This window comes from Paenibacillus sp. MY03 (assembly GCF_002165585.1).
Lineage (GTDB): Bacteria > Bacillota > Bacilli > Paenibacillales > Paenibacillaceae > Pristimantibacillus > Pristimantibacillus agaridevorans.
This window is the reverse complement of record NZ_MXQD01000004.1, coordinates 1-230686: the sequence shown is the minus strand read 5'-3', so window position 1 is coordinate 230686 and position 230686 is coordinate 1. Positions and strand designations below refer to the sequence as shown.

Here is a 230686-nt window from a genome sequence, read left to right as displayed (position 1 = left end):
GTCAGGCTGGATCTGCCGCCGTTTACGCTGATCGGCGCCACGACGCGTGCCGGGCTGTTGTCCGCCCCGTTGCGTGACCGGTTCGGCGTCGTGAGCCGTTTGGAGTTCTACACGGTAGACGAGCTCGCCTTTATCGTATCGCGCGCGTCGGAAATTTTAAACGTATCGATTGTCGGGGAGTCCGCGACCGAGATCGCGATGCGTTCGCGCGGAACGCCGCGTATCGCGAACAGGCTGCTCAAGCGCGTTCGCGACTTTGCACAGGTGCGGGGCGACGGCGTCATTACCCATGAAATCGCGAGATCCGCACTGGAGCTGCTGCAGGTGGATCCCATGGGACTCGATCATATCGACCACAAGATGCTGCATGCTATGATGACGACGTTCTCGGGAAGACCGGTCGGGCTGGATACGATCGCAGCGACGATCGGCGAGGAGAGCCAGACGATCGAAGACGTCTACGAGCCGTATCTGATGCAGATCGGTTTCCTTCAGCGTACGCCTAGAGGCAGAATCGCGACGGATAACGCCTACCGTCATCTTGGGTTGCCGATTCCGGGCAGATCCTAAGCCGTGCTTGCACGTATGGCTTAAGGCAAGGGGCAACACAGAACAGGATTCAACAGCTGCAACATGATATGCATAAGAAGGGAGAGTAATCATGAAAAATACGGCAATTAAGGTAGGGCAGCCGCAGCAAGCGGAGAAACCTTATCGAACTGGGATGAGAGCCTGGCGTCGCACACTGCTGTTGACGCTGGCAATGGCTCTGCTGTTTTCCACCTGGACGGCATCAACCTCCAGCGCGGCAGTACCTTCCTTGGATAAGATAAGGGTGGCGCTTTTCCTGAGTCTTCCCGGCAAATACGATTCGACGACTCCCGCCGCCACCTTTTCGTCTGCAGGGGGGCTAAACGTAGGCGTGAGGGAACCGGATGGAGAACAGACCTGGTTCGGCATACCGGCCGGCGTCAGCGCCAGATTCGGAAGCGACGATTACAAGGCGAAATTGTTTGAATCCGCAACATTCGGGCAGGCGCTTGCGATTTATCAACAGGTTAAGGCAAGCGGAGGCGCAGCCTTTCTGACCTCCGTCGCAACGACTGGCGCCGCTCGTTATCAAGTGACGGAAGGCGTCTACAGAAACGAAGCGGAAGCCGCTGCCGCAGCGGCGAAGTGGAAGGCAGACGCCAAGCTGGCTGGTTTGCTCGGGGCATACAAACCGGGGGTACAAGGTCCATTCCATCTGGAGACGGGGCCGCTGGCCAGCAAGAAGGATGCGCAGGACGCTGCCGCCGCATTCGGCAGCAAGGGACTGGATGCTTTCGTCGCCGTACGGAGCGTCGCGGGCAAGGAGACATATTCCGTCATGGTGGGAAGCGAGCCGTCCCAGGACAAGCTGGCTGCTGTACAGGCAGCTGCAGCGTCTGTACCGAACGGCTCGGCGCTTAAGGCTGTAGCGCCCCAATCGCGGCATTTGATCATTCGCAGAGACCATACCGTCAGCGCCGCCGCGAACGTCAGCCACGAGCTGTATCAATTCCCTGTTACGGGCGACATGAAAACATGGATCGCTCCGGCAGGCGAAGCGTTTATTACGCTCACGGAACGCAGCAACCGTACTTATCGGGGCAGCTTCGAGCTGAGCTCCGTCAACGGCAAGATGGCCGTTGTCAACGAATTGCCGTTCGAGCAATATTTGTATTCCGTCGTCGCGGTAGAGATGTACACTTCCTGGCCGCTTGAAGCGCTAAAGGCGCAGGCTGTAGCAGCCAGATCCTATGCGCTTAACAAGGGTTACGGCTTCCAGATCGCCCATGTCGTCGATACAACGCTGAGTCAGGTCTACAACGGAGCAAGCGTGGAGGCTCGATCTTCCACCGAAGCAGTCGAGGCGACAGCAGGCGTAGTTGCTTTGCATAACGGAAAGGTCATCGAAGCGATCTATTCCTCGAGCGCGGGCGGCATGACGGCGGACGCAACGGAAGCTTGGAGCAACTCCGTTCCTTATTTGCAGCCGGTTGAGAGCCCGGATTCCATATCCGAAACCGGACTGAAGAGCTGGTATCGAGTAGCGCTGCCAAGCGGTGCCGTAGGCTACATTCGCGAGGATCTCGTGCGCGACACGGGACGGAAGACGGAGGCGGGCAGCGTCATTCTGGAATCGACGACGGATGCAACAAATATTCGCCGGCATCCTCTCATCCAGGAAACCGTGCCTGTCGTTGCCCAAATTCAAAGCGGAACGAGTCTGATTGCAATTGACAAAGTCATCGAATCGAATCCCATGAATTGGCAGAGAGGACCGTTCACCGGCGACGAGCTGCTGACGGTCATGAACACATATGCGAACCCCAAGATTACGGGGCCGATCACATCGGTCGAAGTGACGAAGCTAGGACCTTCGGGACGAGCGACGGAAATTTCGGTCAATGGGACAAAACTTGGCGTATCATCGCCAACCGCTCTGCGTACCGCGCTGGGCTACGGAGGTTCTTTGCCAAGCACGAGTTTTGAAGTGGAGCAGACCGGAAAGGTAGTCGTACTAGGCGGGAGCGGCGCTTCGGTGACCCGGTCGGATGATTCCAAAAAGCTTTACGTTATGGGAGCAGAAGGCAAATCGGCCGCTTACGCGGGAGACTACATGTACGTAATGGACGGAGAAGGAGACTTAAGGGCAGCTACCCGAAACCCGGGTTTCGCTATCTCGGGAACGGGCTACGGACACGGTGTCGGACTCTCTCAATATGGGGCTTACAGCCTCGCGACGCAAGGGTATGACTATGAATATATTTTGCAATACTACTATAAAGGCATAACGTTAGCTAAGGAATGATGACTTCGATATGAACGCGGATTGGTTTGACTTCGAATTACCGGAGGCGCTTATCGCCCAGACGCCGCTCCAAGAGCGGACCGCTTCCAGACTGCTTATGCTGGGCAAATCTACAGGAGAGATTCGGCACGGAAGCTTTACCGATCTGGCGGAGCGGCTTGGACCCGGAGACGTTCTGGTGCTCAACAACACGAGAGTGCTTCCTGCAAGGCTTGTAGGGGCTAAGATGGACACCGGAGCTAAGGCGGAGCTGCTGTTATTGAAGCAGCTGGGAGAAGATCGTTGGGAAACGCTGGCGAAGCCGGCCAAGCGTCTGAAGGTCGGAACCGTTATCGGTTTCGGCGACAATGGCGGAGGCGAGCCTCTGCTGCTGGCGGAAGTGGCATCTGAGGGAGAGATGGGGGCTCGAGTCGTTCAATTCCGATATTCGGGCATCTTTCAGGAACTTCTCGATAAACTCGGAGACATGCCTCTGCCTCCGTACATTAAGGAACGGCTGGAGGAGAGGGAACGCTACCAGACCGTCTACTCCAAACATCAGGGATCGGCAGCCGCTCCGACGGCCGGCCTACACTTTACGGAGTCCTTCCTGGAGCAACTGCAGGCTAAAGGCGTAGAGCTCGCCTACGTAACGCTCCATGTGGGCCTCGGAACCTTCCGGCCCATGACGGCAGAGCGTGTGGAAGATCATGAGATGCACTCGGAATATTATGAGCTGGACGATGAAAATGCGGCCATAATTCGTACTGCAAAGCTTCAGGGGAGACGAATCGTAGCGGTCGGCACTACCTCCGCCCGAACGCTGGAGACGGTAGCCGGCAGATTCCCCATAGGGGAACTTGAAGCTTGCAGCGGCTGGACCTCCATCTTCATCTATCCCGGCTATGAGTTCAAGCTGGTCGACGCCCTGCTCACCAACTTCCACCTGCCGAAGTCTACGCTTGTTATGCTCGTGAGCGCTTTGGCGGGAAGAGATCACATTATGCGCGCATACGACGAGGCGGTGGAGAGAGAATACCGATTCTTTAGCTTCGGAGACGCGATGTTTATCGAATAACATGCTTAAAGTGCGTGTTCAAAAAGTTTGGTTTTCAGCACCGAGAAGATGGAACGAAAGTAGAAACTGAGGAGCGGAGCGTAGTGGAAGCTACGTGAGCACCTGCAATGTTTCCGAAGGAAACATACTTCGTAAGCATTTGCTTAGTTTCGCTTGCGTTCCATATTCGATGTCGAGTACGCTTCATGGCCTACTTCGTGATCAAAAGCGGACTTTTTGAACTACCTTTTAAATAACGGACGAACCAATTAACGTCCGCAAGAATAGGAAGCGAGAAAAGTGGCGGTTAAATACGAATTTATTAAAGAATGCAAGCAATCCGGCGCCAGGCTGGGACGCGTACATACTCCTCATGGCATTATCGATACGCCTACCTTTATGCCGGTCGGCACGCAAGCGACCGTAAAGACGATGAGCCCCGAAGAGCTCAAGGATATGGACGCCCATATTATATTGAGCAACACGTATCATCTGTTCCTGCGTCCTGGGCATGGCATCGTTAAGCAAGCAGGAGGACTGCACAAGTTCATGAATTGGGATCGCCCCATCTTGACGGATAGCGGCGGCTTCCAAGTGTTCAGCTTAAGCGAGATGAGGAAAATTACCGAAGAGGGCGTACACTTTCGTTCCCATCTAAACGGCGACAAGCTGTTCATTTCTCCGGAGGTCGCCATGGAAATCCAGAACGCTCTGGGCTCCGATATTATGATGGCCTTCGACGAATGTCCGCCTTATCCGGCGGAATACGAATACGTGAAGCAATCCACGGAGCGGACGTCCCGTTGGGCCGAGCGTTGCCTTGCCGCGCATGCCAGACCGCAGGATCAAGCCCTGTTTGCTATCGTACAAGGCGGCATGCACAAAGATTTGCGCATTCAGAGCGCCAAAGATTTGACTTCCATGGATTTCCCGGGGTATGCTATTGGTGGACTGAGCGTAGGCGAGCCGAAGCACTTGATGTACGAGGTGCTGGATTACACCGTTCCCGAGCTGCCTGCCGACAAACCTCGTTATTTGATGGGTGTCGGATCGCCGGACGCATTATTGGAAGGCTCCATCCGCGGAATCGACATGTTTGATTGCGTCCTGCCTACACGCATTGCGCGCAACGGGACAACCATGACAAGCAGCGGAAGACTGGTCATCAAGAACGCGAAGTTCACGGAGGACTTCGGACCGCTGGACCCGAATTGCTCCTGCTATACTTGCAGGAATTATTCGCGCGCCTACATCCGACACTTGCTTAAGGCGGACGAGACCTTCGGCATTCGACTTACGACCTATCATAATCTGCATTTCTTGTTGCAATTGATGCGCGATGTCCGTCAAGCCATCTTGGAGGATCGTCTGTTGGATTTCCGCGATTCCTTCTTCGAGGCTTACGGACTGAACGATAATGACAAAGGATTCTGAAAGGGGTGAATAACATGTCTCAATTATTGGCAGAAGGCGCAGGCGGTACCCAGAACATTTGGGGGCTAATCATGCCTTTCGTACTGATGTTCGCAGTTTTCTACTTCTTGCTTATTCGACCGCAACAGAAGAAATCGAAAGCTCGCAATTCCATGTTGAGCCAGATCAAGAAGGGCGACAAGATTACGACGATCGGCGGTCTTCACGGTACAATCGTGGAACTAACCGACGATACGGTCGTCTTGCGCGTCAACGACACGACAAAGATGACTTTCGAGCGCAGCGCTATTAACGGCGTTGTCAGCTCGGCACCTGCTGTTGCATCAGAGTAGTAGAACAAATCAAAAACGGCTTGCAGAGATTATTTCTCCGCAGGCCGTTTTTTTGTGTCAAACGATTTCACTTTACGGCCGGAGGCATCCGCTCTTCGTTAGCGTTTTAGGTTGACGCCAACCATGCCGCCTAGCGCTCCAGCTACAAGCACGGCGCCTAGCATTAACAAACTGCTCCAAGAGATGGACGCATTGGAGGCAAGGAAGCTGACGATGATGACGAGGATTCCGTAGATGCCGCCAAGCAGTCCGCCATTATACCAGCCTCTTCGCTCCGATCTTTTGCCCGAAGAGAATCCCCCGGCTAATGCCGAGGCGGCGTGAACGAGCAATGCGTATGTGCCAAGCTCGTTTTCCCGCATGTTGCCGAAATGAAGCATAAAGGACAGCAGCAAGGCGCCTGCTGCCAGCCAAATCAAGGAGAATACGACTCCCGCGAGTAATGGTGGTCCGATTACGGGCGTTTTGGGGGCTTGCTTGACGGAACTCATCCTATTCCTCCTCCAGTTCAAAGGTATTAGTACACCATATGGCCAAGCTGGAGGAAATAGTACAAGTTGCTGTTCAAAAAGTCCGCTTTTGATCACGAAGCATGCAAAGAAGCAATTGCCATATATTCGTGTCGGATTTGCCGTATGACGGAATGTCGTCAAGGTCAGAATAGCTGTACGAGCTTGAACGCCTTCCACTTGCACGGTGGCAGGCCGCTTGGCGAAACTATCGGAGGAGGCGCTAATCAATGGAGTTGTGGAGCCTGTTGATCCGGACGACCGTCATCTATTTCGTCGTATTCGTCATCATGAGACTGATGGGGAAGCGGGAGATCGGCAAGCTGTCGGTGTTAGACTTGATCATTTCGGTCATGATCGCCGAGATTGCGGTCATTGTTATAGAAGACGTCAACCGGTCCATGTGGGACGGCATCATACCTATGGCTGCATTGCTCGTCATCCAGGTGACGATGGCGCTGTTATCGATGAGCAATCGCAAAATCCGTCTATTCTTTGACGGCAAGCCGAGTGTGGTTATTGCAAAAGGGAAAATAAATCGCGATGTGATGAAGAAGCAGCGTTATAATCTGGACGATCTCATGCTTCAGCTGCGCGAAAATAAAATTACGTCCGTTGCAGACGTTGAATTCGCTATTCTGGAGACTAGCGGCAAGCTGTCCGTTATTCCGAGGGATGATGCAGATCATGGGGAGGAAATCGCTCAAGAGCAAACTGCCATATCGGTATCCCAGAATTTGGCCAAAAACAGTCGGCAAGGCAGTAGTGAGCGAATCAGAAACTCTGGAAACGGGGTCATTCCGCCAAGTTACCGTTTTGAAATATTGCCAATTCCGCTAATTATGGATGGCAAAGTACAGGATGAGAATTTGTCCAAAATCGAAAAAACACGATTCTGGCTAAAAAACGCGCTGCAAGAGGAAAATGTCCACGACTTCAAGGAGGTTTTCCTCTGCACGATTGACCATAAGGGCAAGTTATTCGTGGATGTGCATCACAAAAGATTTACCTGAACCAAGCACCGATCCAGGGAATACGCGCGATATCATGCCTGTCTATAATTTTCATCCAGATCATGAGCAGAATGTAAAGGATAACGCTAATAAAGCAAGCTGACACAAGCGCGATCCATTCCAGCGAGATCGGCATCCGATGCATGAGCCACTGGGCGGCTGCCCCCATAATGACCATTGCCGCACCGACTTTAATGAAGTCGGCGAATTGCATGCGGAAGCCGATATATTTAAGAACGCTGATGCCATGAAGTACGGTGACGAGAACAATGTTAACGTTGATGGCGATAAGCGCGCCGTAAATGCCCAGCTCCGGCTTGGAAGCGAGCTGTACAATAAGAACCAGCTTGATCCCGGCCGCCAGAAACGTATTCGTTAAGGCGGCACCTGGTCTGTCCAGCGCTTGAAGCGCGGCTTGCAAGGGAGCCTGCAGGTAAATAAAAAGCCCGACGGGTGCAATTAGCCGGAGCATGGGCGCATATTCCTCATGAGCATAGATAATGCGACATAGCGGCTCTGCAAACAAAGTCATGACAACTACAAACGGAGCGCCTGAGACGAGCGCGATCCGCATGGATTGATGCATGCGCTTCTGAATTAATGCTTTATCGCCTCGCGCTGCCGCCTCCGAAAGGGACGGGACAAGCGAAACGGCCAGCGAATACGTCAGAGCCGTCGGCAGGAGGACCAGCGGGATAATCATGCCTTGCAAAGCGCCGTATTGTGCCGTGGCAATGCCCGTCGCGATACCCGCCACAGCAAGGCACTTCGCCGTAAAGATGGACTCGAGCAGGTAGGATAAGGAGCCGACGAGCTTGCTGCCTGTCACGGGCAGGGAAAGTCCGATCAGCCGTTTCAAAATAGGCGAATTGTCGTTTGGCGCAAGCGTCCCGCGATGAGCCCTTTTCCCCCTGTCTCCCCTTTTCGTGCGATAATGCCAAAGCAACGCCGCCAGTCCGCCGATCTCTCCGGCAACGACCCCCAGCATGGCCCCGGCCGCAGCCCATTCCAGCCCGTATGGCAACAGCAAATAGGCGAAGACAAGCGACGCAACAATGCGGATAATCGTCTCGATCGTCTGAGACAGGGCGCCGGGAATCATGTTTTGTTTGCCCTGGAAGTAGCCTCGGTATACAGACGATACGCCGATTATGACCAGCAGCGGCGACATCACCATAAAGGTCTGGTAAACGCGGGTATCGGGCAGCAGATAACGAATAATAGAAGGAGCGAACAACAGCATCCCGAGGGTAAGCACAACGGATACGGCTACAGTGAGCAGCATCGCGGTGCGGAATATATAACGCACGCGGTCGGTATCGCCGGCGGATTCCGCTTCGGCAATCCACTTGGCGATGGCAAGCGGGATGCCTCCCGTTATTAATGTTAGCATAACGATGAGGAACGGATAGGAGAGCTGATAGAGGCCGACGCCTTCCGCTCCGATGATACGAGGCAGTGTAATTCGCGGCACAAAGCCCAACAGGCGATTTACGATGCCGGCTGCAAGCAGAATCATGGCTCCTTTGATAAACGTTTGTTTCGTCATGTCGAACGCTTCAACTCCTTCAGCTTAGACCTTTGCCGCAGCAGCCCGGCCCGTTCCGCTCCGCTTGTCGGCTTGTACCGTCTATCTCTTATCTGTATGCGCGGCATGTCCGCTTAGATGTCTGCCATTTTCTTCTGACCGAAGCCCGGCAGGAGAATGGCTTTCGAGGTCGAATACATAGAAGGTGCAGAGCGTGCAGGAACGCGAACGGGAGGGTTAGCCATGGCGGATAATGAGCTTAGTGTGATGATCGAAGAGCTATGTATCAGCAAAGCGGAAGAATTCCGGCTCATCGGCTACGAGCATGTGACGGGCAAGGATGTATGGGAATGCGTTAGCGCGGGTTACGCCAAAAACGGACAGCCGGAGCTGCATCGATTGGTGAACGATATTTTGTCGCTGAAGGTCACTCAGTTCATGAACCATCTGACGATCAGCGCATACAAGGGAACCTCGTTCTAAAGATGAGGTTCTTTCTTTTTGACTCGTTTTTGCGGCATCTGTATAATGGGAATATTGAGATCATAAGGAGGATTCAGACGTATGTTCGGGAAGAGAATAGTAGCCTTCCTCGCGATCGTGGTCGTGGCGTTCGCCGTCATGGCCGGTACAAGCCCTTGGCTGCTGAAAGGCGTCAAGTTAGGCCTCGATTTAAAGGGCGGCTTCGAGGTGCTTTACGAAGCGGTACCTTATGAAGGGGGAGTAGCCGTCACGCCGGAGAGCTTAAAGCAGACGGCGAACAGCTTGCAGAAGCGTGTGGACGAATCCGGATTGGTAGAGCCTGAGATTACGACAGAAGGCGCCAACCGCATTCGTGTCAAGCTGCCAGGCGTAGAGAACGAAGAGGAAGTAAGAAATTTGCTCGCCAAGCCGATCAACCTGACTTTCCGCGCGCCGGACGGCGAAATTATGCTGACGGGAACGGACTTCGTGGAAAACGCGGCTGGACTTGAGTTCAATGAGCTTAACCGTCCTGTCGTCACGATCAAGCTAAAAAACGCGAAGAAATTCGAGGAAGTGACATCCAAGCTTGTCGGACAGACGATGTCGATTTATCTGGATGAACAAGAGATTTCGAGTCCGCGAGTCAATCAGGTTATTGCCAGCGACAGCGCAGTAATCGAAATGGGCAACTCCTCGACGCAAGAAGCAAGAGAACTGCGCGACCTGATCAACATGGGCTCGTTGCCGCTTAAGCTTGAAGAGAAGTACACGAATAGCATCGGGGCAAAGCTCGGCATGGAGTCGCTTAAGGATACCGTAACGGCTGGCATCCTGGGCTCGGTGATCGTCCTTGTCTTCATGATCATTATTTTTCGTTTGCCGGGCTTCGTTGCGGCGATCACGATCATCACTTATGCATGGATGCTTATTCTGGTTCAGAATTTGATGAACGCGACGCTGACGCTTCCCGGTATCGCGGCATTCGTCCTCGGCGTCGGGATGGCCGTGGACGCCAATATAATTACGGCGGAGCGCATCAAAGAAGAAATCCGGTCGGGCAAGAGCATGCTGTCTTCCCTGAAGGCGGGTTCCAAAAGCTCGTTCCGCACCATTATGGACGCTAACATTACGGGTATTATCTCCAGCGCCGTTCTGTACTTTATCGGCGACGGAGCGATTAAAGGTTTTGCGCTCACGATGATCTTTAGCATTCTGGTCAGCATCGTTACGAATATTTATTTCGCGCGTTTCCTTCTGGATATGCTCGTACGAAGCAACCGGTTCATGAAACCCGGCTACTACGGCGTGAAGGAGAGTGAAATCCGTGAACTTTGATACGAAAATCCGTTACGATTTCGTCAAAAACCGGAACAAATATTTTATATTCTCGATCGGGCTCACTCTTGTGGGCATCATCTCGCTTATTCTGTTTCAGCTCAACTTGGGAGTCGACTTCAAGGCTGGAACGAACATCGACGTCTCCATCGGACAAAGCGTGACGCAGCAAGACATTAAGACAACGCTGGATGAAGCGGGTTTCCCGGACGAGACGCCGACGATCGGCGGGGCCAACAACGACCGCGCCACGATCCGTTTCAATGATATCCTGGATCAGGAGCAGTCGGCCAAGGTGCTTGAGGCGCTGAAGGCGAAATACGGGGAAGACATTTCCTCCGAGGTAAACGTCGTGTCACCGGATCTGGCGCGGGAGCTAGGCATCAAGACGATCTGGGCGATCCTGATCGCGAGCCTGGGCATCATGGTTTACGTCATGATCCGATTCGAGTGGCGTTTCGCGCTGGCTTCGAATATTTCTATCCTGTATGACAGCTTTGTCGTTATCGCGATCTTTTCCATCTTCCGCTTCGAGGTCGATCTGCCGTTTATCGCGGCCGTGCTCACGACGCTGGGATATTCCATTAACGATAAAATCGTCATATTCGATAGAATCAGGGAAAATCTGAGGTTCTCGCAGCACAAAAACGAAGAGCAGCTGGCCCATCTCGTTAATGCTAGTATTTGGCAAACGATGGCAAGAAACTTGTATACGGTATTAACGGTCGTTATCGTCACCGTATGTATATTCTTCCTGGGCAGCCCTTCCATCAAGATGTTCTCGCTTGCTCTGCTTGTCGGACTGGTCAGCGGTGCGTATTCTACGGTATTTATCGCAAGCCCGCTGTGGTTCCTGTTCAAGCGCAAGGAGAAGCAGAAACCGAAGGCGGCAGCAAAGCCGACACCTTAATCTACAAGAATAAGCGATAGACGCTTGCGATCCAGGAGGTATTTGGCACATATGTCAACCAGAGAGCGAGAGGGCGGCAGACAGCCCGTTTACAAGAGACGCTTATGGGATTACGTGGCGAACATTCTGTTTCGTGGCAAAGGAAAAGTCGGCCATGATCGGAAGCAGGAGGAATCAGCGGAGGAGCTGATGGCGGTTGTACAACGCGTAGAGGGCGTCGTTACGGTCCAGTCGATCCGGGCAAGAGAGCAGGGCCATTACGTTGTGGCGGAGATTGTCATCAGCGTCAACCCCCGCATTACGGTGCTGGAAGGACAGGACATTGCAAAACGGGTCAAGCTCCTCCTCATGCACCGATTCCTCCATCTCTCCGAGGTCATGATTTATGTGGAGCCTTATGATCCGGGTTATCCATACAAATCCAATCACGACCCTAATCAGGAGCAGATGCCCACACTGCTGCAATAGGCCTCTAGACAGCAGGAAGGAGAGTAACCTGATGATTACAAGAAAGACCCGCTGGTTATTGGCGGAATGGACCGAAAGCAGCGAAAATAAGGCACGCCGGCTCTGCGAGGAGCTAGGCGTGCCTCCTCTTGTCGGCAAGCTGCTCGTCCAGCGCGGCTACGAGGACATAACCAGCGCGAGCCGCTTCCTTAATGGAGGCATGGAGGATCTGCATGATCCTTACTTGCTTCTTGGGATGGACGCCGCGGTAAACCGGATTAGATCTGCGCTGGAGCAAGGAGAGAAGGTGCGCATCTATGGCGATTATGACGCAGACGGCGTGTCCAGTACTTCCTTATTGTGTCATGCTTTTCAGACATTAGGTCTTGATTACGATTATTATATTCCGCATCGCGCGCTGGAAGGCTACGGACTAAACAATGCCGCAATCCAGCTTGCGGCCGATCAAGGAGTAACGCTGATCGTGACCGTCGATACGGGCATCAGCGCTTACGAAGAGGTCGAATATGCCAAAACTTGCGGCGTTGATATCGTAGTTACCGACCACCACGAGCCTCCCGAACGCATTCCGAATGCAGCGGCCGTCGTTAATCCGAAGCAGGAGCAATGCCCTTATCCATTTAAGGGACTTGCCGGCGTGGGCGTAGCCTTTAAGCTTGCAACCGCGCTGCTGGAGCGGCCTCCAATGGAGTGGACGGATATCGTCAGCTTGGGTACCGTCGCGGACCTGATGCCGCTTAAGGATGAGAACCGGATCTTCGTCCGCAGCGGTCTTGAGCGCATGCGGCTGGAGCCTTCCATCGGATTCCGTGCGCTTGCAGAGGCCGCTGGCCTTGAGCTGGAGGGAATCACTTCCACCGGTATCGCGTTTGGCATGGCGCCTCGCATTAATGCCGCAGGCCGTCTGGATCATGCCAAACGTGCGGTGGAGCTGCTTACGGCTGCCGATTACGACTCCGCCATTTTGGGAGCGATCGGACTGGACAGCCTTAACAAGGAACGTCAGCGAATCGTCGACGAGATGGTGAAGGAAGCGGACATGCAATGGCTCGGCAAACGCGGGGCTGCTGACGCTGCTGGGACCGAAGAGCCCTCCGTCATTCTGGTCGCCGGCGTCGGCTGGAACGTGGGCGTTATCGGAATCGTCGCCTCCAAGCTGCTGGAGCGTTATTACAAGCCTGTCGTCGTGCTGGGCATTGACCCGGAGAGCGGCATGAGCAAAGGCTCGGCGCGTTCCATCGAGGGCTTCGACCTCCACGCGGCGTTGACGGCATGCGAGTCTCTGCTGGATCATTACGGCGGACACCAAGCTGCTGCAGGGATGAGCCTTCATCGCGACAAACTGGACCAGCTGGAGGAGCAGTTATCCTTGTTGGCGAAGACCTGGCTGTCCGAGGAAGATTGGATTCCGAGATCGCTTATCGATCTCCGCAGCAGCTTGCAGGACGCCACGCTGGAGACGATCTCCCAGCTGGCTTTGCTGGAGCCGTTCGGAGTCGGCAATCCGTCTCCGCGCCTGCTGTTCGAAGGGACCCGCGTCGCGGATCGTCGGGCGATCGGCAAGGAGTCCAAACATCTCAAGATGTCTCTTGGCAGCGGCAGAACAGGCCTGGACGTTATCGGTTTTGGCATGGGGGCCATGTCGGGGACGCTTGAGCCCGGCTGCCTTATCGACCTGATCGGCGAGCTGTCGATTAACGAATGGAACGGCCAGCGCAAGCCGCAGCTTATGCTGCAGGATCTCCATTACGAAAGGGAGCTGCCGGACGTGTTCCCCGCCCGCGAGCAATTCGGCGCCGTGTACCAGCAGCTCCGCAAAATTTCACGCGCGCAGGAGCGCGGGCTTGCCGAGAAGCTGGCAGCTCTCTGCAGCTTGACGGTGCCTTCGGTACGGCTTATGCTTGACGTATTCGAGGAGCTGGGCTTTATCGAGATAGGGGGAGGAACCGTCAACGTAGCCGTTTCTCCCGTAAAGCGGGAGCTGTCCTCCTCCAGCCGCTATCAGGCAGCGCTGAGCCGCTATCAAGGCGCGAGCGGCGCCAACTCGCCGGCCTGATCCTGAGCCTGACCTATTCAAGTAAGAAAGGAAGTTCCACCATGACAAGTTCAACTTATAACTTCAAAGACTACATTCGGGTCATTTCCGACTTCCCTCAGCCCGGCATCCGCTTTAAGGATATTACGACGCTGCTCAAAGACGGAGACGTCTATCGCGCAGCTATCGAACAGATGCGCGCGGCTGTCGAACATCTCAGGATCGACGTAGTGGCCGGCCCGGAGGCGCGCGGCTTCGTCGTAGGCGCGCCGCTCGCGCTGGCATTAGGCGTCGGCTTCGCGCCGATCCGCAAGAGCGGCAAGCTGCCCGGCGCGACGATCACGGCTAGCTACGATCTGGAATACGGCAAGGATCAGCTGGCCATGCACACGGACTCCATCTCGCCGGGACAACGTGTTCTCATCGCAGATGATCTGCTTGCGACGGGTGGAACGATCGCGACCTCCATCAACCTCATCAAGCAGCTCGGCGGCGAGGTTGCAGGCGCGGCCTTTCTGATCGAGCTTGCGTACCTTACCGGCCGTTCCAAGCTGGACGGGGTCGATATTTTCTCGTTAATGACATACGAATAAGGGCAGCAGCGGTTCAATTCCGCCTTGAAGCGGGACCCGGTCAAACGGCCTGGTACCCCTTCAAGGCGCTTTTTTTGTTGCGGGATGAGAGGTATCGTCGTTTTTTCTTCCTTGGAAGTTGACGCGGCGGGACAGTTACAGGCATAATATGAGAAAACCTTTAATGAGGCTTGTCGCCGGCGATTGACCGATCGGCTACCACTTATTCGAGGAACGGCCGGGACATCCAGAAGGGATGGGTTCGCCGTTTCTATTTGGGAAGGGACGTTTCATGGGCATAGAGCAATTACTTGAGAAGGCATCCGCATATATGAAAGAGCAGGATCTCGTGCGCATCAAGGAAGCCTACGACTTTGCGGAGCAGGCCCACCATGGACAAGTGCGGAAGTCGGGAGAGCCGTATATTCTGCATCCGGTAACGGTGGCGGATATACTCGTCGATATGGGGATGGATGTACTGTCGATCATTGCGGCGCTGCTTCATGATGTAGTCGAAGATACGACAGTAGACCTGCAGACGGTCCGCGCGAAATTTGGCGAAACCTGCGCCATGCTTGTCGATGGATTAACGAAGCTGGAGAAAATCCGCTTCCAGTCCAAAGAAGAGCAGCAAAACGAGAACTATCGCAAAATGTTCGTCGCCATGGCCCAGGATATTCGAGTCATTCTGATTAAACTGGCCGACCGCCTTCATAATATGCGAACGCTGAAGTTTCAATCGGAAGAATCGCAGAGGCGAATCGCTTACGAGACGTTGGAAATTTTTTGTCCAATCGCGCACAGGCTGGGCATCTCTGCCATCAAGTGGGAGATGGAGGATATTGCGCTTCGATACCTTAATCCACAGCAATATTACCGCATCGCGAACCTTATGAAAAAGAAGCGCGCGGAACGCGAGCAATTTATCGATGACGTGATCTCTCGCATTCGCGAAAAGCTTGAGGAGATGGGGATCGAAGGGGATATTTCCGGACGTCCCAAACATCTGTACAGCATTTACAAAAAAATGACGGCGCGAAACAAGCAGTTCAATGAAATTTACGACCTGCTGGCGATTCGTATTATCGTTGAGAATATTAAAGATTGTTACGCGACTCTAGGGATTATTCATACACTCTGGAAGCCGATGCCCGGCCGGTTCAAGGATTACGTGGCCATGCCGAAGGCGAATATGTACCAGTCGCTGCATACGACCGTCATCGGTCCTAACGGTGAGCCGACCGAGGTGCAGATTCGTACATGGGAGATGCATCGTACATCAGAATATGGAATCGCGGCTCACTGGGCTTACAAGGAAGGCATGATTGTTCCGGACGGCAACTTTGAGGACAAAATGTCATGGTTCCGCGAGATTCTGGAGCTGCAGCAGGAAACCAGGGACGCGGCGGAGTTCATGGAATCGCTCAAAATGGATTTTTTCGCCGATCTCGTCTTCGTATTTACGCCCAGCGGGGAAGTCATCGAGCTGCCCGCAGGCTCCGTGCCGTTGGATTTTGCCTATCGGATTCATACGGAAGTCGGCAATCGCACCATCGGCGCGAAGGTCAACGGGCGAATCGTGCCGCTGGATCATAAGCTAAAGACCGGCGACATCGTCGAAATTTTGACGTCGAAACATTCATACGGACCGAGTCAGGACTGGGTGAAGATCGCTCAATCGTCCCATGCCCGCAGCAAGATCCGGCAATGGTTCAAGAAAGAGAAGCGGGAAGAAAACGTGGCGAAGGGCCGCGAGATGCTGGAGCGCGAGCTAAAGCGTCTAGGACTGGAGCCTTCCGCCTGGATGGTCGACGACAAGCTGCAGGAAGCGGCGGCCAAATATACGTTTAACGACATCGAGGACATGATGTCCGCGATCGGCTTCGGCGGCATTACGGCCGCCCAGATCTGCACCAAAATGACGGAGAAGATGCGCAAGGAAGCGGAAGAGGCCAATCAGATCGAACTCACCGGCGAGATGAAGGAAATCAAAGCATCGGCGCCGAGCAAAAAAAGCAGGCCGAATCACGGCGTTACCGTCAAAGGCGTCGACAACTTGCTTGTCCGATTTGCCAGATGCTGCAATCCCGTTCCCGGCGACGCCATCGTGGGCTACATTACGCGCGGGCGCGGCGTATCCGTGCATCGGATGGACTGCACGAATATTCCGTTTGGGGAGGATGGCGAGGAAGCGGACCGCGTCATCGAAGTGGAGTGGGAGGATTCCGTCGAAGCGAATTACAGCGTCGACATCGAAATTACCGGCCACGATCGCAGAGGATTGCTGAACGAAGTATTGCAAGCCGTCTCCGAGAGCAAGACGAATATTAGCGCGGTGACGGGACGTTCCGTCAAGAATAAGATGGCGCTTATTCATATGACGGTGCTGATCCGCAATATTGATCACCTGTCATCAGTCGTTGAGAAGATCAAGAGGGTGCAGGACATTTACTCCGTACAGCGGATTATGCAGTAGCATTGAGGAGATTGAAACAGATGAGGGTTGTCGTGCAACGCAGCAAGGAAGCCAGCGTGTCGGTGGAGGGCGAGACCGTCGGAGCGATTCGGCACGGTCTCGTTCTACTTGTCGGACTTACGCATGAGGACGGCAAGGAAGAAGTTCGCTGGATGGCGGACAAGGTGGCGGGACTGAGGATCTTCGAGGATGAAGGCGGGAAAATGAATCATTCCGTGCTCGACGTCGGAGGAGACATTTTATCGGTGTCGCAGTTTACGCTGTACGGGGATTGCCGGAAGGGAAGAAGACCGAACTTCATGGCTGCGGCAAGGCCGGAGCAGGCCGAAGGGCTGTACGATTACTTTAACGGGCTGTTGCGGGAAATCGGGCTGAAGGTCGAGACTGGCCGATTCGGCGCGATGATGGATGTTTCCCTTGTCAATGACGGCCCCGTCACGTTAATTTTGGAGAGCGGCGCTTAAAACAAGGGCATGTGTGGCAACAATAAGGGTTAGACGGCTTGTGCAGATTGGACGCCTTCGGGCTTCCGCGCCGCAATTCTTATTCGGGGGGACCGCGCATGCATCAATCTCGTAAGGAACAAGGGCTGGAGCGAACAAGCAGAGGTCTGCTGCTGCCGGAGCGGAGAGAAGCTTTCGTTATGGCGGAGCTGGAGACCGACATCGCGAACGAAGATCAGCAGCGAGGCGGCCGTTCGCCGCTTGTAAGGAGGCCAGGGCTCGGTTTCTGAGCCTTTCCAGCCTACGCTAAAAACGCTTTCGAAATTGTAATATTTCTGTAACGAAATTCTAACTTTCGCTTAACATCGTTAACCTATAATAGAACTCGACCCCCTTTTTTAAAATATAAATTACTTTGGACCTGCATGGTGTATGCAGGTTTTTTTCTGTCTTCCGAGGCGTTGCGCTTGCTGTATTACATAACATTCGACCATCATTCCATAAACTTGACCTAGTCGGTTCAATATATAATAAAGACAAAAGCTTATCTGTACTGGGGAGGAAACCATGTATAAGCTGATCATTGTCGATGACGAATATTCGACCCGAAACGGGCTGAAATTGTGCATCAACTGGTTCGAATACGGGATCGAAGTTGCCGGCGAAGCCGAAAATGGGATCAAAGGCATGGAACTGGCAGGCCGGATTCAGCCGGACATCGTGCTGACCGATGTGAAGATGCCTGGCATGGACGGGATCGAGATGGTAAATCGACTGAAGGGCCAACATCCCGATACGAAATTTGTATTCATCAGCGGCTATGACGATATCGAATATTTGAAATCCGCAATGAAGATGGATGCGGTGGATTATATTCTAAAGCCTGTCAATCTGGAGGAATTGAACGCGGTTATCGAGAAAATCATGGCGATGACGAAGCGGGAAGAAAACCGCAAGGACATGCTGCAGCAAATGAACGCCCGGCTGAACCAAAGTATTCCGCTCCTGCGGGAGAAGTTCTTCATTCAACTAATCCGCGACGGGCATGCGGACCGGCTATCGATGGAGAAGCGCATAGATTTCCTTGATCTCAAGCTGTCGTACGATGCTCCCTACTGCGCCCTGATCATACGCATCAACAATCCAAGAACCGTATTCGCTACGATGACCGAGCAGAATACGCAGTTAATTTCATTTGCGATCCAGAACATCTGTCAGGAAATCATAGACGCGCGCGTCTCCGGCAACGTGTTCGAGCATCAACGGGGCGAATACGTGCTTCTCGTCGCGCTGCCGGAGGCGGAAGGGGAAGATATCATATTCCCGCTGGTGAGCGAATTGATGGGGAGCCTCAACGGATTCCTGAGCCGAATGGCGGAGGCGATTAGCTTAACGATCGGCGTCGGCGGTACGGTGGAGCATATGGGATTGTTGGCCGACAGTTACAAGATGGCGGCAGAAGCGATCGAGCGCAAATTGTTCCTCGGCAAAAACCAAGTGATTACGTTCGACGTAATGGCCGCGCAGAAGGATGTCGATTACCGGCTCATCAATGAGCGCATGGCCGTCTTCGCGTCAGTCCTGAAGACAGGCGACATCGGCGAGGTGTCGCTGCAGCTTGATAAGTTGTTCGCGGAATTGCGCACAAGCGCGGGCATCGGCTTTATCGATTGCCAGCGTATCTGTCTGCAGCTGCTGCTTGTTTCATCCCAATTTCTGTCCGAGTTCGGCATGCGCATGGGAGATCTCGGCGAGCGGGAATCCGATGCCTGGTCGCAGCTGATGAAGCTGGAGACGATTGACGATATGTGTCTCCATCTGAAGGACTACCTGACGGCAGTGTGCGAACGGATCGGGAGCCGTCAAGAGAAACCGATCCCGGAAGTCATCACGGCCATCATGCGAATCATTCACGAAAGATATTCGGACAACCTGACGATTGCGGATATTGCCTCGCAAGTGTATTTGGCCAAAACGTACATCTGTCTCTTGTTCAAGCAGGAAACCGGGGAAACGATCAACGAATATATCACAAGGGTGCGCATGGAGAAAGCAAAAGAAAGACTCACCGACAGCGACCAGAAGCTGTCGGAAATATGCTCGTCGATCGGATATGCCGAACCGAGCTACTTTACCAAACAATTCCGCAAGTATACGGGGATGAATCCAAGCGATTACCGGGACTTGCACAGGAGGATGAATTAATGGGCAACAACAGATGGCAAGGCGCAAGCTGGGCAACGCTGGGCGACAGCATTACCGCGGCCGGCAGGTACCAGCCGCTTGTTCAAGCGGAGCTAGGGTTCGCGAAGGTCGACAATTTCGGCCGAGGAGGGTGCCCGATGACGGCCGGCAGCGATCGGGACGACGGGGCAACCGTCTATATGGGCCGTAGCCTGGAACAAGCATACGATTGTTTGACCATCTTCGCCGGGACCAACGATTACCGGCTGAATATGCCGCTCGGCGCATTGCGGCCGATCGGTTCCGCGTTCGATAATCACACGTTCTTCGGCGCATACCAGTCGCTGATCGAGGAGCTGCTGACCCGCTATCCGCTCTGCAGGATGAATCTGTGGACACCGCTGCAACGGGACAAAGACGGGTACGATAGCGAGAAGCGCAACGACAAAGGCTGCTTGTTAGCGGATTACGCGGCTGCCGTTCAATCGATCGGACAGGCATATGCATTGCCGGTGCTGGACTTATATGCGGTTAGCGGCTTCAACAAGTTAACGCTGGATAGCTTCACGAATGATCGGCTTCATCCGAATCAGGAGGGGTACCGGCGAATCGCCCAGACGGCGGCTTCGTTTCTGGCAGCGATCTAAATGACGGGATATGGAGGTGCAGCCGGTTCATGAGCATGCTGCTGCGCAGATTTCAACTGATGTGGCACACCTATCGCAAAATGCTGCTGCTCTACCTGCTTGTTCTACTGCTGCCTGCAGGATGTCTTCTCTATTATTACTTCGAGAAATCGGCAGACATTCTGGAGCGCCAGGTGACCCAATCGATGCTCAAGTCCGTGCAGCAGGTGAAAATTAATCTGGATTATCGGCTCGCCAAGGTGCAGGAGATTTCCGACGCCCTTATTCTGAATACGGATTTGTATGAAATTCTGGCTCGTGATCCGCAAAGCGGTACCAGGTTCAGCCAAGTGGAGGAAGAGAAGAAGCTTGGCAATATGCTGCGCAGCTTGCAAGGCAGCGATATTTTGAAGATCAAGCTGTACGTCAATGCCGACAAGATGTATGCGGGCGAACATGTCAATTTCTTCAGCCTTGACCAGGCGGCCCGTATGCCCTGGTATGACGAGGTGGTCGGGCGCAATGGCGCTGTGCAATGGATTCCGACGCATATGGAGCGTTACATCAGTACGCCAAGCGAAGCTCGCGTATTCTCCTCCGCCCGCATTATCCGGGATCCGAATGCGTATAGCCGCATTATTGGCATTCTTATGCTGGATGTCGCGGAAGCCAATCTGGCCGCCATTCTGAACCAGGCGGAACTGGACGTCCATAGCCATAACATGTATGTAGCGGATGCGACCGGGATGATCGTGTCCCATGGTCAACCGGAGAAACTGAATCATCCGCTGCTGCCGCCCGAAACGTTCAAGCTTATCGCCGATCAACCATTCGGCATCGAGAAAATCACGATGGATACGCAAACGTACTTCGTCATATTCGATACGCTTAGCGAAGGAGGATGGAAAGTCGTTTCTCTGTTGCCGGCAGGCCAGATCAGTCGCATGAGCAATCAATTTAATGTCGGATTCTCGCTTGTCTTGGCGCTGTCGCTGGCCTTGCTGTTTATTGTCGGAGCCTTCCTCGTGTTCGCGCATTTGACGCGCGGTACGATCAACCGCGTTCGCGATATTACCGAACAGCTGAGGGTGCGCGGCGCCGCGATGATCGAGGAAGGCATTCCTCATCCCAGCGGCGTCGTCATCCGGCTTGAAAAGAGCGTGACGCATATGCTCTCGACGTTCCAGCATCTGATGGAAGACAATTACCGCGCCAAGGAGCGGGAGAAAGAGGCGAGGCTGCGAGCGCTGCAGGCGCAGATTAATCCCCATTTCCTTTACAATGCGCTAGATACGATCAACTGGATGGCGCTTACCAAGGGAGCGCACGACATCAGCCGGATGTTGAACATGCTGGCGCAATATTTCCGTTTGACGCTGAATAAAGGCAAGGACATCGTGCCGCTGGAAGATGAGATGAACTTATCGAAGGCTTATCTGGAAATTCAGAAGCAGCGGTTTCACAATTTCGATTATTCGGTAGAATTCCCCGGATTGCTGTCTGGCCGGTCTATTCCGAAGTTGTCGATTCAACCGATCATCGAGAACGCCATTATGCATGGCGTTCATAATAGAGAAGGCCATCATGGGAGTATCCGCGTAGAGGCTGAGGCGGAAGGCCAAACATTCGTCATTCGCGTGACTGATGACGGCATCGGCATGACGGAGGAACAAATCGCGCAATTGTATGCCAGTCTAAACGCTTCTTCGTCTTCGTCCAGCTACGGCTTGTATAACGTATGGGAGCGAGTGCGTTTGTTCACTGGCGGCGCCGGCCGCTTGGTCATCGAATCGCAGCCTGGAAAGGGCACGACGGTCAGCATATGGTTTCCGGCAGAGGAATATGAGCGAAATGAATAACAAGATGCCAAGCTGTCCCGCAAAGGTCTCAATCAGACCTGGCGGGGCAGCTTTTTTCATGCCGTCCATCCCCCATCGACCTGACGATTGTACTATTCCCTCTTAAATCTGTACCTCACGCTCCCTGCACCCCGACATGTATCATGAATCTATGATCAAGCACGACTAACGCCGGATTGGAGGGACAGCATGAACAGAGGTAATCATTGGATATCGCAAATCAAGCGCAATTACGATTTGTACCTGCTCTTGATTCCGGGACTCGTCTTTTTGGCTATATTCAAATACACGCCGATTTACGGCCTGGTCATCGCGTTTCAGGATTTCAACATTTTCAAAGGAATTGGCGATAGCCCATGGGTAGGGTTTAAGCAGTTCGAGAGACTGTTCGCCTCGGATGAATTCGGAAGCATCATGACGAACACGCTGCTCATCAGCCTATATAAGATCGTCATCCTGTTTCCAATTCCGATTATCATTGCGATTTTGCTGAATGAAGTCGGCCGCATGTGGTTCAAACGTACGATTCAGACGATTATTTATTTGCCTCATTTTCTGTCGTGGGTCATCATCGCCGGTTTGTTCGTCAACATCATGTCTCCGCAAACCGGCATTGTCAATGGAATCATCTCCTACTTCGGCGGAGAACCGATCAACTTTTTTATGGACAACGGCTATTTCCGCAGCGTAATCGTAGCCACGGCCGGTTGGAAGGAAGCGGGATGGAACGCAATCATCTTTATCGCTGCGATCGCAGGACTCGATCCGGAATTATACGAGGCGTCCAAGCTTGATGGCGCAAGCCGCATTCAGCAGGTCTTTACGATCACGCTGCCCGGGATTGCTTCGACGATCGTGCTGATGCTCATATTGCGGATCGGCAGTGTGCTGGAAGCGGGAACCGAACAGATTCTGCTCCTGTACAACCCAACCGTCTATGAGACAGGCGATGTCATTGGAACTTACATTTACCGAATGGGGCTAACCTCAATGGAATACAGCTTCTCGACCGCCGTCGGGCTGTTCGAGTCGGTGATCGGATTTATCCTCGTCATCGGCGGCAACGCACTGGCCAAGCGGGTTACGGGCAAGAGCATATGGTAGAAAGGAGCGGACGAAATTGGGAAAAACAATGAAAATAAAGCAGTCATTATCCGAACGGGTTTACATCTGGCTCGTATACATCATCCTGATCGGCTCGGCCATTCTCTGCCTGTTTCCGTTTCTGAACGTGCTCGCCAAGTCTCTCAGCTCCAACTGGGCGATTATATCCGGCAAAGTCGGGCTGATGCCGATAGCCTTCACGATGGAAAATATGATATTCGTCATACGCGATCAATTATTCCAGAAAGCGTTCCTGGTTTCGATCTACGTTACTGTCGTCGGCACGCTCGGATCGGTCCTTTTCACTGCCGTAACCGCATATCCGCTATCGAAAAAACATCTGCCCGGCATTAAATTTATCTTGTTGCTTTATATTTTCACGATGCTGTTCAACGGCGGATTGGTGCCTTCCTATTTGCTCATCAAAAATCTGAATCTGATGGACAATCTGGGTTCGCTCATATTGCCCGCGCTTATCAACGTATTCAACATGCTCCTGATGAAAAACTATTACGAGAGTCTGCCGGAGAGCCTGGAAGAATCGGCGAAGCTTGATGGAGCGAGCAATCTGAGAATCGTGTTTAGCATCATCATTCCGATTTCGGCGCCCGTGTTTGCTACGATCAGCTTATTCTATGCGGTCGCCTATTGGAGCAACTGGTTCTCTCCGATGCTGTACTTAAATGATCCGGCGCTGAAGCCGCTGCAGCTGTACTTGCGAGACATCGTTTTACAAGCCTCGGACGAGAATCTGCTCAATCAGGACATCGATTCGCTGCTCAACTTGTCTCCCGAAGGCATACGCAATGCGACGATCATCGTCTCGACGATTCCGATCCTGCTCGTCTATCCGCTGCTGCAGAAGTATTTCATCAAGGGAATTCTGATCGGATCCGTTAAAGGTTGACCACGGCGGCAGCACAGGCGCCGGTCCAAGCGGAATAACCTCTTGTGCTTTCTATAGTGAAGCGCCAAGGGATTATTTATAATGAAACTCATGGAGGGGTTCACATGTCAAGGAAACAATGGCTGGTAGCAACGATCGTTTTGATGTTATCCTTCACGACAGTACTGGCAGCTTGCGGCGGAAAAAATGAAAATGCCGGAAACAAGCCAAGCGCCAGCGCGCCGCCTGCCGGTTCGGAGGCGGCTCCGGAAGTGAAGCCGACGCTCAAAGGATTGCGCAACTACATGCAGGAAGATTACAACACGTACCCGGTAAATCAGTTCGTGGAAGAGAAGACAGGCTACAAAGTTAAGAACGACATGTTGCCGCAGGAGAAGCCTAGCGATAAGCTGAATTTGATCATGGCTTCCGGCACGGATTACGACTTCATCGATGCGATGAATAAGCAGGATTTCTTTAACTTTGCACAGAACGGCGCCTTGACGGATCTCACGCCGTTGATCGAACAGTTCGGGCCGAATATTAAGCAGGCGATCTCCCCCGAGTCTCTCGCCGGCGCAACCGTGGATGGGAAAATTTACGGGATCCCGACGCTGAATGTCAGCTACGTGAGCAGCGGATTGCTTATCCGCACCGACTGGCTGGAGAAGGTCGGCAAGGAGATGCCGACAACGCTGGATGAATTTATGGATGTACTGAAAGCATTCAAGGAGAAGGATCCGGGAGGCAACGGGAAAAACAACATCCCCTTTACGATGGACAGTTCCGGCCTGATCGACAATATCATGGGCGCTTTCGGGATCTATGGACATTGGAATGAGATAGATGGAAAAATCGAAAACGTCTCCAGCCATCCCGAACTAAAAAATTATACGGTATTCATACGCTCGCTATACGAACAGGGATTGCTCGATAAAGAATTCGCGACGAATAAATCCGCGACTTCAGCCGAAAAATTCACCAGCGGACGCGCAGGCGTGCTGTGGACGCGCTGGTCTTCGATCCCGGGCTACGACGAAGCGTTGAAAAAAAATGTGCCTGATGCAGCGTATCAGTTCATTCCCCCGATGAAGGGTCCTAACGGACTTAGCGGATTCACCATTGTAGGAGGATTCAACAAAATCACCTTCGTGCCGAAGTCGTCCAAACATGCCGAAGACGTGGTGAAGATGATCAACGCGCTGCTGGAGCCGGAAGTATTCAAAGGACTCTTTATCGGTGAAGAAGGCGTGGACTACAAGGTGGAGAACGGCAATTATATTCCGATTGAGCCGTCTTTCGCCAATACGAGAGGACAAGCGAGCAACTTCGTCATCGGCATGGATGAAGCGAACTTCGTAACCTACTGGCAAGCGCGCCTGCAGAAGAACAAGCCGATGTTCGACAATTTCCAGATCGTCAACAATATTCCGAAGGAACAGACTCACCAAGATCCGCTGGCGTTCTCGCCGTTTCTGCCGAAGTACTCGGCGTCCAGCGCCAAACTGGGCACCACGGTTAACGACTCTCTGATCAAGATGATCGTTGACGGAGTAACGGATGACGGCATCGCAAGCCTGCAGAAAGCATGGAACAGCGCTGGCGGCGAAGAAGTCGTTCAAGAAATCAATGCCTGGTACGTGAACAAATAAGGTACGTGTATAAATAAGCAAGAGTTCGGGGCTCCGGCGCTGTCGGGGTCCCGATTCGTTGAAATACAGGGAATCGATACGATAGCGAGACAAGAAGGGAGCGTCCCCCATGAATATTCATTCTTCAAGAGAATCTCTGATCGGACAACTTAAGTCTGCTCCAGTCATCCATCGGCATGCCCATAATCCCGTGCTGTCGCCCCGTCAGGTGCCTTACGGTCCGGCAATGGTGTTTAATGCCGGCGTGGCGAAATACGAAGGCAAATATGTCATGGTGTTCCGCAACGATTATGGCAACGAGGAGACAGAAGAGGTGTACCCTGGACGGACGACAAATCTGGGGCTGGCTACAAGCGACGACGGCGTTAACTGGCAGGTGCAATCCGCGCCGATCTGGCAATGGAGCGATGAGGAAGTGTATCGGGTATACGACCCGCGGTTGACCGTAATGGACGGCAAAGTCTTTATGTGTTTCGCCATGGATACGAGGCATGGGCTGCGCGGCGGCATAGCCGTGACGGAAGATTTTGCGAAATTCGACGTATTGAGTTTGAGCGTGCCGGACAATCGGAACATGGTGCTGTTTCCGGAGCGGGTAGGCGGCCGTTATATGCGGCTGGAGAGGCCGATGCCCGTGTACGGCCGGGGCGGCCGCGACCGGTTCGATCTGTGGCTGTCCGAGTCGCCAGATCTCATCTATTGGGGTCGCTCGTCGCTGGTGCTGGGCGTCGAGGACGTTGAGTACGCCAACGACAAGGTTGGTCCAGGCGCGCCGCCGGTACGCACGAAGCATGGGTGGCTGACAACGTTCCATGCGGTAGACATCGATCCGTCGCGCGGCAAAAACGGCTGGGAGTCTGCTTGGAAGAAACGGTATTGCGCCGGCCTAATGCTGCTTGACCTGGACGATCCGCGCAAGGTAATCGGGCAGTATCGCGGGCCGTTGCTCGCGCCGGAGGCTTCATACGAGGTGGAGGGCGGATTCCGCAACAATGTCATTTTTCCAGGCGGCATGATTCTTGAAGAATACGGTGAAGTTAAAATTTATTATGGCGCCGCCGACACCGTCGAGTGTCTGGCTACGGCGCATGTGGACGATCTGATCGCATTGTGTCTGGAAGGCGTTAAATAAAGAGCGGAAGGCGGGAGGAAATGACGACTTACGATTTGGTCATCTATGGCGGGACATCCGCAGGGCTTGCTGCCGCCGTGCAGGCTGGCAAGATGGGGCTGCGCGCAGTCGTGCTGGAGCCGACTAATCGGCTTGGCGGGCTTAGCAGCGGCGGATTAGGCGACACCGACTTCGGCGACAAGAGCGCGATCGGCGGGCTTTCGCTCGACTTCTACAGGCGGCTCGGACGCAGGTATGGCTCCGAGCATGCGGCATGGTTGTTCGAGCCGAAGGAAGCGCTGGCCGTATTCCAGGAATGGGTCGAGGAATATGGCATCGACGTAAGGTTGGGCGAGCGGCTTGATCCGTCCGATCCGGTTGTGAAGAAAGGCAATCGTTTGATCTCGATCCGCATGGAATCCGGTCGCGTCTACAATGGCCGGATGTTCATGGATACCGGGTATGAAGGCGACCTTATGAAGGCTGCGGGCGTGTCGTATGCGACTGGCCGGGAATCCAATAAGGTATATGGGGAGTTATATAACGGCATTCAATCGGGAATAGCCGTTAAGAACCAACTTCCGCGAGGGATTGACCCTTACGTCGTGAAGGGCAACCCCGCAAGCGGCTTGCTGCCGGGCGTCAACCCGGATGCCGGCGGCGATGACGGACAAGGCGATCATCGCATCCAGGCCTATTGCTATCGGATGTGTCTGACCGATGATCCGCTCAATCGTGTCTTTGTCGAACAACCGGAAGGTTACGATGAACGGAATTACGAGCTGTTGTTTCGGGCCATCGAGCAAGGCGAGAAGATTTTCTTTAAGTTGAACGGCGTGCCTAATCGCAAGACGGACTCGAATAATGACAAAGGTTTCTCGACGGATTTCATCGGATACAATGACGAATATCCCGAAGCCTCTTATGCGGAGCGGGAGGCGATCGCCGCCGCGCACGAGCGCCATCAGCGCGGCTTGATATGGACGCTGCAGCATCATGAGCGCGTGCCGCAGGAGATTCGTTCGTTCTATGCGCCTTGGGGGCTGCCCCTCGACGAATTCGTGGAGAATGACCATTGGTCGCCACAGCTGTATATCCGGGAATCCAGGCGGATGATCGGCGAATTTGTTATGAACGAGAACCATATTTTCCTGCGGCAGGCCGTATCGGACCCCATCGGGAAAGGCTCCTACACGATGGATTCGCACAACACGCAGCGGCATGTGAGCGCGGAAGGGGACGTCGTCAACGAAGGCGACGTGCAGATCAAGCTGAGCGGTCCTTATCCGATCAGCTACCGCTCGATCGTGCCGAAGGAAGAACAATGCGCGAACTTGCTTGTGCCCGTATGCCTGTCCGCTTCCCACATCGCATACGGTTCGATTCGCATGGAGCCGGTATTCATGGTATTGGGCCAATCGGCGGCAACGGCCGCGGCGCTGGCGCTGGAAGCGGATGCGTCCGTTCAGGCAGTGGATTACGGGAAGCTGCGCGAACGATTGCAGAAAGATGGACAAGTGTTGATGTAATGCGTCTTCGTTCGATCTCTTGACTTATGTCCTGCGGGAAGGTAAAATTACATCTATTATTGTCATATGGATTCGATGACGGGACAAAGTAATTCCTCTTTGGAGTACGCAGAGAGGGACGCCAAGGCTGCAAGCGTCCTTATTCCGGTGGTATGAAGAACCTCCCCGAGAACATTCGGCGAACGGACACCCACGACATGCGGCATTGCCGCTAGCTCCGGACATGGTGCCTCAATAGCCGTACATGCGTTTGACGGTCGTTACCCGTCCTGGAGAGAATCATGGCAGGCGGTTACTTGCGCGAAGACATGGTTCGGAATGTGGGTGGTACCACGGGAGCTACAACTCTCGTCCCTTGCGGCAGCTTATGCCGGGAGGGGCGGGAGTTTTTTGATTTTCAGATGGACAGAGAATGGAGGAGTACGGGATGAAATTTCAGAAATCGCCGGGCACGCAGGATATCCTGCCGGGTGCGGTCGAGAGATGGCAATTCGTTGAGGGCAAAGCTCGCGAGCTGTGCCGACGTTACAATTTCCGAGAAATCCGGACGCCAATGTTCGAATCGACGGAGCTGTTCCAGCGGGGAGTCGGGGAGACGACGGATATCGTCGAAAAAGAAATGTACACCTTCATCGACCGCGGCGACCGCAGTCTGACGCTCCGGCCGGAGGGAACGGCGGGAGTCGTTCGCGGCTACGTGGAGAACAAGCTGTTCGGCGAGCCGGACTTGTCGAAGCTGTACTATATCGGTCCGATGTTTCGGTACGAGCGGGCACAGGCGGGACGTTACCGCCAGTTCCACCAGTTCGGCGTAGAGGCGATCGGAGCAGTAGACGCCGCGCTGGATGCGGAGGTTATCGCTTTGGGTTACAGCTTCTATACGGAGGTTGGCTTAAAGGGCGTTCGCGTCGAAGTGAATTCCGTGGGTACTCCGGAGATTCGCGCGGCGTTCCGCGAACGGCTGCTGGCGTTTCTGGAGCCCATGCGCGAAATTCTCTGCAAGGATTGTCAATCCCGGATGGATCGTAATCCGCTTCGGGTACTGGACTGCAAGACGGATCAGAAACATTTTACGGATGCGCCTTCCATACTGGACAGTCTCGACGACGAATGTCGGACGCACTTCGAGAAAGTGCAGCAATGTCTAACAGATATGGACATTCCGTTCGAGATCAATCACCGTTTGGTTCGGGGACTGGATTATTACACCCACACGGCGTTCGAGTTCAAAGCGGAAGGCATCGGCGCCATCGATACGGTCGGCGGCGGCGGACGTTATAACGGTCTGGTCGCGGACATCGGCGGTCCCGATCAGCCGGGCGTAGGCTTCGGCATCGGCCTGGAGCGTACGGTGTTGCTGCTGGAACACCAGAATACGGAGCTGCCGGAGCTTAACGGCATCGACGTTTACGTTGTCGCCCTTGGGGAAGCCGCCGAACGCGAAGTATCGAAGACGGTCTACCAGCTTCGCGCGCGGGGCATTCGAGCCGAGCGAGATTACCAGGGACGCAAGATGAAGGCGCAGATGAAGTCGGCGGACCGTCTGGGCGCAAGGTTCACGGCTATTCTGGGAGACGACGAGCTTGTCCGCGGCGAGATCATGCTTAAGGAGATGGCGACGGGAGATCAGCGGCCGGTTGCCTTGTCGGCTCTGGCCGACGAGCTCTTGAGATAGTGCAAGATATTTGGAAGACATTTGGCAAGACCCTAATTTAGTCCAATAAGAGGAGTTTGATGAACATGATGTTGAAGACGCATAGCTGCGGAACATTGACGAAAAAGGACGTAGGCCAGACGGTTACTTTGAACGGCTGGGTGCAGCGTCGCCGCGACCTTGGCGGAGTATTATTTATCGACCTTCGCGACCGCACGGGCATCGTGCAAACGGTATTCAACCCCGATTTCTCCGGAGATGCCTTGGCTATCGCCGACCGCGCCCGCAACGAATACGTGCTTGCGGTAACCGGCAAAGTAGTCGAGCGCGATCCGGAAACGTACAACGCGAACCTGGCTACCGGCGAAATCGAAATTCGCGTAACCGAAATCGAAGTGATGAACGCCGCCAAGACGCCTCCGTTCCCAATCGAGGACGGTGTGGAAGTCGACGAGTCGCTCCGATTGAAATATCGTTACCTGGATCTTCGCCGTCCGGAAATGCAGAAGACGCTTCTGCTTCGTTCCAAGTCCGCAAAGATTTTCCGCGACTTCCTGGACAACGAAGGATTTATCGAAGTCGAGACGCCGATCCTGACCAAGAGCACGCCGGAAGGCGCTCGCGATTACCTCGTTCCGAGCCGCGTGCACGAAGGCGAATTTTTTGCTCTGCCGCAATCGCCGCAAATTTTCAAGCAGCTGCTTATGGTCGGAGGCCTGGAGCGCTACTATCAAATCGCGCGCTGCTTCCGCGACGAGGATCTTCGCGCGGACCGTCAGCCCGAGTTCACGCAGGTCGACATCGAGACTTCTTTCCTCTCCCAAGACCAGTTGCTCGGCATGATGGAGCAATTGTCCGCAAGGCTGCTTCGCGAGACGGTCGGCGTAGAGCTGGAGCTTCCGTTCCAACGCATCACTTACGCGGACGCCATGAACAAATACGGCTCCGACAAGCCGGATCTGCGCTTCGGTCTGGAGATCGAAGACATTACGGACATCGTCTCCGGCAGCGACGTGAAGGTATTCGCTAGCGTGGCGGCTGGAGGCGGCGTCGTGAAGGCGCTCAACGCCAAGGGCTGCGCGAGCTGGAGCCGCAAGGAGCTTGACGACCTGCAGCCGTTTGCTGCGCGCTACGGTGGCAAAGGCCTTGCCTGGATTACGGTAAAGGACGGCGAATGGCGCGGTCCTATCGTGAAGTTCCTGAAGGAAGAGGAAATCGCGGCTTTGACGGAACGTCTAGGCGTAGAAGAAGGCGACCTACTCACGTTCTCCGCCGACAAACCGAAGGTTGTCGCGGACGTTCTGGGCAACCTGCGTCTGAAGCTCGGCCGCGATCTCGGTCTGATCGACGATTCCAAGTTCAAGTTTGCCTGGGTCGTAGACTTCCCGCTGCTTGGCTGGGATGAAGAAGCGAAACGTTACGTGGCGGAGCATCATCCGTTTACGCGTCCGAAGGAAGAGGATCTCCATTACTTCGACACCGATCCGGGCAAGATCCGCGCTCAGGCGTACGATCTCGTGCTGAACGGCTACGAAGTAGGCGGCGGCTCCATGCGGATCTACAAACGCGAGGTGCAGGAGCAAATGTTCAAGGCGCTTGGCTTTACCATGGAAGAAGCGCACGAGAAGTTCGGCTTCCTGCTGGACGCGTTCGACTACGGCACGCCTCCGCACGGCGGCATCGCGTTCGGCTTCGACCGTCTGGTCATGCTGCTTGCGGGCCGTACGAACCTTAGAGAGACGATCGCCTTCCCTAAGACGGCAAGCGCAACGGACCTGCTCTGCGATGCTCCGTCCGAAGTCGAACTTTCGCAGCTCGAGCAGCTGCATATTCGCACGGTTCTGAAGCCGAAGCCCGTAGCTGCGGCGGCAGCAGGCGCGCCGGCCGGCGAATCTAACCAGTAGTCCGGACTTTAGACGGAAGAAGGAGGCGGCGAACATGCTGCATCAATTCTCGCGAACGGAGCTTGCGATCGGCCCCGAGGGGCTCGATATTATGAAAGGCAGCACGGTGGCCGTGCTCGGTATCGGCGGCGTTGGAGCTATTGCCGCCGAAGCGCTGGCACGCACCGGCGTGGGCCGGATTATTTTGATCGACAAGGACGTTGTCGACATTACGAACATCAATCGCCAGATTCACGCGCTGACGACGACGGTCGGCCAGCCCAAGGCGGATCTGATGAAGGACCGCATCAAGCTGATCAATCCGGAATGCGACGTTATTTCCCTTCGGATGTTTTATACGGAGGAGACGTACGAGAAGCTGTTCGAATACGAACTGGATTACGTCGTCGACGCGTCCGACACGATCATCTACAAGGTGCATCTGATCAAGCAGTGCCTGGAGCGGGGCATTCCCGTCATCTCCAGCATGGGCGCGGCGAACAAGATGGACCCGTCTCGCTTTAAGGTGGCGGACATCTCCAAGACGCACACGGATCCGATCGCGCGGGTCGTGCGGACGAAGCTGCGCAAGGACGGCATCAAACGCGGCGTCAAGGTCGTCTTCTCGGACGAGGATCCTATCAAGCCGCGCGAGGACGTGACGCAAAAAATCGTGCCGGAGAACGCGCCTGAAATTCGGAAGGCCAAGCAGCCTCCGTCGAGCAACTCGTTCGTTCCGCCCGTGGCGGGACTCATCATGGTGAGCGTCGTGGTGAAGGATCTGCTCGAAAGCGGGGGCAACTAAACATGAACGGCGAGCTAGTCCGCAAACTTCGCCTGACGGATGGCGCCAAGGCTCTCGTTTTATTCCCTCCGGCAGGTTACGATGTGTTAGGAGAGCTTGGCCTCCCGACAACGGCGGGCTTAAGTCCGGATGCGGATGTCAAGCTGGATTCGGCAAGCTACGATTATGTGCATCTGTTCGTATCGTCCATAGCCGAATTGGCGGAGAGGGCTCCGGCGGCGATCGGCGCCGTCCGGTGGGACGGGCTGCTTTGGATCAGCTATCCCAAGGGCTCTTCCGGCATCAAGACGGACGTCAACCGGGACAGCGGCTGGCAGTTTATGAAGGCGCTCGAGATGGATGCCGTCTCCAATATATCCATGAACGAGACTTGGTCGGCCCTTCGGTTCCGTCCGGCTGGAGTCGGAGATTCCGGCAAGACGCGCGCCAAGCGGGAGCGGGAGCAGAACCAGGGGCAGAAGCAGGAAACCGCAGGTAATCGTTCCGAGGTTATTCGGGATGCTGACGCGTCTTTGCCCGAAATGCCGGTCGATCTGACCGAGGCTCTGCAAGCCTCTCCCGCCGCGGCGGACTTCTTCGAAACGTTGACCGACTCCATGAAACGCGATTATTTGCGCTGGATTCTGGACGCGAAACGGGAAGACACGCGAACGAAGCGAGTCGCAGCAACGATCGAGAAGCTCGAGCAGGGGCGAAAGCGTCCGACTGACAAGTAAGGTCGTGTACGGGGCTGTCGTCCAGCGGACAAGTAAGAACGAGAACGTGGTTGTCGGCCGGCGGACAAGTAAAGTCGTGAACGGGGCTGTTGGCTGGCTGGGTCAACGACGAAATCGTCTCATGCCTGTACGAAATCGTCGGCAGGCTTTCAGGTTTGGCTACGAAACCGTCGACAGGCTAGTAGGTTTAACTATGAAACCGTCGATAGCCCAGAAGGTTTGACTACGAAACCAGACAGGCTACTAGGGTAAATGATTATAACGTCAACAGACGGCGGAGGGCAACGAAACCGTTGCTTTCTGTCCGGTTCATGTTACAGGCAAAACGTCGACATATGTATCAAGTCATATAGAACCGCCGTCGGATGAGTGTAGCACTCGTCCGGCGGCGGTTGTTTTTTGTAAGAGGGGGAAGCTGCTTCCCGAGCCAATCCCATCCCGACTTTGACGGGAAAGCCAATTAAATGGTGCCCGCACACTGCCTATGTACTCGGACGCCAATCCACGAACCGAAGTATAAAAATATGCTTCGGTGGGCGGTACTGATGTGGATGCGCTGAATTTAGCTGAAAAGTCAGCTATCTGTATGAAAAATCGAGCACAATACGACGTTGGTGGGGGGACGGAGACAAATGTGTTTGAAAAAGCTAGTACAATGGGGCGCTGGCAGGCGGTGACGAGCGAATGTGTATGAAAAACCGAGTACAATGGGGTGCTGGCAGGCGGTGGCGAGCGAATGTGTATGAAAAAGCGAGTACAATGGGGCGCTGGCAGGCGGTGACGCGCGAATGTGTATGAAAAAGCGAGTACAATGAGGCACTGGCAGGCGGTGACGCACGAATGTGTATGAAAAAGCGAGTACAATGGGGTGCTGGCAGGCGGTGATGAGCGAATGTGTATGAAAAACCGAGTATAGTGGGGCGCTGGCAGGCGGTGACGAGCGAATGTGTATGAAAAACCGAGCACCGTAACGAGCCTTCGCCTGTGTGAAGCCGCCTGATATAGCTGAGAAATCAGCTATAATGAGCCCTCGAAGGTGTGGATTCGCCGGATATAGCAGAAAAATCAGCTATAATGAGGCCTCGCTGGTGTGGATCCGCCGGATATAGCTGAAAAATCAGCTATAAAGAGCCCTCGCCGGTGCTGAAGAATTAGTTTAAAAAAATAGATCCGTTAAGCGATTGTGCGAATATCGAAAGTGGGATAAAATATGTCACATAAAGAAATAAAACACAGTTTCACTATGCGAAACTTCGACGACCTGTTGAGTATTCGTTATCTGTTGATGGATGTACCTGCGTTTATGTCTCGGATCAAAAGTAAACATGTAAAAGGGACCGGTCGATGAAGAACCGATCGACGTTCGAACCTCAAAAGGAGGTAATGTGGATGACAATTCGTTTCACGGGCATCGACCATGTGCAGCTTGCTGCCCCAGCGGGATGCGAAGCCGAAGCGAGACGTTTCTACGGCGGCGTTTTGGGATGGGAGGAGCTGCCCAAGCCGGCGAGCCTGCAGGCGCGCGGCGGAGCTTGGTTCCGATGCGGAATGCACGAGGTTCATATCGGCGTTCAGGCAGATTTTCGGCCTGCGAAGAAGGCGCATCCTGGCTTCGCGATGATCGGCTTGGATGAGCTTCGTAACAGACTGGTCGAGGCAGGAGTTCCTGTCACTGACGATGCGTTGAGGGAAGATGAAGGACTGCAACGATTGTTCGCGGAGGATCCGTTCGGCAATCGGCTGGAATTTCTGCAATACGATAGAGACGGAGTAACGACCATGTCGAAGGAGGAAAAAAGAGATGAGCAGCCTGAATAGCAAGGAACGATTTACGGAACGCGTGGATTCTTATGTGAAGTATCGACCAAGTTACCCGGCCGCGGCGCTGGACTTTCTGTATTCAAAGGTCGGCTTCTCCAAGGAAAGCATCATTGCCGATGTTGGAGCGGGCACTGGCATTTTCTCCGGTCTGTTGCTGGACCGCGGCAGCCGAGTAGTGGCCATCGAACCTAATGAAGCCATGAGGGGAGCGGCGGAAAAAAGACATGCGGATAATTCGCGTTACACGTCCGTCGCGGCTTCCGCGGAAGTGACGGAACTGGAAGATGAGTCGGTAGACCATATCGTCTGCGCGCAATCGTTTCACTGGTTCGACAGAGCTGCTGCCCGAGAAGAATTCCGCCGCATTTTGAAGCCGGATGGGCAGGTCGCGCTCATCTGGAATTCCAGGCGAACAAAAGGAACGCCATTCTTGGACCAATTCGAGCAGTTGCTCCTCGATTACGGAACGGATTACGAGAAGGTGGCGCATAAATATATAACGCCCGCTACTATCGCTTCGTTTTTCCGAGATGGAGGACCCGCTCTTGACGTATTTGCGTCGGAGCAGCGGTTGGATGCCGAAGGCGTAAAAGGAAGACTGCTCTCTTCCTCTTATTGCCCGCTGCCGGGGCATCCAAATTATGAGCCTATGATGGAGAAACTTGCTTCGATCTTCGAAGCCAACCAGGAGAAGGGATTCGTGACGATTGTTTACGATACGGAGCTGTACTGGGGCCGCGTATAGGTGGCGAACGTTTGTACGGATATGCTATGATTGATTTATCATTACATCATTTTCGTATGAAGGATTGAGCTGTGCCATGGATTTGTTTACGTACCAGGAAGAAGAGACACCGCGAGATAAGCTGCTGGCGGACCGGATGAGACCCCGGACGCTGGACGAATATATCGGACAAGAACATATCGTGGGCGAGGGCAAGCTGCTCAGACGAGCCATACAAGGGGATCAAGTTTCGTCGATTTTGCTGTACGGCCCCCCCGGCTGCGGCAAAACGACGTTAGCCCATATCATTTCCCTGACAACGAAGGGAGACTTTGTTAAGCTGAACGCCGTTGACGCTTCCGTCAAGGATGTTCGCGACGTTATCGACCGCGCTCGCAGCAACAAGACGTTGTACGGCAAGAAGACGATACTGTTCCTTGATGAGGTTCACCGTTTCAATACATCGAGACAGGACGCGCTGCTGCCGGCTGTGGAGCAAGGCATCATCGTATTTATCGGAGCAACGACCGAAAATCCGTTCCATCATGTTAACGGAGCCTTGTTGTCGCGCTCGACATTGTTCCAGCTGCAGGCGCTGGAAGAGCGTCACGCGCTGGAAGCGATGAGGCGTGCGCTTGCAGATGCGGAGCGGGGGCTGGGCTTTATGCAGCTGCAGGCGGACGAGGATGCGCTGGACCACATCGCGGCGATGGCCGGAGGCGATATCAGGCGGGCGCTCAACGCGCTTGAGCTGGCGGCGGTGACGACGCCCTCGCAGCCGGATGGGACCGTCCGGCTGACGCTGGAGGTGGCGCAGGAGTCCATACGGAAGCCGACCATCCGGGCGGATCTGTCCACGCAATACGACGTGCTTTCTGCCTTCCACAAGAGCGTGCGCGGCTCCAGCGACGCTGCGTTGTTCTGGTTTCTCTACGCGGTGGAGAGGCTCGGCATGGATCCCATGACGTTTATTCGCAGACTTATCGTCGCGTGCAGCGAGGACATCGGACTTGCGAATCCGCAAGCCATGATACAAGCCGTAACGGCGATGGACGCTTATCACAAGATCGGCTGGCCGGAGGCCAAATACAACATCGCCCAAGCGATTCTATTCGCCGTGGAGAGTCCCAAGTCCAACGCGACGGCCGTCGCGATCGGCAATGTAATGAGTGCGATCGAGCGGGCTGGCAATGCCGAAGTTCCGCTGCATCTGCGCGATACCCATTATAAGGGCTCAGCGGAGCTCGGCCACGAGGGTTATAAGTACCCGCATGATTATCCTGGCCATTACGTCAAGCAGCAGTACTTGCCGGATCCAATTGCGGGCAAGACGTTCTACCATGCCTCGGAGCAAGGGACGGAGGATCGAATCAAACAAAACCAGCAGCGGCGGTCCACTTAAAGCTGCTTGTTCTTTTTGACGGTTTTTATTGCCGGGTTGGCGAAGAAACGAATGGAGAAGGGGAAACGAGCAGCATGGCGGAAGTTGTTGTTAAAAGAACGCCTGTATTTTACGGAGCGGTGCATCTCCTGTTTTTCCGTGAAGATGAAGTGTTGTTGCTAAAGCGGAAAAATACGGGCTTCGAGGATGGCAAGTGGAGCGTGGTGGCGGGACGGATCGATGGCAATGAAGAAGTGAAGGCGGCCGCGATTAGAGAGGCTAAAGAAGAGGCCGGCGTCGATATTGACCCGTCCGAGCTGGAGGTGACCGGCGTCGCCCATCGCAGGAATCCTAACGGATCCGGTTCGGAGTGGATCGATTTTTATTTAACCGTAAGGGCCTGGAAAGGCGAGATCATGAACATGGAGCCGCATAAATGCGAGGAACTGAGATGGTTCCCGCTGAGCGAGCTGCCTTCGAATATGATCGAATACGTCAAGGTCGCCCTGTGCGAAAATCAGGACAAGCTCTGGTTCCGCAGCATAGGCTGGGATGCCGTTGTCAGTCAGGCTGCCAGTCCAAAATAAACAAAGGGCTGTCGAAAAGCTCTGGATCCCATGCCAGTCGTGAACAAGCAATCCGGGTATTTGTGACCCAGTACCTCCTAAGGTACTGGGTTTTGTTGTACTTATTTGTCTGAACCGGGATTGTTGTCGAACGGGAGGAGGATCGTGTCGATTCATGCAGAATGTTATGTAGAGGATGGAGCTAGAGGATTGGAGCAGGATGGCATACATGTACAACAAACATATTGTTTTGTTTGGGATGATCGTCATATTCGGTCTTGTTAATATATTTAGCGTATACCAGTGGCTTTCTCCTTCCGATCGGAAGATCGAGGCCGTCGACGGCCTCCTGGACGCGAGGGGCTGGAGTTTTGCGGACGATGGCGTACTGGAGCTGCGAGGCGAGTGGGAGCTGTACGAGAACATGCTGCTCGGGCCGGATGATTTCCGGGCGGACGCAGCGCGGCTCGAATCATCGAGAGAGGTTGTTCAAGTGCCGGGCAGCTTGAAGAAGATGTTCACTTCCGGTTACAATAACGGTCACGGTGCCGCCACCTATCGATTGCTGTTGCAAGTGAACGAGACGGGAATCTATAGCTTGCGCGCCAATAAAATCCGGTTGTCCAGCCGTATTTATATAAATGGCTTCGATATTGGAGGAAACGGCAACCCGTCCATGGCGGCTGAACAATTTGTCCCAAGCAACGCTCCCTTCTTCGGATCGGTTATGCTGGAGCAAGGCGTGGCGGAAATCATCATTCAAGTAGCCAGCTACGACTATTTGGGAGGAGGAGTCGTTCAGGCTCCGGATTTCGGGTTTACGAACGATGTAAAGGCTCAACTCGATGCCGCGCGACTGGCCGACATGACATTGATCACCATCATGCTGGCATTCGGATTATATTATGCGGGCATGTTTAGACAATGGGGCAAGGAAAGATATTTAATGCATTTTTGCCTTTTTTGTTTGTCGACCGGTTTGTTTTTCGGCATCGACAATGAAATATTGGCGATGATTCTTTTTCCGGAACTCCCTTTTTCGTTGCTGCAAAAGCTGATTTTTATTTTATCTTTGTTCGCGTTTTATTTTTTTGCCACCTATGTCCACAACTATCTCGGTCAACAAAAAAATGTCGTATTTGTTTGGTTAAGCAGATTCGCGTATGTGTTTTTGGCGCTTATTATCGTATTGCCCAACCGTTATTTGACATCGACGCTTTGGCTGGCCATACCTGTTCAATTTGCCGTATTCGCGACGATCGTGTACAGCGTGTTCCGCAGTCGCAGCAGGGGCGTACATGGCAGTTATTATACGCTGCTAGGCGTCTTCTTCCTGATCGTGACCTGGCTCTTTGCGCAATTGCGTTATCAGCTGGCATTGGATAACCCTTTCTACATGATCGTAACTCCGCTGCTGCTCGTCTTGTCCCAGGCATTGCTTATGTCGGAGCGGCTTCAGGAGAACTTCCGCAAGAGTACGCAGCTGGCCGAGCAGCTACTGATCTATGACCGCCAGAAAGACGATTTTTTGGTCAAAACATCGCATGAACTGCGAACGCCGTTGCATGGCATCATTAACTTGTCCCAGTCGTTGCTTGACAACCGGGATCGCCCTCTGCAAGACGACCATCGCGACAACATCCGCCTGCTTCATCTGATGGGGCGGCGTCTCGCCGGAATCGTACACGATATACTGGACATGAACCGGATCAAGCATGGTCAGCTATTGATTCATCCTACTTCGGTCAATCTCGGAAATTCCGTTCAATTCGTTATGGAGACGTTGTCGATTGCACCTGTCAATAAGGAAGTGAGGCTCGTCAACGGGCTGCCGAACGAGCTGCCTCTGGTCATCGCCGATGAAAACAGGTTAAAGCAAATTTTGCACAACTTGCTGGAGAACGGATTGAATTTTACGGAAAGCGGAACGGTAAGTATAGCAGCCAAGCGGAAGGATGATCTCCTGGTCGTAACCGTGACCGATACCGGGATTGGCATTCCGGCCCAAGCGCTCGCCGAAATTTTTCAGCCTTTTGTAAAGTATGAGGACGAAGGCAAGGATCCTGTCCGCAGAAGTTTTGGCATCGGTCTTGGTATGGGGCTTGGCATTACGAAGCAATTGGTAGAGCTTCACGGAGGCAAGCTCCATGTGGAGTCAACGGTAGGGCGAGGCTCTACATTTTCCTTTACGCTGCCGATCGACAAACAGTCGGAAGAAGCAGCTGCAGCGATGGAGGGTGAGCCGTCTGCGATCGATATGATGTCCGGTGTTTCGCAAGGGGATCTCGAGGCGCAATTTCATGTTCTTATCGTAGATGACGAACCTTCTAATATTAAAGTATTAATCGATGCGGTAACTTCCTTGCGTTATGGATATACGGCGGTAAACAGCGGGGAAGAGGCGCTTGAGGCATTGCGGGGATCCCCCAAACCCGACTTGATATTGCTCGACTTGATGCTGACGGGAATATCGGGTCGGGAGGTATGTCGAGCCATTCGGTCCACGCAGGGGCTTGCGGAGCTGCCTGTGCTGATGCTGACAGCCTCGGGACAGACAGGAGACATCGTTGCCTCCTTCGCCGCAGGGGCCAATGATATCGTGCAGAAGCCGTTCGAGCTAGCGGAACTGAAAGCAAGGATGCAGTCGCTGCTCGCGATGAAAAGCTCTTCGGAAAACGCGATACGCAGGGAAATGGACTTTCTACAGGCGCAAATTACGCCGCATTTTTTGTATAACACCTTAAACAGTTTGGTAGGACTAAGCTATAAGGATACGGATAAGCTTCGCGAAACGATCAATCATCTAACGACCTACTTGCGCTCCAAATTTACGTTTGTATTCGATAGCGAAATGGTTGCCTTGAGCCGCGAGCTTGAGCTGGTCAAAGCATACACGGCTATCGAGCAGCTGCGTTTCGGGCAAAGGCTGCAGATCCATTATGAAGCGGACGAAAAATTGCATTGCATGATGCCGCCTCTGACGCTTCAGCCGATTGTCGAGAACGCTGTGCGGCACGGAATCGGACAAAAGCCGTCCGGGGGGACTGTACAAATTGCCGTGCGGCGAATCGGGGCTGCGATCGAAATCGTGGTAGAGGACGACGGCGTCGGTATGAGCGAGGACAAGCTGCATATGCTGGAGCAGGGGAAGTCTGGAGGGATCGGCATAAGCAACGTCAACCGTCGGCTTCAGATGCTGTACGGACACAGGCTGGACATCAGCAGCAGCGAAGGCCATGGAACCCGAGTCAAGCTGGAAATTCCGTGTTCGGCGATTTCTGATGAGTAACAGGCTGGGAGGAAGGTTATGTTCTACTCGCTCAAAAGCAGGCTTATCGCAATCTTTATTTTATTGTTCGTGTTGTCCTTCGGCGCGTTGTCGGCCGTCTTGTTTAACGAATCGAGGTCGATCATCCTCTCTCAACTGGAGTCCTCCGCGCTGGAGAAGATGGAGGAGTACGGCTCCTACGTAGACATGGTTCAGATGGGAGTATACGATGTCGCTTCGCTCGTGTTCAACAACGAGACGACACGCGACTGGGACGATCGGCTCGGGGAGGAGGGCTTGCCTACGGGAGAGAAAATCCTTTCCAACCTGGAGATGAGCACCTTCCTTACCCAAGCGACCAACAGCTATACGAGCGTGCAGCGCGTAACGGTGTACCGGGATGACGGTCTGTGGGTCAGCGGCGAAAATCAATTCGGGGAAGATGCGACGTTTCTTGGAGAGAGCTGGTATCGGGATTTCAAGGGAAAGGGGGAACGCTGGGTGGCCGGGCATGTCGACCTTGTCGAGCGGCGTTTTAATAATGACAATCCCGTCGTCAGCATGATTATGCCTATCGCCGAGTTCGAGCCCAGACACGCAAGCGCCTTCATGAAAATCAATGTAAGCACCGACTATTTCCTGGAGCCGCTGGACCGGATTCACCTGGGAGTGACGGGCTCCATCCATCTGCTTGGCTCCAACGGGCTGCCGATGCTCGGCCAAGAAGGCTTCGAGCCGACGGAGGAGAGGACGGAGCTGGTGCGAACGCTTAAGCAAGACTCGCGCAAGCAAGGCGTCATCCATTCGGACAATTCAAGCGGTCAGAGGGAGATCATCGTCTTTAAAAAGCTGAAGCGGACGAACTGGATGCTGGTCGGCATCGTGCCGGAGAGCGATCTGTACGCGGAACTGTTCGACCTCCGCCAAAGTATGATCGCGATTGCCACGCTGGTGCTCCTGTTATCCGTCGGGCTCGCGATATGGCTGTCCCACAGCATCTCCAAGCCGCTGTCCCGCCTCGTCGCAGCCATGCGGCACGTCCAGCGCGGCGACTTCGCCCAGGCGGAGCTTCGAATGCCGCCGGAAGTGGGGCTTCGCAATGAGGTCGGTTTTGCAACATCGACGTTCCGTAAGATGGTCGTCCAGCTTCGTCAGCACATCAAGACGGAATTTGAGCTGAAGCTGCTCCGTCAGCAGGCGGAGTACAAGGCGCTCCTTATGCAGATCAATCCGCACTTCCTGTTTAACACGCTGGAGCTGATGAGCAGTCTGGCCATGCAGAAGCGAACGGATGACAATGTGGACGTTATCGAATCGCTAGGAAGGATGATGCGCTTTTCCTTGCGCATGAGCGATGATATTGTGAGCCTGGGGGATGAACTCAAATACGCAGGCGATTACGCCTCCATCCTTCGCGTGCGCTTCGGCGACCGCCTCCACCTTTCCATCGACAAGACGGAAGGATTGGAACGGCACACCGTCATCAAGTTCATACTCCAGCCTCTGATCGAAAACGCCGTGAAATACGGATTCAGGCACGGCTCGGAAGTCTACGTGGATGTAAGGTCGGAGCGGGCGGAAGGCCATATCCGACTAGTCGTGGAAGACAATGGTCCAGGCATTCCCGAGGAGACAATCAACGAGCTGCGGGACAAAACGCTGAGTGCCCGAATGGAGGATGTGCTCGTGAGCAAGAGCAAGCAGATCGGGCTCGGCAACGTGCTTGCAAGGTGCGGTCTCTATTACGGGGACTTGTTCCGGTTCCATATCGGAACAAGCGAACTCGGCGGCGCCTCCATTGCGCTGCTCATTCCGATACAGGAGGAACTAAGCGATGTACAACGTGATGATCGTGGATGACGAGCAGGAGATCCGGCAAGGCATCCGGCTCAAGGTGGATTGGGAGGCGCTCGGACTGCGAATCGCGGGGGAAGCCTCCAACGGCAAGGAAGCGCTGGAGCTGCTGGAGCAGGAGCCCTGCGACATCGTTATAACGGATATGAACATGCCGGTCATGGACGGCTTGTCGTTTCTGGAGGCTTGCAGGAGGCTGGATCCCGGCATTTGTCTCATCGTGGTGACCGGCTACGAGGATTTCCAATACGCCCATGCGGCTGTTCGTCACCAAGCGAGACATTATTTGCTCAAGCCAGTCGCGCGCGACGAGCTGACGGATGCGCTCGTAAAAGTCAAGACGGAACTCGATAAGGAAGTAGAGGACGCGCGGCGCGCCAAAGATATGGAGTGGCAGCTCTCCCGGTACTATAAGGAGCTGAGGGACGGATTCCTCTTGCAATTGGCGAGGGGAGGCGCGGAGGAGCCCGGCGGACGTCTGGAGCGGGCGAAGCGATTCGGACTGGAAGCGTGGAACGAAGGCGCCGTGTGGTTCGTAAGCGCAGGACTGCTGGAGCGCTCCGAAGGAGAGGAGAGCCGTCCCGCGCGTCAATTTCGGCTTCCCTTCGAGCTGCTCTGCCGCGAGCTGGCCGAGCGCAGGGAGGATGCCGTGCTAATATTCCGGGACGAACATTATCCCGGTCTCATACATGCCATCGTCCGCGGCGACAAAGGTCAAGCCCATGCCTATATGGACGAGCTAAGGGGAGCCGTCCGCAGCCATCTCGGCTTCGAGCCGACGATAGGCATCGGGGAAGCCGTAACTGGATTTGCCCAGTGGAGGGAAGGATATTCCACCGCTTTGCTGTCCTGGCATCTGTCGGAAGGCAACGGCCGCCAAACGGATCGTCCCTCGGAGGAGCCGGCATTTCTGCCGGAAGAGAAGGTTCAGCTGCTTCACCGCGTGCTGAAGAAGGGAGAGCTGGAAACGTTCGGACGGCTCGTCATGGAGTCGTTGGTGGAGGCGCAGCAATATTCCAGAACGATGCTGGTGAAAACGATCTTCCGGTTTCATCTCGCGATAGAATCGTTTGCGGAGCAAGCAGGAGCTCCCTTCGACGGCAAAGACTCCTTATGGCTGCGTCCGGATGTCGCTTTGCAGCTTCGGACGCCGGAGCTGGCGGCCGACCATCTCCGCAAGCTGGCGGGTTCCGTCGTCGACCGGTTGGGCGAACGCGGAGAAGACGCGGAGATTTCCGTCATCGAAGCTTCCCGGGCCTACATCGACGAAAATTACATGTACGAGCTGAACCTGACCTCGCTGGCCGAGAAATTCAACTACAACCCGTCTTACTTCTCGGAATTGTTCAAGGCGAAGACGGGGAAGACGTTCATTGGGTACGTATCGGATGTGAGAATGGGGCATGCGGCCAAGCTTCTGACGGAGACGTCCCTCGGGCTGTGGGACATATCCGAGCTGACGGGTTTCTCCAATCCGAGCTACTTCAGCTCCCGGTTCAAACGTATGTACGGCTTGTCTCCGTCCGAATACCGCCAGCGCCCATCTGAAAAAAACGATAGCGAACTCCCGAAGAAATAAGATGTTAACGAAAAGCCTCCTTGCTTATGATGAATGTACAGCACGTTTGATCGTGCATTCATCACTCGAAGGGGGCTTTGCCATGGGAACTTCACGCAAATCCTTGGCTCGCGATCAGAATCGGACGGCGTATCTGTTTCTGCTGCCGTGGCTGCTCGGATTTTTCCTGTTGACGGCCGGACCGATGGCCGGCTCGCTGTACTTATCGCTTACGAAATACACGCTGCTGTCCCCGCCGACCTGGATCGGTGTCGAGAACTACGCGCGCATCTTTGCCGAGGACGACACGTTTAGAGGCTCCTTGTGGCTGACGTTTAAATATGTGTTCCTCTCCGTGCCGCTCAAACTGGCCTTCGCGTTAATGATCGCCATGGTGCTGAATAAAGGGCTGCGCGCGATCGGCTTGTATCGGACGGTGTATTACATTCCATCCCTGCTTGGAGGAAGCGTGGCGATCGCGATCGTCTGGCGCCAGATTTTCGACGGAACCGGCGCGGTCAACCGCGCTCTGGCCTGGCTTGGCATCGAAGGGCCGTCCTGGATTGCCCATCCCGACTATATTATTCACACGATCGTGACGTTATCCGTGTGGCAGTTCGGTTCGGCAATGGTTATCTTCCTTGCCGGTCTCAAGCAGATTCCCGCCGATCTGTACGAAGCGGCGCAAGTGGATGGCGCCAATGGCTGGCGACGGTTCAGCCGCATTACGCTGCCCATGCTGACGCCCGTCATTTTCTTCAATCTGGTTATGGGCGTCATCAATTCGTTCCAGGCATTCACGCCGGCATTCGTTATCGGCGACGGCCGCGGCGGCCCGCTTGACGCAACAATGTTCTACACCCTGTATCTGTATCTGAAAGGGTTCTCGTTCTTCGAAATGGGATATGCATCGGCGCTCGCCTGGATCATGCTGCTGATTATCGGATTGTTGACGGCCGTCATTTTCGTCACTTCGAAATATTGGGTATTCTATGGCGATAATAAGGAAGGGAGGTAAGGAGGCCATGACTACCGCAACTACGATGAAAACCAGACTTGCCGGGCCGCTCAAGCATCTGCCCGTCATCGCTTTGGGACTGCTGATGATTTATCCCGTGTTATGGCTGATCGCCAGCTCCTTTAAGCCGAATCAGCTCATCTTCTCCGACCCTTCCTTATGGCCCGCTACGTTTACGCTGGACAATTACATGAACGGCTGGACTGGTTTTCAGGGGATTTCGTTCGGCCGATTTTTCGCGAATTCGTTTGTCATCTCCATCCTTAGCGTGCTTGGCAACGTTATAACTTGCTCGCTTGCGGCGTTCGCGTTCGCCAGGCTAAAGTTTTCGTTCGGCAAGCTTTGGTTCGCCCTTATGCTTGTGACGATCATGCTGCCTTACCATGTAACGCTGGTGCCGCAATACGTCATCTTTAACGAGCTGCACTGGATCAATACGTATTACCCGCTCGTCCTGCCGAAGTGGCTGGCGACCGACTCGTTTTTTATTCTGCTTATGGTGCAGTTTATTCGCGGGATACCGAAGGACCTCGACGAAAGCGCGACGATCGACGGCTGCAACTACAAACAAATTTATTTCCGCATCATGCTGCCATTGCTGACGCCGGCGCTTATTACAACCGCGATCTTTACATTCATCTGGACCTGGGACGACTTCTTTAGCCAGATGATCTATCTGAGCGACATTCGTCTGTTCACCGTGCAGCTCGGGATTCGGGCGTTGTTCGACCCCAGCGGTTCCTCGGACTGGGGAGCGCTGCTGGCCATGTCGGCCTTGTCCCTGCTTCCGATAACGGCTGTATTCCTCGTCTTCCAGCGTTACTTCCTGGAAGGCATCGCGACGACGGGATTAAAGTAAAGCGGGCGAAGGCACCCGAAAAAATGATAAGTCAAGTGCCGAAGGAATGGTATGCCGCTTCCTTCGGTCATTCGGTAAGATGACGTTGTAAGGCGAAGTCACATCACATTTACGATAATGGGGGAGATCGACATGTTAAAACGTCAACGTCAATTAGCAGTAGGTGCGGTTGTCGCGATCAGCATGCTGGCTACGGCTTGCTCGGGAGGAACGGGAGCGGGAGGCGCGGCAAGCAGTTCGCCGAGCCCTGACAGTACAGGCGGCAGCAACGCGGGCGGAGGAGAGCAGGTAGAGCTGCGCGTCATGTGGTGGGGAGACCAGGCGCGTGCCGATATTACGAACCAGGTCCTGAAGCTGTTCATGGACAAAAATCCGAACATCAAGGTCATCGGAGAATTCGCTCCGTCATCCGGCTACTTCGACAAGCTGAATACGCAGCTTGCTTCCGGAACGGCGGCGGACGTCTTTTTCCTGGGAGGCAACGTTGTCGATTACGCGAACAAGGATGTGCTGCTGGACCTGACGCCGTATGTAGGAAATGAACTGGATCTCTCCGACATGGATCCTGCTATGATTCAATATGGCACGCTCGCCGACAAGCTGGTCCATGTATCGGCAGGCGCGAACGCAAGGGGCATCGTCGTAAATACGAAGTTGTTCGAGCAAGCAGGCATTCCCGTGCCGCAGGACGGCTGGAACTGGGACGATTACGCCAGAATCAGCAACGAAATCGCGGCCAAGCTTGGCGATGGCTACTACGGCACGTATAACTTCACGTTCGAGGGCATGGACATCGCCTACAAGCAAAACGGCGCCCAGCTCTACGACATGGCGGCCGGCAAGCTCGGTTTCGAGGAGAAAAACGCGCTGGACTGGTTCGGCTACTGGTCGAAGACGTCGGAAGGCGGCGGGGTTGTAACGCCGGAGCTTGCGGTATCGCATCCAATCGATGATCCCAGCAAATCGTTGATCACATCCGGCAAAGCCGCGATGAACCTCATTCCTTCCAATCAGCTCGGAGCTTATCAAGGTCTGACTGAAGATCCGCTGACGATGGTGCAGCTGCCGAGAGGACCGAAGGGAACCGGCGTCGTGTTCGAATCCAGCCAAGGTTTGTCGGGTTATGCGAAGACGGAGCATCCAAAGGAAGTCGCTATGCTGGTCAGTTTCTTTATTAATGATCCGGAAGCGGCGAAGATTCTCGGCAACAACCGCGGCGTGCCCGTGACGTCGAAGAACCGCAGTCTGCTGGAAGCGGAAGCGAGCGACGTCGACAAGATCGTTTACGATTATACAAGCCGTGTATCCGACGCTACGAAAACCGAGCCGTTCGCGGTCAGCTACAATCCTCCGGGCAACGCCGAATTCGAGAAGATGGGAAAAACAACGGTTCAGGAAATCGGTTTCGGACGCAAGACGGTGGAGCAGGCGGTCAAGGATTTCTACCAGAACGCGGTCAAAATTCTCAACAGCAACCAATAATGGCAGGTGATCTCTCATCATGAATGAACAATTGCTGGAAAAATTACGAAACCATAATATCCACGAAAGGTTCGAGTCGGCGAACGGCCTAAGTCCCGAGCACGAAGCGGTCGCGGCAGAATGGGAGGCAGGGGGCGTCGCGTTTGCGGCGTCCTCCGGCCAGTTGGAGGAGACGCACGGCAACGCGATGCGATCCTTGCTGAGCTGCATCGTGCCTACCGGCGAAAGCGGGACGCCTATCCTGCACGAAGGAGGCGTGTACCGGGGCTGCTGGCTGGAGAGCACGGGCACGATCAATGCGGAGCTGCTGTCGCGGTTCGTGCCTTCCGTGGCGGAAGCGACTTTCGCCTCTTTTGCCGAGCATCAGCGGAAAGATGGGCTAATGCCCTACAAGGTTACGGAGCATGGTCCGGTCTACCGGCAAATTCAGCTGGTGACGCCGCTTGCGAGATCCGTATGGAATCATTACCGTCTTAATGGCGGCGGCGAATCCTTCCTTCACCGGATGTACAGCGCAATGGAGCGATACGACGATTGGCTGATGCAATACCGCAATACTCGCGGAACCGGCTGCATCGAGGCGTTTAGCACATTCGACACGGGGCATGATCTATCGCCGAGGTTTTGGCATGTTCCGGATACGCCGCACGGAGGAGATCCTGCCACTGTCGATCCTAATTCGCCCGTTCTCCCGTTTCTCGCGCCGGATCTGACGGCCAACGTCTATTGCCAGCGTTTGTATCTGGCCAAGATGGCGGAGACGCTTGGTCTTCCGGATTCGGGATGGGGCTCCAAAGCAGAGCAGACATTGGAGGCTCTTTTCGGTTATTGCTTCGACGAGCGGGATCGGTTCTTCTATGACCGCGACCGCCATGAGCGGTTCGTGCGTATTCAGTCCGACGTACTGTTGCGGGTAATGGCTTGCGAGGTTGGAGACCGCAGCTTTTTCGACGAGATGCTTGGGCGGTATTTGCTCAATACGCGCAAGTTTTTCGCCAAATATCCTTTTACGTCTATCGCCATGGATGATCCCAGATTCGACCCGTCCTCCGCTTACAACACCTGGGGGGGCACATCGAATTTCCTAAGCATCATCAGGGCGCCTCATGCGTTTGAGAAACACGGCCGCCATGTGGAGCTGACGTGGGTTATTCAGCCGATACTGTCCGCCGCCGCACGGATGAAAAGATTCGGGCAGACGATCAGTCCATGGACGGGGGAGGAAGGGTACACGGAAGCTTATTCGCCCTCGATCCTATGCGTGCTGGACTTCGTCGAAAGGCTGTGCGGCATCCGTCCTACTCCGGACGGCGAACTATGGTTCACGGCCTTAAGACCGTACCCATTGGACCACGGCGAGGAAATCGCCGAAGAGACGGCATACAGCAGAACGGTAGACGGCATTCGGTTTGAGCTGGTTAACGGCAAAGAAGGCTCCTTGCTGTTTCGGGACAACACGATATGGATGACGTACCCGGGCGGCATTAGGGTGAGGACGAACCGCAAGGGAGAGCTGCTCGGTTTGACAGGGATGTCCGTACAGAAGGTCCGCGGGGAAGTCGAGTGGAACGGGGCCCGGACTACTTTCGAAGTCAATGGCAATGAAGTGCTGGCTTACAGGGATGGAACGTTCGTCAGCGTTCAGGATATTGGCATCGTCTATCCAACGTACGAATAAGAGGAGGCACGATGCATGAAAACGCTGGAGGACATTCAAATTCGCGACCCTTTTGTCGTTCCGCTGGAGCGGGAGGGACGATATTATATGTACGGCAGCACGGACAGCAACATTTGGGGAAAGGGAACGGGCTTCGATGCGTACGTTAGCGAGGACCTGGCAACGTGGGATGGACCGCTGCCGGTGTTCCGCCCGGATGATAACTTTTATTCCGACACAAACTTCTGGGCGCCGGAGGTGTACCAGGTCGGCAAACGATGGTATATGTTCGCGACGTTCCGCCGCAAGGATAATGGTTTGCTTGGCACGGCCGTACTGGTAGCCGAAAGTCCGCTGGGTCCTTTTGTACCGCACAGCGACGGTCCTGTAACGCCAGTGGAATGGAGCTCGTTGGACGGCAGCCTGCATCTGGATTCGGAGGGAAATCCCTGGATGGTGTTCTGCCACGAATGGCAGCAGACTGGGGACGGAGAGGTGCGGGCGGTTCGACTGTCTGCCGACTTGAAGCGGGCCGAGGGCGAGCCTATGCTGCTGTTCAAGGCTTCGGAGGCTCCGTGGACGACGCCATTCCTTCATAAACGTTATCCCGGGCGGAACAATTATGTAACGGATGGTCCCTATCTGTTCCATGGGGAGGACGGTGTGCTGAACATGTTATGGGCGAGCTTTATCGACAATCGGTACGCGCTGGGCCTTGCCCGTTCCCGTTCCGGGGATGTGCTGGGACCTTGGGAGCAAGCGCCGGATCCTTTGTATCACGACGATGGCGGTCACGGGATGGTGTTCCGCACCTTCGGCGGCGAGCGGCTGCTGGCCGTTCATGCTCCGAACCAAACACCGGACGAGCGCCCCATTTTTCTACGTCTCGAGGAAGCGGATGGCGGTATACGGACAAACGGAAGGTATGCGCAGGAATGATTAAGGCGAACCAAACGCAGGATGTATATACGCGAGCCTCGAAAAACAGGTTCGGTGCTATTGTGTATGAAATTTCATACTCACGGGCCACGAAAAGGCCTCCAGAAGCAATAGGGGTTGTCCAAAACGCCAAATTGTGAATTTTCGAGACCCAAGTCAAGTCGGATTTTTTAAAGTAAAAGGACCTCATCCTCCACTTTGCAGTGGAATTCGAGGTCCTTTCACGTATAGATGGGAACGTTGCCCTATCATTCGAGCATTTCTGAGACAGCGCTATTTCGTACTCAGGGTCAAAACGACGGGTGATCAACGTTGGCAAATTATCGGTCGGTTATCACGATCGGCAACTGTATTATGGCCAACCCGCACCCGCAATAAGGACCGAAGCTGTTGCAATGATCAATCGTTTGCCGCGGACAGCCCAGCGCCAATTAAATAATTTAAATAAAAGAACGGTTATTACCGCGAGTTCTGTTTATTGCGAGAAACGTGGAAACATGGATCTACAAAAAAACAATTGCTATCATGCGTACGGCTAAAATGAAAATGTCAAGCCATAGAGAACATGGCGCCAAGATAGGCGAATACAGCCGCGAAAATGCCCATCGCCAGCGCGAAGGCCGGGCGTCTGGCACGATACATCGCGATGATGCCGCCAAGCATAATAAGCGCTGCGGCAAATAGCATAATACCGCTGCCCGTCCAGTTAAACGTAAAATCCATGTCCGGACTGTAAGGGGCTTGGAAGATGCGCGTGAACAACGGAGACGGAGATTCCACCTGCAGCGTCTCCTGCACGTTGTGCGGAGGCGCTTGCTGACCGAGAACAGCAGTAGCTGCAAGGACAAGCAGGGCAACTACGCCTTCTGCCTTGAGCCAGACCCTCGGGCTGAACGACTCGTTGTTCAGAGACATTTTTCGGTAGAGAAAGCCATTGGTAAACGCAAAGACGAGCAAAGGCAAAATTAGCGCATGCTTAAGCAAAAGCGCCTGACCGTACGGCAAGATCCAAGACTTGACATAGTCCTGCGTCGTAAAGGTCATGAGCGTAAAACCGGCTGCTAGTGTTAAAATAACGGCTCCTATGGCGACAGGGGAGAACCAGCCCAGGAACGCCGGCCAATTCCGGTCATCCTTGGCGAACCAGCCCGCAACGAACAGGATGCCAATCCATACCGTGAAGCCTAAGAAATGCGCCGTATGTATAATCAAACCTTTGGTGGGGCTCAACGATGAAGCATGGCTGGCATAACCTAACCAGACGATTAACAGAAGCGTTACGAACAATGCGATCTTGGGCATATGGCGGTCCTTGCGGAACGACTTGACGCCAAGCAGTACTATAAGTCCGGCAGAGCCGACGACTGTCCATACCCATGCTTTGCCGGAATTAACGTCGATCAGAATGCTGCGCATCATCTCTCCGTACGAAATTTCGAATTGGGTGGAGAACAACATGGCGAGACTATGAAGCGGAACAAAAGAAAGCACGGGAATCGCGGCAACGCATGCCAGCAATACGCCATCCGGCACATGTATGGATGGCCGAAGCCGCTCCGGTATGAGCCGGAGCAGCAGCGAGCCCGTCAAAATGGCAAAGCAGATGTAAAGTAAACCTTCGCTAATATAGATCATGGCTTCCTTCTTTTAAGGAGTACCGCCGCAACCGCTACGATAACGATAATACCGCCAATCGCGATCAAAGGCGACATGCCGGATTTGTCCTCGTTATTGCCGGTTTCCTCCGAATCCGGCGGCGTGGATGGCGACGGGGAAGGTGCCGATTCATTATCTTCCGTCGCAGCAGGCTCCTGGGTTGCGGCAGGCTCTTCCGTCGCTTCCCCGTCAGTAGGAGCTACAGTGGCCGTTGGCTCAGGTGTCGCCGTTGCTGCCGGAGCAGCTATCGAGAAACCGTATTGGCCTTCGATGGCGTGTCCGTCTGCGCCGACAATCGTCCATTTGACGGTATAATCTCCGTTGCCGAGCGGAGCGTTCGGCCGATTGGACATCGTGTCGCCCTCCACCAGCGTCTCGCCAAGCGCAACCTCCGCGCCGCTTGCATCAAACAATTTGAAGTTGCTGATTTTCTCGATTTGCGTGTCGTAAGTAAGCCGGATTTCCTGAGGCGCCGCTTCCGATGTGGAATCCTTCTCCGGTACGCTTTCCGTCAGCTTGGAGTGGGCAAGCGCCGCTTGCGGAAGCAGCCAGATAAGAGCCAGACAGATCAACAATATACGTTTCATAATCATTTTCCTCCTCTTTGCTATGTGATGGTAATTATTGGCGTTCTGCGGGCAAGGCTCCTATCATTATACCAAAACAAAATCGCCGCCGACGAAACGTCCCCCATGAATTCGTTGCAGAGTCGTGAACTTTCTATGCTTCGTTTCGTTTACGACATTCATAAAGGAAAAGCCGCCATGAATATATATCAATTATGATATCCAGTCGTCTGCAAGGGAGGTGGGCCTGCCGTCAGCCATGCTACCGGCATGCAGCGTCGGGCGGGACAACGTTTGAGTGAACCCTTATCATTAGGCTGGTTGTTTGTCGTCGTATTGGCCATCATGGGAATGTACGCTTTTTTTGTTGCGGCTCATGCGGCAATTACCCTTGCCCGAATGAACCGGGTCGAAGAGCGCGGGAAGGAGGATGGATTCCCTCGTCATCCGCTTGCGGGCTCACTATTGGAAAGCCGCGGGCTCTACGCAGCGGCATGCCGGCTGGGCAAGGCAATTGCCGTGATCGGATTAGGTTTGTTGTCTTATTGGGCAGCAGAAGGACGCGTCTCCCCATGGCTGGAAGAATTAGGTGCAGGCTCTCCGGATACGTCATGGGTGTTGTCTTGTATCATCGTTTATACGATCAGCGTCACCTTGTTGTTCGTATTTGGGGAGTTGATTCCGCTAAGAGCCGTCGAGCGCAATGCGGAAGCTGCATTGCTTCGCATGGCCCGCCCGATCAGACTGACGTATATCCTGCTCCTGCCCGTGTTGCGGCTGCAATTGCGAATTGCGAACGTCTTTATGCCGATGTTGGGTATCGATCCGTCGAATGGTTATGGAGACGCACATACGGAAGCGGACTTGCGGACTCTTATGAAGGAAAGCCATCAGAGAGGTTATATCGACCAGACCGAGCTTACGCTTGTCGATAATATCTTCGAATTCACCGACACAACCGCCCGCGAAATCATGATACCCCGCATCGACATGATTTGTTTGCGAGCAGGCCTCTCTCTCTCGGCGAACAAGGCTATCGCCATTGGGCACATGCGTACCCGATATCCCGTCTGCGAACATGATAAAGACAATATAACAGGTTTCGTTCATATTAAAGACCTGCTCAAGGACGATCAGCGGCAATCCAGCGATCTGTCTTCGTTGATCCGTCCTGTAACGACGGTTCCGGAGAATATCCCCATTAGCGTTCTGCTCAAGCTGATGCAGAAGAAACGAAGCCAGATCGCCATTTTGATCGACGAATACGGAGGGACCTCCGGGCTTGTCACGCTGGAGGATATTATGGAACAGATCGTAGGCGATATTCAGGACGAATTCGATACCGAAACCCCAGGGATTATAAAGCGGGAGGATGGCTCGCATTCGATCAGCGGGCTTATGTTGATCGAAGAGGTCAACAGCTACTTCGGCACGGCGATCGAGACGGATGAGTTCGACACGATTGGCGGGTGGATGTACGCAAGGGTCGACTTCCCGCCAAAGATCGGGCAGCATGTCGCCATCGACGGACAATATGAAATGCATGTTGAGGAGACATTGCATTTGCGCGTTTCTCGTCTTACTGTTCGCAGCTTGGAGGCTGAAGCCAGGCACGGACAGTCCGACATTGTTTTCCTCGGCGATTAGCGATAAGCCAAACAGGACGAACCGATACTGCGGCTGATAACCACAGTTGGGTTCGTCCTATTAGCGTTTCGCCTCGAGATCGTTCGGAGGTCTTTCGGACTCTTATTATACCGGCAAGTCGGCAGGCACTTTGTTTACGACGTCGATCGTGCCGCCGCCCAAGCATTGTTCTCCGTCGTAGAAGACGACGGCTTGTCCCGGAGTTACGGCCTTTTGGGGCGTGTCGAAGTTAACGAGTGCCGATCCGTCGTTGCGGAGAGTCACCATAACGCCTTGATCGGGCTGGCGATAGCGGAACTTCGCGGTGCACCGTAGCGGTCCTTCGCTCCCCCCGCGCGGCACAATCCAGTTGATGTCCGTAGCGATCAGACTCTCCGAATAAAGGCTGACATGTTTCTCCCCTTGAACGACGTACAGAATGTTACGCTCCAGATCCTTCTCCGCAACGAACCAAGGTTCGCCGGAGCCTGTCCCCGAACCGCCGATGCCAAGTCCCTGGCGCTGTCCGAGCGTATAATACATGAGACCGTCATGACGGCCCTTCTTCTCGCCGGTGCGGATATCGATCATATCGCCGGACTTGGCCGGCAAGTACCCGCTAAGGAACTCCTTGAAGTTCCGCTCGCCGATAAAGCAGACGCCGGTACTGTCCTTCTTTTTGGCCGTGTACAAGCCGGCTTCTTCCGCGATTCTGCGCACTTCGGGCTTTGGCAGATGTCCGATGGGGAACATCGCCTTCGCAAGCTGATTCTGATTCAGTGCGCTCAGGAAGTAAGTCTGGTCCTTGTTGCCGTCCACGCCCCGCAGCAGGCGAGTCGTGCCGTCCGCATCGCGTTCGACGCGGGCGTAATGGCCTGTCGCGAGGAAGTCGGCGTTAAGCTCCAGCGCTTTGTTGAGAAAGTCGCCGAATTTGATCTCCCGATTGCACATTACGTCGGGATTGGGCGTACGTCCGCGCTTGTATTCGTCGAGGAAATAAGAGAATACTTTATCGTAATACTGCCGCTCGAAATTGACTGTATAATAAGGAATGCCGATCTGATCGCATACGCGGCGTACATCCTCGGAATCTTCTTCCGCCGTGCAATGACCGAACTCGTCGGTATCGTCCCAATTTTTCATGAATATGCCGATGACGTCGTAGCCTTGCTGCTTGAGCAGAAGAGCCGTCACGGAAGAGTCGACGCCGCCCGACATGCCGACGACGACGCGCGTATTCGCATTGTTCTTGACCAAAATAATCACCGCCTAATGGATTAAAGCATGCTCCATTGTACCATATCGACAAAAGTTTTTCATGAAAGAATAAAGCTTTTTGCACACGATTGGCAATCGATATGTTAACATATAAGGATGATGGGAATACAGTGTTTTATAGAGAGAGGTGCTATCAATGAAAATATCGACAAAAGGCCGTTACGGACTCACCATAATGATGGAGCTTGCAGCCAAATTCGGCGAAGGCCCTATCTCCTTGAAAAGCATTGCAGAGCGCAATGGATTATCCGAGCATTACCTGGAGCAGCTGGTCGCCCCGCTTCGAAACGCAGGGTTAGTCAAGAGTATTCGAGGCGCATACGGCGGATACATATTGTCCAAGGACCCCGCCGACATTACTTCAGGGGATATCATCCGCATTCTCGAAGGACCGATCTCGCCGGTAGACTTTACGGAAGAGGACGACCCCGCCAAGCGCAACCTGTGGCTGCGGATCCGCGACAGCATTGCGGAGGTGCTCGATTCCACGACGCTCGAGAACTTGATTAATTACCAAGACGCCGACAAAAAAGACTCCTATATGTTCTACATTTAAGGTGACGAATATGAACAACCATTATTTCGACCATGCCTCCACAACGCCCATGCATCCAGAAGCCGTGAGAACGATGGTAGAGCTGATGCAAGGCCCTGGCGGCAACGGTTCCAGCGTTCACGCGTACGGACGGGCTGCCAAAAGCCGAATCAGCCGTGCGCGTGATTCTATTTCAGCGGCAATCGGCTGTAAGCCAGGCGAGCTGATGTTTACCTCCGGCGGTACGGAGAGCAACAATACCGCCTTGATCGGAGCGGCAACAGCTCAGCGCAAAAAGGGCAGAAGCCATATCGTGACATCTGCTGCGGAGCATCATGCCGTGCTCCATACCTGCGAATGGCTAAGAGACGAAGAAAATTTCGAACTTACGATATTGCCCGTGGACGAGTATGGCAGCGTCGACCCGAATCAGGTTGCAGATGCGCTTCGGCCGGATACGGCGCTTGTCAGCATCATGCATGGCAATAACGAAGTAGGCACGCTGCAACGTATTGGGGATATCGGCGAAGCGGTCCAGGCTATCGGCGCGGTCTTCCATGTGGACGCCGTCCAGACACTTGGTTTGATCCGCTACGAGCTTTCCCGGATGCCTGTCGATCTGATGAGCTTTTCCGCCCACAAGATAGGCGGGCCTCAAGGCGTTGGCGCATTGTATATAGCTGCCGGAACGCCTTTCGAGCCATTAATCCACGGTGGTTCGCAGGAGCGGAAGCGCCGCGCCGGAACGGAAAATGTTGCCGGAATCGCGGGATTCGCCGCCGCGCTTGACATTTGTGTGAACGAACGAGAAAAAAAGCAACCTTATTTGGACAAGCTTCGTAAGAGATGGGTAGAGCTTTTGCAGGCAGGCATTGGCAGCGAGTTAATTGTTATTAACGGCCATCCTGACCCGGCCTTTCAATTGCCGCATATTGTCAATGTCAGCTTCTTGGGCTTGCAGACAGAGAGCATGCTTATGAATCTGGATATGGCCGGCATAGCAGCCGCAAGCGGTTCGGCGTGCACATCGGGATCTCTGGAGAAGTCACATGTACTCAAAGCGATGAACTTATCTCCGGAGCGACTGGACTCGGCCGTAAGATTTAGCTTCGGATTGGGGAATACTTTGGAGGAACTGGAGGATGCGGCCCGGGCTGTCGTGGCAATCGCGGACCGTATCCGAAACAAAGGATAGGAGGATTCCTTCCACAGTGATCAAACTCCAAAGGCTGATCGGGCTGCCGGTCATCGTAATCCATTCCGGGAAACTCGTCGGCACCGTCAAGGATGCTTGGTTCGACGAACATTGGCGTCTCAAAGGTTTAATCCTGGAGTTCGCCAAGTGGTTCGCGGCAACGGCGCGCGCAGTTTCATGGGACGATGTATTGACGTGCGGGGAAGATGCCGTTATCATCTCCAAAGAAGATGCGGTCATTGCCATGAAACCGAAAGAAGTGAGCCGGGCGTTTCACGCCGGCATTATCAAGTTGAAGGATCTGCCCGTCGTTACGGTGCATGGCGTTCAGCTCGGACGGGTGTCGGATGTTTATTTTTTCCCGTTTCAGGGTACACAGATAGTAGGCTATGAGCTTACAGACGGTTTTGTTTCGGATCTGATGGAAGGGCGTAAATGGCTGAAAGCGCCGAGTGATCCGGATGAGGTATTGCTCGGGGAAGACGCGATTATCGTTCCTGCTGTCAGTGAAGCGGAATTGGAGCCTGTCGCAGCTTCCAATTTCAGAGAATAGGGAGAAATGTTTATGATGAGATGTCCGAATTGCAATTCGAAAGATATCGGGAAGATCGGTTCCCACCAGTTTTATTGTTGGGGCTGTTTTATTGAATTGACGGTCAACGGCGAAAAGATGTCGGTGTACCAGGTCGAAGAGGACGGCACGCTTAGCTCGCTCGACGATTTGTTTTTTGAAGACGAGGCTGCTCACAATCACGTCCATGAACAGCTAAACGGATAATGAAGTAAAGGTCTTGGACTGCCATTATTTCCATGACTATACTCGAGGCGGCCGAAAGGCCGTCATTTAGTGTTTGTTCATAAAATGAAAAAACTCCCTCCCTCGTTCGGACGAGGGCAGGGAGTTTGTTATTAAAGGGTTATCGATCCATTTTCGGATATGACCGGAACATCTTCCGGACGATTGAGTGCTTTTGTGGCTTGTTGCGCAAGTAAGTTAAGATCCCACATTTTGCTTTCAAAAGTTATGCTTTTCTGAACGTTGTTTCTATCATAATAGTTGAAAATAAGATGTTGGGCCTTCTGTTTTACGTCGTAGCTGATTATTCTTTCGTTAGGAACTTCGAAACTGCTTTTTTTGGCATCCATAACGACTTTGTCCGGACAAACCATAAAGGTTACAAGCACATCCTTCGCTAGCGGAAGACCTTGCTGATGCTCGAGACCCCACAAATGAAGACCGCCTAATGATTTATATCTCTTTTTGGTTTTGCCTGCTCCTCTTGAAAACATTACTATAAACCCGATCACAAGAATGACTACGACCAAAAAAATCCACATGTGAACATCCACCCCTTCTTAAATGACATAGTTCGACAATCCATAATTTAGTACATCAAAATTTTCACTTCCAATATGTAGTATAAAACAGGATTCGACAGTTGCAAATAAAAATATTAAAAAATGTTACATTTATCTAAAAATAGAAGTGCCGTACAAAGAGGATGATTCCCCCAACTTGTACATATACTGAACTAGATGCACGCGCGATTGATGTCCGGGGCTTAAAGCAGCCCGTCTGACCAAAGATCGCGCTGCTGCAAGTTCGGGGGGTGCAGGGGTGGAACGGTTCACTAACAACAAGCTGTTCGTGTGGCTTGTCTACTTGATTCTCGGTCTTATCGCGATTTATTTCCTGCTGCAGTTGAAGCCGTTGTTCGCCACGATCTACGTCTTCCTCAAGGCGGTGCTGGGACCGTTTATTATCGCGATGATTATCTCCTACGTGCTTAATCCTATCGTGACCATGCTTCACGAACGCAAGGTGCCAAGAACGATCGCGGTGCTGCTCATCTATGCCGTATTCTGCGCGGCCATAGCGGTGCTGCTCGTCAATCTGATTCCCATGTTTGTGGGGCAAGTGCAGGAGCTCAATCATCATATTCCGGAATTGACGATGCGCGCGCAAAGCATCGTGACGGATCTCAATAATACATCGTTCTTACCGGAGAGTTTCCGCGATGGCGTGGACAAGGCATTGCTAAGTATCGAAAAGCGGATCTCGGAGTCGCTGCTCCATCTGGTCAACAATATCGGCTCCATGTTGAGCGCGGTGTTCGTCGTGTTCATTATCCCTTTTCTTGCGTTTTACATCCTCAAGGATTTTGATGTGTTCGAGCGCACCATCATTACGTATGTGCCGAAGTCCCATCGGAAGAACACGGTTCGCCTTATGAAGGACATCGACCAGGCACTTGGAAGCTATATACGGGGACAGTTCCTTGTCTGCGTCATCGTAGGCACGCTGGCTTACTGCGGGTATCTCCTAATCGGCATGCCGTACGCGCTCCTGCTCGCCAGCGTAGTGGCGATCACCAATGTCATTCCTTATTTAGGACCCTTCTTCGGGGCGGCGCCCGCGCTTCTCATGGCGTCCACCATCTCTCTCAAAATGATGATTTACGTGGCCATCGTAAATACGCTGTGTCAAATTCTGGAGGGCAACGTCGTCTCGCCGCAAGTCGTCGGGCGCACGCTGCATTTGCATCCGCTGCTGATCATATTTGCCTTGCTTGCGGGAGGCCAGATCGCCGGCATCGCCGGCATGATACTCGCCGTCCCGATCTTTGCGGCCTGCAAAGTGATTGTCCAGCATATGTTTGCCTATTATGTTAGGAGAAAGATCATTTGACAGCGATTCGAGGGACCGCTATAATTTGTGCAAGCATATATACAAATAAAGGTTCTAAAATCCGGTTTCAATATCTTGGATTTTTGAACGTCCTTAAAGCTATGATGAAAATAAGTAGGCTATTCATAACCCGCCTGCCAGAGAGAGCGCTTCTTCGTTTCCATTGCCGCAAGGCGGAAAACGTCGGTTGAGAGAGCGCTTCTGCGTAGAATGGCCGAAAGCTGTTTTCGGAGCGTGAAAGAACTTCACCGGATGGACCCGTTATCGTCCACGAAGGCGATCGTGCTTATGCAGCGCGATAACCAGGGTGGTACCGCGATAATCATTCGTCCCTGTCATTGACAGGGGCGTTTTTTATTTGTCACAACAGAGGAAGTTTTTTGAACACGAATTTATCGCGAGCGGGCAGCCGCATCGACAAACAGGGAGGAACGAAAACATGAAAGCTAGCGAAATCAGATCCAAGTGGCTTGCATTCTTCGAAAGCAAAGGCCATAACATCGAGCCGAGCGCGTCGCTCGTGCCGCATAACGACCCGTCCCTGCTCTGGATTAATGCGGGAATGGCGCCGCTCAAGCCGTATTTTGACGGCCGCATCATTCCGGACAATCCGCGGATCGCGAACTCGCAGAAATGCATTCGCACAAACGATATCGAGAACGTAGGCAAGACGCGCCGTCACCACACGTTTTTCGAAATGCTGGGCAACTTCTCCATCGGCGACTACTTCAAGGAAGAAGTCATTACGTGGGCATGGGAATTCCTGACCGACAAGAATTGGATCGGTTTCGACCCGAACCGTCTGTCGGTTACCGTGTACCCGGAGGACGAAGAAGCGTTCCGCTTCTGGAATGAGAAGATCGGCCTGCCTGCAGAGCGCATCTACAAGCTGGAAGAGAATTTCTGGGACATCGGAGAAGGTCCTTGCGGACCGTGTACCGAAATCTTCTACGACCGCGGCGACAAATACGGCGACCTGTCCGATCCGGAATGCTGGCCCGGCGGCGAGAACGAACGGTTTCTGGAAGTGTGGAATCTCGTATTCTCGCAGTTCAACCATAACAAGGACGGCAGCTACACGCCGCTTCCGAACAAAAACATCGATACAGGCGCCGGGCTGGAGCGCTTTGCGTCCATCCTGCAGGACGTGGACTCCAACTTCGACACGGACCTGTTTCGTCCCATCATCGACCGGACTTGCGACATTGCCGGCGTGAAGTATAAAGTCAACGAAGATCAGGATGTAGCGCTAAAGGTCATCGCGGATCATGTCCGCACGGTAGTCTTCTCCGTAGGCGATGGCGTTATGCCGTCGAACGAAGGACGCGGCTACATTATTCGCCGTTTGCTGCGCCGCGCGGTCCGTTATGGGAAATCGCTCGGCGTAGACCGTCCGTTCCTGTTCGAACTGACGCCGATCGTAGGCGAAGTGATGGGCGTATACTACCCGGAAGTGGTCGAGAAACGCGAGTTCATCGAGCGCGTCATCCGCACGGAGGAAGAGCGGTTCCACGAGACGCTGTCGGACGGCCTCGTCTTGCTGGAAGCGCTCGTAAAGGGCGCGAAGGAAGCGGGAGCCGGCGCGATCGGCGGCACCGACGCCTTCAAGCTGTACGACACGTACGGATTCCCGTTCGACCTGACGGAAGACTTCGCGATGGAGCACGGATTGTCCGTCGACCGCGAAGGCTTCGACGCCGCGATGGAAGCGCAGCGGGAGCGCGCTCGCGCCGCTCGCCAGGATACCGGCAGCATGAAGGTGCAGGGCGGACCGCTTGCCGACTTTACGGATAAAAGCTTGTTTGTTGGCTATAATGACTTGGTAACTAAAGCCCAAATTACGGCAATTATTCTGGATGATTCGTTAGTCGACTTGGCAGGCGAAGGCAGCCGCGTAGCGGTGCTGCTCGACCATACGCCGTTCTATGCCGAGAGCGGCGGACAAATCGGCGACAAAGGCACGATCCAGGGCGGCGGCTTCACGCTGCAAGTCGAAGACGTGACGAAAGCTCCGCATGGCCAGAACGTGCATCATGCCGTTGTCGTCTCCGGCACGGTTCGCTCCGGTGAAATCGTAACAGCGGCCGTCGCCAGATCCTCGCGTGAGGATATTATTAAGAATCATACGGCTACGCATCTGCTGCACAAAGCGCTGAAGGAAGTGCTGGGCGACCATGTCAATCAAGCGGGATCGCTTGTAGAAGAGGAGCGCCTCCGGTTCGACTTCTCCCACTTCGGCAGCATTACCGCCGAGGAACTTGCGCTTATCGAGCGCAAAGTAAACGAGCAGATCTGGATCGGAACAAATGTTGACATCTCCAATAGATCGCTTAACGAAGCCAAGGCGATGGGCGCGATGGCGCTCTTCGGCGAGAAGTACGGCGATGTCGTCCGCGTCGTGCAGGTCGGGCAGTACAGCCTGGAGCTGTGCGGCGGCTGCCATGTGGGCAATACGTCGCAGATCGGCCTCTTCAAGCTGCTTGGCGAGAGCGGCATCGGTTCCGGCGTGCGCCGGATCGAGGCCGTAACGGGCAGACATGCTTATGCTTACTACGAGGAGCAGCTGGAGCTGCTTAAGCAATCCTCCGGGCTGCTCAAGTCGAACATTGCGGACGTTCCGAAGCGGATCGAAGGTCTGTTCGGCCAAGTAAAAGAACTCTCCCACGAGAACGAGTCGCTTCAGGCGAAGCTGAGCCGCATCGAAGCGGGATCGCTGGAAACGCAGGCCGTCAAGGTTGGCGACATCCAGGTGTTGTGCGCGAAAGTGAGCGCGCCGTCGATGGACGCGCTGCGCGGCATCGTCGACGAACTGAAGCTCAAGCTGCCGTCGAGCGTGATCGTGCTTGGCGCCGTGCAGGAGGATAAGGTTAATCTTGCGGCGGCCGTCTCCGCCGATCTCGTGAAGCAAGGCTACCATGCCGGCAAAATCATCAAGGAAGCCGCTATCGTATGCGGCGGCAACGGCGGAGGACGCCCGGATATGGCGCAAGCAGGCGGCAAGGACGTCTCCAAGTTGGATGAAGCGCTCAAAATTGCCGAGGAACTGGTTGTCGGCAGGGCGAATGTGATATGATAGAATCAGGCAATGTCCCTAGGCGGATGCTGTTCCCGAAAGCGAGGTGCTGTTGGTGAGTTCCATGGACCAAACAATGAAGTTTAACGTGAAGGCGGAGGGGGTGGAAACTTCTTCCGGGGATATTCTTCTCAGCGTCCACGAAGCGTTGATGGAGAAGGAATACAATCCGATTAACCAGATCGTTGGGTACTTGCTGTCCGGAGATCCCGCGTATATCCCGCGGCACAACAACGCCCGAAGCTTGATCCGCAAGAAGGAGCGGGACGAGCTGATCGAAGAGCTGGTCCGGTTCTACTTGCAGCACAAGAAGCAATGAGAGTCATGGGATTGGATTATGGCGACCGCAATATCGGCGTGGCCGTCAGCGACGCGTTCCGCTGGACCGCGCAGGGATTAACGGTCGTGGAGCGCAGGAGAGACGGCGGAGAACTGGACGTTCTGGCCGGTCTTGCCAAGGAACACGAAGTGTCGGAAGTTGTAGTCGGTCTGCCCAAAAACATGAACGGCTCCGTAGGTCCGCGCGGTGAGATCAGCATCGCGTTTGCCGAACAGCTTGGGCAGAAGCTAGGTATACCTGTTCACCTTTGGGATGAAAGGCTGACGACGGTAGCTGCCGAGCGTACGCTTCTCGAAGCGGACGTCAGCCGGAGGAAACGGAAGCAAGTGATCGACAAGATGGCGGCGACGCTAATCTTGCAAAATTTTCTCGACTCTAAAACGAAAAGGTGAGGGTAACCATGACAAAAGAAGAGATGCAGTACGAAGAGCCGGAAATTATTTATATCCCGGACGAAGAAGGCAACGAGGAAGAATTCGAAGTCATCATGAAATTCGAGGTTGATGGTTCGGATCAAAAATATATGATGGTTGTTCCTTTGATCGGCAACGACGAGGAAGAGGATGAGGTGTACGCCTTCCGCTACGAAGAGGACGGCGACGATCTCAAGCTGTATACGATCGAGGACGAAGAAGAATGGAATATGGTCGAAGAGACGTTTAACACGCTCCTGGGCGAGCTGGAGGAGCAAGACTAATGTCCGATTACAATCAAACGCCTGTTCGGATTAACGGCCTTAAAGAAGTATTCGGCGATCATGTCGAGCTGATCGCCGAGGACGGTCATGCGGAAGTCTACCGGATCAAGGCCGAGTTCAAGCTGGGAGACGCCGTGTATGCGGCGCTCCAAAGCGATGAGATGGAAGCCGAAGACGAAGTCGAGTTTCTGCGCGTTCGTCAGGATGGCGAAGAACCCCAGCTCGAAAGCATCGAAGACGACGAAGAGTGGGAAGCAGCCTCCGAAGCGTACGACGATCTGCAATTCGCTAGCGACGACAGGCCCTAGCATCTCCTATATCGTTGACACGAAGGGCGGCTGACAACCGCTCTTTTTCACGGAAACTGACAGAAGAGGGTGTAGCAGGTTGGATAAGCCGGAAGAAAAGCAGGCAGCGGGAAATGAACCGAATGCTGTAAAGGCTACGAAGACGACAACAAAGAAAAAACGGAAGAAGGTTCGCAACCGTCCCAAAACCTGGGTTATTTCGTTATGGGTCGTATTAAGTTTGCTCACGATCATGTTATTAGGCGCCGGCGGCGTGTTGTATTACGTGTGGAGCAATCTGCAGCCGATGCCCGCGGGAGCTGTAAAGCAAGTTGCGATTTCGCGCGGGATGTCCGCCAATAGCGTTGCGGACACGCTTGAGGAGAACGGCATCATTAAGAACAGCTTTGTGTTCGGTTATTATTTGCAGCTCAAGGATGAAGGCTCCCGGTTCCAGGCGGGCTTGTACGAGATGTCTCCCGGCATGGACAATGCGGCGATTATCGCCAAGCTTAATGCAGGCGATACCATCGCGGAAGAGACGATCCGGTTCACCATTCCCGAAGGCTACACGGTGCTTCAGATCGCCGACAAGCTGGCGGCAGACGGCTTGATTAACAAGGAAAAATTTCTGGATGTTGCGGAGAACGGCCGCTCGTGGGCTAATGCCGAGTCGGCGCAAGCCATTCCGGATGACGATAAATTGCACAAGCGTCTTGAGGGTTACTTGTTCCCGGAGACTTACGAGCTGAAGAAGGACAGTACGGAGGAGCAGATCATTACCCGAATGCTGCAGGAGACGGACCGCAAGCTTGCGGCGTTGCCTGAAGATTGGCAGGACGCCATGGAAGCTTCGGGAAGAACGCTGCACGAGATTATGACGATCGCTTCGTTGATCGAGCGCGAGGTTGTCGTGGACGAGGAGCGCGCGCTTGTTTCCAGCGTCATCTACAACCGGCTGGCCAAGCCTATGAGACTCCAGATTGACGCGGCTGTGCAATATGCTCTCGACGAGCCCAAAGAACGTCTGCTCACGAAGGATCTGGAGATCGACAGTCCTTACAATACGTACAAAAACGACGGTTTGCCGCCCGGACCCATTGCAAGTCCAAGTCTTGCATCCATCGAAGCGGCGATCTATCCCGCGCAATCGGATTATTTGTTCTATGTCACGAAGAAGGACGGCTCGCAGAGTCACCTATTCGCGAAGACGTACAACGAACATCTCCGCAACATCGACAAGAGCGAGCGAGGCAGCTAATTGACAGCAGGCCAGGGAGAAGGAGAACAAACATATGACATACAAACCGGAGCTGCTGGCGACAGCATCGTCGATGGAGGAGCTGGAGCTGCTGATCGACGCAGGCGCCGATGCATTTGTCATCGGCGAGGGTAAATACGGCATGAGGCTGGCTGGCGAGTTCACTTTGGACATGATTGGCGAAGCCGTGAAGTCGGCGAAGCCCAAGGGCGTTCGCATTTATGTATCTATGAATACTCTGATCGACAACGATACGCTGGAAACGATGCCGGACTATATTCGCGGCATCTATAGTCTGGGCATCGATGGAATCGTGTTCGGAGATCCCGCGGTGCTCGTGGCGGCGCGGGAGCTGGCTCCAGGGCTTCCCCTGCATTGGAATGCGGAGATGACCTCGACGAATATCGTTACGGCACAATATTGGGCGCGCCGCGGAGCGACCAGATACGTGCTGGCTCGCGAGCTCAATATGGAGCAGATCGAGGATACCAAAGCCAAATCCAGTCTGGAAATTCAAGTACAAGTTCACGGCATGACCAATATTTATCATTCCAAACGTTCCCTGGTGAACAGCTATCTGGACTATCACGGCGATCGGGAACGGCTCGACAGTGTTGAGCGGGAACGCGGCTTGTATTTGACGGAAGCCGAGCGTCCCGGAGAACGGTATCCCATTTACGAGGATGATGGCGGCACCCATATTATGAGCTCGGACGACATTTGCATGCTGGAGAATCTTCACGAGCTGCTGAACGCCGGTGTCGACAGCCTCAAGATCGAGGGCATGATGAAATCGATGGCCTATAACGCGGTCGTGGTCCGGGCATACCGTCAGGCGATCGACGCGTACGTCGCCGACCCGGAAGGTTACTCCTTTCAAGAGGAATGGCTGGATGCCATCCGGGAAGCGCAGGATCCCAATCGGGAATTGAGCTACGGATTCTTCTATAAGGAGCAAGTGTACTGATGACGACCGGGCTCATCGGAGCAGTGAACAACCAGGAGGTGCGGGAGATGGGGACAACAAACGCGGCTGCGCCGAAATACAAAGGGAAGCGGAACCGGCTGGACAGACCGGAGCTTCTGGCGCCGGCAGGCAATCTGGAGAAGCTGAAGTTCGCCGTTCATTATGGCGCGGATGCAGTCTATATCGGCGGACAGAAGTACGGCCTTCGCTCTAACGCCGACAACTTCAGCTTCGAGGAGATGAAGGAAGGCGTAGAGTTCGCAAGCCGATATGGAGCCAAGGTGTTCGTCGCGACGAATATTTATGCCCATAACGAAGATATCGAAGGACTTGAGTCATACTTGCGCAGTCTGGAGGAGGCTGGTATCGCGGCCATTATCGCAGCCGATCCCGTTATTATCGAGACGGCGCAGCGCGTTGCGCCCAAGCTGGAGGTGCACCTTAGCACGCAGCAGTCGACGATGAACTGGCAGGCGGTCAAGTTCTGGAAGGACGAGGGGTTGCCTCGGGTAGTTCTTGCCAGAGAAACGAGCTTTAAGGAAATCGCGGAGATCAAGAGCCATGTCGATATCGAAATCGAAGCGTTTATCCACGGCGCCATGTGCTCTTCGTATTCGGGGCGCTGCGTGCTGTCCAACCACTTTACGGACCGCGATTCCAACCGGGGAGGCTGCTGCCAATCCTGCCGCTGGAAGTACGATCTGTTCGTTGACGATGAACCGATGTACGAGGAAGGGCAAGAGCAGTTCACGATGGGATCGAAGGATCTGTGCATGATCGAATATTTGCCTGAGCTTATCGAGGTTGGCGTGGACAGCTTTAAAATCGAAGGCCGAATGAAAAGCATTCATTACGTTGCGACGGTCGTCAACGTGTATCGTCAAGCCATTAACGCGTACTTCGAGGATCCGGAAAACTTCCGGGTGAAGCAGGAATGGATCGACGAAATGAACAAGGCTGCAAACCGTCCGCTGAACACGGGCTTCTTCCTGGATACGCCGGGCGCGGAGGATCATATCTATGGTCCGGAGGAGAAGGCGGCCCCTTACGACTTTGCGGCGATCGTCCTGGATTACGATGATCGCACGGGCTTCGCTACGCTCCAGCAGCGCAATCACTTCAAGCCGGGACTGGAAGTCGAATTCGTAGGACCGGGCGGTACGTTTTTCCGGCAGACGATTACGGAGCTGACGGATGTCGATGGACAACCCCTGGATGCGGCGAGACATCCCATGCAGCATGTAAGGGTCCGCACGTTAAAGCCGGTCAAGCCGATGGACATGATGCGTAAAAAAATTAGAAAATGAGACGTTGAGACTACCCGTCCGGGTAGTCTTTATACTATAAGTGCGTGTTCAAAAAGTTCGGTTATCAGTACCGAGAAGATTGGATGAAGGTAGAAATTGAGGAGCGGAGCGTAGTGGAAGCTACGTGAGCACCGGAAGTTTCGCCTGAATTCGAGATTCGATGCCGAGTATGCTCCTTGGTTTACTTCGTAATGGGAAGCGGACTTTTTGAACAATCTCTATACTTCGTTATTTTTTGTTCAGGCAATTGACAAGGCCCGGTCAATAACAAATAATAGATCTTATATACCATACATAATGTTTCAAGGTTCGCCAGATGCTTCCTTAAATCGACGAATCAACCAACTTGAAAGAGGGGTCTTCGACAATGGCCGGTAACACGAAGGAGAAGAATGCGACTTCAAGCCAGAAGGACAGTCCTAAACCTAACAAGGATGTAAACGCTTCCGGCGAAATGTCAGGCGCCAAGGCAGCTACGGGCCTTGCCGCAGCTGCGGCCAAAACGAAATCCGTTAAGGAAATGATGAAGGAAACGAAGTTATCCAATCCCGTTAAATCCGTAGGGATGAAGCTATTCCTGATCATTTTTGTCAGCATTATTGCATGCGTGCTGACGGTAGGACTCATAGCCTATAACGAAGCGCGTTCCATCGTCGAAAAGAAGGTATCCGACGCCAGCCTTCAGACGGTGAATCAGGTGGCCGAAAATCTCGACATCATCTACAAAACTTACGAGGACTTGACGCTGCAAATTTTGGTGGACAAGGACTTCCATACCATTGTAGGCACGATCGCATCGAATCAAGACGATTATTCGCGCTTCGAAGCGACGCGCAAGCTTAGCGAAAAGTTGCAGGCTTTTACCATCGGGAACAACACCATTAAGGGCATTATGCTGCTTCCGCTGAGGGACAAGCTTCAAACCGTCACTTCCGGCGCCTCTCAAACTAGCCGTGCAGAGATCGTTATGGCGCAAAGCTGGTTCCAGGAGACGATTGAGCTTAATGGCCGCGTCAACTGGATTGAACCAAATGCCGAAGGATTATCAATGGGAACGGACCAGAGCACGTTTGGCATCGCCCGTCTGCTAAAGGACAGCACTTCCAGCGAAGCCTCTTATATTCTGTTGCTGGAAATGGATGTAAACACGATCAGCAACCGTTATAAGGACGTATCGCTGGGCGACGGCAGCGAGATTTCCATTATCGACGGCAACGGCAAATATGTCATCGCAAATGATCTGGCTTTAATTGGACAAGATTCCAAAGTTCAGCTTCCATCCGGCGAGGCCGGGGCTAACGGAGCACGGAAGTTGACGACAACGGACGGGCTGGAAGTGCTGGCCGTGTACAAGTCATTCCAGGCAATGGACTGGAGGCTGGTAGGAAGCATTCCTGTCGAAATGCTCGTGAAGGATGCAAAAGCCATTCGCACGCTGACCTGGATTACGGTAGGCGCAGCCGCTATTATCGCTATTGCTATCGGCATTCTTGTCCTTTATTCGATCGCGACCCCGCTTGTGCGGCTCCGCAATCTGATGGTGGAGGGCGCTGGCGGCAATCTGACGGTACGCTCGACGATAAAGGGGCGGCGGGATGAGATCGGCGGCTTAAGCGACAGCTTCAACAGCATGATGGCGCAGATTACGGATCTTGCTCTCCAGACGACGGCATCCGCGGAACAAGTGCTGTCAACGGCTTCAGACTTGACTGGAGCGTCTAAAAAAACTTCAATATCTGCCCGCGAGATAGCCGTCGCTACGGAGGAGATCGCAGGCGGAGCAACCAGCTTGGCCGTAGAAGCGGAGCGCGGCAACGATCTGACGAGCAACATGAACGAACAGGTGCAGAAGGTGATCGAGGCCAATCAGGAGATGTCGGCATCTGCTGCGCTGGTGGAGAAGGCCAGCGGCCAAGGCACGGCCTATATGGGAATGTTGATCGAGAAGACGGGACTAACGGAAGAAATGACCCGTTCGATGGTGGAGAAGGTCGACAAGCTGAAGGAAAGCACAGGTTCCATCGTCAAGATTCTGGACGTGCTCAACAATTTGACGAAACAAACGAATATTTTATCGTTGAACGCGACAATCGAGGCAGCTCGAGCAGGAGCGGCGGGGAAAGGTTTTATGGTCGTCGCGGACGAAATCCGCAAGCTGGCGGATCAATCTCGTCAATCGATCGATGTGGTTGCCCAGATCACGGCCAAAATTTCCGGAGAAATTGAAGAGACCGTCCTGGTGTTATCGGATGCATACCCGCTTTTCCAGGAGCAAATCAGTTCCGTTAAGGAAGCCAATGAAATCTTCCTCACTGTACAATCGCAAATGGGCAACTTCGTCCATCGATTAGATGGCGTGACGTCATCCATCGAAGAACTGAACCAGTCGCAGTCGGTATTGGCCATTGCGATGACCAATGTCAGCGCCGTTGCGGAGGAAGCCTCGGCAACATCAGAAGAAGTTGCTTCTCTCAGCAGCGAACAGCTATCCATCAGCGAAGGACTTGTCCAATTGTCCGAGAAGCTGGATTCCGTGTCCAGAGGCTTAAAGGAATCGCTCAACAAATTTAAAATTTAACAGGATCGTCTCACCGGTTTCCCGCAAATTGCGGGAAACTTTTTTTAACTTCGAAAGCAATCCTTTAACTTCGCTTGCGTTCCATCTTCGATGTCGAATAGGCTCCATGGCCTACTCATGATCAAAAGCGGACTTTTTGAACCTGCTCTATTATTTATTAGGCCGCAGTGGTCGATAAGTAATAGATAGGAATAAGATGCTGGGTACATATCACTAGGTCGTGTCTGAAAACCCGCTCAGGGGCGTCTTTCACCGCCTTTCCGCCCCCTGCTTCGTCACTTTTGCTTGACGTACCCCCGGTACGCCTTCACAAAAGTTCCTTGCATGGAACGAAAATTCGGCAAAATCTGCTCCCCTCGGAGTATTCAGACACGCCCTGGAATCAAAACTAACAAAGGCGGTGCAAAGCTTCATGTCAGACTTGAACAAAAATCATTCGGGCAAACAAAAAAAAGATAATGAGCGGTTAAAGGACGCATCCGGGAAAGACACTCCCGGCGGTTCTCTTGCTGGAATGGCAAAATCCTGGGGAGCCGGCTTAAAGGATGTAAAGCTAAAAAATCCGGTTAAATCCGTCGGACTCAAACTTCTCTTGATTATTTCCGCAAGCATAATAGCTTGCGTAGCCATTGTCGGCATGTTGTCATATAACCAAGCGAAGCAGCTTGTAGAGCAGAACGTCTCCGAAGCGAGCCTGCAGACGATTAAGCAGGTTTCGAACAACTTGAACACGGTACTGCAGAACTACTCCGAATTGTCTATGCAAATTTTGATCGATAAGGAAATTAAGGATGACTTGCAGGCATACTCGTCTAAGGGCGACGACTTCGAATCGTTAATGGCCGGCCGCGAGGCCGCAGACCGGGTGACTGCTCTCATTATGGGCAACAATACGATTTCCGGTGCGGCTCTTGTTCCGGCTAATGCGGGCCTGAACCCGATCACGGCAGGCCTTGCGGATAGCGTGCTGCTTGGAAGCGCCCGAGATAAGGAATGGTTCCAGCAAGTCATTGAACTCGATGGGCGCGATATGTGGATAGCTCCGCAAGCAACTGGCATTGCTGCCGCTAAGGATGCATCGTCGATAGCTTTGGCGCGCCTTATTAAAAATGTTGGCCAGGCCAGCGAAATGTTCGTGCTTGTCATTGAAATTCCACTAGAAAATATTATAAACCGATATCAAGACGTCGACCTGGGCAACGGAAGCCAGCTGTTTATTGTGAGCAATGACAACGAATACATCGCACATAGCGATAAATCGTTAATCGGTCAACCTGCAGCCGTTACGCTGCCTGCCGATTCCGAGTCCGGCCGTCCAACTCTCAAGAGCTCGGAAGGCGATCAGTTGCTGGCCGCCTACCAAACTTTCAATAACGTGAATTGGAAGCTCGTCGGTACGATTCCGGTAGAGGAGCTTGCCAAGCAAGCAGGAGGAATCCGAACCCTGACAATCTGGATGGTCGTGTTGGGCGCGATTATTGCGGTAGCGATCGGTCTGGTTGTTATTGCGACAGTCGCCAAACCGCTGGTTCGCCTGCGCAACTTGATGGTTGAAGGCGCTAGAGGCAACCTGACCGTACGTTCGAAAACAGGCAATCGTCAAGACGAAATCGGTGAGCTGTCGAACAGCTTTAACGATATGATGACGCAGATTCAAGCATTGGCGCTGCAAACGACGAGGTCGGCCGCAGAAGTGTTGACGACCGCTTCGGAGTTGACGGAAGCCTCGAAACAAACCTCGATCGCCGCCAAGGAGATTGCGGTTGCCACAGAAGAGATTGCAAACGGTGCGACGAGCCTGGCCGTTGAAGCGGAGAAGGGCAGCGATCTGACGATTCATATGAACGGACAGATGAAGGAAGTCATTACCGCCAATGAAGAGATGTCCAGCTCGGCGCTCGAAGTAGAGAAAGCGAGTCAGCAAGGGACCACTTATATGGGCGTACTGATCGAGAAAACCGGTACAACGGAAGAGATGACGCGTTCCATGGTCGAGAAGGTGGACGCGCTCAAGGAAAGTACAGGCTCGATCGTGAAAATTTTGGATGTGCTAAACAATTTGACGAAGCAGACGAATATCTTGTCTCTTAACGCTACGATTGAAGCTGCAAGAGCTGGAGCGGCCGGCAAAGGTTTTATGGTCGTAGCGGACGAAATTCGTAAACTTGCGGATCAATCCCGTCAATCGATCGATGTCGTAGCGCAAATCACAGCCAAAATTCAAGGCGAGATTGAAGAGACGGTCTCCGTATTGTCCGAAGCATACCCGCTGTTCCAAGAGCAGATTTCATCCGTTAAGGAAGCCAATGCGATCTTCCTGCAAGTAGAAGCGCAAATGGGAGAATTCTCCGGGAAGCTGGAGCAGGCCACAAATGCGGTAAGCGAGCTGGAGAAATCGCAGGATATCATGTCGGATGCGATGACAAGCGTCAGCGCCGTAGCGGAGCAGTCGTCCGCTACTTCGGAAGAAGTAGCATCGCTGAGCAGCGAGCAACTGTCGATCAGCGAAAGCCTGGTCCGTCTGTCGGACAAGCTGGATTCTGTATCGCGAGAGCTCAAGGAATCCTTGTCGAAGTTCAAGATGGATTGAGAAATCCATTCATAAAATGGATCCAGGTACCCCCGAGCGGCTGCTCGGGGGTTTTGTTATTGTGCGAGGTTTGAGGGGTTGGCCGGGGTGGAACACTGTCAGCTAGGAGGTGCTGATGTTGCACTTGAAGCGGCTTGTTCTTACGGGACTCTGTATGAGCGTCCTGTTTATCGTTTTGTTAGGCCGATTGGCATGGCTGCAGTTAATGCCTGGGCAGCACGGAAACGCGCCTGTTCACGGGATGATGCATCGGGACAGCTGGAAACGGATGGCTGTCGTCCAACGGCAGAGAAACTTAATTCTGGATACGGGACGAGGCGACTTTGTTGATCGGTACGGGACCCCGATTACAGGCGAAACGTATGAAACGGTTGCTTTATTTCCCGTCCAGCCGCAAGCAAGAGGAGAAGAGGCGGAGCTTTCGAAATTGGCGAAAGCTCTTGGCGTCGAACTGAAAGAATTGATCGCTCGATGGGATGCCATGACCGAACCGGATTTCTGGCGTCAAGCTAAGAACTCGGCTCCTTATCGGCTTACAGAGAAACAAAGCAAGGAGATAGGCGCGCTTCAGACGAACGGCGTAAGGGTGCTGCCCTACCGGAATCGTTATCTCGACAGCTTCGACGCCAAACATATTATCGGCTTCACGAGCCAGCATCCGGAGTGGCTGATGCGGGCGCATCCCAACGATTTGAAGGCGGGCAAAAGAACCTTGACGGAGCAAGTAGGCGGCTCCGGCCTGGAGAAATCGCTGGATTCGTTCCTTCATGGCGTTGGGGAGACGTCCGTTTCTTATTTCATCGACGGAAGAAACTCGCCGCTGCATGGGCTTGATCTGCGTATGCACGGGCCAAAGAACAGCTATTATCCGCTCAAAGCTGTAACGACGATCGATCTGGACCTTCAAAATGAGCTGGAAGCTTACGCCGATGCATCAGGCTTGAAGGAAGGAGCAATCGTCGTGCTGGATGCAGGCAACGCGGATATTGTGGCGATGGTATCCAGACCCAAGCTTCCCGACCGGTTCCAGAGTGCCGATGGGTCCGAATGGATCAATCACGCGTTGAAGGCTGTAGAGCCCGGTTCTATCTACAAGCTGGTAACGGCCGCAGCTGCCCTCGAGAATGGCGTTGTCCGCAAAGGTGAGATATTTCATTGCGACGGCGAATATGGTAAATATGGCTTGTCATGCTGGAAACACGGCGGTCATGGCGATCTTACGTTGGAGGAAGGATTGGCGCAATCCTGCAACATCGTGTTCGCTACGCTGGCAGAACGGCTTCGAGCGGAGCAGCTTGATCGAACGGCTGCGGCGCTGGGCGTGAAGGAGCGCATAGGCTGGCATAACGAAAAGAGCCAAGGCATGTTGTCGGCGGCATTCCGCCTGCTTCAAGAGGAGGAGAAGGGGAGATTGTTTGCAGGCGATCTGAATATGGTGGATGGAGGCGTTATGGCACAAAGCGGGATTGGACAGAGGGATGTGAGGGTGACGCCGCTTCAGGCGGCCAACTTGATCGTAACGTTGCTTCACGGGGGAGAAGTGCTGGAGCCAAGACTAGTAAGCGAAATCGATTACGCCGATGGCGGCCGAATGATCGAATTTTCTTCGCGCAGGGATCGAGATTTAGGCGGCGCACGGATTCATCCATCGACCGCGAGGAAGCTGCTGCAAGGCATGGAGTCGGTCGTGGAGCATGGCACGGCTGCGTCCATCAAAGGGGGACGATGGAAAGTAGCGGGGAAAACCGGCACGGCGGAGACGGCGAAGAACGGCGTACAGCTTAATCATCAATGGTTCGCGGGGTATGGACCGGTAGAGTCGCCGAAGTATGCGATTGCCGTCTTGGCTTCGAATCGGGCTGTGGGCAGCCGACATCTCGCAACGCAATTATTCGGCGGAGCCATGAATATCGCAGCCCGCCATTCGGAAAAGCCAAGTGGCGGGCTGCGATGAAAAAGATAAATGCCGAATGAATCGAACGAAGCCTATTTGTCGAGCTTCTTTAATCTGTCTACGAAAGGTTCCTTGCTTTTCGCGCGGCTAATGCTCGGTTCTATGTCTTGTACAGCGGTATCGTCGTCGTATTCGTCCACTGGCGTATGAATCCAGCGATGGAAGTAACCCTGGTCATACAATGACTTGACCAGTATAACAAGAATCGGGGATAAGATGACGCCTGCAAAGCCAAACAGCGAGAGCGAAATGATCATGAACGCCAGCATCGTGAACGCGGATACGCCCAGAGAGTCGCCAGTGATTTTTGGCTCCAGTATTTGCCTCGTCAGAATGACGACAAGGAGCAATACAGTCAGCCAGATGGCAAGCGATGTCTGCCCCACGATAAACAAGTAGATGATCCATGGGATAAACAAGGTGCTTACGCCAAGCAGCGGCAGCACGTCGAAGATTGCGGATACGATTGCGATGACGAAAGCGTTTTTGACGCCTAAGGCGATCAAAGCAATCAGAATGACAATAAAGGTGATCGAAATCATTTTGGCCTGTGCCTTTATGTACGATGCAATTCCTTTGAACACATTGTCGCGCAAGAAAAAGAAGGCGTTTTTAAACGTCTTGGGCGTCTTGTCGGAAGCGGTTCTCTTCCAAGATTTAATCTCGATGCTCAGGAAGTAGGCTAAAATGATTCCGACAACGAAATTAAAGATAAAGGACGAGAAGGAAGAAACATAGCCGATAAGGCCTCCCAGAAAAGCCGTGCCGAAGTTTTTCAGCATGTCCGACGCGCCTTGGATAAGATCCTTGGAGCTCTCCTCAATGTTGAAATCAGCAGGCAGCTTATCCAACTGGCCTTCCAATTGAGCCGACAGCTTGCCGATTTGCTCGGTCAAAATTTTCTGGTAGCGGGGGAAGTCCTCAATAAGCGCAGTGCCTTGCTTCGTAATCAGGTATGCGGCGCCCGTAAAAGCGGCCAGGATAAGCAGGGAAAACAGCATAATGGATATGCCCGATGCAATTGATTTGGGCATTCCCCACTTGTTCAGCTTGCGGGCGAGAGGTTCGATCATCAGGAAGATAATGAACGCGAAGATGATCGGGGTCGCGATCGAGTAGAAAAAACTGAACGCGTACATGGTCAGGAAGACGGTTAAGGCGATAAGACCGATGTCGAAGGCGGTTCTCCAATATTTTTTGTAAAAAGGCAGCACAGTATTCCCCACTTTCTTTTGAACGGATTAGGATTTGGCAGTCATTCCATAAAGATTGTACTATAGATTTATTGAATTGTGCCTATTTTTTGACGAGGTATGATACAATTAGAGGTATTGTTATTGTTCTGAACCGCTACGCACTCATTGACAATTTCATCCAAACGGTGGGGATAACACAATGGAAAACTTATTCTTATGGGGATTCTACGTAATGACGTTCTATGCGTTTCTCCCTGGCCTCATTAGCCGCACATTCGGGTTCCGGGTGTTCAAACGCGGGAGGACGGAGCGAGAGATCGCTCTTACTTTTGACGACGGTCCCGACCCGCAATATACGCCCCAGTTGCTTGATCTTCTAGCGCGATTCGATGCGAAGGCCACCTTTTTCGTCGTAGGTTCGCATGCGGAGCAACACCCCGAACTTCTGCGCAGAATGGAAGCGGAAGGACATATCATCGGCATTCATAATTATGTCCATAAGTCGAATTGGGTTATGCGGCCGCGAACCGTGAAGCGTCAGATCGAACGCACCAACGATATCATCGAGCAGGCAACGGGCAAACGCGCCATCTATTACCGCCCGCCATGGGGAATCGTAAACGTGTTCGATTATTCCAATCTCGGTTACTTGCATATCATTTTGTGGTCGGCGCTGTTCGGGGATTGGCGCAAGCGGCTGGGAGCCGAACGGCTGAAGAAACGTATGATGAAAAAGCTTCGCCCCGGCGAGGTTCTGCTGCTCCACGATTGCGGAAGAACGTTGGGAGCCGACCAGGATGCGCCTCGCAATATGTTAATCGCGCTTGAATCGTATCTGGAGGAAGCCAAAGCGAGAGGTTTTCAATTCGTGGGCATCGACCGCATGATTAAGCTTACGGATGTACAACGCTCCAGGCATCGCTCCATCGTCAAACGTTTCGCCATATCGTTATGGCTGATGTGGGAGCAGGCCTTCCATGCGGTGTTTCGGCTTAAGAAGGTTGGAGAAAGCGAAATTCCCGCCTTCCATTACCGAGTGACTAAATATACCGGAGAGCCGGTGACCTTCGCAAATGGCAAAGGGGTAAATAAAGGCGACGATATTGCGGAGATTCATTTTGACAACAAGCTGTTGTCCAGTATTGCCGCAACCTCCAAATCACCGCTTGCGACAGGTCTAAGGCTTATTAGGGAAGTGGAGAACGCCCTGCCTGCGCTAGCGAATCAGCTGGCCGAAGACGCGGCCGCGCAGTCGATCAAAGCCGTATATGGCGTGACGATGATCCATCGTGGCGCAGATCGGTTGGGCTTCGAGGTGTTCCAGCTTCCGGAGGGGTGGTTCAAACGTTCCACACAGGTCTATTTGCGACTGCTGATGAAGGTGCTCACCAATACGAAACAATACAAGGCAGGCCGGATCAAAGCGGCAAAAACGGAGATGGTTACGCCTCGCATGTTGTTTATGCCGCTCGAGCGCGTACAGGCTTATGCAACGGTTAGCATGGGCAAGCTGCATGAGGAAGCGGGACGATTGTCAGAGGCTGTTGAGCGCTCTATCGTCAGTGCGGCGGATGATGCCGCATCGCTGGGAACATAGCGGTATCAAGGACTTAAGGCTGTTATCCGAGAAGCTCGCTTCTTGGGTAGCAGCTTTTTGTGTTGTTGCGTGGAGTCAGGCAATAGGAACGATAAAAAAGCCTCCACGCATGTTTTAAACAATGCATGGAGGCTGTCTGCGATATTATGGTTTTGCTAAGCAGCTTACATTTTCATTACGCCGCCCGTGCTGGCGGATGTAACGAGGTGAGCGTAACGCGCGAGGTAGCCGCGTTTGATTTTGAGCTCGAAGCCCGGCCATGCTGCACGGCGCTGCTCGAATTCTTCGTCGCTGATCAGCAGGTCCATCGTCCGGTTGTTCATGTCGATCTCGACGATATCGCCGTCTTGTACGAAAGCGATCGGTCCGCCCTCAGCTGCTTCCGGAGAAGCGTGGCCGATACTGATGCCGCGGGATGCTCCGGAGAAACGGCCGTCCGTAACCAAAGCAACTTTGGCGCCGAGTCCCATGCCGACGATCTGCGATGTAGGAGCAAGCATCTCCGGCATGCCAGGGCCGCCCTTCGGTCCTTCGTAACGGATGATAACGACATGGCCTTCTTTGATTTTGCCGCCAGCGATACCGGCAAGCGCATCGTCCTGGGAGTCGAAGCAGATGGCAGGGCCTTTGTGATAGCCGCCAACCGACTTGTCGACCGCGCCTGTTTTGATGATTGCGCCGTTTGGAGCCAGGTTGCCGAACAATACGGCCAGGCCGCCGCGTTCGGTATGCGGATTATCGATGGGACGGATTACGTCGTGATTCTGAATGTCACAGCCCTCTACGTTTTCGCGAAGCGTTTTGCCCGTTACGGTCATGCAATCGCCGTGAAGCGCGCCTTCCTTTTTGAGCAGCTCGTTCAGAACGGCGCTCACTCCGCCGGCATTGTGCACGTCCTCGATGTGCCAGTCGGAAGCTGGCGCGATCTTGGCCAGATGCGGCACACGCTCGGCAACTTCGTTAATGCGCTCGATCGGGTATTCGATGCCGGCTTCGTGCGCGATCGCCAACGTATGAAGCACGGTATTCGTAGAGCCGCCCATCGCCATGTCCACAGCGAACATGTTGTCGATCGCTTCCTTCGTGACGATGTCGCGAGGCTTAAGGTTCATCTCGATCAGTTTCATGAGCTGGCGAGCGGATTCCTTGACGAATTCTTTGCGCTCAGGCGATACGGCAAGAATCGTGCCGTTGCCCGGCATTGCAAGACCCATTGCTTCTGCAAGGCAGTTCATGGAGTTGGCCGTGAACATGCCGGAGCAGGAACCGCAAGTCGGACAGCCGTATTGCTCAAGCTCGAGCAATTGATCGTCGTTGATCTTGCCCGCTTGGTGCGCGCCTACGCCCTCGAATACGCTGGAGAGGGAGATGGAACGGCCATCGGACGTCTTGCCGGCCTTCATGGGACCGCCGCTGACCATAACCGTCGGGATATTGACACGGAGAGCGCCCAGCATCATGCCTGGAGTAATCTTGTCGCAGTTCGGGATGCACACCATGCCGTCGAACCAGTGTGCGTTTACGACCGTCTCGACGGAATCCGCGATGATCTCGCGGCTTGCGAGGGAGTAACGCATGCCGATATGGCCCATTGCGATGCCGTCGTCGACGCCGATCGTATTAAATTCGAACGGAACGCCGCCGGCTTCGCGGATCGCTTCCTTGACCAGCTTGCCGAATTCCTGCAAGTGGACATGGCCTGGAACGATGTCGATATAGGAGTTGCACACCGCGATGAACGGTTTGCCGAAATCTTCGTCTTTAACGCCTGCAGCGCGGAGCAGGCTGCGGTGAGGTGCGCGGTCGAAGCCTTTTGTAATCATGTCAGAACGCATTCTTTTGGCCGCCATAATAATGAGTACCCCCTTTAATATTGGCGAGGACGCTGCTCGCGCCTCGAAATAAAACGATAACCTTTATAAAATATCAATAGCTACTATTTTATCATAACGGACAAGCATTGGCTACAAGCATGGCAGAATGCCCAAGGTTCATAATAAAACATTAAGAATGGCTTAAACTTGCTGAAGTTTCGCTGAGGCCGATAGTTTTCCGCCTAGGCATGCGGTATAGTGAATGGCAAAGGGACTACTCGTATTTAACAAGGAGGATGAATCTGGTGGAAAGACGCGTATTAATCGTAGACGATGAACGCGAGATCGCGGAATTGATCGAAATTTATCTTCGTAATGAGGGCTTTCAGACTGCTATCGCATGCGATGGCGAACAGGCGCTGGAGATGTACGAGCTCGACCCGTTCGATCTCGTCGTGCTGGATATTATGATGCCTAGAATGGACGGACTCGAATTATGCCGCAAGCTGCGCAAGGATCAGAACGTACCTATCCTTATGGTGAGCGCGAAGACGCAGGATATGGACAAAATCATGGGGCTGATGACAGGGGCGGACGACTACATGGCGAAACCGTTTAACCCCATGGAGCTCATTGCCCGCGTACGTTCGCTCCTGCGCCGCTCGTACCAGTACAGCAAGCCCGAGGGGGCAGGATCTGGCCGCGATGTCAGCAAGGAGCTTCGCCTGGGACAGCTCAGAATCGATAAGCTAAGCCATACGGCGGATGTGGACGGCAGGTCGCTGCAGTTGACCTCGACCGAGTTCGGCATCCTTTATCTGCTCGCCAGCCAACCGGGCAGAGTGTTCAGCGCGGAGGATATTTTCCAGCAAGTATGGAAGGAAAAGTATTTCGAGTCCAACAACACCGTGATGGTTCATATCAGCAAGCTGAGGGATAAGCTGGAGAAGGAACTCGGCGAAAAACTGATTGTGACGGTATGGGGGGTCGGCTACAAAATTGAAGGATAATTTCGCTGCGCGCCTGATGTGGCGCTCTGTGCTCAATCTCATAGCGAGCGCGGTGCTCGCGTTGATCTGCTTGTCGCTCCTGTTCGCCGTCACGTTGTTTTTAACCAACACATTGCCCGGCCTGGGTTTCGTAAGGGCCGTGGGAGAAGCTTTTGTCAACGGTACGGGATCGATTGGCATGATTTTTTTGTGGGGCGTATTATTCCTGATCTGGTTCTTGACTCTGCAATGGTTCCTGTTCGCGCCGCTGGGCAAGGTGAACGATGCCATTACGAGAGTGGCGGACGGACAGCTCGATCTTAATCACCAAATCCCGGTTCGATCCGGCGTGTTCGGAATATTGGCGGGGAACGTCAATCGATTGTCGCATCGGCTGCAGCTTGCCCTGGACGAGGAACGCCGCGCGGAGCAGACGAAAAACGAGCTTATCACGAATGTATCCCATGACCTGCGCACGCCGCTCACCTCCGTGGTCGGCTACCTGGGTCTGATCGAGCAGGATGGTTACAGGGATGAAGTGGAGCTTCGGCATTATGTCAGCATCGCGTACGACAAGTCGCAGCGGCTGCACGAGCTGATTAACGATTTGTTCGAATACACGCGTATGCGGCACGACACGATCGCGCTCAAGACATCCCCTATCAATCTAGTCGAGATGCTCGGCGAATTACTCGTACAGTATCGCGTTCCGCTGCAGGAAGCGGGCATGGAGAGCGGGATGAAAAGCGCCGAGACGACGATCATGGTTCAGGCGGACGCGGCAAAGCTGGTGCGCGTCTTTGAGAACCTGATCTCCAACGCCATGACGTACGGCAAGGAGGGGAAACGCGTGGACGTCGTCGTGCGATCCGGGTCGGGTCCTTCGGTCGTTGCCGAGGTGGTGAACTACGGGGAAGCGATTCCGGCAGTGGACCTTCCTTATCTGTTCGACCGATTTTACCGGGGCGACAAGTCGCGTACGCAATGGTCCGGCGGCTCGGGGCTCGGACTTGCGATCTCGAAAAGCATTATAGAGAAACACGGCGGGATGATTGATGTCGTGAGCAATTCCGAATACACTTCATTCCGGGTTACTTTACCCAAAATTTAAACAGGATTTAAGAATTTTTTATGATTCGCTTTCGGTCTCTTTAAGTTTGTCGGTCTATACTTCTATCTATAGACAAGTTCGAAGGGAGAACGATGACCGACATGAGATATGAAACGAGACGCAGGAGCGGCGGCGGAATATGGCAGATTGCAGTGATGGCCGCTATCGCCGCAGCCATATATATGGGATATCAGAAATTGCAAGGCGGGGTTAGCGCGGATCAGCTGAATGTAAATGCCGCTTCGGCGATCCTGATCGATGCAACGACAGGAGAAGTGATGTATGCCAAAAACGCCGATACGCCGATGGCGCCCGCGAGCATGTCCAAGATGATGACGGAAATCCTCGTTCTGGACGGCATTCACGGAGGAACGCTCAAATGGCAGGATCCCGTCACGGCAAGCCTTTATGCAGCGCAGGTGCCCGGGGCGAGATTGGGGCTCAATCACGGCGACGTCACAACCGTTCGGGAGCTGTTCGACGCGATGACGATCTATTCGGCAAATGACGCCGCTGTCGCTCTAGCAGAGCATGTCGGCGGTTCGGAAACGGCGTTTACGGAGCTGATGAACGATCGGGCCGCTCGAATCGGCTTGTCCGAAGAAGCTGTATTTGGCAACGCCTCCGGTCTCAGCCTATCCGATATTTCGCATTTGGAGGGGGCTGCGGCTGAGAGGGATACGATGCTTACGGCACATGATACCGCAAAACTTGCAGGATATTTGATCGGCAAATATCCGGAGGTGCTTGAGGTGACAAGTCGCCGGAGCGTCAAGGTGCCGACGAAGGGACAGACATTCGCCGCAACGAATTGGATGCTGGAGGATCAGCCTTACGCTTATCCCGGCAATGACGGTCTAAAGACGGGTTATACGCCTGTCGCGGGTTATTGCTTTACAGGGACTGCGAAGCGGGATGGCAAGAGGCTCATTTCCGTCGTTATGGGAGCCTCGAGCAAAGAGGAACGATTTACGGAAACGATTGCGTTGTACGATTTGGGCTTCGGTTCTTCGGGTAGAGGAATCCAGGCGGCTAGTGGAAGATAATGGTTGTGAGGTATTTGTCGATCCGAGTCTATCTTTTAAGAGAAGACTCGGATTTTTGTTATTTTGCAGAAAAACATGTTATGTATTCTAACATAAAAAGATTTACTTCCTTCCGATTGCACACTATAATTAAGGTAATTTTAGGGTAAGAGGTGATAGCTCGCATGCAACTGACAGACCGGGAGAAGGAGAAACTATTAATATCGATTGCAGCGGATCTGGCCAGACGCCGGCTGAACCGCGGAGTCAAGCTGAATTACCCCGAAAGCGTAGCACTCATAACATCCGAGGTACTGGAAGGAGCGCGGGACGGCATGACGGTCGCGCAGCTTATGAATTACGGCACAAAGGTGCTGCGCAAGGAACAGGTGATGAACGGTATCGCGGAAATGCTTCACGAGGTGCAGGTGGAAGCGACGTTTCCGGATGGAACGAAGCTTGTTACGATTCACCATCCCATAACGGGATAGCCGGGCAGTGGTCGTTCGTTCATAGTAGGGACGGATTGTCGATGAGGGGGTTCGATGTTGATACCAGGAGAATATAGAACGGCGGAAGGCGACATTGAGCTGAATGCAGGGCGCCGGAAGGCGTCGCTTATTGTCGTGAATACGGGGGATCGGCCCGTGCAGGTGGGATCCCACTATCATTTTTTTGAATGCAACCGGGCATTGTCGTTTAATCGAGAGGAAGCTTTCGGTATGCGGCTCGATATAGCGGCTGGTACGGCTGTCCGGTTCGAACCGGGCGAAGAGAAGCCGGTCGCGCTGGTAGAGCTGGGCGGAGCCAGGTTGTCGTATGGGTTGAACGGACTTAGCGACGGTCCCGCGATCGCAGGCGATATGCCCCGGGAAGTGAAGGAACGGCTTGCCGCATGGGAGGGGAAAAAGCCGTGAGCAGAATGAATCGCAAGAGCTACGCGGCCATGTTCGGCCCTACGACGGGCGATGCCGTTAGATTGGCTGACACAGAACTATGGGCAGTCGTCGAGCGAGACTATACCGTATACGGCGACGAGTGCAAGTTCGGCGGCGGCAAGGTCATTCGCGACGGAATGGGCCAGTCCAGCGGGGCGCTGCGTGATGAAGGCGTGTTGGATACGATTATTACGAATGCGCTCATTATTGATCATTGGGGTATCGTCAAGGCCGATATCGGCCTCAGGGACGGCATGATTGTCGGTATCGGCAAAGGGGGCAATCCCGATATTATGGATGGCGTGGATCCCGGCATGATTGTCGGGGCCAGCACGGAAGTCATCGCAGGCGAAGGCAAAATCATTACGGCCGGCGGGATAGACGCGCATATTCATTTTATATGTCCTCAGCAGATTGAGACGGCGCTTTCGTCGGGAGTGACGACGATGATCGGAGGCGGAACGGGACCCGCGACAGGGACGAATGCCACGACGGTGACGCCGGGCGCTTGGCACATGCGCCGCATGCTGGAGGCGGCGGAGGCGTTCCCGATGAACATCGGGTTCACGGGCAAAGGCAACGCTTCGATGCCTGGGCCTCTCGTGGAACAGATCGAAGCGGGCGCGATCGGTCTCAAGCTTCACGAGGACTGGGGAACGACGCCGGCGGCCATAGAAGCTTGCCTGCAGGCCGCGGATATGTACGATATCCAGGTTGCCATTCATACCGACACGTTGAACGAAGCCGGCTTCGTGGAAGATACGCTGGCTGCGATCGGCGGCAGAACGATTCATACGTATCATACCGAAGGCGCCGGCGGGGGGCATGCGCCCGATATTATCGTTGCCGCCGGTCATCCCAACGTCTTGCCTTCCTCGACCAATCCGACGCGGCCATTTACGATCAATACGATCGAAGAGCATCTGGACATGCTGATGGTATGCCATCATCTCGACAGCAGCATTCCCGAGGATGTAGCGTTCGCGGACTCCCGGATCCGGCCGGAGACGATCGCGGCCGAAGACATTCTGCACGACATGGGCGTCTTCAGCATGATCAGCTCCGACTCGCAGGCGATGGGGCGTGTGGGCGAGGTGGTCATCCGAACGTGGCAGACGGCTCACAAGATGAAGGAACAGCGCGGACCGCTAGCTCCGGATATCGAAGGCGCGGACAACTTCCGGATCAAACGTTATATCTCCAAATACACCATCAATCCAGCCATTACGCACGGCATCTCCCATCTTGTCGGCTCCATCGAAGTCGGCAAGCTGGCGGATCTCGTCTTCTGGCAGCCGATGTTCTTCGGAGTGAAACCGGATCTGGTGCTCAAGGGCGGCTCGATCGCCTACGCGCAGATGGGGGATCCGAACGCGTCGATCCCGACGCCGCAGCCCGTATTCGGCAGGCCGATGTTCGCGGCCTTCGGCAAAGCGGTTCACGCCAGCTGCGTAACCTTCGTGTCGCAAGCCGCTTACGATCGTGGCATTGCCGAGGAGCTGGGACTCCAGAAGCGGGTGGAGCCGGTGAAAGGCTGCCGGTCCATCGGTAAGAAGGACATGATCCATAATGACGGAACGCCGGAACTTGCCGTGGATCCGGAGACGTATCGGGTCACGGTTGACGGCGAGCATGTGGCGTGCGAGCCGGCGACGGTGCTGCCGATGGCTCAGCGATACTCCTTGTTCTAGAGCCGAAGGCTGCGGGAAGGGGAGCTATATGAACGATTCAACTCGTCTGATGGCGACGCAGCAGCTGCTGGATTCAGCACTTCCGATCGGCGGCTTCTCCCATTCCTTCGGTCTGGAGACGCTGGTGCAGAATGGACGGATCCGAACATCCGCCGAGCTGTTCGACTTCGCTTCCGCGATGCTTATGCAAAGCTGGGCAACGAGCGATGTTCTTCTTGTAAAAGCCGTTTATCGAGATGTCTCCGATGGTCAGTGGGATAGGCTCTGGGCTGCGGAGCGAAGGATTCATGCGCAGAGATTGTCCTCCGAGACGCGGAGCGGCATCGAGAAGATGGGGCGCCGGCTCCTGCAGCTTGGGGGAAAGCTGTTTCCCTCCTTCGATTGGACGCCGCTCCATGCGGCTGTGGCAGACGGCCGATGCTGCGGCAGTCATCCGCTCGTCTTCGGGTACGCTTGTTGCCGACTGAATGTTCGCTGCGAAGCGGCGATGAGCGGTTTCCTGTACACGAGCATCGTACATTGCGTCAACAGCGCGCTCAGACTGATGTCGATCGGGCAGACGGAGGGGCAGGTGCTAATCGCGCGCCTGACGCCATTAATCGAAGACGCGCTCGATCTTGCACAAGGTCTCGAACCGGAGGATGCCTACAATAATATGCCTATGGCAGAGCTCGGCATGATGGGACACGAGCGTCTCTACTCCAGATTGTTTATGTCTTGACGGCGGCATTATGTCGGAACGCGAACGTTTGCAAGCAACTTTAACCAAGGGGGAATCTGCAATGTGCCAGGGACAAGGACATACGCATGCGCATGGAGGGTGGGAAAGTCCGGAGATCGAACCGGGGAGGCCGATTCGGATCGGAATCGGCGGACCGGTAGGCTCCGGCAAGACGGCGCTGGTGGAAAGACTGACAAGAGAGCTTCACGAGAAATATAGCGTTGCGGTCATTACGAACGATATTTATACCAAGGAAGACGCGCGTATTCTGTTCCACAATGGCGTACTTCCCGAGGACCGGATTATCGGCGTGGAGACGGGCGGCTGTCCGCATACGGCCATTCGCGAGGACGCCTCGATGAATTTCGAAGCGATCGAAGAGCTGGAGCGCAGATTTGATCCGCTGGAGCTGATCTTTATCGAGAGCGGCGGCGACAATTTGGCGGCGGCATTTAGCCCCGAGCTTGTGGACCGGTTCATCTATATTATCGACGTAGCCCAAGGGGAGAAGATTCCGCGCAAAGGCGGTCCCGGCATTATGCGCTCCGATCTGCTGATTATTAACAAAATCGATCTTGCGCCGTATGTCGGGGCAAGCCTCAAAGTGATGGAAGAGGATTCCTTGCGCATGCGCGGCGATCGGCCGTTCGTGTTTTCCAACCTTAGGGGAGAAGAAGGATTGAACGAAATCGTTGCATGGCTGGAGCACGAGATCGCCCATGCCCGCGGCCATGATCATTCGCATATCATTCGCATCGATTCCCTCTCTTCCTCCCATTCGCATGGCTGATGCGGCGAAACCGCAAGAGGCGGTGCAACGTTCCGTATTGCGAGCCACCTTCAGGTATAACGGCGTCGGTACGGAGCTGATAGAGAAGTACCATACGGCGCCGGTCAAAATCGCAAAAGCTTTCCCCGTCCAGAAACAGCTGGCGGTGATCGTCATGGACGTGTCTCCAGGCATGCTGGAGGGAGATGTCTACGAGATGGAGTGGACCGCGGGCTCCCGGACGCACACAATGATAACGAATCAGTCCTTCATGAAGATCCATCCTTGCTACGGAGGCGGCACCGCTTCGCTTACGCAGACCTTCGACCTGGAAGCGGGAGCCGTCATGGAAAACATGCCGGAGCCCGTCATGCTGTACAAGGAGGCGTCATTGCTGAGCGATACAACGATTCGGCTATCCGCCGGCTCCGTCTGGATGGGAGCCGATGTGCTTTGTCCCGGCCGCGGGCTGCGGGGGGAACGTTTCGTCTATCGCGACTACGATAATCGATTGTCTGTCTATCTGGGCGAGGAGTTGATCTTTGCCCAGCGACAATGGATCAACCCTGCGCGGCAGCGGCTGCAAGCGAAGGGGAGCTGGGAGAAAGCGACGCATTGGGCGTATTTTTACGTATTCTCGGATGAGGTTGGGGGCGAGCTTGTCAATAAGCTTCAAGCAACCATCGACGGATACAAATCCCCCGCAGCTCATAACGTGACTGCTGCAGCATCCTTGACCTACAAGCATGGCGCTGTCGTGTCCGCCTGCTCTACGGCAGCTTGGCCGCTGCAGGAGCTGATGCGCCTGCTGTGGGACACGACCCGGGACGCTCTCTTCGGGATGCCTCCGCTCAGGCTGCTGCAAGGTTAAAGGAACCCGATTTGCTTTTGTCGTCGTATCCGAACAAATTCGCAGTTGCATAATGTTATGATAAAGGTTATTATAGAGTCATTAAATCCATGATACAAAAAACGGCATCAACCTTCCTTGTATTAAGGTTGATGTATCGTTTTTGGTCAAATAACGGATATTAAAGCTCTGCAATAGATCTTATGAGGAGGAGAAACTTATGTATTATGATGTTGCGATTATCGGAGGAGGACCTGCGGGGCTTAACGCCGCTCTGGTGTTGGGCAGAGCCAGAAGGAGCGTCGCGCTTATCGACAACGACAAACCAAGGAACGCCGTGACTCATTCTTCCCACGGCTTTATTACCAGAGACGGCATCAAGCCTGCAGAGTTCAGGCGGATTGCTTACGAAGAGGTGCTCCGTTACCCAGCGGTTCAACATTGGAAGGACGAAGCGGTCGATATTAAAAGAACGCCGGATGGTTTCGACGTTCGTACGGTTACGGGCGAAACCTTGCAGGCGCGCAGAATCATACTTGCGTTGGGACTTAGAGAGGAGCTTCCCGCGATCGAAGGGGTAAAGGAGTTGTATGGAAAAAGCTTGTTCGTATGTCCGTTCTGCGACGGCTGGGAGCTGAGAGATACTCCGCTTGTCCTACTGTCGGATCTGCCCGCAGCGTTCCATGCGGCCAAGCTGCTGCTGAATTGGAGCAAGGATATCGTTGTCTGCACGAACGGGGGCGACAATCTGTCGGAGGAGCAGCGTCGCGTTCTCGTTTCCCGAGGCATCCGGATCGTGGACACGCCGATAAGCCGTTTGGAAGGGCATGAAGGTAAGCTGGAGCGTGTTTATTTCGCCGACGGCACGTTTATCGAGAGAAGCGGCGGCTTTATCGGTCCGGCCCAACTGCCCAATGCGCGATTCGAGGAGGCGTTAGGCTACGAGATGAATTCGGCGGGAGCCATTCGGACAGACGAGATGGGAAGGACGGCTGCTCCAGGCGTATATGCGGCCGGCGATTCGGCCTACGTTATGCCTTCTCAATTGATTTTGGCCGCGGCTTCGGGGAGCAAGGCTGCCATGGCCGTCATGTCGGATTGGCTGGAAGAAGAATGGCGGGAAGTGTAATCGCGTCGGCTGATCTTAACACTGCGCCAATTCCGCAGAGACTTGATCGTTCTTCGACATTCGACACTCCCTTGGAATAATTGCCCGCGAAAACGTTGACGCTATAGGGAGGCCAGTCTATACTGATTTCAAGATGAATACAGGTATAGATCCGGATGGGAGTGGCGTACGTTGAACGAAAGCAATGGAAGACGTTATGCTCTGATGAAGGAGCTGGACGATATATTCCGCGAGGTGCGGAAGCTCATTATCGCGGAATGGAATCGGCACAACGTGCATGGGCTTAATATGACGCATGGCCGGATGCTCATTATTTTGTCCGAGACGGGAGCGATTCGTTCTTCCGAGCTTGCCGAGAGACTATCCATCACCAACGGAGGCGTGACGGGAATCGCGGACAGACTCATCGATCTCGGGTTCGTAAAGCGCGAGCGGAGTGAGCGGGACAGGCGTGCAGTGCAGCTTATGCTGACAGAGCAAGGCAAGGCGGTCGTCGGCGAGATGATGAAAACTCGGGAGCGGGTTATGATGAAGTTGTTCCATAATTTGAGCGAAGAGTCGATGACCGCGGGCATCGAACTGTTTCGACAGATGAGCGTGAACATGGCGGAAGCGCAAGAGTAAGTGGACGCCGAATGTTATCAAATTTATGACGATATAGTACAGGAATGATCGTTTACGTAACCGGCTGCCACTCGCAGCTGGTTTGCTTGTTATATAGGAAATTATGCGACTCCCAGACTTGTGAACATAAGATTAAGGAGTCTAACAGACACCAGCGACGCTATTTGTCCAATTTTTACCTCAAACAAAATCTAACAGACAGGAAAGACGCTATTCGGTCGTAATGGAGCTAATTTGCGCTATGATGATGCCAATAATGTCGTGTATGTCCGTTAGCGAGCGGAAGCTCGGGTTGATTACCCTCTAGGAGTGTGAGCGGAAGATGAATAACAAAGCGGAAAGACTGAAGAAGGTTTCCCCCAAGCTGCCTCAGGCGCCTGCGGAAATTGCCCATCGCGTGCCGCCGGGCCAGACGGTGACGGAACGGTTCCCAATCCTGCACGAAGGAGACGTGCCGGAATACGATCTTGCGTCCTGGAAGCTTCGCGTGTTCGGCGAAGTGGAACAGGAGAAGACGTTCTCCTTCGACGAACTCCTCGCTTTGCCGCAGACCAAAGTGCAGTGCGACATCCATTGCGTCACGCGTTGGTCGAAGCTGGATACGGACTGGGAAGGGATCAAGTTCTCCGAATTGCTGCCGCTGCTGGGAGCGAAGCCGGAAGCCCGCTACGTCATGATCCATGCGGACGAAGATTACGAGACGAATATTCCGCTTGCGGATCTGCTTCGCGAAGACGTTATTCTGGCGCATCGCTTCGACGGCGAGCCGCTGACGGACAAACATGGCTGGCCGATGCGGCTCGTCGTCCCTCATCTCTACTTCTGGAAAAGCGCCAAGTGGATTACCGGCATCGAATTTATGAAGGAGGACCGTCCCGGCTTCTGGGAGCAGAACGGCTTCCATAATTATGCCGATCCCTTTAAGGAAGAGCGGTTCTCCAGCGAAGAATTTCACATGCCAGAGGATGAATGGCTGAAGGAGGAGTTTGATTAATATGTATTTGCCGATGTACGAGGCGGTGCAAGCTTTATGAGCAATGATCCGGCGCCAAGCTTCGGCCTGTTCAAGCGCGAATGGATGAACAGCGAGCTGCATCCGCTAGTTTATGCGTACTACTACAAGCAATGGTCGGACTACTCGATGGATTATCATACGCATGACTCCATCGAGATCATGTACGTCATTACTGGCGAGTGCCGAATCGAGACGGATTCGGCGCCCGCGTATTCTTCATCTTCCCACGCGCTTAGAAGAAGCGACTTCATCGTATTGGATGCCAACGTTCCTCACCGACTCATTGTGGACGATCGCGGGCCGTGCCGGATGCTCAACATCGAGTTTACGATGCAGGAGAAAGCTACAGGTCTGCCATCGCTTCGAGCGCTGGCTAACGAGGATCCTCTCGTGGCGGAGCTGACGGAAGAGAAGTCGCCGGTGCTCGTGCTGCGGGACAATGACGAGCTGTATCCGCTGCTCAAAAGTCTTGTGCTGGAGTTGGATGCCGGCGAGCGGAGGCGGGAGATGCGGACGGGGCTGCTGTTCGCTCAGTTGTTCGTAACCTTGGCCCACATTCGCAAGGAATCGCTTAAGGTCGAAGAAAATCCGATCCATCATTATGTGAAAGCGGCCGTTCATTTCATTCATCATAATTACGATCGCGATATACAAGTAAAAGACATCGCCGCTTCCGTCAATCTGCATCCCGGATACTTGCACCGCATTTTTCGGGAAGGCACGGGCGAGACGGTGACCGCTTACCTCAATGAAGTCCGAATGGCCAAAGCGAAAATGCTTCTGGGTCAGACGGATATTCCCGTCGCCGATATTTGCGATTATGTCGGGGTGGGGAGCCGCCCATACTTCCATGCCATGTTCAAAAAACATACCGGCATGACGCCGATCGCTTATCGGAATTCCTTGCAAACCCATAAGTATTCCATTGAATAAGTGACGATTTCTAACACCTCTTCCGCGAGCTCGTCAGGATATTGATAACGGTTTCTTCTTTGTGTTGCTACAATAGGGATGAGAAACACATACCCAGTTGTCAACCATTAGAGAAGGAGTTGATTTTATGTCTTCTTACAAAATTACATTCATCGGTGCGGGTTCGATCGGATTTACGAGAGGGTTGTTGCGCGACCTGCTGTCGGTGCCGGAGTTCGCGAATACGGAAGTAGCGTTTACGGACATTAACGAACATAACTTGCGCATGGTGACGGAATTATGCCAGCGCGATATCGACGAAAACGGTCTGTCCATCCGAATTCAAGCGACCACGGATCGCCGGTCAGCGCTGCAAGGGGCCAAATACGTGATCTGTACGATTCGCGCCGGCGGTTTGGAGGCATTCGCGACGGATATCGACATCCCGCTAAAGTATGGCGTCGATCAATGTGTCGGAGATACGTTAAGCGCGGGAGGCATCATGTACGGTCAACGCGGCATTGCCGCGATGCTGGACATCTGCCGTGATATTCGGGAATGCGCGTCTGAGGACGTGCTTTTGCTCAACTACGCCAATCCCATGGCGATGCTGACTTGGGCATGCAACAAGTACGGCGGCGTTCGCACGATCGGCCTGTGCCACGGCGTGCAGGGCGGACACTGGCAAATCGCGACGGCTTTCGGGCTCGAGAAGAAGGAAGTGGATATTATCTGCGCCGGCATTAACCATCAGACCTGGTACATCTCCATCAAGCACAGGGGGGAAGACTTGACCGGCAGGCTGCTGGAAGCATTCGAGAACCACGAGGATTTCAGCCGAACGGAAAAGGTGCGTATCGACATGCTGCGCCGTTTCGGGTACTACAGTACGGAATCCAATGGACATCTGAGCGAATACGTGCCATGGTACCGGAAACGTCCGGAGGAGATCGGAGATTGGATCGACCTCGGTTCGTGGATCAACGGGGAGACAGGCGGTTACTTGCGAGTAAGCACGGAAGGGCGCAACTGGTTCGAGACGGACTTCCCGAACTGGATGAAGGAGCCCGCGTACGAGTACAAAGGCGAGAAACGCGGCGAGGAGCACGGCAGCTACATCATCGAAAGCCTGGAGACGGGGCGGGTGTATCGAGGGCACTTCAACGTCGTCAACAACGGCGTCATATCCAATCTGCCGGATGACGCCATTATCGAGGCGCCGGGTTACGTGGATCGCAACGGCATCTCCATGCCGCATGTCGGCGAGCTGCCGCTAGGCCCTGCAGCGGTTTGCAACGTGAGCATCTCCGTGCAGCGATTAGCTGTGGAGGCGGCGGTGAGCGGCGACGATCAATTGCTGCGCCAGGCGTTTATGATGGACCCTCTGGTGGGTGCGGTATGCAACCCCAAAGAAATCTGGCAGATGGTCGACGAGATGCTGGTGGCGGGGGAACAGTGGCTGCCGCAATACGGCGACGCCATCGATGCGGCCCGCGAGCGGCTGGAGAAGGGACCTTTGCTGCCTACCCGTGATTACAAGGGAGCTGCCCGTCTGAAGATCAAGACAGTGGAGGAGATGCAGCAGGATCGGGAATCCGCCAATCGCAATGCGGGCGAGTCGGATAAAGGAAAAGATCGGGAAAAGACGGCAACGTCTTCGAATGGCTGATGGATATAATGCCGCTTGCATTGCGGCTGCAAGAACGCAAAGAGAAAGACCCGGATACGGCATCCGGGTCTTTGCTGCGCCGCCAAAGGACGGCGACAGCCGTTTCGCCTTGGTTGTTATGCATGGCGAATTAAGCTTCGCGAGGCGCGTATTTCAGCTCGATCGGCACAAGTTTGGCGTTTGGGGGACTCCACTTGGGAGGGCCGTATTTTCTCATATATCCGAGCACGTTCAGCGAATCCATTGCCGGCTGTTCTTCATGCATTGTCCGGAACAGCTCCCAGCAAGCGATGACGTCGTTTAAAGCGCGATGGCCGCCGATCAGCGGAATGCCGTAGCGGTCGCACATATCCTTAAGGGTATGCGGGTATACATGTCTTGCTCTGCTGATGGTCAACGTATCGATAAAATCGTTCCGGAACGACCTTCCCGCGATTCTCATCAGGGAATGATGAAGAAAGCTGAGGTCGAACTGGGCGTTATGGGCGATAAGTATATGATCGCCAAGCATCCGGTTCAGGATGCGGAACGCGGTATCCTCGTCCATGCCGCATGCCGTCATGTCGTCCGTAATGCCGGTAAGCTCCGTAATTTTGGGAGACAGCTTGCCGTCGTACTGCACCAGCGTGCTAAACTCTCCAGCGACGACTCCGTTTACGACACGGATCGCCGCCATCTCGATGACGCGGTCGTTTTTGGGGTCGAGCCCGCTCGTCTCGAAGTCGAATACCGTAAAGCTAAGCTGTTGAATTGCATTTATTGGAATCACCGCCTTCTCGGTACTGAGAACCGAACTTTTTGAACACATATTTTATGTATTCTACATCAGGCAGGAATTCCCTCCTTCAGAAGCGGATTCCTGCAAGGGAAGCTTTGTAGCGAGCGTAGAATCAGTGATAGGCGGAATTCTGTTTTTGGATAGAATTGGACTTCCCATCCCGACCCGATATGATAAACTAATCGTATTGGCAACAACAACGGAGATACGTGTTGAGCGACGAGGGGGAACGTCAGATGGCATTGCGGCATTTGTGGCATACGATGAAAGACATGGCGAAGGGAGAGGGCATACCGCCGGAGAGAAGGCTTGGCAAAGATGCCGTAACCGCTCTGCTGATTCATAGCTGCTTTCAGTTCGGGGCTTCTATGTCGGGCTTATTTTTGAACTTGTATCTGTGGCGGTTGACCCAGGATCTCAAAGTTAATGCGCTGTACAACCTCATTGTGTTCGCGATTACCCCCATTGCTTTTGCGGCGGGCGGCTTGATCGCGAAAAAACGCGATCGGATGGTGACGTATCGAGTCGGCATCGTGATGATCGCGTTGTTTTATTTGATGGTTATTTTGGCGCAGGAGCAAGTCCCGCAATATTACGTCTGGTTCGCATTGTTCAACGGGATCGCTTCGGGTTTCTATTGGACGGGTTATCTCGTTCTTCAATACGATGTGTCGACGGAGGCGAACCGGATTCGGTTTTTGGCGATGAACATGGTCATGTTCAATGGCGCGGGGCTGCTGGGACCGGCGCTTGCGGGATTCGTCATTCAGCGGAATGACGGACTGCAAGGGTATATAACGATCTTTACGATCGCATTTGTCATGTTCGTCATAGCCGCCGTTGTCAGCTTTCGAATCCCCATGGTGGAAACCCATCACAAGGTTTATTATCTAAAATTAATGGGGCTCGTCATGCACCGTAACCGACGCTGGCTGAAGGCGCTGTACAGCTTCTTTATACTGGGCCTGTTCCAGGGGCTGATGCTGTTCTTGCCCAATATTATGTTGTTCCAGGCGGTGGGACGGGAGGACTGGGTCGGATATCTCGGGGTTTTCTTCTCCTCGCTGACTGTCGCTACGGGGTATGTTATCTCGCGCAAGGCGCAGAAGGAGAACGTCAGACAATACGTATTCCTGTCCACGACAGGCGTAGTGGCAGGTTCCGGGCTGCTCCTCTTCGGCGTGGAATTGTGGTCCGTCGTCCTGTTTATGATCCTGTTCTCGATCTGCAATCCGCTTGCCATCAATACGCTAACTTCTTATTACTACAGGCTGATCGGCACGCTTCCGCTCAAAGGACAGCTGCGAATCGAATCCGTCGTTATGCGGGAGTTGTTCCTGAATGTAGGCAGGGTGCTGTCGATCGCGCTGCTGGTGCTGTGGGCCACCGATCTGGAGTCGGCGATTATGCCGGTCATCTTGTTCATCATGGCCGTCCTGCAATATTTATTGGTGTTCCTTATCAGGGAGAAAGGGCGGGACATGGAAAAAGCGGAGCATTAAAGGAAGTTATTCGCGCTTCCGGTATTGGCTCGGAGTAAGACCGGTCAGCCGCTTGAACACCGCGTTAAAGGAATGAATGTCCTTGTAGCCGACAGCTTCGGCAATATGCTGAATCTTGTCGGACGTTCGCAGCAAGAGCTCCGAGCTTCGGCGAACCCGGACGGACTGCCAATATTTGAACCAGCTTTGGCCGGTGTGTTGGTGGAATAACCGTTGCAAGTGTCGCTCGCTGAAGCCGCTTAAGTGAGCGAGATGCGATAAAGTCAGCTCCTGCTCGCAATTATTGCGAAGATAATGCAGAAGATCCTGGAAAGCCGCTTCCTTGGGCAGCGACTGGTCCGTATTCTCGCTCTCTCTCATGGAACGGTGCAGCTCGACCATGAGCTGGAATAGCAGCGCATGCAGCATATCTTCACAGCCTGGCGCACGTGTCGAATACTGCTCGAACATAGACTGGAACAGGCGCTCGAAGCGGTCGTTCCGATCCCGGACGCTGTAATTGCTTAGGAGGCCATCTCTCATTCGCCACAGGAAATCGACTGTCGGCTTCTCCGAGGCAAATGCGATAAGCTTGGGCAACAAGTTGGGGGAGAAAAGGCAATTGATGACGACCAGCTTCTGTCCCGAGGTGGATTTTGGACGGAAGACATGGGAGATGCCGATGGGCAAGTAAAACAGCTCCCCCTTGCGGACCTTCTGCACCGATTCTCCGATATGGTGGAAGCCTTCGCCCTCCACGATATACGCGATTTCGAGAAAATCATGATCATGGAACGGACCAACAAAGTTTTCGTCGTTCCGATTTACATAAATCAGCTCGTCTTGCTTAAAGAAGTAGTTGCCCCGTAACGTTTCTGTCGTTTTTTTCATGAAAACTCCCTCCAGCTTCCTGCAAAAAAAAAATGTCCGTTTTACCCATTCATTATGTCCATTATACCTATAATCGAATGTAATTGCTCTCTTATAATAAGAACTATATTACGTGCAGCTCTTAGGAGCCGTTATTATGGGAGGGTTAACGATGATCCAAGTTACAAGTGTCCAATGCGAATACCAGCACAATCCGATCGGCATCGGGGAGAGGCAGCCACTGCTCAGTTGGAAGCTGGAAGCGACTTCTGGCCAACGCAAAGTCAATCAATCAGCTTACGAGCTCGAAGTCGCATCGGATGCGGGCTTCCACGACATTATGTGGCAATCCGGCATCATTTACACGGAGCAATCGACCTTCGTCGAAGCGGCAGGTCTAATCTCCGAATCGTGCAAACGTTATTATTGGCGCGTTCGCGTATGGGATGGGGACGGAGTCGTATCGGACTGGTCTCCTGCCGCATTTTGGGAGACGGGCAAGCTTAAGGGAGAGACGTGGTCGGGCCAGTGGATATCGGCGCCTTTGGCGCAATTGCCTGCGGATGCCGAGCAAGTACCGCTGCTTCGCAAAACATTTACCCTGCGCGGTCAGGTTAAGCAAGCTCGAATCTATGCAACTGCGCTGGGCCTGTACGAACTGGAGCTGAACGGAAAGCGGGTTGGCGATACGTATTTCGCGCCGGGCTGGACGAGCTACAACAATGTGCTGCAGACGCAGACGTACGACGTAACGGATCATTTGACGGCTGGCAACAATGCCATTGGCGCTTGGCTCGGCAACGGTTGGTATAAAGGGAATCTGGCTTGGAGCCATCAGAAGGAGATTTATGGCAATCGGTTGGCGCTTCTAGCTGAGCTTCACGTCCAGTATGAGGATGGCGGCGAAGAGGTTATTGCCACGGATGGAAGCTGGACTTCGGCCCCGGGCCCGATACGGATGTCGGAAATCTATCACGGGGAAACCTATGATGCTTCGCTGGAACACCCCGGCTGGAGCACGACTGCATTTTCCGAATCGTCCGCTTGGCAGTCTGTTGAGGCGATTTCGCAAACCTACGAAGTGCTGACGCCGCAGATTAACGTGCCGGTACGGAAAAAGGAGACGCTGAAGCCCGTAGAATGGCTGACGACGCCGAGGGGCGAGACCGTTATCGATTTCGGCCAAAACATGGTCGGATGGGTGAAATTCAGCGTACGGGGAACGGCGGGTGACGAGGTATCTTTGAAACATGCCGAAGTGCTTGATGCCGAAGGTAATTTCTATACAGACAATCTGCGATCGGCGAAGCAAAATATCCGTTATACGTTGAAGGGGGAAAGCATCGAAACGTTCGAGCCGAGATTTACGTTCCAGGGATTCCGTTTTGTCAAGCTGGAAGGGGCGGTGTCAGCGTTCGAGCGGGATGCGTTCGAAGCTGTCGTTATCCATTCGGACATGGAGGAGACAGGGAAGTTCTCTTGCTCGAATCCGCTAATTAACCAGCTTCAGAGCAATATTCGTTGGGGGCTGAAGGGGAACTTCGTCGATGTGCCAACGGATTGTCCGCAGCGCGATGAACGTCTGGGCTGGACGGGAGATGCCCAAATGTTTATAGGAACGGCCGTCTACTTGAACAATGTGGCGCCATTTTTCGCGAAGTGGTTAGGCGATCTCGCAGCGGATCAACGAAGCGACGGAGCAGTTCCGTTCGTCGTGCCGCATGTGCTGGCCGACGACTCTTACGGATCGGCGGCATGGGGCGATGCGGCCGTCATTATTCCGTGGACGTTGTATGCCAGCTATGGCGACAAACGTATTTTGGAGCGGCAATATGACAGCATGAAGGGCTGGGTATCGTACGTCGAGGCGCAGGGAGATCAACCTTACCTGTGGAATACGGGCTTCCACTTCGGCGATTGGCTGGGGCTCGACGCCAAGTCCGGCGATTATATCGGAGCGACGGATCGCGATATCATCGCATCGGCCTTCTACGCTTATTCCGTTAAGCTTGTGCGGAAGTCGGCGGAGGTGCTTGGCCGGGAAGAGGATGCGGCGCACTATGCGGAGCTTGAGCGTCAAGTCGCGGATGCGTTCCGCAAGGAATTCGTGACGCCGGGCGGACGTCTCTCTTCGTCGACGCAGACGGGACATGTACTGGCGCTTATGTTCGAGCTGCTCGACGAACCTTCCGAGCGTCGTTCGGCGCTGCGATTGAAGGAACTGCTGGAAGCCAGCAAACATCATCTGACGACGGGGTTCGTAGGCACGCCTTATATCAGCCACGTGCTAAGCAAACATGGCATGCTGGACGAGGCGTTTACGCTGCTTCTGCAACAGGACTACCCGTCCTGGCTCTATCCCGTAACAAAAGGAGCAACGACGATCTGGGAGCATTGGGACGGCATCAAGGAGGATGGCAGCTTCTGGAGCGCGGATATGAACTCGTTCAATCACTATGCCTACGGCGCCGTGGGAGACTGGCTCTACCGCACGGTCGCGGGAATACAGCCTGAGGAGTCCGCGCCAGGATACAAGCGCTTCGTCGTTGCGCCGCAGCCGGGAGGCGGGCTAACATTCGCCGAAGGCGAGCTGGAGACGATGTACGGCAGAATCCGCTCGGCTTGGAAGCTCGGCGAAAACGGCGTCATCGAGCTGGAGGTTACCGTGCCGCCGAATACGAGCGCGGAGATCCGGTTGCCGGGAGCGGCCGGCTCCGACGTCGTCGCGGAGAGCGGACAGCCGCTGGAAAGCTCGGCAGGTTTAACGCTGCTGAAGTCTGGTGATGGCGTAATCGTGGAGGCAGGCTCCGGCACGTACAAGTTTGCGTACGACTTCAACGGCCAGCCGGCTGTTGCGATTAGCTAAGAGTTCAACTTGGCATGAATATCGTGAGCGTAGGAAAGATAGCGAAGATAGAGATGACAACCGTATAAACCCAACCGTACAACAGCTTCTTCGGATTATGACCGGAGGAGCTGTTTCTTTATAATATAGGAAATTATGCGATATACCAGACTGTGGGTAATGATTTCAGCTGTTATGGGAAAGCGCCCATAGGCGTTAGTAACGCTTATGGCTCCGAAAAGTAGGCGAACGAGCAGCTGTAGGCGTTAAAAAAAGCGTTGCCAAGAGCAGCCGATTGTGCTTGCTGTTAGTAAAAGGGGGTTATAGATAAAGATTTTTTTGGATAGCGCGTAATGAATTCCGAAAAATGGGGATAGTAAGCAAGGAAATAAAAACCCCTATTTAGAGAGGCTGTGTGCGATCCAGTGAAAAATCAAGTCAGAGATGCTTCAGGAAAAAAAAGAAGGCAACACCCTGCAATTCGTGCAGCTAAATATGTAAGTGTGGCTGTTATTACGTTAGCGCTTATGTTCAGTCTGCCTCAAACGACTCAGGCAGTTGGCAAAAAGGCGAAGGGTCCCGACGTATATGTCATTCAAGGCATGCTGAAGTCGATCGGCAGCTACGCAGGTCCAATTGATGGTTATTACGGACCTCAAACCGTAAAAGGTGTAAAGTATTATCAAAAAATGCACGGATTGCAGGTAACAGGCTCAGTGGATGCAAAAACGTTACAATCGATTACCTATTCCTATTCCGCTGCTAAGGCTGGCACGAAAGCGCAAGCCAAATGGAAAGGAAAAGCAAGTGGCAAAGGTGCAGGCGTTGGAGCAGGCGGTGCAGGCGGCGCAGGCGGTGGAGCTGGTGGTGCAGGCGGCGGTGCAGGCGGCGCAGGCGGCGGAGCTGGTGGTGCAGGCGGCGGAGCAGGTGGCGCAGGCGGCGGAGCTGGTGGTGCAGGCGGCGGAGCTGGTGGCGTAGGCGGCGGTGCAGGTGGCACAGGCGGCGGAGCAGGCGGCGGTGCAGGCGGCGGAGCAGGTGGCGCAGGCGGCGGAGCAGGTGGCGCAGGCGGCGGAGCAGGCGCAGGCGGTGGTGCAGGAACCGGTATCGAAGGAGGTGCCGGCGGCACAGGAACAGGCGGCGGCAAAGGCAACATCGGCGGCGGAACTGGCGGCACAGGAACAGGCGGCGGCAAAGGCAACATCGGCGGCGGCACTGGCGGTACAGGAACAGGCGGCGGCAAAGGCAACATCGGTGGAGGCACAGGCGGCGAGAAAGGCAACATCGGCGGTGGTACTGGCGGCGAGAAAGGCAACATCGGTGGCGGTAAAGGCAACATCGGCGGTGGTACTGGCGGCGAGAAAGGCAACATCGGTGGCGGCAAAGGCAACATGGGCGGTGGCACTGGCGGAGCCGGAACAGGCGGCGGCAAAGGCAACATGGGCGGCGGCACTGGCGGAGCCGGAACAGGCGGCGGCAAAGGCAACATGGGCGGCGGCACTGGCGGAGCCGGAACAGGCGGCGGCAAAGGCAACATGGGCGGCGGCACTGGCGGAGCCGGAACAGGCGGCGGCAAAGGCAACATGGGCGGCGTGGACAGCAAGTCCAAAAGCCAGCAATAACGTGGCTCCGCGCTAAGCGGAAATGAAGGACCTGACGATTGGCGTCAGGTCCTTCTCTGGTTGCATTGGGGGATACGACTGACGCAGTAGAGCTATTCGACTAGGGCAGGTGGTTGACGGAACTAAAAAAGGGTAAACTAGCAGTAGAAGATTCTAGCAATTATAACAAAGTTGGTGATGGGAGCATGCGTAAGAACAACATCAAATCCCAAGCGAATGCATTGCTTGCTCTATCGGCGGCAGGCATATTGGCCACGTTCCCGTTCCAGCATACGTTCGGCGGAGGGCTGCTGTTCGCGGCTTTCAGCGCGGCGACAATCGGCGGGTTGGCGGATTCGTTTGCGATCAGCGCCTTGTTTGGCAATCCGCTGCGAGTAGCGTGGCCGTCGTGGATGGGTACGCGTATTATCGCAAAAAATCGGGAGCGGCTGATTGGCGAATTATCGGATATGGTAGAGAAAGAACTGCTTACCGTCGACGCCATCAAAGAAACGTTGGAGGAGTTGAACTTGGCCGATGTCGTCGTTCGTTATTTGCGTGAACATGGCGGGGAAGAGAATGCGAAGGAGCTTGCCGTCAAGCTGGTCGCTGACTTGCTGGGCAAGGTGGATGCCGAACAGCTTGCGCTAGGTATCGAAGCGTTTACCAAGGAACGGGCGGGTACGATCCAGATTGCCGATCTTATTGCGGACGTAGCAGAGTGGAGCGTAAAGAACGGATACGATGATCGAATCATCACGTTCGGCGCCGAGCAATTGGCCAGATTGGCAGGTACGCCGCAATTTGGCGAGCTGATCGAGAAGTTTGCTACCGCTGCCATCAAATCCTACGAAGGAGATAAGTTCAGAAGACGTTTGGTCGACTTTACGGCCGGCATGAACGCGCATGCCATCAGTTCCAAGGTGCAAGCCTGGATCGTTCAATTTCTCTCGGAGCTCGGTCAAGCCGATCATCCGCAAAGAGTGGTGCTGCGCGGTAAAATAATCGATCTCGTAAAAAAGCTTCGCGAAGACGAGGCATTACGGCAAAAGGTCGAGGCTGGAAAACATCAGCTGCTGCAAGCCGCACACGGAAACCTGAAGCTGGACGAATTTCTGGCAGTCCGCTTGGAGAGAATTCGAGATAAACTGACTGAAGCGCAAGGTATGTCTAACGACGATTCTGTCTCACAGCCGCTTATGTGGCTGCGCGCGCAATTGAATAAAGGGATGGCTCGGTTGGCGTCGGATAGAAGCCTTCAAACCTCTCTCGACGTTATGATGAAACGTGGATTGTTATCCTGGATTACGCAGAAACATGCCATGATCGGTTCCCTCGTAAGAGAGAAGCTCGGCGCATTCTCGGAGAAGGATCTGATCGAGCTCGTCCAAGATAAGGCGGGCAAGGACCTCCAGTATATCCGGTTAAACGGGATGCTCGTGGGATCCTTCGTCGGAATCGTGCTTTATTGCGCAACCTTCTGGATAGGGGGTGGCGGTTCATGACGATGAAACAAAAGGCAAATGCTAGCCTGCTGTTGCTTGCCTTGCTGTTTATCGGCGCGGCGGTCGGTCATTACTATTATGCCGCTGCCTGGTGGTCACGGCTTTTGCTCTATACGGCCGAAGCCGGCCTTGTCGGAGCGCTGGCGGATTTGTTTGCGGTAACGGTACTGTTCCGCCATCCGTTCGGCTGGAGCTGGATACCTCATACGGCGATTATCCCAAGGAACCGCGACAAGCTGGTGGACGGCGTCGCTTATATGGTAGAAGAGCAATTGCTCAACAAGGAGCTCATCCGCGACAAAATCAAACAGTTCCGAATCGTGGAAGCGCTGATCTCGTGGGCGGACAGTCGCCCGGATGGCAAACGGATATCCGATCTGGGCTGGACGTTGGCAAGCAACCTGATTAAGAGGATGGATACATCCGCAACATCTCAAACTTTGGATCATCATACGAGGAATGCGCTGCGGGGAGTCAATCTGTCAGCGTATGCCGGCAAAGGGCTGAAATGGATTCTTCGGAGCGGAAACGTTCAGAGCTGGCTAGGGTATATTGTCGATTATGCTGCAAGGCTGACAGCAGGCGATGCAGTCAAAGAAGCTATTCGAGAGATGCTGTCCCGAGAGAAAAACAAGTTCGTGAACGAAGGCGGTTCTATCGCAAGATGGTTCAAACAAAAAATCGTCGAGTTCGCGGAATCCGCGGATGCGCTTAATCTTGACGATGCGGCCCAGACACTCCATCGCGATCTGCTCACGTTTATGGAAGAACTGAAACGACCGGACCATGAAATGCGCGTCTTGCTGGAGACGCAGCTCCATGTATTGGCGGATAAGTTGTCCGACAGCAAGGACATTGCCGCTTCTATCGAAACGTGGAAGCTGGAGATGCTGGAGCAAATCTCTTTGCAGCCTACCATTGAGGCTCTGCTTAAGACTGTTCAAGGATTGCTGACTGAAGGAGCAGAGGTAAAGTATGTGGTCACCGACGAAGGCACTTTGCGCCAGGCGGATGTGAAGGCTTGGTTTGCAGGACTGTTGGACTCGTATTGGGAATGGTTTAAAAATGACGAAGAAACCAAGTCGCAATTGGAAGAATACGCTCAGCAATTCGTCAGACAGGTAATCGAGACGGAGCATGCCGTGATCGGAAAAATTGTGCGCAAGACGCTCGGCGGTTTCACGAAAGAGCGACTCGTCTCTTTTATCGAGAGCAAGGTTGATGTCGACCTTCAGCGTATTCGACTTAATGGCGCTTTTATCGGTGCCGGGGTAGGCGTCTTGATCTATGGTTTCTTGCACGGAATTTACGCGCCGTTGCTGAATTGGATATTTTGAACAACCTCTTAGGGCTATATGCCCGAGCAGGAGCCCCGAATGGATGCCTCGTACCGGCGATCGTTCGGGGCTCCCTTCATAAATTAGGACTATCTGTTCTGTATACCGCACAAATGCGGTGGTATAGTTGGAAGGTAGTGGAATTTAAGGGGGGATATCATGAAATTAATCCTATTTAGTGCACTCATTGCATGCCAAGTGGCAATGACGGTGGCGTCGTTATCAGGCTTTCAGCGAACAATTGTGCCTGCCGCAGCGAACGTATTAGCAGGCATTACGCATAGTGTGAGTCGAAGCGCTGCCGTAAGCTTGCAGGAGGCAGAATTGCCTGACGGGGCAGATCCCACGGCCTACCAAACAAAGCTGCATACCATCGATCTCAAACGATGGGGCATTCGCAACGATGGCAGCAAGCCGGTTGAAACGACGCGGGGAATAAACAGAGCGCTTGTTTGGGCGCATAACTCGGGCATTACGGCAGTCACACTTCCTGCGGGCACGTATACCATCGACAAAAACAGCAACATCGAGATGGTCGCCAATATGCTGTTCGAGCTTAGCGACAAGGTGACGATTCAGAAGGAGCCAAACGCGAAGGAAAGTTATTTTTTGCTTCAAGTGAGGTACGGCGACAATAATGTTACGCTCAGAGGCGGAATCTATAAAGGCGACAAGGACCAGCATGATTACTCCAAGAAGGAAAGTCCATATACTCCCGGCACCCATGAAGGCGGATACGGCATCAGCGTCATCGGCGCGGAAAATGTGACGATCGATGGGGTGAAAGCGACACATTTTACGGGAGATGGATTAGTACTGGGCGGGCATGGAACGATGGTGCGGGATCTGTACGAGAACAGCTTTGAGTCGGGAGGCATAGACGCCAAAGGCAAACGGGTCGCCGATCCGGCGAAAATTAGAACATCCATCCCGTTGAAGTTCGACCATGCGATTTTTAAAGATCGGCGCGAATTCGAAATGGCTAATAACCTCAAGCTGCCTCGCAGCTTCGATATCTTCTTCTATTCCAGCAAAAACACGCTAATCAGCAGTCTTAAAAGCGTCAATGCTCGCGACATCATCGCTTTGCCGGACGGAGCGAGCTATGCCCATCTCGTGTTCTCGCAAAAAGGCTTCAAAGGGGCCTATATCGAGCAATGGAACCGTGTAGTCAGCTCTAACGTCGTCGTCCGGGATTCGGAATTCGCCTACAACAGAAGACAGGGGATTACGGTGGGCGGCGCGGATCGCGTGCTGATCGTAGGTAATGAGCTTCATCATATGAAAGGCACGATGCCGCAATCCGGGATCGATGTGGAAGGCGGCTTCGGCGAGAACGGCAATCGAAACAGCAATATTATGATCAAGGACAATAAGTTCCATAATAACGCCTCCTATGACGTTATCCTGTATGACGGAAGGGACGCCATCGTGGAAGGGAATCATTTGGCCTCCAAAGGAGCCATCGGATTGGCCGTATCGCCTCCGTTTACAGGGGCGCTCATAAGAGGGAATCATTTTGACGGAACGCGTATTATCGCTTATCACGACGTCACGTTCCAGGACAATCGGCTAAACAACTCGTACACGACGCTGGAGGGGCCTCGCATTACCATCGACGGCATGGAAGTAACGGACGGAATTTTGGGCATCAGCGCAAAGGAAGCATACGGGGTTACGGCAAAAAACGTGACGATCACTAGCAAAAACAAATCGGCAGAGGCCGGACTGTCGTTATTCGGCAAGAAGGTGAAGCTGTCCAACATTACGATTATCGGCGAATCCAAGCTTCGTACCTTTAACGGCGGCGTTGAGCCCGGCAGCGTGATCGACAACTTGCAGGTGTTGAATTACAATGCCACCTATGGTTTGTCTCTGCCTCCGGCTACCTACACCAATTGCCGTTTCGAGGGCGCGGAAGGCGCCAAGTCGGGAGCAATCGGTTTATCCTTGGGCGGGAAATACGTGTTCGACGGTTGTTCGTTCCGAATCGGCTCTACCGCGATGAACGGACTGATCGCAGACAATGCCAAGCTGGATCTGACTATAAGGAACTCAACCTTCGAAGGGCTTGGCGATGCGTCCCTGATATCCGTGCAGTCGGCAGCTAACGTGCTGATAGAAAATAATACCTTAATCGCGAATCGATTGACTCGGGAAAATGTGGAGTTGATCAAGCTCAACGATTATTGGAAGCGGAACGATAAACACGATATTTTAAAGGCGGTCATCCAAGGCAACGACATTTCATCTAACCTGTATGCCATCGGGATCTCGACCTTATACGCTGGAACGGATGCGCCTGCCTATACAATCAAAAATAACAAGCTGAAGCATGCAGCGTTGACCATCAAAGACAATGACGTATCGGAAGGAAACGAGCTAAATAATTGAAGAAGGCCTCCAATCATGGATAAGTCTGCTTTCACTGCCGCATACTAATCCGATTACTACGGAAGCGGGAGCTGAGTGACAGATGAGCTTGACTTGGATATTGGCAGCGATGATGCTGATCGGAACGCGGGAGACGGCGCAAGAGCCGATCAACATCGTTCACCAAGGCGAAACGTTATCGCAAATCCAACAATCGGATTATATACACGATCTTCCTGTAGGACCGTTGATTGACGAGAGCAAGCTCGACGCGCTGATCAAGCATGTGGCTGAGCGGGTGGAGACCGAACCTCGCAACGCGGTGCTTGACGGGGCCGGTCGAATCGTGCCGGAGAAGCCGGGCATGAAACTGCACGGCGCAGAGTTTAGACGTCGATTATATGGGAGCATGTTCGAGAAAGGCGGGGTCGAGCTTGAGGTGCCTCTGCGCCCTGTCTTTCCTCGCGTAGACAGCGAAGTTCTCTCAGCGATCAAGGTCAATGCGATTGGCTCGTATTCGACGTACTTCAACAGCCGGAATCGCAATCGTTCCTCTAATATCGTGTTATCTGCAAAAGCGATTAATAATACGGTAATTTTCCCAGGCGAAAAATTTTCCTTTAATGGCACAGTAGGAAAGCGGACGCGGGAGAAAGGATATCTTCGGGCGCCGGTTATCGTTCGGGGAGAGCTTTACGAAGATATTGGCGGCGGCATCTGCCAGGTATCCTCTACGTTGTACAACGCGGCGGATCGGGCAGGGCTCACGATCGTCGAACGATACTCTCACAGCCGTAATGTCCACTACGTGCCCCCGGGCCGCGACGCCACGGTGAGCTGGTATGGCCCCGACTTCGTATTCGTCAATCCGTACAATCATCCCGTTCTTATTCGCGCATACGCGGGACCGGGTTCCGTGAGCGTCACGATCTTCTCCTCTGACATGCTCGAAACGCGGCCGCGCGAGGTGCCCGGAGCATCGCGCACGCTCCCCGAGGAAGTGGACCTCGAGGAACGCGGCGTAAACGGAACGAGCGATTAATCGTTCAGCTTTACTTCAATGCCAAGGTAATAGTCGCCTTCCGCGCCTTCCTGGAACTGCGGTGATACAGCTCCTTCGTAGAGATCGTCGCTGCTCGAAAGGCGCAGTGGCAGAGCAACGGGAAGGGCTCCATCCGGCATGTAATGGGCGGTTACCTCATAGTTCCCGATGGGGAGCAGGGGCACGCCGATCCCGCCTGTCAACTCGGAAGCGCGCTTTACGATGGTTTCGCCTTCCGTGCCGTCCAACAGCGGACCCTTCGACGACAAAGTGATGACGATATCGGAGGGATTCCAGAGGGACTGACCTGATGCGTCAACTTCCATAAACAAGGTTCCGGTAATGGGAGCTGCCGTCAATGTGCGAATGCCGCCTTCTAGGGAATCGACAGGCCCGGACAGATCGGCATGGAGATCGCCGATGTAACTTTTGCCATGATATTGAATCTCGTACGTAGGAGACAACGTCCAGTTGTCTCCTTTTGTGCTTAATGGAAGCTCGATGGAATAATAGCCGTATTCGCTAGACAGTCCGCTGGCTTCCATGTCAGGAGAATCCGTATGAACAGCGATGACCGGAATGCCAGGCTCAGCCGAGCCGCTCTCGTCCGTCACGCGTCCCGCGATCTGCCGCGGCTCCGCTCGCAGGGGAATGGGATCCATATCATATTGATCATAAATGCCAATTGCAAAGGTATCCTGCGTTGACATATAAACGACGTCATATCCGCTATGTTCCGATACGAACCGCAGGGGGACTAGCGTATTGCCGCCTATCATTTTTGCCGGAGCGTCAAGCGCCGTTTCCTCGCTCCCGACTCTAGCGATAAAGCTGTTTATCGTCAATTCAATTTTGAAGCCGTCCTTTTCCCCGCTGGCTACTTGTTCCTCGCCATCCCATGTTACCGTATAACCCAGCGCCTCGAAGATCGCCCGGAAGGGGACAAATGTCCTGCCGTCTTGAATGATAGGGGATGCATCCCCAAACGTTAATGATTTACCGTTCACGTATACCTCGACCGTTCTTTCTGCCGAAAAGGCCGCACCCGGGAACAACATGGCCGAAATCCATAACAAGGCGAAAATTAATGTAATCGTTTTCCTTCGTTTAAGCAGCGTCTCCTTCATACTTCTCGTCACTCCTTGTCGGGAAGTCGGTATGCTTGCATGAAGTCATTATAACGGAAATCTAATGTCGAATACTGTCGAATTTGTCCGTCGATCTACAAATAAGTCGCTCGACGCAGACGAAATCTGCATGTACCTATCTTTGTTAGCCAATTGTTGCAACAGAATAGCCAGATTATGCAAGACGGTGACGCCCCTGATCGGTTAAACTACTAGATAACAAACATATGATCAGTAATCGAAAGGGATGAATGGAACGATGAAAGAACAACCCGCAATTGCCGTCTTGGGCAGTATAAATATGGATATCGTAGTCAGCGTAAAGCAGCATCCGCTGCCGGGAGAGACGATACACGGCTCGGAGCCGATGTACAGCCCGGGAGGAAAAGGAGCCAATCAGGCTGTAGCGGCGGCAAAATCCGGCATTAAAGTCAGGATGGCCGGAGCGGTAGGAACGGATGGGCATGGACGAGATCTGATGGCGTCACTAGATGGCTACGGGGTGGATACCGGCTCCGTTGCCGGCAAGGAAGGCTCGTCAGGGCTTGCTTTTATTACGGTAGACGAGGCTGGAGAGAACTGCATTATTTTGTCGCCAGGCGCCAACGGCAAGATGTACCCAGAGGAATTGGAGAAGGTGTGGCCGGCTATCGAAGGCTGTTCCGCCGTGCTGCTGCAGAACGAAATTCCGCTTAAGACGACTTTGGCGGCAATGAAAGAAGCAGCGAAGAGGGGGCAACGAGTCTATTTTAATCCTGCACCGGCTGTCGAGCTGCCCGAGAATGCTTATGCGGCAATCCATTGTTTGATTTTGAACGAAACGGAGGCCGATACGCTGATTGGCGGGAGGTTAACGGCAGAAGAAGGAGATGAGGCCGCCGCCGAAATCCGGTCTGCGCGGGCGCTGGTTGAAGCTGGCGTAGAGAGCGTAGTGCTCACGCTGGGAGCCAAGGGAGCCATTTACGCGGACAAATCCGGGGAGACGATTCGCGTCAAAGCGTTTGCCGTAGAGGCGGTCGACACCACTGCCGCCGGCGACACATTTATTGGCGCGTTCGCCGCGATGCGGGAGAGCGGCGAGACAGTGGGGCGTTCTTTGCGTTATGCTTCCGCTGCCGCGGCGTTAACCGTAACGAAGTCTGGCGCTCAGCAGTCGATACCGGTAAAGGAAGAGGTCGAATTATTTTTGGAAGGAAGAAGTTTTTTGTTAACGTAAAGGTTGGAGGGAGGTGAACGTATTGAAGTCCAAAGTACTCTTTACAATCGTAATCATGGCCATGTTCATCCTTTTGTTAAGTGCTTGCGGCAATACGGAAAAGTTTAAGCATATTGAGGTTTTCGTGATAGAGACTTCGGAAAAAAACGATGAAGGTTACTTTGAAACGTCGGGATATAAAAAGGTGAATTCCGTAACGGTTATCGAAGAGGGAGAAAAGCATATCCGAACGGAAATAAGAATGATTGAGGACGTTTATGATATAGAAGGGAATTACGTGAAAACGGAAGTGATTTACAGCAAAGCCTACCAATCGAATTTATCGTTCACCGACGAGGGATTTGAGCATAGAGAAGAGCTTGTCAAGCCTTCGACCATCTTAATTCCGGACGAAAAGTGGGAGAGATTTAAAATTCAAGATTTGACGGAGGAGCAACAGTCCGCCGTAGAGGAGCATGTACGAGCGCTTACGGAGGGAATGAAATAACATCCGGAATGTAGCCTGACCTTCGGATCCGAGTATGCCGTTACACGCTATGAAAATCGTTTGGGAGGCCGGGTTGCCGTAATCGCCTATGATTTGCAACAAAATAAATCCGCATCGATTTACAATTACAAGCGAAAGGAGCAAATCAGAGGCATTACGGAATGGCTTGGACGGAGTAATCTACCCGTTTATGCATTGATGGATCCGAGTGTGTTCGTCAGTGCGCAAGAACATCATGAATCCGGCGATAAGCTGATTGCCGCTTACAATCTAAGCCTGGATCCGCTTGAGCAATTTACGCTGGCAATCAATTCAAGCTGGAATAAACCTTTCGCTTACCGCTTACAGGACGACGGTGTCTGGACGTTGGTCGATCAAACCGATAACTTGGTGCTAAAGGAAAAGGTTGTCATGCATGTCCGTGGGCCTTTTGCTACGCTGCAGCCGCTTGTTTTGCGGTTAAGCAATCGGGCGATGTAGCCCGGAGTTGATTCCTGCACAAGAAAACCACAAGCTACCTGGATCTCAATCCTGGAAGCTTGTGGTTTTTTCCAAATTATAAGAATTTATAAAGTTTCACTTTTATAATTAGGCTTATAATTCATCGGTAAACGCGCCCGTCCAAAGGACGGCGTTAGCCGTTTATCCTTGTGCTGCTCGCTATGTATGACGGCCTTTCACTGTCACTTCTCGAAACCGACTACAGAATCTGTCCGATTCGAGGCTGAAACTCTGGGTTTTGAGGATCATAGAATACCATCTCGCGCTCAAAGTTATTTCCGTACTGGTCAAGCTTTGTAAGATCCAAGTCAATTCCGAAGCCAGGTCGGTGTGGCAGGGCGATTTTACCTTGATTAAATACTAATGGCTCACGAAGCAGATCGCCTGTCATGAAGTTGAGGTGGGTATCATTCGCAAATGGGAAATTACGCGATGAAGCGATAAGATGAACGTTGCCTAATGTTCCAATGCCTGTTTCTGCCCAGCTGCCAGTAACACACCAAACGCCGGCTTCATTAGCCAAGTCGACAATTTGCTTGGCCTTCAATATGCCGCCAGCTTCAGAGGGGTACACGAGGAAGCAAGCACAGGCTCTTTTGTCAATTAATCGCAGCGCATCTTCGAATGTAGCACAACCTTCATCAGCGATAATCGGCACATCGACTGCACGAGCTACTGCGGCCATTCCGTCGATATCATCATACCGTGTCGGTTGCTCGACCATTTGCAAATCGTACTTTTCCATACTGCGAATCGCTTTAATTGCTGTAGGGACACTCCAGTTCTGGTTGGCGTCTATACGAATTTTAACGGCAGGTCCAACTGCTTCGCGGACGGCCTTCACGCGTTTCTCATCCAAATCAATGTCACGTCCAACTTTGAGCTTTAACTCCGTATATCCAGCCGCAACAAATTGGCGAGCTTCTTCGGCGTTAATCTCCGGCTTATCAATAAAAATATATCCGGCAAATGCAACTTCAGATTTACACTTCCCGCCAAGCAGGTTATAAGCAGGTGTATTCAGAATTTTGCCACGTAGATCAAGCAGTGCCATCTCGACACCTGCCATTCCGTAATAGCCGATTTGTTTCCAATTTACACTATATTCCTCTAATTGATGAAGGATGGATTCCAGCTCCATGGGGTCGCGACCGATCAAGAATGGTGCAAATTCTTTGTCAACGACCGTCTGAATAACGGGGATCGTAGGTCCTACGGACTCCCCTATTCCGATTAAACCCTCGTCCGTCTCGATCTGGATAATAAGAGAAGGAGCGCTGTATCGTGTACCACCTGACCATACTTCTCCCTTAAAGAAAGGAATTTTAATGGCTTTTGTTCTGACAGCTGTAATTTTCATTGGAATACCTCCATGTATGAGTACTAGTTATTGGTTACAATGATTTTAATAGCTTGATTAGAGGGGAGCCTCGCGTAATCCAAAGCCTCATTCATTTGATCAAAAGGATAATGATGGGTAAGCAGCGGCTTAACATTCACCGTATGGCTGGCTAACATGTCGATCACCCGGGGCCATACGTGGGGGGCATTTGTTGAGCCCAGCAGCTTTAATTCCTTCATGACCACAGCTTGAATATCGACCATAATCGGTTTGCCTGGCAATCCGAACAGCAGTAATTGCCCCCCTATTTTTAACAGCTCGATACTTGACCGCAACGACTGTTCCGTTCCTGCTGCATCAATCGCAATATCTTGCGTGTTCATTAAAGGTAAAAGGTCAGCGTCCACTGTTTTCAAATTTACACAATAATCCGCACCTAATGATCGTCCTAACTCAAGCCGAGCTTCTTGCATGCCTACCAATGTTACACAACGGACTCCCGCAGCCTTCAATAGCTGTACATAATATAAACCCGTCGGTCCATCGCCCATCACCACGGCATGCATACCTAATTGAATCGATAGTTTGTCGATACCGCCTAAGCAGCAATGCAGCGTTTCCGCTTGGGATGCTTCCTCGAAGCTGACGGAATCAGGCAATGCGTACAGATTCGAAGCAGGTACCGTAAAGTATTGCTGCCAGCCCCCCGGATAATGAAGGCCAATTTCGCCAGCAGTAGGACAGCGATGTTTATTGCCTGAACGGCATTGGGGACAGCTCCCGCAGCCAATCAATGGATCGATGCAGACGCGATCTCCGATTGACCAACCATCCGATTGCTTACCGATTCGCACGATACTGCCAGCTAATTCATGCCCTAAAGGGAGCGGAGGAGAGTTGAATTGCGCGTGACCGCTCATCAAATGTAGATCAGTACCACAAATCCCGATCGCTTCCATTCTCACCTCAACTTGGCCGATGCCGGGCGGTTCGCGAAGAACATGGCGCATCTGTACTTCATTCACGCCAATCCATTCCCAGATCTTCTTAAGCTGCTCGATATGTATCCCTCCTAAACGATTCACATGATGAAGCATGTATGGTCATTACGGTAGTAAATGAGATCCACCCATGACAGGATACAGAGGAAGATTGCGGAATGCCTCCGCATATTTCACGCCGATCGCCGAACCCCGGATGACAGACGGTCTTGACAATAATTCAACATAATCATCTCCGTACATATGCTGCAGCCACTCATCTTGACTTTTATGACACTTTATCATCTGGCTTTTCAACTCAAAGCTGTCGGACACATCTACATAAACTTCAGGGTCAAATCCAATGCTTCCAACATTGTCCATAATAAAAACATGCGGAATAGAACTCATTGGCGGGTATTCCGTTTCAATGAGCGGAACGGTTACAGGAATGCGGCAGTCAATGGCAATTTCACCGCTAATTCGGTGGTCCGGATGATAATCATTCGATCCGTGCACGATCATAAAATCCGGATTTGCTTTGCGAATGGCGTTAATGAAGGCTAGCCGTGTCTCACGATCATGGAATAGAAACTCATCATCATACCCCATCCAGATCAGATCTGCCCCAATTAAAGCAGCGGATGCTTCTGCTTCCTTCTTGCGTATAGCTGCAATTTCTTCCCTGCTTAGCGTCGGAGATCCGACGTTCCCATTTGTTGCAATCATAATCGTTACATGGTCACCTCGTGCGGCACACTTAATTAATGTACCTCCGCACAAGCCCTCCACATCATCGGGATGTGCTCCTATAGCCAATACTCTCATTTAGTCATCCTCCGTCGCTAAAGCGATTACAAATTCATTTAATTTAATAGGTGATTACAACCAAATTAAACCACAGACAAATAAATATTGTCAACAATATTCAAATACTATTCTGTTATTCTTTTGATTGAAATATTGTCATTTGAACTTTGTTGACAAAACATAAACAACTCAGTAAGGTGATAGAAAGTAAATCAGATCGTTGAAGTAGAATGGGGGAGTTATGAGGTGAAAAGCTTTACTTTTAATCAACAGACGAATATCTCCCTTAGGGAAAGGGTCACCAACCATTTACGGGATGCCATTCTTAAAGGGGAATTGATATCTGGTAGTCGGTTAAAGGAAAAGGACGTAGCGGATCAAATGGGAGTAAGCCGTGGGCCGGTTCGGGAAGCCATCCGACAATTGGAGAGGGAAGGTTTGCTCGACACCCACCCCTATCGAGAAACAGTTGTTGCTGACATTGGCACCGACGAAGTTAAGGAGATATTGATTCCGATTCGCTTATATCTCGAATGGTTCGTGATTAAGAAATATATGGATCAATTCGACGATGCGTTCTATGAAGAATTGCAGCAGGTTGTGAACGAAATGTCGATCTGCTTCAAAAATAATAAAATGGATCAGTTGATTGAGCTGGACATTCAATTTCACGCCATGCTCATTAAAGTTGCATCCGAGAGAACCGTATTAATGAGCTGGAATAGTCTCCTGAACCAAACACGCCTACATTTCATTAAAAATATTCGCTACTATGCAGACGATCGGATCGTTACAGATCATCAAATACTCCTAGATAAGCTAAAGACGAAAAAACCCGACATCATCTTGCCAGAGCTACAACGTCATCTTAAAGGAGAAGAATCTTTTCTTTTCACAAAGTAATTCTTCATTCATGTAAGATGGAATGTTTACGGATTATAAAAAGGAAAACCGATTTATCATATTTTGAAAGGGACGCGGCCTGATCAGCAGCGTTCCTTTCGTTTTTTTTAGGGGGAAAATGGGAAAAGCTCTGGAGCCCTATGAGGATCAGTGGCGCCTAGTGATGGGAGAATTCTCAATTGAGCCCACTTTTAGCAAAAGTGAATCGAGAGAAAAGCGCGGTAGATCGCCCTAGGAGCCGTAAGATCCTCGAATTCAGTTTCCTGTGGGATTAGAAAGCGACGCTCCGATTAGCTCCACAGACCATCTCGCGATTTAAAGAGAAGGTACGAGAGTTGACGAACCGAACGCGGTTGATGTCTATGGAAAGTCGCATTATGCAATTAAACCGCTATCTCGTCGGCTGGAGGTTATTTACCGCGTTATGTCTAATTCCAGGCGAGAAACGTGGGAAATGTCTCGAAACACAAACAATGCCCTTCCGACTTCCTATTGGGAAGCTTTCCGGAATCAATCAGCGTGCTGTGCAGCGAGGTAAATCCAAACCGATGGCGACATGTGCGAACGGATCTTTACTTTAGATGCTGGCGTAGTTCAATGCGGGCGAAAAATAGGGAGCGAAATCGGATAAAAAAGGTAAGCTCGTGTAACGAATGGTTTATTTCGGCGGCAGGTGAGGCGTTTTATGATGGTAGGGAATACGTAAACGGGAGGTTGGATGTTGTGCAAAAGGGAAAGATTACGCTCCCGGAAATCGGGGGCCAGGCGGAAGCGATAGCCGCGGCTTGGATAGGGCTGCAGGAGCAAAAGGAGTGGGTTTCATCTTATATCGGGAACGAAAGCTTTGATGAGATCGTCTTCATCGGCTCGGGCTCGTCTTATTATCAGGCGATGATCATGGCTGCGACGACCCGGTTATGGCTTGGCAGAAGGGCCGTTGCCTTGCCCTCCTCTGACATTTTGCTTTTCCGGGAGCAATCGGTAGCGGGGGCGGGAAGAGTCTTGCTGGTCGGCGTGTCGCGATCCGGCGAATCGTCAGAAGTCATTCTCGCGTTGGAATCGGTGAGCGGTCTAGCGGACTGGACGTCTTGCGGCATTACCTGTTATCCGTCCAGCAGGCTGGGTGTCATGACCGACTGTCTGTTTTCCCCGCTGGGACAAGAGTCGAGCACGGTCATGACGAAATCGTTCAGCAGCATGACGTACATGATGCAGTCCGCGATCGCGCTGGCGGCAGGGACTTCATTCGCAGGGCAAATGGAAACCGTGAAGGATCTCGCGCCAGACATCGTAGGACGAAGCGCCGAATTCGCGGAACGGCTAGCGACGGACTACCGGCATGAAAAGTATATTTATTTGGGCATGGGCTCGTATTACGGCGTAGCGCAGGAAGCATGCCTCAAGCTCAAGGAAATGGCGTACGTTTGGACGGAAAGCTACGGGACGCTGGAGTTCCGCCATGGCCCCAAATCGATCGTGGAGCCCGGCACGTTGGTCTGCCTGCTGGTATCCGAGCAAGCGCGCGCGTACGAGCTGAAGGTAGCCGAGGAGATGAAGGAATACGGAGCTTCCGTATTATTGCTGACGGCAGCCAAAGGCGAAGATACCGCGTTTGCCGACGAAGTGTTCGAGATCGGGGCGGTCTATCTCTCCGATGAAGCGCGTGCAGTACTCTATTTGCCGTTGCTGCAATACATTGGTTTCTATACCGCGCTGCAACGAGGCGTGGATCCCGATCATCCCCGCAACTTGACGCAGGTTGTCACGATCTGATGCGGAACCTGGATCGTAAGCATAGAGAGATTGCCGGGGCCGGTCATGGCGCAACGAACGAACGAGGGTCCGTCCTCACGATCGGCATCGACGTCGGAGGCACGAATATCGTATGCGGCGCGGTAGACGCGGCGGGGCGGGTTATCGGCAAGAGAAAGCTGCCTACGGACGCGCGGGAAGGCCCGAATGCGGTGCTGGACAGAATCGCGGCGATGGTTGAGGTCGTAAAGGCCGAATGCGGCGGAGTCGGCACGATAGCGGCGGCAGGCATCGGCATCCCGGGTCTGATCGATCCGGAGGCGGGCATCGCCAGGGCGGCAGGGAATCTGGGATGGCTTGACGTGCCCGTTGCCGCCGAGCTCGAACGGCGGATCGGCGTTCCGGTGCGCGTGGACAACGACGTGAAGCTTTACGTCTACGGAGAAGCCGCGGCCGGCGCGGGCAGAGGTTATCGGCACGTGCTTGGCATGACGATCGGAACGGGAATCGCTTCCGCCGCGATCAGCGACGGCAAGCTGTTGTACGGACACAAATCGATGGCGGGAGAGCTTGGCCATATTCGGATGGAAGGCGTGCAACTGCCCTGCACCTGCGGTTTAAGAGGCTGTCTCGAGACGGTCGCTTCGGCTTCCGGCATGCTGCGGCGCGCCAGAGAGCTGCTGGAGCAAGGCCGGGAGAGCGTGCTGCGCGAGCGGTTCCCGGGAGCATGCATTCACCGGTTGACCGGCGCCGATTTGTCTCTGGCGATGGACGAAGGAGACCCGCTGGCGACGGAGATCATCGTAACGGCGGGAGAGTTATGCGGGCAAGTGCTTGCGAGCGCCGTGTCGGTGCTTAGCCCGGAGATCGTCATTATCGGCGGGGGCGGGGCGCTTGCCGGAGAACGTTTGTTGTCTCCTTTGCGCAAGGAGCTGTTAGACCGACTGTTCCCGGCTTTTCGGGAAGGGCTGCGGGTCGTCGCGGCCGAGCATAACGATGACGCCGGCACCATCGGAAGCGCTTTGTACGCGCGCGAACGGCTGTTAGAGAAGGGACAAACAGGGAGGAAGTTCATATGACATTGGTATCTTCGACGCCGATGCTTGCCGCCGCCCGCGCGGGCGGCTATTGCGTCGGCGCCTTTAACGTGCACACGCTTGAGATGCTTCAGGCCGTCGCGGAAGCGGCGGAAGAGGCGCGCTCGCCGCTTATCATTCAGTCCACCGTAGGCACGGTCAAACATCTCGGAGCCGATTATATCGCCGCCGCGGCCAAAGCCGCCGCGGACAGAAGCTCCGTGCCGATCGCGCTGCATCTCGATCATTGCTCCGACTTCTGCATCATCATGCAATGCATCCGCGCGGGGTATACGTCGATTATGATCGACGCCTCCCACGATCCGTTCGAAGAGAACGTAGCCGCAACGCGCAAAGCGGTCGAGGTCGCGGAAGCGGTCGGGATCAACGTGGAGGCCGAGCTCGGAAGGGTCGGAGGAGTGGAGGACGACATCGTCGTCGACGATCGCGACGCGCTGCTCGCGGATCCGGACGAATGCGCGGAATTCGTGGAACGGACGGGCGTCCATACGCTGGCGCCAGCAATCGGCACGGCTCATGGCATTTACAAGGGCGAGCCGAATATCGACTTCGAACGTATCGGCCGCATCGCTTCCAAGGTCGGGGTGCCGCTCGTTCTGCACGGCGGCTCCGGCATTCCGGACAATCAGGTGAGAAGGGCGGTGGCGCTCGGCATGTCCAAGATGAACGTGGCGACGGAGCTGCGAATCCTTTTCTCCGATGCGATCAAGTCGGTGTTTGCCGAGTATCCGGACGAGAACGATCCAAGAAAATATATGGTGCCGGCCAAGCTGGCGCTTAAAGCGGCGGCGATCGAGAAGATGCGAGTATGCGGCTCGATCGGCAGAGCATGAAACACAAAGTGACGACGGTAGCGCTTAACGCGTCGATCGACAAAACGTGTTACGTGTCGGCTTGGTCCAAAGGCATGGTGACGAGGGCAACGGAGTCGATTGCCACGGCGGGCGGCAAAGGAGGGATTCAGGTGGGACAGATCAAAGTGTTGTTTTGGTTCGACGTCGAGGATTTCATTAATCCCGAATCCGAGGAAGCGCTGCTAGGCTTGCTGGATATTCTCGACGAGCGGGGCATTGTCGGCATATTCAAGCTGGTCGGGGAAAAAATCCGCGTGCTCGAGCGTAACGGCCGCGAGGATATCCTTGCCAAGCTGAGGAGGCACGAAATCGGCTATCATACTGATTGGCATAGCGTGCATCCCGTGGTAACGGAATATTGCGAGCCGCTCGGCTTTCGCGAAGGGGCGGAATCGTTCCTTAGCCGCGAAGGCGGCGGCTTCGGCGATTTGGCGCGGATCACGGGCCGGCCGGTGCGATGCTACGGTCAGCCCGGCCAGGCTTGGGCGCCGCAGTCGTTTCCGGCGCTTCGCCGGTGGGGAGTAGAGGCTTACTTGGACGGCCATGATCAAGTGTCGATGAACGGCAGGCCGTTCTGGTATGGAGGGCTGCTGCATCTGGCATCGCTAGAAGGGCTGATGTTCATGCCCCTGCAGGATGGCGCGTTGGATGAAGCAATGGCGAAATTCGATCGTCTCTGCGAGAAGCAACGGGACGAGGAGGTTGGATTTATCAGCATCTTCTATCATCCTACCGAATTCGTGTTCGAGGAATTCTGGGATGCCGTTAATTTCTCGGAGGGGCGTAATCCGCCGAAGGAGCAGTGGGTCAAGCCGCGCTTCCGTCCGGACGGCGATACGCGAAAGTATTTGAACCGAGTGGGCGAATTTATCGATTATACGTTGACGAAACCCGGAGTAACGTACGCCAGGTCCCAAGAGATCGTAACGATGGAACGCTCCGATCGGCGACCGCTCAGCCGGGAAGAGGTGGTACGGTTCGCGCGGCAGACGGGGAACGAATGGGGTTACGTTACGGACGGAGCGTTATGCTTGTCGGCATCCGAGCTGTTTTCGACGTTCAGGGAGTACGTTGCGGGGGCGGATACGCCCGTTCCGGAGCTTCTGTACGGCCCGGAGCGGGAGGTTGGCGACAGGATTGCGAAAGGTGGACTCGTCGTCGTGGCGGATGTGCTGGAAGCGCTTCGGAAGCCCATGCCCGAGGTTCTCGGCTATAAGCATTTGCCGGATTCCTATGCGGTGGGGGACTCGGTGCTCGGTCCCGTCACGATGGCTTGCACGCTTGCGGCGATCATCGGGGAAGGACTTCGGCCCGAAGACGCCGTCGTTCCGCGGAAAGGAAGGCTCGTCCCTGAGAGGCATTCCGCGAACGGCGGGGAGTGGGCCGGCTACTGGAGCATTTTCCCCACGGACTTTAAGGCACCGAACGTCGTCGAGCTGTCGCGCTTGCAGACTTGGACGATGAAACCGGCGATATTCTAAATGCAAGATGGAGGTATGGTTAAGCATGGGCAACAACATCATGGAGTTCTTGGAAGCCGCTTCCGTCAGGGAGGCGAATAAGCTGCTGCGCTTGCCGGAACCCGCAATAAGCGCCGTTCTGGACGCGGCGGAGCTCGCGCGGGGGAATCATAAGCTGGGAGAGGTTTTGAGCGAGACCCTGGCAGCAGTCGTATCCGCCGCCGATCCCACCGAATTCGCGGCCGCGGCAGGTCAGATCGCGAGCGGCCTGCCGTCTCATGCAGCGCTGCTTCAGGAGGAGATGGGAGATCAATCGGGGCTATTCGCCGTTCTGATCGTCCTTGGTTGCCTGGATTGGACCCAAAAGTATTATGCGGAGCGCGGAATACCGGAAGAGATATTGGAGGAAACGTTCGGCGATCTGTCCTTGTGGATGAAACATTACGAACGGAGGCATGGACGCTGGGGATTGGATGAATTGGGCTGGCTGCTGAATCACGCGGGAGGGAAGTTGTTCCGGCTGGGGAGGCTGCAATTCATCCATACGACCTTGAATCATGGGGTCATGGTCTTGCGTCATGAAGGGAATGGAGACATTCGTCTTCTATCCGAGCCTGGCATTGTCTACCGCAAAGACGGACGGGTGAACGGCACCAACGGCATTTATGGGACCGATCGCTGTTGGACGGCAGCTTACCAGGAGGATGCCGACGGCTTTGCCGGCCATCCCATCGACGGCTCCGGGCTGGCGGCGGAGGAGCTGGTTCGGTTGCCGGCTGCGGAGTGGCGCGTTGTGCTGCGCTCCGGCGATGACGTCCTCGACATGCATATCCCGGAGGGAGAGCCGCTGCGCCCGGAACCTTGCGAAGACTCGATGAGGCGGGCCATCGGTTTCTACGAAACTTATTTCCCGGACAAACCGTTCCGCGGATTCGTCTGCGTTTCTTGGCTGCTGGATCGGCAGCTAGCAGAGTTGTTGCCGGCGGATTCCAATATCGGGGCGTTCCAGCGGCTGCTGCATCTGTTTCCCGCCCGGTCCGACGAGAAGGATACGTACCGCAGGGTTTTCGGCGCCGAAACGTTGGATCCGGAGACGGCGCCAAGAGATACCGGCCTCAGGAGAGTGATTCTCGGGCATGTAGATTCCGGCGGCTTCCTGCACGGAGGCGGGGGATTGCGTCTGTGCTAGACGATGCGTACAATAGCGACTCTCTTGCATCATCCCTATAAATAAACACCTGCGATCGGTCAAAGGACAACGCAGGTGTTTATTCGTTCTAGTCAATATTGCAGGTGCAGACGAACCAATCGCATGAAGACGGTAACGGCCACGAAACCTAGCGATGCGGCATCGCGGAAAGAACTTCTCGCTCAGTGTCCTTGAATATCCGAGAAGTCCGGGTCGGAGTCGCCGTCGTCGGCCACCGTGATCCGTGCGTCGGATTCGAACATCGCGCGACCAATAGGCCAGGGAGAAGGGAAGGCGCTGAAAAAGAAAGCCGGCGGAGCACACGCTCCGTCGGCTTGGCGGGGAACACCGCATTCGCAATCGCGTTTAATGCTTCCGCTATATCGGTATTGGATGCACGGTTATTTCAATACGTCCGGCAAGCTGTCCATAATGTCCTGCATCGAGAATGAAATACAAGACAATATTGGAGAACTGACAACATCGTCCCCGGCGAAAACATTGGCGAGTGTATACGTATTAGAATCCCGATTCAGAAGGTATTGCTCCAGGAAGCATTCTGAGTGGTTCACAATCCAATATTCGGGTATTCCATGCTTTGCGTAGCTGATCATCTTGGACAGCTTGTCTCGCTTCGCCGTGGACTGCGACAAAATTTCCACAACGATATCCGGCGGACCTTCGATTCCTCTATAAACCAGTCGGTGCAAGTTGCTCCGCAGCAAAATGATCAAGTCGGGCTGGCGCACTTCCCGCTCGGAGAGGATAACATCAAGCGGTGCGAACAGAATAATCGCCTCATTCTCGCAAGTGCGAGATATTCGCTTCTGAATCTCAAAACTGACCAACTGATGAATACTGTTCGGCCCCGGACTCATTAATTCCAGGCGACCGTCGACAAGCTCGTAGCGGTTGCCGTCATCGAAACCGGCGTAATCGTCATAAGTTATGGTTTCCTCGCGTAGCAGATCCCTGTTTTTTTTGCGGTTCATATTGCGCCCCCTCAATCTCGCAACGAATGTTTGTTCTTATTATAGCATTATCGTCTGCTGATTACAGCTTATGAGGTGGAATACATAAGTACAGGCTACCCCTGATATGACAATGGAAACATTCAAATTTTCGTAGTTTATACAAGTATTGTGAAATAGTTCAAATTGGTTAAGCCATGACAACAACAGTATCTATGTGACTTGCGTCGTCGCGAATTATACAATTCTCGCAATCGGAAATGCCATCTTGGAAGCGAATACATGCGGGAATCTGCTTAGAAACTTGGAATCTCGCGTAACACATTGAAGAAACATCTACGGGCCGAGAAGCCGTTTACACGAACGTAAAGATGCCGATCCGTTTCAGGTAAATCATGATTAGTATAAATCAACAAGCGTTTATATTCTCCTATTGAAGCAGAGGGTATAATGAAAACGCATTCGTAAGCTTGCATGTAATTTTGTGAAGAAAGGTGGATCGAAAGCGAGAGAACAACGAAGAATTGCTTCCGTTTACATTTCAATCGATCGGCTAGTCCAACAATTCGGACAAGGGAGGAATATTCAGAGTGCTAATTTCAAGTAAACGCATGTTGTTTTCACGCAGTTTGATTGTCTTGCTTGCGGTGATGTTGTTGATTCCGTTATTGCCTACTAGCGTAGCCATGGCGGATGAACCGAACCCAACGCCGAACGAATGCAATACGATGCAGTCAGCATGGCTGTTCTGCGACGACTTCGAGCAGGATCGGTTAAGCAACTATTATTTAAACAACAAACCGGGTACGTTCGCACGATCTGTCGGTAATGGGATTGACGGATCGACGTCCATGAGCGCGAATTTCAATTCGGCCAGCAGACCGGGGGATCTTGCTCTCGCCTTCGGCAAGACGCCGGACAACAGCGCCTATCAACCTGTCGGCGATCCGGATGAGGTCGTGCGCGAGTTCTACTGGCGATTCTACGTGCAGAACGACGAGACGTGGACCAATGGCTTGAACGGTGATTTGGCCAGAGTGTTCGCTTATGGTCCGGACGATCAGATCATCGCCCAGATCAGCGTGAATATCAATGGCGGAGACATCCAGACCGCGATTCGCACGGCGACGTTCGATGAGAACGGAGCGCCGAACGGTTCGCAAAGCGCGGGAAATACTTTCTTGGATTATCCGTTCATGAAGCTGGATTCCGTCGGAAAGTGGAATTCGCTTGAAGTTCACGTCAAGCTGAACGACCCCGGGCAGAGCAACGGATTATATGAGTTGTGGCTGAACGGGCGAGTGATGGCAAAGTGGGAGAACGTCAATTGGCTGGGTTCCTACGAGGATTACGGTTTTAATGTCATACAACTTCAAAACTATAATAGTGCAGGCAGCTCGACCTACCGCCATTATGACAACATGGTATTGAGCCAAGAGAAAGTCGAGCCGTATTTGCCGGAAATCAATCGTGATCGGGATGCGCCGGCGCAGGTGCTGTTCGAGGATGATTTCAACGGATATACCGATGCTCCGAGCAACCATGGGTGGGGGGCAAGCAGTGCGATCAGTATCGATCCGACCGGCGGCGTTGATGGCTCTCATGCGGCAAAGGTAACGATAATCGGGGAAGGCACCCGTCCTTTATCTCGCAATGTGGCTCGGGATAATATATCCCAAGTATACGTCAAGTTCGACTTTCGCATGGATAATCCCTCGGGCGGAATCAAATTCCTGAAGCTGTTTGGCAGGCATATAGAACCGAATGCGAATTTCGGTTATGCCAATGCGACCTTTGGGCTAAATTACTGGCAGAATTGGCTGCAGGATATCCAATATGGCAATGGGAATACGAGTCTCAATAACGATTCGAATAACATCATCTACTATCAAGGCAATCATAACGACCCCGAGGTCGTCGTGGATCACAGCAGTCAACCTTTCGATCCGAAAGACGGGCAATGGCATACGTACGAAGCGTTCATGCGGTACAATACAGTCGGCAATCGCGACGGCGAGTTCATGGTTTTGATTGACGGCGTACCTACGTTGCATGCCACGAATGTGAAGAATCATCACGACCTGAATTCCGGGGAATTCAACAAGGTGAATTTGGCGGATTACACAAGCGCGCAACATAACGGGACGCCTTGGCATCTATGGTATGATAACGTCGTGATCATGGACAATGTCCCGGCCGATGTGCGGCAGAAGTTTGAGACGTATGTCGACCCGACGCAATTGATCGTGAATGAATGCAACTTGATGCAGCCGGATTGGATCTTCTGCGACGATTATGAAGAGAATCGCCTTAGCCAATATTATGATTATTTTAATCGCTGGGGAAGATTTCTCATCAAGACGACCGGCATGGAGAGCTCCAAGGCAATGACGTCCTATTACGGCCATTACGCTGGCGACCCGGTGACCGACCCGCACGGCACCTGGATGAAGCTGGCGTTCGGGAAGACGCCGGACGCCGCGGTGTACAAACCGAAAGGGGATCCCGACGAGATCAACCGGGAGCTGTATTGGCGCTTCTACGTGCGCAACAACACCGAAGCGACCGGTGATACGCCGATAAACAACGGTCCGCTTGCACGCGTGTACGGTTATGGACCGGACAATACGCCGATCATGAGCATCAACCTTCATTACCCGGATGCGAGCGGCAAGTTGAACTCACAGCTGTATACCGGCCAGTTCGACGGCAGCGGAAATCCGACGGGAGTCGTGTTGGCCGATGAACTGGCAGGCACGAAGCCGGTCATGCATACGGATTCGGCAGGCGAATGGCATCGGATCGAAGTCCACGCCAAGCTGAACGATCCCGGGCAGGCCAATGGGGTATACGAACTGTGGATTGACGGCGAGCTGGAGTCGAGCAAGAGCGGGATCGACTGGGTCGGCAATTACGCCGACTATGGCATCAACGCGGTGGAAATTTACAATATGAATAACCAGGCCGGGGTGCCCGGCGGGAACAATGAATACCACGCCTTCGACAATATGGTGCTGAGCCGCAGCTTCATCGGCGAAGCCGGGCAACCGGTCACGAACAATGCTAACCTGGGCGACCTGAAGCAAAGCGTCGGGAAGCTGGTTCCCGCCTTCCAGCCGACGGTAACGGCGTATGAACTAGTCCTGGAGGACGGAGTGACAGCGGTTGATCTCACGCCGGTGCTGTCCGACTCGCAGGCAACGTTGAAGGTGGATGGCGCGACGCACACCAGCAATATCGCCTATACCGTGAACGGTACGCAGACGAGCATCGAGGTCACGGCCCCGGACAGGGTGACCAAGCGGACGTATACGATTGAAGTCGTGCACGAGGAGCCGTTCCTGGTGAACGAGTGCGCCAGTCCGCAGTCGGGATGGCTGTTCTGCGACGATTTCGAAGCGGATCGGATGGATCAATACTTCGAACATACCAGGGCATCGCAGTTCTACCGGACAGAGGTTGTCGGGCTCGGGGGCTCTTCCGGCATGAAGGCGGAGTTCAGGGAAGCAGATGGGGAACAGCATGATACAGGCACGCTGAAGTTGGCGTTCGGGCGGACGCCAACTTCGTACATGACGCCAGTGGCTGCGCAAGGTGAGGATCTAGAGGAAATGTACGTCCGCTTCTACGTGAAGAACGAGGAAGGCTGGACGGGCGGTGGAGGCGACAAGCTGGTGCGAATCTCGAGCATGCAGACTGCGAACTGGGCGCAATCGATGATCGCGCATGCGTGGAGCGGCGGCAGCGGCGGCAAATTCCTTACGGCGGCTCCGGCGAGTGGCACGGATGCGGCGGGTGTCCTGAAGTCCACCAAGTGGAACGACTTCGATAATTTGCGCTGGATGAACGGGAACACGTCGGCGACTCCGATATTCGACGCGAATCATGTGGGCGAATGGTACGCGGTGGAGACACATGTGAAGTTAAACGATCCGGGCCAGAACAACGGTATCTTCGAGCTGTGGATCGACGACAAGCTGGAAGCGAGCGCCTACGACTTGAACTGGATCGGGGACTACGAAATCGGACCGGGCGCTGGCTATGGGCTGAATTGGGTCGCGCTCGAGAACTACTGGAACAACGGTACGCCGCAGGATCAGGAACGGTACTTCGACAACCTGGTCGTAAGCCGCGAGAAGATCGGACTGGCGGAAGCAGAGCAAGGACTGGCCAGCGGAGTCATCGCTGGCAGCGACAGTCCGCTGACCGCAGGCGGGAATGCGGACTTGACGATCGGCGTGGTTAATCCCGGGGATGGCTTCACAACCTTGCAAGCCGTCGTGAACTACGATCCGGCGAAGCTTCAATTCGCGACGAACGGCACGGCCTTGGCCGAATCGGCGATCGAATCGCTGCGGGCGAACTTCAGCGTGATCGGCACGGCGATCAAGCCGGAACTAGGCCAAATTATGGTGATGATGGCGAGCACCGGGCAAGACAACGCCGTGAATGAAAGCAGCGACTTGTTCCGTTTGCACGGCCAGGTGAAGTCAGACGCGGCGATAGGCAGCACGACGGTATCGCTGAGCCAGTTCGATGTAGCGATGAACGGCACGAACGTCGCACTGGATGTGTCGCAAGCGTCGGATGCACTCACGATTGAAGAAGCGATTGTAGAGGCGAACAAGGAAGCGCTGACGGCAGCAATTGCGGCGGCACAGGCGAAGTACAACGCAGCTCCGGAAGGAACCAAGCTCGGCCAATACCCGGCTGCAGCCAGAAGCACGATGCTAAGCGCGATCGGCGCGGCGACGGCGGTGTACACGAACACCTCTGCGAGCCAAGTAGAAGTAGATCAGGCAGTCATCGACCTGAACGCGGCAGTCCAGGCACTGAAGGCGAGCATCATCACCCTGGTGGAAGGCGCAACGAGCATTACGATCGCGGACCTGTCGGTTATTGCGCAATACTATGGTCTGTCGAGCACGGATACGGCATGGGGCGATATCGAAGCGGCGGACGTCTTGAATAACGGCGTAATCGATATTCGCACGCTGGCGGCGATCGCTCAGATGATCTTGGATGACTGGTTGCAGCAATGAGTAGAACGTTATGTATGTGGATGATCATTCTGTTGCTGGCAGCCGCAGCGGTGGGAGTGCCTGCAGCGGCCAGCGCCGGCAAACAGCCGGTATTTCAGATGGAGATCGTTAAATTAGCAGATCGTGCAAAATATCAAGTTATGGTCACAGCCAAAAATCTGGTTGATGTGTATGCCTACGAACTGAATTTCGCTTACGATACTAACAAGCTGAAGCTGTCAGGGAGCAAGAGCGGCGCGAGCGGGTTCGAGGCGCCGATCGAGAAAGAGCGTGAGCTCATCTACGCGTTTACCAAGATTGGTAACGCAGCAAGCCTGCAGGGCAGCGCCACATTGGTAACGCTGACTTTCGAACGGGCCGGCCACGAAGAGACGGATATCAAGCTAGCCACCGTCAGCCTGGTCGATTCGGAACTGAACAAAATCGAGTTTGAGTCCAATTTTTCGGTTTCGACAGCTGATGTGAAACAGGAGATTTCCTTCACGGATATCGATGGCCATTGGGCCGAATCGGAAATTCGGAGCGCTGTGCTGCAGAGATTCGTCAGCGGTTATCCGGACGGCACATTCCGACCTCAGCAGCCTGTATCTCGCGCCGAGTTCGCGTCGATGCTTGCTCGCGCGTTGAAGCTTGCTGTCGACAGCGGAACGGACACCGGGTTTGCCGACAACGATGCGATTCCCTCCTGGGCCCGATCGTTCATTAGGGCGGCTGTCGCGATGCAGGTGGTTCATGGCTATGACGACCGTACTTTCCGAGCCGGACAGACCATTACGCGCACGGAGATGACGGCTATGCTAATCCGTGCGCTAGGCATCAATCCGGGAGCGCAAGCTCAAGCGTCTTCTTCTTTCGTCGATGCTGAACAGATTCCGTCCTGGGCGCAAAGCGAAGTGGCGGCAGCAGTGGACCACGGCATCATACATGGCCGAGGGAACAACTTGTTCGCGCCTAATGAAAACACGACCCGTGCTGAAGCGGTGACGGCCATCTTGAACTTGCTCGACCAGTAGATTCGCGAGAATGCAGAAGACCGTCAGAACTCCATGTTGGATGGAGAGCCTGACGGTCTTCTTTCATCAATTTGGCGCAGGTGTGCTCAACTGGACCTCTGTCAAGATAGTATTCAAAGTTGCGTCATCGATTGGGAACGCTTTTCAGATATGATTCCGGGGGTATCCTCATGAATCAACTTGGAAGTATTCCCATGAGGGGTTAGGAGCGTGCGTGATCAGTATATTTGTGGAATCGCGGGCTTTAAACAAACCGATGTTGCGATTCACGAACCGGGAAGAACGAATTTGGCTAGCAGCGTCAAAAAGGTAAGCCGTCTATAGCTTCTGGCCGTCCGATAACAAACGTTCGCGAAGTTCCTCGTAGTTTACTTGCTGCACGCCGATATCCGCTTCGATCGCCATCGCCGCCGCGGTTGCCGCCGATTGTCCGAGCACCATAAAGACGGGCTCCATTCGGATCGAGCCGTAAGCGATATGGGAGGAAGAGAGGCAAACGGGAACGAACAAGTTGGCGCATTCGGATTCCTTCGGCACGATGGATCGATAGCTGATGGGATACGGAGAGGGGAGTCCGATCTGCACGTCGCCTTCGTTGACGACGAACCCGTCTTGACCGACATGCCGCTGAACGTGATGGGAGTCCATATTATACGATCCCATCCCGACGCTGTCATGGACGGGGGAACGCAGGAAGATATGGTTTTCGTTCATGACCGTCTCGCCGATCATCCGTCTGGATTCCCGAATATAGAGCTGCGGCGTCCAATATCCGTTCTCTTCGAATTCGTCCAGCGGAAGTCCCCACTCCTTATAGTAGTCCCTGATCTCTTTGGGAACTCGTGGGTGGTTCTGGAGCGTCCATACCAATCCCTTCTGATAGTTCTCATGTTCTCGTGCGATAATGGCCCGCTTCTTGTAATCGGCTTCGGGGTAATCGTAATTGCGGCCGATGTAATCCGTGGAGAAGCCGTTGTCGTTGTTGGAATCCGTCTTGCGGCCCGGCAGCATCCTCAATTTAAAGAACCGTCGTTGTCCCTGCTCGATCGCCCGGAACATCAATTCGTATTCGCGCTCGTCGTAATCCGACGGCCGATCGATCATGATCCGGTTGTCGGGCTTGTCGGTCAGACACATCCGGTAGCAGTACGCTTGCACGCGACGGTCGCCGTCTCCGTCCGCTCCGCCGGCTTCCGGGTTGACGCCGGGCAGCAGGCCGCTTAGCCGATCTCCCTTGACGATATAGGGATCGATGCCGCCGGGCAGCTGATTGAATCGGGCGACGCCGGTCTGGATGCCGTTGTGCGTCTCCCCGTAGACGGCGTTTCCTTCGCGCCCCGTCGCGTAAGAAACGCCTGAAGCTTTCATCAAGTCGCCTTCGTAGCTCGCGTCCATAAACATGCGGCCGGCGACGGTTTTGCCGGATTCCAGCACAATGGATGCGATGCGGTTAGCATCCTTGCGGACGCCGCCTGCCTCGTCCAGCCTTTCGTTCAACCATACTTCGACGCCATACTCGTCGATCCACTCGCGGAATACGTCGAGCGCGACCTTGGGCTCGAACATCCACGCGGGCTGATCCTCCCCGTAGCGGATTCCGACTCTGCGATAGAATTCCATGGACAAGCCGCCGATCGCGGCGGATTTGCCGAAATCCGTGTCGCCAAGACCGCCGCTGCTTAGTCCGCCAAGACGTCCCGACGGTTCGATCAGCAGGGGGGCAAGTCCGAGGCGTTTGGCCTGCACGGCGGCCGAGATGCCCGCCGAAGTGCCTCCATAAATAACAAGATCGTAGCGCAAGTCAATAACCTCCCATTCGTTGTGTAAATCTATGATTCAGTTTCCCGCCGGAAAGATATAAAGATGTAACGGACCGGCAATATGTTAGGCATTCAGGACTACGAGTTGGCCCATTATCGGGAAGCGACATGTTGTTCCACCAGCATGTCAGCATCGGCCAAGCGGCCGAATACGTAGGTTTTTGCGATCAGGCGTATTTCAACCGGGTATTCAAAAAGATTTACGGTTTCCCGCCGTCGGTTCTGCTTAAGGAGAGGGGACGGGGCGCGAATCCGTAAGCGGCAAAAACAACAAATAAACCGGGGACTTGCCGTTGACTATGATTTTAAGTTGAACATGCCTCTAGGCGATTTGGGAAGCATTGGCGATACGGCATTTAACGATCGTACTTTTTATGGCGCATTAAGGAAAGCAATCGAATTTCTGCATAGCGCAAGGCCGGAACTGCGAATCCTGATGCTTACGCCGTTGCATAAAGATCATTCTTCATATGACGTCAATTTCGTTAATGGAGCGGGACACCGGCTTGCAGAATACGAAGTCGCGATCAAAAAAATTGGAGTCATGTATGCCATTCCGGTGTATGACGCCTTTGCCCTCTCGGGGATTACCAAAATAAATTTAGAGGCGTATACGCTCGACGGCCTTCATCCCAATGACGCGGGTTACCGTCGAATCACGAGAGGGCTAATTCCGTTCATCGATGCTTTCACTCATCAGCGATCTTGCAGCATGTCGCGGTATTCCTGCGGGGCGACATTCATTATTTTGCGGAAAAATCGCGTGAACGCAATGCCCGACTGATAACCTACCTCGAGAGCGATCTCATGAATCCGTTTGTCCTGACGAGCGAGCAGCAGCTTGGCCTTCTCAATTCGAGCTTCCATAATATAATCCGATATGCCTTTGCCCGTAATTTGCTTGTAAAGTCTGGAGAGGTATGTCGGATTCAGATGGACATGCTCGCCGAGCCGCGTCAGGGACAGGTCGGTATGAAGATGATCGACGATGTACTGCTCGATATCTTGGACTAACCGGTCCGAATGGTTCTTCTGATCGCTTACGACATGTTCGAAGAGATAGTGAGCCAGATCGCGGTAATAGTTTGTATATATCGTCCAGTCGACGGTCGGCTTGATCTGCAGGATAGGCTCCAATCCGAATTTCTCGGCGATCGCGGGAACGAGACCCCTGCGGTTCATGTAGCCGATAAAGAGATGGGCGAGGTAATGCAAGGTTTCGAGCCGCAAGCCGACATGATCGCCGGCCGCTCTTACGGTAGCGATCAGGTTCTCGTATAGCTCCAGAAATTCCTCCCGCTTGCCGCTGGCCAGCAGGCCGGACAACGACGAGAATTGCGCGAGACGAAGAAACACGCCTGGCTCCAATTCCTCCCCGGACGCCGTCACAGAAGCCGGTTGGTTATTCAGCAATTCTTCCTCCGTCGTCAGAAGCTCGTGATTCATCCCGATGCCGCTCTGCATCAAGAATTCAAGGTGATGCAGCTTGTCGCCGAGCTCTTCCCAAGGGCAAGCGGAGCCAAGCACGACGGAGAGATGCAACTTGAGCAGCTCCCGGCAAGAATGCTGAATCGTCTCGAGCGTTCCGTAGAAGAAACGGAACGTCTTATTCGCCTCGCGCGGGTCCTCCTGCGTCTCCGCGGGCTGCCAGATGCCGACCACGTGGGAGGTGTCGAGGCTTAGCGTAGCCATCCGCACCTTGACGGCCAAATATTCGTTCATGATATTTCGGACGGAATAGAGAAGGAGGGCCCGATCCGACCAGTTCATGGATTGTTTCCAACGATCGATCCTCGCGATCACGAGATGGACGGGCCTCTCCGGATCCAAGTCGATGTCAAGCGCGCGGAATTGCTCGGCGCGGTCGGACGACGATACCCGTCGGCCCTGCAGAAGCTCCAGCAGAAATTCGCGCTGCAGGGAGGGGAGGGCGAGTCGGAACTGGGCATGCGCCTTGGCGATCAGCGCCCGGGAGCTGCGTTCCTCCAGCACCTTCTCCGCGGCTTGGTAGACGGAATCCTGAATTCGCGTGTCGCCTTCGGTCTTCAGAATAAAGTCGAAGCTGCCGAGCATGATGGCCTCCCGGGCGAACTCGAAATCATGATAGCTGGTCAGAAAGATGACCTTGCACTTGGGCTGAAGACGGTTGACTTCCCGGAGGAGGTCGAGTCCGGAAATTTCGGGCATCTTGATATCCGAAACGATAATGTCGATCATATGCTCCTGCATGACGGCGAAAGCGCCCGGCGCGGAGTATGCTTTATATACTTCCATCGCCACCTTCTGATCCTCGCAAAACAATTCGTACAAACCATCCGCGATAATACGCATGTCGTCAACGATCAACAGCTTCAACATCAATAGGCACTTCCTTCCTCTCCATGACGATTTGCACTCTTAAGCCGCCGAATGCGCTTCTCGACAACGACAAGCCCGACGAGCCTCCAAACTTGAGACGGACCCTTCTGTGAACGTTCATCATGCCGGTGCTATCTTCCGCTTGGTTGTTTTCGCGGTCCAGCTTTGCGATCATTTCCTCAATATGACAGTCCTCCAACTGATTGCCGTTGTCGTCGACGTTGATCATGTGAGCATGTTCGCTGCTTTCGAAGCTGATTCTCAGCTTGCCCTGCTCGAGCTGCTTCTCGAAGGCGTGCTCGAAGCTGTTCTCGATGAGCGGCTGAATAATCATCCTTGGCACCATGACGCGCTTCATGTGATCCGGCAATGGTTCGTAAGCGACGGACACATGTTGATCGAAACATACGGATTGAATATCGACATAAGTCTGCGCGTGCAGCGAATCCTCGGACAATGCGATTTCATCGGAGCCGTCCCTCGTAATAAATTGAAAGTATTTGCCCAAATAACCGGCAAATTGCTTCGCCTCGTCCCGCTTGCCGGAGTGGATGAGTCGTTGAAGAACAAAAAAGCTGTTGTACAGAAAATGAGGGTTGATCTGCGACTGCAGGCGTTTGAGCTCGGAACGCTGGCTAAGCAGCTTCTGTTCGTAAACCACGTTGACCATGTTGTCGAGCGTATCCGTCATGTTGTTGAAGCGTCTGTAGAGATAGCCGAATTCGTCTTCGTTCCGGTGCACGAGCGTGAAGCGCATCTGGCCCTGCTCGACCTTGCGGAACGCCTGAACGAGCGTCATCAGAGGTTTATGAATGATCCGATACAGCCCGAACGAAAACAGGAAGATGGCAAGCGCGGTCACGGCGGACAACGCGTAGAAAAGCGTTTTGTATATGGAGAGCGAACCGAAAATTTCGGACTTCGGCGCATAAGCGGCGAGCAAAACCCCGGGATAGGAAGTTGGCTCGTAAACGATCAGATACGGTTCGCCGCCGATCGTCCGGGTTACGATTCGCGGACCGGACGAATAGGAAGAGCCGCCTGGCTCGCCGGACAATGATTGTCGAATCTCGGGGCCGGCTTCGTCCTCGGCTCCGGAGGCAATGCTCCATGAACCGTCGGAATCGAACAGAACCGCGCCGCCGCGATCGAAGCTCATGATGTTGGATAGATAGGAGGAAATGGTAGGTTCCGAGATTTGCACGGCAAGGATGAACATGCTGTCCGTGTCGTTTGACGACGTCACGAACGGAGAATTGATGTACAAATTCCCGTTCCATCGGATCAACGGCTTCGATGGCGAACGAAGCGCTTCGAACGCGTCGCCGTCGAAGTCGGACAACCCCCCGATCGTTGCTTGCGTCTTGTCAAGCAGGGGAAGGTAGGCGATCGTATCTTTAATGAAGCGGGTCGAATATTGAATACGGCTTAAGTAGGGTCCGATTATGCTGGAAAACGAGGAATTCTCTACATAAGTAAGCTCCGGCTTGACATATTCGACATGCAAGATCGCGATATCCAGGGCGCTCATCCGCAGCATCTGCTGAATGCGGACGAACTCCCCGTCCAAAATATTGTTGTAGGATTGCAGGGAATTGTTCAACGCTTGCTCGATTTCTTTGCGGTTGTTCTCCGAGCCGATCGTCGTAATGGCATAGTTGAAAGCGTACAGCGGCGTCACGATCATGAACAAGCTGGCGATCAGCTTCGTCAGAATCGATCGGTTCGCGATGAATCCCGGGATCCTTCTCCATGGCGGGCGCAACCTAATCCCCCTCTGCAAGGTTCGTCTATCTACCTATTAGTATAGCAAACGGAAGCGCCGGCCGGTGTTAACCAACATTAACTTCCGCTAACAAATCTTTACGCCGTCCCCGCGATTCGGAAGAGCGGCCTTGCCGTTTCGCCGTCCCAAGAGGGAGACAACGGTCTCCTTATGTACGAATCGGTTTATTTCGGCATGGATAAAGGTGTTTTATGATGAAATAGCAAACTAATTCAGGAATCGATGCGAAGGGGAGTCGGAATATGAGAAGAAGATGGTCCACGGCAATAACGATGGTTCTAATGCTCGCGCTGACCGCGGCGTGTTCGAATGGAGCCAACAACGAACCGCCCAAGAACGAAGCCAGCAACGCGCCGACAGCGGCCGCGACGGAAGCCCCGGGCGACAAACCGCCGACCAAGCTGACCATGATGGTGCAGAGCCACGCATCCTGGCCGATTAACAAGGATTGGCTCGTCTACCGGGAGCTCGGCAAGCTTGCCAATGTGCAGCTCGACGTTAGCGGATACCAAGGCGACTGGTGGGAAGCGATACCGCTCGTCATCGCGTCGGGAGACATGCCGGACTTGATGTGGATGTCGGGTCCCGACATCATTCACAAGCATGGCGGCGAAGGCGCCCTCGTCAACCTCCTGGATCACATGGACCAGATGCCGAATCTGAAGTCGTGGATCGCGGAGCATCAAGAGATCACGAACGCACTGCTTTCTACCGACGGCAAGCTGTACATGAACCCCGCGCAAGGAGCGTACGGCGATTGGGACGGCCTCTGGCTGTACCGCGAGGACGTGTTCAAGAAACATAGCCTCGAGATGCCCAAGACGTACGACGAGCTGTTCGCTACGATGGTCAAGCTGAAGGAATTGTATCCGGACAGCTATCCGTTGTTCGTGCCGAACTGGGGCGCGCTCAATCGAATCGCGATCAGCTTCGGCTCCGCCAATACTTTCTATTTCAACGAAAAATCGCAAAAATGGCAGTACGGCCCGACCGACGAAAGCTACAAGCAGGCGTTGCAATTCCTGGTCGACGCCTACGAGGCGGAGCTCATCCCGCTGGAGTTCGGCAGCTTGGACGGCAATAAGCGCAACGAAATGATCACGACGGACAAATCCTTTATCGTACATGGATATATCGGCCATATCGATACGTACAACAATTTGGCGAGGACGACGAATCCAGAATTCAAAATCGCGCATTTCACGCCTCCGGGAGGCGCTGGCGAGCCGGGGTATCATGGCAATCAGTTTTTGTTCCAGGAAGGCTTGACGGTATCGTCGACCTCCAAGAACAAAGAAGCGGCGTTCGCGTTCATCGATTCCATGTTCACCGAACAAGCGAGAGAGCTCGTCAGCTGGGGCGTGGAAGGCATCACGTTCGAGAAGGTCGACGGCAAGAACAAATATTTGCCGATCGTCAAGGACGCGACCGCGCGCGCGGTCAGCTTTGGCCTTCGCACGGCGGGAGTCAACGCATGGTTCGACAACGAAGCGAATATCACGCTTTTCAACGAAGAGACGAAGGCTGCTTATCAGGAGGCCGGCAAATATATCGCTCCAGCGAGCAAAGTCGTGACCTTCACGCCGGAAGAGCGCGAATCGATTTCGCTTAAATCGGAAGCGATCAGCAAGTTCGTATCGGAAAATATCAGCAAATTCATTCTTGGCCAACGTCCGATGAGCGAGTGGGATGCGTATGTGAAGGGCGTTAACGATCTGGGCCTCGCCGATGTACTGCAAGTATACGAGCAAGCGTATGCCCGTTCGAAGCAATAAAGAAGGGAGGGCTACCATGATATGAACGGCATCCGCAGAAGACCATTTTTGAAGAGATTGGACGATAGCAAATATTTGCTGTTATTGTTCTTGCCCGCAGCCCTATTCTACCTGATCTTCGAATATGCTCCGATGTTCGGCATCGTGGTAGCTTTCAAGGATTACAATACATTCGCCGGCGTATGGGCCAGCGATTGGGTAGGCTTCAAATATTTCAAAATCTTTTTGTTCGAGAATCCCGACTTTCTCGTGCTCTTGCGCAATACCTTCCTGATCGGCGTCTATTCGCTCGTCTGGGGTTTCCCGGCGCCGATCATCCTCGCCCTGCTCTTGAATGAGCTGCGCAGCAGCATCTTCAAACGCACGGTGCAGACGGTCAGTTATTTGCCGCATTTCGTATCCAATGTCGTCATCGTCAGCATGATTACGATGTTCCTGTCGCCTGATGGAGGATTGGTGAACAAAATCATCGGTATTTTTGGCGCGGATCCCGTTTATTTCTTGTCGAAATCCGAATTTTTCCGAACGATTTACGTCTCCTCCGGGATCTGGCAAGGCGTAGGCTGGGGAACGATTATTTATTTGGCCGCGCTAACGGCGGTTGATCCTCATTTGTACGAGGCGGCCGAACTGGACGGAGCGGGCCGGTGGAAGCGGATGCTGCATGTATCGATTCCCGGCATCGTCCCCGTCATCATTATCCTGCTCATCCTCAATATCGGGGGGCTGTTGGGGACGGGCTTCGAGAAGGTATTTCTTCTCTATAACCCCATGGTCTACGAGACGGGGGATATTTTTTCCACTTATACGTACAGAGTTGGACTCTTGCAGGGGAACTTCAGTTATGCGACGGCAATCGGCGTGTTTAACGGCGTCGTCGGGTTTATCTTGATCGTCGCGACGAACCGTCTGGCCAAACGAACGCAGGAAACCAGCTTGTGGTAGGGGAGGACAAAACATGAGAAACAAAACAGGTCTCTTTGATATCGTCAATATCATCCTTATGCTTGGGCTCATCGTGGTCACCCTCTATCCCTTCTGGTATATGATCAGCGTGTCGTTAAGTGGCGAGTTGTCCGTTATGCAAGGCAAGGTGAATTTCTGGCCGGTCGACTTTACGCTGGGGTGGTACAAAACGGTGTTAAACGATCCGCGCATCGGCATCGGCTACCGCAATACGATTATGTATGCGGCTGTGGGAACGGCGATTGCGCTTATGGCGACCTCGATGGGCGCGTTCGCCTTGTCGCAGAAACGCATGATCTTCCGCAAGGGCATCATGCTGGCGATCGTATTCACCATTCTGTTCGGCGGGGGAATGATCCCGAGCTTTCTCGTCGTCAAAGAACTGGGCATTCTTAATACGATGTGGGCGATGGTGCTGCCCGGCGCGGTAGGCACGTTTAATCTGCTTGTATTCCGAACCTTTTTCGAAGGGCTGCCGGAAGAACTGTACGATTCCGGCCGAATCGACGGCTTGAACGACATCGGGTTGTTTTTTCGGATCGTCATGCCGCTGTCCAAAGCGGTGTACGCGGCTATCGGCTTATTTTCGGCCGTTGGCATCTGGAACAATTTTTATAGCGCGATCATCTATTTAAGAAATCCGGATTTGTTCCCGCTTACGATGATCCTCAGGGATCTGATCATCAAGGGAACGCTGGATGCGGAGATGGCGGTGCAGTCGACGGTAGGAGGAGACCTCGTCACGACGGACGCGCTGAAGTTCGCGACGATCATGGCGACCACGCTGCCGATACTGTTCCTGTATCCCTTTCTTCAGAAATATTTTGTCAAAGGCGTCATGTTAGGATCGGTGAAGGGGTAATCGGGCGACCGATGTCCTATCGCAGGCAACAATAGAATCAATATGCGGATGGGAAGTGGATAGACATGATCGAAGCGGCATTGCTTGGCGCGGGCGGCAGGGGGATGTTCGCCTATGCCTCCTATGCGCTCAAACGGCCGAATGAAATCAAATTCGTGGCGGTTGCGGAGCCAAACGACGAGAAGCGGGAACGATTTGCGAAGGAACATGACATCCCGCAGGAGCGGACTTTCTCAAGATGGGAGGATCTGCTCGAGGAGCCCCGGATTTGCAGAGCGTTGTTTATCTGCACGCAGGATGCCGACCACTACGCTCCGGCTATGAAGGCGCTGGACCTCGGCTACGACATTATATTGGAGAAGCCGATGGCCACGAGTCCCCAGGAATCGCTGGAAATCGCGCAGAAGGCGGACCGGCTCGGCCGCGCTCTGAGCGTATGCCATACGATGAGATATTCCAACTACTTCAGCAAGCTCAAGGAAGTGGTGGACAGCGGCATCATCGGACGAATCATGAACATCCAGTGGACCGAAAACGTCGGTTATTGGCATCAGGCGCACAGCTTCGTGCGCGGCAATTGGCGGCGCAAGGACGAGACAAGTCCGATGATTCTCGCCAAGAGCTGCCACGACATGGACATGATTCAGCATATCGTTGGCGGAGAATGCCTCAAGGTGTCTTCCTTCGGGAGCTTGTCGTACTTTAAACCGGAGAATGCGCCGGAGGGTTCGACGAAACGCTGCACGGACGGGTGCAAGGTGGAGCATGACTGCCCGTTCTCCGCGATCAAATGGTATTACAACGAGAAAGACGAATGGCCGCAAAGCATTGTTTCTCTTACGCCCAAGCTCGAGACGCGGTGGAAGGCGCTTAAGGAAGGCCCGTACGGCAGATGCGTATTCCATTGCGACAACGATGTCGTCGACCATCAGGTCGTCAATCTGGAATTCGACAACGAGGTGACGGTGTCGTTTACGATGTCCGCGTTCTCGACGGATAATACGCGCAGCTTCAAGATCATGGGTACGGCCGGAGAGATTCGCGGGTATGACAAGCTGAACGAGCTGGAGATTATCCGCTTCTCGGGAGAACGGCACAAGGTACATCCCGAGATGGTCGAAGGCGGGCACGGTGGGGCGGATACCAAAATGATGATGGACTTCGTGCGGCAGTTGGAGCAGGGCGACGCAAACGGAAAGTCGCCGGGTCTCGTCTCGGCTCACAGCCATCTGCTTGCGTTTGCGGCGGAGCACTCCCGGATAACGGGACAGACGGTCACGATGAGCGAATTCGTGGCGGCATTGCAATAACGACAATGGTCCCCACCGCTATTTAAGCGGCCCTGGGGACCATTCTTATAGAGGTTGTTCAAAAAGGAGATGGAATCATCATGGGATTCGGCAGCTATGCCAGCGGTTATTATGACATCGGCACGCAGCTTCCCGATTATTTGAAGCGGCTGGCGGACAATTATTTCGCACGGGATCGGGAAGTGAAGGAAGGCCTGCGAGACGTGGAAATATTTGAGCCGCGCAAAGCGGGATTAAAAAAGTATTTCATTGAGATGATCGGCGGTTTGCCGGAGAGCAAGACGCCGTTGGAAGCCGTATGCACAGGCATCGCGGATCGCGGCAGCTACCAAATCAGGAAAATGGTTTATCAAAGTCTGCCCGGCGTATACGTAACCGCCAATCTCTATGTGCCGACCGCCGGAACCGGGCCGTATCCAGCCGTCCTGTTCGCGTGCGGCCATATCGAAGCGGGCAAGGCGGCGCCAATCTACCAAAAGGTCTGCATCGAGCTGGTCAATAACGGATTCGTTGTGCTTGCCGTCGACCCGATCTCGCATGGCGAGCGGATGCAAGGGTACGATGCGGTGGCTGGTAGAACGATCGTCCGCTGGCACGCGGAACATACGTACCTGGGGCTGCAGTGCGAGCTCGCAGGGAGGCATATCGTTCGTTATTTCGTATGGGATTTGATTCGCTCCGTCGATTATTTGTGTACAGTTGAAGAGGTTGACAGCACGAGAATCGGCATTACGGGCAATTCCGGCGGAGGCATCCAATCGATCATGGCCATGATCGCGGACGATCGGATCGCAGCCGCCGCTCCATGTACGTACATATCTTCCCGCGAAGCCTATATGAAGACCGGGCAGCCTCAGGACGGAGAGCAAGTGTGGGATGGCGCGATCCGTGCGGGGATGGATTACGACGATTACATCACCTTATTTGCGCCTAAGCCGGTGCTGATCGGAGCCGTGGAGTCGGATTTCTTCTGCATCGAGGGGACGCTGGACAGTTACGATTGGGCAAAGAGGGTATACGCTCTCTACGGCAGAGAGGATGACGTAGAGCTGGGGCTCGCTAAAGGGACACATGCCTTTAACGACGAGCTGAGGGGCATCGTCGTCTCTTGGTTCGTAAAGAGATTCCTGGGGCAGGGTCAATCCGTCTTGTTATCCGAGGGCATGATACCCGAGAGCACGGACACGCTGCAATGCACGCTGACCGGACAGGTGCTGCAGGAGTACAAAGACGCCGTGTCGGTACAAGCGGACAACGCGGCATCCGTACTGGAGCTGCGGCGCGGACTTCGCGAGCTGGCGCGCGATTCTCGGCGGATGAGGGAGGAGGTTGCCGCCTGGCTGCGCATGCCAGAATGCGGCGATCCCATCCGGCCGCGAATCATAAGTACTGAGCGAGTCGACCGGGAGGGCTGCCTTATGGAGCGAGCTTTCCTCCGAGAGAGCACGCTTTTCTTTAGCGAGCCGAATATGATGGTCGGTGGTATCATGATCGAGCGGGAGGGGAGTACTTGTGACCGAACCACTGTCCTGCTGCTCGATAAGGGGACGGACGGCATTTATACGGAGAACGATTGGATAACGTCGTTGACGGCGGAGAGCCGCGTATTCGCCTTCGATCCCAGAGGGACCGGGGCGTTCCTCAGCAGAGCCGTGAACGGAAGACAATATGACATGATGTTCGGCACGGAATATAAGCTGGGCTGCGATGCCCGCATGCTCGATCGGCCGCTCGCGGGAATGCGCGTATTCGATGCGCTGAGGGCGCTCGACTACGCGGCGCAGCGAGATCCCGGGACGAAGCTTGGCATCGCGGGTCAGGGATATGGGGCAATCTATGCCTTGCTTGCCGGAATCGTGGACGATCGGGTGGATGAGATCTGTCTTGAGAATTTGCCGGGCTCCTTTGCCGACATGGTGGAGACGCGTTTCTACCCGTACGATGTCCGCAATCATTGGTACGGAGTGCTGCGGCACTTTGATCTGCCTGAGCTTATTGAAGCATTCCGGGAAACCAAGAGGATTCGCATCGTTGATATGCCGGATGTCGGCCGTATCGTCAAGTTCTAGTCGCTGCATGCGGGAGGAGGAATCTCATGTCAAATACATTATGGCATAACGCCACAATTGCGACGCCTGCCGGACTGCTGCAGGACGGATATGTGTTGGTGGATGACAATGGAGTCATATTGGAAGTTGGAATGTTTGGGGACGGGAGGCTGTTGCCGCCTCGTGCAAGAGTCAGCCAAACGAAGGATCTGCAAGGCGCTTTATTGCTGCCCGGCCTTATTGACGTTCATGTACACGGCGGCGGAGGGTTCGAGACAATGGCAGGTACAGCCGAGCATCTCGACGGCATGAGCCGGTTTCATGCGGAGCATGGCACAACGTCGTTTCTTGCGACGCTGATGACGGATGATCCGGATAGGATAGGCGGCGTTCTGGAGGCGACGGCGGATACGACGTTAAGCGGCGTGTCGGGAGCGGAGTTGTTAGGCTCCCATCTTGAAGGCCCGTTCCTGAATGCGAAGCGGGCTGGCGCGCAAAGCAAATCGTTTATCCGCAATCCGGACGCCAGGATGATTGACTGCTTCCTTGCGGCAGCGCGGGGAACCATGCGGCTTGCAACGCTGGCGCCGGAGCTGCCGGGAGGATTAGCGGCTGTTTCGGCTTTCGCCGCCGCCGGGGTTACCGTCTCGGCCGGACATACCGACGCGACGTTCGCCGAGATGGAAGAAGCCGTGCGGCATGGCGTCTCGCATACGACGCATCACTTTAACGGCATGCGGCCGTTCCATCATCGGGAGCCCGGGGCCGCCGGAGCCGGGCTGCTGCTCCCGGAGCTGACCGTGGAACTTATCGCGGACGGCATCCACTGCCATCCCGAGGCGATTCGGCTGACTTTCCTGACAAAACCCGCATCGCGCATCTGCATGATTACGGACGCGATGTTATGCGCCGGTCTGCCGGACGGCGAATACGGAGATTCCGTCATGGAGAACGGGCAGATCTATTCCAGGGATCGCTCCACGTTGGCGGGAAGCTCCTTGACGATGATTGCGGCGCTGCGCAACACGATGCGTTTTACCGGGCTGACAGTGGAGCAAGTGCTGCCATCCTTTACGAGCGTGCCTGCTAGGCAAGCAGGTGCAGATGGGCGCAAAGGGACGCTTGAAGCGGGGAAGGACGCCGATATGATTGTCGTTGACGATCGGTATGAGCTGTTAATGACGGTCGTTCGCGGTCGGACGATTGTAGATCGGAACGCACACATCTGATACGAGGGAGTAGATGCATAATGGCGAATGTCGAACGGACGGTTGCCGTCATTGGAGCCGGCGCTATCGCCGGCCATCATTTTGGCGCGATTGCCGGAATGAAGGGACTGCGGGCTTGCGCGGTTGCGGATCTGAACGCGGTACGGGCGGAAGAGCTTGCCGCCCAATTCGGCGTCGCTGCTTACCGGGACTATCGCGAGATGATTCGCTCGGAAAGGCCGGACATCGTTGCGATTGCGCTGCCGCATTATTTGCACAAGGAGGCCGCGTTATTTGCCGCTTCCTATGGCTGCCATATGATGCTGGAGAAACCGATGGCGTTATCTGCCGCGGAATGCGATGAAATCATCCATGCGGCAAGACTTGCGGATGTTCGGGTGCTGGTCGGGCATACGCAGCATTACATGGCGGAGAATATTATGGCCAAAACAATGATCGACAGCGGGGCGATCGGTTCGCTGGTTATGATGAACGATATTCGCCATATGGATTATTACCGATCGTCCAGGCCCGACTGGTTTCTGGAGAAAACGAAATCCGGCGGCGGCATTCTTGCCAACCTCGGCACGCATTCCATCGATAAGATTCAATGGCTGGCGGGCAGCGCGGTACGCAAGGTAAACGCATCGGTCAGCTATCATGGCAGCCGGGGAAACGTGGAAGGCAGCGGACTGGTTTATTTGGAGCTGGAAAACGGCATGCCGGCCACGATCGCACAAGCTGGATATAACGGAGCCGCCCGCAACGAAACGGAAATCATCGGTACAAAAGGGATGCTCAAGCTGATGACGGGAGACAGCTTGTGGGTCAGCACGGGGGGACCGTACGAACAGGTGGATGTGCCGCGTTCCGCCGCGCCGTTCGAATTGCAGTACGGAGATTTGCTTCAAGCCATTGCGGGCGGCGGGGAAACCAGTTGTCCGCCAAAGTACGGCAGAGACGTCATCCGGGTGCTCGAGACGGTCTATGCATCGGCCGCTTCCGGGAAGGAGCAATACATGGAAGGTGAAGATGCGACATCTATGTAACGTTGCCGATTCGTGATAAACTGATACAAGTGTATTTGTTGTCATATTGAAGGAGGCGGACAGCGTTGGATAAGTTGAAAGTCGGAATAATCGGTACGGGCAATATTAGCGGTATTTACTTTCAGAATGGCAAACGATTCGAGTCAATGGAGATTGTTGCCTGCGCGGATCTCAATGCGGAACTCGCCGCTGCCAAGGCGGCCGAATACGGCGTTCGGGCATGTACGGTTGAGGACTTGCTTGCGGACCCGGATATTGGGATGGTCATTAACCTGACGGTTCCCAAAGTGCATGCGGCCGTCTCGATTCAGGCGCTGGAGGCAGGCAAACATGTGTATTCGGAGAAACCTCTGGCGGCAACGCGCGAAGAAGGGAAACGCGTGCTTGAGGTTGCCCGGAGCCGAGGGCTGCTCGTTGGATGCGCGCCGGATACGTTTTTGGGCGGCGGTCTCCAAACCTGCATCAAATTGATCGAAGACGGTTGGATCGGCACGCCAATCGGCGCCACTGCGTTTATGCTGGGGGGAGGGCCGGAAGGCTGGCATCCGAACCCGGATTTCTTCTACCAGCCAGGCGGCGGTCCTCTGTTTGATATGGGACCCTATTACTTAACGGCGCTTGTGGCCATGCTCGGCCCGATCACGCAGGTGACGGGCATGGCCCAGATTTCGTTTCCCGAAAGGATTGCGACAAGCAAAGAGCTGTTCGGAAAAAAAATTAAAGTCGAAACGCCAACCCATATCGCGAGTACGCTTAAATTTTCCTCCGGCCCGATCGCTACGCTGCTGACAAGCTTTGATGTCAAGGCCGGCTCCACGCTGCCCAGAATCGAGTTGTATGGCAGCGAAGGTACTTTGGAAGTGCCGGATCCCAACACATTCGGCGGGAAGATCCTTATCCGGCGCGCAGGCGCGCAGGAATGGTCCGATATTCCTTTGGCTTACGGCAAAGCGGAGAATGCGCGGGGAGTCGGTGCGGCGGACATGGCAACAGCGATTTTGACCGGCCGCGCTCACCGCGCGAACGGAGAGATGGCGTATCATGTGCTTGAAGCGATGTTCGGCATCCTCGACTCCTCGGAGCAAGGCGTCCATTACACGATGGAGAGCACATGCCGGCGTCCAGAGCCGTTCCCGCTCGGTCTTGCGGACCACAGCTTGGGCGAGTAACGTTGGAGCTGCGGAGGAGCCGGGCAATAAATGGGACAATCTTGTACGGAGAAAGGGAAGGACGGGGCTCAGAGGCCACCGTCCTTTCTTTTTTAATCGATTGTTAAGAGAGCTTGAGCTGCCGCGATTCTAGCCATAGGAACACGGTATGGCGAGCAGCTGATATAGTCCAATCCGGCCGAATGGCAGAAACGAATGGAACGCGGATCGCCGCCGTGTTCGCCGCAGACGCCCGTCTTTAGAGCGGGATTGGCCTTACGTCCCTTATGGAGCGCGATCTCGATTAGCTGACCTACGCCTTCCGCGTCCAGAACCTGAAACGGATTGTCAGGCAAGATTTGTTGATCCACATAACAGGATAGGAACTTTCCTTCCGCATCGTCTCTGCTGTAACCGAAGGTCATTTGCGTCAAATCATTGGTTCCAAAGGAAAAAAAGTCGGCCTCCTTCGCAATTTGATCAGCTGTGAGCGCGGCTCTTGGCACTTCTATCATGGTACCGACCTTATAATCCACATGATGATCTTCGCCAAGGATATCGGCTGCGACGCGATCTGCCAAGTCGCGGACCCTCTTTAATTCGTTGACATGCCCGACCAATGGAATCATAATTTCAGGCCGGACTTTCATCCCTTTCTCCTTGCAAGACAAAATGGCTTTAAAGATGGCTTTGAGCTGCATCTCGTATATTTCCGGAACAACAATGCCTAAACGGCAACCCCGCTGTCCCAGCATCGGATTGACTTCATGGAGCGATTGAACTTTACGAATGAGCTTGTTCGTTTCTTCATCTTTATTTGCCGATTCCCGTTGCCGTTGTTGCAATAGTTCAAGCTTTGGCAGAAATTCGTGCAATGGCGGGTCAAGCAACCGTATATTAACGGGGAGTCCCTCCATGGCGGCGAATATACCTTCAAAATCCTCTTGTTGCATAGGCAACAGCTGATCCAGCGAATGTTGACGTTCTGCCTGGTGTTCGGCGAGTATCATCGCCTGAACGACAGGCAGCCGTGCCGATGACATAAACATATGTTCCGTCCGGCATAATCCGATTCCTTCCGCGCCGAATTGTCTGGCTTTCCGTGCATCTTCCGGATTGTCCGCATTCGCCAGCACCTTTAGTCGGCGAATCCCATCCGCAAATTGCAACAATCTTGTCAGCTCTCCCGTCATCTCCGGTTCCTTAAGCGTTACCGTTCCCAAAATGACCCGTCCGGTGGAGCCGTCCAATGTGATCCAATCTCCCTCATGTACCTTCCTGCAATTCTCTTCCAGACCGCCAGGGCCGGCTACATAGAAATGGCGGTTCATCTTGTCGATCCTTATTTCCTCGCACCCGCAGACACACGGCTTGCCCATTCCTCTGGCAACGACTGCCGCGTGGCTTGTCATTCCGCCTCTGCTGGTCAGTACGCCTTCCGATGCGATCACTCCATGAATATCATCCGGGCTGGTCTCGGCGCATACAAGAATGACTTTATGGCCTGCGAGCTTCCAATCCACTGCCGTGTCGGCATCGAACACTGCCCGGCCGGACGCCGCTCCAGGGGAGGCATTAAGACCCTTGGCAATAGTATCCAGCTGTTGCTCGGAATCGATAGCCCGGTGCAGCAGCTGATCCAAGTGCTCCATCTCAATGCGTATCAAGGCCTCTTCTGCGAGAATAATCCCCTCGTCGACCAAGTCAACGGCAATTTTTATCGCCGCTTGAGCCGTACGTTTGCCGTTGCGTGTCTGCAAAATAAACAATTTATTCTGTTCGACCGTAAATTCAATATCCTGAACATCCTTGTTAAGCAACTCGAGCTGTTTGGCTATATCGGTTAATTGAGAATAGATGTGAGGCATTTCTTTATTCATTTCGTTTATAGGCAGAGGTGTTCGAGTACCCGCTACTACATCTTCGCCTTGCGCGTTGATGAGATATTCCCCGTACAGCTTCTTTTCGCCCGTTGACGGATTTCGTGTAAATAGTACCCCGGTGCCGCAATCGTCGCCCTTGTTGCCAAATACCATCGATTGAATGGTTACCGCAGTTCCCTGCTCGTCGGGAATACGATAGGCATTGCGATATGTAATAGCCCTTGGATTATTCCATGAGCGAAACACCGCCTCGACGGCCAGTTGCAGTTGGATGTAAACATCTTGGGGGAATACGTTGCCGGTATGGTTTTTAATCAACATTTTGTATGATTCGATCAGTTCCGTCCAAGCCTCCGCAGCGACGTCCCGGTCTTGTTGATAGCCGTATTTCTGTTTCAATTTATGGAGGAGCAGTTCGAAGTGAATCGATTCCACGCCGAATACCACATTGCCGAACATCTGAATAAAACGGCGGTAACAGTCAAAAGCAAACCTGGCATTTTTTGTTTCGCCGGAGAGTCCAAGAACGGTTGCATCATTTAAGCCAAGATTGAGGATCGTATCCATCATGCCCGGCATCGAAGTGACTGAACCGGATCTGACCGAAAACAGCAGCGGATTTCTCTCATCGCCGAACCTTTGGGATTTAAGCTGCTCGATGCGCAATATTGCGTTACGGATATCCGGCATTAAACCTTCCGGAAGTTGATTGCCGTTCTCGTAAAAAGCTCTGCATACATTCGTCGTGACGGTAAATCCGGGCGGGACGGGGAGGCCCGCGCGGGTCATCTCGGCAAGGCTCGCGCCTTTTCCGCCAAGCCATTGCTTCATTCCGGCATGACCTTCGTGAAAATGTACAATTGAACTAACATTCGTCATAAACTGCTCCTTCGGGTTCGCGACGGGCCCGGTGCTCCAACCGATCGCATTCCGTATAGTAGGTGATTGCGCCTCCATCAATGGAACCTCCTGATTCTTTTTTGGCGTTAAACGAAATATTGAACTCATATATCTTTTATCACATTCTTATATAATACGCAATATATAAAATAAGAACACTATAATTGAGTCATATATAAATCATAAACCATATATATGACGTATTATATGTAGGACGAGTATAATAGCGAGCAGTACATTACAATTAGAAGCTTCATAACATGGACCACACTTCCGACTTCATGATAGGGTATATGACATCGTGCAAACGCTTCAAAAAAATGATCGCGCTTACCTTCATAATGAAATCGCTTTATATTCTGATGCGTTTGTGTCGTGTGAATTATTTTCACAAAAAAGAAAAAAGATATTTACTTTTGATTAATCATTATATATTATACATTATATATAATCCTACTTTGAGAGGGGGCTAACGGCTTGAAGATGACGAAGCAAAACATTATGGAAAAACAGAATATAAGCGAAGACCTTGTGCAATTGATCAAGCAGCAAATCATTGAGGGAGAGCTGAATCCAGGCGATCGTATCGTAGAGACGAAGTTCGCCAAAGACCTCGGGATCAGCCAGACGCCCGTGCGCGAGGCGATCAGGCAATTGTCGGGAGAAGGCGTTGTCGTCATAGTTCCTAACAAAGGGCCGATGGTGCGCGAGCTTAATATGCAGGATGTGTTCGAGATTTATTCGTTAAGGGCGGTTTACGAAGGACTGGCGATTCGCCTGGCTATCCGTAATGCTTCGGATCAGGACATCCAAGAGCTTGAAAGCGTGTACGAAGATATGAAGAGGAAGATGAACGACGATGAAGTTCCTTCGTTGCTTGAGGAATCGCTGTACATCCACCAATCGATCATTCGTCTGTCCAAACATGAACGTCTGATTCGTATGTATAAAACGATCTCGTTTCAGATTGCGCTTGTCAATCGGATTCTCGGAAGGGCCTCAACCAAGCAGAAGGAAGTCGAGCAGCACTGGGAGCTGATCGATGCAATGAGAAGGCGCGATCCCGATCATGCGGAAGGAGTCATGCGCGAGCACATTCATCGGTCCTATCAAGAATTCGCGGATATGAAGGAAGTAGACGGTACATTGTTCGATGAACATTCGTGGTTTTAACCCAGAGGGAGGACGTTTATTATGATGCATAATTCATTGCTTATTGCCGATCGGCTCCTTCGTGCGAATCAGGATGAAATCGCGATAGAGCGGCGAGCTCCTCACCGGTCCATAAGACGTCTGGCTGCAGTCGATACTGACAGGCCGAACGCAGTCGGGCTTGGCGGCAGTTGGCTGGTAGCACGGGAGGCTTCGTTTACTGGCGCAACGGAGGCTGCCGAGGATTTATCCGATTATCTGTCACGCGCCGGCATTGAAGTGAACGAACATGCGGAGCAGAGGTTTGTTATTCGCGAAGACGCCAGCATCGGTAAAGGATGCTTTAAAAGAGAGGTTCGGTCCGGTGAAGTTGTTATAGAGGCATCGGAAGCCAAGGGACTTTGGGCCGGCATCGTCTGGACGGAGCGAGAGTTGTCGGCAAGCGGAGTCGCTTGCCTGGAAGCAGGAATCGTCGAACGTTCTCCGCAATGGCAAGTACAGATCAGTCAGGCGCCATATCTCTCCAACTATCTCGTGCCTGATCTTGATGAAGCTTATCTCTCCGACGAAGCCTTCGGATTGCTCGCGCACTATGGGATTAACGGAATGATGTTATACGGCGATTGGCTGTTGTACGTTGAGAGTCGGATCTTTCCCGAACTCAATCATCCGAAAAGCAAAGAAAACCTGGAGAAGCTGCAAGATGCGGCCAGGCGCGCGGCGAAGTACGGCATTTCATTATACTACGTACCTGTCAGCCCGAAGCTGGACGGCAATCATCCCTTATTCCAAAGAGTACCTTCTGCGCGGGGAGCCCGCATCAATCCGGGGCTAGTCCAGAACGGCAAGGAAATATACAATTTATGCTCGTCGGATCCGGACTGTCTGGACTTCCACGGGGAGACGATGGCGAATTTGTTCCGGGAAGTACCCGAATTAGGCGGCTTGATTTTGATCATCGGCGGCGAGTCTTACTATCATTGCTTTATGAGGCCCGATTTGAGAGATATGCCGGAAGAGGCCCGAACAAATTGTCCGAATTGCAGGGACAAACAACCGGAAGATGCAGTGAATGGCCTTCTTCGTGCGACGGCGGATGCCGTGCATGCCGTGAAGCCGGATGCGCCGATAATGGCATGGCCATACAGCGCGTTCGTGTGGTCGAGCGACCCGGCGCAGTTGGCGCTGATCGACGGCATGTCAAACGGCGTATCGCTGCTCAGCACAATCGAAAAAGATGAATGGGCGGTCAAAGAAGGCTACGACAAAAAAATTTGGGATTATTCCGTCGATTATACTGGGCCTGCCACCAATCTGCTCCAACAAGCGGAAGACGCGGCTGGCAAGCATATCCCGTTATATATCAAGACGGAAACGGCGATTGGTCTCGAGTGCATCCATATTCCCTATATGCCCGCGCTGGGCCGACTGGAAGAGAAATGGCGGAATACGGCAGCCATGTCACCGGCCGGAGTGCTTCAATCATGGATGTTCTTCGGAATGTGGGGATCGCGCGCAGAGGAACTGGGGTGGTGGGCATCATGGCGTCCCGAACTGCCGGCAGGAGAAGCGGCAGCCGTCATGGCCAAACGGGATTTCGGACCGGCCGCCGAAGCGTTTATAAACGCTTGGAGAGAACTGGATCAGGCCGTCGCGCATTTGCCATATATCCCGATTTATTTTACGGGACCCGAATTTATCGGCCCGGCTCATCCATTAGCATTCGGGGACTTGCCTGATGAACCCGAGTTGTATGAAGCGCTACTCTATTACTTGCAAGAGAATGAGGAAACTTTCTCCAACGCAACAAACGAAGTAAAGCATTCCCTTGTATTGACTTCATTGCCCCATTCGCATATGGAGTTCACCATCAGGCCCCGAAACGACAGCGAGCCGGCAGACATCTTGATTCGGGAATACGAAATTGCATGCAGGCATGCTTTGCAAGCTTATCAGGCAGCCGCATCGGCTCCCGCATCCGAGGATTCGCTGCAAGTCAAGATGGCGGCCGAAGAATGCGCATTAATCGAATATGTGTACAGGACGCTCCTGACGACGCTAAATACTTACAAGTTCTTATTGGCCAAAGAGAGCGGAAACAAAAATCTGATGCTGGAGATTGCGGCAAAGGAAAAAGAAAATGCGGAAGCGGCAGTCCCGCTGCTTGCGCGGGCGCCATGGCTGGAGCTGTCGCGCCGTACCGATGGAGAGTTTCCGTCCACGGCAACCATGCTGGAAGCCAAGTTGAGAAGCCTGGCTAATGTGTTGGGCCGTTAATGGAAACGGTCGACGCCGATTTAAGCTTCCCGCACGTCCGCGAGCAAGGGGCGGCGTCGAAGGGGAAGTTTAAATAGATCATTAAATCGATGTAGAGGGGGATCGGAACAGACTTTCGGTGAGAAAGAGGGGTGAAGAAAACAAAACATGAGACCAACCGAAAGCAGCAAACAGGGCAACCTGGAAGGTTGCGCTTGATGAACTACGAGTTAGACAAACACGCGAACAATGGGCAAGAGTTGGGCGGAGATGCCAGCACGATTGCGAATAGCTTGCAGAGCTACCCGGCAAATTGAGTGAATAGGCTGTTAATTCAAAGGAGAGTGACTTTTCTTGAAAAGAAAGTTTACAGGTATTCTCATTGGCGCCATTATCGCCACATTATCGCTAGCAGCATGTGCCAACAACTCGAATGACAAGGCATCTCCGTCCCCATCTCAGACTTCGGACGCGCCGGCTTCCCCGACAGGAAGCACGGGCGGCAAGTATGATCCGCCGATCACGCTTACTACAGTAAACCAATCGCACCCAACCGTCAAGTATGCAGATGGAGATACCGTCGACAACAATCCATGGACGCGAGAATACGAGGACCGGTACGGCATCAAGATCAAGTCTTTGTGGAGCGTGGATGCTACGCAATGGGAGCAGAAAACGAATCTCATGATCGCGACAGGCGATATTCCGGACTTCTTCCAGGCTACGCCCGTTCAGTTCAAGCAATTGGCCGAGGCCGATCTGCTTCACGATCTGTCCGCCGCTTATGACAGCGCGCCCGAACGAGTCAAATCCTTGCTTAATGAAGGCGGCAGCGCCGCGCTGGATTCGGCGAAAATCGGCGGCAAGCTGCTGGCAATTCCTTTCACCGGGACACCTAAGGAAGGCGCCCAGATGGTATGGATTCGTACCGATTGGCTAAAGAAAGTGAACCTCTCCGAGCCAAAAACGATGGACGATTTGTTGAAGATTTCCGAAGCCTTCACTACGCAAGATCCGGACGGCAACAATAAAAACGATACGTTCGGGCTCGCGGTAGACAACGCCTTCTCGACTTTGACGGGCTTCTTCAATGGTTTTCATGCGTATAACAATATCTGGATCAAGGGGCAAGACGGCAAGCTGGCATACAGCAGCATTCAACCTGAGATGAAAACGGCTCTCGGCATCTTGCAAGAAATGTTCAAAAATAAACAAATCGATCCGGAATTCGGCTCCAAGGACTTCTCCAAAGTCGTAGAATCAATCGTTAGCGGAAAGATAGGCATGTTTTTTAACAGTCCGTTCTCCGGTCTGTATCCGCTGCAGCAGAACATTGACCAGGATCCGAATGCGGAATGGAAAGCGTTTCCCATCGTCTCCAACGATGCGGAGCCTGCCAAAAACCAGGCTGCGCTCGGCACGATCGGCTATTGGGTCGTCAAAAAAGGAACGAAGAATCCCGAGGCGCTATTCTCTATGCTCGATATGTGGACGGAAATCTTCTACGAAAATAAAGATCCGGAAATCAATTCGAAGTTCGTCAACGATGGCAATACCGAGATCTGGCAAATGAACAAAATTGCCGCATATCGCGCGTTTAAAAATACGGACCAGCGCATTAAAGTCATAAAAGCGCTCGATTCCGGAGACACCTCGGATTTGACGGGCGACGACATGGGCGTCTATGACAAGATCCAAAAATTCGAAGCGGGCGACCGTTCCCTGTGGGGCTGGAACGCCATCTTCGGCAAGGAAGGCTCGATGGGCGTTACGGATCAGTACCGTCAGTCGAATGCCTACTTGTCCGACGAGTTTATTACATCGCCTTTGACCTTGATGTCCGAAAGAAGCGCAGATATGAACAAGATTCAATTAGAAACGTTTACTAAAATTATTTTCAATGCCGCGCCGATCGACGAGTTCGACAAGTTCGTCACGGAATGGAAGAAACGCGGGGGCGACGCGGTGACAGAAGAAGTCAATGAATGGTACGCCAATCGGTAACAAAAGGCGCGTCATCCGGTAACAGAGGTTTCCGACCACGTCGGAGAAGAGCGGCTTCGGCCGTCTCTTCCCGACAACGGGAGGAACGGAAGGAAGGTTGAACTCATGAAGCGATCCACATTATCCAATTGGCCGCTGCATCTGCTGTTGCTCCCGGCTGTGATCCTGCTTCTTGTCTATTGTTATGGTCCAATGTTCGGAATTGTCATCGCGTTTCAGAAGTTTATACCGGCCAAAGGATTCCTTGGCTCGGACTGGATCGGCTTTGATAACTTTCGCTATATTTTGAGTCTTTCGGACATGCGAGAGATTATGTGGAATACGGTGTATATCTCCGTCATGAAAATTATCGCCGGCGTTATCGTTCCGTTGACCGTATCCCTGCTTCTGAACGAAATCCGTCACCGGTTATTCAAACGCGGCGTGCAGACGCTTATATATTTGCCTCACTTTTTGTCATGGGTTATTTTGGGCGGCATACTGGTCGATATCCTGTCTCCCTCCACCGGGATTGTTAATGCGTTTCTGGGTTTGTTCGGTATCAATCCGGTTTATTTCCTGGGGGAAAACAGCTGGTTTCCTTATGTGCTTGTCATCTCCGACATTTGGAAGGAATTCGGATTCAGCACCATTATTTATTTGGCGGCGTTAACCGGCATTAACCCATCTCTGTATGAAGCCGCGGTGATGGATGGAGCGAGCCGAATAAAGCAAATATGGCATATCACTTTGCCCGGTATCCGTACAATCGTTGTCCTGCTGATGACGCTTAGTTTGGGCAATGTGCTTAACGCCGGTTTTGAGCAGGTCTTTAATCTCTATAGTCCGCAAGTATACGACAGCGGCGATATTATCGATACGTACGTGTACCGGATGGGCTTAATTTCCGCTCAATATGGCCCGGCGACCGCAATCGGACTATTTAAGTCGGTCATCTCGCTCGTTCTTATTTCGACAACCTACTATCTGGCCTACAAATTCGCCAAGTATAGAATTTTCTAGGGAGGATTCGGCATGCATTACACTACAAGACCTATGCGGGTGTTCCAATGGTTCAACGCGTTCTTGCTTGGTCTGCTCGCATTGCTGTGCGTACTTCCCATTATTCATATTCTGGCCGTATCCTTCAGTTCAAGCGCCGCTGCCACAGCAGGCCTTGTTCGATTCTGGCCGATAGACTTCAATGTGAAGTCTTATGAATTCGTGCTCAGCTCGGGACTATTTTTGAAGTCGTTGCTTGTTACTCTGGAACGGGTGGGCATCGGCGTTGCCGTCAATATGCTTCTGACGCTGATTACGGCATATCCGCTCTCCAAAGACAGCGAACGTTTCAAGCAACGCACGATATACACCTGGTTCATGTTGGTGACCATTCTGTTTAGCGGCGGAATCGTCCCCTTGTTCATGATTGTCAGGGAGACGGGAATCATGGGTTCGATCTGGGCGCTTATTTTGCCGGGAGCGGTGCCCGTATTCAATGTCATTTTGCTGCTTAATTTCTTCCGCAATCTTCCGAAGGAGCTGGAGGAAGCAGCTTTTATCGACGGAGCGGGCCATATGTCCACTTTGTTTCGGATATTCGTACCGCTATCTCTTCCGGCGTTGGCGACCATTGGTCTGCTAACGGTCGTAAACCACTGGAACGCTTGGTTCGACGGACTGATCTTTATGAACTCGCCGGATCGTTACCCGCTGCAAAGTTATCTGCAGACGATCATTATCCAGCGCGACTATTCGAACATGACGGAGCAGGATCTCAAGACGATGCAGCTTATATCCGACCGCACGATCAAGTCGGCTCAGATCTTCCTCGGCGCGTTGCCCATCTTGCTTCTTTATCCTTTCCTGCAAAAGTACTTCGTGACCGGCATCACGCTTGGGAGCGTGAAGGAATGATGAGCAACAACATAGAGGCGGTTGGCGGAGCGGGGGCTGTAGCTGGTTTTACGGGAAATCATCCGGTGCTGGAAATACTGGAGGATTTGGTCCGCATTAACAGTGTCAATCCCTACTACGAAGAGGGATCTCCCGGCGAGTCGGACGTTGCATGTTATGTGGAAGAACGCATGAGGCGAGCCGGCATCCCCGTACGTCGGCAGCAGGTATTCGCGGGACGCTGGAATGTAGTCGCCGAGCTGAGCGTCGGCAAGCCGGAACGCGCCCTGCTGTTCGAATCCCATATGGATACCGTTCCGGCCGGTTCGATGGAAAAGGCGTTCGAGCCGCAGATTCGGGACGGCCGCCTGTATGGCAGAGGAGCCTGCGACACGAAAGCGACGCTCGCAGGGATGATATGGGCGATCGAATATTGGGCGGCAAGACGAGATTCGTTGCCGCGCGATCTGGTGTTATGCGCGGCTGTAGACGAAGAAGCTGCCTTTCGCGGCGTATTGCGATTTCTGGAGGAGGATCGGGAGCATCGATTGGCAGGCGCGGTTGTCGGCGAACCGACCGAACTGCGCGTCGTATCAGCAACTAAAGGCTGCGCGCGCTTCGCGGTCGAGACCAGAGGCAAAGCCGCCCACAGCTCGATGCCCGAGGAAGGTGACAACGCCATATACCGGATGTTGGCGGTATTATCCTATATCCGCGATCGGGAGGCGCCGCGGCTTGAGGGGTTATCGCATCCTCTATGCGGTCGGGCATCGATCTCGGTCGGCACCATCGAGAGCGGCGGTCAGATCAATATCGTGCCCGAACGCTGCGAGATTCAAGTCGACCGGCGAATATTGCCCGGCGAGCAGCCGGACGTCGTGCGGGAGCAATTTAAGCAGGCGCTCGGCGCCGTTCTTCCTTCCGACACCGTATTCGAGGTTCGCGAGCTGCTGTCGGATTGGGCGCTCGATACGGACCCGCAGGCCGCGATCGTGAGGGAAGCCCTTCAGGTTGCCGGGAAGCTTGGACTCGCCACGGAAGCTGTCGGCGTACCTTACGGCACGGATGCAAGCAAGCTCCAGCAACTTGGAGGCATACCAAGCATCGTCTTCGGACCCGGTTCGATTGCGCAAGCGCATTCCAAGCACGAATGGGTCGATCTTGAAGAAGTGGTACAGGCAGCAGCATTTTACGCAACACTGGCAGGCGTTCAATCCGCCGAATGACAAAAAGGAGTGAAATCGAACATGCGCAAGCAAATCATCGTCACGGATAAGGCACCGAAGCCAAGCGGCGCGTACGCGCAAGCCGTGAAGCTGGGGAATATGGTATATGTCTCGGGAACGTGCCCGTTCGATCTGGAGACGGGATCGGTCCTGGCACCCGGCGATGTGGCCAAGCAGACGGCCATTGTCCTTGATTATATGAAGGAAATCCTTGAGGAAGCGGGCTCATCGCTGGAACATGTTGTCAAAGTGACGGCCTTCCTGGACGATCTGGACGGATTCAAAGCCTACAACGAAGTTTATTCCGGTTATTTCGAGCACGAACCGCCGGCCAGAAGCACCGTCGAAATCGTCAAGTTCCCGCCTGGCATGACCGTCGAGATCGAGTGCATCGCCTACATGGACGAGGAGGAGACAGGACATTGAAGCTAAGGGAAGGTCTGTGGCTGGTCGGCAGCGGACAATTCGGCTTTGAGATGACGCATAGACTGGACTGCAACATCTACCTGATCGGCGACGGCGACGAATATGCGCTGATCGATGCCGGCGCCGGCGCGGATACGGAGCTGCTGTTGAGTTCCATAGCATCGACCGGCGTTCCCGCCTCCCGTATCCGCAAGCTGTTGTTGACTCACGCGCATGCCGATCATGCCGCGGGAGCGGCGGCTCTCCGGCAACGGCTCGATCTTTGGACGATCGCGTCGAAAGATGCCGGACCGTGGATCGAATCCGCCGACATCGACAGAACGAGTATCGGGGCAGCGGTGTTTGCAGGCGTCTACCCTCCGGATTATTTATACCCGCCTTGTCCGATCGACGAAACTGTAAGCGACGGGGATATCATTAAGGTTGGCGCGCTTTCGCTGAAGGTGATAGAGACGCCGGGACATGCCCGGGGACATATCGGCTTTGCTTTGGACGAAGGCGACGGCATGTCCTTGTTCGCGGGAGACGCCATATTTGCGGGCGGCAAAATCGTACTGCAGCAAATTTGGGATTGCGAGATCGACGCTTATGCCCGAACGATAGCCAGGCTTAACGATCTGCGAATCAAACGATTGTACCCGGGCCACGGTCCATTTCTGTTATCGGCGGCTGACCGGCATATCGCCAAAGCATACGACTGCTTCGAGAAGCTCGAGCTTCCCCCGAATTTATAATCCAGAATGAAATGCTAGGAGCGAGAGCAGATGGAATCATTAATAAGCAAAAAAATGTTCGAAAATATCGGCGATCGTGTGTGGTTCTACAACGGGGCGGAATCGCCGCCTCTCAAAGGGAGCGTTGACGCGGTCAGGCGCTATATGGAGCACCGAAGCTACGGTCCGGGCGGCAGAAGCTCGAATGCGGAGGTTGAGGATTCTTGCAAGTCGAATCTGGCGAAGATGCTCGGAGGCCAGCCCAATCAAATCGCGCTGCTGTCCAATTCGTCCGATGTCATCTCCATGATTGCAGGAGCTTTAGGTCTCAAGGCCGGCGACAACGTAGTTGTCAACAAGCTGGAGTTTCCTTCCGGCATTTTGCCTTGGCTGGTGCTTCAGGAGGCCGGCGTCGAGGTGAGGTTCGTAGATCATGTCAATTGGCGCGTGTCGCCGGAGGACATCCTGTCGCGCGTTGACGCAAGGACGCGAATTGTCGTCTCCAGCCATGTCAGCTATCTCTCGGGGGCGAAGCTGGACTATAAGGAACTGTATCGCGCGCTCAAACAGACGGATACGCTGCTGATGCTCGATGCGACCCAGTCGCTCGGCATTACGGCTGTAGATATCAATGAGACCGACTTTGTGGTCTGCAGCTCCTATAAGTGGCTGCTTGGCATACACGGTCTGGGCATTCTCGGCATTAATCCGGCACGGACGAGCGATTTTATGCCAAGAGCGGTCGGCTGGAGAGGCGTGACGGACATGTTCAGCCCCCTTCGCGACGGAAGCTATCGCTTCCAGCCGGATGCCAGACGATTCGAGACGGGATATCCGAGTTATCCTTGCGTATATGCGCTTGACTACTCGACCCGGCTGCTGCTTGACACGGGCATCCCGCTTATCGAAGATCATGTGCTCGGTCTTGGCGCCGAGCTGATAAGCAAGCTGGAAGCGGCAGGCTACGAACTGATGACGCCGCGGGAACCCGAATTCCGCGCGGGCAATATATGCGTCGTCAGCGACCAGGGGGAGGAGATCTCCGCGGAGCTGGAGCGGCAAGGCATCTATCTGTGGGGCGGGGACGGCCGGTTCAGGGCGTCGGTCCATGCCTTTAACGACAGCGCCGATGTGGATCGGCTCATAGCCGGCTTGTCGGCGATCCATTCGAAAGGGGAGGCAATCTTATGATGAAAACGGCGGTATGGACGGCCCCCGAGAGTATCGTCATCGAAGAGAGATCCGTTCCCGAGCCTGGAACGGGAGAAGTGCGGCTGCGGGTAGAAGCGGTAGGAATTTGCGGCTCGGAGCTGGAAGGATATTTGGGCCATAACAGCTTGCGCGTGCCCCCGCTCGTTATGGGGCATGAAGCAAGCGGCGTTGTGGAAGCGGTTGGCCCGGGAGCTGGACGGTATTCTGTCGGCCAGCGCGCAGTTATTAATCCGTTGCTGTTCTGCGGCAGCTGCCGCAGCTGCTTGAGCGGCTTGACGCAGCTTTGCGCCAAGCGGCAGATCATCGGCATTCACAGACCCGGCGCCTTCGCCGAATACGTTGTTGTGCCCGAATCGGCAATCGTGCCGATCTCGGACGGATTATCCGCCGAACGCGCCAGTTTGGCCGAACCGCTTGCTTGTTCGCTGCGCGCGGCGAGACGCGCGATGGAAAGGCATCCGTTCTCGGCCGTTGCCGTGCTTGGCGCGGGAGGGATCGGTATCCTGAGCGCGATGGTTGCCCGCATTTTGGGCGCTTCCGACGTTCTCGTCGCCGATACGAACGAGGAACGGCTCACGATGGTGCGAGGCCTTGGCTTTAACCTGACCGCGAATCCGAAGACGGAATCGCTCGAAGATGCGGTGCGCCGCCATTTCGCCGAGAAAGGCATCGATGTGGTTATCGATGCCGCCGGATTCCAGCCGACGCGAGAAAGTGCCCTGCGATCCGTTAACCCGGGCGGGACGTTTATGAATATCGGTCTCGGCATCGATGAGACGCGACTGCCAATCAATCACTTGGTCCGCAGTGAAATCGCCATTCTCGGTTCCTTCTGCTATACCGCCAGAGACTTTGCGGACGCGGTCGATTTGCTTGAGCAGGGCAAGATCACGGAGGAAGGCTGGACCGAGATCTGCCGGCTCGAGGATGCGGACCGGGCGTTTAAGATGCTGGTCGGCGGCAAGGTAAGCAGCGGCAAAATTACGATGAAGCTTAACGAAAAGGGGGGGCTGGCATGAATAAGCTGCGCGTAGGCGTGATCGGTTTGGGCAACTGGGGGATGTGCCACCTCGAAGCTTTCCGGTGTCTGCCGCAAGTCGAGATTGTCGCCGTATGCGACAATCGTCCAGAAAGACGGGAACTGGCGGAGCAGCGTTTCCCTCAGGCGGCTATATACGCTTCGTATGAAGAGCTGTTGTCGAGAGACGACTTGGACCTCGTGAGCGTCGTTACCTATGAGAAAGAGCATCTGGCACCGACTCTGGCGGCGCTTGCATCCGGCAAACACGTCATCGTCGAGAAACCCGTCTCCACATTGCCGGAGGAGGCGCGCCGCATGTTCGATGCCGCGCGGGTCGCAGGGAGACATGTGCTACCGGGACATTTGCTGCGCTTCGATCCAAGGTACGCGGAGATTAAGCGCCGGATAACAGATGGCGGAGTTGGCAAGCCGGTCAGCATGTTCTTTAAGCGATCGCGGGAGCATTCGCTCTTCGAAACCTATAAGCGGACGCATACGGTCTACGAGCTGTCGGTCCACGACCTGGATTTGGCTATCTGGTATGCGGGAAGCCGAGTCGTCTCCGTTCGGGCGCAAGGCTGCTATATTGAAGGGGTCGAGGCGCCGGAGGTGTTGTGGTCGACGCTTGTCTTCGAAAACGGCGCGATAGCGGTTCTCCACAGCAATTGGATGACTCCGGATGCTGCAGGGATAGCGATTGTCGACCAGGTGGAGGTCATCGGAACAGAAGGCGTGGCGCATTTCGAGACGTCAGGATCTGGATTGCAGGTATGGAACGACGGCGGAAGACGCACGACCGAATTTGCCATCCATCATGAGTTCAACGGCAAAGTATATGGCGCCCTACGCGATCAGCTCGGTTATATCGCTGACGGCTTGCTCGCAGGCGGACAGGGATTGGACTACCTGTCGTTCGACGATGCGATTCATGGCTCGGAGGTTGCCGCCGCTATCGTCGAAGCTTGCGCGACCGGACGGGAAGTTAGCGTTGCGGGAACGCCATCCGACTCCCAGTATAGGAGGGTATAGACCATGACCAACGGGCAAAGCTTGCCGGAGAGCGGCAAGGATCATACCGCATCCACGACGGATGCGACCGGGACGAAGATATGGAAGGGGGCTCTGATCGGAATCGGGTTTATGGGCCGCGTTCACCTGGCGCAATACCAACGCCTGGAGCGCGAGGGAGCCCCGGTGCGTTTGCAAGCGATCTGCGATATCGATGCCCGCAAGTTCGACAACGTGTTTGTCGAAGGCAACCTTAATGAATCGTTCGAGCGCATCGACTTTTCGCCCTATCGCCTCTACACGGATATAGGCGAGCTGCTGGAGCGCGAGGAGCTTGATTTTGTGGATATCGCGCTGCCGACCGATTTGCATGCCGCAACGGCGATCCGGGCTATGGAGCGCGGTCTGCACGTGCTGTGCGAAAAACCGATGGCTCTAGGCGCGGACGAAGCGTCCGCCATGGCTCAGACGTCGGCGAGAACGGGCACAACGCTGATGGTAGCGCAGGTGCTGAGGTTCTGGCCCGCTTACGAGTATTTGAAAAATTGTACGGGGCAGCGCCGTTATGGAGATACGCTGGCAGCGACGTTTTTCCGCGGCGGAGATACTCCTGTCTGGTCGCATGACAACTGGATGCTTCGCGAAGCCCGTAGCGGCGGCAGCCTGCTCGACCAGCATGTGCACGACGTAGATTTGATCAATTGGCTGTACGGACAGCCGGAGAGCGTATCCTGCGTGGGCCGCAATGTGCTGCCGGGCAGCGGGTACGACATCGTCTCGACGCATTATCGTTACGCGGACGGCAAGGTTGTGCTTGCGCAGGATGACTGGACGTTAAAGGGGGCCTTCGGTTTCGAGATGAGCTACAGAGTCAATTTCGAACGGGGCTGCCTCGTTTTCGAGCATGGCATTCTTACCGATTATCCGGCCGAAGGAGAGGCGATCAAGCCCGAGCTGGATGAGGATGCCGGCTTTTACCGCGAGCTTCGTTACTTCGTCGAGATATTGTCTGCCGGAGACGAACCCGAGCGCTGCATGCCTGCGGATACTCTCGGCACGATCCGCATTGCCGAGGCGGAGCTTGCCTCCGCCAGAAAACAGGGAGAATGGGTGGCAGTATCAATATGAAGGAGCCCTGGTACCGAAGCAGTTATCGTCGCAACTTGATCGATATGCACATACCGGACGACGACATTCGTTTCATGGCGGATTTTGACGCCGCGCGTTATGTCGAGCTGTTAAAGACGGCTCGCGTCGATACGGCGATGGTGTACGCCTCTTCTTGTCTCGGACTGTGCTATTGGCCGACGCCGCGCGGCAGGATGCATGCCGGCCTCGGCGAGATCGATCTTATCGGAGAGGTCACGGCAGCTTGCCGGGAAGCGGGAATCCGTACGGTGGTCTACATGAATTACTGGAATAAATGGGCCTACGACAACCACCCCGACTGGCGCTTTGTTTCGGCGGACGGCCTGAACACGGCGGAATATTTGTGGGACCGCGGACGCTTTGGCGTCTGCTGCTTCAATACGCCGTATGGCGAGCATCTCCGTTCGCAGATCGAAGATTTATGCCGCAATTATTCGTTCGACGGGCTGTGGATCGATATGATCCACTGGCCGTATTCTCCCTGCCATTGCGGAGCGTGCAAGGCAAGATATATGGCGGAGACGCAGCGCGAGATTCCGCGAACGGTTGATTGGAGCGACCCGGATTGGGTCGCATGGCAGCGTACGCGCGAGAGCTGGCTGGCCGATTATGCAGGCAGCCTGACGGAGCTCGCCAAGCGGGTTAAACCGGGAGTGACGGTGGGCCAGCAGAGTTCATCCTGGTCGGTTGGCTGGCAGAACGGGCTCACCGAAGCTTTCTTTCGACATACGGACTACTGCAGCGGCGATTTCTATGGAGACGCGCTGCTGCAAACCTTCACCTGCAAGGCGCTCGACAATCTGTCGGAGAACCGGCCTTTCGAGTTCATGACGTCTCGTTGTCCCGATCTGACCGAACATACAACGACCAAATCGAAAGCCTTGCTTCGCGCACAGACCTTCTCCGCCATTTTAAACGGAGGCGCATTTTTGTTTATTGATGCGATCGACCCGACAGGCACTCTCGACGAACGCGTATATGAGACGATGGGCGAAATATACGGCGAGCTCGAGGCTTATGAGCCGTATCTGAATCCCGATGCTGTGCCAATCGCAGACGTGGCGCTTTACTTCAATTTCGAGTCGCTGTACGATCCGGCCGACAACGGCAAGCCCGTGCTTGACGGGTCGATGGACAAACCGCTTATGAAGGCGGCGAAAAACGCGGCCCGGACCCTGATGAACGCCAACATTCCGTATACGGTCATCACGCGGCGCAACCTCGGTGAATTGGACCGTTTCGCCGTCGTCGTCTTGTGTGATCTGCCGGTCGCGGATGATGAAGAGATCGAGGCATTTGCCGCTTATGTTCATGGCGGGGGAGGGCTTTATGCGAGCGGAGCCGGAACCCTGCGACGCAAGGACGGAACCCTGCGCCCGGACTTCGGACTTGCCGCCGTCTTGGGAGTGTCGGATGAAGGTCAAACGGAGGAACCGATCACCTATATGGCTCCAGCGCCGGCATTCGAACACTGGATGCCCCGAAACGATGCAGCCCATCCCATGATGATTGCAGGACCGCAGCGTTTTGTACGGGTGACGACAGGGGAGATTGCGGCGACTTTGACGCTGGCTTATACGAACCCCAAGGACCCGAGCCGCTTTGCATCGGCTATCAGCAATCCGCCGGGCATCGCCACGGAACGTCCGTCGCTGGTGCTGAACGAATATGGCGCAGGCAGAGCCGCCTATTGCGCCGGAGGACTGGAGCAGATGAGCTCCGATGATCATCGGCAGCTGTTTACGCAAGTACTGCGCCGTCTTGCCAACCGGGCATGGACCGCTTCTTCGGACGCTCCGCGGCCAGTCGAAGCCGTCTGGTACCGAGGTGGAGATTCTAACAGCCATACACTGCGAGTGCTTAATTATCAGGAATCGCTGCCGAATATCCCGGTCCGCAATATCGAATTCCGATTAAAATGGGAAGAATCGGCGGGGGCGCGAGTCCTTCTATTGCCGGGGGGCGAACGGCTGACGTCGTCGTATCGGGACGGCGAGCTTGTATTTACGCTGCCGGAACTGGAGACGTTCGCCATGGTGGCGATCGAAGAAGAGAACATGCTTGAGGAGGAATCGGCATCATGAATATCGGTGTAATTAATCAAATTCGCAATGGAGGCGATTGCTTCCGCCATGTAAAGGAATTCGGGCTTGACGTGTGCCAGTTGATGAGCTGGAACCCGAACGAAGCGACGCCGGAGCTGGCGAAGAGCGTCATCTGACACGCCGACGAAGCCGGAGTACGCATCTGCGCGGTATGGGCGGGCGTATCGGGACCAAGCGAGTGGAATTTCACTGGAGGACCGACGACGCTTGGACTTGTTCCGCCGCAATATCGCGACATGCGTGTCAACGAATTGAAGCGCTGGGCCGACTTTGCCGCCATGATCGGCGCGCCTGCCATTATTACGCACTGCGGATTCATCCCGGAAAATATGACCGATCCGGAATATGAGCCGGTCGTGGGCGCGATTCGCGAGGTGGCGGAATATTGCCGGACGCTTGGACTGGAGTTCTGGTTCGAGACGGGTCAAGAGACGCCCGTCGTTCTGCTTCGAACCATTAAACGGGTAGGGACCGACAATCTGGGCATTAATTTCGATCCGGCGAATCTGGTCTTGTACGGCAAGGGCAACCCGCTTGATGCGCTTGACGTGATCGGCCCCTATGTTCGCAATGTGCATGTCAAGGACGGCTTCTATCCAACCGACGGCGAAGCGCTCGGTCGCGAGGTTCGCCCGGGCCAGGGCAAAGTGCGATTTCCCGAATTCGTCGCCAAGCTGGCGAGGAGCGGATTCGCAGGCGAATGGATTATTGAAAGGGAGATCGAGGGCGAAGAACAGGAGCGGGACATTCGCCAAACGATCGGCGATCTGAGGGCATGGCATGATTCGGCCCCATACTTATGAGCCAATCGCAAGTTAACGAAGGCCGATCAACATGAGAAAGAGGGGAAATGCGTCATGAAACTGTTGAATTACAACATCGACGGAGGTCTGAAACTCGGCATATCGACCCACGGGGGCGTGCTGGATGTCGCAGCAGCCGCAGAGGCACTGTTACCTGGAACAACGGTACCGGATACGGCGTCCGAGGCTATTGAGGGCGGTACCCAAACAAGAGCCCTATTGGAATCACTGTTATCCAAGGCGTCTGCCGAAGATCGTCCCGAATGGTGGCTTAACGAAAAGGAACTGCTCCTTGGACCTTGCGTCGATTCGCCGAGCAAAATCATCTGTGTCGGTCTTAATTATCGACAGCACGCAATCGAGACGAATATGGACATCCCCGCGCACCCGGTCCTGTTTAACAAATTCGCCAACGCGCTGGCAGGTTGCGGGGAAGATATCCCTATGCCACCGGACAGCAAGATGATCGATTATGAGGCTGAATTGGCGATTGTGATCGGCAAGCGCGCCAAGAATGTATCCCGAGAGGACGCACTTGCTTACGTTTACGGGTATTGTAATGCAAACGATCTTTCGGCAAGGGATTTTCAGCTTCGCACCTCCCAGTGGATGCTCGGCAAGAGCTGCGACAAATTTGCGCCGCTTGGCCCTTATTTGGTTACGTCCGATGAAGTCGGTGATCCTCAAGCATTGACCATCAAGTGCATCGTCAACGGGGAGATCCGCCAATCGTCAAATACGTCGGATATGATTTTCCGTTGTGAAGAGATCGTCAGTTATATATCCCGCCACATGACACTCATGCCGGGCGATGTTATTTTAACCGGAACGCCCGAGGGCGTCATGATGGGATATCCGGAGGACCGCAGAATTTATCTGCAAGACGGCGACGTGGTCCAGGTGGAGATTGCCAAGCTGGGATCGATAACCAATCGTTTGATTGCGCATGCCTGATAAGGAATTTAATTAAAACAGGCCAATCGAAGTATGGTGAAAGTCGAAAAGGTACAGTCTCTCGTTTTTTGGAGAGCTGTACCTTTTATCCGAAATGCGGACTATTTGCAACGATTAACGGTCCTTTTGCTAAAGAATAATAGATTTGCAGGGGGTACACTGAAGAGGAATGATAGCAGTCTAAAAATCATTTATGAACGGGAGAGTGCTGAAAAATGAATTTCATGCTGACGGTCAAAGGCTCGATGCTGGACGGTTTCTACCCTGCGGGATGGGACATGGATAAAATCGACAGTTGTTGTTCGAACCCTCCAGAATCGATTGTTGAGCGGCAGCCCTTCTGGAATGAGAGATTTGTGCCGTTTTCTTGTTCCGACGTCGGCGAGCTTGATGTAAAAATGGGGCATGAGATTGCGGTTCAAATTCGCAAGAGCAAGGATCAGGGACGGAAAATCGCTTTTATTTTACCGGTTGGCCCAATGGGGATGTACAAATGGGCGGTCTACTTCCTAAAAGAATGGCAAGTAGATTGCAAGCATGTTTACGGGTTTAATATGGACGAATGGAGCGACGAAGAGGGAAGGACATTGCCGTCCGACAATCGGGGCTCTTTTCAATACGCAATGGAGCAAGCGTTCTACGGACCATTAGGCGAATACACCGTGCCTGAGGATCAGAGACATTTTGCGACTGCCGACATGCTGCCGACTTACGCGGAGAGAATTGCCGCTTTAAAGGCGGAAGGCGCTGAGCTCGTCACCGTATTTGGAATTGGCCGAATGATGCATATTGCCTTCTGGGAGCCGCATTTCGGCGGGGAGTTCAGCAATGATGCGGATTGGAGCCAAGCAACGCATAGAATTGCCGCACAGCTCCATCCCCTGACGATAGAACAAAATGCGATAACGAGCTTTAAAAGCCGGACAACGCTGGTGCCATGTCGGGCCAACACGATCGGACCGGGTTTGTTCCTGCAATCCGACTATATCATTGGCGGCTGCGACGGGGCGCTGGGCCGAGGCATGCAGTGGCAAGGGTTATCCCTGTGGACAACATTGCGCCATGGTCCGGACCGCTGGCTGCCATCGACATTTATGCCGACTTTACCGGGCAAGCTGTTTTTCTTAAAGGAGCTCGCCGGACCGCTTGAGGCCGATGTGAACTAAAAAAATCGAAGCAGGTCCTTGAACAACCCATAGATGACACGGATTTCAAGGGCCTGCTATACGTACACCATTCGCAATGCGTTAGCGTGGTTCTTGGATCACATCTTGGCGATAACCGTTTTCGCATATTCCGATGGGGACATGCCCGTGAATAGCTTGAAATGTCTCGAAAAGGTATGAACGCTGCTGTAGTGGAGGAGCTCGGATATTTCAGTAAAATTGTGGCGCTGCTCGCGAATCATTTGTTTGGCTTGATCGATCTTAAGTTTACGATAATGTTTCATGATGCTTTGTCCGGTTTGCGCTTTAAAGATCGTAAGCGCGTGACTCTTGCTTAAGTTAAACGTTTTATAAACTTGTTCAAGCCGAATTTCATCGAACACATGCCGCTCCATATAGTCGCACATTCGCTGTGCCAGCTCGGCTTCGCTTCGTTGTTTTGTCGTTCCCGACAACCGCTGCTCCTGTTTGGTCCGATCGTCATGCTCCCGCAAGCTGATCAGCAACATCTCCAAATAGAGTTTAATCAACTGCTCTGAACCGATCGGCGCATTTGGCCGTCTGTTCAGCGTATGATTTCGCGGATCGTCGAACGGGGGATAAAAAGCGGCAAAGCCGTTTTTAATAATTTGCGCCAGCATTTCCCGCTGACGGGTGTCCAGATTAAAAATTTTATTTTCAAAAAAAGCGATTTCCTTCGAGTGGCATACAAACGAAATAATAATGACGTTTGGCGCTATCTTTCTGTTGGCCCAAACGCCATGAAATTCGTTCGGTTTATGGAAGATGACATCACCCTGCTGCAGGCAGTATCCCTCCATATCGGCAAACACGTCGATCTCGCCCTTGTCTACATACACAAACTCCCAAAAGTCATGTTTCTCTCCTTCGAATTTAAAATTCTTTGAGAATTCGAAATAATGCAGAGATATAATGTCTTTCACTGTAAAAGACTCTTGAAGCCTGGTTCGCACGAAAGGGTCAGTTGCAGCTGACATGGGATTATGACCTCCGTTGACGTTCAATCTATCGTTCTATTATAACATGCTTAAGAGTGGACTAAATGCAACTTTTAAAGGTCTTTTTGCTAAAGAATAATAGATTTGCCGGGAGTACACTGGAGTAGGAGTTGCTGATGCAGCATTTAGAATCAATCTACGGGAGGGAATAAGATGAACGTATTGGCAGTAGGTTGTCATCCGGATGATCTGGAGATCGGCTGTGGAGGCACATTGGCGAAGTTGTCGTCGCAAGGTCATAAGGTAACGATGGTTCATGTGGCCAATGGGGATAAAGGGCATAAGGTGATTCCCCAGGACGAGTTAATTGCGATTCGACGACTGGAAGCGCAAGCGGCAGGTTCCTTGATCGGAGCCGAAGTGATCAGCTTGGATGTGCCGGATTTGTCGGTCAAGGCCGATCATGACGAGCTGATTTTGAAGCTGGTCAAAGTGATTCGCGAGACTAAGCCGGATTATATCATTACACATCCGCCCGAAGACTATATGAAGGATCATATGGAGGTTTCCAAAGCGGTGTTCGATGCCAGCTTTTCGGCGACGGTTCCTCATTACAACAACGAAGAAGGACATGATATCCATCATAAAGTAGCGCCCATCTTTTATATGGATACATTGGCCGGAGTAGGCTTTCTGCCGACAGAATATGTGGATATCTCCGATCATATTGAAGTTAAAATCGAGATGAACAACAAACATGAGAGCCAGATCAAATGGCTGTACGAACATGACGGGATCGATTTTTTGGATTTTGTAAGAACCGTATCCAAGTTTCGCGGACTGCAATGCGGCAAGGCTTATTCGGAAGGCTTCACGAAGTGTCAGGCTTGGCCAAGATTGTCCGCTGAAAGGCTTCTGCCGTAAGAAAGTGGTTAAAGTCATACAACATCAACTTGGAATCAGCTATAACGGCGAATTGTATTTAACTGAAAACAGTGTGAGACGGAAGCCTTTGAAATCAATGATTTCGAGGGCTTTCTGTGATGTTTCGCACCCGGTAGTTGCCAACTGGAACCAGTTCATTCTATTTGAATATCAAGCTGGAATGATATAATAAAATAAGAATGAATGCGAGGAGGTCAGTTGCATGACCAAAGGCAAACCTGAGCGTACTGCCAAGGTTAAGGAACAGCGGGAAAGCTATGATACGCCCGAGAGGTATGAGATCATTGAAGGAATCCGATACGAGTTTCTATCTTCCCCCAAGTACGTTCACCAAAAGATTTTGACAAACTTTCATCTTGCTTTTCACGCTCCTTGTAGTCAAGACGGGGAAATCTTGCTCGCCCCAATGGACGTTCATTTCGACGAAGAGAATATTGTCCAGCCAGATATCATTTTTATTGCCAATGAGAACCTTCACATCATACGGGACGGATTTGTGTTCGGAGTTCCCGATTTGCTTGTAGAAATTCTGTCAGATAGTACGGGACGCAGAGATAAAACGATAAAAAAATCACTTTATGAGAAACACGGTGTTAAAGAATACTGGCTTGCCGATCCAATCTATCGTACGGTAGACCAATTCGTGCTGGAGGGCGGTGAATACCGTTTAGCAGCAACGTTAATCGAAACGGACACTCTTCATTCGCATGCGGTTCCTTGTCTTGTCATCGACCTTGGAGCTATTTTCCCGGAAGATGATCGGCAATAAACCCAACCAAGCATCTCGTTCATCTGCCATGCGACGTCTTCATATCTTCGATCCTATGTACAAAACAACTAGAATGATAAAGCTGGATACGGATAACGTGTATGGCATAACACTTTTTAAATAGGATCGTGATACTTCCGCATGCCTTTCAAGTCCATTGCCTCCGCTACGATGGACTTGGAGGGCATATTTGCGAAAGTCGATTTTAATAGCTGTTCCTCATTCGCTTCATTGATACACCCAAATCCCCGCCACCGTCATAACCGCTGGCAGCGCGCCTTCGTCCACCGCAACATTGTCGTACCACCCGCCTACAGCGAGGTTCAACACGGGATAGAAGGGTTGGTCGAACGGCATGACGCCCGCCTCCATGGCGCGTTCGGCATAACAATGGCCGTCTACGAGCCAGCGGATAGAACGTTCATCCCACTCCAAAACGTAGTCGTGGAACTCCGCGATCGAACCCTTGTCGAATGTATAAGAAAATTCGTCGAGACGCTTGTGATCCCAGTCCTTGCCGTAATGAAGCGTGCCTGACACTTGTTGGGGCAGCCGGCCCCTGGCTTCCATAATGTCGATCTCGCCGGAAGCCGGCCAAGGACCGTAGGCCTGATCTTGCGGCAGAAGCCAGATGGCGGGCCACAATCCTTGTCCGACCGGCAGTCTAGCACGCCCGACGAGCTTGCCGTAACGGAAGGAGAAGTGATCCTTCGTATCGATTCGGGCGGATGTATAGGCGAAGGTTCGACCGTCCGAACTCTCGATAGTCTCGCGGCGCGCGCACAGATTCAGCCCTTCTTCGTCGATGTACAGATTCCCGGCTTGCCCGGTGTAGTATTGCCCTTCCCCGTTGCCCCATCCCGACATTACGGCGTTGCCCTCATTGTCCAGCAGGTCGTTGCCTAGGCGAATATTCCAATCGCTCAGATCCGTGCCTCCCCCCGCAAAATCCTGCTGCCATATAAGCGTGTTCATCGTAAGAAATCCTCCCCTCGAATATTCTCAGCATACTCCATTCCCGCGCAAGATCAACGGAACCTAAAAAAATGGGATAGGGTCAAAAACGGTGGTCTTTTTTTTGCATGCCGAAATGCTTACGATGAAATGGAAGGGGGCAGCAATGTGATCCAATCCAAAACCGGTCAAATGAAAACGTTTTTAAAGCAGTGGCAGCTGCAAAGCATGGTGATCCCGGGCATCGTCTGGATGTTGATTTTCTGTTACATCCCCATGTTCTGGCTCATTATCGGATTTATGGACTACAGTATCGCTAAGCCTATGCTCCAGTCGCCGTTCGTAGGTCTCAAGCACTTCGAGGATTTCGTGACGGACGAGAGATTCTGGCGTTCCATCCGCAATACGCTTGGCATGAGCAGCATCAAGCTGGTGCTCGGCTTCTCGATTCCGATCGTATTTGCCTTGCTGCTCAATGAAATTCGAAGCCTTCGATTTAAACGAACGGTCCAAACGATCTCCTACTTGCCGCATTTTATCGCATGGACGATATTCGGCGGCATTATGCTGAACTGGCTGGGCGAAGGCGGCGTCATCAATCAACTATTTATGGGACTCGGCATTCAGGAACGAGAGATTTTGTATAACAGCGACCCGAAGTACTTCTGGTGGATTACCTTTTTCTCCGACACGCTAAAGGAAACCGGCTGGAGCGCGATTATTTACATCGCGGCCATTGCGGGCATCGACCCTGCGCTGTACGAAGCCGCGGAGCTGGACGGCGCGAACCGCTGGCAGCGCATGTGGCATATTACGATTCAGAGCATCCGTCCGACCATCGCGATCCTGTTTATTCTCGCTGTTGCGGGCATTCTAGGCAGCAATTTCGATCAGATCTTTATGCTAAAAAACAATATGAACATGAAAATGGCGGAAAGTCTGGATTTGTACATCTACAACATGGGACTGGTATCCGGACGACATTCCTTTTCGACGGCCGTCTTGTTTGCCCGCTCCATCGTGGCGCTGGGGCTGCTGTTCCTGGCGAACTACTCGTCCAAAAAACTAACAGGCGACAGCATCTTTTAGGAAGGTAGTTCAAAAAGTCCGCTAACCGAACTTTTTGAACATGAATTTTAAATTGGAGGCAGTGCTATGAACACTAGAAGAATACGACGCATCGGCCTGTTTGAGGTCGTTAATACCGTGCTGATGATAGCGGTATGTTTCATTACGCTGTATCCCATGTGGTTCGTGTTCGCCAACTCGCTGAATGCGCCCGAGCACGCCACGCTGGGCACGGTCAACTGGATTCCGAAAGCGATATCGTTCGACAGCTACCGCGTCGTATTCAGCAATGAAAATATGATGAACGGTTTCTATATCACGACCATGCGGACCGTCATAGGGACAGCCGCCCATGTGCTCTTTACCGCTATCGTGGCGTATGGCTTAAGCAAGACCAACTTGATTGGCCGCAAGATTTATATGAAGATCGCTCTGATCACCATGCTGTTCTCGGGCGGACTGATTCCGACCTTCATTTTGATGACGAAGCTGGGCTTGTACGACAATTTCTGGGTATTTATCATTCCCGCGATGTACACGTTTTTTAACATGGTCATCTTCATGAGCTTCTTCCGCACGATTCCCGACAGTTTGGAGGAATCCGCGAAGGTGGACGGCGCTTCCGATTACGGTGTATTGTTCCGCATCGTGATGCCGAACAGCATGGCGGTTATAGCGACCATCTCGCTTTTCTCCGCAGTCTATCACTGGAACGACTATTATCAGGGCGTCATCTATATTCGAACGCAGGATCTTCTGCCGCTGCAGACCATGTTGTTCAAAATCATCGCGGAAAACTCCATGTCCTTCATGCAGCAGCAAGCGATGGCGCAATTCGGCGCCAGGCTGCCGGGCAATTCGATCAAGTTCGCTTCGATGATGGTGGCCACTTTGCCGATTCTATTGTTTTATCCGTTCATCCAGCGCTATCTGGTCAAGGGCGTCATGATCGGAGCTATCAAAGGGTAAGTGCCGTGCGTCTGTCCAAGCTTGGATTCAGGGGGCGTATGGATCAAATAAAAATATACAGATGACAGAAGAAGGGATGATCAAAAGATGAACAAAAGCACCATAAGAAAAAGCACGGCCCTGGTATTGTCCGCGCTTATGCTGGGCCTAGCCGCCTGCACGAACTCCGGGAACGATCCCGCGCCTACTTCACAGCCGGATTCCAGCACGCAGCCGGAGGCTACTCCCGCGGAGACGGCGCTGAACCCCGACGAACCCGCATGGAGGCTGGACACGAGCCCGGTCGAATTAAGTTGGTTCGTAGGCGCATCCTGGTATCCGCATAGCTGGGGAGAGAGCTTGAATTCCAAGTATATTACGGAGAAAACAGGCGTTAAAGTCAATATCGAGGTTCCGTCGGGCGATGCAAACGAACATATTACGCTCATGATGACTTCCGGCAAGCTGCCTGACCTCATCAGCATGGGATCATGGGAAACTGCCGTCAAAAAGCTGTGGGAAGGCGATCATGTCTATGCTTTAAACGAGCTGGCGGATCAATACGACCCATACTTCTTTAAGGTGGCCGGCGATGGCACGCTCAAGTGGTACCGTCAAGCGAACGGCAACACGTATGGCATTCCGAATGATTCCTACAGTCCTAATCTGATGCATGAGACCGGCATGACGGCTGCAAACCAAACGTTCCTGGTGCGCAAAGATCTCTATGAGGAGATGGGCAAGCCGGATCTGTCTACGCCCGAGGGATTCCTTGGCGCGCTTCAGACGATCAAGGATCAATACTCCGAGTACAAAGGCCAGGCCATCAGTCCTTTCTTCGCTCAAGGCAATGTTCCTTATGGCATGACGGAATATTTGCAGAACCTGTTGGCCGTTCCGCATGAGAAGGATGGCAAAGTCTACGATCGGATTACCGATCCCGATTACGTGAACTGGCTTAAAACGTTCCGCACCGCTTACGAGCGCGGACTCATCAACGTCGATTTCCTCGTGGACTCCGATACGCAGGTGGAGGAGAAAACGAACAACGCCCGCTATTTTATGATGGTTCGCGAATGGAACGGCATGGCGGCCGTAAACCCGATGCTGGCCGCAAGCGCCAACCCGGATTCTTATTATATTGCCGTAGACGGACCGCAGAACAGCAAAGGCGACAGCGCGAAGCTGTTCCCCGGCAATATGGACGGCTGGATGGTTACGATGATCAGCAAATCCGTCAAAAATCCCGAACGCGCTATCCGCTTCCTGACGTACTTGGCCAGCGAAGAAGGACAATTGGACCTGTTCCTCGGCAAAGAAGGCGAAACATGGGATTCCACAAGCGGCAAGCCGCAATTAAAGCCGGAGCTGGTCGAGCTGCTTAGCTCCGATATCGAGAAGCTGGAGAAGGAATACGGCGTGATGGATACGTACTGGATGATGCGCAACCCCGTCATTATTAACCAATGGAGACCGGAGAAGTCGCCCGTCATTAAGCAAATGGAGGACTTCGCCAACGCCCAGGCCGATATTGACAGCGGCATCTACAAGGGGCTGGACCCGCTCGGCGATTCCGAAGTTGCGGTGGCTTGGTCTCGCATCGCCCAAAACTGGGAGGAGGTCCTTCCTGAGCTGATTACGGCCAAGGACAATACCGCTTTCGATAAAATATTCGAAAGCTTCCTGTCCCGCCGCGACAGCTACGGCTTCGCGCAGGTCATGGAGCATCGCCAAGCGGAGCTGGATGCGAGAAAAGCGAAGATGGCGGAATAAGAGTTGCTATTTATTGCCGGCTGCCGGATAGGCAGCCGGTATTCCCCGCTTTCCAACTATGATATATTACTGAAGTGGGGAGGACATCCAAATGAAGGCCGTAAGCATAAAAATAAGGAAAATCTATCGAAATTCCAGCATCTCGCAAAAGCTGTTTCTGGCGTTCAGCGTCATGATCGCCATACCGGCGATTGTCGTATCTTTTTTATTTATCCGCGTGCAGGAATCCCAGTTATACAAGGAAGCGATGTCCGCCGGTAACGGCCATGTCTCACGGATGAGCGAACAGCTGCGGTCCAGAATGGGCATACTTGAAAACGCTTCCTCTACCGCGCTTACGCAGAAGTCTTTTATCGATTTTATCCATTCCAACATGCTCGGGGACGGACTTCGTCTTGTAAAATTCAGGCAGAATCAGTTCGAGCAGATGCATAATATTATCCAGAGCAACGAAATGATCAGCGAGCTCAGCTTTTACGTCGACAATCCGAACGTGCATGAAATTTGGCCGGAAATCTATCATTACGACAAGTTCTGGCCGCAGCAATACTGGACCCGGCTTCGTGATGAGGGAGGATCCTCTTACCAATTGTTTGCCTTTAAGGACGGCGAGCACACATTATCCTATTATCGCCTTGTTCGTCTGCAGGGTCAGGGCGGAAAACGTCCTACAATAATGGAAATTCGGTCGGAGCATCGCGTTTTTTTTGAAGGTATGCTAGAGGAGACGGGGGGAGACTTTTTTTCCGTAGTCATGGACGGAAGGGATCCCGATCGCTTCGTCTACAATCCTCAGCATACATTTTCGCTCCAAGCCGGTGATGAGCTGGGCGACATTCTGAGCGGTATTCATCGGCAGCTGGACGTTCTGCAGAGTCAGGAGCCCATCAAGGTTTATGTCGGCGACCATGCCTATTACGCCTTATATCGTTATATCGCACCGCTCAATGCCTATGTCGTGGATATTGCCTCGCATCAGGATCTGATGAAAGGACCTCGCAACTGGTATTTTCTTGTGGTGGCGGTAACGCTGCTCGTCCTGCTGCTCATGCTGCTGCTCGTATCGCATACGACGAGGCGCATTTTTCGCCGGATGGACCGGGTGCTGATCTCCATGCGCAAGGTTCGCAGGGGACAGTTGGACGCGAAGATCGATCTGGGCCTCGCTGCCGGAGATACCGGCGACGAGATCGACGAGATGGCCATCAGCTACAATAATATGCTGGACGAGATCAAGCAGTTGATGACCCAGGTCGTCGACAAGCAGCTGATTGCCAAAAACGCGCAGCTTCACTCCTTGCATTCGCAGATCAACTCGCATTTTTTGTACAACGCGCTGGAATCCATTCGGATGCTGGCAGAGGTGCGGCGGGAACCCGCGATCGCAGACGCCCTGGTATCATTGGGATCGCTCATGCGTTACAGCATGATGTGGCGCAATGATACGGTGGCCTTAAGCGAGGAGCTTGCCAATATCCAAAGCTACGTCGGGTTTATCAACTTCATGGAGGGCGGAAGCATCTCGCTGTTATCCGACATTCCAAATGAGCTGACGCGGTATGCCATTCCTAAGATGTGCATGCAGCCTATCGTCGAAAACGCCGTGCATCATGGAGCTCCGAGAGGGGGCAGCTTGACCATCGAGATCAGCGCCCGGGTTGAGAACGACAGCATGCTGGTCATTCGGATTCGGGATGACGGAGGCGGAGTCGATCCGGACATACTGGCGGGCTTGCAGGCTGTACTGGAGGGCGAATCGGATACGCCTATCGTTGCAAGCAAGAATGGTCTTGGTCTCGAGAACGTGCACAAACGGCTGCAGCTTCATTACGGCCGGGGCAGCGGCCTCCGGATCGACAGCGAGCAAGGGGCTTACACCTGCGTCACGATAACATTGCCTTGGGCAAACGCCAATCTTGGAGGGTGGTAACCGATGATCTCTATTTTGATCGTGGATGATCAAAAGCATATACGCGACGGTCTGCAAGCCATGCTGAGCCAATTCCCTCTTGGCCTGGAGCAAATTTTTACCGCTGGCAACGGATTGGAGGCGTTGCAGTTGCTGCGCGAACACAGCATTGGGCTCGTCATTACGGATATCCGGATGCCGGATATGGACGGTCTTACGCTGATGGAGCAATGCAAGGAGGAACGGATTCGGGCCGATTTCCTCATCATTAGCGGATATAGCGACTTCGCCTATGCGCAGAAAGCAATCGGGCTGGGCGCCAAAGGTTATCTGCTTAAGCCCGTGAAACGGGAGGATCTGCAGAAGTCGGTAGAGCATGTGCTGCGGGAGGTTTCGACAAGGCAAGCTCTCTCCCGCAATATGAGGCAAGTATCCAGACGGGCCAGAGAGACGGATCGCAAGGAGCTGTATATGTTCATGCAAGGGGCGGTCTATGATGACAGCTGGATAGCCGAAACGGAGGAGCAGAACTCGGAGCTCTGGCGGCAATACCGGCTGTGTCTGCTGCGAGAGGAGCTCTGGATAAACCAGCCGGGAGCCGTCAGCGCCCATGGCATGGAGTCCATTGCGTACGGCGTATATGGCAAGCGAGGGTGTTTGCCTTTGCAGCATCGTCCGCATCTGATTCTCGCGGTCGACGCGGGCGTCGAACCCGGAGCGTTGGCAGCCGCGCTTAAGGGCGGAGGCATCGATGCCGTTGCCGTGATGACGGGACCGCGGCAAGGGTTGAAGGAGCTGCCGGATAGTTATTCGGCGCTTGTGGAGCTGTATCGCCACAGCTATCTGTTCCCGGACAAACGTTGTCTGACGCCGGCACATATCGAGGGATTGGAGCAGCATTGGCAGCTGCCGTACGAAGAGATTTATGCCTTGTTCCAACTTGTCGGCACAAAAAACAGCGGCCAAATCGCCGACGGCATATCCGGATTATTCCACAAGAGCGTCTTGCAGCGTTACCACATTCGTTACACGCAGCAGCTATGCCGCGCCATGGTGGAGATGCTGGACGAATACGAGCGCGTCATCCGTCCCTACCTGGGGGAGGAGGCGCTGGATATCGATTGTCTGCGCAATCTGTTCGACTATCCCGGCATCCGCGATTATATCGGGGCGCTCCAGCAGCAGCTGCTTCGGCTCAACCAGTTTTATTACGAATTCAAGTGCAGCTACCGCAATACGCAGGATCTTAACGAAGCTATTCGTTACATTCACGAGAACTACCATAAGCCGCTGGATCTCGCGATGGTATCCAATCACGTGTCCTTGAATTACGCTTATTTTTCGAATCTGTTCAAGAAAAACGTGGGCAAAGGGTTCGCGGAGTATCTCCGCGACGTTCGTCTGGATAAAGCGCGGCGGCTGCTCGCCGATACCGAACTGAAAATCGTCGAGGTGGCCGACATGGTGGGCTACGAAAGCTATAAAAGCTTTACAAGGACGTTCCGCGACGTGATGGGCATGCAGCCAACGGAATACCGGCAGCAGATCCGGCGGAAGCAGGGAAAGGAAGAAGAGGCATTCCGGGATACGGCGCTTTGACGAGCTAATGCAAAGCCGTTCATGAGACGCCTATTGCTTTGCCAGAAGCTTTAGCAGAAATGATTTTACATCAATGAGCCGCAAGTATTGCGGCTTTTGATCTGTTCCACTAACGATAAGAGGAACCAGGGATTCCGCTTGTCCAAGAGAGCCATGACCTCCACCTCCCTTGTGCGTAGGTGAGCTTGTGCCTGCCAATTCATAACCTGGCTTTGCGGTGACAACCAAATAATTTCCAGGGTGAGAAAATAAAGCTCCCGATAAACGTTGCAATACATCAGGGTAGTGACCGTATTTCAATGTATGATGCTGAGTATTTATTTTCAAATCCAACACTTCCGCATTTTGTTCGACGGTCCATTTTTGTTGGTAGGGATCAATAAGTTTTCCATTGGCTTTAAATCTGAGCTCTTTGGAATTTTCACCTTGAATGGCGTAGATCCACTCCTTTTCCTTCCACGAAATGATATCTATGCGAGGATCAGTTTTTAATAAATCGGCAATGTCTCTTAGCGGTTTGTCCGCTTTAAGATTATAAACGTAAGCCATGGTTTCATTTACCGCGAGTACGATTTCCGTTTCGCCCGTTGCTGTTTCACCCTGAGGCAGAATTTTATAGCCGCTGAAAAAGGAAGGCAAATCGATAACCGGATTTTCTCGTGCAGGCAAGATTTGGGTCATTCCGCTATCTCCAACTAGAATAAAAATCACTTTATCCAAAGCTTCTTTCGGCGAATCGAAGCTTTGCAATAAAGAGTGAAGCTGTTGATCTAATTTCTTGACTCCATCTAGCTCCGAAGGCCCCTTTTTATGGAGTTTTTGATCCAAGTCAGGCAGATAAACATATAAAAAATCGGGCAATTTATTTGCTTCTATTAAATATTTGACGGTTTCAACTGAAAATTGATTGTTTAAACCCATGCGGCTGATTAAACCGTCAGGCATTTTTTTAATGTCTTCAAGCGGATCGGACAATGAACCGAGCGCTAAAAAATCAGGACCTTTGACAGGAATTGTTTTAGGTAAAGAAGCGGGAACCTGGATCCAGGGAGGAATGGTTAAATTATGATCCATGTTGCCCCGATAAATCAAACCGTTAATACTGCCTGATTTCAACCCGAGTCGGGCCAAGTCCTCATAGATGGTAGGCAGTTTTCGGTTTAAGTGGCTGCCATTCAAGTTGACTAACGCATCGACCAACACCGGGTCAACGCCATGCTTAATGACCTCCATCGGTCCGGTTCCATAGTTGATTAGTTTACGATCTTTCATCGAATACCATATCAAACCAGGCACATGATGACGATCCGGATATGCTCCCGTAAGCAGTGAACAATCAATCGTCACGGACATAGTGGGAAAAGAACTAACCACATTTTTATAATATTGACCATTTTCGATTAGAAATTGTATGGTGGGAAGTTCTTTTTGCGCTATGCCTCTATCAATCGCTTGAGCCATTAAGGAATCGATTTGCAGCAAGATTACTTTCTTTGAATCTTCACCTTTAATGGATTTGACCCGGACTAAATCTTGTTCTTTAGGCGCTATTTCCTGCTTTTGGCATCCCAAAGCCATAATCAATGTAAAGATCATCATCAGGAACAGACTCTTTTTTGTTCGCATGATTGAAGTCCGCCAGCCTTTCCATAATATAATTATTATGAATATACTGTTCCATCATCTTACTTTTATACATAGGCGATTTTGCTTTTTTTGCCTGTTGGAACAAGTCAACGGAGGACGTTCCTCAAAATGCCAAAAAATTGGGTTATAACAAAAACAATTGTACCTTTAAGCCCAATTGGCGATTCGATAGAATGAAGATACATCGAAATTGAAAGCGGTTTTCGAACTCAACCCCCGGCTTTTTCCCCCCACGTCCCAGGAGCCGCAAGCCTCAAGAGAGCGAGCTTGCTCTATCCGACAGCCGAACCGAATAGCGGTCGCACGGGAGGTGTTCCATCGATTAGTTAGAGCTTGGTCCCATTAAAGATTGTTCAAAAGTCCGCAATAAGGCCAACTGGCAGAACGGAGAAATGACTAATTTATTGAGGAGGCAATTATGAAATTATTCCGCAATTCGGAGAATCGGTATATGCAAAGGGTCCTGAGCCTTATACTCGCAATCGTGATGATCGCTGGCATGAGCCTTATGCCGGTATCGAAGGTAGAAGCCGCGACGACGGTAAGCTCCATGGCTTACTTTTCGTCAGCGGATGGTCCGGTTATTACAAAATCGGGAGTCGGGCAGGCCAGTTACGGCTTCGTCATGCCGATCTTTAACGGCGGCGCCGCAACATGGAACGATGTATCCGCGGACGTAGGCGTTAAGGTGAAGGTGGGCGGCAACTGGGTTGATATCGACAGCGTAAGCGGATTTGTCTACAACCAGAACTGGGGACATTGGAGCGACGGCGGGGCAAACGGCTATTGGTTCACGCTGTCTCAGACGACAGAGATTCAGCTGCATTCCAAAGCAAACAGCGGAGTTACGCTGGGTTATACCCTTCAATTCCAAAACGTCAACACGACGACCATTACCTCCATGACGCCTACGCAAGGTCCGCAATTAACCGCAGGGTTCACGGGCGGAGCGGGATTTACGTACCCAGTTTTTAACAATGATCCCGGGATCATCTATCAGGCCGTAGCCGACGATCTTAAGGTATACGTCAAACCCGTTAACAGCAGCACTTGGATCGACATCGACAACAATGCGGCCAGCGGATGGATCTACGACAGCAACTTCGGACAGTTCACCGAAGGAGGGGGCGGATTCTGGTTCACGGTGACGGAATCCATCAACGTGAAGCTGGAATCCGTCAGCACATCGGCCAGTCTGATCTACACGATCACCTTTAATCAGCCTGTCCGGAATTCGTACGTCATCTCCGCTTATGATGGCACAACCTATACGGCAGACAACAATGGCTCCATCGGGATCCCGCTGCCCAAAATCGACGGCGGGGCGCCTATCGGCACCGAAATTGGCAAGTTCGTTTACCAGATCAACATAGGAGGCCAGTGGGTCGATATGTCGAACTCCGGTCATAGCGGATTCGTCTATTCCGGCAACGGCTACAATAATATGTCGGACGCCAATCAGTGGGGATATTGGGCCGACTACATCTACGGTCTGTGGTTCCAGCCGATCCAAACCGATATGCAGATTCGAATCGGCTATCCGTTAAATGGACAGACGGGCGGCAGCGTCGGCAGCAACTTCGTCTACTATACGTTAATCGGCAATCCTAACGCACCTCGTCCGGACGTCTCCGATCATGATGATGTAGCCATCGGAACGCCAACCGATCCGGCTATCAGCGGAATGAACTTGATCTGGCAGGATGAATTCAGCGGAACGGCGCTCGACACGAACAAGTGGAATTACGAAACCGGTTATTACATCACGAACGATCCGAACAGCTGGGGCTGGGGCAACGCGGAACTGCAGCATTACACGAACAGCACGCAAAACGTATTCGTGCAGGACGGAAAGCTGAATATTCGCGCTTTAAACGATGTCAGATCATTCCCGCAGGATCCGAACCGATACGCGCAATATTCCTCCGGCAAAATCAATACAAAGGATCATATGACGCTGCAATACGGCCGGGTCGACATTCGCGCGAAACTGCCAACCGGCAACGGCCTGTGGCCGGCTCTCTGGATGCTTCCGGAGGATTCCGTTTACGGCGCGTGGGCCGCGTCAGGCGAGCTTGACATTATGGAAGCGAAGGGCCGTCTGCCGGGTACGACGAGCGGTGCCGTTCACTTCGGCGGTCAATGGCCGGTGAATCGGTATATTGCCGGCGAATATCATTTCCCGCAAGGCCAGACGTTCGCCAGCGATTACCATGTCTATACGATGATCTGGGAAGAAGACAACGTAAAGTGGTACGTGAACGGCGAGTTTTTCTTTAAGGTCTCCAGGGAGCAATGGTATTCCGTGGCAGCCCCGAACAATCCGAACGCGCCGTTCGACCAGCCGTTCTATCTTATTATGAATCTGGCAGTCGGCGGTCACTTCGACGGCGGTCTGGCGCCATCTCCGTCCGACATACCGGCGACGATGCAAGTGGATTACGTACGCGTTTACAAGGAAGGCAACGGCGGCGGCAATCCCGGCAACGTAGCCGTAACCGGCGTCACCGTTACCCCGTCTTCGGCGCAAGTGCAAGCGGGACAGACGGTGCAGTTGAGTGCGGCCGTAACGCCATCGAACGCAACGAATAAGGCCGTCAACTGGTCCGTTGCCAACCCCGCGGTCGCGACCGTAAACGGAAGCGGCATAGTGACGGGTGTCGCCCCAGGTACAACGATCGTTACGGCGACCACGGCCGACGGCAATAAAACGTCGGTGTCGGCCATTACGGTAGTAGCGCCGCCGCCAACGACCTACATCATCGGCGATGCCGTTCGCGGGATCAAAAAGACGGGCAACAACCTGCTGTTCTACGTCAACGGAGCCACATTCGCAGACCTGCACTACAAAGTGAACAACGGCGTTCAGCTCAACGTGGCGATGACCTCTATTGGCAACGGCAACTATACGTATGCGGTCAATAACCTGCAGCAGGGGGACGTCGTGGAATACTTCTTTACCTACAATCCCGGGCAAGGCGCGCTGGATACGCCATGGCAAACCTATGTGCACGGCGTGACGCAGGGTACGCCGGAGTAAGGGAGATGATCAATCCCGATATCGGCGCCGAATCTTAATCGAAGTTGGCCTGCAAACATGCGGGCAATGGAACGGGTAGAAAGTTGAACATGATCAGGCAGCTCATCGCGTGCTGCTGAAGGTAAACGGCATCCTCTTGCCATGCAGGAGGGGCCGTTTATTTTTTTATTGATAGATTTCGGATGTTTTCTAAATTCGGTGGGATATAAGTGTGCAACGGGGAGGGCTATAATAACAACTATATTACGAAATCATGAAGCTGGAGGGGACATCATTGAACATTACCAGACATGCCGAAAACCCGATTGTCGTACCGGGCCTGTACGATTGGAGATTGGCAACCGTATTCAATCCTGCCGTTATTAAAGATAATGGGAAAACCTACATGATCGAAAGAACGGCGGGTTCGCTTACGCCTTGCAAAAACTATTTGGGCCTGCTAGAAAGCACGGACGGCGTCCATTTTACCCACGTCGTCGATACGCCGGTGTTAACGCCGGACGAGCTCGGTTTCCCATACGGCAGCGTACAGGATCCGCGCATGGTCAAGATCGAGGATACGTTTTACATGACGATTGCGCTTCGTCCTTGCGCTATGAACTACTATCCGACGGGAACGGGCATTCCGGAGCGTTCCATCCCAACGTACCCTGACGGCTGGGGAGAAGAGGAAGGCCATTGGCTGACTCGTTCGATCCTGTTGTCCTCCAAGGAGCTGATTCATTGGGAGTATGTATCCACAACGACGCCGCTTGAGATCAACGACCGAAACAACATCCTGTTCCCGGAGAAAATCAACGGCAAATACGCGCTGCTCCGCAGACCGGAAGAATATATCGGAGAAGAGTACGGCACCGAGCAGGCGGCAATCTGGATTTCGTATTCCGACGACCTGAAAACGTGGGAGGATCCGGTGTTGTTCGCGAAAGCGGAGCAAGAATGGGAAATGAAAAAGATTGGCAGCTCGACACCGCCAATTCGTACGGAGCAGGGATGGCTTCTGTTCTATCATGGAGTCGATCAGCAAACGGTATATCGGCTTGGCGCGATGCTGCTTGATCTGGAGGATCCGACGAAAATTTTGGCTCGTACTTCGAACTTTATTATGGAGCCGGAGACGTATTACGAGAAATTCGGATACCAAATTCCGAATGTCATCTTCCCGACCGGATGTGTGCTGGATGAAGGGATTCTGCACATTTATTATGGCGTCACGGATACGGCCATTGCGCTTGCGACCGTGCCTCTCGATGAGATGCTTGAACATCTGCTTGAACCATCGAATCGAAAGTAACTGACATAATACAGGATAAAATCGAAGAATTTTGGGATATTTCCGATTATTAAGATTTTTTATAATGGAAGTATAGATCAATTGGGCGCCCCGATTACTGATCTTCACAAATAAAGCGATTACAAATATGGAAAGAGGGTTAAAAATGGCTCATTCAAACTTCAAAAAAAGAACTCTTCTTGTTTCGCTGGCAGGATTAATGGCTGTGTCGACTGCGGCATGCGGCAATTCCGAAGAAAACAACGCAAGCGGCGGCTCTAAAACGGAAACGGTTACGTTAACGATGATGCATCCTTGGACAACGCCTAACATCGACAACGATGTGTATAAGGCGCGAATCGAACAGTTCCAGAAAGATCATCCGGAAATCGTGATCAAAACCGATGAAGTCCCTTCCGCTCAATATAAAACCAAGCTTCGCACGCTCGCGGCAGCCAATAACCTGGCGGATATTAACGTTGTGTGGCCCGGAGCAGATTTGGCGCCGCTTGTAGAAGGCAGTTTGCTTGAGCCGATCAACGGTCTGATGGATAACTGGAAAGAAATTTTGCCGGAGAGCGCGCTCTCGCCATTTAACGTAGCCGATCAGCAATACGCAGTTCCGACGAAGCAAACATTTGTTGATATCGTTTATTACAACAAAGAGATGCTGGCAAGCGTAGGTTACGACGCATTCCCTACCACTTATGCCGATTTCATCGAACTGGTGAAAAAGCTGAAAGCGGCGGGCTTGACGCCGATCTCGCTCGGCAACAAAGAACAATGGCCATTGCAGTCCTCGATTCTGTCTATTGTCGGCGACCGTTTTACGGGCAGCGATTTCCTGGAGAAGGTAATGAAAGGCGAAGCGAAATTCACAGATCCTGAATTTGTCAGCGCCATCTCCGTTATCGATGAGCTCGCCAAGCTGGATGCCTTTAATACGGATGCGAACAACATGGACTCGGTACAAAGCCAGGACTATCTGATCCAGGGCAAAGCGGCTTTGCATATCACGTCCTCGACTGTGGATGCGCGCGTGCGCATCAATAATGAACAAGGCGACAAATTCGGCATCGCGCTGTTCCCAAGCGTAGAGGGCGGCAAAGGCGATCCGGCCAAAAGCGCCGGCGTCGTTCAGTACGGCATCGCCATCAAAAGCAAGCTGGACGAGCGTAAAAAAGCGGCTGCCGAAGAATTTATGAAATATTTCGTAAGTGAAGATTTATACAAAGACTTGATCAGCAACGGCGTTGTCGTTCCCGCTAAGGTCGACGTTCCGGAGGATGCAAGCCCGTATCTTAAAGAAATGCTTGAATTGACGGGTAAAGGAACAGCGCCTGTATTCGACAGCATCATTCCGACTCAGGTTGTCAGCGTCATTCAGAACGGCTTGCAGGCTCTGACCGTAGGTCGCGGAACGCCGCAGGAAGTCGCGCAGGATACGCAAGCGGCAATGGATGAGTACAACAAGAAATAAGCTTCGATTGTCAGGTTTGAGGCAATGACAGAGAAAACCCGGGTTCCGGGTTTTCTCTGTATAGAGCCCAAGAAAGTAAAATGAAAGTTCAAAAAGTTCGGTTCTCAGTACCGAGAAGATTGAAGGAAGCTAGAAACTGAGTATCGGAGCGTAGCAGAGCTACGTGAGAAACGGAAGGTTCGGCTGAATTCAATATTCGACGTCGAATATGCTTCATGAAATACTTCGTAATGGGAAGCGGACTTTTTGAACTACTTTTGAAAGGAGAATGATGGATGCATACGCTTAAACGGAGCAAGCTGGCCATCTTTATCGGATTGTTTCCAGCCCTCCTTATCTACCTGGGAATTGCCATCGTTCCAATCGGAATTTCCTTTTATTATTCGCTTATGGATTGGAACGGAATCGGCGCCAAAGAATTTGCCGGATTCGACAACTACGTGAGAATGTTCAATAGCGATACGTTTTGGCTTTCGGTTAAAAATAATATCGTCATTATGATTACGGGCCTGGTCGGTCAACTGCCGTTAGGCCTTCTGATGGCATTGCTGCTCAACAAAGGCCTTAAAGGTTCGGGTTTTTTCCGTACGGTCGGCTTTATGCCGGTCGTAATCTCTTCGGTTATGGTCTCGCTCATTTGGGGGATGATCTACAACACGGAGTTCGGTTTGCTTAATAATTTCTTGAAGTTCGTGGGGCTCGAGAGCTGGCAGCAGAATTGGCTTAGCGATCCCAAGTGGTCGATTCTGTCCATCAGCATCGCCTACATCTGGCAGAACGTCGGCCTATATATGGTCATGTTCCTTGCCGCTCTTCAAAATATACCCGACGAAGTCAACGAAGCGTCGGAGCTGGACGGAGCGACGGGGCTTAAGCGGACCTGGTTCATTACGCTTCCCATGATTCGAGCCACGCTGATGGTCACGATCGTGTACAGCATCAGCAACTCCTTCCGCGTGTTCGACCTTATCCAGGTTTTGACCGGAGGCGGTCCGGCGCATCAAACCGAGGTTATGACGATCCATATGTATTCCAGCGCTTTCGTCAATTTGGAGTATGGGTATGGAAGCGCGGTATCGATTATGATTCTGTTGTTCAGCTTGGTCGTGATTACGATTGCAAACCGGCTCGGCAAGGAAAAGGCATAGGAGGGAGGAGCAATCGTGAAACAGAGATCTCCATTATTCAAAATATTCGCTTACGTATTTTTAGGTTTGTTCGCTATTATGAATCTGGTCCCTATCTTCTGGATGATCATCAACTCATTTAAGACGGAGCAGGAATATGCAGCGGATCCGTTTTCCTTCCCGACGGGTATCGAGCTTTCGAACTACGTGAAGGCTTGGGATATCGCCAATATGGACACTTATTTTATTAACAGCTTCCTGATTACGTTTATTTCGCTTATCGTGACCGTGTTTTTGGGCGCGCTTGCGGCGTTTTTCTTATCCCGATTCGAATTTAAGCTGCGCGGATTTACGTATGCCTTGTTCTTGCTCGGCATGTTGGTTCCGATCCATGCAACCTTGATTCCGATCTTCCTTATCATGCAAAAACTGAGCTTGATCGATACCTATTTCTCGCTCATTCTACCTTATACGGCTTTTCACTTGTCGCTCACCGTCTTTATTCTGGAAGGTTTTATGCGCGGCTTTCCGAAGGACATGGAGGAGTCGGGCATCATGGACGGCGCGGGCATCTTCCGGATCTTCTGGTCCATCATTTTGCCCCTTACGCGTCCCGCGATGGCAACCGTCGTTATCTTGAACTTCATCTACAACTGGAACGAATATCTATTCGCTTTGGTTTTGATCACGTCCAACAGCCTCAAGACGCTGCCGCTTGGCCTATCCAACTTCGTTGGCTTGGAAACAGCGAATTATACGCTTCAGATGGCTGCGTTAACGATTGCTTTTATCCCGATTGTCGTTTTCTATCTCCTGTTGCAGAAGCAATTGGTTACGGGCATGACGGCCGGCGCGGTAAAAGGTTGATTCGTTATTCCACATAGATGTACAATATGTCCCACAAGGTTAAACGCTAGGGCGTGTATGCATACACGCCCTAGAACCGGCAGCTAAGGAGGCGCATCATGACAATGGGCAGAAGAAGTTGGGCAAGGCTGAGCTTGAGGAAAAAAGCGCTCATCATCTTTCTGTTGTTCGTGATTTTGCCTACTGTCGGTGTCGGCGTTATTGTCCAATACAACTACCAGCTCGTTTTGCGAGAACAATATATAAGCGCCATCCAACGTAATTTGGACAATGTCACAAGCCAGCTGTCCGAACAGACGAAGATGGTGACGGATATGGCCGACTACCTGATTTTAAGTCCGGATATGCGGCAATATTTGCGGACCTCTCCGCCTCTCGGAGATCAACACAAAGCAGACTTGAAAAACGATATCGAAAACTTCCTGACCTTCCAGTTGATGTCCAAAAGTTATATCCGATCCATTGAGATCGTCGGAAACAACGGCAATTCCATCGGGATGGGCGAGCCGTTTACCGGCGATGAAAGCGGTTGGCAGGTTCAAGCCATAGCCAAAAAGGGCGGCTTGTTCTGGACGCAAGGTTATGCCTTGGAAAGCGCCTGGTACGGTCAGGTTAACGTGTTTTCGTTGATAAGAGTGCTCAACTCCTATGTCGATATCACGCGGCCGCTAGGCTTGCTGACGATCCGGCTGGACGAGCAAAGCATAGTGTCCGAGCTGGAGAAGGGCATCCTGAATGATTCATCCGGCCAGGTTTATCTATTGGGTGCGGAGGGAGAACTGCTTCTCGCTTCGAATGATCAGACGCCTCAAGATTACAAGCCTTATGCCGAACAAATCAACGAGCTAGCCCGGGGCAAGCGAAGCTTTAGCACGGTCGAAGTAAACGGCGAGCCTCACATGACGCTTTATCATCGAATGCCCATAACGGATTGGACGATCGTCGCGATGATCCCCGAGTCGCATATCTCCGAACAATTCCGAAGCGCGGAATGGATGATGACAGCGATATTGGCGGCTATTATCGTATTGGCTTTGGCCGCTTTTTACGGCTTTAATTATATGATCATACGGCCCATATTAAGGTTGAAGAAGGAAACGGTTCGCGTTGCAGGAGGCGACTTCAGCGTAAGGGTTCCGGTGGAATCGCAGGATGAGATCGCGGACTTGAATCGGAAGTTTAACGCGATGGTCGGTACGATCGAAGAGCTGATCGAGCATAAGTACAAGCTGGAGCTGAACGAAAGAGAGTCTGAGCTCAAGCTGCTCCAGAATCAGATCGATCCTCATTTTCTGTATAATACGCTGGATATGATCCGCTGGACGGCAAGATTGGAGAAAGCGGACAAGTCGAGCCGTCTGATCGAAATGTTGTCCAAATTTTTCCGGGCTCGGGTAGGGAATAATCAACATCAGACTACGCTCGCCAAAGAAATGGAGTTTGTACAGGCCTACTTATTCTTGCAGCAGTACAGACTGGGCGACAAGCTGGCGTACAAGTTGCATTTGGAAGCCGAGATCGAGGAAGCGCCAACGCTAAGGGCCTCGATCCAACCATTGGTCGAGAACTTTTTCAAACATGGGGTGGACAAGTCAAAGCCTGTCCATATCGTCGAAGTTATCGCCTATCGGCATGAGGAAGATATCTGGGTGGACGTCTCGGATAACGGGAAGGGAATGACCCCTGAACGCAAAAAAGAAATCATAGAGGCTATACAAGGAAGTCATTCGCTAGAACCGATGATGGGCAAGCGCGGCGCTTTGCACAATATCCATGAGCGGATGACGATTTCCTTTGGCCAGCAGTATGGCTTGCAAATCGTCGAATCATCACCCGAGGGAACCGTGATCAGGCTGCGGCTGCCTCTACCGAATGCAGAAAGCTAAGGCGGTGCACATCTTGGACAACCAGGTTGAAGAGAAACGGCAGCTTATCAAATTAATCATCGTAGACGATGAACCCGTCATATGCCAGGGACTGCGTTATACAATCGACTGGAAGGAACTGGGCGTCGAAGTGATTGGGGAGGCTTATGACGGCGAGGAGGCTCTTCGCTTAATGGAGCGGGAGCAAGTGGATATCGTGCTGACGGATATTCGTATGGATGGCATGGACGGCTTGGAACTCTCCAGACAGCTCGCGCGGCGTTATCCGGATGTCCGAATCATCATCATAAGCGGTTACGAGGACTTTTATTATGCAAGGCAAGCTATGCGGATCGGCGTTCATGATTATTTGCTCAAACCCGTTGAGATCGACGAACTCAGCAAGGCCGTTACCCGGATGGTGGAGGAGATGCGCAACCGCAGCCAACTGGACGGGATGCAGGAGATCAAGCTTTGGCTCACCAACGTTGCCAGAAATGGAATCGCGTACAGCAAAGAAGCGCCTTCGTCCTTGCAGGGCTCCCAATATCGTATTGTTGCCAGTCAACTGGATCGGTATCAGGAGCGATACGGGGAGCTGGCGCAGGAGCAGCTCGATGAGCTGCGGGAGCAGTGGTCGGGCAACATTTTGCAAATGACGGACGGTCGGCCGGAGCTCCGTTCTTTCTCTATCTTTGATCACGAGAATTTATTGGTCACCTTGATTGTGGCCGATCACAAGCTGCAAGCGATGGAGTGGGAAGCGATATGGGATCAAATGGCCCGCGCGTGCAAGCAACCGCCTGCCGTCTATTTTGGGGTGTCGCAGCTTTATGAGGATTTAAACGAAACCGCCCTGCGCTGCGCGGAAGCGGCGAACCTGTTGAATTACTATGCGTTAGAGCAGGCAACGGTGCTCGACTCCCGGACGGAGCTAGTGTGGAGCGAAAGAAGGCGGCCGGCGGCACTCGACTTGGCCCAGTCGGTACAGCTGCTATCTACGGCCTTGTTTAAGCAGAGCCAAAATGAAATGAAAGAAGCGGTTGCGAGCCTGTTCGCCTTCTTTAGGGAGCAGCTCTACTTTCTGCGAGAAATCGAGTCCGCGTACGAGGAGCTGCTTACGTTGCTGAGACAGCGGCTGCGCAAAAGCGGCATAACGGGGCTGGATTCGGGAGTGGGCGGCAGCGCCATCGATACAAACCTCTTTAATACGTATGAGTCGCTCGAACAAGCGATCCTGCGGGACATGCAAAAGCTCTTCGAGATGATCGAGCAAAGCGGCGGCGACCGTTCGTACTGGATTGTCGAGAAGTCCAAACGGTATATCGACGAGCATTACACCCAGGAGCTTAAAGCTTCCGAGGTTGCTGCTTGGCTTAAGATTACGCCCAGTTATTTCAGCTACATTTTCAAACAAAGCACGGGCAAAGGTTTTACCGAATATTTGAACGAGTTGAGAATGGAACGGGCCAAACGTTTATTGGCCACCACGCATGACAAAGTGTTCGAAATCGCGGCTCAGGTCGGCTATAAGGAATACAAATATTTTGTTTCCGTGTTCAAGACATACATGGGGATGACTCCCAAGAAATACAGAAGCATGCAAGCAGGAAACATGGATCCGGGGTGAAGCATCTATGGAAAAATACAAGCAGTCCGGCTTGCCGATCAAAGAGCGCGTAGACGATTTGATGTCAAAAATGACGCTCAGGGAAAAAGTCGGGCAATTAAATCAACGGATGTACGGCTGGAATGCATACGAGAAGCAGGAAGGCGGAGCCTATGCGCTAACGGATGCGTTTATGCAAGAGACAACCGCATTCTGCGGGATGGGCGCACTGTACGGATTGTTCCGCAGCGATCCATGGTCGGGCGTCGATTATTCGAACGGCATTGCGGCCGGTGACAGCGCCGTCGTGGCGAATCAAATTCAACGATATATGCTGGAGCATACCCGGCTTGGCATTCCCGTTATGTTTAGCGAAGAGAGTCCGCATGGCCATCAGGCGCTGGACGGGACGATGCTGCCGGTTAATCTTAATGTGGGATCGACTTGGAATCCGGCGTTAATGGAACGTGCTTATCGCTTGACCGCGGCGGAAATCCGAGGCCGAGGCGCGCATCTTGCTTTGGTATCCGTGTTGGATATTTTGCAGGATCCAAGGTGGGGACGTTCGGAGGAATGTTACGGCGAGGATCCCTATCTGGCGTCGGCGTTTACGAAAGCCGTTGTACGGGGCATGCAAGGGGATTGGTCTCAGCTCGCGGAGGCGGATAGAGTCGCCGTCATATTAAAACATCTCAGCGCGCAGGGAGCCGGGATTGGCGGCAAAAACGCCGGACCGGCCAGCATCGGCGAGCGGGAGCTGCGGGAGATTCATCTGCCGGCCGCGATGGCCGGAGCGAAGGCGGGGGCGGCCGGATTTATGGCCGCTTATAATGAAATCGACGGCATTCCATGCCATGCCAACAGCAAGCTGCTGACGGGAATTTTGCGTGAGGAATGGGGCTTCGAAGGGATCGTGATGGCCGACGGCCAGGCGATTGACCGGTTGCTGGCGCTCACGGGCGGACATGAAGCAGCTGCTGCTCTTGCTTTATCCGCGGGAGTCGACTTAAGTCTGTGGGACAAATCGTTTACGACGCTGGAGGCGGCCGTTTTGTCTGGACTCGTCGACGAGTCGTATATCGACAGGGCGGTTGCCCGCGTCCTTCGCTTGAAGTTCGAACTGGGCTTGTTCGACCGTCCTTATACGGACGAAACCAAGGCGGCATCCGTCGTGGGCAGCGAGGACATACGCCGTATCAATTTGGCTATTGCGCGCGAGTCCGTTATTTTGCTTAAAAATGACAACATGAGACTGCCGTTTGATGCAAATGTTAAGCGTATCGCGGTGATCGGGCCCAATGCCGATCGAATCTATAATCAGCTGGGGGACTATACGAGCGTCCAGCGTCCGAAGACCGGCTCGACCGTGCTGCAAGGGATTCGGATGGCGGCAACGGAAGGCGTCGAAGTCGTGTATGCGCACGGCTGCGGAATCCGCGACGCATCGACAGGAGGAATCGCCGAAGCGGTTGAGACCGCCAAGGCCGCGGATGTCGCCGTGCTTGTTCTGGGCGGCAGCAGTACGAGACAATTCGGCGATCTGTTCGACGGCAACGGCGAAGCGGTCATTGCGGGCGAGCGACCCGCCGAGATGGATTGCGGCGAAGGGGTAGATTTGGCGGATTTGCGTCTGGGTGCAGCTCAAATTCAGCTGGCGGAGGCAGTGGCGGCAACAGGTACTCCAGTTGTCGTTGTATTGATTCAAGGTCGTCCCCATGCCATCGGCGAGGTGGACGAGCTGGCGGACGCCGTCTTGTGCGCATGGTATCCGGGCAAGGAAGGCGGGCAGGCAATCGGAGAAATCCTGTTCGGACAAGTTAATCCGAGCGGCAAGCTCCCGGTATCCCTGCCGCGTTCGACGGCGCAGCTGCCGGTGTATTACAACCAGAAGGATCCAGGAAGGCCGCGTGTTTACGTCGATATGACGCCGGCGCCTTTGTATGCGTTCGGGCATGGGCTCAGCTATACGAGCTTCGAGTACAGGGAGCTGGGCTTGTCTGCCGCGACGGTTGCCGCAGGCGATCTCGCAAACGGAGAGCGCGTCAAGGTTGCCGTCAAGGTGAAAAATACGGGCGATGTCGCCGGCTCGGAAACGGTGCAGTTGTACATTAAAGCCCGGGAGTCCATGGTGACCAGACGTATCGCCGAGCTGAAGGGTTTCGTCAAGGTTGCTCTTGAGCCGGGCGAAGAACGAGAGGTCACGCTGGAGCTGGGAGCTGACGAGCTGGGCATCTGGGACAGCTCGATGGCCTTTGCGGTCAAGCCATGCAAGGTGGAGGTTAAGGTAGGCGGCAATTTGCAGCATACTTTGAGCGCGGAGCTGGCGATAGTTTAGGAGAATATATTACCGGATTTATTATCTTGCTTTTATTGAAAAAGCACTGCGATCTCGACTTGGAGAAACGCAGTGCTTTTTTAATCGTTTAGGAAATAATGCGACATACCAGACTGTGGATCATGAGCCTGCGGTTGTCATGCGAAAAATAGATTGACGGTTCCATAGGCGATAATAACGTCTATGAAGCCAAAATGTAGGCGAACGAGCAACTTAGGCGTTAAAAACGCCGATAGCCCCGAAAAGTAATTCTGATTAGCGTCCATAGACGATAATAGCCTTCATGCTTTCATCGGCAGCTCATAACTATTTCGGCTACATACAAAACGGTTTCTTGCTGCTCCTATACCGACTAAAAAGAGCAAGACCGAAGCGCCAAGCAGAATGAATAGTGGCAGGTTCCAACTATTTGTCGCATCATGCAGATATCCTATAAGAGCAGGACCGACTGCGGCAAAAAGATATCCGATCGATTGAGCCATGCCAGACAGTTTCGCTGCTTGATGCGCATTTTCAGTACGTAACCCGAAAAACATCATGGCCAAACTAAAGGCGAAGCCTCCACCAATTCCGAGCATGATGATCCACAACAGAATCATATTGGGGCTTCCGTAAAGAAGTCCAATCGTTCCCGTCAATAGCAAAAAGGTTGTAATGACCACTAAAAACCGTTGGCTAGACATGCGCCCAGCAATAACGGGGACAATAAAGGCAAATGGAAGCATAACTAACTGCATGATCGAGAGATACCATCCTGATTGGTTTGGATCAATTCCTTGCTGCTTTAAAATTTCAGGCAACCATGCGATCAAAACGTAGAAAACCATGGACTGTATACCCATAAACAAGGTTACTTGCCAGGCAATAAGGGATTTCCAAACATTCACATCGTTGTTGGCCATTTGTTGACTCGACGTGGTTGTTTGCTTGGTTTGATTTCTTAATTGGGGTAACCAACAGAGGATGGATACAAAGCTTAGAATCCCCCATATTCCCAATGATCCTTGCCATTTTAGACCTGCGTTTACGGCTAGAGGCACACTGATTCCCGTTGCAATTGCTCCACTTAAATTCATTGAAATGGAGTAAATACCTGTCATGGAGCCAATTTTATTTGGGAAATCCCTTTTGATTATACTTGGCAATAATACATTACATACGGCAATTGCGAATCCAAGAATTGCTGTCCCGATAAACAGATTAGCTGCGCCAGATAAAGAACGTATTACAATACCTACAGTCAGAAAGAGTAAGGCGATCATTATGATGCGTTCAATCCCATACCTTTGTCCTAATTTTGGTACTAGAGGCGATAATAAAGCAAATGCAAGCAAGGGTACCGTTGTGATCAGGCCTGCTGATGTATTTGAAATATGAAGGTCATCCCTTATCAGACTCACTAAAGGACTGACGGATGTTAAGGGAGTACGTAAATTAGCTGCGATAACAATAATGCCGAGAATGATCAGCCCTGTAGAGGATGGTACGGCTTTATTATTTAGTTTGTTCGGCATTCTTAATTTCTCCTTCCTGAATTCTTGCGTATTATTTGCTTCCTGCTGATTTTTAAAAAAACGATACACCCGCGCGAATAAATAAAGTATATTATAATATATTTTATTTATCAATAAGTAATTTATAATATACTTTTGTTCATCTGAAAACAAAAATACAACTCTGAAATTCCCGTCATGGAATTCAGAGTTGTATTTAATAAGTGGCATTTTCGACTTTAGAAATCGTACTTTAAGGATATATGGAGCACTGTTTCGCTATCCGTATGATTGGTATAAGAATGAGGACAATCCGCACGAAAACTGATAGTATCATATTGATTCAATGTGAAAATCTCTCCATTGACTTGAATTTCAATGGAACCAGTCATGACTGTCGCAATTTCAGTTGTATTGACATGATGACCTTCAGGCTGATACGAGCTATTTGGCTGTAAGTAAGCCCGACACATTTCAATATCGTTACTTTTAAAGATTGGTTCAATGCTCCAATTTTTTTGATCATTAGAAAACCGCAGTCCTTCGCCTGCTCGATACAAACTAGCAGAGTCTTCTGATTTGAACAAAGCCAATAGCGGTAAAGATATACCTTTTGAAATTTTCCATATAATCGCCAAAGTTGGATTTGTCTCGCCACGTTCGATATTCCCCAGAGTAAGTTTGCTTACGCCCGTTAGTTCCGATAAGTCGTCCAAGCTCATGTTTTTTTCTTTTCTGTACTTTTTCAAGGCAACACCGATTTGTAATACAATTTCCTTTGATTCATTGATTTCATCCATTAGATTCACCTCAACAAAAAACAGTTATAGCTAGTATATTATTTATCTAGATTCTTTTCCAGATCGCATATTTGAGCTTGCCAATCTCCCTACCCCTGAGCGATGCCATAATAACGTTTGCGGTATTCGGTGGCCGGGATGGATTCGTTCGACTTGAACATCCGGCTGAAGCGATTCAGCGTCTGAAAGCCGGAAAGCTCCGCAATTTCACTAAGCGAGTAGGTTGTATTGACGAGCAGGTCCTTCGCACGCTGAAGGCGGAGCTGCCGCAAATACTCCGAAGGCGAGATACCCATTGTTTTGCGAAACAAAAGACGAAGATGGCTTTCGCTTATAAATAAATATGCGGCCAAATCGGGCAGCGCAAGCTTTTTTTCCAGATTCATCTGCATATAGTTGCACAGCCTGCTGATGCGGGGGTCAATCTCCTGGGCTTTGTCGGGCATATAACCTCTCATCATGTCGAAGAAGCGCGCCACCCAGACGTTGAAAGAGGCGTTAACGGCGAGCAGCGCAACCGTTTCGTCGGTATTGACCTTGCTAATGATCAACTGGGGCTGATCCAGTGCATGCAGTGATTTGATCACATCCAAGGATTGCTCCAGAAGCTTGGCGGTCAATCGAGTGAGCTCTTGAAAGGCGGATGTATCCTCGATTCGAGCTATTAAGGGGAGGTTATACAGCTCCACGAAGTTTAAAGAACCGATCTTGATATCGCAGCCGACTGTATAGTAGTGAAACGGACTGGCAGATGCGTCGCTTGCCAAAACAATTCTAGGCGTTTGTGGCGGAATGACGACAATATCTCCTGCCCGTACTTCGCGAAGGTTACCGTTTACTTCGATCGTTCTCGTCCCGTCCAGGACTAACCATATAATCGTTTTTGGGTAACTCGCCCGAGGGAACTCCGTCTCGGCATCCACCACATTCTCGATCACCCATGCCATCCGTACAAAGAGGTCCTCCACAAATCTGATTCTGCTTAGAACGGCCATCCTTGCAAGCTCCCTCCTGAATCTGTAACAACATAATCGAAAATGCCTAATGGTTAATCGACAGCTCAACAATAACCTGTGCTACTATTTGATTGTAGCACATTCGCTGAGCGATAACCTGGCAGCGTTTTCAAAGAGCCACCTTGCCGAATGAGAATTCGGCAGGTGGCTTTTCATGGTCATTACGATAGACGAGGGGAAGATGACATTGCGCACCATTCAAGGAAAAATGTTTATAGCTTTCAGCATCATGATTTGTCTGGCAATTATTCCGATTTCCTACATTACGTATCAAAATGCATCAAGCGTCATTGAGGAAAACGCGACGATCTTTATATCCGACAGCATCCGCAGAGCGGATGAAAAGCTCCGTTCGACGATGGAGGAAGCGGATCAGGTGGCCAAGGTAATCGTCACGCGGGATATGGTTGCGCAAAGCCTGCTAAGCGACACGGCCGCTCCCTCGTACGAATGGTTCCAGGAGAAGAAACAGGTCGAAGATTATATCGCATCCATGGCGGCCTATAAATCCTATATTCAGAGAATATCCGTTATGGGCTTTAACGGAAAGCTGTTCCAGAACGGCTTTTCGCGAATCAACCAGACGAAGCTGCAAGGTCTGATCGAGAAGGGCGAGCTGCGGGAAAATCGAAGGCATGTGTTATTCGACGCTTCCACGGAGAACTCCATGCTTCTTGTTAGGCCGTTATTAACGGGCGGAAAAAGCATCGGGCTTGGCGTAATCGAATTTCATCCCGATTTCATGAAGCGGGTCTTCGAAATCCAGCCGTTAAAAGGGAGCGTCATCGGCGTGGTGGACGGTCGCGGCCAGATTATCTATCACAGCGGCTCGAATGAGAACGTGATCTCCGATCTATCCGCGGTAATGGGGGACATGAACAAGGGGACAGGCTCGGAAGCAGCAGGCAGGCTAAAGGAAGTAAACGGCGAGACGTACTTAACCGTACAGATTGCATCCGATCTCACCGGCTGGACAACCATAGGCATGGTCCCAACAAGCGAGCTGCTGCGGGAAGTGGAGCAAATTCGGAAACAATTGATTTTGATTACCGTACTGGTGCTGTTGGCCGTACATGTCATCTCTATCGTGCTCTCAAAGCAGATTACAAAAAATCTGAAACGGCTGCATAACACGATGAAGCGGGTCGGAGAAGGACAGCTGAAGGCACGCCCGCGCATTGACACCCAAGACGAAGTTGGACAGCTAAGCGAAATGTTCACCACCATGATGACGAATGTGCAGGAGCTGATGGAGGAGACGGAGGAGAGGGGCAGACAAAAGCGGGAAGCCGAATATCGGGCGCTGCAATCCCAAATCAATCCCCATTTTCTCTATAATACGCTGAATACCATCAACTATTTGTCCAAAATTCAACAGGTGCCCAATATCGGCGAAATATCGGCGGCACTTGTGGAGCTTATGCGATTCGCGGTTGATCAGAAGCGGGATTTGATTCCGATTCGGGAGGAGCTGGAGCTGCTTAAGCGATATTTGAGCATTCAAAGATACCGATTTATGGACCGGATAACCGTAAGCATCGATGCGGAGGAGGCTACGCTGGATTGCCTGATTCCGAAATTCGTGCTCCAGCCGATCGTGGAGAACGCGCTTCTGCATGGGTTCGGCGCTTCATCGGAGAGGGCAGGAAGAATTACCATCAAAAGCTATTGCAGAGAGGGCTCAGATATGACTATCGACGTAACGGATAACGGAGCGGGGATATCGGAGGAGCAGCTTGAGGCCCTCCTTAAGCACGAATCAGAGCGGCATGCACGGGAAGGAACCGGTATCGGCATTAGCAATGTAAAAGACCGCATCAGGCTGGCTTTCGGCGAACAATACGGATTATCTATTGTCAGCGTGCCGGGGATATTGACTACGGTAGAGCTGCGGCTCCCGCAATGCAAAGAGAAAGGCGTGGTGACCCATGAACTGGAAAATCGCTTTCGTTGATGATGAACCGCTGGTACGCAGTCACCTTCGTTCCCTGCTGGAATGGGAGAAGGAGGGGTTCGTGCTTTGCGGAGAAGCAGGGGACGGACGGCAAGCGCTGGAGCTGGTCAAATCGCAGCAGCCGGATGCGGTAATCGTCGATATGAGCATGCCCGGGATGAACGGTCTGGAGCTGACCCGTCAATTGCTTGGGGCTAATCCCCGCCTTAAGGTTATCGTGCTGAGCAGCTATGATTCCTTCGAATATGTTCGTGGATCCCTTAGTTATGGCGCGGTCGATTATTTGTTGAAGCACCGGCTTTCCGCTGACACGCTTAGCGTTGTGATCCGAAGTGTCCGCAAGCAGCTTGAGGAGCGGGCAGCCCAATTGCGTGTAAAGGAGCTTGCGGATATTGCGCTCTCCAGATCCGTCCTTCATGACCATCTTCTGGGCATGGAAGTAGACATGCAGCCCCTGGAGCAATATTTCTCGGAGAGCGGCTCAAGCAGAGACAAACCCCGCTTTGTTCTTATGCTCGTACAGCTCGCTCACTACGATGTGCTCGCAGCGCGGCTGCGAGAAGAGGAATTAATTCCTTATCTTCGGTCGGTAACGGATCTGTGCGATCAGGCAGGAGGCGGATACCCTTGGAGCTGTACCGTGGCTCTGGATCGCGGAAGGTGGGCGATGCTGATTACTTGCGGCACGGAGCGCAGCGAACTTGCGGTAGCCCAGTGGATTGCCGCGAAAGGCTCCCGCTTGGAGGCTTCTCTAAAGCTGTACATGAATTTGGCGGCCACGCTACTGATCAGCCCGATCGTTCCTTCCCTTGGCAAAAGCCAGGAGGCTTATCGAAAGTTGGTCCAGGAAGTAGAAGGACAGACTCGCCAGCCAGTCCATGCCGGACTTTCCGCGAATGAGCCTTACGTGACTATCGGGCAAGAGAAGCGGCTGCTCGCCGCGATGGAGGCAGCTGATGGAGAAGAAGCGGTGGCGATTATTGGGGAGATCATGGGTTCTGATAAGAAGGGGCAAGGGAAGGCGTCGCTTCTGGAACGAGTGTCTGCGGAGCTGGTGCAGATTGCCGCCAAAATAGCACGGAAAGCAGACATTCCGGCGGAGTGGATGGTACAGGAGCTATCGATCTTCCAGCGCCCGGGATTGTCGAGCGACCAGGCGCAGGCAACTGTATGCGGCATCTATACAACGCTTGCCCAGGAACTTCAAAGATTGAACCTGACCTCCGGCCATTCGCGCCACGTGAGGCAAGCGCTGCAGATGATTGCGGGTCGATACCGGGAAGGACTCACGCTGGACGAGACCTCGGAGCGGCTGGGCATCACCCCTTCGTACTTAAGCAGGCTCGTCAAGGAAGAGACCGGACGTACGTTCACGGAGCTGCTGACGGAGCATCGCATCGAGCGGAGCAAGCAGCTGCTGCTGGAAGGGGATACGCCGCTCAAGGAGCTTCATGCCAAGCTGGGATTCAGCAGCAACAGCTATTTCATCCGCGTGTTCAAGGACGCGACGGGAGAAACGCCGCTTGCCTATATGCAACGAATCAAGGGACGCTCCTAGACGCTCCAACAAGCGGCTGCTGCATAAATTTAATATGAAAGTACAAAAAAGTGAAACGTTTTCAGATTCCCATCCGATTTATAATCAGTGCAAGTTCCTGAATGTAAGCCTTTGCATGCAGCGCTAAGGAGCCTAACAATAAGAAAAGGGGATGGACCGTAAATGTTGGTAAAAACAAGAAAGCGAATGATGATGATGCTCGCGGCCGCCTTAACGGCGACGACGCTGACTTCTGCCTGCAGCAATTCGAAGGAGGAGCCGGTCACTAGCCCAGGGAATACGGATGCGGCGAGCAACCTTACGGAAGCAGGCTTCCCGATCGTCAATGAGCCTGTAACCCTGAAGGTTTTCGGCTGCAAGGATCCGAACCATGCGGAGTGGGGGGACGTCCTCATCTTTAAGGAATATGAGAAAATGACCAATGTCAAGCTGCAATTCGATGAGCTCCCGGCGAATGCGCAAGGCTGCGACGAGAAGCGGAATCTGTTGTTTGCCGCGAATGAGCTGCCGGATATTTTCCTGAGGGCCAACCTGACCAATACGGACATTGCCCGCTACGGCCAGCAGGAGCAAATGCTCATCCCGCTGGAGGGATTGATCGATGAGCATGCGCCGAATCTAAAGAGCATCTTCGAGCAATATCCCGAGGTCAAAAAGTCGGTGACGGCTGCGGACGGTCATATCTATTCGCTGCCCACCGTGCGTCTGCAGAGCTCCGGACGATCGGAGAAGATCTGGATCAACAAGGAATGGCTCGCCAAGCTGGATCTGAAAGCGCCTGCGAATGTGGACGAGCTGTTTACGGTGCTGCGCGCGTTCCGCGACAACGATCCCAACGGCAACGGCAAGCAGGACGAGATTCCGCTCGGCTTACGGGATATCGGGATGGTCTATTCCACCTTCTCGGGGTCCTTCGGCCTGGAGCAGCAAATGGGTTATCAAATCAATATCAAGGATGATCAGGTCAACATTTGGCTGAAAGACGAACGCTTCAAGGAGCTGTTGCAATTTCTGAATCAGTTGTATAGCGAGAAGCTGCTGTGGCAGGACTTTTACGCGGGCGATATACCGAATTGGAGAAGCAATCTGTCCCAAACTCTGATCGGCATGTTCTTTATTCAGGCTTCCGATCCTTTCTTGCAGGTGGAGAATCAATTTACGGGCATGACGCCGATCGTAGGTCCTCACGGGGATCAGACCCATTCGGCTACCGGACCAATTGCAGCGCCGATCGGAACGTTCGCCATCTCCAAAGTAAATAAAAATCCGGAGGCCGCCATTCGCTGGGTCGATTATTTCTTTAGCGAAGAGGGCTCGAAATTTTTCCAATACGGCGTGGAAGGCGAGACGTATACGATGAAGGACGGCAAACCGGTCATCCATGAATCCATCAAAAATGACTCCCGCGGCTTTATGGCGGCGCTTGGCCAGGTAAATCTGGTGCCGGGAGGCAGCTTCCCGCATGTGGTCACAGACACCTACGGCAACATTGTGGAGAACGACAAGGTGTTGGAGGCTAACCAATTTATTGAAGATTATTTGCCGGAAACCGTCCTTGGCGCTCCGATCTTCGACAAGGCGACTTCGGACCAGATCATCCCGATCAAAGCGGACATTGATAAATATGTAAGAGAATCGGTCGCGAAGTTCATCATCGGCGAGCTCAGCTTCGATAAATGGGGGGAATACGCAGCTACCCTCGAGAAGATGAAGATTGACGTGCTGCAGAAGGCGTATCAAGAAGCCTATGACGCGAAGAAATAAGGAAGATTTGCTGCGGGCGGCGGCTATGCAACGCCGCCCCTGGCTTTTCCAGACCTGCGATAGGAGTGTGAAATGATGCAAGCCGAGGCTGCGAAATCGACTACATCTACAAATAGCGAGTGGAAGCCGAAGCATGTACTGCGGAAACGGATACTCGTTCGATATGAGCTCTACTTGATGTTATTTATTCCGATCATTTGGTATATTCTGTTCAAATATGTTCCGATGTACGGGATCACCATTGCCTTTAAGGACTTCTCCGCAACGAAGGGAATTTTGGGCAGTCCATGGGCGGGCTTGGCCCATTTTGAACGTTTCTTTTCTTCGGTGTACTTCTGGGAGCTGCTATGGAATACGATCTCCTTAAGCTTGTTCCAGCTGCTTGTCGGCTTTCCGATTCCTATACTGCTGGCACTTTTGCTTAATGAAATCCGGCTCCGCTGGCTGCAAAAGCTGCTGCAGAATGTGTCCTATATCCCTCACTTTCTATCGATCATCGTACTGGTGGGGATGCTGAACATCTTTCTTGATCCGGAAACGGGGAAGATCAATCAAATTTTGATGATGCTGGGCATGGATCCCGTTAATTTTATGCAAAAAGCGGAGTGGTTCCAAACCATTTTCGTGTCTTCGGGGATCTGGCAGCATATGGGCTGGGGCTCGATCATCTATCTTGCAGCGCTCAGCGGCATCGACCCTACCTTGTACGAGGCGGCCAAAATCGACGGAGCCACCAGGCTCCAGCGCATCAAACACGTATCGATACCGGGCATACTGCCGACCATTATTATTTTGTTCATCCTGCAGATCGGTCAGCTGATGGATGTCGGCTTCGAGAAGGCGCTGCTGATGCAGAATCCGATTAATGCCAGCAAAAGCGATATTTTGCCGACATTCGTGTACAAAAACGGAATTATGGGCGGCCAGTTCAGCTATACGGCGGCGGCGGGCTTGTTTAATGCCGTCATCGACTTTACCCTCCTCGTGTTGGTGAACTGGTTTGCAAAGAAAAAGACCGATTCGAGTCTATGGTAGAGAGGAGCAAAGAGCATGCAATCATCCAATGAAAACAAGCTGCGGTCCAGAGATGACAAAATTTTTGATGCCGTTCTGTATGTCATCACTGCCTTGCTCCTAATCCTCGTGGGTTATCCGCTGCTGTTCGTGGTCAGCGCCTCGTTCAGCAATCCGATTGATGTCGTGGAAGGCAGGGTCTGGTTGCTGCCGCAAGGCTTTACGCTGGAGCCTTACAAGCTGGTATTCGAGAATGAGAAAATATGGAGCGGTTACGCGAACACCGTATTTTATGCGATAGCTGGCACCTTCATCAATCTGGTTTTGACCGTGCTGGCGGCTTATCCGCTATCCCGCAGGGATTTGCCGGGTCAACAATTTCTTATGTTTTTTGTTACGTTCACGATGTTTTTCAGCGGGGGGCTGATTCCGACCTACCTTTTGGTCAAAAACCTTGGCATGAATAATACGATCTGGGCGATGCTGATTCCCGGCGCCATCGCGACCTATAATCTCATCGTGATGCGGAGCTTTTTCCAAAACAGCATTCCGAACGAGCTGCAGGAGTCGGCATGGATGGACGGCTGTAATTTCTTCCGGATGTTATGGAGCATCATCTTGCCGTTGTCCAAGCCGATATTGGCCGTTATGGTGCTGTTCTATGGCGTAGGTCATTGGAACGCGTATTTCAACGCGCTGATTTATCTCAAGGATAGGGAATTATTCCCGCTCCAGCTGATTCTGCGGGAAATCCTCATTCTGAATCAGGACGACATGGGCGGCGGCGATGTCGGCATGACGGAGCGCGTCATGCTGGCCGAGAGCATCAAGTATTCCGTCATCATCATTTCGAGCGTGCCCGTCCTGCTGCTGTATCCGTTCATTCAACGTTATTTCGTTAAAGGCGTGATGATCGGTTCGATCAAAGGTTGATATGCGGTTGCCAGAAGGAGGAAACAAGATGGATAAACGACCTAATTTATTGCTTATTCAGACGGACCAGCAATCGGCGGAAACGCTCAGTTTATACGGCAACCCGGCATTAGAGACGCCAGTACTCGAAAGCCTGGCCGAACGCGGCGTTGTATTTGACTTCGCCTTCTGCAATTATCCCGCCTGTTCCCCGTCAAGATCATCGATGTTTACGGGCAGGTATGCCTCCTCCATCGGAGTTCATGCGAACCACATGATGATTAATCCTGCGGAGACAACGCTGCCGCAAGTGCTCAAGGAGCATGGCTATCAGACGGCGATTATCGGGAAAAATCATGCTTTCATGGAGAATACCAAGACCTACTATCCCGCCGAAGTCGCGGATCGCGAGAAAGCCAGCGTGCTGAGACAAGTATTCGATTACGTCCGGCTGGCCGATCACGGGCATCTGGTTGACGGCTACAGAGACGATCCCGAAACCATGGCGGCGCATGAGTGGTCCCATACTTGCTGGGTAAGCCCTTTGGGCCATGGAACCAATCCTGCCCGTCCGGAGAAATGCGGCACCTACCTGCTTGGGGAAACGATGATGGATTATCTCGAAAATGAACGTGATCCCGAGAAGCCGTTTTTCGCCTGGCTTTCCTTTCCGGATCCGCATACGCCTTATCAAGCGCCGGAGCCTTACGCCAGCATGATTGATCCCGCCAAGGTGCCGCTTCCGCCAAAGGACATGTTGGAAGGAAAACCGGAGCGACAGCAGGTGGCCTATCTGATGGATGCGATGGATACGGCGGACGATAAGCTGATTCGCAAGGTACGGGCGATCCATTACGGCATGATCCGATTTATCGACGATACGCTCGCCGGCGTGTTCGCGAAGATGGAGGAGCTCGGCTTGACGGACAATACCGTCGTCGTTTTTACGTCCGACCATGGCGACTCGATGGGGGCTCACGGGCTCATTCAGAAGCACAACATGTTCTACGATTCCTTTACCCATGTGCCGTTTATTGTCGCGGCTCCGGGATATCAGGGACCGCGACGAACAAAACATCCGGTCGAGCTGGTCGATATTATGCCGACCTTCCTGGACATGGCGGGCATTCCGATTCCGCCGGGGGTTCAGGGCAAGAGCCTGGCTCCTTATCTGAGGGGAGAGGATTATACGCCACGGGAATTTGTCGTCATCGAGAGCGGCGAAGAAGGGGAGCCGATCCGCGTCTCCGATATTACCGTGCGCCCGGAGCATCCGTTCGACGATCGTTATTTCGTCTGGTGCGCCTATCGCGAGGCATGGGTGGGGAAGGGCAAAAGCATTCGCACGCTGGAGTGGAAGCTGAACATCTACGCCAGCGGCGAAGGCGAGCTTTATGACCTGGTTAACGACCGCGACGAGCTGCACAATCGCTTCGAGGACCCGGCCTTCGCGAGCATTCGTTCGGAGCTCGAGCGCAAGCTGCTGCTTTGGACGATGGAAAAGGAAGACCGTCTTCCTTTAAATGCGACAGTGAAGTTGAATTATGCTGAGGTTAAGGCGAAACATGCGTAGGCGGGGGCTGATTCGTTTTGATCTTTTGGCATGTTGACAGCGCTACAGTGTCCCTCTACGATGAAGTCAGAGGTGAGAAGCATGGTCAAAAGCATGCGTCTGAACATTGAATACGAACATGATATCGCGATCAACGCCTTTTATTGGACGCCGCGTTCGTATAGAGAACCGCTGCACTATCATGCGAGCCTGGAGATCGGCTGCTGCGTGTCGGGCGAGGGCGAGTTTTATTTCGGCTCCAAAAAATACGTTGTCGCTCCAGGAGATATATTTATTGTCAATCATACGGAAAGGCATATCGCCTGCTCGGCGGAGCATAACCCAAGCTCCTATTTGTTCCTGAATTTCGATCCTGGTCTGTTGCTGGAGGAGGACGAACGATTGCTGCTTCCCTTCTCCATTCCTTCGGAACGGTTTCAGAACCTGATTCCTTCGGACTCGGCATTGGCAACAGCGATTTGGCCATTGATGCAATCCATATGGCTGGAGCTGGACCGAAAGCTGGAGGGATATCAAATGATGGCCAAAGGCTTGCTGCTGCAAATCGTTTCCCATCTGCTGCGTAGCTGCAGCACCGATATTCCGCCATCCGAATGGAGGGAAATAACCGATTCCTTCTCGAACTTCCGCATCATATCCGCTTATATGCAGGAGCACTTCAATGAGCCGCTGGATCTTGAACAGCTTGCCCGTATGCTCCATCTGAGCTCCTCCAGAGTGTCGAGAATGTTTCAGGAAGTACTCGGACGAGGCTTCAAAGATTATTTGTTATTACTCCGGCTCGCAGAGGCGCGCCGTCTTTTGGTACGGACGGATATGCCGGTGACCGAGGTTTGTTTTGCAAGCGGATTCCAGAGCGTTTCTTCCTTCTATCGTTTATTTGCCGGAGCGGAAGGCATCTCTCCTATGGCCTATCGGAATAAATATTCTGGAATTGCAATTTTTGAGAATGAGCTGCCTTGATCTGGGAAGCGCTGAGACTAGTCTTCTTATATAATCAGTCCTAAATAAGCGGAAGGGATTGAAAACTTATGGCTGGTTGGGATCCATTGAAAGCGCTCGTAAGAGAAGAGGTTGTCCAAAAAACGGAAGAGGGGTGCGACACGCAGGGCTTCGCTCAAAGAGTGGAGGAAGCGGGCGAAGATGAAGGGAAGCTTATGAGTCTGTATGAGGAACTGTCCAAGCTGCAAGCGAGAACGGACTTCCCTTATGAGGAGCCGTCAGAGCTGGAGAGCATTCGCAAGCTGCGTCCGGAAGGACCGCGCCGTCTGAAGGCTGGATGGTCGGAGCAGCAATGGCGCAACAAATTTTATGGAGCGTGGCTGGGACGGAGCGTCGGTTGCGCCCTTGGCAAGCCGCTTGAGCACGGGCCTTACATGGCTGGAGCAAATGGCAATCCCGGCTGGAGAAACGTTCAGCTCTGGTTTGAAGGCGCCAACGCCTGGCCGATTCAAGGTTACACGCCGATCGAATCGCCGGGAGCGAAGGAGTTGGGTCTTGCTCATTACGGTTTGAAGAGCACGCGCGAGCGGATCGCATTTATGGAAACCGACGACGATATTCGTTATACGGTGCTTGGATTAATCATGCTCGAAGAGAAAGGACTGGATTGGGATTCATGGGATATCGGCAAGCTATGGCATAATCGCCTCACTTATGCTCAGGTTTGTACGGCCGAGACGCAAGCGTATTTGAATTTTTCTCAAATGACCTCTCATATGAAGCCTGACAGACCGGAGAACTGGAAAGAAAAACTGGAATGGGTTCGCACGCATTTGAATCCATATCGCGAGTGGATCGGCGCCCAAATTCGCGCAGACGGCTTTGCGTACGGGGCAGCCGCACAGCCCGAGCTGGCTGCCGAACTGGCATGGCGCGATGCCTCCTTCTCGCATATCAAGAACGGGATTTACGGAGAAATGTTCGTAGCGGCGATGATTGCCGCCGCGTTCGCCGAGAAGGACCCGCGCCGGATCGTCGAGATCGGCCTTAGCGAAATTCCGGCGACGTCCAGGCTTGCTGCGGATATCCAAAAGGCAGTGGAGATCGCATCCGCGGCCAGGGATCAAATCTCGCTGGTTGATCGAATCTGGGAATCGTTCAAGCATTATCATCCGGTTCATACGAATAATAATGCGGCGCTGGTCGCGGCTTCCCTGATCTTTGGCGGCGGGGACTTTGAGAAGGCGGTCACAACTTCCGTACTGGGCGGCTGGGACACCGATTGCAACGGGGCGACGGTAGGATCCATTATGGGCGCGGCATTGGGAGCAGATGCGCTTCCTTCCTCATGGACGGCTCCTCTAAACGATACGTTGTATGCGGACCTGCCTGGCTTTCATCCCATTGCCATTTCGGAATGCGCGGAGCGCAGCTATAACGTTTTCCGCAAGCTGTCTGGACAATTGGCAGGTAACAGCTAGCTGCTTGGGAATCCGGTACTCCGGGCTATTTGCCGACAGATCCGTTCACGAACAAGCCGTTATCGAATTTGAGCGAGCAAGCGGTATCGGGCTTTCATTCCGATGCCGCTTTTGATGATGTTCAGGCTCAGAATGAGCGTTACCCGTTCATGTTAGTCATTTGCGTGCAAAGCGCCCCGCCTTCCCGCCTTCGAAGGGCTGTAGCCTCTAACTTTCTTGAATTGCTTGCTAAAATAATAGATGTTCTGATAGCCAAGCGCTTCCGCTACCTCTCCTACCATCATGCCGTGCTGGTTTAGCAGCAGCTCCGCGCGTTCTATCCTTTTCTCGATGATATAGCTCTCGATCGTCTGGCCCATCGTTTCCCTAAACTTCATGGAAAAGTAGCGCGGCGACAAATACGCCTGCTTCGCCAGTTCCGCGATCGTGCCGGCCTGAGCCGGATTTTCCCGAATCGTTGCGGCGATCTTCGTCATGGCTTCGAGATGCGGTCTCCGTCTTCTAGAAGCCTCTTTGCTGGACAAGCTCTCCCGTTCCAATCCCATAAGAAGGAGGCGAAGCAGCATGCAGGCTTCTTCTTTATGGCGGTACTCCCTTAAGGTCATAACTTGCACGAATCTGTCCAGATAGGCTTCGAAAACGTACGGGAAAGAAATATCATAGCGGGACGGGAGAGCGGCCAGCATTTCGGAGCTCCCTTTTGCAGTGAAATGAATATAGGTGACGACTAGCGGCAGGTCGGGATTATGCCAGGCGTCCACGCGGTCGCCCGGCCGAAACAGATAACACTGGTTGTGCGACAGCGGATGCTCCTCGCCGTTAAGGACAAGCCGCCCTTCTCCCCGCCATACATACCACAGATCGTAATCATGAAACGGAACATCGCCGCGATTCCACTTCCACCCCCGTTCGCAAACGACCTTGCCGTAAGACTCTCCCGGAATGAACAATGGAATCTCCAGCATCTCCCACCCAGCTCCTTTCTTCCTGCGTATACGTCAAATTGTATAAATAGTTGAATCAAATCATTCATTTCTTTCACCTGTTTATTACTCTATCATTGAGTGATAGAAACGACAAATATTATAAACGGGTGGTGATCGGCGTGAAGAAATCGGCAAATACGCATACATCTGAGGGGCTTTTGAGGCGCATCAACGATGGATCGAGCCTGCCCCCGCGGCTGGAAGTTCATCAATCCTGGTGGGCGATGAACGGACCGTCCGAAGAGGACACTTCGATAGAGCGGAAGCTGGAGCGGGTGGCGGAGGCGGGTTTCGCTGGGCTGCTAAGCCGCCTGCCCGAGCATGGCCAGGAAGACTGGGTCCGATTGCTGCGGAGTCATGGTTTGCAATGGGGCGTCCAGAGCTTTCCGTCATCGGGTGACACGTTCCTTCCGATACTGAAACGGTGCCGCGAGCTCGGCGCGCAATACGTGAACGCTCAGGTCGCAAACAGCTTCGTGACGGGCGACGAGGCCGTTCGTTTGCTAGGCGGGCTGCTGGAGTCGGCCGAGCGAGCCCAAATCCCGATGTTCGTCGAGACGCATCGAGGCAAAATTACGCAAGACCTGCTTAGAACCCTGTCGTACATCGAAGCGCTGCCGGAGCTGCGCCTCACGTTGGACTTATCCCATTACGTTCTCGCGGGCGAGATAACCGCGGAGCAGGATGCGATCGAAGCGGGGCGTTGGTTCGTGCCTTTGTTCCGGCGAGCCTCCTGCATCCATGGCCGGGTATCGAACGGCCAGCAGATTCAGACGGAGATCGGCAGAGAGGGCGACGATCCATGCTCTGCAAGGTTCGTGAGCTGGTGGTCGAGTTGCATGCACGAATGGTTTACAGAAGCGGGACCCGGCGACGTATTTCCATTCGTCTGCGAGCTTGGTCCGGCGCCGTACGCCATGAAGTCGGGAGATGACGAGCTATCTGACCGTTGGGAGCAGGCGCTCATTCTTAAGAGGCTGGCCGAACGGGCTTGGGCATCGGCTGTTGGCGCTGGCTTGGGGAGCCAATGAAGCCTAAAAATATGCTTCGTTTGCCGTATGGCTGGCTCAAAGAGCCAATGAAGCATAAAACTTCGTCTACGTCACTCGCCTGTTCTGCCCCCGGCTAAGCCCAATAAAGCGGATATATCCGCTATAAAAGTCCGAACGCCCCCGGCTAAGCCCAATAAAGCGGATATATCCGCTATAAAAGTCCGAACGCCCCAGGCTCAGCCCAATAAAGCGGAAATTTCCGCTATAATATTCCGAACGCCCCCGGCTAAGCCCAATAAGGCGGATATTTCCGCTATAATATTCCGTTCGCTTCCCGCTCGCAGGGTGGTGTTAACCAGAACGAACAAGGACTTTTTAAAAACCGAAAATGCCGAAAATCGACAAAAAACGGACAGGAAAACACTATTGAGTCGTAACCGGATAATAAGCTTCAGCAGTAATGGGAAAATAGGTTGGCGGTCATTTTTGCGACTATAAGTAGGCGAACGAGCAGCTGTAGGCGTTAAAAACGCCGATGGACCGAAAAGTAACGCTGATTAGCGTGCTTAGTCGTTAGAAACGCTTATGGCTCCAAAAAGTAGGCGAACGAGCAGCTGTAGGCGTTAAAAACGCCGATGGACGGGAAAGTAACTCTGAATAGCAGCCATAGTCGTTAGTAACGCTTATGGCTCCAAAAAGTAGGCGAACGAGCAGCTGTAGGCGTTAAAAACGCCGATGGACGGGAAAGTAACTCTGAATAGCAGCCATAGTCGTTAGTAACGCTTATGGCTCCAAAAAGTAGGCGAACGAGCAGCTGTAGGCGTTAAAAACGCCGATGGACGGGAAAGTAACTCTGAATAGCAGCCATAGTCGTTAGTAACGCTTATGGCTCCAAAAAGTAGGTGAACGAGCAGCTGTAGGCGTTAAAAACGCCGATGGACGGGAAAGTAACTCTGAATAGCAGCCATAGTCGTTAGTAACGCTTATGGCTCCAAAAAGTAGGTGAACGAGCAGCTGTAGGCGTTAAAAACGCCGATGGACCGTTAAAGTAACTCTGAATAGCAGCATAGACGATAATAGGTCTTTGGCTAACGCAAACGAATGGTGAGAAAAAAAGGAAGAAAGGAAGCGAGTTTGACGACAGATCGCATATTTGAGCTTGACAGTCATCCTTCAGGTGATTTTATTCTTCTCAGGAACATGAGTGCCCGATCGATAAATTGTATATTGCCGATCGGGGCAAATCAGAATATAATAATGTTGTGCCCGGGCACGGAAAGGTCGAAGCCGATTTCGTGCTTCTTCTTTCCTCATAAATGTGCCCGGGCACGGAAATTGATTTTTTTAATCATAAAGGAGGTAGGCTCATGGCAATCGTCGTGCAAAAAAGAGATTACAGCTTGACCGGTCCGGAGGGCAAACGAGCCGAGGAGCGGGGGCTGGCCGCGGCGGAATGGTATGCAACCCCAATCCCGCGCGCCAAGATGAAGGAACTGATGAAACGAAAGGACGGACCCGCGATCCGTGATACGCTCATTTGGTTTGCTACGCTTATTGTATTGGGTTATCTCGCTTATTTGTCCTGGGGCACATGGTGGTCCATTCTCGCTTTTTTTGCATACGGCACCTTTTACGCTTCGCCCGGCGATTCCCGCTGGCATGAATGCGGACACGGCACAGCCTTTAAGACGCAATGGATGAACGATGTCGTCTACCAGATCGCTTCCTTTATGGTATTGCGCTCTGCGACGCCATGGCGCTGGAGTCATGCCCGACATCATACGGATACGATTATCGTCGGGCGCGATCCGGAAATTTTGACCGAAAGACCGCCAATTTGGAAAATTATTGTGATGCAAATTTTTCATCTGTATGGCGGACCGATTGAGATCAAACGTTTTTTCCTGCACACGGTCGGCAGGATGGAGGTACAGGAGAAGGAATATATCCCTCCAACCGAACATCATAAAGTGTTTCGCGAGGCCCGGGTATACTTGCTCATTTTTGCGGCCGTTATTGCCGCATGTATATATACCGGCAGCATTTTACCGGCGATGTTTATTGTGCTGCCTTCGTTCTACGGCAACTTGATGGTGCTGCTGTTCGGCATGACGCAGCATCTCGGATTGTATGAAGATGTGCTGGACCATCGCTTGAATAGCCGAACGGTCTATATGAATCGCGTATTCCGGTTCTTGTACTGGAATATGAACTATCACGTCGAACATCATATGTTCCCGATGGTTCCGTATCATGCGTTGCCCAAGCTGCATCAGGAGATGAAAAGTGATTGCCCGGAGGCGCGTCCCGGACTTTGGGCGGCGCTCAAAGAAGTCATTGGCGCATTGCGCAAGCAAAAAGAGAATCCGGCTTACGTCGTCGTCAAGCCGCTGCCGCCTACGGCACAGCCGTATATGCACGATTTCGACAAACAAACCGAACAAAGGAGCCAGATGCCATTATGAGCGGAGAATGGATTGAAGTATGCGCAGTCGATGAGATTGAAGAGGAGGATGTCATTCGATTCGACCATGGAGAGCGCACTTTTGCTGTATATCGTACGGACAAGGGACATTTCTACGCTAGCGACGGCTATTGCACGCATGAAAAATTTCATCTGTCTAACGGTTTGGTCATGGGAAACGTCATTGAATGCCCGAAGCATAACGGCCGATTCGACATTCCGACCGGCGCTGCCAAGCGCGCGCCCGTATGCGTCGACCTTCGAATGTATCCGGTTAAGGTGGAGTCGGACAGCGTGTTTATTAAGATCGATTAGACAGGAGCGGCAGAGGATGAATGAGAGTGGAATGGTTGTCGTCGGAGCCGGCGAAGCCGGGGTCAGGGCCGCGCTGGAATTAAGAAGTTTGGGATGGGACGGCGAAATTACGTTAATCGGGAACGAAGGTTTATTGCCGTACGAGCGGCCCAAGCTGTCCAAGGAGTTGCTGATAGCGGTGGAGGAGCCGTCTTTGGCAGCGGTAGTAAGCGAGGCGCAGCTGGCAGAGGAGCGCATCGACTGGGTCAGCGGCGATGCCGTGCGCCGCATCGACCGAGAGGGGCATCGCGTGGAACTGGCCAGCGGGAGAGAAATTCCTTACATGCGGCTGCTGCTGGCAACAGGAGCCAAGCCGAGAAAGCTGGAGATAGCCGGGGATGGAGCGGGTGATCTGATCTATCTGCGCCGCTACGAGGACGCGGTTCGTCTCCGCGAATCGCTCCGGAATGGCTCGCGCGTCGTCGTTATCGGCGGAGGGTTTATAGGTCTGGAAGTTGCGGCAAGCGCTATACAGCGAGGCTGCGCCGTTACTTTGCTGGAAGCGGGTCGCCGTCTGCTGGCCCGGGGCGTGCCCGAAGCTATAGCGAAAGTTGTGGAGCAGGAACATCGGAAACAAGGCGTTCGCATTGTTACGGGCGCTTCCCTGGAGCGAATCGACAAGGGAGCAGGCGAATTCAAGCTGCGTCTTGCCGATGGAACGGTAATTCCGTGCGATATCGTAATTGCCGGCATCGGAGCGGTGCCGGAAACCGCACTTGCGGAAAAAAGCGGACTTGATATAGACAATGGCATACGCGTCAACGAGAAGCTTCAGACCAGCGATTCAAATATTTTTGCCGCCGGCGATTGTTGTTCCTTCCCGCATGTCTTGTTCGGCAATCATCGGATCCGGTTGGAAGCTTGGCGCAATGCGGTGGATCAGGGGATGCATGCGGCAGGCAATATGCTAGGTTCGGAGAAGCCGTACGGGGTCGTGCCTTGGTTCTGGTCCGACCAATACGATCTGACGCTGCAGGTAGCCGGGTTTACCGATCGCGCCGTTACGATTGTGGAACGGAATATGGGCGAAGAGGGACAAATTTATTTCCATCTAAATGAAGAAGGAACTGTTGTGGCCGTTAGCGGAATTGGCTCAGGCGGCTCGTTAGCCAAACATATCCGGATCGGAGAAATGCTGGTTGAGAAGCAGGCCAAACCGGCGGCGGAAGCTCTTGCCGACCATACGGTAAGGCTTAAGCAACTGATGCGTTGACGCCGTCTTGATAACGTTCTTCCATTCTTTCATAATAGAATCCATAGACATACTCAGGACAGGATGGGAGATTGCGCATGAGCGTAACGATTCGGCAAATAGCGGTAAAAGCGGGCGTATCCAGAGGAACGGTTGACCGGGTCTTAAACGACAGGCCAGGCGTGAAGCCGCACGTCCGGGAAAAGGTGATGGCTATCGCCGAAGAATTGAATTATGTACCTAATGCCGCGGCCAAAGCGCTTGCATTCAGCAAAAAACCGTTGCATGTCGGCATCATTATGCCGCCTAGGGAGATCGAATTTTTTCAGGAAATACGAGACGGTATCGAGGAAGCCGCCGATGAGCTGAAGGGGTTCGGCATCCAGCTTGAATATTGTTATGTCAGCAATCAAAATCCGGAGGAGGGTGCTGCCGTCATACGCAAGCTTGTGAAAGACGGCGTAAACGGCATTATGTTTTCGGTTATGGATGATGACCTCATTCGGCTAAGCATTAATCAAGCGGTGGACAGCGGCGTGCCGGTGATCACCTTCAATTCGGATGTCGAGCAGTCCAAACGGATATGTTTTGTGGGTCAGAATCTTCCCCAAAGCGGCCGCATTGCGGCGGGTCTAATGGCGCGAGTGCTTCGTTCTCCGAGCAAGGTGTTGGTGGTGGCGGGACATTTGAGCATTTATGCGCATCGTGCCAGAGTAAAGGGATTTGGCGATCATTTATCGGGCAGCGGCATTGACATCGTCCAAGTGATTGAAGGTTACGATCGTTTTGAAGATACCTACGAGAAGCTGAAGGAGGCGTTGACCAGATACCCGGAGATCGAGGGGATCTATATGGCTACGGGCCATATAGGCGCATGTATGGATGTGGTCAAGGGGATGAACAGACCAAATCGATACCGCATTATAGCGAATGATTTGATGCCCGAGGTGGAGCAGGGGATGCGAGAAGGATTAATCGACTTTACCATTGTCCAGAATCCTGCCCAGCAAGGTTATCGTTCGCTTCGCATGCTGTATGAGCTAATCCTGAACGGGAAAATGCCGGAGCAGCAATATTATTATACGGAAACGAGTATTGTCATTCCCGAGAGCTTGTAGGAGCAGGCTTGGAAAGGACGAAGTCGATGCATCAAAGCCAATATGAAGCCAGACAGCACGAACGGGACGGCGCGATCGTGTACGAACTGAGCGATGCCAGACATAAGGCGGTCTCGGAGATTATGCCCGAAGCAGGCAACAATGCCATATCATACAGCTGGCGAGACATTCAGGTACTGTCGCCTCCGCCGAATGCGGCGGCGTTTAAAGCTGATCTCGGCGCGAGGACGCTGTACGGGACGCCGATTTTGTTTCCGCCCAACCGTATAAAGGGAGGAACATACATCTTTAACGGCAACAGGTACCAGTTGCCGATCAACGAACCGCCTCATCATCATTTGCATGGGGAACTGTTGCGCAGAGCCTGGAGCGTTACCGATTATGGCGCATCTAACGAACATGGGGCGTACGTGACAGGCAGATTCGAGTTAGCGGCGCATGCCGACATCATGGATTATTTTCCCCATAAGCTCACATTCGACGTGACTCATCGGCTATATGAAGGGCGACTGTTGATGGAAGCGACCATCTCCAACCATGGCAAACAATTGGCTCCATTTGCATTCGGGTTGCATCCTTATTTTCATCTGCCGCCGGAAAAAGAGACTTCCGTTCAGTTGACCGTCCCGGCTCGGGAAGAATGGCCGGTAACAAATGAAGCTTTCGTCACCGGGCTGCCGTCGCGATCCGCGCTGGCGGAGAAGTTGAACGACGGGGAAGGCATCTCGCTAAGGGACTATCAGGAGCTTGGATGTTCACTTGTTACGCTAGCGGATGGTGAACGTGTAAGCCGTATTTATATGAAGGAAAGCGGCTATCGGATTGCCTATGAGACGGATCGGAGCTTTCCGTTTCTTGTGCTGTTTAAGCCCGATTGGTCATCCGCCTTTTCATTGGAGCCGTACACGTATGTGACCGATGCGTTTAACTTGCCATACGATGCCGGCCTGACAGGCAGCAGGGGGATCGAACCCGGCGAGGTCGTGCAGCTGCGAACCGCGATGTGGGTGGAGTTGTTGGGTAATGGAGACTGACCAGTACCATCGCGAACTTATGATGTCCATCTTATGCGGCCTCGGAATTCGACCGCGGCGCTTCGAAGAAGTTCGTCATTGACCCGCATGGGATGATCAGCTAGCCGCGGCTTCTCGAGGAGTTATCCCTCGCTGAGCCGGAAACGCGCCATTGAGACGGCGTGCAGCCGATAAATCGTTTGAACACGGTCGCAAAATGCTGGCTTGACGCATAACCCAGCCGATACGCAATATCCGTTACGGAATGCTCCGTATCGGTCAGCTGCCGACAAGCTTCCTTTACGCGGAGCCGCTCGGAGAATGCCGTCGGAGCTTCTCCCGTATAGGCTTGGAAAGTGCGGTAGAAGTGGGAGCTGCTGACGCCGGCCGTCATGGCAAGTTCGTCGACTGTGGGCCGCCACTCCGGTTCTCGCTCCATTCGGGCGATCAACGCGTCATAATGGTGAAGCAAATCGTGAGCGATCGTATCCGATCTTGCGCCCGATTGTATCAAGGCGAGCAAGGTATCGAGAAGCGCGCTGCGCACAGCGACACTGCGGAGAGGGCTTTCCGAAGATATCGCATCTTTTAACTTCTGGAACGATTGCACCGGAAACAATCCGACCTGCTTCACGCGATGCAAGCGTTCAATCGCATCGCTGATGAGACGGGTTTCTTCCGGCGGGAGTCCAAGCCAGGCATGCCGATGAGGCGCTTCGATGATCAGCCACCAAAATTTGCAGGGTTCGATCGCGTTGAATCCGCCGCTGTGCTTCTCGCCCGGTCTGGAGTGGAACAAATCGCCGGCATAGGTTTCGAAGAGGTTGCCCTCAAGCTCCCAGCTCGCTTTGCCTCTCTCTATAAACACAAATTCATAGCAACCGGGATGTTGATGCTCATATAACGGAGCAGCTTTGCGGAGCTCATCGCTTCCAAGCATGACAAGTTCCGGTACACGCTGCACGGGCGGGTCGATTTCAGTGTTAAATGTCCAGCGGGCTTTAGACTTATCGGCATCAGTTTTTCCCATGAGTCACCGTCCTGATTGTTTCTATAACTATTCCGTGTTTCTAATCCTACTCAATACCGGCGCGAACGTCAAACGAATCGCTCTAGTAGTATGCTAAGGACATCCAATAGTAGGAGGGTGTTTCGATGCAAATAAAAGCCGAGAGAAGCTACAAAATTACGCAAGCGGATAAGGAGATTTTCGCCCGCGACGGGTACTGGATCAGCCCCAAGCTGATTGACGACGAGCAGATTGCACGATTGCGCCAAGCGCATGAACGCATTTGGAGCGGGGATTACGACGGCGACGGTTATCCGATGAACCACTTCCGATTAAGCGACAACCCGGATGCGCTCCGCAAGCTGGACAACGGCTGGTGGGTTAACGACGAAATTCGAACTGTCGTCACGGATCCGCTGATTGGAGAATTGTCTGCCGAATTGCTGGAGACGGACGAAATTCGATTGTGGCACGACCAAGTCATCTACAAGCCTGGAATCGGAGACAAAGCAACGAAGGCCGGCAATGTCGGCTGGCATCAGGACTACGGGTATTGGCAATGCTCGGATACCTCCGATATGATTACCGTCTGGATCGCTCTGCAGGATACGGACTTGACCAATGGAGGCATGATGACGATTGCCGGATCTCATAAGTGGGGATTGGTGCCGGACAGCGATTCGTTCTTCAATCAAAATATGGAAGAGCTGAAACACAAATATTCGGATGGCCGCGACTGGGTGGAGGAGCCTTGTATCCTGAAAGCAGGGCAAGCAAGCTTCCATCACGGGCTTACGTTCCATGGCTCGGGACAGAACCGGACAAACGAGCCGCGCCTGTCGGTCGTCGCCCATGTGATGAAAGGCGGTACCGGGTATCGTGCAGGAATCCAGCGCCATGACAACATTCGGCTGTTAGGACCTAGACCGACGAATGGACAGCTGTTTGCAAACGATTATTTTCCGATTCTTTATAAGCGGTAAACTGGCGGGAAGTGATTGGTGAATTATCTAGGTTGCGCATGCGTCGATCCGGAAGATCATTTACGGGAGTTGGCTTCGTGACCCTTCGGTCATATAGTAAGTCGAGCAATAACGGGACAGGCTCATGCCTGTCTTTTTTTTGAACATTTTGCCGAAAGTATGGACGTCGGCGTAGCCGACCTTCTCCGCAATCTCGCCGATGGACAGATTGGATTGAACGGCGAGCTCTTTGGCTTTCTGTATGCGAAGCCATGTCAAATACGCCATTGGAAGCAAGCCGAATTCTTCCTTGAACAGCTTGCACAAGTAGTTCCGGGACAGTCCGGATACTTGTTCCAATTCTTTTAGCCGTATGTCCTCGTTATACCGGTTTTGAATCTCGTTTTTGACATGCATTAGCGTGGCCGCGTTTTTCCTCTGAATCGGCGAGAGGTTGTTCAGCTTGAAGCTTTTGGCCGCTTCGGCCAACGTATGGAGTAATAAACGCTGGCATTCCATCTGATGCAGGACGCCGGGCTGATGGTAATGCATGACGATTTGCTGCAGCCAATCGTCGATCGGATGGTCGGAGAACGGTCCGAAACGATGCATGTTCCCGTACAATTCTTCCGATGGAAGGCGGCGATCGCCGAAGTGGAAGACAATCGATATGCAGGAATAAGGTTGTCCGGGCACGGTCGCGACCGAATGATTTTCGTAAGGGCGATGAATAATCAGATCCCCTTGATTCGTGGTATAGGCGTTTCCTTCGATCTCGTATATCGCTGTTCCGCGGCACACGTACTGAATTTGATATTGCTTGTGATGACCTGTTTTTTTCTCCCAACGATCGGGGGCGTGGAATAAATGAGCTAATGTGATATATGGCGGTGCGAAATAATCGTTTAAGTGATCAATCGTCTGCTCGGGTTCCCAATAGGCCATATCGATCCTGTTCATCTTTGTTGCCCTCCTTCACCTTATGCCGATACAAACGATCATAGCCGAGCGGCAGACGAAAAGAAAGTGTAATTGGCAACTTATTTGCAAAGTGCAGCTAAATACACGTCGCTTAAGTTTCGGTAATCTGAATAGGAGAGATTTGAATCCAATGAGGAGGAATTTGCAATGGGGTTGAAAATAGGTATAGCTGGAGCTGGCATGTTCGCCAAATCTTTTATTCCTTTGTTTAAGGCACATCCGCTGGTGGAGAAGGTCGCGATAGCCGATACGGTTCCGGAACGGCTCAAGGAAGCGGCGGCCAAATTCGGAGTTTCGGAAACCTATACTTCGCTGGACGACTTATGTAAGAGCGATGTGGATGCGATCGCGATCTTCACCCAGCGGCACTTGCACGGCTCGCATACGCTCCAGGCTCTTCGATCGGGGAAACATGTTTATTGCGCGGTACCCATGGCCCACTCGCTTGAAGACATTGCTTCTATTATTGAGGAAGTGACGCGCAGCGGATTGATCTACATGACGGGGGAGACCAGCTACTATTATCCGAGCACCATCTATTGCCGGGATCGATTCGCTAAAGGCGATTTCGGCAACTTCGTCTACGGCGAGTCCCAATATCTTCACGATATGTCGCATGGGTTCTACGAAGCGTTCCAGCATTCGGGCGGAACGGAATGGAAGAAGGCCGCAGGATTCCCGCCCATGTATTATCCAACGCATTCGGTCAGCATGATATTATCGGTGACGGGAGCGGCTGCCACCCATGTATCTTGTCTTGGGTACCGAGATCGGCACGAAGACGGGATCTTTCGGAAGCAAGCCAACTATTGGCATAACCCGTTCAGCAACGAGACGGCGCTTGTGCGAACGTCGGACGGGGGGATGTGTCGATTCAACGAGTTCCGCCGCGTCGGCTGGTCCGGCAACAACAGCGTATACATGAGTATGTTCGGCACACAAGGCAGTTATGAGGAGCACGGCCAATCCTCGATTTGGACATCGATCCGACCCGGCGACCTGCAGGATGTAAGCGCGCTCCTTCATAGCAACGATTACGTGAATCAGGATGCCGATCCTTCCATCCCAGTCGATCTGCGCCGGGATTTCGAGAGCGGACTTAGCCTCGTTCATGATGCAGAGCGATTGCCGTCCTCGTACCTGGGGATGCCGAACGGTCATTTCGGATCGCATCAGTTTTTGGCCGATGATTTCGTCAAAGCCGTCACAGAGCATAAGCTCCCGCCGACCCATGTGTGGAACGCCGCCAAATATTGCGCTCCGGGCATCGTCGCCCATGAATCGGCGCTACGCGAAGGCGAAATGCTGGCGATTCCCGATTTCGGCGGGCCGGCTGCAAGCTGGAACAAGCTCGATTAAGAGGACACCGAATTAAACGTTGCGCGTGCCGCCCCAAGAACGCTGCCGCAGTTCCGAAGCTGTGCATCCCGTTGTCCCCTTGATCATTCGGGCAAAATGATGCGACGTTTTGAATCCGCACCGGCTCGCGATTTCATTAATGGAAAGGCCGGTGTTCGTCAATAAGCTTATCGCTTGTTTCATTCGGTATTGCCATAAGTATCGAACAGGAGAAGTCCGTTCATATTGTTGGAACAGACGGACCAGATGCTCCGGGGATACGCCTGCACAGCTCGCCATATCGTGGAGTGCGATGTCGCCTGCGTAATGTTCGTGAATCCAACCAAGCGCCGCGTAGACGGCGGGGTGCTTCTCTTTCTGCCGAATCTCTCTCGATAATTCCATAGGAAGAAGCTGCAGGGCGGCGAGACCGAATGTGCGCATAATGGAATCGTCGGAAGCGGCTTGCGATTGGACGAGGAGCATGAGGTCCAATAACCGATTCATGTCTTCCGAGATCGGATAACATTCCAGATCGGCAGGCCGTTCCTCTGCAGGGGCGGGTTCCCACGAAGGCACATGAATGGAAATCCAGCGATGCCAGCTTTCTTCGGTTGGCGAGAAGAAGAAATGTTCCTCTTGCCCGGGATACAGGATAATGACGTGGCCCGGCGTTACGCGGTACATTCGTCCGTTTACGGATAGGTTTAAGTCTCCCGTGTACAACATGACCAGTTGAATGTCTTGTTGATTTCTCGGTCCGAATTTGCCGCCGGGCGGGTATACGATCGAACCGGCGTACACGAATTCGATTTTATCCAGTGCAACAACCGTTTGCTCAAGCTGCATAAAGCGACACCTCCTTGTGTTCATTGTAGATGGCTGAAGAGTGATGATCAAGAAGAGATACAAAGCTATCATGAGGATTCGCCGTTGCAACCAGCATCCTATCCAACAAGACGTCATCACATTTCGTGACGGCGTTTTTTGTTGCGGCTAAGATTATAGGTGGATTTGAAATATCAATCTCAGACACATATCCGCTAATTGTATCCATTGTGGAGAAGGGGCGTTCGCTGTATTCTGACTCTATTAAGAGAAACGTTTCTAACATGGAGGGAATAACAAATGACTAATAAGTATACAGCGCCAATTCAACCGTTAAGTCAAGACAATGTCGACTTTTTTAGGGAGCAGGGGTATTATCTCTTCAAAAAGGGAATGAGCGAGGATTTAATCGATGCCTTTAACGGACACATCTACGATATTCGCAACCAATCCCCGATGCCAGAGTGGGCCGCCGTCGAAGAAAGCAAAAAATATTCGCTGCGCCTGTTCAATCCGCATAAACATGACAGCTTCTCCAGGCAGCTCATGAAAAACAATATCGTACGCGGAGCATTGGCGCAGTTAATGGGCAAGGAAGCCGTATGCGTTCAGAGCATGTATTTTTACAAAGAACCCGGCTCTCCCGGTCAAGCGTCTCATCAGGATTATTATTATATTAAAAACGACCCTATGACCATGATTGCTGCTTGGACGGCAATGGAGGAATCCGTTGATGAGGAAAACGGTTGTTTGTGGGTCATGCCGGGTACGCACAAGCTGGGACTGCTGCCGCATGGCGCGGTCAAAAATATCGAAGAACACGAATCGTGGACCGAGGAGACGGAAGGCGTCGATACGAGCCGGCAAATCCCGGTTGTCATGGAAAAGGGAGATATCCTGTTTTTCAGCGAGCTTCTTATCCATTCCTCGAACAAAAACCGAAGCAAAGATCGCTGGCGCCGCTCATACGTTTGCCACTATATTCGAGAAGATTCCAATGTTCTTCACCGCGAGGACTTGCGTCAGAAATATCCTTTATACTAGTTAGCGCAAATTTGATGTATGTCGATATTGCCGTTTACAAGATGGATTCCTTGCGTACAGGCACACATGGGCCCTTGCCTACATACAATGTACAACTGACGTTCTAGTGGGCATGGGCCGGAAACGCGAACCGAAGATTCGGCTTTCGTTTCATCCGCGGTTCTGCCAATACAGCATGGGGGTGTACGAAGGATGGGATTGTTCTCGGCAATTGCTTTGTTTATTAAACAGCTGACTCTGCTGGTCTCGTATGTCAAAAACAACGCGTTCCCTCAACCGCTCAAGGAAGAAGAAGAAGCCAAACATCTTGCGCTTATGGCAGAAGGCAACGGAGACTCGCGCAACATCCTGATCGAACATAATTTGCGTCTTGTCGCCCATATTGTAAAAAAATTCGACAACACCGGCGAAGACCTCGAAGATTTAATCTCCATCGGCACGATCGGCCTGATCAAAGCGATCGAAAGCTTCCAAACGGGCAAAGGCACGAAGCTCGCGACCTTCGCCGCTCGCTGTATCGAAAACGAAATACTTATGCATCTTCGCAGCTTGAAGAAGACGCGCAAGGACGTATCCTTGCATGATCCGATCGGCACGGACAAAGAGGGAAACGAGATCACCTTGATCGACATCCTCGGTACAGAGTCCGACGACGTGGCGGATAAAGTGCAGCTCAAGATCGAGAAGAGCAAGATTTACAAGAACCTAGACATATTGGATGACCGGGAGAAGGAGGTCGTCATCGGCCGGTTCGGGCTGGTGCACGGCGGGGATGAGCGGACGCAGCGGGAGATCGCGAAGGAGCTGGGGATTAGCCGGAGTTATGTTTCAAGGATTGAGAAGCGGGCGCTTATGAAGTTGTATCATGAGTTTTATAAGGTGAAGAAGTGATAATAGCCCCAACACACAGAATACCGTTAGTAATATATGTACCAGTTGATGTAACTTCAAAAAATGAAACCAAATGGCAGAGATGTCGTTTGGTTTTTTCATGTTACATACTAGACACATGAGAGTGTTTTGGTTGGCTATGAATAGTATAGTGCTCAGGCCATTGGCTACCGGCAAACTTAATAGTTGCATGATAAAAATATGTTATAATGGTGTTTATTTTAGCGATTATCGTATACTGATGAGAGGAATGGAATTAAAGTTGATTGAAAATTTTTGGGAGGAATTACCTAAACCGTTTTTTGTACTTGCTCCTATGGAAGATGTAACTAATGTTGTGTTTCGTCATGTTGTGAGTAAAGCGGGTAGACCTGATGTTTTTTTCACTGAGTTTACAAGTACGGAAGGTTACTGTAATCCAGATGCTATATATAGTGAACGTGGGAGATTATACTTTACAGAAGATGAACAGCCTATGGTTGCACATATTTGGGGAAATAACCCTGATTATTATAGGGAAATGAGCATAGGTTTAGCTAAGCTTGCATTTAAAGGCATTGATATTAATATGGGCTGTCCTGCTCATAACGTCGCAGCTAAAGCTAAGGGTAGCGGACTTATTCTACAACCTAAGCTTGCAGCAGATATTATACAAGCTACTAAAGCAGGTGGATTACCTGTAAGTGTAAAAACCAGACTTGGCTATACACATGTTGATGAGTGGCGTGAGTGGTTATCACATATATTGCGACAAGATATTGCAAATCTTTCTATTCATCTACGAACCAAGAAAGAAATGAGCAAGGTGGCTGCTCATTGGGAGCTTATTCCTGAAATTAAACAGCTTCGTGATCAGATTGCACCCCATACATTATTAACGATTAATGGAGATATAGCTGATCGAAAAACAGGCTTAATGCTGGCAGAACAATATGGAATTGATGGAATTATGATCGGTAGAGGTATATTTAAAGATCCATTTGCTTTTGAGAAAACACCTAGAGAGCATAGCAGAGACGAAAAAATGGAGTTATTAAACTACCATATTGATTTATATGATAAATATGCAACAGAACTAGAACCGAGACCATTTGTTCATTTACTTCGTTTTTTCAAGATATATATTAATGGATTTGATAAGGCAGATGAGTTGAAAAATGAGCTCATGCAAACGAAGTCAACAGATGAAGTACGTCAAGTGCTACAAAACTTTACTAATGATAGTGTTAAATAATCGCGAGGGCGATCCAATTTCAGAACTTAGCGTTAAAATCACGATGGCTCTGCTTTGTGACCACAACGTCAAAAAATTCGATAATACCGGGGAAGATTTAGAGGATTTGATCTCGATCGGCACCATCGGTTTGAATCGAAATAGCCCCGGACTCTCGCGTCCGGGGCTATTTCTGTCCATCTACATTCACTTGATGCCAAATCGAATAAACGAGTCGACGATCTGCCTGCGAAGCACGAGGTAGATGAGCAGGATCGGCAGGCAGGACACGGTGGTCGCCGCCATGAGCGACCCCCACATATTCGTGTCGGAATTGACGAACAGCTTCAGACCGATCTGAATCGGCGCGCTATTCATATCCTTGGTCACCAGCATCGGCCACAAATATTCGTTCCACGCATTGATGAACTGTATGATGCCTAGCGAAGCCACGGTGGAGCGGATATTCGGCAGGATGAGCCGGGTGAGAATGCCCCAGTCGCTCAGCCCGTCGATGCATGCCGCCTCGATCAGCACGCCCGGGAACGATTGAAAGGCCTGATACAACGATAGAATGGCGAACGTGGAGACGCCGAATGGCAAGACGATGCCAAGCAACGTTTCGTTCAGTCCCATATCGTTGATGAGGACGTAGTTCGGGATCATGATCGCCTGGAACGGAATGAGCCAGGTCACGCTGAGCAGGGCGAAGATAAGCGATTTCCCGCGGAACCTCCACCTTACGAGCGCGTAAGCGGCGAGCAGACCCGTTGCCAGTTGCAGTACCGTCATGAGGATAGACACGCCGAACGAGTTGAAGATCATCCGCACGATCGGCATCTGAGAGAAAGCGTAGCTGTAATTCCCGAATGTCGGCTGAAGCGGGAACAAGCTGGCGGTAAAGATCTCCGACTCGTTCTTGAGCGAGGAGATGACCATCCAATACAACGGGATGATGGCTGCCGCGCACATCAGAGCAAGCGCTCCATGCTGGAACATCGAGAGAACCTGAGACCGTTTATTCATGATTGGCCAATCTCCTTTGAAGCGTTAATTATCATAAAAGGCGAACCTGCGGGATACGGCATTTAGCGACAGCGCAATCAGCCCGAAAAGGACAAAGAACAGCATGGCGGCCGCCGAGCTGACGCCGACGTTCAAATTCGAGAACGCGAAGCGATACATTTCGTAATAAATGTTCGTCGAAGTGCCGTAAGGACCGCCCGTCGTCAGAATATCGATATACGCGAACGTCCATTGGCTCGAGAACAGCAGGCTCATGGTCAGCATGAACAGAATCATAGGCGACATGAGCGGAACCGTAATGTACAAAAATTGGCGGAAGCTGCCGGCTCCGTCGATCGCTCCGGCCTCATAATATTCCCGGTTAATGCCGGTCAAAGCGGCAGCGAACATAATCGTGCTGAATCCGAGCATCTTCCAGCCCGTAATCAGCAGGATGATCCACTTCGCCCAAGACGCATCCGAGAAGAATGCGATCTGTTCCTGAACGAACCCGAGTTTAAGCAAGAGATGGTTGACGATCCCGTTGGACGGATGGAACAACCACCGCCATATTGCGCTTACGGACACCGGCGCTAGAATCATGGGAATAAAGAACAGCGCGCGATAAAAATTTTTCATGCTCGGATTCATCTGGTTCGTCACAACGGCGAGTACGAGCGGGATGGCTATCGAGAACGGCAGCAATCCGAGCGTATAGAAAACCGTGTTGCCGATCGCTCCGGCGAAAGCTTCGTTCTGCAGCAGCCGCGTGAAATTATCGAAGCCGACAAACAGCTTGTCCGTGCCCGGAACCATGCTCCACTTGTGGAAAGCCAGATAGAATGTATGGATCAACGGTTTGTACATCCAGATTCCGAGCAGGATGGCCGCCGGCAGCAAATATAGGTAGGGCTTTAGCTTGCGCCAGAGCTTGGAACTGTTCCAATTGCGCGCAGCCGCCTTCTGTTTCCCCTTTACAAGGGGAGAGTACAATTCTTCCATTGTTTTGCTCATCGCGATTCCTTCCTTGTCCAAAGAACTGCGTCTTGCCGAGTATTGCTGTATGGCTGCATTACTGGATCATGCCATTGATTGCGTCCTGGGCCTTGGTCAATGTATCCGCGACATCATCGTCCGATGTAATGGCTTTGACGATGGCATCCGTAAACAACGTTGCGATTTCGGTTGCGTTGTCGCCCGGCCAGATCGCTACCGGCTTGATTTTCTTCAGTTGCTCCAGGTTGATCTTATACAGCGGATTTTGCTCGACAAAGTCCTTCAAGCCGTTCGGATCATCGGCCAGCCCCGTGCGAAGCGGCAAGTAGCCGACCTGTGACGTAATGATCGTGTAGCCTCTGTCGCCGGTCACGAACTTGATGAATTCCCATACCGCCGCGTTTTTATTGGAGCTGTCCGGCCGCACGGCCAGCACGCTGCCCGAGTTGACGGGAACGGCTTCCTGGTCGGCGAACCGAGGCATGCCCGCACCGTACAGCTTCCAACCGCCTGCGTCGGCCGCTTGCTTCGCGCCGCTGTGGAGCGCCGTGGAGGAAGCGTACATACCCAAATTGCCCGCCATAAATTGCTCGGAGAGCTCGGCTTCCGTGCCGGCAGCCGATGCGCCATTCTGGTACAGGTCCTTCCACATGCTGATCGCTTCAGTGCTTTCCGGGCCTGCGAACCGCGCCTCTTTGCGGTCGTCTGACAAGACTTGTCCGCCGTTGCTGAGGATGAGCCCCTCCGTTATCCAGCCGTTGCTAGGCGCGAGGCCGAAGCCGTCCTTGCCGGTTTTTTCTTTGATCTGAAGAGAGGCTGCTTTAATCTCTTCCCATGTCTCAGGCGGCTGCTCCGGATTGAGCCCTGCCTCTTGAAACAGTTTCCCGTTAATGAACACGATCGGCGTGCTGAACGTGAACGCCAGCCCGTACATCTTGCCGTCGATCTTGCCCAGCTCTAGCGCGTTAGGCGATATGCCCTCCAGATGCCTCTCAAGCTCCTCTTGCGGGAACGTGTCCTCGTAAGCCTTGAAGCCAAGGCTTATGCGGGAGCTGTCGAGCGTGCCGAACGGATGCTGGACGATGTCCACCGCCTTGCCGGCCGAGATATCCGCCTTATACTGCTGCATCGTCGCGTCCGGCACGCCCTCGACGATAACGCCTTTCTCCTTGCCGATCGTATCGTTGAATTCCTTGATCAACTGCTCCATCCCCGGCTTCATCGTCGGATAGGCGAGGCTGTACGAATAGAAGGCAACTGTTGTCGGATTGGCCGGATCAAGCGTCCCCATCTCCGCTTGCGTCGCCGAGACGTTGTCGCCGCTTGCACCGCCGCAAGCGCTGAGCCCGATCATGGCGCCTAACGAGACAAGCGTCATAGTTCGTTTCGCAATTCGTTTCATTAATCGATTCCTCCAGATTTCATTGTGGACTATTCCAGGCAATAGGCTTGAATGTGTTGACGCGCCTCGTCATCAATGCCGAATTCGGCTTCGAGGTACCGTTCGAAGGTGCCGTACTCCTGATCGATACGGTTTCGCGACGCGTTCAGATAGCGCTCCTGCAGCTTCATCGCAGCTTCGATTTCGCGCAGATCATCCATGCTCACATACTGAGCCGCGATATCGAACATATGCCGATGAAACCCGGCCAGCGTCACATTGGACAATAGATAATCCTCCATCACGGTCTCGTACGGAACGCCCAATGTCAGCAGGATCAGCATGCTGCCGATGCCGGTACGGTCACGTCCGCCGGCGCAGTGATGAACGAGCGGCAAATTCGATGCCGGCGACTTCAACAGCTCCATCAATTGCTTGTACGAAGCGTTCCGAATCGGCAGATCGGTGTAGAGACGGTCCAGCATATCCTTCGAGAATTGCTTATGCAGACCTTGCGCGAACATTTGGGCAAGGTCCAAATCCGGCTGATCCTCGGCGCCCGCATTCGCGGGGACTCGGAGATTGACAGCTTGGCCGATCTGCGGATCCGGCTTCTTCTCGGCTTCCGCTCGGTTGCGATAGTCGAACACATGCTTGAGGCCAATCCCCTCTAAGGCCAGATGATCGTCAGGCGTTAGGCCGGTCAGCTCGGCGGCGCGGAACAAGAGCCCTTGTTTGACCGTACGGCCATCCGTCGTGCGAAGGCCTCCCATATCGCGGAAATTATATACCCCCTGAAGGGGGAGCAGGCAAGCTGGCATTAATTCATTAGTCATGGTTAAGGCTCCCTGTCGAATATTATTGGATGGGACGAGCGATTAGTGCTGAGCGGCAAGCATGGCAAGCGGGAAACGAAGATATTCATCCCGGCCCCCCGGCATGACAACGGTCTGAACCGACACGCCTTCCGGATTGACGCTGACCACATTGTAGCTGCAGTAGTCCACCATGCTGAAGTGGTCATCGTCCGCCAACTCGCCGGTAAACGCCGTGCCGTTCGCCGCGATGCTGCAAATGCCGTTGTACGTGCCGACATTGTTCGTATGAACATGGCCCGCCACGATGCAGACAACGTCTGTTCCGGCTAGCACTTGGCCTAGCTGCTCGCGGTCGGCCAGCACATGCTCAGCCGGCATCGATTCGATCGTCAGCAGCGGATGGTGAAGGGCGATGATCGTACCGCGGTCGGCCGGCGTGCTCAGTTCTTCCTCCAGCCATGCGAGCTGTTCGTTGTCGATACGGCCATAATGGTGCCCTGGAGTCTGAGAATTCAAGCCGATGAGACGAAGTCCTTGAATCGTATGGCTGTAGTAGTACGGCTGCTCGGACGGCTCTTCCTTCAAGAAGCCTTCGCGGAACGGAGCGCGATGGTCATGGTTGCCAAGCACCACGTAGACCGGAATGCCGAGTAAGGACGATCCTTCATCGACAAGTTCGCGAATGTATTCGTAGTCCTTCGTGTTGCCTTCATGCGACAAGTCGCCCGTAATGACGACAAACGATGGATTGACGCGATTCTGCTGAATATGCGCGAAGACCTGTCTGACTTTATCCGCCAGATTGAATTTGACGAACGGCCCTTCCGTGTGCGGTGCGTTCATGTGCGTGTCGGTGAGGTGAACGAATTTTATTGGATTCATTTGATTTCCCTCCATTTGGCTTTTTATCTTGCATACAAGAATCATATTTGTTGTATGTAAGGCTAGTGTTAAATGAATAATTAGATTTTATAAACAAGCCGCCCCCGATTTACGAGAAATACAAAAAAGCCCTCGGCGCATCGTGCGCCGAAGGCTATGAAAGTGATGGCATATAATGGAGCGGGCGTGCATTCGGATTATTCAAGTCATATAACCGTGGCGAAGCAAATCCTCGCGCATATTGCGCGAATGCTGCTGAATGATCGTTTTGGCTTCCATATAGTTCTGATTAGAGAGATGATCCAGAATTTCCTTGTACAGCTTCCTCCCCGTATATGGGCGGTTATTGCCCTTCGTCAATCGGTAGGCGACGACGAAGTACAGCAGCTTATCCCTGTGCAGCTCGAACGTATCGATCATATACCGGTTCTGCAGAGCCGTAAGCAGCGTACGCATAAACATCAGGCCGTTCTCGTAATACTCGCGGTACTTCTGCTCCTCGCTTGCCTTCACGAGCCGGTCGTAATGCGATTGCATCGCCTCTAAGTCCAACTCGTACATGCCCTGAGCCATTCGGTCCAAGGCGAACGAGTACAACGCGCCCAGCAAATCGAAAATATCATACAGATCTTTAATGTCGATGCCTTTGACCAGAATGCCCCGTTTGTACAGCGTTTGGACGAACCCTTCCTTCTCGAGCAGCGATACGGCGGCGCGGACCGGGGTTCGGCTCATGCCGAGTTTCTCGGCTAGCTCGCTCTCCGAGAACAAATCTCCGGGCAGATGCGCTCCGTCCAGAAGCTGTTGGCGTATAGATTGGTAAGCTTTATCGACAAGCGGTATTTCGGACATAAGATGGCTCCTCTATTCTCGAGCAGTTCATACCTGCAATACTCAATAGTATAAGGGAACAACCTAATTGCTGACAACCAGACAAATCCTGATACGAATCAGATCATGCAATGAACCTGCACGTAGTGCTAGGTGAATACGTAATATCAAGTTTGTGACCGATCCGAAGGGTATTCATATTGAGTTAAGTCTTACGGTGGTCGAGTACTCGGGTTACGGTAGTGGATGAGGAGCCGGCGATGCCGGCTTTTTCAGTTTAAAAACCATCAAATCGGCATTTTGATAAAACGAGAACTTGAACACTCGTAAGTATGATATTAAAGTGATAGGGAAGAGGCTTTCAGTGTTACCGTTACGACAAGGTTACGAAGACGGTATTTGGAATGATTGCTTTCAAGGAGGAGAACTTCGTTGAGCTATTTAAAAATTTGGGATGCGCCAGCAGGTGCGGTTGGCCGGGATGATTTTATCGTAAGCGTCCGTGCTGCCGGGGAAAACTGGCAGCCGCTTTTCGTATATGAAGCGAAGGTGGACATGCATAACGTGAGACGTGCCTCCATTGCCTATTTCGACATGGAAGGAAGCGTGGAGGTAAGGGTCGAGAGCCGGAAGGAAATCGTACGGCAAGTCGTTATCCGGCCTCTCTCGAAACAAATTCCGTTCAAGGTAGAAGGAGCGGCAATAACCTTCCGTTTGAATGAACCGTGCAAGCTGTCCATCGAAGTGAACGGTGACCGCTTCGGCAATCTTCATCTATTCGCGAATGCTCCGGAGGAGAATCCGCCGGAAGCGGACGGTCCGAACGTCCTGTTCCTGAAACCTGCCATCCATCGGATGGAGGATGTTTATCAGTTGGCCGGCAGTCCGAAGGAGCCGGGAGGCGCGGCGCCGGACGTGATTTATTTCGGACCCGGGATGCACTATCTGGAGGAGACGATCTTCCGCATCCCGTCGGGGAAAACCGTCTATATCGCCGGCGGCGCCATTGTCGTCGGCTCGCTTGTCTGCGACCATGTGCAGGATGTAACGATTCGTGGCAGAGGCGTGTTGTATTTATCCGATTTCCACCGGTTCTCCGCGTTCCGGGGTGTGAGGATCACCTATTCGAACCATATTAGCGTGGAAGGAATCGTGCTGCTGGACCCGCCGCACTACAGCATCTACATCGGCAAGTCCGATCATATCCGGATTCGCAACTTCAAGTCCTTCAGCACGCGGGGGTGGTGCGACGGCATCGACATGATGTCAAGCTCGCATATCGAGATCGAAGATGTATTCCTTCGGACGTCCGACGATTGTATAGCCGTATACGGAAGCCGTTGGGATTATAAAGGGGATTCGCGCTGCGTAAGGGTCAAGAACTCCGTCCTTTGGGCTGACGTAGCCCATGCGATGAATATCGGCGGACATGGGGACTACCGCCGGGGAGGCGACTTGATCGAGGATATCGAGTTCAGCAACATCGATATATTGGAGCATCATGAGCCCCAGCCCGGTTATTGGGGCGCCATGAACATTAACGCCGGAGATAATAACACGGTACGGAACGTCACCTTCGACAACATCCGAGTGGAGGATTTTGAGCTGGGCCAGCTCTTGGACATCCGTGTGGTATGGAACGAGAAATATAACTGGAGTTGTCAAAAAAAGTGCAGTTTGAAAACACCCTCATTCAGAAATCTCGTTACTAAGCTGCCTGTGACAGCATTCTTTCGCGATAAACAGCTGGGGGCCAGCCCCCAGGATTAGAGGTGTAGATC

At 53.1% G+C, this 230686-nt stretch carries 187 protein-coding genes and 1 pseudogene (1 of these 188 cut by a window edge); 153 read left to right on the top strand and 35 right to left on the bottom strand.

The window, feature by feature from the left end; all coding sequences use genetic code 11:
- The 5 genes from ruvB to yajC form a co-directional block, all read left to right on the top strand.
- Nucleotides 1-570, top strand: partial view of a Holliday junction branch migration DNA helicase RuvB gene (gene ruvB / locus B1748_RS03620; RefSeq protein ID WP_087566501.1) — the 3' portion only. It extends 435 nt beyond the left edge of the window; only the last 570 of its 1005 coding nucleotides appear in the window; its start codon lies off the left edge, out of view; the stop codon is at nucleotides 568-570.
- Nucleotides 571-661: 91 nt separating this feature from the next.
- Nucleotides 662-2836, top strand: a complete 2175-nt coding sequence (locus B1748_RS03615; RefSeq protein ID WP_256975513.1) for a SpoIID/LytB domain-containing protein — start codon at nucleotides 662-664, stop codon at nucleotides 2834-2836.
- 10 nt (nucleotides 2837-2846) lie between these two features.
- Nucleotides 2847-3893: a tRNA preQ1(34) S-adenosylmethionine ribosyltransferase-isomerase QueA gene (gene queA, locus B1748_RS03610; RefSeq protein ID WP_087566500.1), complete on the top strand. Its 1047-nt coding sequence runs from the start codon at nucleotides 2847-2849 to the stop codon at nucleotides 3891-3893.
- Nucleotides 3894-4172: 279 nt separating this feature from the next.
- Nucleotides 4173-5306, top strand: a complete 1134-nt coding sequence (gene tgt / locus B1748_RS03605; RefSeq protein ID WP_087566499.1) for a tRNA guanosine(34) transglycosylase Tgt — start codon at nucleotides 4173-4175, stop codon at nucleotides 5304-5306.
- A 14-nt stretch (nucleotides 5307-5320) separates the two neighbouring features.
- Entirely contained in the window at nucleotides 5321-5638 is a 318-nt protein-coding gene (yajC, locus tag B1748_RS03600; RefSeq protein ID WP_087566498.1) for a preprotein translocase subunit YajC, read from the top strand.
- A 98-nt stretch (nucleotides 5639-5736) separates the two neighbouring features.
- Here yajC and B1748_RS03595 read toward each other — a convergent pair whose 3' ends face one another.
- Nucleotides 5737-6129 (bottom strand): TIGR04086 family membrane protein, encoded by a 393-nt coding sequence (locus B1748_RS03595; RefSeq protein ID WP_087566497.1) that lies wholly within the window; start codon nucleotides 6127-6129, stop codon nucleotides 5737-5739.
- A gap of 248 nt (nucleotides 6130-6377) precedes the next feature.
- Here B1748_RS03595 and B1748_RS03590 point away from each other — a divergent pair, with 248 nt between their 5' ends.
- A complete protein-coding gene (locus B1748_RS03590; RefSeq protein WP_087566496.1) occupies nucleotides 6378-7160 on the top strand; it encodes a YetF domain-containing protein in 783 nt (260 codons plus the stop codon).
- Here the strand turns inward: B1748_RS03590 and spoVB are convergent.
- Nucleotides 7153-8709 carry a stage V sporulation protein B gene (spoVB, locus tag B1748_RS03585; protein ID WP_087566495.1) on the bottom strand — a complete coding sequence of 519 codons (1557 nt, stop codon included), beginning with the start codon at nucleotides 8707-8709 and terminating at the stop codon, nucleotides 7153-7155. The two genes, B1748_RS03590 and spoVB, sit on opposite strands and share 8 nt — an antisense overlap.
- Nucleotides 8710-8931: 222 nt before the next feature.
- Here spoVB and B1748_RS03580 point away from each other — a divergent pair, with 222 nt between their 5' ends.
- The 33 genes from B1748_RS03580 (at nucleotide 8932) to B1748_RS03425 (ending at nucleotide 50528) form a co-directional block, all read left to right on the top strand.
- The gene (locus B1748_RS03580; RefSeq protein WP_087566494.1) at nucleotides 8932-9171 is read left to right on the top strand and encodes a post-transcriptional regulator; all 240 of its coding nucleotides are present in this window, start codon (nucleotides 8932-8934) and stop codon (nucleotides 9169-9171) included.
- Nucleotides 9172-9252: 81 nt separating this feature from the next.
- Complete coding sequence (secD, locus tag B1748_RS03575) at nucleotides 9253-10488, top strand: protein translocase subunit SecD (RefSeq protein ID WP_087566493.1); 1236 nt, start codon at nucleotides 9253-9255, stop codon at nucleotides 10486-10488.
- Nucleotides 10478-11398, top strand: a complete 921-nt coding sequence (gene secF / locus B1748_RS03570) for a protein translocase subunit SecF (RefSeq protein ID WP_087566492.1) — start codon at nucleotides 10478-10480, stop codon at nucleotides 11396-11398. The genes secD and secF overlap by 11 nt, the downstream gene beginning before the upstream one ends.
- A 51-nt stretch (nucleotides 11399-11449) precedes the next feature.
- Nucleotides 11450-11866 (top strand): cation transporter dimerization domain-containing protein, encoded by a 417-nt coding sequence (locus B1748_RS03565; protein WP_087566491.1) that lies wholly within the window; start codon nucleotides 11450-11452, stop codon nucleotides 11864-11866.
- Between the two features lie 31 nt (nucleotides 11867-11897).
- Nucleotides 11898-13922, top strand: coding sequence for a single-stranded-DNA-specific exonuclease RecJ (gene recJ / locus B1748_RS03560; protein WP_087566490.1), 2025 nt, complete (start codon nucleotides 11898-11900; stop codon nucleotides 13920-13922).
- A 41-nt stretch (nucleotides 13923-13963) separates the two neighbouring features.
- Nucleotides 13964-14494 carry an adenine phosphoribosyltransferase gene (locus tag B1748_RS03555; protein ID WP_087566489.1) on the top strand — a complete coding sequence of 177 codons (531 nt, stop codon included), beginning with the start codon at nucleotides 13964-13966 and terminating at the stop codon, nucleotides 14492-14494.
- Between the two features lie 271 nt (nucleotides 14495-14765).
- Nucleotides 14766-16949: a RelA/SpoT family protein gene (locus B1748_RS03550; RefSeq protein ID WP_087566488.1), complete on the top strand. Its 2184-nt coding sequence runs from the start codon at nucleotides 14766-14768 to the stop codon at nucleotides 16947-16949.
- A 20-nt stretch (nucleotides 16950-16969) separates the two neighbouring features.
- Nucleotides 16970-17413, top strand: a complete 444-nt coding sequence (gene dtd, locus B1748_RS03545; RefSeq protein WP_087566487.1) for a D-aminoacyl-tRNA deacylase — start codon at nucleotides 16970-16972, stop codon at nucleotides 17411-17413.
- Nucleotides 17414-17511: 98 nt separating this feature from the next.
- Complete coding sequence (locus tag B1748_RS36710; protein ID WP_179215355.1) at nucleotides 17512-17682, top strand: hypothetical protein; 171 nt, start codon at nucleotides 17512-17514, stop codon at nucleotides 17680-17682.
- 277 nt (nucleotides 17683-17959) lie between these two features.
- Nucleotides 17960-19597: a response regulator transcription factor gene (locus B1748_RS03540; protein WP_087566486.1), complete on the top strand. Its 1638-nt coding sequence runs from the start codon at nucleotides 17960-17962 to the stop codon at nucleotides 19595-19597.
- Complete coding sequence (locus tag B1748_RS03535) at nucleotides 19597-20223, top strand: SGNH/GDSL hydrolase family protein (protein ID WP_179215353.1); 627 nt, start codon at nucleotides 19597-19599, stop codon at nucleotides 20221-20223. Before B1748_RS03540 ends, B1748_RS03535 begins: the two co-directional genes overlap by 1 nt.
- Nucleotides 20224-20252: 29 nt before the next feature.
- Complete coding sequence (locus B1748_RS03530; protein ID WP_087566484.1) at nucleotides 20253-22061, top strand: cache domain-containing sensor histidine kinase; 1809 nt, start codon at nucleotides 20253-20255, stop codon at nucleotides 22059-22061.
- Nucleotides 22062-22250: 189 nt separating this feature from the next.
- A complete protein-coding gene (locus B1748_RS03525; RefSeq protein ID WP_087566483.1) occupies nucleotides 22251-23165 on the top strand; it encodes an ABC transporter permease in 915 nt (304 codons plus the stop codon).
- A 16-nt stretch (nucleotides 23166-23181) separates the two neighbouring features.
- A complete protein-coding gene (locus B1748_RS03520) occupies nucleotides 23182-24072 on the top strand; it encodes a carbohydrate ABC transporter permease (RefSeq protein ID WP_087566482.1) in 891 nt (296 codons plus the stop codon).
- Between the two features lie 104 nt (nucleotides 24073-24176).
- Nucleotides 24177-25703: an extracellular solute-binding protein gene (locus tag B1748_RS03515; RefSeq protein WP_087566481.1), complete on the top strand. Its 1527-nt coding sequence runs from the start codon at nucleotides 24177-24179 to the stop codon at nucleotides 25701-25703.
- A gap of 109 nt (nucleotides 25704-25812) precedes the next feature.
- The gene (locus B1748_RS03510; RefSeq protein ID WP_087566480.1) at nucleotides 25813-26835 is read left to right on the top strand and encodes a glycoside hydrolase family 130 protein; all 1023 of its coding nucleotides are present in this window, start codon (nucleotides 25813-25815) and stop codon (nucleotides 26833-26835) included.
- A 20-nt stretch (nucleotides 26836-26855) separates the two neighbouring features.
- Nucleotides 26856-28343: an FAD-dependent oxidoreductase gene (locus B1748_RS03505; protein WP_087566479.1), complete on the top strand. Its 1488-nt coding sequence runs from the start codon at nucleotides 26856-26858 to the stop codon at nucleotides 28341-28343.
- A 427-nt stretch (nucleotides 28344-28770) separates the two neighbouring features.
- Nucleotides 28771-30018, top strand: coding sequence for a histidine--tRNA ligase (gene hisS / locus B1748_RS03500; protein WP_087566478.1), 1248 nt, complete (start codon nucleotides 28771-28773; stop codon nucleotides 30016-30018).
- 65 nt (nucleotides 30019-30083) lie between these two features.
- Entirely contained in the window at nucleotides 30084-31901 is a 1818-nt protein-coding gene (aspS, locus tag B1748_RS03495) for an aspartate--tRNA ligase (protein WP_087566898.1), read from the top strand.
- Between the two features lie 34 nt (nucleotides 31902-31935).
- On the top strand, nucleotides 31936-32685 hold the full coding sequence (locus B1748_RS03490) for a tRNA threonylcarbamoyladenosine dehydratase (RefSeq protein ID WP_087566477.1): 750 nt from the start codon (nucleotides 31936-31938) through the stop codon (nucleotides 32683-32685).
- A gap of 2 nt (nucleotides 32686-32687) precedes the next feature.
- Nucleotides 32688-33401, top strand: coding sequence for a YdeI/OmpD-associated family protein (locus B1748_RS03485; RefSeq protein ID WP_087566476.1), 714 nt, complete (start codon nucleotides 32688-32690; stop codon nucleotides 33399-33401).
- Nucleotides 33402-34790: 1389 nt separating this feature from the next.
- Nucleotides 34791-35219 (top strand): VOC family protein, encoded by a 429-nt coding sequence (locus B1748_RS03480; protein ID WP_087566475.1) that lies wholly within the window; start codon nucleotides 34791-34793, stop codon nucleotides 35217-35219.
- The gene (locus B1748_RS03475; RefSeq protein WP_087566474.1) at nucleotides 35203-35967 is read left to right on the top strand and encodes a class I SAM-dependent methyltransferase; all 765 of its coding nucleotides are present in this window, start codon (nucleotides 35203-35205) and stop codon (nucleotides 35965-35967) included. The genes B1748_RS03480 and B1748_RS03475 overlap by 17 nt, the downstream gene beginning before the upstream one ends.
- A 76-nt stretch (nucleotides 35968-36043) precedes the next feature.
- Entirely contained in the window at nucleotides 36044-37348 is a 1305-nt protein-coding gene (locus B1748_RS03470) for a replication-associated recombination protein A (RefSeq protein ID WP_087566473.1), read from the top strand.
- A gap of 74 nt (nucleotides 37349-37422) precedes the next feature.
- The gene (locus B1748_RS03465) at nucleotides 37423-37914 is read left to right on the top strand and encodes an NUDIX hydrolase (RefSeq protein ID WP_087566472.1); all 492 of its coding nucleotides are present in this window, start codon (nucleotides 37423-37425) and stop codon (nucleotides 37912-37914) included.
- A 208-nt stretch (nucleotides 37915-38122) separates the two neighbouring features.
- Nucleotides 38123-41182: an ATP-binding protein gene (locus B1748_RS03460; protein WP_179215352.1), complete on the top strand. Its 3060-nt coding sequence runs from the start codon at nucleotides 38123-38125 to the stop codon at nucleotides 41180-41182.
- A gap of 18 nt (nucleotides 41183-41200) precedes the next feature.
- Complete coding sequence (locus B1748_RS03455) at nucleotides 41201-43021, top strand: cache domain-containing sensor histidine kinase (RefSeq protein ID WP_087566470.1); 1821 nt, start codon at nucleotides 41201-41203, stop codon at nucleotides 43019-43021.
- Nucleotides 42996-44594 (top strand): response regulator, encoded by a 1599-nt coding sequence (locus B1748_RS03450; protein WP_087566469.1) that lies wholly within the window; start codon nucleotides 42996-42998, stop codon nucleotides 44592-44594. Before B1748_RS03455 ends, B1748_RS03450 begins: the two co-directional genes overlap by 26 nt.
- An 82-nt stretch (nucleotides 44595-44676) precedes the next feature.
- The gene (locus B1748_RS03445) at nucleotides 44677-45591 is read left to right on the top strand and encodes a carbohydrate ABC transporter permease (RefSeq protein WP_087566468.1); all 915 of its coding nucleotides are present in this window, start codon (nucleotides 44677-44679) and stop codon (nucleotides 45589-45591) included.
- 7 nt (nucleotides 45592-45598) lie between these two features.
- Complete coding sequence (locus tag B1748_RS03440) at nucleotides 45599-46450, top strand: carbohydrate ABC transporter permease (protein WP_256975512.1); 852 nt, start codon at nucleotides 45599-45601, stop codon at nucleotides 46448-46450.
- A gap of 132 nt (nucleotides 46451-46582) precedes the next feature.
- Complete coding sequence (locus tag B1748_RS03435) at nucleotides 46583-47932, top strand: ABC transporter substrate-binding protein (RefSeq protein ID WP_087566467.1); 1350 nt, start codon at nucleotides 46583-46585, stop codon at nucleotides 47930-47932.
- A gap of 19 nt (nucleotides 47933-47951) precedes the next feature.
- The gene (locus tag B1748_RS03430) at nucleotides 47952-49610 is read left to right on the top strand and encodes an MGH1-like glycoside hydrolase domain-containing protein (RefSeq protein ID WP_087566466.1); all 1659 of its coding nucleotides are present in this window, start codon (nucleotides 47952-47954) and stop codon (nucleotides 49608-49610) included.
- Between the two features lie 15 nt (nucleotides 49611-49625).
- Entirely contained in the window at nucleotides 49626-50528 is a 903-nt protein-coding gene (locus B1748_RS03425; protein ID WP_087566465.1) for a glycoside hydrolase family 43 protein, read from the top strand.
- Between the two features lie 549 nt (nucleotides 50529-51077).
- Here B1748_RS03425 and B1748_RS03420 read toward each other — a convergent pair.
- Nucleotides 51078-52163, bottom strand: coding sequence for a copper resistance D family protein (locus tag B1748_RS03420; protein WP_087566464.1), 1086 nt, complete (start codon nucleotides 52161-52163; stop codon nucleotides 51078-51080).
- A complete protein-coding gene (locus B1748_RS03415) occupies nucleotides 52160-52771 on the bottom strand; it encodes a copper resistance CopC family protein (RefSeq protein ID WP_179215351.1) in 612 nt (203 codons plus the stop codon). The genes B1748_RS03420 and B1748_RS03415 overlap by 4 nt, the downstream gene beginning before the upstream one ends.
- Before the next feature lie 273 nt (nucleotides 52772-53044).
- On the opposite strand from B1748_RS03415, the gene B1748_RS03410 reads away from it, so the two are divergent.
- A complete protein-coding gene (locus B1748_RS03410; protein WP_256975511.1) occupies nucleotides 53045-54397 on the top strand; it encodes a hemolysin family protein in 1353 nt (450 codons plus the stop codon).
- Nucleotides 54398-54502: 105 nt separating this feature from the next.
- Here the strand turns inward: B1748_RS03410 and mnmA are convergent, their stop codons facing one another.
- A complete protein-coding gene (gene mnmA / locus B1748_RS03405) occupies nucleotides 54503-55633 on the bottom strand; it encodes a tRNA 2-thiouridine(34) synthase MnmA (RefSeq protein ID WP_087566461.1) in 1131 nt (376 codons plus the stop codon).
- Between the two features lie 157 nt (nucleotides 55634-55790).
- Here mnmA and cymR point away from each other — a divergent pair, with 157 nt between their 5' ends.
- The 4 genes from cymR to B1748_RS03385 are packed head-to-tail and all read left to right on the top strand — an operon-like array spanning nucleotide 55791 to nucleotide 58162.
- On the top strand, nucleotides 55791-56210 hold the full coding sequence (gene cymR / locus B1748_RS03400) for a cysteine metabolism transcriptional regulator CymR (protein WP_087566460.1): 420 nt from the start codon (nucleotides 55791-55793) through the stop codon (nucleotides 56208-56210).
- A 10-nt stretch (nucleotides 56211-56220) separates the two neighbouring features.
- The gene (locus B1748_RS03395) at nucleotides 56221-57384 is read left to right on the top strand and encodes a cysteine desulfurase family protein (RefSeq protein ID WP_087566459.1); all 1164 of its coding nucleotides are present in this window, start codon (nucleotides 56221-56223) and stop codon (nucleotides 57382-57384) included.
- A 16-nt stretch (nucleotides 57385-57400) separates the two neighbouring features.
- Nucleotides 57401-57937: a PRC-barrel domain-containing protein gene (locus B1748_RS03390; protein ID WP_087566458.1), complete on the top strand. Its 537-nt coding sequence runs from the start codon at nucleotides 57401-57403 to the stop codon at nucleotides 57935-57937.
- Between the two features lie 12 nt (nucleotides 57938-57949).
- On the top strand, nucleotides 57950-58162 hold the full coding sequence (locus B1748_RS03385) for a hypothetical protein (protein ID WP_087566457.1): 213 nt from the start codon (nucleotides 57950-57952) through the stop codon (nucleotides 58160-58162).
- 131 nt (nucleotides 58163-58293) lie between these two features.
- Here the strand turns inward: B1748_RS03385 and B1748_RS03380 are convergent, their stop codons facing one another.
- Entirely contained in the window at nucleotides 58294-58722 is a 429-nt protein-coding gene (locus B1748_RS03380; RefSeq protein WP_087566456.1) for a hypothetical protein, read from the bottom strand.
- A 280-nt stretch (nucleotides 58723-59002) separates the two neighbouring features.
- Between B1748_RS03380 and B1748_RS03375 the strand changes: the two genes are divergently transcribed.
- The 12 genes from B1748_RS03375 to B1748_RS03315 all read left to right on the top strand — a co-directional run bounded on the left by B1748_RS03375 (nucleotide 59003) and on the right by B1748_RS03315 (nucleotide 75127).
- Nucleotides 59003-60073 carry an AI-2E family transporter gene (locus B1748_RS03375; RefSeq protein ID WP_087566455.1) on the top strand — a complete coding sequence of 357 codons (1071 nt, stop codon included), beginning with the start codon at nucleotides 59003-59005 and terminating at the stop codon, nucleotides 60071-60073.
- A 439-nt stretch (nucleotides 60074-60512) separates the two neighbouring features.
- Nucleotides 60513-63146 (top strand): alanine--tRNA ligase, encoded by a 2634-nt coding sequence (gene alaS, locus B1748_RS03365; protein ID WP_087566453.1) that lies wholly within the window; start codon nucleotides 60513-60515, stop codon nucleotides 63144-63146.
- A gap of 55 nt (nucleotides 63147-63201) precedes the next feature.
- Nucleotides 63202-63465 carry an IreB family regulatory phosphoprotein gene (locus B1748_RS03360; RefSeq protein ID WP_087566452.1) on the top strand — a complete coding sequence of 88 codons (264 nt, stop codon included), beginning with the start codon at nucleotides 63202-63204 and terminating at the stop codon, nucleotides 63463-63465.
- Nucleotides 63462-63878, top strand: a complete 417-nt coding sequence (gene ruvX / locus B1748_RS03355; RefSeq protein ID WP_087566451.1) for a Holliday junction resolvase RuvX — start codon at nucleotides 63462-63464, stop codon at nucleotides 63876-63878. Before B1748_RS03360 ends, ruvX begins: the two co-directional genes overlap by 4 nt.
- An 8-nt stretch (nucleotides 63879-63886) precedes the next feature.
- On the top strand, nucleotides 63887-64183 hold the full coding sequence (locus B1748_RS03350; RefSeq protein WP_087566450.1) for a DUF1292 domain-containing protein: 297 nt from the start codon (nucleotides 63887-63889) through the stop codon (nucleotides 64181-64183).
- The gene (locus tag B1748_RS03345) at nucleotides 64183-64491 is read left to right on the top strand and encodes a DUF1292 domain-containing protein (RefSeq protein WP_087566449.1); all 309 of its coding nucleotides are present in this window, start codon (nucleotides 64183-64185) and stop codon (nucleotides 64489-64491) included. Before B1748_RS03350 ends, B1748_RS03345 begins: the two co-directional genes overlap by 1 nt.
- A 79-nt stretch (nucleotides 64492-64570) precedes the next feature.
- Nucleotides 64571-65731: an endolytic transglycosylase MltG gene (mltG, locus tag B1748_RS03340; RefSeq protein ID WP_306299310.1), complete on the top strand. Its 1161-nt coding sequence runs from the start codon at nucleotides 64571-64573 to the stop codon at nucleotides 65729-65731.
- Between the two features lie 34 nt (nucleotides 65732-65765).
- Nucleotides 65766-66698, top strand: coding sequence for a peptidase U32 family protein (locus tag B1748_RS03335; protein ID WP_087566448.1), 933 nt, complete (start codon nucleotides 65766-65768; stop codon nucleotides 66696-66698).
- 47 nt (nucleotides 66699-66745) lie between these two features.
- Nucleotides 66746-68005 (top strand): peptidase U32 family protein, encoded by a 1260-nt coding sequence (locus B1748_RS03330; protein ID WP_087566895.1) that lies wholly within the window; start codon nucleotides 66746-66748, stop codon nucleotides 68003-68005.
- Between the two features lie 367 nt (nucleotides 68006-68372).
- Nucleotides 68373-70583, top strand: a complete 2211-nt coding sequence (locus tag B1748_RS03325; RefSeq protein WP_256975510.1) for a methyl-accepting chemotaxis protein — start codon at nucleotides 68373-68375, stop codon at nucleotides 70581-70583.
- A gap of 412 nt (nucleotides 70584-70995) precedes the next feature.
- Nucleotides 70996-73173 (top strand): methyl-accepting chemotaxis protein, encoded by a 2178-nt coding sequence (locus tag B1748_RS03320; RefSeq protein WP_087566447.1) that lies wholly within the window; start codon nucleotides 70996-70998, stop codon nucleotides 73171-73173.
- Nucleotides 73174-73288: 115 nt separating this feature from the next.
- Nucleotides 73289-75127 carry a peptidoglycan D,D-transpeptidase FtsI family protein gene (locus B1748_RS03315; protein WP_256975509.1) on the top strand — a complete coding sequence of 613 codons (1839 nt, stop codon included), beginning with the start codon at nucleotides 73289-73291 and terminating at the stop codon, nucleotides 75125-75127.
- Between the two features lie 32 nt (nucleotides 75128-75159).
- Here the strand turns inward: B1748_RS03315 and ytvI are convergent, their stop codons facing one another.
- Complete coding sequence (gene ytvI / locus B1748_RS03310; protein ID WP_087566446.1) at nucleotides 75160-76341, bottom strand: sporulation integral membrane protein YtvI; 1182 nt, start codon at nucleotides 76339-76341, stop codon at nucleotides 75160-75162.
- A gap of 181 nt (nucleotides 76342-76522) precedes the next feature.
- Between ytvI and B1748_RS03305 the strand changes: the two genes are divergently transcribed.
- Complete coding sequence (locus tag B1748_RS03305) at nucleotides 76523-77920, top strand: polysaccharide deacetylase family protein (protein WP_087566445.1); 1398 nt, start codon at nucleotides 76523-76525, stop codon at nucleotides 77918-77920.
- Nucleotides 77921-78084: 164 nt separating this feature from the next.
- On the opposite strand, the gene ilvD is transcribed toward B1748_RS03305, so the two are convergent.
- On the bottom strand, nucleotides 78085-79770 hold the full coding sequence (gene ilvD, locus B1748_RS03300; protein WP_087566444.1) for a dihydroxy-acid dehydratase: 1686 nt from the start codon (nucleotides 79768-79770) through the stop codon (nucleotides 78085-78087).
- A gap of 269 nt (nucleotides 79771-80039) precedes the next feature.
- On the opposite strand from ilvD, the gene B1748_RS03295 reads away from it, so the two are divergent.
- The 14 genes from B1748_RS03295 (at nucleotide 80040) to melA (ending at nucleotide 93177) form a co-directional block, all read left to right on the top strand.
- On the top strand, nucleotides 80040-80744 hold the full coding sequence (locus tag B1748_RS03295) for a response regulator transcription factor (RefSeq protein WP_256975508.1): 705 nt from the start codon (nucleotides 80040-80042) through the stop codon (nucleotides 80742-80744).
- Entirely contained in the window at nucleotides 80734-81834 is a 1101-nt protein-coding gene (locus B1748_RS03290; protein WP_256975507.1) for a sensor histidine kinase, read from the top strand. The genes B1748_RS03295 and B1748_RS03290 overlap by 11 nt, the downstream gene beginning before the upstream one ends.
- A 101-nt stretch (nucleotides 81835-81935) precedes the next feature.
- A complete protein-coding gene (locus tag B1748_RS03285; RefSeq protein WP_179215350.1) occupies nucleotides 81936-82880 on the top strand; it encodes a D-alanyl-D-alanine carboxypeptidase family protein in 945 nt (314 codons plus the stop codon).
- 164 nt (nucleotides 82881-83044) lie between these two features.
- A complete protein-coding gene (locus B1748_RS03280) occupies nucleotides 83045-83350 on the top strand; it encodes an urease subunit gamma (protein WP_087566441.1) in 306 nt (101 codons plus the stop codon).
- Between the two features lie 57 nt (nucleotides 83351-83407).
- Nucleotides 83408-83776, top strand: a complete 369-nt coding sequence (locus B1748_RS03275) for an urease subunit beta (RefSeq protein ID WP_087566891.1) — start codon at nucleotides 83408-83410, stop codon at nucleotides 83774-83776.
- 5 nt (nucleotides 83777-83781) lie between these two features.
- Nucleotides 83782-85488 carry an urease subunit alpha gene (ureC, locus tag B1748_RS03270; protein WP_373271254.1) on the top strand — a complete coding sequence of 569 codons (1707 nt, stop codon included), beginning with the start codon at nucleotides 83782-83784 and terminating at the stop codon, nucleotides 85486-85488.
- Nucleotides 85489-85516: 28 nt separating this feature from the next.
- On the top strand, nucleotides 85517-86209 hold the full coding sequence (locus tag B1748_RS03265; protein ID WP_087566439.1) for an urease accessory protein UreF: 693 nt from the start codon (nucleotides 85517-85519) through the stop codon (nucleotides 86207-86209).
- Between the two features lie 61 nt (nucleotides 86210-86270).
- Nucleotides 86271-86999, top strand: a complete 729-nt coding sequence (gene ureG / locus B1748_RS03260) for an urease accessory protein UreG (RefSeq protein WP_087566438.1) — start codon at nucleotides 86271-86273, stop codon at nucleotides 86997-86999.
- Nucleotides 86929-87849 (top strand): urease accessory protein UreD, encoded by a 921-nt coding sequence (locus tag B1748_RS03255; protein ID WP_256975506.1) that lies wholly within the window; start codon nucleotides 86929-86931, stop codon nucleotides 87847-87849. Before ureG ends, B1748_RS03255 begins: the two co-directional genes overlap by 71 nt.
- Before the next feature lie 199 nt (nucleotides 87850-88048).
- Nucleotides 88049-88957 carry an NAD(P)/FAD-dependent oxidoreductase gene (locus tag B1748_RS03250; RefSeq protein ID WP_087566437.1) on the top strand — a complete coding sequence of 303 codons (909 nt, stop codon included), beginning with the start codon at nucleotides 88049-88051 and terminating at the stop codon, nucleotides 88955-88957.
- Between the two features lie 171 nt (nucleotides 88958-89128).
- Nucleotides 89129-89581, top strand: coding sequence for a MarR family winged helix-turn-helix transcriptional regulator (locus B1748_RS03245; protein ID WP_087566436.1), 453 nt, complete (start codon nucleotides 89129-89131; stop codon nucleotides 89579-89581).
- 322 nt (nucleotides 89582-89903) lie between these two features.
- On the top strand, nucleotides 89904-90575 hold the full coding sequence (locus B1748_RS03240) for a sulfite oxidase-like oxidoreductase (protein ID WP_087566435.1): 672 nt from the start codon (nucleotides 89904-89906) through the stop codon (nucleotides 90573-90575).
- Between the two features lie 36 nt (nucleotides 90576-90611).
- Nucleotides 90612-91529: an AraC family transcriptional regulator gene (locus B1748_RS03235; protein ID WP_306299309.1), complete on the top strand. Its 918-nt coding sequence runs from the start codon at nucleotides 90612-90614 to the stop codon at nucleotides 91527-91529.
- A 127-nt stretch (nucleotides 91530-91656) separates the two neighbouring features.
- Nucleotides 91657-93177 carry an alpha-glucosidase/alpha-galactosidase gene (melA, locus tag B1748_RS03230; protein ID WP_087566434.1) on the top strand — a complete coding sequence of 507 codons (1521 nt, stop codon included), beginning with the start codon at nucleotides 91657-91659 and terminating at the stop codon, nucleotides 93175-93177.
- Nucleotides 93178-93307: 130 nt separating this feature from the next.
- On the opposite strand, the gene B1748_RS03225 is transcribed toward melA, so the two are convergent.
- On the bottom strand, nucleotides 93308-93946 hold the full coding sequence (locus tag B1748_RS03225) for a 3'-5' exonuclease (protein ID WP_256975505.1): 639 nt from the start codon (nucleotides 93944-93946) through the stop codon (nucleotides 93308-93310).
- Between the two features lie 245 nt (nucleotides 93947-94191).
- Between B1748_RS03225 and B1748_RS03220 the strand changes: the two genes are divergently transcribed.
- Complete coding sequence (locus B1748_RS03220; RefSeq protein ID WP_087566432.1) at nucleotides 94192-95457, top strand: MFS transporter; 1266 nt, start codon at nucleotides 94192-94194, stop codon at nucleotides 95455-95457.
- A 6-nt stretch (nucleotides 95458-95463) separates the two neighbouring features.
- On the opposite strand, the gene B1748_RS03215 is transcribed toward B1748_RS03220, so the two are convergent.
- Nucleotides 95464-96327, bottom strand: coding sequence for a helix-turn-helix domain-containing protein (locus B1748_RS03215; protein ID WP_087566431.1), 864 nt, complete (start codon nucleotides 96325-96327; stop codon nucleotides 95464-95466).
- Between the two features lie 151 nt (nucleotides 96328-96478).
- Between B1748_RS03215 and B1748_RS03210 the strand changes: the two genes are divergently transcribed.
- From B1748_RS03210 to B1748_RS03185, 6 genes are all read left to right on the top strand, one after another.
- Complete coding sequence (locus tag B1748_RS03210) at nucleotides 96479-99172, top strand: glycoside hydrolase family 78 protein (protein ID WP_087566430.1); 2694 nt, start codon at nucleotides 96479-96481, stop codon at nucleotides 99170-99172.
- A 404-nt stretch (nucleotides 99173-99576) separates the two neighbouring features.
- On the top strand, nucleotides 99577-100770 hold the full coding sequence (locus tag B1748_RS03205; RefSeq protein ID WP_256975504.1) for a peptidoglycan-binding domain-containing protein: 1194 nt from the start codon (nucleotides 99577-99579) through the stop codon (nucleotides 100768-100770).
- Between the two features lie 185 nt (nucleotides 100771-100955).
- A complete protein-coding gene (locus tag B1748_RS03200; protein ID WP_087566429.1) occupies nucleotides 100956-102254 on the top strand; it encodes a DUF445 domain-containing protein in 1299 nt (432 codons plus the stop codon).
- On the top strand, nucleotides 102251-103591 hold the full coding sequence (locus B1748_RS03195) for a DUF445 domain-containing protein (RefSeq protein ID WP_087566428.1): 1341 nt from the start codon (nucleotides 102251-102253) through the stop codon (nucleotides 103589-103591). Before B1748_RS03200 ends, B1748_RS03195 begins: the two co-directional genes overlap by 4 nt.
- Nucleotides 103592-103750: 159 nt before the next feature.
- Nucleotides 103751-105985: a right-handed parallel beta-helix repeat-containing protein gene (locus tag B1748_RS03190; protein ID WP_087566427.1), complete on the top strand. Its 2235-nt coding sequence runs from the start codon at nucleotides 103751-103753 to the stop codon at nucleotides 105983-105985.
- An 82-nt stretch (nucleotides 105986-106067) separates the two neighbouring features.
- Nucleotides 106068-107006, top strand: coding sequence for a VanW family protein (locus tag B1748_RS03185; RefSeq protein ID WP_087566426.1), 939 nt, complete (start codon nucleotides 106068-106070; stop codon nucleotides 107004-107006).
- On the opposite strand, the gene B1748_RS03180 is transcribed toward B1748_RS03185, so the two are convergent.
- Nucleotides 107003-108133, bottom strand: coding sequence for a copper amine oxidase N-terminal domain-containing protein (locus B1748_RS03180; RefSeq protein WP_087566425.1), 1131 nt, complete (start codon nucleotides 108131-108133; stop codon nucleotides 107003-107005). The genes B1748_RS03185 and B1748_RS03180 overlap by 4 nt on opposite strands.
- Nucleotides 108134-108392: 259 nt before the next feature.
- Between B1748_RS03180 and rbsK the strand changes: the two genes are divergently transcribed.
- From rbsK to B1748_RS03165, 3 genes are read left to right on the top strand one after another with little or no spacing between them, the layout of a single operon-like run.
- Complete coding sequence (gene rbsK / locus B1748_RS03175; RefSeq protein ID WP_087566424.1) at nucleotides 108393-109349, top strand: ribokinase; 957 nt, start codon at nucleotides 108393-108395, stop codon at nucleotides 109347-109349.
- A 22-nt stretch (nucleotides 109350-109371) separates the two neighbouring features.
- The gene (locus B1748_RS03170; RefSeq protein ID WP_256975503.1) at nucleotides 109372-109836 is read left to right on the top strand and encodes a hypothetical protein; all 465 of its coding nucleotides are present in this window, start codon (nucleotides 109372-109374) and stop codon (nucleotides 109834-109836) included.
- A 60-nt stretch (nucleotides 109837-109896) separates the two neighbouring features.
- Nucleotides 109897-110316 (top strand): hypothetical protein, encoded by a 420-nt coding sequence (locus tag B1748_RS03165; protein WP_143810230.1) that lies wholly within the window; start codon nucleotides 109897-109899, stop codon nucleotides 110314-110316.
- A 220-nt stretch (nucleotides 110317-110536) separates the two neighbouring features.
- On the opposite strand, the gene B1748_RS03160 is transcribed toward B1748_RS03165, so the two are convergent.
- The 3 genes from B1748_RS03160 to B1748_RS03150 form a co-directional block, all read right to left on the bottom strand.
- Nucleotides 110537-111697 carry a mandelate racemase/muconate lactonizing enzyme family protein gene (locus B1748_RS03160; protein WP_087566422.1) on the bottom strand — a complete coding sequence of 387 codons (1161 nt, stop codon included), beginning with the start codon at nucleotides 111695-111697 and terminating at the stop codon, nucleotides 110537-110539.
- A 23-nt stretch (nucleotides 111698-111720) separates the two neighbouring features.
- A complete protein-coding gene (locus tag B1748_RS03155; protein ID WP_179215349.1) occupies nucleotides 111721-112704 on the bottom strand; it encodes a zinc-dependent alcohol dehydrogenase in 984 nt (327 codons plus the stop codon).
- An 81-nt stretch (nucleotides 112705-112785) separates the two neighbouring features.
- On the bottom strand, nucleotides 112786-113487 hold the full coding sequence (locus B1748_RS03150) for a PIG-L deacetylase family protein (RefSeq protein WP_087566420.1): 702 nt from the start codon (nucleotides 113485-113487) through the stop codon (nucleotides 112786-112788).
- Between the two features lie 228 nt (nucleotides 113488-113715).
- On the opposite strand from B1748_RS03150, the gene B1748_RS03145 reads away from it, so the two are divergent.
- From B1748_RS03145 to B1748_RS03115, 7 genes are all read left to right on the top strand, one after another.
- Nucleotides 113716-114372, top strand: coding sequence for a GntR family transcriptional regulator (locus B1748_RS03145; RefSeq protein WP_087566419.1), 657 nt, complete (start codon nucleotides 113716-113718; stop codon nucleotides 114370-114372).
- A gap of 335 nt (nucleotides 114373-114707) precedes the next feature.
- Nucleotides 114708-114953: a hypothetical protein gene (locus B1748_RS37340; protein WP_483874412.1), complete on the top strand. Its 246-nt coding sequence runs from the start codon at nucleotides 114708-114710 to the stop codon at nucleotides 114951-114953.
- A 142-nt stretch (nucleotides 114954-115095) separates the two neighbouring features.
- Entirely contained in the window at nucleotides 115096-116145 is a 1050-nt protein-coding gene (locus tag B1748_RS03135) for an SIS domain-containing protein (protein WP_306299308.1), read from the top strand.
- Nucleotides 116145-117203 carry an ROK family protein gene (locus tag B1748_RS03130; protein WP_087566417.1) on the top strand — a complete coding sequence of 353 codons (1059 nt, stop codon included), beginning with the start codon at nucleotides 116145-116147 and terminating at the stop codon, nucleotides 117201-117203. The genes B1748_RS03135 and B1748_RS03130 overlap by 1 nt, the downstream gene beginning before the upstream one ends.
- Nucleotides 117200-118054 carry a class II fructose-1,6-bisphosphate aldolase gene (fba, locus tag B1748_RS03125; protein ID WP_087566416.1) on the top strand — a complete coding sequence of 285 codons (855 nt, stop codon included), beginning with the start codon at nucleotides 117200-117202 and terminating at the stop codon, nucleotides 118052-118054. Before B1748_RS03130 ends, fba begins: the two co-directional genes overlap by 4 nt.
- Nucleotides 118030-119556, top strand: a complete 1527-nt coding sequence (locus B1748_RS03120; RefSeq protein ID WP_087566415.1) for a polysaccharide deacetylase family protein — start codon at nucleotides 118030-118032, stop codon at nucleotides 119554-119556. The genes fba and B1748_RS03120 overlap by 25 nt, the downstream gene beginning before the upstream one ends.
- Before the next feature lie 25 nt (nucleotides 119557-119581).
- Nucleotides 119582-120724 carry an acyltransferase domain-containing protein gene (locus tag B1748_RS03115; RefSeq protein ID WP_087566414.1) on the top strand — a complete coding sequence of 381 codons (1143 nt, stop codon included), beginning with the start codon at nucleotides 119582-119584 and terminating at the stop codon, nucleotides 120722-120724.
- Nucleotides 120725-121125: 401 nt separating this feature from the next.
- Here B1748_RS03115 and B1748_RS03110 read toward each other — a convergent pair whose 3' ends face one another.
- A complete protein-coding gene (locus B1748_RS03110) occupies nucleotides 121126-121716 on the bottom strand; it encodes a Uma2 family endonuclease (RefSeq protein ID WP_087566413.1) in 591 nt (196 codons plus the stop codon).
- A gap of 569 nt (nucleotides 121717-122285) precedes the next feature.
- On the opposite strand from B1748_RS03110, the gene B1748_RS03105 reads away from it, so the two are divergent.
- Both B1748_RS03105 and B1748_RS03100 read left to right on the top strand, forming a co-directional pair.
- Nucleotides 122286-126737 carry a cadherin-like beta sandwich domain-containing protein gene (locus tag B1748_RS03105; protein WP_143810229.1) on the top strand — a complete coding sequence of 1484 codons (4452 nt, stop codon included), beginning with the start codon at nucleotides 122286-122288 and terminating at the stop codon, nucleotides 126735-126737.
- On the top strand, nucleotides 126734-127750 hold the full coding sequence (locus B1748_RS03100) for an S-layer homology domain-containing protein (RefSeq protein WP_087566411.1): 1017 nt from the start codon (nucleotides 126734-126736) through the stop codon (nucleotides 127748-127750). The genes B1748_RS03105 and B1748_RS03100 overlap by 4 nt, the downstream gene beginning before the upstream one ends.
- A gap of 318 nt (nucleotides 127751-128068) precedes the next feature.
- Here B1748_RS03100 and B1748_RS03095 read toward each other — a convergent pair whose 3' ends face one another.
- Nucleotides 128069-129550, bottom strand: coding sequence for an FAD-dependent oxidoreductase (locus tag B1748_RS03095; RefSeq protein WP_256975502.1), 1482 nt, complete (start codon nucleotides 129548-129550; stop codon nucleotides 128069-128071).
- Between the two features lie 128 nt (nucleotides 129551-129678).
- Between B1748_RS03095 and B1748_RS36285 the strand changes: the two genes are divergently transcribed.
- The gene (locus B1748_RS36285; protein WP_143810228.1) at nucleotides 129679-129828 is read left to right on the top strand and encodes an AraC family transcriptional regulator; all 150 of its coding nucleotides are present in this window, start codon (nucleotides 129679-129681) and stop codon (nucleotides 129826-129828) included.
- 58 nt (nucleotides 129829-129886) lie between these two features.
- Nucleotides 129887-130354: an SGNH/GDSL hydrolase family protein gene (locus B1748_RS37900; protein ID WP_373271253.1), complete on the top strand. Its 468-nt coding sequence runs from the start codon at nucleotides 129887-129889 to the stop codon at nucleotides 130352-130354.
- On the opposite strand, the gene B1748_RS03090 is transcribed toward B1748_RS37900, so the two are convergent.
- Together B1748_RS03090 and B1748_RS03085 are read right to left on the bottom strand one after the other, a co-directional pair.
- Nucleotides 130267-131928, bottom strand: coding sequence for a response regulator (locus B1748_RS03090; RefSeq protein WP_087566409.1), 1662 nt, complete (start codon nucleotides 131926-131928; stop codon nucleotides 130267-130269). The two genes, B1748_RS37900 and B1748_RS03090, sit on opposite strands and share 88 nt — an antisense overlap.
- Nucleotides 131906-133693: a sensor histidine kinase gene (locus B1748_RS03085; protein WP_087566408.1), complete on the bottom strand. Its 1788-nt coding sequence runs from the start codon at nucleotides 133691-133693 to the stop codon at nucleotides 131906-131908. The genes B1748_RS03090 and B1748_RS03085 overlap by 23 nt, the downstream gene beginning before the upstream one ends.
- A 263-nt stretch (nucleotides 133694-133956) precedes the next feature.
- On the opposite strand from B1748_RS03085, the gene B1748_RS03080 reads away from it, so the two are divergent.
- From B1748_RS03080 to B1748_RS03045, 8 genes are all read left to right on the top strand, one after another.
- A complete protein-coding gene (locus B1748_RS03080) occupies nucleotides 133957-135489 on the top strand; it encodes an extracellular solute-binding protein (protein ID WP_087566407.1) in 1533 nt (510 codons plus the stop codon).
- 21 nt (nucleotides 135490-135510) lie between these two features.
- Complete coding sequence (locus B1748_RS03075) at nucleotides 135511-136434, top strand: ABC transporter permease (protein ID WP_087566406.1); 924 nt, start codon at nucleotides 135511-135513, stop codon at nucleotides 136432-136434.
- A 13-nt stretch (nucleotides 136435-136447) separates the two neighbouring features.
- Complete coding sequence (locus B1748_RS03070) at nucleotides 136448-137317, top strand: carbohydrate ABC transporter permease (protein WP_087566405.1); 870 nt, start codon at nucleotides 136448-136450, stop codon at nucleotides 137315-137317.
- Nucleotides 137318-137382: 65 nt separating this feature from the next.
- The gene (locus tag B1748_RS03065; protein ID WP_087566404.1) at nucleotides 137383-138627 is read left to right on the top strand and encodes a Gfo/Idh/MocA family protein; all 1245 of its coding nucleotides are present in this window, start codon (nucleotides 137383-137385) and stop codon (nucleotides 138625-138627) included.
- An 80-nt stretch (nucleotides 138628-138707) separates the two neighbouring features.
- Complete coding sequence (locus tag B1748_RS03060) at nucleotides 138708-140696, top strand: alpha/beta hydrolase family protein (RefSeq protein WP_087566403.1); 1989 nt, start codon at nucleotides 138708-138710, stop codon at nucleotides 140694-140696.
- Nucleotides 140697-140722: 26 nt separating this feature from the next.
- On the top strand, nucleotides 140723-141904 hold the full coding sequence (gene nagA / locus B1748_RS03055) for an N-acetylglucosamine-6-phosphate deacetylase (RefSeq protein ID WP_087566402.1): 1182 nt from the start codon (nucleotides 140723-140725) through the stop codon (nucleotides 141902-141904).
- 20 nt (nucleotides 141905-141924) lie between these two features.
- The gene (locus B1748_RS03050; RefSeq protein WP_087566401.1) at nucleotides 141925-142932 is read left to right on the top strand and encodes a Gfo/Idh/MocA family protein; all 1008 of its coding nucleotides are present in this window, start codon (nucleotides 141925-141927) and stop codon (nucleotides 142930-142932) included.
- 65 nt (nucleotides 142933-142997) lie between these two features.
- Nucleotides 142998-144101 carry a Gfo/Idh/MocA family protein gene (locus tag B1748_RS03045; protein WP_087566400.1) on the top strand — a complete coding sequence of 368 codons (1104 nt, stop codon included), beginning with the start codon at nucleotides 142998-143000 and terminating at the stop codon, nucleotides 144099-144101.
- A gap of 92 nt (nucleotides 144102-144193) precedes the next feature.
- On the opposite strand, the gene ppdK is transcribed toward B1748_RS03045, so the two are convergent.
- Nucleotides 144194-146842, bottom strand: a complete 2649-nt coding sequence (ppdK, locus tag B1748_RS03040) for a pyruvate, phosphate dikinase (protein WP_087566886.1) — start codon at nucleotides 146840-146842, stop codon at nucleotides 144194-144196.
- Nucleotides 146843-147346: 504 nt separating this feature from the next.
- Here ppdK and B1748_RS03030 point away from each other — a divergent pair.
- From B1748_RS03030 to B1748_RS02950, 17 genes are all read left to right on the top strand, one after another.
- Nucleotides 147347-148036: a GntR family transcriptional regulator gene (locus tag B1748_RS03030; RefSeq protein WP_256975537.1), complete on the top strand. Its 690-nt coding sequence runs from the start codon at nucleotides 147347-147349 to the stop codon at nucleotides 148034-148036.
- A 21-nt stretch (nucleotides 148037-148057) separates the two neighbouring features.
- Nucleotides 148058-150292 carry a hypothetical protein gene (locus tag B1748_RS03025; RefSeq protein WP_087566397.1) on the top strand — a complete coding sequence of 745 codons (2235 nt, stop codon included), beginning with the start codon at nucleotides 148058-148060 and terminating at the stop codon, nucleotides 150290-150292.
- 333 nt (nucleotides 150293-150625) lie between these two features.
- Nucleotides 150626-152275 carry an extracellular solute-binding protein gene (locus tag B1748_RS03020; protein WP_087566396.1) on the top strand — a complete coding sequence of 550 codons (1650 nt, stop codon included), beginning with the start codon at nucleotides 150626-150628 and terminating at the stop codon, nucleotides 152273-152275.
- 105 nt (nucleotides 152276-152380) lie between these two features.
- Nucleotides 152381-153277 carry an ABC transporter permease gene (locus B1748_RS03015; RefSeq protein WP_087566395.1) on the top strand — a complete coding sequence of 299 codons (897 nt, stop codon included), beginning with the start codon at nucleotides 152381-152383 and terminating at the stop codon, nucleotides 153275-153277.
- A gap of 12 nt (nucleotides 153278-153289) precedes the next feature.
- Complete coding sequence (locus B1748_RS03010) at nucleotides 153290-154171, top strand: carbohydrate ABC transporter permease (RefSeq protein ID WP_087566394.1); 882 nt, start codon at nucleotides 153290-153292, stop codon at nucleotides 154169-154171.
- On the top strand, nucleotides 154168-155376 hold the full coding sequence (locus B1748_RS03005) for a M20 family metallopeptidase (RefSeq protein WP_087566393.1): 1209 nt from the start codon (nucleotides 154168-154170) through the stop codon (nucleotides 155374-155376). The genes B1748_RS03010 and B1748_RS03005 overlap by 4 nt, the downstream gene beginning before the upstream one ends.
- Nucleotides 155377-155397: 21 nt before the next feature.
- Nucleotides 155398-155802, top strand: a complete 405-nt coding sequence (locus tag B1748_RS03000; protein WP_087566392.1) for a RidA family protein — start codon at nucleotides 155398-155400, stop codon at nucleotides 155800-155802.
- Entirely contained in the window at nucleotides 155799-156536 is a 738-nt protein-coding gene (locus B1748_RS02995) for an MBL fold metallo-hydrolase (protein WP_087566391.1), read from the top strand. The genes B1748_RS03000 and B1748_RS02995 overlap by 4 nt, the downstream gene beginning before the upstream one ends.
- Before the next feature lie 30 nt (nucleotides 156537-156566).
- Entirely contained in the window at nucleotides 156567-157706 is a 1140-nt protein-coding gene (locus B1748_RS02990) for an aminotransferase class V-fold PLP-dependent enzyme (RefSeq protein WP_087566390.1), read from the top strand.
- Nucleotides 157703-158746 (top strand): zinc-dependent alcohol dehydrogenase, encoded by a 1044-nt coding sequence (locus B1748_RS02985; protein WP_256975501.1) that lies wholly within the window; start codon nucleotides 157703-157705, stop codon nucleotides 158744-158746. Before B1748_RS02990 ends, B1748_RS02985 begins: the two co-directional genes overlap by 4 nt.
- Entirely contained in the window at nucleotides 158743-159777 is a 1035-nt protein-coding gene (locus tag B1748_RS02980; protein WP_087566389.1) for a Gfo/Idh/MocA family protein, read from the top strand. Before B1748_RS02985 ends, B1748_RS02980 begins: the two co-directional genes overlap by 4 nt.
- A gap of 3 nt (nucleotides 159778-159780) precedes the next feature.
- Entirely contained in the window at nucleotides 159781-160884 is a 1104-nt protein-coding gene (locus tag B1748_RS02975) for a Gfo/Idh/MocA family protein (RefSeq protein WP_256975500.1), read from the top strand.
- Entirely contained in the window at nucleotides 160881-162989 is a 2109-nt protein-coding gene (locus B1748_RS02970) for an alpha-amylase family protein (RefSeq protein ID WP_179215347.1), read from the top strand. The genes B1748_RS02975 and B1748_RS02970 overlap by 4 nt, the downstream gene beginning before the upstream one ends.
- Nucleotides 162986-163126, top strand: a complete 141-nt coding sequence (locus B1748_RS36705; RefSeq protein WP_179215346.1) for a hypothetical protein — start codon at nucleotides 162986-162988, stop codon at nucleotides 163124-163126. Before B1748_RS02970 ends, B1748_RS36705 begins: the two co-directional genes overlap by 4 nt.
- Nucleotides 163127-163150: 24 nt before the next feature.
- Nucleotides 163151-163813, top strand: coding sequence for a sugar phosphate isomerase/epimerase family protein (locus B1748_RS02965; RefSeq protein WP_087566387.1), 663 nt, complete (start codon nucleotides 163151-163153; stop codon nucleotides 163811-163813).
- A 54-nt stretch (nucleotides 163814-163867) separates the two neighbouring features.
- Nucleotides 163868-164767: a fumarylacetoacetate hydrolase family protein gene (locus B1748_RS02960; protein WP_087566386.1), complete on the top strand. Its 900-nt coding sequence runs from the start codon at nucleotides 163868-163870 to the stop codon at nucleotides 164765-164767.
- Nucleotides 164768-164982: 215 nt separating this feature from the next.
- The gene (locus B1748_RS02950; RefSeq protein WP_087566384.1) at nucleotides 164983-165933 is read left to right on the top strand and encodes a sugar phosphate isomerase family; all 951 of its coding nucleotides are present in this window, start codon (nucleotides 164983-164985) and stop codon (nucleotides 165931-165933) included.
- Between the two features lie 98 nt (nucleotides 165934-166031).
- On the opposite strand, the gene B1748_RS02945 is transcribed toward B1748_RS02950, so the two are convergent.
- Nucleotides 166032-166931: an AraC family transcriptional regulator gene (locus B1748_RS02945; protein WP_087566383.1), complete on the bottom strand. Its 900-nt coding sequence runs from the start codon at nucleotides 166929-166931 to the stop codon at nucleotides 166032-166034.
- Nucleotides 166932-167105: 174 nt separating this feature from the next.
- Here B1748_RS02945 and B1748_RS02940 point away from each other — a divergent pair, with 174 nt between their 5' ends.
- Together B1748_RS02940 and B1748_RS02935 are read left to right on the top strand one after the other, a co-directional pair.
- On the top strand, nucleotides 167106-167816 hold the full coding sequence (locus B1748_RS02940; protein ID WP_087566382.1) for a PIG-L deacetylase family protein: 711 nt from the start codon (nucleotides 167106-167108) through the stop codon (nucleotides 167814-167816).
- A gap of 223 nt (nucleotides 167817-168039) precedes the next feature.
- On the top strand, nucleotides 168040-168606 hold the full coding sequence (locus tag B1748_RS02935; protein ID WP_087566381.1) for a Uma2 family endonuclease: 567 nt from the start codon (nucleotides 168040-168042) through the stop codon (nucleotides 168604-168606).
- A 228-nt stretch (nucleotides 168607-168834) separates the two neighbouring features.
- Here the strand turns inward: B1748_RS02935 and B1748_RS02930 are convergent, their stop codons facing one another.
- A complete protein-coding gene (locus B1748_RS02930) occupies nucleotides 168835-169581 on the bottom strand; it encodes a glycoside hydrolase family 16 protein (protein ID WP_087566380.1) in 747 nt (248 codons plus the stop codon).
- Nucleotides 169582-169728: 147 nt separating this feature from the next.
- Between B1748_RS02930 and B1748_RS02925 the strand changes: the two genes are divergently transcribed.
- The 5 genes from B1748_RS02925 (at nucleotide 169729) to B1748_RS02905 (ending at nucleotide 176857) form a co-directional block, all read left to right on the top strand.
- A complete protein-coding gene (locus tag B1748_RS02925) occupies nucleotides 169729-170649 on the top strand; it encodes an ABC transporter permease (RefSeq protein WP_087566379.1) in 921 nt (306 codons plus the stop codon).
- A gap of 66 nt (nucleotides 170650-170715) precedes the next feature.
- On the top strand, nucleotides 170716-171597 hold the full coding sequence (locus B1748_RS02920) for a carbohydrate ABC transporter permease (protein ID WP_087566378.1): 882 nt from the start codon (nucleotides 170716-170718) through the stop codon (nucleotides 171595-171597).
- An 87-nt stretch (nucleotides 171598-171684) separates the two neighbouring features.
- On the top strand, nucleotides 171685-173349 hold the full coding sequence (locus tag B1748_RS02915) for an extracellular solute-binding protein (protein ID WP_087566377.1): 1665 nt from the start codon (nucleotides 171685-171687) through the stop codon (nucleotides 173347-173349).
- A 91-nt stretch (nucleotides 173350-173440) separates the two neighbouring features.
- Nucleotides 173441-175279, top strand: coding sequence for a sensor histidine kinase (locus B1748_RS02910; protein ID WP_087566376.1), 1839 nt, complete (start codon nucleotides 173441-173443; stop codon nucleotides 175277-175279).
- A 3-nt stretch (nucleotides 175280-175282) separates the two neighbouring features.
- Nucleotides 175283-176857 (top strand): response regulator, encoded by a 1575-nt coding sequence (locus tag B1748_RS02905; protein ID WP_087566375.1) that lies wholly within the window; start codon nucleotides 175283-175285, stop codon nucleotides 176855-176857.
- Nucleotides 176858-176887: 30 nt separating this feature from the next.
- Here B1748_RS02905 and B1748_RS02900 read toward each other — a convergent pair whose 3' ends face one another.
- On the bottom strand, nucleotides 176888-178483 hold the full coding sequence (locus B1748_RS02900) for an alkaline phosphatase family protein (RefSeq protein WP_087566374.1): 1596 nt from the start codon (nucleotides 178481-178483) through the stop codon (nucleotides 176888-176890).
- A gap of 439 nt (nucleotides 178484-178922) precedes the next feature.
- Between B1748_RS02900 and B1748_RS02895 the strand changes: the two genes are divergently transcribed.
- The 8 genes from B1748_RS02895 to B1748_RS02860 all read left to right on the top strand — a co-directional run bounded on the left by B1748_RS02895 (nucleotide 178923) and on the right by B1748_RS02860 (nucleotide 192100).
- A complete protein-coding gene (locus tag B1748_RS02895) occupies nucleotides 178923-181544 on the top strand; it encodes a family 16 glycosylhydrolase (RefSeq protein WP_087566373.1) in 2622 nt (873 codons plus the stop codon).
- A gap of 274 nt (nucleotides 181545-181818) precedes the next feature.
- Nucleotides 181819-182838 (top strand): glycoside hydrolase family 130 protein, encoded by a 1020-nt coding sequence (locus tag B1748_RS02890; RefSeq protein WP_087566883.1) that lies wholly within the window; start codon nucleotides 181819-181821, stop codon nucleotides 182836-182838.
- A 145-nt stretch (nucleotides 182839-182983) separates the two neighbouring features.
- The gene (locus B1748_RS02885) at nucleotides 182984-184297 is read left to right on the top strand and encodes an ABC transporter substrate-binding protein (protein ID WP_087566372.1); all 1314 of its coding nucleotides are present in this window, start codon (nucleotides 182984-182986) and stop codon (nucleotides 184295-184297) included.
- Between the two features lie 275 nt (nucleotides 184298-184572).
- Nucleotides 184573-185445: a carbohydrate ABC transporter permease gene (locus tag B1748_RS02880; RefSeq protein WP_087566371.1), complete on the top strand. Its 873-nt coding sequence runs from the start codon at nucleotides 184573-184575 to the stop codon at nucleotides 185443-185445.
- 15 nt (nucleotides 185446-185460) lie between these two features.
- Nucleotides 185461-186291 (top strand): carbohydrate ABC transporter permease, encoded by an 831-nt coding sequence (locus tag B1748_RS02875; RefSeq protein WP_087566370.1) that lies wholly within the window; start codon nucleotides 185461-185463, stop codon nucleotides 186289-186291.
- A gap of 98 nt (nucleotides 186292-186389) precedes the next feature.
- The gene (locus B1748_RS02870; RefSeq protein WP_087566369.1) at nucleotides 186390-188177 is read left to right on the top strand and encodes a cache domain-containing sensor histidine kinase; all 1788 of its coding nucleotides are present in this window, start codon (nucleotides 186390-186392) and stop codon (nucleotides 188175-188177) included.
- Between the two features lie 13 nt (nucleotides 188178-188190).
- Nucleotides 188191-189786, top strand: coding sequence for a response regulator transcription factor (locus B1748_RS02865; protein WP_179215344.1), 1596 nt, complete (start codon nucleotides 188191-188193; stop codon nucleotides 189784-189786).
- A gap of 7 nt (nucleotides 189787-189793) precedes the next feature.
- Nucleotides 189794-192100 (top strand): glycoside hydrolase family 3 C-terminal domain-containing protein, encoded by a 2307-nt coding sequence (locus B1748_RS02860; RefSeq protein WP_087566367.1) that lies wholly within the window; start codon nucleotides 189794-189796, stop codon nucleotides 192098-192100.
- 281 nt (nucleotides 192101-192381) lie between these two features.
- On the opposite strand, the gene B1748_RS02855 is transcribed toward B1748_RS02860, so the two are convergent.
- From B1748_RS02855 to B1748_RS02845, 3 genes are all read right to left on the bottom strand, one after another.
- Entirely contained in the window at nucleotides 192382-193614 is a 1233-nt protein-coding gene (locus tag B1748_RS02855; protein ID WP_087566366.1) for a CynX/NimT family MFS transporter, read from the bottom strand.
- A 218-nt stretch (nucleotides 193615-193832) separates the two neighbouring features.
- Entirely contained in the window at nucleotides 193833-194393 is a 561-nt protein-coding gene (locus tag B1748_RS02850; protein ID WP_087566365.1) for a helix-turn-helix domain-containing protein, read from the bottom strand.
- Nucleotides 194394-194482: 89 nt separating this feature from the next.
- Nucleotides 194483-195388, bottom strand: a complete 906-nt coding sequence (locus tag B1748_RS02845; protein WP_087566364.1) for a helix-turn-helix domain-containing protein — start codon at nucleotides 195386-195388, stop codon at nucleotides 194483-194485.
- Between the two features lie 175 nt (nucleotides 195389-195563).
- Between B1748_RS02845 and B1748_RS02840 the strand changes: the two genes are divergently transcribed.
- The 8 genes from B1748_RS02840 (at nucleotide 195564) to B1748_RS02805 (ending at nucleotide 206607) form a co-directional block, all read left to right on the top strand.
- Nucleotides 195564-197363, top strand: a complete 1800-nt coding sequence (locus B1748_RS02840) for a cache domain-containing sensor histidine kinase (protein WP_087566363.1) — start codon at nucleotides 195564-195566, stop codon at nucleotides 197361-197363.
- Nucleotides 197338-198921 carry a response regulator transcription factor gene (locus B1748_RS02835; RefSeq protein ID WP_087566362.1) on the top strand — a complete coding sequence of 528 codons (1584 nt, stop codon included), beginning with the start codon at nucleotides 197338-197340 and terminating at the stop codon, nucleotides 198919-198921. Before B1748_RS02840 ends, B1748_RS02835 begins: the two co-directional genes overlap by 26 nt.
- A gap of 162 nt (nucleotides 198922-199083) precedes the next feature.
- Nucleotides 199084-200685 carry an extracellular solute-binding protein gene (locus tag B1748_RS02830; protein ID WP_087566361.1) on the top strand — a complete coding sequence of 534 codons (1602 nt, stop codon included), beginning with the start codon at nucleotides 199084-199086 and terminating at the stop codon, nucleotides 200683-200685.
- Nucleotides 200686-200757: 72 nt separating this feature from the next.
- Complete coding sequence (locus B1748_RS02825) at nucleotides 200758-201720, top strand: ABC transporter permease (RefSeq protein WP_087566360.1); 963 nt, start codon at nucleotides 200758-200760, stop codon at nucleotides 201718-201720.
- A 15-nt stretch (nucleotides 201721-201735) separates the two neighbouring features.
- Nucleotides 201736-202632: a carbohydrate ABC transporter permease gene (locus B1748_RS02820; protein ID WP_087566359.1), complete on the top strand. Its 897-nt coding sequence runs from the start codon at nucleotides 201736-201738 to the stop codon at nucleotides 202630-202632.
- Nucleotides 202633-202660: 28 nt separating this feature from the next.
- Complete coding sequence (locus B1748_RS02815; protein ID WP_179215343.1) at nucleotides 202661-204184, top strand: sulfatase family protein; 1524 nt, start codon at nucleotides 202661-202663, stop codon at nucleotides 204182-204184.
- Between the two features lie 81 nt (nucleotides 204185-204265).
- The gene (locus tag B1748_RS02810; protein WP_179215342.1) at nucleotides 204266-205147 is read left to right on the top strand and encodes an AraC family transcriptional regulator; all 882 of its coding nucleotides are present in this window, start codon (nucleotides 204266-204268) and stop codon (nucleotides 205145-205147) included.
- Between the two features lie 68 nt (nucleotides 205148-205215).
- Entirely contained in the window at nucleotides 205216-206607 is a 1392-nt protein-coding gene (locus tag B1748_RS02805; protein ID WP_087566356.1) for an ADP-ribosylglycohydrolase family protein, read from the top strand.
- A gap of 152 nt (nucleotides 206608-206759) precedes the next feature.
- Here B1748_RS02805 and B1748_RS02800 read toward each other — a convergent pair whose 3' ends face one another.
- On the bottom strand, nucleotides 206760-207572 hold the full coding sequence (locus B1748_RS02800) for a helix-turn-helix domain-containing protein (RefSeq protein ID WP_087566355.1): 813 nt from the start codon (nucleotides 207570-207572) through the stop codon (nucleotides 206760-206762).
- Between the two features lie 140 nt (nucleotides 207573-207712).
- On the opposite strand from B1748_RS02800, the gene B1748_RS02795 reads away from it, so the two are divergent.
- From B1748_RS02795 to B1748_RS02770, 6 genes are all read left to right on the top strand, one after another.
- Nucleotides 207713-208624, top strand: a complete 912-nt coding sequence (locus B1748_RS02795) for a sugar phosphate isomerase/epimerase family protein (RefSeq protein ID WP_256975498.1) — start codon at nucleotides 207713-207715, stop codon at nucleotides 208622-208624.
- Nucleotides 208625-209952: 1328 nt separating this feature from the next.
- On the top strand, nucleotides 209953-211050 hold the full coding sequence (locus B1748_RS02790; RefSeq protein ID WP_087566354.1) for a fatty acid desaturase family protein: 1098 nt from the start codon (nucleotides 209953-209955) through the stop codon (nucleotides 211048-211050).
- On the top strand, nucleotides 211047-211364 hold the full coding sequence (locus B1748_RS02785) for a MocE family 2Fe-2S type ferredoxin (RefSeq protein WP_087566353.1): 318 nt from the start codon (nucleotides 211047-211049) through the stop codon (nucleotides 211362-211364). Before B1748_RS02790 ends, B1748_RS02785 begins: the two co-directional genes overlap by 4 nt.
- Before the next feature lie 16 nt (nucleotides 211365-211380).
- Nucleotides 211381-212616, top strand: coding sequence for an NAD(P)/FAD-dependent oxidoreductase (locus tag B1748_RS02780; protein ID WP_218781611.1), 1236 nt, complete (start codon nucleotides 211381-211383; stop codon nucleotides 212614-212616).
- A 77-nt stretch (nucleotides 212617-212693) separates the two neighbouring features.
- The gene (locus B1748_RS02775) at nucleotides 212694-213713 is read left to right on the top strand and encodes a LacI family DNA-binding transcriptional regulator (RefSeq protein ID WP_087566352.1); all 1020 of its coding nucleotides are present in this window, start codon (nucleotides 212694-212696) and stop codon (nucleotides 213711-213713) included.
- A 26-nt stretch (nucleotides 213714-213739) separates the two neighbouring features.
- The gene (locus tag B1748_RS02770; protein WP_087566351.1) at nucleotides 213740-214747 is read left to right on the top strand and encodes an aldose 1-epimerase; all 1008 of its coding nucleotides are present in this window, start codon (nucleotides 213740-213742) and stop codon (nucleotides 214745-214747) included.
- A gap of 100 nt (nucleotides 214748-214847) precedes the next feature.
- Here the strand turns inward: B1748_RS02770 and B1748_RS02765 are convergent, their stop codons facing one another.
- Complete coding sequence (locus B1748_RS02765; protein ID WP_087566350.1) at nucleotides 214848-215756, bottom strand: helix-turn-helix domain-containing protein; 909 nt, start codon at nucleotides 215754-215756, stop codon at nucleotides 214848-214850.
- 125 nt (nucleotides 215757-215881) lie between these two features.
- Here B1748_RS02765 and B1748_RS02760 point away from each other — a divergent pair, with 125 nt between their 5' ends.
- Nucleotides 215882-216718: a phytanoyl-CoA dioxygenase family protein gene (locus B1748_RS02760; protein WP_087566349.1), complete on the top strand. Its 837-nt coding sequence runs from the start codon at nucleotides 215882-215884 to the stop codon at nucleotides 216716-216718.
- Between the two features lie 60 nt (nucleotides 216719-216778).
- Here the strand turns inward: B1748_RS02760 and B1748_RS02755 are convergent, their stop codons facing one another.
- On the bottom strand, nucleotides 216779-217657 hold the full coding sequence (locus tag B1748_RS02755) for an AraC family transcriptional regulator (protein WP_087566348.1): 879 nt from the start codon (nucleotides 217655-217657) through the stop codon (nucleotides 216779-216781).
- 168 nt (nucleotides 217658-217825) lie between these two features.
- Here B1748_RS02755 and B1748_RS02750 point away from each other — a divergent pair, with 168 nt between their 5' ends.
- The gene (locus tag B1748_RS02750; RefSeq protein ID WP_087566347.1) at nucleotides 217826-219037 is read left to right on the top strand and encodes a Gfo/Idh/MocA family protein; all 1212 of its coding nucleotides are present in this window, start codon (nucleotides 217826-217828) and stop codon (nucleotides 219035-219037) included.
- Between the two features lie 12 nt (nucleotides 219038-219049).
- Here the strand turns inward: B1748_RS02750 and B1748_RS02745 are convergent, their stop codons facing one another.
- Nucleotides 219050-219865, bottom strand: coding sequence for a helix-turn-helix domain-containing protein (locus B1748_RS02745; RefSeq protein WP_087566346.1), 816 nt, complete (start codon nucleotides 219863-219865; stop codon nucleotides 219050-219052).
- A gap of 279 nt (nucleotides 219866-220144) precedes the next feature.
- Between B1748_RS02745 and B1748_RS02740 the strand changes: the two genes are divergently transcribed.
- The 4 genes and pseudogenes from B1748_RS02740 to B1748_RS02725 all read left to right on the top strand — a co-directional run.
- Nucleotides 220145-220888, top strand: a complete 744-nt coding sequence (locus B1748_RS02740) for a phytanoyl-CoA dioxygenase family protein (protein WP_087566345.1) — start codon at nucleotides 220145-220147, stop codon at nucleotides 220886-220888.
- Between the two features lie 192 nt (nucleotides 220889-221080).
- Nucleotides 221081-221779 carry an RNA polymerase sporulation sigma factor SigK gene (gene sigK / locus B1748_RS02735; protein WP_087566344.1) on the top strand — a complete coding sequence of 233 codons (699 nt, stop codon included), beginning with the start codon at nucleotides 221081-221083 and terminating at the stop codon, nucleotides 221777-221779.
- Between the two features lie 241 nt (nucleotides 221780-222020).
- A complete protein-coding gene (locus B1748_RS02730; RefSeq protein ID WP_179215412.1) occupies nucleotides 222021-223013 on the top strand; it encodes a tRNA dihydrouridine synthase in 993 nt (330 codons plus the stop codon).
- A 43-nt stretch (nucleotides 223014-223056) separates the two neighbouring features.
- A pseudogene (locus B1748_RS02725) lies at nucleotides 223057-223146 on the top strand (RNA polymerase subunit sigma); the annotation flags it as partial.
- 53 nt (nucleotides 223147-223199) lie between these two features.
- Here the strand turns inward: B1748_RS02725 and B1748_RS02720 are convergent.
- The 6 genes from B1748_RS02720 to B1748_RS02695 all read right to left on the bottom strand — a co-directional run bounded on the left by B1748_RS02720 (nucleotide 223200) and on the right by B1748_RS02695 (nucleotide 228926).
- Complete coding sequence (locus B1748_RS02720; RefSeq protein ID WP_087566343.1) at nucleotides 223200-224018, bottom strand: carbohydrate ABC transporter permease; 819 nt, start codon at nucleotides 224016-224018, stop codon at nucleotides 223200-223202.
- A 24-nt stretch (nucleotides 224019-224042) separates the two neighbouring features.
- Entirely contained in the window at nucleotides 224043-225011 is a 969-nt protein-coding gene (locus B1748_RS02715) for a carbohydrate ABC transporter permease (RefSeq protein WP_087566342.1), read from the bottom strand.
- A gap of 58 nt (nucleotides 225012-225069) precedes the next feature.
- Nucleotides 225070-226395 (bottom strand): ABC transporter substrate-binding protein, encoded by a 1326-nt coding sequence (locus B1748_RS02710; RefSeq protein WP_087566341.1) that lies wholly within the window; start codon nucleotides 226393-226395, stop codon nucleotides 225070-225072.
- 29 nt (nucleotides 226396-226424) lie between these two features.
- Nucleotides 226425-227210 (bottom strand): tyrosine-protein phosphatase, encoded by a 786-nt coding sequence (locus B1748_RS02705; RefSeq protein WP_087566340.1) that lies wholly within the window; start codon nucleotides 227208-227210, stop codon nucleotides 226425-226427.
- 42 nt (nucleotides 227211-227252) lie between these two features.
- Nucleotides 227253-228074 (bottom strand): metallophosphoesterase family protein, encoded by an 822-nt coding sequence (locus B1748_RS02700; RefSeq protein WP_179215341.1) that lies wholly within the window; start codon nucleotides 228072-228074, stop codon nucleotides 227253-227255.
- Nucleotides 228075-228275: 201 nt separating this feature from the next.
- The gene (locus B1748_RS02695) at nucleotides 228276-228926 is read right to left on the bottom strand and encodes a GntR family transcriptional regulator (protein ID WP_087566338.1); all 651 of its coding nucleotides are present in this window, start codon (nucleotides 228924-228926) and stop codon (nucleotides 228276-228278) included.
- A 411-nt stretch (nucleotides 228927-229337) separates the two neighbouring features.
- On the opposite strand from B1748_RS02695, the gene B1748_RS02690 reads away from it, so the two are divergent.
- Nucleotides 229338-230675 (top strand): glycoside hydrolase family 28 protein, encoded by a 1338-nt coding sequence (locus tag B1748_RS02690; protein ID WP_256975497.1) that lies wholly within the window; start codon nucleotides 229338-229340, stop codon nucleotides 230673-230675.
- Nucleotides 230676-230686: the final 11 nt, after the last annotated feature.

Excerpts from the sequence above, each read along its gene's own strand:
- B1748_RS03615 (WP_256975513.1), top strand. The coding sequence starts at position 662 with ATGAAAAATACGGCAATTAAGGTAGGGCAGCCGCAGCAAGCGGAGAAA.
- queA (WP_087566500.1), top strand. The coding sequence starts at position 2,847 with ATGAACGCGGATTGGTTTGACTTCGAATTACCGGAGGCGCTTATCGCC.
- yajC (WP_087566498.1), top strand. The coding sequence starts at position 5,321 with ATGTCTCAATTATTGGCAGAAGGCGCAGGCGGTACCCAGAACATTTGG.
- B1748_RS03595 (WP_087566497.1), bottom strand. The coding sequence starts at position 6,129 with ATGAGTTCCGTCAAGCAAGCCCCCAAAACGCCCGTAATCGGACCACCA.
- B1748_RS03590 (WP_087566496.1), top strand. The coding sequence starts at position 6,378 with ATGGAGTTGTGGAGCCTGTTGATCCGGACGACCGTCATCTATTTCGTC.
- spoVB (WP_087566495.1), bottom strand. The coding sequence starts at position 8,709 with ATGACGAAACAAACGTTTATCAAAGGAGCCATGATTCTGCTTGCAGCC.
- B1748_RS03580 (WP_087566494.1), top strand. The coding sequence starts at position 8,932 with ATGGCGGATAATGAGCTTAGTGTGATGATCGAAGAGCTATGTATCAGC.
- secD (WP_087566493.1), top strand. The coding sequence starts at position 9,253 with ATGTTCGGGAAGAGAATAGTAGCCTTCCTCGCGATCGTGGTCGTGGCG.
- B1748_RS03565 (WP_087566491.1), top strand. The coding sequence starts at position 11,450 with ATGTCAACCAGAGAGCGAGAGGGCGGCAGACAGCCCGTTTACAAGAGA.
- recJ (WP_087566490.1), top strand. The coding sequence starts at position 11,898 with ATGATTACAAGAAAGACCCGCTGGTTATTGGCGGAATGGACCGAAAGC.
- B1748_RS03555 (WP_087566489.1), top strand. The coding sequence starts at position 13,964 with ATGACAAGTTCAACTTATAACTTCAAAGACTACATTCGGGTCATTTCC.
- B1748_RS03550 (WP_087566488.1), top strand. The coding sequence starts at position 14,766 with ATGGGCATAGAGCAATTACTTGAGAAGGCATCCGCATATATGAAAGAG.
- dtd (WP_087566487.1), top strand. The coding sequence starts at position 16,970 with ATGAGGGTTGTCGTGCAACGCAGCAAGGAAGCCAGCGTGTCGGTGGAG.
- B1748_RS36710 (WP_179215355.1), top strand. The coding sequence starts at position 17,512 with ATGCATCAATCTCGTAAGGAACAAGGGCTGGAGCGAACAAGCAGAGGT.
- B1748_RS03540 (WP_087566486.1), top strand. The coding sequence starts at position 17,960 with ATGTATAAGCTGATCATTGTCGATGACGAATATTCGACCCGAAACGGG.
- B1748_RS03535 (WP_179215353.1), top strand. The coding sequence starts at position 19,597 with ATGGGCAACAACAGATGGCAAGGCGCAAGCTGGGCAACGCTGGGCGAC.
- B1748_RS03530 (WP_087566484.1), top strand. The coding sequence starts at position 20,253 with ATGAGCATGCTGCTGCGCAGATTTCAACTGATGTGGCACACCTATCGC.
- B1748_RS03525 (WP_087566483.1), top strand. The coding sequence starts at position 22,251 with ATGAACAGAGGTAATCATTGGATATCGCAAATCAAGCGCAATTACGAT.
- B1748_RS03515 (WP_087566481.1), top strand. The coding sequence starts at position 24,177 with ATGTCAAGGAAACAATGGCTGGTAGCAACGATCGTTTTGATGTTATCC.
- B1748_RS03510 (WP_087566480.1), top strand. The coding sequence starts at position 25,813 with ATGAATATTCATTCTTCAAGAGAATCTCTGATCGGACAACTTAAGTCT.
- B1748_RS03505 (WP_087566479.1), top strand. The coding sequence starts at position 26,856 with ATGACGACTTACGATTTGGTCATCTATGGCGGGACATCCGCAGGGCTT.
- hisS (WP_087566478.1), top strand. The coding sequence starts at position 28,771 with ATGAAATTTCAGAAATCGCCGGGCACGCAGGATATCCTGCCGGGTGCG.
- aspS (WP_087566898.1), top strand. The coding sequence starts at position 30,084 with ATGATGTTGAAGACGCATAGCTGCGGAACATTGACGAAAAAGGACGTA.
- B1748_RS03490 (WP_087566477.1), top strand. The coding sequence starts at position 31,936 with ATGCTGCATCAATTCTCGCGAACGGAGCTTGCGATCGGCCCCGAGGGG.
- B1748_RS03485 (WP_087566476.1), top strand. The coding sequence starts at position 32,688 with ATGAACGGCGAGCTAGTCCGCAAACTTCGCCTGACGGATGGCGCCAAG.
- B1748_RS03480 (WP_087566475.1), top strand. The coding sequence starts at position 34,791 with ATGACAATTCGTTTCACGGGCATCGACCATGTGCAGCTTGCTGCCCCA.
- B1748_RS03475 (WP_087566474.1), top strand. The coding sequence starts at position 35,203 with ATGAGCAGCCTGAATAGCAAGGAACGATTTACGGAACGCGTGGATTCT.
- B1748_RS03470 (WP_087566473.1), top strand. The coding sequence starts at position 36,044 with ATGGATTTGTTTACGTACCAGGAAGAAGAGACACCGCGAGATAAGCTG.
- B1748_RS03465 (WP_087566472.1), top strand. The coding sequence starts at position 37,423 with ATGGCGGAAGTTGTTGTTAAAAGAACGCCTGTATTTTACGGAGCGGTG.
- B1748_RS03460 (WP_179215352.1), top strand. The coding sequence starts at position 38,123 with ATGTACAACAAACATATTGTTTTGTTTGGGATGATCGTCATATTCGGT.
- B1748_RS03455 (WP_087566470.1), top strand. The coding sequence starts at position 41,201 with ATGTTCTACTCGCTCAAAAGCAGGCTTATCGCAATCTTTATTTTATTG.
- B1748_RS03450 (WP_087566469.1), top strand. The coding sequence starts at position 42,996 with ATGTACAACGTGATGATCGTGGATGACGAGCAGGAGATCCGGCAAGGC.
- B1748_RS03445 (WP_087566468.1), top strand. The coding sequence starts at position 44,677 with ATGGGAACTTCACGCAAATCCTTGGCTCGCGATCAGAATCGGACGGCG.
- B1748_RS03440 (WP_256975512.1), top strand. The coding sequence starts at position 45,599 with ATGACTACCGCAACTACGATGAAAACCAGACTTGCCGGGCCGCTCAAG.
- B1748_RS03435 (WP_087566467.1), top strand. The coding sequence starts at position 46,583 with ATGTTAAAACGTCAACGTCAATTAGCAGTAGGTGCGGTTGTCGCGATC.
- B1748_RS03430 (WP_087566466.1), top strand. The coding sequence starts at position 47,952 with ATGAATGAACAATTGCTGGAAAAATTACGAAACCATAATATCCACGAA.
- B1748_RS03425 (WP_087566465.1), top strand. The coding sequence starts at position 49,626 with ATGAAAACGCTGGAGGACATTCAAATTCGCGACCCTTTTGTCGTTCCG.
- B1748_RS03420 (WP_087566464.1), bottom strand. The coding sequence starts at position 52,163 with ATGATCTATATTAGCGAAGGTTTACTTTACATCTGCTTTGCCATTTTG.
- B1748_RS03415 (WP_179215351.1), bottom strand. The coding sequence starts at position 52,771 with ATGAAACGTATATTGTTGATCTGTCTGGCTCTTATCTGGCTGCTTCCG.
- cymR (WP_087566460.1), top strand. The coding sequence starts at position 55,791 with ATGAAAATATCGACAAAAGGCCGTTACGGACTCACCATAATGATGGAG.
- B1748_RS03395 (WP_087566459.1), top strand. The coding sequence starts at position 56,221 with ATGAACAACCATTATTTCGACCATGCCTCCACAACGCCCATGCATCCA.
- B1748_RS03385 (WP_087566457.1), top strand. The coding sequence starts at position 57,950 with ATGATGAGATGTCCGAATTGCAATTCGAAAGATATCGGGAAGATCGGT.
- B1748_RS03380 (WP_087566456.1), bottom strand. The coding sequence starts at position 58,722 with ATGTGGATTTTTTTGGTCGTAGTCATTCTTGTGATCGGGTTTATAGTA.
- alaS (WP_087566453.1), top strand. The coding sequence starts at position 60,513 with ATGAAAGCTAGCGAAATCAGATCCAAGTGGCTTGCATTCTTCGAAAGC.
- ruvX (WP_087566451.1), top strand. The coding sequence starts at position 63,462 with ATGAGAGTCATGGGATTGGATTATGGCGACCGCAATATCGGCGTGGCC.
- B1748_RS03350 (WP_087566450.1), top strand. The coding sequence starts at position 63,887 with ATGACAAAAGAAGAGATGCAGTACGAAGAGCCGGAAATTATTTATATC.
- B1748_RS03345 (WP_087566449.1), top strand. The coding sequence starts at position 64,183 with ATGTCCGATTACAATCAAACGCCTGTTCGGATTAACGGCCTTAAAGAA.
- B1748_RS03335 (WP_087566448.1), top strand. The coding sequence starts at position 65,766 with ATGACATACAAACCGGAGCTGCTGGCGACAGCATCGTCGATGGAGGAG.
- B1748_RS03330 (WP_087566895.1), top strand. The coding sequence starts at position 66,746 with ATGGGGACAACAAACGCGGCTGCGCCGAAATACAAAGGGAAGCGGAAC.
- B1748_RS03325 (WP_256975510.1), top strand. The coding sequence starts at position 68,373 with ATGGCCGGTAACACGAAGGAGAAGAATGCGACTTCAAGCCAGAAGGAC.
- B1748_RS03320 (WP_087566447.1), top strand. The coding sequence starts at position 70,996 with ATGTCAGACTTGAACAAAAATCATTCGGGCAAACAAAAAAAAGATAAT.
- B1748_RS03315 (WP_256975509.1), top strand. The coding sequence starts at position 73,289 with ATGTTGCACTTGAAGCGGCTTGTTCTTACGGGACTCTGTATGAGCGTC.
- B1748_RS03305 (WP_087566445.1), top strand. The coding sequence starts at position 76,523 with ATGGAAAACTTATTCTTATGGGGATTCTACGTAATGACGTTCTATGCG.
- ilvD (WP_087566444.1), bottom strand. The coding sequence starts at position 79,770 with ATGGCGGCCAAAAGAATGCGTTCTGACATGATTACAAAAGGCTTCGAC.
- B1748_RS03285 (WP_179215350.1), top strand. The coding sequence starts at position 81,936 with ATGAGATATGAAACGAGACGCAGGAGCGGCGGCGGAATATGGCAGATT.
- B1748_RS03280 (WP_087566441.1), top strand. The coding sequence starts at position 83,045 with ATGCAACTGACAGACCGGGAGAAGGAGAAACTATTAATATCGATTGCA.
- ureC (WP_373271254.1), top strand. The coding sequence starts at position 83,782 with ATGAATCGCAAGAGCTACGCGGCCATGTTCGGCCCTACGACGGGCGAT.
- B1748_RS03265 (WP_087566439.1), top strand. The coding sequence starts at position 85,517 with ATGAACGATTCAACTCGTCTGATGGCGACGCAGCAGCTGCTGGATTCA.
- ureG (WP_087566438.1), top strand. The coding sequence starts at position 86,271 with ATGTGCCAGGGACAAGGACATACGCATGCGCATGGAGGGTGGGAAAGT.
- B1748_RS03255 (WP_256975506.1), top strand. The coding sequence starts at position 86,929 with ATGCCCGCGGCCATGATCATTCGCATATCATTCGCATCGATTCCCTCT.
- B1748_RS03250 (WP_087566437.1), top strand. The coding sequence starts at position 88,049 with ATGTATTATGATGTTGCGATTATCGGAGGAGGACCTGCGGGGCTTAAC.
- B1748_RS03240 (WP_087566435.1), top strand. The coding sequence starts at position 89,904 with ATGAATAACAAAGCGGAAAGACTGAAGAAGGTTTCCCCCAAGCTGCCT.
- B1748_RS03235 (WP_306299309.1), top strand. The coding sequence starts at position 90,612 with ATGAGCAATGATCCGGCGCCAAGCTTCGGCCTGTTCAAGCGCGAATGG.
- melA (WP_087566434.1), top strand. The coding sequence starts at position 91,657 with ATGTCTTCTTACAAAATTACATTCATCGGTGCGGGTTCGATCGGATTT.
- B1748_RS03220 (WP_087566432.1), top strand. The coding sequence starts at position 94,192 with ATGGCATTGCGGCATTTGTGGCATACGATGAAAGACATGGCGAAGGGA.
- B1748_RS03215 (WP_087566431.1), bottom strand. The coding sequence starts at position 96,327 with ATGAAAAAAACGACAGAAACGTTACGGGGCAACTACTTCTTTAAGCAA.
- B1748_RS03210 (WP_087566430.1), top strand. The coding sequence starts at position 96,479 with ATGATCCAAGTTACAAGTGTCCAATGCGAATACCAGCACAATCCGATC.
- B1748_RS03200 (WP_087566429.1), top strand. The coding sequence starts at position 100,956 with ATGCGTAAGAACAACATCAAATCCCAAGCGAATGCATTGCTTGCTCTA.
- B1748_RS03195 (WP_087566428.1), top strand. The coding sequence starts at position 102,251 with ATGACGATGAAACAAAAGGCAAATGCTAGCCTGCTGTTGCTTGCCTTG.
- B1748_RS03190 (WP_087566427.1), top strand. The coding sequence starts at position 103,751 with ATGAAATTAATCCTATTTAGTGCACTCATTGCATGCCAAGTGGCAATG.
- B1748_RS03185 (WP_087566426.1), top strand. The coding sequence starts at position 106,068 with ATGAGCTTGACTTGGATATTGGCAGCGATGATGCTGATCGGAACGCGG.
- B1748_RS03180 (WP_087566425.1), bottom strand. The coding sequence starts at position 108,133 with ATGAAGGAGACGCTGCTTAAACGAAGGAAAACGATTACATTAATTTTC.
- rbsK (WP_087566424.1), top strand. The coding sequence starts at position 108,393 with ATGAAAGAACAACCCGCAATTGCCGTCTTGGGCAGTATAAATATGGAT.
- B1748_RS03160 (WP_087566422.1), bottom strand. The coding sequence starts at position 111,697 with ATGAAAATTACAGCTGTCAGAACAAAAGCCATTAAAATTCCTTTCTTT.
- B1748_RS03150 (WP_087566420.1), bottom strand. The coding sequence starts at position 113,487 with ATGAGAGTATTGGCTATAGGAGCACATCCCGATGATGTGGAGGGCTTG.
- B1748_RS03130 (WP_087566417.1), top strand. The coding sequence starts at position 116,145 with ATGCGGAACCTGGATCGTAAGCATAGAGAGATTGCCGGGGCCGGTCAT.
- fba (WP_087566416.1), top strand. The coding sequence starts at position 117,200 with ATGACATTGGTATCTTCGACGCCGATGCTTGCCGCCGCCCGCGCGGGC.
- B1748_RS03120 (WP_087566415.1), top strand. The coding sequence starts at position 118,030 with ATGCGGCTCGATCGGCAGAGCATGAAACACAAAGTGACGACGGTAGCG.
- B1748_RS03115 (WP_087566414.1), top strand. The coding sequence starts at position 119,582 with ATGGGCAACAACATCATGGAGTTCTTGGAAGCCGCTTCCGTCAGGGAG.
- B1748_RS03110 (WP_087566413.1), bottom strand. The coding sequence starts at position 121,716 with ATGAACCGCAAAAAAAACAGGGATCTGCTACGCGAGGAAACCATAACT.
- B1748_RS03100 (WP_087566411.1), top strand. The coding sequence starts at position 126,734 with ATGAGTAGAACGTTATGTATGTGGATGATCATTCTGTTGCTGGCAGCC.
- B1748_RS36285 (WP_143810228.1), top strand. The coding sequence starts at position 129,679 with ATGTTGTTCCACCAGCATGTCAGCATCGGCCAAGCGGCCGAATACGTA.
- B1748_RS37900 (WP_373271253.1), top strand. The coding sequence starts at position 129,887 with ATGCCTCTAGGCGATTTGGGAAGCATTGGCGATACGGCATTTAACGAT.
- B1748_RS03090 (WP_087566409.1), bottom strand. The coding sequence starts at position 131,928 with ATGTTGAAGCTGTTGATCGTTGACGACATGCGTATTATCGCGGATGGT.
- B1748_RS03080 (WP_087566407.1), top strand. The coding sequence starts at position 133,957 with ATGAGAAGAAGATGGTCCACGGCAATAACGATGGTTCTAATGCTCGCG.
- B1748_RS03075 (WP_087566406.1), top strand. The coding sequence starts at position 135,511 with ATGAACGGCATCCGCAGAAGACCATTTTTGAAGAGATTGGACGATAGC.
- B1748_RS03070 (WP_087566405.1), top strand. The coding sequence starts at position 136,448 with ATGAGAAACAAAACAGGTCTCTTTGATATCGTCAATATCATCCTTATG.
- B1748_RS03065 (WP_087566404.1), top strand. The coding sequence starts at position 137,383 with ATGATCGAAGCGGCATTGCTTGGCGCGGGCGGCAGGGGGATGTTCGCC.
- B1748_RS03060 (WP_087566403.1), top strand. The coding sequence starts at position 138,708 with ATGGGATTCGGCAGCTATGCCAGCGGTTATTATGACATCGGCACGCAG.
- nagA (WP_087566402.1), top strand. The coding sequence starts at position 140,723 with ATGTCAAATACATTATGGCATAACGCCACAATTGCGACGCCTGCCGGA.
- B1748_RS03050 (WP_087566401.1), top strand. The coding sequence starts at position 141,925 with ATGGCGAATGTCGAACGGACGGTTGCCGTCATTGGAGCCGGCGCTATC.
- ppdK (WP_087566886.1), bottom strand. The coding sequence starts at position 146,842 with ATGACGAATGTTAGTTCAATTGTACATTTTCACGAAGGTCATGCCGGA.
- B1748_RS03030 (WP_256975537.1), top strand. The coding sequence starts at position 147,347 with ATGACGAAGCAAAACATTATGGAAAAACAGAATATAAGCGAAGACCTT.
- B1748_RS03025 (WP_087566397.1), top strand. The coding sequence starts at position 148,058 with ATGATGCATAATTCATTGCTTATTGCCGATCGGCTCCTTCGTGCGAAT.
- B1748_RS03015 (WP_087566395.1), top strand. The coding sequence starts at position 152,381 with ATGAAGCGATCCACATTATCCAATTGGCCGCTGCATCTGCTGTTGCTC.
- B1748_RS03010 (WP_087566394.1), top strand. The coding sequence starts at position 153,290 with ATGCATTACACTACAAGACCTATGCGGGTGTTCCAATGGTTCAACGCG.
- B1748_RS03005 (WP_087566393.1), top strand. The coding sequence starts at position 154,168 with ATGATGAGCAACAACATAGAGGCGGTTGGCGGAGCGGGGGCTGTAGCT.
- B1748_RS03000 (WP_087566392.1), top strand. The coding sequence starts at position 155,398 with ATGCGCAAGCAAATCATCGTCACGGATAAGGCACCGAAGCCAAGCGGC.
- B1748_RS02990 (WP_087566390.1), top strand. The coding sequence starts at position 156,567 with ATGGAATCATTAATAAGCAAAAAAATGTTCGAAAATATCGGCGATCGT.
- B1748_RS02985 (WP_256975501.1), top strand. The coding sequence starts at position 157,703 with ATGATGAAAACGGCGGTATGGACGGCCCCCGAGAGTATCGTCATCGAA.
- B1748_RS02980 (WP_087566389.1), top strand. The coding sequence starts at position 158,743 with ATGAATAAGCTGCGCGTAGGCGTGATCGGTTTGGGCAACTGGGGGATG.
- B1748_RS02975 (WP_256975500.1), top strand. The coding sequence starts at position 159,781 with ATGACCAACGGGCAAAGCTTGCCGGAGAGCGGCAAGGATCATACCGCA.
- B1748_RS02970 (WP_179215347.1), top strand. The coding sequence starts at position 160,881 with ATGAAGGAGCCCTGGTACCGAAGCAGTTATCGTCGCAACTTGATCGAT.
- B1748_RS36705 (WP_179215346.1), top strand. The coding sequence starts at position 162,986 with ATGAATATCGGTGTAATTAATCAAATTCGCAATGGAGGCGATTGCTTC.
- B1748_RS02960 (WP_087566386.1), top strand. The coding sequence starts at position 163,868 with ATGAAACTGTTGAATTACAACATCGACGGAGGTCTGAAACTCGGCATA.
- B1748_RS02950 (WP_087566384.1), top strand. The coding sequence starts at position 164,983 with ATGAATTTCATGCTGACGGTCAAAGGCTCGATGCTGGACGGTTTCTAC.
- B1748_RS02945 (WP_087566383.1), bottom strand. The coding sequence starts at position 166,931 with ATGTCAGCTGCAACTGACCCTTTCGTGCGAACCAGGCTTCAAGAGTCT.
- B1748_RS02940 (WP_087566382.1), top strand. The coding sequence starts at position 167,106 with ATGAACGTATTGGCAGTAGGTTGTCATCCGGATGATCTGGAGATCGGC.
- B1748_RS02935 (WP_087566381.1), top strand. The coding sequence starts at position 168,040 with ATGACCAAAGGCAAACCTGAGCGTACTGCCAAGGTTAAGGAACAGCGG.
- B1748_RS02930 (WP_087566380.1), bottom strand. The coding sequence starts at position 169,581 with ATGAACACGCTTATATGGCAGCAGGATTTTGCGGGGGGAGGCACGGAT.
- B1748_RS02920 (WP_087566378.1), top strand. The coding sequence starts at position 170,716 with ATGAACACTAGAAGAATACGACGCATCGGCCTGTTTGAGGTCGTTAAT.
- B1748_RS02915 (WP_087566377.1), top strand. The coding sequence starts at position 171,685 with ATGAACAAAAGCACCATAAGAAAAAGCACGGCCCTGGTATTGTCCGCG.
- B1748_RS02910 (WP_087566376.1), top strand. The coding sequence starts at position 173,441 with ATGAAGGCCGTAAGCATAAAAATAAGGAAAATCTATCGAAATTCCAGC.
- B1748_RS02905 (WP_087566375.1), top strand. The coding sequence starts at position 175,283 with ATGATCTCTATTTTGATCGTGGATGATCAAAAGCATATACGCGACGGT.
- B1748_RS02900 (WP_087566374.1), bottom strand. The coding sequence starts at position 178,483 with ATGCGAACAAAAAAGAGTCTGTTCCTGATGATGATCTTTACATTGATT.
- B1748_RS02895 (WP_087566373.1), top strand. The coding sequence starts at position 178,923 with ATGAAATTATTCCGCAATTCGGAGAATCGGTATATGCAAAGGGTCCTG.
- B1748_RS02885 (WP_087566372.1), top strand. The coding sequence starts at position 182,984 with ATGGCTCATTCAAACTTCAAAAAAAGAACTCTTCTTGTTTCGCTGGCA.
- B1748_RS02880 (WP_087566371.1), top strand. The coding sequence starts at position 184,573 with ATGCATACGCTTAAACGGAGCAAGCTGGCCATCTTTATCGGATTGTTT.
- B1748_RS02870 (WP_087566369.1), top strand. The coding sequence starts at position 186,390 with ATGACAATGGGCAGAAGAAGTTGGGCAAGGCTGAGCTTGAGGAAAAAA.
- B1748_RS02860 (WP_087566367.1), top strand. The coding sequence starts at position 189,794 with ATGGAAAAATACAAGCAGTCCGGCTTGCCGATCAAAGAGCGCGTAGAC.
- B1748_RS02855 (WP_087566366.1), bottom strand. The coding sequence starts at position 193,614 with ATGCCGAACAAACTAAATAATAAAGCCGTACCATCCTCTACAGGGCTG.
- B1748_RS02850 (WP_087566365.1), bottom strand. The coding sequence starts at position 194,393 with ATGGATGAAATCAATGAATCAAAGGAAATTGTATTACAAATCGGTGTT.
- B1748_RS02845 (WP_087566364.1), bottom strand. The coding sequence starts at position 195,388 with ATGGCCGTTCTAAGCAGAATCAGATTTGTGGAGGACCTCTTTGTACGG.
- B1748_RS02840 (WP_087566363.1), top strand. The coding sequence starts at position 195,564 with ATGGTCATTACGATAGACGAGGGGAAGATGACATTGCGCACCATTCAA.
- B1748_RS02835 (WP_087566362.1), top strand. The coding sequence starts at position 197,338 with ATGAACTGGAAAATCGCTTTCGTTGATGATGAACCGCTGGTACGCAGT.
- B1748_RS02830 (WP_087566361.1), top strand. The coding sequence starts at position 199,084 with ATGTTGGTAAAAACAAGAAAGCGAATGATGATGATGCTCGCGGCCGCC.
- B1748_RS02825 (WP_087566360.1), top strand. The coding sequence starts at position 200,758 with ATGATGCAAGCCGAGGCTGCGAAATCGACTACATCTACAAATAGCGAG.
- B1748_RS02820 (WP_087566359.1), top strand. The coding sequence starts at position 201,736 with ATGCAATCATCCAATGAAAACAAGCTGCGGTCCAGAGATGACAAAATT.
- B1748_RS02815 (WP_179215343.1), top strand. The coding sequence starts at position 202,661 with ATGGATAAACGACCTAATTTATTGCTTATTCAGACGGACCAGCAATCG.
- B1748_RS02810 (WP_179215342.1), top strand. The coding sequence starts at position 204,266 with ATGGTCAAAAGCATGCGTCTGAACATTGAATACGAACATGATATCGCG.
- B1748_RS02805 (WP_087566356.1), top strand. The coding sequence starts at position 205,216 with ATGGCTGGTTGGGATCCATTGAAAGCGCTCGTAAGAGAAGAGGTTGTC.
- B1748_RS02800 (WP_087566355.1), bottom strand. The coding sequence starts at position 207,572 with ATGCTGGAGATTCCATTGTTCATTCCGGGAGAGTCTTACGGCAAGGTC.
- B1748_RS02790 (WP_087566354.1), top strand. The coding sequence starts at position 209,953 with ATGGCAATCGTCGTGCAAAAAAGAGATTACAGCTTGACCGGTCCGGAG.
- B1748_RS02785 (WP_087566353.1), top strand. The coding sequence starts at position 211,047 with ATGAGCGGAGAATGGATTGAAGTATGCGCAGTCGATGAGATTGAAGAG.
- B1748_RS02780 (WP_218781611.1), top strand. The coding sequence starts at position 211,381 with ATGAATGAGAGTGGAATGGTTGTCGTCGGAGCCGGCGAAGCCGGGGTC.
- B1748_RS02775 (WP_087566352.1), top strand. The coding sequence starts at position 212,694 with ATGAGCGTAACGATTCGGCAAATAGCGGTAAAAGCGGGCGTATCCAGA.
- B1748_RS02770 (WP_087566351.1), top strand. The coding sequence starts at position 213,740 with ATGCATCAAAGCCAATATGAAGCCAGACAGCACGAACGGGACGGCGCG.
- B1748_RS02765 (WP_087566350.1), bottom strand. The coding sequence starts at position 215,756 with ATGGGAAAAACTGATGCCGATAAGTCTAAAGCCCGCTGGACATTTAAC.
- B1748_RS02760 (WP_087566349.1), top strand. The coding sequence starts at position 215,882 with ATGCAAATAAAAGCCGAGAGAAGCTACAAAATTACGCAAGCGGATAAG.
- B1748_RS02755 (WP_087566348.1), bottom strand. The coding sequence starts at position 217,657 with ATGAACAGGATCGATATGGCCTATTGGGAACCCGAGCAGACGATTGAT.
- B1748_RS02750 (WP_087566347.1), top strand. The coding sequence starts at position 217,826 with ATGGGGTTGAAAATAGGTATAGCTGGAGCTGGCATGTTCGCCAAATCT.
- B1748_RS02745 (WP_087566346.1), bottom strand. The coding sequence starts at position 219,865 with ATGCAGCTTGAGCAAACGGTTGTTGCACTGGATAAAATCGAATTCGTG.
- B1748_RS02740 (WP_087566345.1), top strand. The coding sequence starts at position 220,145 with ATGACTAATAAGTATACAGCGCCAATTCAACCGTTAAGTCAAGACAAT.
- sigK (WP_087566344.1), top strand. The coding sequence starts at position 221,081 with ATGGGATTGTTCTCGGCAATTGCTTTGTTTATTAAACAGCTGACTCTG.
- B1748_RS02730 (WP_179215412.1), top strand. The coding sequence starts at position 222,021 with ATGAGAGGAATGGAATTAAAGTTGATTGAAAATTTTTGGGAGGAATTA.
- B1748_RS02720 (WP_087566343.1), bottom strand. The coding sequence starts at position 224,018 with ATGAATAAACGGTCTCAGGTTCTCTCGATGTTCCAGCATGGAGCGCTT.
- B1748_RS02715 (WP_087566342.1), bottom strand. The coding sequence starts at position 225,011 with ATGAGCAAAACAATGGAAGAATTGTACTCTCCCCTTGTAAAGGGGAAA.
- B1748_RS02710 (WP_087566341.1), bottom strand. The coding sequence starts at position 226,395 with ATGAAACGAATTGCGAAACGAACTATGACGCTTGTCTCGTTAGGCGCC.
- B1748_RS02705 (WP_087566340.1), bottom strand. The coding sequence starts at position 227,210 with ATGACTAATGAATTAATGCCAGCTTGCCTGCTCCCCCTTCAGGGGGTA.
- B1748_RS02700 (WP_179215341.1), bottom strand. The coding sequence starts at position 228,074 with ATGAATCCAATAAAATTCGTTCACCTCACCGACACGCACATGAACGCA.
- B1748_RS02695 (WP_087566338.1), bottom strand. The coding sequence starts at position 228,926 with ATGTCCGAAATACCGCTTGTCGATAAAGCTTACCAATCTATACGCCAA.